We start from the raw sequence: 181,971 nt of genomic DNA on the forward strand, positions 1-181,971 counted from the left end.
ACTCTGGAGTAATGAGCCAGCGGTGCGGCGTGTTACTGGTCTCGGCCGGCTGGGCGAGCCAGATCAGGTAGTCGACGAGCGCCGCGGCAGCCTCGGTGACCCGCTCACCGGGCTCGGGGATGGAACTGAGGTGCACAAGGGTCCCCGCCGCCCCGGTGACAAGGTCGTAGTCCAGGTCACTGACAGCCCGCTCGGCCGACCGCGGCGGAGCGGCGAGGACCTGGTCGGCGAGCTGCTCGTGCAGCCGGTCCAGGCTGGGGCGGAAGCGGGGTTCGTCGCGGCTGACGTCCGTGAGCGCGAGGGCGAGTCCGCTGGTGCCGGCGAACAGCCCGTGACCTTCCAGGGGTTCCACCTGTGTCGACAGGACCGCCTCGCGTATGTGGCCTGCAGCCGCCTCGAAGCCGCCCACCCCGGCCCGTGCGGCGTACAGGTGGAGCAGTGCCAGACCGGCCTGGCCCTGGGCGAGACTGGGCGGGTACCAGCCGCCCGCAATCTCGCTCTGTTCGGCGGCGCGCAGCGCGAGATCGTTCACCTGCGAGGTGGTCACGGTCCGTTCGACGATGTTCCGGACGGCCGTGAGCACCCGATCCGCAAGTCCGGCCTCTGCCGCGCGGACCCAGGTGCCGGTACCGTGATAGGCGTGTTGCATGGTCAGTCCTGTCTGTTCGGCGTGCTTCTCGCGCTCTACGACAACGGGGTGCTGCCGTGTCTGCAGCACGGCAGCACCCCGTCAGATATTCAGCGTGTGATTACTTGCCGGCCACGCAGAAGATCGTGCACATTCCGGTGCAGGCGCAGGTCTTGGTGACCTGGCAGGCGACCTTGGTGCAGACCGTACGGGTGGCGATCGCCGAAATGGACGGCACGGGCGCCTGATCGCCGCCGGGGCCGGCGGTGTGGGTGGAGATCTTGGCGTCCAGGTCAAAAGCGTCCGACATGTCAGTTCCCTTCAGATGCATTCCTCGGCAAAGTTTCGCCGAAGGCGCCGGACCTTTCCCGGCGCGAAACAAATTCTGCCGAGCCGCATTAGGCGTTGCTATTGGCCGTGACGCCAGTCTTCTCTGCGTGAGGGACGGGATGCCTGATGCGTTCCAAGGTGCGCACTGGCAGGCGTCTCCGCACCGAAGACGTAGGACGCCAGACAGACGGCCAGCCGGGAATCGAGTTCCAGCTTGTTCATGACGGCGGCAACGTGAGCACGTACGGTTCTCTCGGTGACGTGCAGTCGCTGAGCCATCAATTCGTTGGACAGGCCCTCGGCCAGCAGCAGAAAGGTCTCTCGTTCGCGTGGGGTGAGCCGGCCGACCCTGCCCAGAGACGGTTTCCAATGCGGTTCGCTTGCCGCGCGCGCGGCCCCGGGTAGAGGCATTTCGGTGTCGCTCACGGTGCTGCAACGCTCCTGTCCGCGCCGGGATGCGCAGGGTGACTGGTGGGCAGCCGACGGCAGAACGGGTCCTCGACGAACAGAGTTACCCGGCGCCTGCCGCATGGCGCGAGAAGCCGGTAAGAGGGTGGCCTCACAGTCCGGGAACGTGCGAACCACCCCACGCCGTGGCCTGTCACCGGGCTACCTCCCCAGGGGCAGGTGGCCCCGGGGCTCGTACGGACCAAGGTTCGACAACCAGGTGTCCTTGCGGAAGGCCCCGGACATGAACGGCACCGGAGCCTCGTGGAACTTTCTGGCCATACGTTCTCCCCGTTCTCTCACCGGTCTTCCCGGGAGGGCGACAGTGTTGCGAACCGCCGCAGAAAATCGTTACCAATGCTCGTTATTCGATCAAGGCTTTACCGGGCCCATCACGGTGCGTCGCCGCGGTAAGCGGGTCGATCCGCGGCACCCGGAAGGGGGCCCCACCAGCGAGTAGGAGTGCTCGGACCGGCATCTCTCGGGGGCCCGATCAGCCTGGTCCTTCTAGGCTCTTGCTCACTCTCCGCAGGAGCTTCAGTGGCACCATGCCGATCGGCGCTCGTCTTGCCGCTGTACCGCTCTGCGAACTCGTGCGGCGCTCAGCGTGTCTCACGCAGGGAGCCGGGCTTGCCTCACAGTGAGCGGCCCACGGTGGGGCCGCCCGTGTCGCGCCCTGACACGCGGCATCCGTTCGATGGACGAGATGACGGCGGCCCGCGAAATCCCGGAGGCGTCCGCGAGGTTGACCACTCGTTGAAGCTGCGCGGAGATGTCGTCGATACTCATGGGGCAGGGGGGACAGAGCACCATGGCACCGCGTCCGCGCCCGAAGTCGATGATTCCCTCGCTACGCAACATTCGCAGGGCGCGGAGTATCGTATTCCTATTCGCTCCGTACTCCTTGCTCAGTTGGCTCGCCGCAGGAAGCAATTCCCCCTGCGCGTAACGACCGGATGCGATGTCCATTCTGAGCCTCATCCTGATCTGAACATAGAGCGGTAACGTTGCCCCACTCCCCTGAAGACGGGCGCCGGCCGGTCCTGACGCAGCTATCATTCCGGTGATCCCCATTCCGGTTCAGGTTGTTTTCTGGCTCGTACGCCGAGCCGACACAGGCGGCTGAGACATCAGGCGAGGAATCCCGACGTGGTCGGAATGCGAGGCACAGTCAAGCAATCGAGCGATTTCCTGACACAGCGTCGGCCCACATCGATCCCTCGGGAATATTCACTTCTCATCTCGGTCGAAACGATGGCGAGCCGTACGGTAGCCCTCATCCCTGACCGTCTTCAACCAGTTCGACAGAGTTGGCCAAACGCCGTTTCACGTGCGGGGAAGCGGAAGCCCGAGCCGAGGCTGGGGAGAGAAGCCCTGCCAAAGGACGCGGACCGCAGGCACTCCACAAAGTTGAACCGGCTTTTCGCGAGCGCCGGGACGAACCTCGCCCACGAGTACAGCAACGAAGACGTGGCTTCGGCGGTCCGATGCACCGGCGTGCCGGCCTCTCGGAGCTACAACTGGCAATTGCTCAGGTACAAGAAGGACGACCCGAGGCTACGGCATCTTCGGGCACTGACCGGCCTCCTCCGGAGGCCGACGACCTACTTCGGCAACGACACAGCCAGCGTCGGCCTCGCGGCGCCGCTCCCGACCCGGCCGCCGAACAGACCAGACCACACGAGGCGTCCCACGGAAGCGACGCGAACATCATGGCCTGGCGTGCGGGCCCGTTGTCGCAGGTGTACCGCAAGCAGGTGGCGGACCTGCTGAACGTGGTGTAACGGCTGGAACAAGCGGAATGCACGAACACTCAGGAACTGACCGGAATTCACCCCAGACCTCGGCCGTCGGCCTCCGTTGGACGAGGCGCCCGAGGTGGAAGTCATTAGAAGAGACGTTTGTTGTACGAGCGACAACTGAGCAACGAGCGCCACTGCGTTCTCAGGGCGCTCGCCCTCAGTTCCGCATCTGGGGGCCAGGATCCATCGTTCTGCTCGGCGACCGCAGGAGATGTCGCATCCGCTCGGCCCTCTCTTCCGTTCCGCTTCCGGGCCCCCTCGGTCGGTGCTTCGCCACGGCCTCAGCGGACTGCATGTGTTTCCAGGAGGAAACCAGCCAGGCGTACCCGGACCACATCCTCCTTCACGAGGTGGATCGCATCCTCGCGGGTCCCTCCTACGACGCCGCGATCGAGGGCGCATGCCACGACGTGCTGCCGGACCTCTCCACCGACGTCTTCGGCCGGTGCCTCGGCGCACCTCTCACATCGCCTCGGGCTCCCGCGCCGTACCGGTGAGGACCGCGGAGTTCCCGGACGGCTGAACGGGGCTCAGCGCAGGGCGGTTTTCGTTAGGACAGCGGCATCGCCAATGCCGGCCCGCAACCGGAGAAGTGCCCCAGGCCTGGCTCGGCAGCTCGGCACCGCGCAACTCCGCGTCACCGTGGTCACGGCTCCCCCTGCAGGGTTGGTTGCCGGTGACGCCCCATGCGCACGGCACCGGGTGGCGTCAAGGCCACGGTGTCAGCTGGTATGAGCGCGATTGAGCACTGCACCCGTTAGAACGCGACGGGGACCGCAACGTCGACGACGTGGTTCACGACAGCGTCGGCCCTGAAGTTCCTCACGCCTCCGGGTTACCCCCGGCAATGTCGTCGACCTGGCCATACGCGAGATCGCGGAGGCGCTGGGAGCATCTGACGCCACAGGATCAACAGGCCCCTATGACCCCGTACGCGGAAAGCTCACCTCGACGCGCCGGTTCTTCTTGCGGCCGTCCTCGGTGGCGTTGTCGGCGATCGGGTACTGCTCGCCGTAGCCCCGGATCTGGAACGTGACCGTCGAGCCGAGGCCTTTGGCCAGCTCGCGCTGGACGGCGTTGGCGCGGTCCTTGGACAGCACCAGGCCGTGTGCGGCCGTGCCCAGGTTGTCGGTGAAGCCGAAGACGCGCAGGTTGGCGGCGTGCTGTTTTTTGATCTCGGCGGCGATGGTGGTGATGCGGGAGAGCGCGTCGGGGGACAGTTCGGCGCTGTCCTTGCCGAAGAGGACCTCGGCCTGGAGGGCGAAGGTCACGTTGGCGTTGGTGTCCTGCCGCCGCTCGGCGCCGTCGTCGGTCTCGACGATGGACTTGATGTTGAGCACCTTGGCGGGGGCGAGGGTCGCGCCCTGGACCATGCGGAGGTCGGGGTCCTTCGGGTCGATCTTCACCGGCGCGGTGGTGTCCTCGGCCACGCCCGGCGGGTCGTCGGCGTGCGCGGCCGGCGGGGCCGGGGTGAGGGTGAGCAGGAGGGCGGCGGCCGCGGTGACGGCGGCCCGTGCCGTGCGGGTCCTGGTCCCGGGCGTGGTGGCCATGGGTCAGTCCGAGATCGAGACGGTGGCGGGCGGCATGGTCGGCAGCTGGAAGTCGACCTCGGTCACCTTCACCGGCGGGGCCGGGAACTGCGCGAAGACGGGCCGGCTCTCGCCGGGTTTCAGGCCGCTCAGCCCGGTGGTGCACAGGCATTCGCCCTCGGTGTCCCGCAGGACCAGGTAGCGCTTCTTGCCGGCCTTGTCGACCAGGGTGGCGCCGGAGACGGAGGAGCGGGAACGCATGCCGGTCTCGTTGGAGCGCCAGTTGATGGCGTTGAAGATCTTGGTGCCGTTGTTGGTGACCGTACCGCTGACCGTGACGAAGCCGCCGGTGTCCCGTACGGCGGAGTGCAGCGTGACGAGCACCCCGTCGGGCCCCTTCACCTCGCCGATGGCCTGTTTGGAGTCGGCGGCCGGGGTGCCGCGCCCGGAGTCCTTGGGGACGGCGGCCCGCGTCGGCGGCTTGCCGTCCGCGCCGCTGCCGCCGCCGTCGTCACCGCCGCAGCCGCTCGCGACGAGAGCGAGGCCGGCGGCGATCGCCACGGCGGCCACTCTCCTGGTGGCCTTCGAAGGGCGCCCAGTATCCATGGATGCGATTCCCTCTGCTCGTCGTCGGCTGGTCATTCGGCAAGGCGTACGGAGAACAGGTCGGCGGCTTCGGGCAGGTCACGGGGGTCGGCGGGGTCGACGGACCACTCCTTGCCGTCCTCACAGTCGAGGTTCACGGCAGGGGGACCGGCGGGCGGGTCGTCCGCGGGTGGTTCACCGGCGGGCGAGTCACCGCCGTCACCCTGGCCCCTGTCGGAGCCGTCTCCCTGTCCCGGAGCCGGTGTCGGCTCCGGTCCCGCGACGCAGCGCGGCTCGACCACTGCCCTGGCGCGCGCCGAAGCGTGCGTGTTCTCGGTTCCGGGGATCACCGAATGGCCCACGGTCTTACGGGTGTCGGCCTGGACCGCGAATGACGTCGGGTACGAGTCCGGGGTGCACGTCGCGTCGGCGTCGTTGCGGCCCGCGAACCTTTGGGCATTCGCGCACGCCGCGTCGCCGGGCACGCCGCGGCCGCCGAGGAGGTCCTCCCAGGGCGCGCCCGTACGGATCGCGTCGAGGAGCTTGGCGGCCAGCTCGTCCCGGTACTTCTGCCCGGCCGCCAGCGCGGCCGCGTCCGCCGCGGTCTGCGCGGAGTTGCGGGTCGCGGCGGCCTGCCCGACCGCGAAGAACGCGAAGGCGAGGAAGAGCAGGCCGGCCACGGCCACGATGTACACGGGGAACGCCTGCCCGGCGTCCCGCTGCCGGCGGCGGGACGCCGCCCGGGTCAGATGCCCACGACCTCGGTGATCTTGTTGGAGATGGCCGTCGCGATCTGACTGCCGAAGTCCGTGGTCGACAGGACGAGCACGATCGCCACGACCACGGCGATGATGCCCAGGTACTCGATCGAGGTCTGCCCCCGGTCGTTTCCCGATAACCGCTTCGCCATCGTGTTCCCCTCCATGGGCGGCCGGGCCGCTCCGGTCCGGATGGTCTGCCCCCGTGGCGTCGCGCCGCGCGCACGCGTCGCACGGCGGGACGCCGTACGGACGGACGTCGTACGGACGCACACCGAACACGCGTACACCGGACGTGAGCACGCTGCGCACACGCTCGCTCGCGACACGAGAAAAGTACGCCGGAACACCGGTCCCGGAACAGGGCGTCCGCCCGCATTCCTTTCCCGCGGGAGCGGGTTGAAGCCTCGGCGGGGAACCCGGTCCCGTACGGCCGCCCGGCTTGCCCGGTAACTCCGGCATCTTCGGTACGTCCGGATCGCCCGGTACGCCCGTACCAGCCGACGGCATTCTCCCCACCCCCGCCCGTCCTCGCCGACAGCGCCGTCTCCACCCGTCCCGGTGTGCCCGGCGGTGCGGCCGGGTCCCGGGAACACACGGATGCCGACTGTGCCACATACCGTTGCGTACGCGAAGGGCGTTTGCCCAACAGGAGCCGATTCGAGACGCGGAAGGGGGCACGGACCTACGGGAGTTGACGGGCGCCCCACCCGGTGCCCCGCCCCGCCCCGCCCGCGTACGTCAGTCACCCATCAGTGAGCCGAAGTTGGTACCGGACCCGAGGAAGAAGCCCGCGACGAGCAGGATCATCGTGGCGGGGACCATGAACGTGGTGACCACCATGGTCGCCTTGGGCACCGCGCGGGCGGCGCGCCGCCGGGCGTTCTGCGCGTCGGTGCGGCGCATGTCGTCGGCGATCTGGATGAGGGTGTCGACGATCGGGGAGCCCAGTTCCTCGCCCTGCTGGAGCGCGGTGACGAACTGGGCGACCTGTTCGGAGTCGTTGCGTCTGCGCAGTTCCTCGAACGCCTCGCGGCGGCTGACGCCCATGTCCAGCTGCCGCAGGGTGATCCGCAGCTCGTCGGCCCAGGGCCCTTCGTACTTGTCGGCCACCCGGTCCAGGGCCTGGCGGAAGCCGAGCCCCGCGCTGACCACGACGGCCAGGACGTCGAGGAAGTCGGGCAGGGTGCGTTCGATGGTGTCCTTGCGTTGGCGAATCGCGGCCCAGATGCCGACCTCGTTCCAGAGGAGGCCGAAGGCGACCAGGAGGAGGGCGAGCAGCAGCTGGGAGCGCAGCAGCATGACGAACGCGCCGCCGAAGCCGAGGAAGCAGTAGACCGCGCGGCGGGCGGCGTAGCGGTCCACGGTCAGGCCGCCGGGGTTGCCCGCCAGATCGATGCGCCTGCGCACCTTGGCCACCCGCTTCTCCCCCATCAGGCGTAGTACGAGGGGCGCGTAGCGCATACCCGCCCGGTCCACCGCCGAGCCGACGACGGTGGTGCGGGACGAGCCGACCTCCAGGGCGACGGCGATGTCCGGAGGCAGCCTGGCCTCGCGGCGGTACAGGGCGACGCCGTAGCAGATGCCCGCGACGGAGAGGGCGAGCGCGAGGGCGAGGAGCAGTCCGGTCGTTCCGATTCCCATGGGTGGGTGCCTTCGAGGTGGGGGCCGGGTGGGGCGGGGCGGGCCGTCGGGGGCCGTGCCGTCAGACGTCGATCTTGGAGATGCGGCGGATCACGAAGAACCCGACGGCGTACAGGACGAAGGCCACGACCACCGCGGCCTGCCCCAGGAACGTGGCCGTCATCCGGTCGATGGCCCCGGGCGCGATGCGGTTCATCAGCAGCAGGGTGCCCAGGCCGAGGAACGGCACGACGTACGCCGTCACGACGACCTGGGAGAGCTGGGTGCGCACCTCGCGCCGGGTTTCCTTGCGTTCCTCCAGGGTCTTGGTGAGGTTGCGCAGCGAACCGACGACCGTGCCGCCCGCGCGGTTGGACAGCACCAGGGTGGTGACCAGGACGACGAGTTCGCGGGAGGGCAGCCGGGCGGCGAGTTCGTCGAGGGCCTCGTCGAGGGAGTGGCCGACGGCCAGTTTGTCGGACACCTTGGCCAGTTCCTCGCCGGCCGGTGCCTCCAGCTCCTCGGCCGCCATGCCCAGGGCGGTGCGCAGGGCCAGCCCTGCCTGGGTGGCGTTGGCGAGGATGCGGGACAGCTCGGGCAGCTGGTTGATGAACTTCTCGATACGTTTCTGCCGCTGCCAGTTGAGGAAGGCGTACGCGGACCAGACGGCCGCCAGGGCCGCGAGGGGCCCGAAGAAGGGGGCCAGGACCGCCTGCGCGGCGATCCAGACCCCGGCGACGACGGCGAGCAGGTACACGAAGAACTCGCCGGGGGTGACGTCCAGGCCGGTGGCGGCCAGCCGCAGTTCCAGGGCGCGCCCGAGGCGGGTGGCGCGCAGCCGGCGGTCCACCGCGGCGAAGCGGCGGCCGTGGCCCGGCCGGGGCAGGCCGTGGCCGTCGGAGAGCCGGTCGACGAGGGCCTGGTGCCGCTCGCGTCCGGAGGCGTACAGCCGCAGGCCCACGACGGCCAGCGTGGCGCAGAGCAGGGCGGTGCCGAGGGTGAGCAGGGCGATGCTGTCCAGGGACATGGGCGCGGGTCCGTCCTCCAGTGGTGGGCCGCTACGAGGCGTCTCGGGTGGCGAGCCGGTCGGCGGAGGCGGCGACGCCGAAGGCCGGGGGTACGGGTTCGTCGGCGAGGTAGAGCCGTTCGGCGACGCGGCGCGGCAGCGGGAAGTAGCCGAAGCGGCCGCGTACGGTGCGGTCGGCGCCGCTCGGCTCGGCCTCGAAGCGGCAGACGGTGGCGAGGCGGTGATCGGCGTGGCCGTGCGAGTCGAGGATGGCGATCTCGCCGATGCGGCGGGAGCCGTCGGCGTGCCGGGTGATCTGCACGATGCAGTCGACGGCGCTGTTGATCTGGTCCCGCAGCGCCTCGAAGGGGACCTTGACGTCGGACATGGACGCCAGGGTCTGGAGGCGCATCAGGGCGTCCTCGGCGCTGTTGGCGTGCACGGTGGCGAGTGAGCCGTCGTGGCCGGTGGACATCGCCTGGAGCATGTCGAGGGTCTCTCCGCCGCGGACCTCGCCGACGATGATGCGGTCGGGGCGCATGCGCAGGGAGTTGCGGACGAGGTCGCGGATGGTGATGCGGCCCTTACCCTCCACGTTGGGCGGTCGGGACTCCAGGCGGATCACATGGGTCTGCTGGAGCTGGAGTTCGGCGGCGTCCTCGACGGTGATGATCCGCTCGCCCTCGGGGATGAGTCCGGAAAGGGCGTTGAGCAGGGTGGTCTTGCCCGCGCCGGTGGGGCCGGAGACGACGACGTTGAACTTGGCCCGGACCAGTCCGGCGAGCAGCATCACCATCTGGTCGTCGAGCGTGCCCATGCCGATCAGTTCGGGCAGTGTGTACGCGCGGGGGAAGCGGCGGATGGTGAGGGTGGCGCCGTTCAGCGCGAGCGGCGGGATGATGACGTTGACGCGCTCCCCGGAGGGCAGCCGCGCGTCGACCATCGGGTTGGACTCGTCCACCCGGCGGTTGACGGTGGAGACGATGCGTTCGATCGTCTGCATGAGCTGTTCGTGGGAGGCGAAGCGGACGGGGACCAGCTCCACCCGGCCGTGCCGTTCGACGTAGACCTGGTCGGGGCCGTTGACCATGATCTCGGTGACCGAGGCGTCTTCGAGGAGCGGTTCCAAGACGCCGAGGCCGAGCGCCTCGTCCACCACGCGGCGGATGAGCTGGGCGCGTTCGGCGGTGGACAGGACCGGGCCCTCGCGGCTGATGATGTGGCCGAGGACGCGCTCCAGGCGGGTGCGGCGTTCGGCCGCGGCGAGCGCCGACATCTCGGCGAGGTCGATCTCCGCCAGCAGCTTGGCGCGGTACACCGCGACGAGGTGGCCGTCCTCGCGGCCCGCCGGGGGAGCCTCCGGCGCGGCGATGCGGGCTTTGAGGCTCATGGGGTGGTGGTTCCTCCGGGTTCGGCGGGCAGCGCCATGGTGGCGCTGCGGGTGGCGTGCCAGGGTCCGGCACCGGGGATGACGGAGGGGATCTCCACGGTCGCGGTCGCCCGGACCTCGCCGCCGCCCTCGGACGCCTGGACGTCGGCGTCCGCGCCGACCCAGCCGCTCATGGCCGCCTTGCCCGCCGCCGCCGGGCTCGTCTTGCGGTCGGCCGCGTCGAGGGTGGCCGTACGGGCGGCGGCGCGTGCTCCCGTACCGGCCTGCTGGACGGCGTACGCGGCCAGGCCGAGCTGGATCACGGCGAGGGCGATGACCAGCAGGATCGGCAGGAAGCCGAGGAATTCGATGGAGATCTGGCCGCGGTCGTCCCGCAGGCGGCGCGCCCTTCGCCCTCCCCGGACACGCACCGTCGTCGTCATGCCCCCTCCTCCTCCGCCGCGCCCGCCGTGCCCACGACGCGCCACGGGAAGTTCACCGCGCCGGGGAAGAGCACCGGCACCTGGAGGCCCACCCGGGCCTTCCACAGGCCGCCCTCGGGAGCGCACGAGATCTCGGCATCGCCCGTCCACGCGCCGGGCAGGTCCTTCCTGGCGGCCGCCGCGCACGCGGCCGGGCCGCCCGTCTCGGTTGCGGTGCCCGCCCGTGCGCCCTTGTCGGCCGAGTTGGCGGCGAGCGCGTACGTGTAGCCGACGAGCACGAACTGCCAGAGCAGGACGAGGACGGCCAGGATCAGCGGGGCCAGCCCGAGGAGTTCGACGGAGATCTGGCCGCGGTCGTCGCCCAGCCGTGGGCGGCGCATCCCTCAGCCCTCCTCGTGGGGACCGGCCGGGCCGAAGGCTCCCGGAGCGCCCGGCTCCCCCGCCGCGGGCCCGGCCGTCAGAGCCTTGCGGCGCCGCCCGGTCAGCGGCGTACGGGCGCGGTGGCTGCCCCGTCCCTGCCGTGCCGCGGCCGGCGCGTCGACCAGGCCCAGCTCCCCCGCCAGCGCCCACAGCGCCTGCCGGACGGTGGACCGGGCGTCCAGATCCTGCATCCGGCCGGCGTCGACGTACGGCTGGAGCTCCTTGAAGCCGGCCGGTACAGGGGTCCGGGCCACCTGGGTGCCGGTGGCCTTGCCGACCAGTGGCGGCTGGATCTCGGTGTTACGGGTGAGGCGGTTGACGACGGTCGTGGTGTCCTCGGCCTTGCGGATCTGGAGCCGGTCCCAGAGCCGCACGAGGCGCTTGGCGGCCCGTACGCACACCACGTCCGGCGTCGTCACGAGGAGGGCGGTGTCGGAGAGTTCAACGGCCGCGGCGTTGGCGGACTGCATCTGCGAGCCGCAGTCCACCACCACCAGCTCGTAGCGCGAGCGCAGCGCCGCCAGGACCGTACGGGCGGCCCGGTCGTCCACCTCCTCGCCGCGCTCGCCCTCCTCCGGCGCCAGCAGCAGGCCCAGGCCGGTGTGGTGGGCGTGCACGGCGTCCTGGAGGACGCGTACGGAGATGTCCTGGATGCCCGCGAGGTCGACGATCGAACGGCGGAACTGCACGTCCAGGTAAGAAGCCACATCGCCGGACTGGAGGTCCATGTCGACCAGCGCGACGCTGCGCCCGGCGGCGCGCGCGGCGAGCGCGAGCTGCACGGCGGTGACTGTCGTGCCGACGCCGCCCTTGGCACCGGTGACGGTGACGAGCGTGCCGGCCGGTCCGGACGCGGCCTCGTGCCCGCCGCCCAGGTGAACCCGTACGCCTGCGGCCCACTGGGCCGCGGCCTGCACCCGGGCCGCCAGTTCGTCGTAGCCGAGCGGCAGCCCGACGATGCCGCGCGCGCCCGCGTCCATGGCGGCGGCGAACAGGGCCGGGCCCGCGTCGGTGGTGATCAGTACGACGCCGACGGCGGGGAAACGCAGCGCGATGTCGCGGATCAGCTCCAGCGCGGGCACCGGGCCGATGCGCTCGTGGACGAGGACGACCTCGGGCAGTTCGTCCACGGCCGCGAGCGGTGGCCCCGGCAGTTCCGGGGAGCCGGCGGCGGCCCGGGACGCAGCCCGGTCCAGCGCGTCGAGCAGGGCGGTGGAGTCGGCGACCGGTGGCGCGGGCTCGGCGCCCGGCAACTGGCTGAGCAGCGATGACACGGCGCGGGCCGCGTCAGGCTCGCCGACCGCCGGGAGGATGCGGATGGTCACCAGTGCCTCCGGGTCACTTGTCGCCGTCGAGGGTGTAGGTGCGCTCGCCGGGCGGGATCTCGGCCTCGGTGCCGGGGGCGACGAGGGCGAGCCGTACATGGGTGGCGAAGGACTCCGCGTAGGCGACGCGCTGGGCGTCCTGGGTGCTCAGCGCGAAGGTGATCGGCACCGCGTCGGTGGCGCGGCGGGTGCTGGAGGAGCGGGTGTCGCCGGGGTCCTTGTTCTCCAGTGGCGTGAGCTTGCCCCGGTCGATGACCTGGGCGTTCGCCACAATCACCTTCGATACGGGCCGGTCGGCCGCGCGCTTGCCCTCGAAGGTGGCGTAGATGTTCACCCGGGCACCGGGGTTGATCTTCCCGGCCACGCCGGTGGCCGCGTCGATCATGATGGCGATCTCCTGCTGCCCCGGCTTGAGCGCCGGGCGGTCGACGACCATGTCGTCCTGGAGGAGCGAGCCCTTGTGCAGCGGCGTCACCGCGATCTTCCCACGGACCCGGGCCAGATCGGTGACGGCGGTGGACGGCAGCCAGCGCTCGGGTATGTCCACCTTCTCGAACTGACCGGGGTCCAGCGCCTGGTAGGCGGCCACATCCGCCTTCAGCCGGTACGCGGTGCGCTCCGGGCCGACCTTGGACTCCACGTTGCGGATCACCGACAGCACGCCGACGAACGCGCCGAGCGCGCAGAGGACCGACAGGAGCAGCAGGATCACTCCGCGGCGCTGGCGTGAGTTCATGAGTGCGGGACCTCGTCGGAGTCGGTACGGGCAGGGGCGGGGCAGGCAGAGGCGGGGGCGGCAGCCGGTGCCGGGCGGGGTGGCCGGTGCTGCTGCCGGTACGGGCCGGGGTGCCGTGCCCGGCGCGGGCGGTCCCCGTACCGGTCCGGTACGGCGGCCGGGGTCAGCGGGCCCGTACGGCCGTCCGCCTTCCCGGTTCGGGGCCGGGGACGCCGCCCGGCGCCACCGGCGCCAGGCCGCGGCGCCGCAGCAAGGAGGAGCCCGGCGAGGCGGTGTCCGGCGGCGCCGCACGCGGGCCGGTGAGGGGCCGCGGAGCCGCCTCCGTACGGCGCCCACCGCCCGCGGCCGGGCCCGGGGCCGGGGCGGCGGTCGGCGCCGAGCAGAACGCGCACCGGTCGCCGATGAGTTCGAGTCCGCACCAGCGGCACTCCTCTCTCCGTACGGACGCCACGAGCTGGTAGAGCACCGACAGATCCGGGATGGCCGCCGCGAACTCGGTCACCTTGTGCGTGCCCCACCACGCCGCCGACTCGGCGGGCAACGGGACCTCGTACGTCCCCTGCACCTGCCAGGAGCGCGCCAGGACGCCCCCGACCCACTCGCCGGAGAGCTGACCGCGCGCGTAGGCGAGCCGGGTGGCGAAGCCGGGCGGGCGCAGGCCCGCTTCGGCGGCCCGTTCGGCGTGCCGGTCGAGGCGGACCAGCTGCGGGTCCGGGTTGGCGAGCACCGCGAAGTGCGTGCCGGGCACCCAGGACCGCAGGTGGGAGCGGAGGTCCGTCGCCACCCTGTCGAGGCGTGCGACGCTGCCGAGCAGGGCGCCCGCGTGCACGTAGTGGGCCAGCAGGCGGGCGGCGCAGGCCAGCAGTCCGGGGCTGAAGTCGCAGAGGGACAACTGCCGGAGCTGGTGCGCCAGTACGGCCAGGCCGAGCGGCGGCAGGTCCAGCGGCACGATCGCGAACCGGTCGGACTCCAGGACCGCGCGCAGGGTGTGCAGCCGCCGGACGTGGCCGGGCGGGCAGGCGGTGGAGTAGAGCGCGACGAGGTGGCCGTGGTGCTCCAGCACCGCGCCCAGCTCGGTCAGCGCGTCGTCCAACGGCTGGGCGTGCGGCGGCCGGACGAGCACGGCGGCCGGGGTCTGCCGGTCGGTGGCGGGCAGCGCGAGGTCGGCGCTGGTGACTGCAATCGCGGTCGGCACGTCGCGTCCCCCACTGCGCTGCTGGCGCTGTCGGCACTGTTGGCGCTGTCGGCACTGCTGTTGGCTCAGCACCTTATCGACGAGTTCCGCCCTGGAGAACACGTTCTGGGGTACTGGACGCCCGCCTTGGCATCTCCTTGCTTCCGCCGCTCCCCTCCCACCGGTGAAGTGCCGCTTCCGCGGCACCCCTTGACATGCACATTGGTCTGGACCACCTTGTACGCCAGTACGACGCATCACACGCATCATCAGCACCACAGCAGCTCAGGGGCCCCTGAACGCGCAACAGCACCACCAAGCCCAACTCCCCCCACGGAGGCACCAGTGGTACGCGCACGTTCAGAACAGCCGGGACGACCGGCCCAGCCGCGGCACGCGGGACACACGACACGACGCGTCCCGAGACTGCCGGCGGGGCTGGTCGCCGCCGCACTGACCACCGCCGGACTCGTCGCGGCCGGCACCGCCGGCGCGGCCGAGGCACCGGCGTCCGGCACCGCCAAGGCCCCGGCGGGCCACGCCCCCACGGCGGCGCACTCCGCGGCCGTACCGAAGCACGCCGTCACCGGTTACTGGCAGAACTTCGACAACGGCGCCACCGTCCAGAAGCTCAAGGACGTCCCGGACGCCTATGACATCATCGCGGTCTCCTTCGCCGAGGCGACGGCCACGCCCGGCGGACTGGACTTCCACCTCGACCCGGCCGTCGGCTACGGCTCCGCCGACGCGTTCAAGGCGGACATCAAGGCCAAGCAGGCGGCCGGCAAGTCGGTGATCATCTCGGTCGGCGGCGAGAAGGGCGCGGTGTCCGTCACTGATTGACGCCTCTGCCAGGAACTTCGCCGACTCGCTCGGCAAGCTCATGGACGAGTACGGCTTCGACGGCGTCGACATCGACCTGGAGAACGGCCTCGACTCGACCTACATGACGCAGGCCCTCAAGGCCGTGCACGCGCAGCACAGCGATGTGGTCGTCACCATGGCGCCGCAGACGATCGACATGCAGTCGCCGCAGAACGAGTATTTCAAGACGGCCCTGGACATCAAGGACTTCCTCACGGCCGTCAACATGCAGTACTACAACAGCGGCTCGATGAACGGTTGCGACGGCAAGGTGTACTCCCAGGGCACGGTGGACTTCCTCACCTCGCTCGCCTGTATCCAGCTGGAGGGCGGCCTCGACCCGTCACAGGTGGGCATCGGCGTCCCGGCGTCGTCCCGCGCGGCGGGCGGCGGGTACGCGGCGCCGTCCGTGGTGAACGCGGCGCTGGACTGCCTGACGCAGGGCAAGAACTGCGGCTCGTTCAAGCCGTCGAAGACGTACCCGGGGCTGCGGGGCGCGATGGCCTGGTCCACGAACTGGGACGCGGCGAGCGGCAACGCGTTCGCGAGCCAGGTGGGGGCGCACGTCCACGGCCTGCCGTAACCCGCCGTACGGCCTCCGGACCAACGGCAGACGACCGGCCGCGCTCGGGCAGCGCGGCCGGTCGCTCACGTTCTACGGGTTATCGGGGGCTCCCCGCCGTCACGGCTTGGGAAGCACACACCCCTGCCGCCCCAGGTCCAGCTTGTTGCCGGTGCCGAAGCACTTGGGGATGGTGTAGATCTGCTGGGCGTAATTGATGCCCTTGCGTACGGTGACCTTGCCGTTCTCGTCGACCTCGCACGGGTTGTTCATCGTGCAGCGCTGGCCGCTCTCGTTGCCCGTGTTGTTGATGGCGGCCACCTTGCCGGAAGCCACGTCGATGACCGGCGAGCCGGACGTTCCGCCGATCGTCTTGCAGGCGGAGGTGTAGCGGACCGAGTCCTTCATGACGTAACCGCCCTCCTTCAACTGATGGACGAACCCGTCCACGTTGCAGGAGTACGTCTTCTTCCAGTACCCGGAGACGACGGTGATGGCGGCGCCCTTGGCCGGGTGGGTGGTGGCGATGTCCAGCGCCTTGATGCCGTAGCGCTGCTTTATCTGGGCGTAGGTGGAGGAGAGTTCGTAGAACGACACGTCGGTGTCGGTCATGGTCGCGTACGCGACCTTGGTGGCGCGTACCGTGCCGAGGTTGCCGGCCGAGGCGTTCAGCACGGTGAAGGTGCGGTTGGAGGGCTGGTCGACGACGACCTCGCCCGGGTCGGGCATGCCGGACTCCAGGCAGTGGCCGTTGGACATGACCAGGGCCGGGTCGTTGTCGGTCGAAGTCGGCATCCGGACGATCGAACCCGAGCAGTTGCTGAGCGCGACCGTGCCCGCGAAGGTCACGGCCTTGCCCTTGGCCTGCGCCGCGGCCGGGGCCGCCGGCTCGGCCTGGAGCTGCGGCGCCGCCGCGGTCCGGGCCGCGCCCCGGTCCGTCGCGTCCGCCGTCGTGACGGCACTGGCCGTGCCGCTGGCGCCCATGAGCGCCGTAGCGCCCAGGACGGCCGTGGCCAGGGCGCCGACGAGAGGTCTGTTCATGTGGGGGTCCTCTCACACTGGTGAGTCCGGCGTGGCGCCGGACTTGTCGTGCGCATTGTTGGTGCGGCACAGGCCCCTGGCAACAATCTTCCGGAAACCGGCGGGAATTTGGCGTGTTTGCGTCAACGCGAGGCATTGACCGAGCCATGCCATGGCAAAACACTGGCGCCGTCGCCCGCCTCACACCCCCACGGAGGTCACACCATGCGACCACGGTTACGCGGCAGACGGACCACCGTCCTCACCGCACTCCTCTCCCTCGCGCTGGCCGCACCCCTCGCCGCCCGCGCGGAGGACTCCCCTCGTCAGTCCACTCCCACCAGCACGGCTGCCGCCGGCACCACGGCGGCGGACACCGGAGCACCCCGCCAGTACGAGATCACCGGTCTCACCACCGCCGCCCAGCGCAGCGCCCTCGCCTCGACGGGCGTGTCCATCGACGAGGTGCACGGCCGCACCGTCGTCATCACCGCGGACACCGCGCAGGCCACCCTCGTACGCAAGCTCGGCCACCGGCTGCGGGCGCTGCCCGCGCCCCCGTCGGGCGCCGGCGACCGCGTCAAGGACTTCCCCTCCGGCTACGGCAAGTACCACAACTACGCCGAGGCCACCGCGGAGATCAACAACCTGGTCGCCAAGTACCCGGCCATCCTCAGCAAGCGGGTCATCGGCACGTCGTACCAAGGCCGGGACATCCTCGCCCTGAAGCTGAGCAAGAACGTCGCCCAGGACGAGAACGAACCCGAGGTCCTGTTCACCGCGCACCAGCACGCGCGCGAACACCTGACCGTCGAGATGGCCCTCTACCTGCTCAATGACTACACGTCCAAGTACGGCAGCGACCCGCGCGTCACCAAGATGCTCGACTCCCGCGAGATCTGGATCATCCCGGACGTGAACCCGGACGGCGGCGCGTACGACATCGCCACCGGCTCCTTCCGCAGCTGGCGCAAGAACCGCCAGCCCAACGCCGGCTCCGCGAACGTCGGCACCGACCTCAACCGCAACTGGGACTTCAAGTGGGGCTGCTGCGGCGGCTCCTCGGGCAGCACCGGCTCCGAGACCTACCGCGGCCCGTCCCCCGCGTCCGCACCCGAGGTCAAGGTCGTCTCCGACTTCGTCCGCGGCCGGGTCGTCGGCGGCGTCCAGCAGATCAAGACCGCCATCGACTTCCACACGTACAGCGAACTGGTCCTGTGGCCGTACGGCTACACCTACAGCGACACCGCCCCCGGCATGACCCAGGACGACCGCGACGCCTTCGCCGCCGTCGGCAAGTCCATGGCCGCCAGCAACGGCTACACGCCGGAACAGGCCAGCGACCTCTACATCACCGACGGCTCCATCGACGACTGGCTCTGGGGCAACCAGAAGATCTTCGCCTACACCTTCGAGATGTACCCCTCCTCGGCGGGCCAGGGCGGTTTCTACCCCCGTGACTCCGTCATCGCGCGGGAAACCGCGCGCAACCGGGACGCGGTCCTGCAACTCCTGGAGAACAGCGACTGCATGTACCGCTCGATCGGCAAGGAAGCGCAGTACTGCCGGACCCGCTGAACCGGAAAGCCGTTCGCCGGGGCCGCGGCCGTCATCGCGGCCCCGGTGACGCACCGGCCGGCAGCGGACTCCGATACTTGTACGCTTGCGCAAGTATCCGGAGTTCTGCTGTCGCAGCGCCGGACAAGTCCCGCTATACCATCCCTTTACCCCGGAGAAGAACGCCCCGGAACAAGATCGATAAATCCGGAGAGGGCAGCCATTTCCCCGCAATGCAAGGTGCCCCTACGGCGAATCCCCGGCTCCGATTCACCTTCGTGCGCGCAGGTACGGGACTTCGCCCCTTGTCCGTATTGAGGCGATCACCGGTTAGGGAGTCCTTCGTTCCATGGGGGAGCATTTCGCAACGGACACAGACCAGCTGGGGGCCTTTCTCAAGACCCTCGAAGGCTGTGTCCGGGAACTGAACGAGGCCCGCTCGGCCCTCGCCCGCGTACGGTCCGACCAGATCGGCACCGGTCGCCTGGACGAGGCGTGCGACGGATTCCAGGACCGCTGGAAGTACGGGTCCGATCAGACCAAGAAGATGATCGACGCGATCAGCGAGGGCGTGAAGTCCAACAAGAAGGGCTACGAAGAGGTCGAGAAGGCCCTCGAAGCAGCCCTGAAGGAGATCACGCAGAAATCCACCTCGGCCGGCCAGGGCGGAGGGGCCAAGTAGTGGCGGCGAACCCCTACGCGCACCTCGGCTGGAACCCCGTACCCGGCATCCCCTCCGAAGTCACCGCGCTCCAGCAGAAAGTGACCAGGGCAGCCACCGCGCTGCGCACCTGCCACCACCAGATTCAGCAGCTCATCGGCGAAAGCAGTTACTGGCAGGGCGAAGCGGCCAAGGCATTCCGTGAAGCGCTGGACGGCGAACTGCTTACCTATATCAAGAATGCCGCCCGCTCCCTGGAGAAAGCGTCCGCGCAACTGAAGGTCTGGGACGGCGACCTGACCTCCAATCGCGACCTTGCACGCAAGTACGACGACGAGGCGGGCGAGCGCAAGGCCGCCGCCGAACGGGCCGCGGCGCACCGCTCGCAGGCCGCGCAGCACCCCGATCTCAAGCTGGCCGGGCAGCAGTTCCCCTCCCAGGCGGAGGCTGACGCGGCCGAACAGCGGCTGCGGGCGGCCGAGCGCAGCCTCAACGAGGCGACCACCGCGCTCAACAGCGCCAACAGCTCGTACAACGACGTCATCAGCAAGGCCGAGCGGCTGGAGACCAGCCACGCCGACCAGGCCGAGACGGTCGCCAAGGAACTCGACGGCGCCACCGACAAGCTCGCCCCGAGGGAACCGGACTGGCTGAGCAAGGCCGTCGACGCGATCTGGGACGGCATCAAGGCCGTCGGCGCGTTCCTGTACGAGCACGCGGGCACCATCGGCGCCATCGCCGGCCTGCTGGCGCTCTTCCCCACCCCGCTGACACCGCTCTTCGCCGGCATCGCGGTGGCCGCCAGCGCCGCGTCCATGACCAAGAACCTCTCCGACCCCGAATTCAGAGCCGCGCTGGCGGGCGAGAAGGGCGGCTCGGACACCTTCGCCGCCTACGCCTCGCTGGCCGGTGACACCGTCGGCATGATCCCCGGCGTCGGCGCGCTGGGACGCGCCGGCAAGGAGGTCTTCGAGGCGTCGGTGACGGCCGAGCGGTGGGGCGTGGCGGTCTCCCGTTCCGAGCAGGTCTCCGGGTTCGCCAAGGAGATCGTGCCCGCCTTCTCCGGCAAGGCGACGGCCGCCGCCGAGGAGGGCGCCGCCGCGTTCAGCGCGGGCGGCCGGGAGGCCGCGAAGCGGGTCACGGAGATCAGCGCCAACGGCGTCAACGTCACCGCCAACCTCGCGTCCTCCGCCGAGAGCCTGGGCTGGCTGCCGAAGGAAGGCGCCGGTCACAACACCGCCGAGAGCACGAAGGCCGCCGCGACCCTGCACGGCATCGCCGGACTGGAGGGCATCGCGTGAACCACTCTCCCGGACACCGACCGGCGGTCACCTCATGAACGGCGCCTTCGCCGAACCGGCGGCCGAGCCCCGCCCCGCCTTCTGGTACGGGCTGCCCGAGGGCTGCGTACGGCTGGACCTCCACCCGTCCCTGGAACGCATCGACGACCTCGCCGCCCAGGTCCGCGCGCTGCCCGACGGCGTACGCGACCGGGCCGAGGGCGCGTTCCGCTTCTACGCGGGCATCCTGACCCTGCTCAACGACCAGGAGGTGCAGGGCTGCGCGATCGGCCTGCACCCGGACGGCGCGGGCGGCATCGCGTTCTCCGTCCTGACCGTGTCCACCGTCCCGGCCACCGGCGTCAATCCGAAACTCGTTCTCGCCGGCCTCTTGGGCGCACCCGGGGACCGGCCGCCCGGCGAGATCCTCACCCCGGTCGAACTCCCCTGCGGCCTGGGGTTCCTCTCCGAGACCGAGCGCCGCACCACGGCTCCCGGCAGGACGCCGGAAGGCGCCGACGGCCCGCCGCAGGGCACGGTCTGGCAGGGCACGGTGGCCGTGACCGGCACCGGTACGCCCGACATCATCGTGGTGCAGCTGGTGACGGCCGCCGTGCGACTGGCCGGCGATTACCGCGACGTACTGCTCGGTACGGCGGCCACCCTGACCTTCACCGACCCGGCGCGCGCGAAGGGAACCGAGGCCGAGGACCCCGCCCAGCGGGACCCCGGCGGCGGCTCCCTCCGCGACATCTTCGGCTGAACCGGCCCGGAAAGCTTGAGGAGACGACCTTGACCGACGCATCCCGCGCCACGGCCCCGCCCGTATCGCCCGCCCCCGTCGACGTCGACCGCGTCCTCGGACGCGCCACCCGGCGCCTGCTCGGGGACCTGGCGCTGCGGCTGGTGATCATCGCCGTACTGGTCGCCGTGCCCATCGTGCTGACGCGGACCGCTATCTGGGACTCCCCGTTCCTCAGCCTGTTCGCCGTCGTCGCGGTCTTCCTCGCCTTCTTCACCCTCTACCGCTTCGTGTTCAACGTCCGCCTCGGCAAGTGCCGGGCAGTGCTCCGGAACTACCCCCTGGAGTTCTGGCCGCGCGTCGCGAAGAAGGACGCGGACGACTGGTCCAAGTACGGCACCTCCTTCACCCTCAAGATCACCGGCCGCGGCCAGGGCCCGGCACCGTGGCTCCGGGCGGTCAACGTGATCGGCCGCCGTCGCTGGCCGAAGGAGGCCGAGAACGGCGCCTGGGTCGCGGGCGACCTGGCGTTCGGCGGCATCCTCGTCGTACCCGGCACCGAGGAAGCCCTGTTCCTGGAGATCGCCAAAGAGGACAAGGCAACCCGCGCCCGCGAACAGGCCGACCCGGCCCGCCTGGCACGGGCCGAGCAGGCGGGGCTCGTAGGTAAGCGTCGCTAGGGCTCGCCTTCTGCCCCCGGACGACGCTCTGCGGGCCGGGCCTGCAGTACGGCGGGCCCCGGCCGTCACTTTCCCTCGGCACGCCGAGCGCCCGAATGGCATCGGTGTACATCTCGGCCGTCAGGTCACCCGGCCCGACACCCCATCGCCGAGAACCGCCCGCACATCCGCGAGAGCGCCCGGCAATTCCTCCGCACCCACCACCTGCGCCTCCAGCTCGACATAGGTCCCGTCGATCTCCGGAACGCGGACGAGCGTGGCGAGCATCTTCCGCCCGCGCACGGTGAACTCGTCATTCCGGCAGTGCATCGATCTGCCTCGTGCCAGTTGGAGCAGGCTCGCCCATGACGGCGGGCTGCGTCTCGTACTCCAGCAGCGCGTCGCCCGGCCCACGGCTGTACCGCCACCACTGCCAGTGACTCCGACGAACGTGCGCACGCGGTGCTCGCGGGCCTCGGTCGCGGGCGAGGCTGACCTACACCGCCAAACTCACCCCCGCCGCCACCGCGAACCCCACCACCGACAGCACCGTCTCCAGGACCGTCCACGACTTCAGCGTGTCGCGTTCGGAGATGCCGAAGTACTTGGCGACCATCCAGAAGCCGCCGTCGTTGACGTGCGAGGCGAAGATCGAGCCGGCCGAGATGGCCATGATGATCAGGGCGAGGTGGGCCTGGGAGAGGCCCTGGCCTTCGACCAGGGGCAGGACGATGCCTGCCGTGGTGACGATGGCGACGGTTGCCGAGCCCTGGGCTACGCGCAGGACGACGGAGACCAGCCAGGCGAGCAGGATGACGGGCAGGCCGACGTTGTGGAAGGTCTCGGAGAGGGCGTCGGCGACGCCGCTGCCCTTGAGGACGGCGCCGAAGATGCCGCCCGCGCCCACCACCAGCAGGATGTTGCCGACCGGCTTCAGGGATGCGGTGGAGACGGTTTCCAGGGATTTGCGGGACCAGCCGCGGCGGATGCCCAGGAGGTAGTAGGCGAGGAGCAGCGCGATCGTCAGGGCCACGAAGGGGTTGCCGAAGAATTCGACGATCGAGCGGAGGGTGGAGGAGGCGAGGGCGATGGAGGAGAAGGTGGCGAGGAGGATCAGGACGAGGGGGGTGCCGATGATGGTGAGGACGGTGCCGAGGGCGACCGGTTTTTCGTGGGGCTGAGCCCCTGCCGCCGTCTGTTCGGCTGTCACCGCGTCGCGGGCCTCCTCCGCGGCCTCGACCATGTCCTGCGGTACGGGGACGAAGATCCGCTTGCCGATCCACGCGGCGTAGCCCCAGGCGGCCAGTACGGCGGGGATGCCGCAGACGATGCCCATGAGGATGATCCAGCCGAGGTCCACCTTGAACAGGCCGGCGGCGGCGACCGGGCCGGGGTGGGGTGGGAGGAAGGCGTGGGTCATGGAGAGGCCGGCGAGGAGCGGCATGCAGTAGAGGAGGATGGATTTGCCGCTTCGTTTGGCTGCTGCGTAGACGATGGGAGCCAAGACGAAGATGCCTACGTCGAAGAAGACCGGGATGCCGAAGATCAGGCCGGTCAAGCCCATCGCCAGGGGCGCCCGGCGTTCGCCGAAAAGGCCGAGCAGGCGCGCGCTCAATACCTCCGCGCCGCCGGAGACTTCGAGGATCGCGCCGAGCATGGTGCCCAGGCCGATGATGATGGCGACGTGTCCGAGGATGCCGCCCATGCCGCTCTCTATGAGGGAGGGGAGGGAGGACTTCTGAACTGTGCCGAAGAGTTCGGTGACGGAGAGGCCGGCTGCCAGGCCTACGGCTATGGAGACGCCCAGTAGCGCTACGAAGGGCTGGAGGCGGACTTTGATGATGAGGAAGAGGAGGAGCAGGATTCCCAGGGCAGCGACGGTCAGGAGGCCGGGGGTGCCTGGTATGAGGGCCAGCAGGCCGCCGGTGTGGGGTGGTGCCGGTGGTGTGGCGGGGGCCCCGGCAGCGGTGAGGGCAGCGTGGACCATGTGACGACTCCGTTGTCAGACAGGGTGGTTCCAGGCAGGGGGGACCGCGGCACGGCGCCCCGGGCGGGTGGGGCGCCGCACCGTGCGGCGGGTTCAGCGGTGGTAACGGCAAGGGGGTGTCCCGGTCAGCTCAGCACCGCGAGGGCGTCGATCTCGATGAGGAGGCCCTTGGGGAGGCCGACGTACACCGTCGTACGGGCGGCCGGCGCCTCTTTGAGGCCCTCGGCCTCAAAGTAGGCGTTGTAGATCTCGTTCATCTCGGCGAAGTGGTCGGTGTCGGTGAGGTAGACGCGCATCATCATGACGTCGTCCCAGGTCGCGCCGCCCTCTTCGAGGATCGCCTTGACGTTGGCGAAGGTCTGAAGGGTCTGCTCGCGCAGGGTGGGGCCGGCCGGGGTGGGGGCCTGGCCCTCGACGGCGGGCAGGAAGCCGACCTGGCCGGCGACCTGGAGGATGTTGCCCTTCTTCACGCCGTGGGAGAACTTGGCGGGCGGTGTGGTGTGGGTGGCCGGGGTGAGAGCGGTCTTCTCGGTCATGGTCGGGCTTCCTTCTGGTCTTGCGGGTCGGATTTCCGGTCGTGCGGCTCGGGTACGGGGGTGCTTCCGGAGTACTCCCGGCTGATGGCGTCCGCGGTGCGGCGCACCTGCGGGAGCAGGGTGAGGAGTTCCTCGGCGGTGACGACGACATTCGGCGCGGAGACCGACATGGCGGCGACGAGCCGGCCGTCCGCGCCGCGGATGGGAGCCCCGACGCAGTTGATGGACTCCTCATGGCCACCGAGGTCGGTGGCCCAGCCCTGTTCGCGCACCTTGGCCAGCTCGGCCAGGAAGGCCTGGGCGTGGGGTGTCGAACGGGACGTGTAGAGGGGGTATTCGAGCTTTTCGGCGAGCGCGCGGCGCTCGGGCTCGGGCAGGTCGGCGAGGAGCAGTTTGGCGACGGCGGCGACGGTGATGGCGACCGGTTTGCCGATGCGCGAGTACATCCGTACCGGGTAGCGGCTCTCGACCTTGTCGATGTAGAGGACCTCGTTCTCCTCGTACACGGCGAGGTGCACGGTGTGTCCGCACTTCTCGTTCAGTTCGACGAGGTGCGGGTGGGCGATCTCGCGTACGTCGAGGTTCTCCACGGCCTGCTGGGCAAGGGCGAAGAGCCGGGCGCCGAGGCGGTAGCGCTGGTCGCTCTGGCGGTAGACCATGCCGTGCTCGTGGAGCGTGCGCAGCAGGCGCAGGGCGGTGGACTTGTGCACGCCGAGCCGGCCCGCCACCTGTTCGAGGTTGGCCGGGCCTTCCGCCAGCAGGGGCAGGATGCTCAGTGCGCGGTCGACTGTCTGACTCATGGGGTACGGACCTCCACCCGTGGGTTGTGCACCCCGTGGCTGGTGGTGCCGCTGCTGCGGTCAGTGGGTGCGTCACCGTCGGTGGTCCAGCCGGGGCCGAGTCGCAGTCTCCCCCAGGCGGCGGGGTCGAGGCCCGCAAGGTGGTCGGCGAGCTGGCGGGGCGGGGGTGTGCCGACGTCGCCGGAGACGGTGAGGGAGGCGGCGGCCATCAGGTGGCCGTGCCGGATGCGGGTGAAGACGGGCAGGTCGCGGAGGGTGGCGGAGAGGAATCCGGCGGCGAAGGCGTCACCCGCGCCGACCGGGGCGACGACGTCGACGGTGAGGGCGGGGGCGGTGGTGACCGTGTCGGTGCCGTCGGCCTGGCGGGCGTACGCGGTGGCCCCGTCGGCGCCCTGTTTGACGACGAGGACGGCGGGCTCGGGCAGGGCGGCGCGTACGGCGTCGGGGCCGTGCAGGTCCCAGGCGGCCGCGGCCTCGTCCGCACCGACGAAGACCAGGTCGCAGCGGCGGGCGAGGTCGAGGAGGAGTTCCGGGCCGCGTACGGTGCGGTCGCGCCAGAGGCCGACGCGGTAGTTCACGTCGAAGGAGACGAGGGGGCGTCCGGGGGCCGGGGCGGTGAGGGTGCGCAGCACGTCGAGGCAGCTGTCGGAGAGGGCTGCCGTGATGCCGGTGAGGTGCAGGACGCGGGTGTCGCGCAGGGCGTCGGTGTCGAGCAGTTCGGGGGACATGGCGGAGGCGGCGGACCCGGCGCGGTAGTACGCCACCTCGGCTTCGCCGGCTGCCGTCTCCGTACCGGTGGCGCGTTCGCCGGCCGTACGGAAGTAGACGCCGGTGGGGCGGGCCGGGTCGCGCTGGACGTGGGAGACGTCCACGCCGCAGACGGCGACGGCGTCGCGGACGTGGTCGCCGAAGCCGTCGGCGCCGACCCGGGAGATCCAGCGGGTGCGGTGGCCGGTGCGGGCGAGGGCGCAGGCGACGTTGGACTCGGCGCCGCCGATGCCACGCTCGAAGGAGGGTACGTCGGCGAGTCGCCCCGGCCGGGTGGGCATGAAGGTGACCATGGTTTCGCCGAGACAGACGACGTCGACGGCGGTGGTGGCGGCAGTGACGGCAGCGGTTTCCGGCCGGGCGGGCGGGGTGCCGTCCGGGGCCTCGTACCGGGCGGGCGGGGTGCCGTCCGGCGCGTCGTTGCCGTCGGCGCTGACGTTGCTGGACGTGGTCACGATCTTCTGCACTCCTTTGCGTACGGGCCCGTTGAGCCGTTCCGCGACGTGTTACGCACCATTGACCCGGCGATGGCTCGGATGTTAGACAGCAGTAAGCGATATGCGCAATGGGTGTTGCATAGAGTGCAACAAGAACTTTGAGGAGGCCCCATGGCCGCCGCGCCCCACGCCGACCGCAGCGCCACCGGCGCCGCGTCCGGCGCCGACGCAGCCACCGCCGAGCGGCATGCGAAGACCCTCGCGGACGAGCGGGTCGACCACCGCTTCAAGGGGCTTCCCCCGGACGCCCAGGGCCGTACCGTCGGCGAACTGGCGGCCGACCGCCGGAACCTGTTCACCGGCGGCTTCACCACCCCCGTCCTCGCCCTGTCCGCCGAATCGCTGGAACACAACCTGGCGCTGATGGAGACCTACTCCGAGCGGCACGGCCTGGCCTTCGCCCCGCACGGCAAGACCTCCATGGCCCCGCAGCTCTTCGCCCGCCAACTCGCCCGCGGCGCCTGGGGCATCACCGCCGCCGTCCCCCACCAGGTCCGCGTCTACCGCGCCTACGGCATCCAGCGGATCTTCCTCGCCAACGAGGTCGTCGACGCCGTCGCGCTGCGCTGGCTCGCCGCCGAACTGGACGCCGACCCCGGCTTCCACTGCATCTGCTACGTCGACTCACTGCGCGGCATCGAGCTGATGGACGCCGCCCTGCGCGAGGCCGGCGCGACCCGCCCGGTGGACGTGGTCATCGAGCTGGCCGCGGGCGAGGGCGCCCGTACCGGCGTCCGTACCGACACCGAGTGCGTCGAACTGGCCGACGCCGTGGCGGGCGTGGACACCCTGCGCCTGGTCGGCATTGCCGGATACGAGGGCGAGGTGCCCGACGCGACGCACGAGCGGGTGACGGCCTGGCTGCGCCGCCTCCTCGCGCTCACCGTCGCCTTCGACCGTTCCGGGCGCTTCGCCGACCTGGACGAGATCGTGCTCAGCGCGGGCGGCAGCGCCTGGTTCGACGCGGTCGCCGAGGTCTTCGACGAGGCGCCCGAACTGTCCCGGCCGCTGCTGAAGCTGCTGCGCTCCGGCGCGTACGTCTCCCACGACGACGGCCACTACCGCCGCCTGACCCCCTTCAACCGCGTCCCGGACGAGGGCGCCCTGCAGCCCGCCTTCCGGCTCTGGTCGCAGGTCGTCTCCCGCCCGACCCCGGAGCAGGCGTTCCTGAACGCGGGCAAGCGCGACGCGGCGTACGACCTCGACCTGCCGCGCGCCCAGGTCGTACGGTCCGGCCGGGACGGCACCGAGCGGCCGGCGGACGGCGTCACCGTCACCAAGCTGTCCGACCAGCACGCCTGGGTGACCACGGAACGGGCCGGTGATCTGGAGGTCGGCGACTGGGTCGGGCTGGGGCTGTCACACCCGTGCACGTCCTTCGACAAGTGGCCGCTGATCCCGGTGGCCGAGGCGGACGGCACGGTCGTGGACTACGTCCGTACGTTCTTCTGACGGTCCCCACGGCCCCTTGAGGCCGCGGAACTTCGGCGCGGGGCACCACCCCCGAGTCCCGCGCCGAACGCCGGGGGCTCCCCCGCCCCCGGCCGGCGCGCCCACCCCCGGGCGCGCCCGGGTCCCGCTCCGGCGCATCCCCCCGTCGCCGGAGCGGGGCCCGTATGCCGTGGCCGCGCGGTGCGGCCCGGCTCACAGCCTCTGTTCGACAGGGCCTTTGTTCGACAGGAAAGGCGGTTCGGTCATGGACACCGTGGTCCGCGACGTACGTGTCATCGACGGCACCGGCACCCCCTCGTACCGCGCGGACGTCGCCCTCGACGGCGGCCGGATCGCCGAGATCCACCGGGAGACGGCCCCCGGACCGCGCCCCGGCGCCCCCCGCGTGGTGGACGGCGCGGGCCTGGCCCTCTCCCCCGGCTTCATCGACATGCACGCGCACAGCGACCTGGCGCTGCTGCGCGACCCGTCGCACGAGGCGAAGGCGGCGCAGGGCGTCACCCTCGAAGTGATCGGCCAGGACGGCCTGTCGTACGCGCCGGTCGACGACCGTACGCTCGCCGAGGTCCGCGCGCAGATCACCGGCTGGAACGGGGACGGCTCGGACATCGACTTCAGCTGGCGCACGGTCGGCGCATACCTGGACCGTCTGGACCACGGCTTCGACGGGCAGGGCATCGCCGTCAACGCCGCGTACCTCGTCCCGCAGGGCACCGTCCGGATGCTCGCCCTCGGCTGGGACGACCGCGCGGCCACGCCCGCCGAGACCGAGCGGATGCGGCAGCTCGTCGCCGAGGGCCTGGAGCAGGGCGCCGTCGGCCTGTCCTCCGGCCTCACCTACACGCCCGGCATGTACGCGGACGACGCCGAACTCACCGAGCTGTGCCGGGTCGTGGCGCGCTACGGCGGTTACTACTGCCCGCACCACCGCTCGTACGGCGCGGGCGCGCTCGGCGCGTACGAGGAGATGATCGGCCTGACCCGGCAGGCGGGCTGCGCCCTGCACCTCGCCCACGCCACCATGAACTTCGGCGTGAACAAGGGGCGCGCCCCCGAACTCCTCGCCCTCCTGGACCGCGCCCTGGAGTCCGGCGCCGACATCACCCTGGACACCTACCCGTACACGCCCGGCTGTACGACCCTGGTCGCCATGCTGCCGAGCTGGGCGAGCGAGGGCGGACCCGACGCGATCCTGGAACGGCTGCGGGACGACGCGGCGGCCGAGCGCATCCGGCACGTCATGGAGGTGGAGGGCGCGGACGGCTGCCACGGCGTGCCGGTCGAGTGGGACACCATCGAGATCTCCGGCGTCTCGAACCCGGCACTGGAGGGGTACGTCGGCAGGACGGTGGCCCGCTCGGCGCACGAGCGCGGCGAGGAGCCGTGGACGACGGCCCGCCGGCTGCTGGTCGAGGACCGGCTCGGCTCGACGATCCTCCAGCACGTCGGGCACGAGGAGAACGTCCGCGCGATCATGCGCCACCGGATGCACACCGGCGGCAGCGACGGCATCCTCCAGGGCCACAAGCCGCATCCGCGGGCGTACGGTACGTTCCCGAAGTACCTGGGGACGTATGTGCGGGAGCTGGGCGTGCTGTCGCTGGAGGAGTGCGTGGCGCACCTGACGTCGCGCGCCGCCGCCCGGCTGCGGCTGCCCGACCGCGGCCTGGTCCGCGAGGGGTACCGCGCCGACCTGGTCCTCTTCGACCCGGACACGGTCGGCGCCGGGTCGACCTTCGAGGCGCCGCGCACCCTGCCGACGGGCATCCCGCACGTCCTGATCGACGGACGGTTCGTCATCGAGGACGGGCGGCGGACGGATGTGCTGGCGGGGCGGGCGGTGCGGCGGACGGACGTACGGATGGGGCGCTCGGGCCGGTGAACGCGCCCCTGACCAGCCGTATCAGCTCGTCCGCGTCGGCTGCGACCCCCAGCGCCCCCAGCTCGCGGGCGGTGTCCTGGCGGGCGGGCGTGACCCGGCCGGCGAAGAAGACGACCGGGCCGGTGTAGCGCTCCTCCCGGCGCAGCGCCGCCACGTGCGAGAACCCGGCCCGGTCGGCCGTGCCGCGGGCGATGTCGGAGATGATCAGGGACGGCATCCGGGCGGCGATGGCGGCGTCGGCGGCCTCGGAGTCCACGGCGATCTCCACGGTCGCCCCTTCCCGCCGGAACCAGGCGGCCAGCGAGGTGTTGTTCTCGGGGCGGTCGTCGACCCAGAGGATCGTGCGGCCGACGAGGGGCGCTTGCGGGTCGATGTCCGGGAGCGGGTCGATGTCCGGGAAACGGGCCCTGAGCCGTGCGAGGACACCGGTCCGCGTGTCCGGTATGACCCCACCCACGATGTCCGGCTCCCGCTGCGGCACCGCCACCAGCGCCGGCGCACCCTCGCGCAGCCTGCGCACCAGTTTCTCGGAGTGCGGCAGGTCGAGCAGGCCGTCGAGCAGGGAGTTGAACGCGGCGTCGGCGACCACCTCGGGGAAGACGGTGGGGAGTTCGCGCTCCAGCCGTTCCAGCACCGTGGGCGGGCCTGACACGGTACTCGGTACGTCCCGCTGCGCCAGGAAGGCTTCGATCAGCGGCCGTTCCTCGTCGGACATGGGCGCCGACGTCCGAACCAGCGTCCGCACCCGCCGGTACGTACGGAAGTCCGCGATCACATCGCCGCTGTCGGCCCCCGGCGGGCTCGTCATCATCCGGTAGAAGTCGGCGTAGAAGTACTGGATCAGCAGGGTGCGCAGCACCGCCTCCGGCGGATGGTCGGCCCACATCGGGTTGAGGGTGGCCTCCAGGACGAAGCCGTTGACCAGCCGCTTTATACGGCGCGGGTTGCGGGCCGAGCGCTCGGCGAGCAGGTCGACCAGCGGCTCGTCGAGCAGCTGCTCGATACCGGCGGTGCGCGCGCACCACTTGATGTACTCCTGTACGCCCTGGCCGTCGGCCACCGGGATGCGGTAGCTGGTCTGGAAGACCTTCTCCATGAACGTGGCACCGGCCGGCGACAGATCACGCAGCAGGCCGCTCGGTCCCATCGCCGAGCGGTCGCAGCCGATGACGAACGCCAGCCCCGGCACGTCCAGGTAGACCTTGACCGCCTCGCACACCGCGAGCACCGTCTCCTCGGAACAGCGGTCCAGGTCGTCGATGAAGACGACGAGCATCCGCCGCGGCGAGTGGACCGCGTTCTCGGCCCACTCCCGGGCCATGTCACTGATCGCGTCGCGCATCTCGTTGCGGGCCTGGGAGTTGACGGACAGGCTGCTCCACAGCTCGTTGACCAGCCCGGCGGCGCCCAGCGGGCCGGCCGCCACAGTGGCGAGCGCCCGCAGGACGCGCAGCAGCGCCCGCTGCTCGGAGGCCCGGTGCAGCGCCCGCCGCAGCAGCCTGCGGTCGAAGCGCATCAGCACCGACTTGATCAGCCCTTCGAGGGCGTCCGCGCCGGTCGAGGTCCAGGCGTTGTACCAGACGGTGTGCACCTCGGGCGCCGACATCAGTTCCGCGTCGACCAGCCGCATCAGGCTGCTCTTGCCCATGCCCCACCCGGCGTCCACGGCGAGCGTGAAGGGGGTGGCGGAGCGGGAGGCGATCAGCAGGCCGGCGAGCTGCCGGGCGGCGCGGCCCGCGCCCAGCAGGTCGGTGCCGGCCGAGTCCACCGGCTCGTCGTTGAGCAGCGCGAGCCGTTGTTCCGATGCCACCATGCCGCCCGCGTGATCGTGTGCCCCGGAGCGTACCGCCGGCGCGCGCGTCGCGTAGACCGTTCACGTACGCGCCCGTGCGCCCCCGCCCGCCATGACGCCGGGTGAGCAACCCCACACCTCCGGCTCCTCCGGCGTGAACAAAAACACCAGGCGGGGCGTGTTACGCGCCCGTATGGTGGCTGACATGCAGGTGATCCAGTCAACGAAGCTCGCCAACGTCTGCTACGAGATCCGGGGTCCGGTCCTTGAGGAGGCGATGCGGCTCGAAGCAGCGGGACACCGCATCCTCAAGCTCAACACCGGCAACCCGGCGGCGTTCGGATTCGAGTGCCCGCCGGAAATCCTGGAGGACATCCTCCGTACGGTCGGCACCGCCCATGGCTACGGCGACGCGAAGGGCCTGCTCTCCGCCCGCCGCGCGGTGATGCAGCACTACCAGACCAAGGGCATCGAGCTGTCGGTCGACGACGTCTACCTGGGCAACGGCGTCTCCGAGCTGATCCAGATGTCGATGCAGGCGCTGCTGGACGACGGCGACGAGGTACTCGTACCGGCCCCGGACTACCCGCTGTGGACCGCCTCGGTCTCGCTGTCCGGCGGTACGGCGGTGCACTACCGCTGTGACGAGCAGGCGGACTGGATGCCGGATCTCGCCGACATCGAGCGCAAGGTCACCGACCGCACCAAGGCCATCGTCGTCATCAACCCGAACAACCCGACGGGCGCCGTGTACGACGACGAGCTGCTGCGCGGCATCGCCGAGATCGCCCGCCGGCACAACCTGATCGTCTGCGCCGACGAGATCTACGACAAGATCCTTTACGACGGCGTCACCCACACCCCGTTCGCCGCGATCGCCCCCGACCTGCTGACCCTGACCTTCAACGGGCTCTCCAAGTCCTACCGGGTGGCGGGCTACCGCAGCGGCTGGATGGCGGTCTGCGGCCCGAAGGCGCACGCGTCCTCGTACATCGAGGGCCTGACGATCCTCGCCAACATGCGGCTGTGCGCCAACATGCCCGCCCAGCACGCGGTGGCCACCGCCCTCGGCGGACATCAGTCGATCAACGACCTGGTGCTGCCGGGCGGGCGCCTGCTGGAGCAGCGGGACACCGCGTACGACCTGCTCACCCAGATCCCGGGCGTCACCTGCACCAGGCCGAAGGGCGCGCTGTACGCCTTCCCGCGACTGGACCCGAAGGTCTACAAGATCAAGGACGACCGGCAGATGGTGCTGGACCTGCTGCGCGCCGAGAAGATCATGATCGTGCACGGTACGGGCTTCAACTGGCCGGAGCCGGACCACTTCCGCCTGGTCACGCTGCCGAACAAGGACGATCTGACGGACGCGGTGACCCGCATCGGCAGGTTCCTGGACGGTTACGGGCAGTACTGAGCGCGGCCGGGGGCCGACCGGGGCCCGGCCGGGGAGCGCGTCCCGGGAGATGTCACCCGTACGTGGACTGTACGGATCACAACTTTAGACACTGTCTAAGCTAGGATGGTCTCCTAGCCGTTGAGCGTTGCCAGGAGGCCGTCCCATGTACGAACCGATCCGCACCAAGTCGGTCCACTCCATGGCCGCCGACCAGGAGGTCCCGCACCGTTCCCGCACGGAGGAACTGGACATCCGGCTCGCCGGTCATCTGACCGCGCTGCTCACCGTCACCGACGAGCTGCGCGCCACCCTCCCCGACCCCGCGCTGGACGACGCCGCCGAGCGCATCGCCGCGCAGGTGACGCGGCTGCGTGGCGGGACGTACCCGCTGCGGGCCGCACCGACCGGCGGCGGCGACCCGGCCCGGGCGCCCCGGCTGCACCGCCGTGCCCGGATGCTGGCCGGCAGCGCCCTGGCCGTCGCCACCTCACGGGCCGACGCCGCGGCCGCCGCGCTGGCGGCGGAGCGCATGGAGGCCCATGAGGCCGACGGGCTGGTGCAGGAGCTGGCCACGGCCTGAGCGACGGGCCGGGCGGGCACCGGAAACCGGGAGCAGGCAGCGGGGGCCAGTAAGCGCGGCCACGAAGCGGGGCCAGGACGAAAAGGACGGCCGGGGCCACGTGTTCGTGCACGTGACCCCGGCCGCCGACCGTGGCGGTCCGGCGCGCGTCAGCGTCCGCGCCGGACCGTGTTCCTGTACTAGGCCGTGTCTTTCGGATCATCCTGGGCCCGCGGCGCCTGGCACGGCACTCCCCCAGCTACCGCTGGGAGGTACCCCCACGCGGCGTTGTCGCATCACCCACGGACACCCAGTCCGAGGGCAATGCTCCGCCTTGCGAGGCTCCCCCGCAGCCCTGGACGGGCGCGGGAGGTACCCCCACCACCAGACGCCGCGGGCTGATCCAGGCTGATCCAAAAGACACGACCTAGCCCAGACGGCGTACGAGCGCGTGGTACTCGTCCCACAGCTCCTTCGGCGTGTGGTCACCGAAGGTGTTCAGGTGGTCGGGGATGAGCGCCGCCTCGTCGCGCCACACGTCCTTGTCGACGGTGAGCAGGAAGTCCAGCCCGGCGTCGTCCAGACCGAGGCCGTCGGTGTCCAGGGCCTCCTTGGTCGGCAGGATGCCGATGGGCGTCTCGACGCCTTCGGCCTTGCCGTCCAGGCGCTCGACGATCCACTTGAGCACCCGGCTGTTCTCGCCGAAGCCCGGCCACACGAAGCTGCCCGACGCGTCCTTGCGGAACCAGTTGACGTAGTAGATCTTCGGCAGCTTCGCCTGGTCCTTGTCGGCGCCGACCTTGATCCAGTGGCCCATGTAGTCGCCCATGTTGTAGCCGCAGAACGGCAGCATGGCGAACGGGTCCCGGCGCAGCTCGCCGACCTTGCCCTCGGCCGCCGCGGTCTTCTCGCTCGCCACGTTCGCGCCGAGGAAGACACCGTGCTGCCAGGTCAGCGACTCGGTCACCAGCGGTACGGCGCTGGCGCGGCGGCCGCCGAAGAGGATGGCCGAGATCGGCACGCCCTTGGGGTCCTCCCACTCGGGCGCGATGATCGGGCACTGGCCGGCCGGGACGGTGAAGCGGGCGTTGGGGTGGGCCGCCGGGGTGCCGGACTCCGGCGTCCAGTCGTTGCCCTTCCAGTCGGTCAGGTGGGCGGGCAGCTCCTCGGTCATGCCCTCCCACCACACGTCGCCGTCGTCGGTCAGCGCGACGTTGGTGAAGACCGAGTTGCCCCACATCGTCTTCATGGCGTTGGCGTTGGTGTGCTCGCCGGTGCCGGGCGCGACGCCGAAGAAACCGGCCTCGGGGTTGATCGCGTACAGGCGCCCGTCCTCGCCGAACCGCATCCAGGCGATGTCGTCGCCGATGGTCTCGACCGTCCAGCCGGAGATCGTGGGCTCCAGCATGGCGAGGTTGGTCTTGCCGCAGGCGCTCGGGAAGGCCGCGGCGACGTACTTGGCCTCGCCCTGCGGCGGGGTGAGCTTGAGGATGAGCATGTGCTCGGCCAGCCAGCCCTCGTCGCGGGCCATGACGGAGGCGATGCGCAGCGCGTAACACTTCTTGCCCAGCAGGGCGTTGCCGCCGTAGCCGGAGCCGAACGACCAGATCTCGCGGTCCTCGGGGAAGTGCGAGATGTACTTCGTGGTGTTGCACGGCCACGGCACGTCGGCCTCACCGGCGGCGAGCGGGGCGCCGAGGGTGTGCACGGCCTTGACGAAGAAGCCGTCCTCGCCCAGCTCGTCCAGGACGGCCTGGCCCATCCGGGTCATGGTGCGCATCGAGACGGCCACGTACGCCGAGTCGGTGATCTCCACGCCGAGCGCGGAGAGCGGCGAGCCGAGCGGGCCCATGCAGAACGGGACGACGTACATCGTCCGGCCGCGCATCGCGCCGCGGAAGACGCCCTGCTCGCCGGTGAAGATGTCGCACATCTCCGCCGGGGCCTTCCAGTGGTTGGTCGGGCCAGCGTCCTCCTCCTTCTCGGAGCAGATGAAGGTGCGGTCCTCGACCCGGGCGACGTCCGAGGGGTCGGACGCGGCGTAGTACGAGTTGGGGCGCTTGATCGGGTCCAGCTTCGTGAAGGTGCCCTTCGCGACGAGCTCCTCGCACAGGCGCTCGTACTCCGCCTCCGAGCCGTCGCACCACACGACGCGGTCCGGCTCGGTGATGGCTGCGATCTCGTCGACCCAGGAGATCAGTTCCTGGTGGTTGGTCGGTACGGGGGAGGGAGCCGCGTTGTCGCGCGCCACGATCGCTCCTAGATGAGGGTTTGGACGGACAGCTGTCCGCGCACATGCCGGCAGAGCCCGCTTCTGAAGATGCCTGCCCCTTGGGGGCTGCGACCCGGATGCTTCGCGACCGCTCATCCGGTGCCGACCGCACTCATTTGATCATCCGATCCTCATGGGCATCTGTCCAGAGGGGGTTCTCGTGACCGTCACCACTTCCGGACCGACCTGTAACCTACGGTTGCGTAGGTAGCATGGCGCCCATGACTTCCGCGCCCGACGCCGCCGAAAGCCGCTCTTCTTCCGTGACCAGCGCGGCCGCCGACGCAGTATCCGCGGTCGCAGCGGTGGCCGCGCCGCTCAAGCCCAAGCTGCGGGGCTGGCTGCACGCGGGAATGTTTCCCGCGGTCCTCATCTCCGGAGTGGTGCTCACGGCACTGGCCGACAGCACCCGCGGCCGGATAGCCTGCGCCATCTACACCCTCTCCGCCTGCCTGCTCTTCGGGGTCAGCGCCCTCTACCATCGCGGCAATTGGGGCCCTCGCGCCGAAGCCCTGCTGCGACGGCTGGATCACGCCAATATTTTCCTGATCATCGCGGGCACCTACACGCCGCTGACCATGCTGCTGATCCCCGGCGGCCGCGGCCAGGCACTCCTGTGGGCCGTGTGGGCGGCCGCCCTCGCCGGCATCGCCTTCCGCGTCTTCTGGGTGGGCGCGCCGCGCTGGCTCTACACACCCTGCTACATCGCGATGGGCTGGGCGGCCGTCTTCTTCCTTCCCGACTTCCTGCGCAAGGGCGGCATCGCCGTACTCGTCCTCGTCATCGTCGGCGGCGTCCTCTACAGCGTGGGCGGCATCATCTACGGCATCAAGCGCCCCAACCCCTCACCGCGGTGGTTCGGTTTCCACGAGGTCTTCCACTCCCTGACACTGGCGGCGTTCGTGGTGCACTACGTCGGCATCTCACTGGTGGCCTATTCGCACGCCTGAGGCGCCCGGCGCGGCTCCCGCACCGCCCGTCGCATCCCCGCCGCCGCGCCGTCCGGAGCCCCCGCCCCGCCGGCGCACGCCCCCGGCCCCCGTACGTGGCCGCGGCCTTGAGGCCGCGGCCACCTGCCATGTCAGGGCCGCCACCCCGGCCAGGACCAGCGCGACCACCGCGGCCGTACCGCCGACGAGGAACCCTCCGACGCACAGCGCCGCCGCGAACACGGCGAACACATCAATCGCGGTACGCATACCCGCAACACCCCCTCCAGGCATCACTGACAGTGACCTTGCCCTTGTTGAAGCGTTACACACACCACTGACAAACAAGGAGATATCAAGGAACACCGCCGGACCGACACCCTCATGCGTGCGGGAGCGGCGGTCGCCACCGGACAATGACGCGCATGGCCTCTGCACAGAAACCCGCCGCTCAGCCCGGTGCCCCCAAGCTCGGGCTGCGGGAGCGGAAGAAGATCCAGACCCGGCGGGCGATCCGCCGGGCCGCGTACCGGCTCTTCGAGGAGCAGGGGTACGAGGCGACCCACGTCGACCGGATCGCCGAGGCCGCCGACATCTCCCCCAGCACGCTCTTCCGTTACTTCCCCACCAAGGAGGACATCGTGCTCACCGACGAGTACGACCCGCTCCTGGAGGCGGGACTGCGGGCCAGGCCCGTCGGCGAACCGATGGCCGAGTCCATGCGGCACGTGGCCGTCGAAGCGCTGCGGCAGCTCCCGGCCGAGGAGCGCGCCGAGTTGGTCCTGCGCATCCGGCTCGTCCGGGAGGTGCCCGCGATCCGCGGCCGGACGGCGGAGAACACCGCGCGCGACACCATGCTCAGCGACGTACTGGCGGAACGGACCGGCCGGTCCCCCGACGACCTGGAGATCCGGGTGATCGCCACGGCCGTCCTGGCCGGGCTGCAGGAAGCGCTGATGCACTGGGTCGCGAACGATCAGCGGGACGACCTGGGAGAACTCGTCGACCGGACCATGGATGTGCTGGCGCGCGGGCTGACTCTGTAGGGGGCCCGCCTCACTCCCGCAAGGCCCTCCCGTACGGAGCCACCCGCCCCGGCTCTCTGGCCGGTTCCCCCAGCCGCCGGGCCAGCCGCCCGCGCAGCCGTGTCAGCCGCTCGATCCGGGCGTCCAGGTCGGCCAGCCGGCGGCGGGCCACCTGCTCCGCCGTACGGCAGTGGCCCGTACCGCCGTCCGCCGCGCCGCCTCCGGCATCCGCCGCGCCGTCCCCGCCACCCCCGGTGCCGCGTCGGTCACCGCGATCACCGCGATCACCGCGATCACCACGGTCGCCGCGGACGCCACCCGTGAAGAACACCTCGGGCAGGCCGTCGGGCGGGAGCGCGTCGAGGAGCGGCGCGAAGGACCGGATGTCGCCCACGGTCAGCCCCGCGTCGAGCAGTTCACGCACCGTGCGCAACCGGCGTACGTCCTCCGGCTCGTACACCCGGTGGCCCGACGGCGTACGCCGGGCGATCACCAGCCCCTGTTCCTCGTAGTAACGCAGTGCCCTGGCCGTCATGCCCGCCGCGGCCGCGGCGTCCCCGATGCGCATCCGGTCCTCCCCCACCGGGGCCGGGCCGGTCGCGCCCAGCTCCGTACGTCGACTCCTCCACACCGTACGTCGGCCCACTGGGACCGTACGTCGCCGACCGGAGGCACACCGACGGAGCCGCGCTACGGGGAGACCGCTCACAACTCCACGAGTACGGCGCCCAGGTGGCGTCCCTCGGTCAGTTCCCGCAGGGCGCGCGGGGCCTCCTGGAGGCCGTGCAGCCGGGCGTGCGGGAAGGTGAGCGTGCCGTCCCGCAGGCCGCGCCCGAACTGCTCGTTCCACTCGGGGATCAGGTCGAGGTGGTCATAGAGCGCGATACCGCGCAGCGTGATGCTGCCCGCCACCAGGGACAGCGTGTCGATCTCGGTGGTGTGCGCGCCGCTGCCGGAGAGCTGGTTGGCGAGCGCGCCGACCAGCGCGATACGGGCGCCGCGGTTGGCGAGCGCGATGGCCGCCTGCAACTGCTCACCGCCCACGTTGTCGAAGACCGCGTCGACACCGTCCGGAGCGGCCGCGCGCAGCTGCTTCTCGATCGGGCCGGCGCCGCGGATCACCGCCGCGTCGTAACCCAGCTCTTCGACCAGGTAGTCGGCCTTGCGCTGGGACCCCGTACTGCCGATGACCCGTGCGGCGCCCCGCAGCCGGGCCAGCTGCCCGGCCAGCGACCCGACCCCGCCGGCCGCGCCGGACACGAACACCGTGTCTCCCGCGCGGACCTCGGCGCCTCGGACGATGCCCATGTAGGCGGTCGGCCCCTGGGAGAGGTAGGCGGCCGGGTCGGGCAGCAGGTCCCGGTCCCGGCGTTGCGCCCGCGCGGCGTCCAGCAGGGCGTACTCCCGCCAGCCCAGGTTGTGTTCCACCAGGTCACCGGGGGTGAAGTCGGTGCCGGGGGCGGCGACCACCTCGCCGATGGCCGACCCGTACAGCGGCTCGCCGGGCACGAAGGACGGCATCGGGACGGTGGTGACCTCGTCCATGAGCGTCCGCATCACGGCGGCGACGCCCATGGTCGTGTTGCGGACGAGCACCTGCCCGGGCCGCGGCTCGGGTACGGGCACCTCGACGATCTCGAACAGGTCGTCGGTGAGCGGGCCCTGCGGACGGCCGGTCAGCCGGACTTCATGGTGGGTGGCGGGGAGGCCGCCACCGGTGCGGTTCGTGCGATCCGTGCGGTTCGTCATGCCGTCACGCTAGAACTTGACGCCCGCGTGAAGTTCAAGTCGGCTTGTGGTCCTAGGACTCAGGACGGAGGGGCGAGGACGATGCGCCCCGCCCCTGCCACCACCAGCACCAGCACCAGCACCAGCACCAGGTCAGCCGCCGCGAAGCTTCTCCCCCAGCTCCTCCGGCCCGGTCGTCGGACGCTCACACGTGAAGTGCCGGCAGACGTACGCGGCGGGCCGGCCGTCGACCAGCGAACGGTCCTTCAGCAGCGGCACCTCCTCCATACCGGGCTCCCCGAGGGCGACCACCGCACCGGGCGCGGTCCCCAGGAGGGCGGCGCGGTGCAGCGCCCGGGTGGCCGGGACGCCGTCCGGGCCGACGACCGCGACCTCGCGCGGCCCGTCCAGCACGGCCTCGGCGACGGACAGCCCCCACCCGATGAAGCGCGGGGCCCGGCCGCTCAGCGCCTTGACGACGCCCAGGGCGCGTTCGGCGGCCTCCCGGTGCGGCGTGCTGCCGGTCAGCGCCGCGTACGACAGGAGCGCTCCGGCGGCCGCGGTCCAGCCGGACGGCGTGGCGTTGTCGGTGGGGTCCTGCGGGCGGCGGATCAGCTGTTCGGCGTCGTCGGCGGTGTCGTAGAGCGTGCCGTCCTCGGCGGTGAAGTGCACGAGCACGGTGTCCAGGAAGAGGCCGGCGAACTCCACCCAGACGCCCTCCCCGGTGACCGAGGCAAGCGCGACGAAGCCCTCGGCGACGTCCGCGTAGTCCTCCAGGACGCCGGCGTTGGCGCCGGCCGCGCCGTCCCGCGAGGTGCGGTGCAGCCGCGCCTGCCAGTCCATGTGGACGCGTACGAGCAGGTCGGCGGCGTCCGTGGCGGCCTGCACCAGGTCCGGGCGGTCGAAGTAGGCGCCGGTCTCGGCGAGCGCGGCGACGGCCAGGCCGTTCCAGGCGGCGACGACCTTGTCGTCCCGCCCGGGGCGCGCCCGGGTGTCGCGGGCCGCGCTCAGCCGCTCCTTGATGCCAGCGATCCGCGCGGCGTCCACCAGGTCGTCAGTGTCGGGGAGTTGCAGGACGGAGGCGCCCTCCTCGAAGGTGCCCTCCTCCGTCACGCCGAAGTAGTGCGCGGCGACCTCGGCGTCCTTCTCCCCCAGGACCTCGCGCAGCTGCGCGGGCGTCCATACGTAGTACGCGCCCTCGACGTGCTTGCCGCTGCCGTCGTCGGAGTCGGCGTCCAGCGCGGAGGCGAAACCCCCCTGCTCCGTACGGAGTTCACGCACCATGAAGTCGGCGGTCTCGACGGCGATGCGGCGGGCCAGGTCGGACCCGGTGGCGCGCCACAGGTGCGCGTACGTACGGCACAGCAGCGCGTTGTCGTACAGCATCTTCTCGAAGTGCGGCACCGTCCAGGACGTGTCCACCGCGTAGCGCGCGAAGCCGCCGCCGAGCTGGTCGTAGATCCCGCCGCGGGCCATCGCCTCGGCGGTCGCCTGCGCCATCTGCAGGGCCGCCTCGGACTGCGTACGGGCGTGGTGGCGCAGCAGGAACTCCAGCGTCATGGACGGCGGGAACTTCGGCGCCCCGCCGAATCCGCCGTGCACGGCGTCGAAGTCCCGGGTCAGCGTCAGCAGCGCGCCGGCCAGGTCCTCCGGGCCCGGCGGCACGGGATCCCCCTTGGCCAACGATTCGGAGAGCGACCGCGCCGACAGGTCGGCGACGATCCGCCCGGCGACCTCGCCCACCTCGTCCCTGCGGTCCGCCCAGGCACTCCGCACACCCTGGAGGACCTGCGGGAAGGAGGGCATCCCGTGGCGCGGCTCGGGCGGAAAGTACGTACCGAAGTAGAACGGCTCGGCCTCGGGCGTCAGAAAGACGGTCATCGGCCAGCCGCCCTGCCCGGTGGCGGCCTGCACGGCCTCCATGTAGACCGCGTCCACGTCGGGCCGCTCCTCGCGGTCCACCTTCACGGGCACGAAGTGCTCGTTGATCAGCGCGGCGACACCTTCGTCCTCGAAGCTCTCGTGCGCCATCACGTGGCACCAGTGACACGCGGAGTATCCGACCGACAGCAGGATGGGTACGTCACGCCTCTTCGCCTCGTGCATCGCCTCCGTACCCCAGGGCCACCAGTCCACCGGATTGTCGGCGTGCTGGAGCAGGTAGGGCGACTGAGAGTTCGCCAGCCGGTTCATGCGGTCACTCTGTCACGCCGGCCCGGGCGTCCCAAACGGGCGTGTCGCGGGGGCGGGACGTTGTAATAGACCTCGTCGTACTCTGGGTCATGAGGTCGCCACGAGCCGGGACCACCGAGAACATTTCCGTGTCCATGCCCGCCGACCTGGCCAGTGAACTTCGCTCCCGGACCGGGCGCCGGGGTGTGTCCAGCTACATCACCGAAGCCGTCCGCCACCAGCTCGCCATGGACGGGCTCGCCGAGATCGTCGCCTCCCACGAGGCCGAACACGGCGCGCTCACGGAGCAGGAGATCGAAGCGGCGCACCGCGAGCTGTTCGGGGAAGAGGGCGAGCAGGGCACGGGCCAGGATGCCGCGTGAAGGAGCCGCCCATCCGCTCCCTGGTGCTCGATTCCCAGGCTCTGTCACTGTTGCTGTGCAATGACCGGCAGATGACCACCCGCACCGAGGCTTCGCGCCGGGTCGGGGCCCCGGTCGTGGTGTCGGCCCTGACCGTGGTCGAAGCGGCACACGGGAAGACGGACCTCGCGCGACTGAGGTGGGTCCTCTCCCGGCTGCGGGTGGAGCCTGTGAAGCAGGACGACGCCATGAACGCCGTACAGCTTCTGCGCGACGCGGGCGGGCTGCACGGCCACGCCATCGACGCCCTCGTCGCCGCGATGGCCCTCCGCTGCACGGCACCCGTCATCGTCCTGACCTCCGACCGCGACGACTGGTCGAAGCTGTGCGGCGACCGCGTCATCATCAAGGACGTGTGACGGCGCACGTCCCGCGGTGAGTGGCGGGTGGTCGACGCGGGGAGTTATCCACAGGCCTGCCGGATTTCGCGCGGAAGCGGAACACTGTGGGTACGGGAACCGATCACCGCGGGCCGGGACGGGGGCGCTGCCCCGGCCGTCGGGGAGTGCTGGGAGGCCGGGGGATCTCCGGGAACACCGGAACCTGCCGGGACGCTGGGAACTGCAGGAGGGGGAAGGCATGGCGGGCTCACTGGCTGTGCTGCGGGACAGTCACCGGGCGGATGCGGAAGGGCTGCTGTCGCGGGCCGTCGAGGAGGAGGCGCGGCGGTCGGGCGGGACCCTGGACCGGGGTGTCCTGTTGGCCCGGGCGCGTGCGGTGCTGGACGAACTGGCCGGTAAGGCGTCCGAGGAGTACGGCGCATACGTCGACGCGCTGGACGAGTCGGCGGCCGGGCAGCGTCCGCTGTCCGAGCGGCTGTCGCGCAAGGAGCTGAGTACTCCCGCGGTGGCCACCCTGGTCGCGGCGGTCGCCGCCTTCGGCACGGACCTCGCGTTCGGGACGGGCGCCGGTACGGCGCTCGGTGTCGGGGCCTCGGTGGTGGCCGCGGGCACCGTGGCGACGGTCGTGAAGCTGACTGCGGGGCATTGGCCGGCGGCCCACCGGCAGGCGGGGATGCGCGGGCAGCCGGGCGGCCCCGAACAGTTGCGGCTGCAGTGGCTGACGGCGCTGGAGGTGCGCGGCATCCGGCCGTTCCTGGATCAGCAGCGGATGCTGACGGCGGCGACGCGCGGCGGGTCCTCCGGGACGCCGGCGGCCTCCCGCGGCACCCGGGTGCCGCAGCTGCGCGGTGCGGACCGCAGTGCGGCGGCCCGCCAGCGGTCCGTGCTGGAGCAGTCCTTCTCCCATCTGCCGCAGCCGGAGCAGCCGTTCGCGGGGCGGCGGGCACATCTGACGCAGATCGCGCAGTGGGTGCACGCGGCCCGCGCGAGCACGGAGACCCGGCCGACGGTCGTGGTGCTGCACGGCGAGCCGGGCTCGGGCCGTACGGCGCTGGCGGTGCGGGCCGCACACCAGCTGCGTGACCAGTTCCGCGGCGCGTGCGTGGTGGACCTGCGCGGGGACACCCCGGACGAGACGCCGCTGCCGACCCGCGACGCGCTGCTGCATCTGCTGAACCGGCTCGGCGCACCGCGCGAACAGCTCCTCTTCCGGGAACGGCCTTCCCAGGAGCAGCACGTCAAACGGCTGACGGAGCTGTATCACAAGCATCTGACGGGTCTGCCCGTGACGGTCCTGCTGGACGACGCCTCGGACCCGGAGCAGGTGCGCCTCCTGGTGCCGGACCGTTCCGACAGCCTGGTGCTGGTGACCACCCGCGAGCCCATGGAGCTGCCCGGCGACCTCCCGGCGTGGGTGCACCAGCTGCCGGTGGGCGCGCTGGACTCGGCGGGCACCGAGGAGCTGCTGCGGGCCGCGGCCGACGAGTCCGAGGGGGAGACCGGGCCGTACGACCACCGGTCCGTCGAACGGATCGCGCAGCTGTGCGCGGGGCTGCCGCTGCCGCTGCGGGTGGCCGGTTCGTCGCTCGGTCCCCGGTCGCCCGCCACGCTGGCGGCGGATCTGGAGGCGAGCGCCGCGCGGTCTCCGGCCGCCAAGGGCCGGTCGACGCCGACGGAGGCGGCGCTGTGGTTGCGCTACGGCGACCAGTCGGAGACGGCCCGCCGACTGCTGCGCCGGCTCGCGCTGGTGGGGCGGGCCAGCCTGGGGGCGGCCGCCGGGGCGGCGCTGCTGGGCGTGGACGTACCGGAGGCCGAGCGGCAGCTGTCGGCGCTGGCCGCCGCGGGCCTGATCGAGCATGTGCGCGGCGACCGTTACCGCCTGCACGCCCTGGTGCACCACTTCGCGCACGGCCGCCTGCTGGACGAGGAGGACCCGGCCGAGCGCAGCACGGCCCAGGAGCGGCTGATCCGCAGCTACGCGGAGCTGGCGGACTCGGTGATCCGCCTGGTGGACGGCCGTACGTCCACCCGTGCCGACCGCTTCGGCTCGCACGGCTTCACCTCCCTGGACGCGGCGCTCCAGTGGCTGGACGACGAGACCAGCTTCATCACGGCCGCGCTGCGCCACGCCGACCAGGACGTGGACCAGGCGACCGTCTCGCATCTGCTGGGCGCGCTGGCGGACTACTGCCTGCTGCGCGGCGACCTGTACCGCCTCGGCGAGCTGAGCGAGCTGACCAAGGCCGCCGACCGGGGGCTGCTCGTACGGTCCGTGCAGTGGCGGACCGGTGTCGCGGCCCGTCAGCTCGGCGAGCTGGACAAGGCCCGTACGACCCTGACGTCGGTGGTCGACCTGTATTTCGAGGCGCAGCACCCGGTCGGGGCCGCGCGTGCCCTGCGTGATCTGGGCATCACGCTCCAGCAGCAGGGCAATCTGACGGAGGCCTCGGCGAAGCTGCGCGAGGCCCTGGAGATGCAGTCCGGCGCGGACGTGCGCGGTGACCGGGCGTGGACGCTGCACGCGCTGGCGGCGGTGGAGCGGGACCGCGCGCAGGTGGCGGAGGCGCTGGCGCTGCTGAGCGAGTCCCTGGAGCTGCACCGGGAGAGCGAGAGCCTGCACGGCCAGGCGTGGGCGCACTTCCAGCTCGGCCAGGTGTATCTGCGGATGGGCGAAGTGCCGGAGGCGGAGCGCGAGTTCCACGCGGCCCTGGATCTTTACGGCCGTACGCACGACGACCGCGGCGAGGCGTGGGCGGTGACCCAGCTGGCGCGGGCCCGGCTGGTGGACGCCGACCCGGACCCGGCGGTGGACCGGCTGCGCCAGGCCCTGCCCCTGCACCGCCGCCACGAGGACGCCCGCGGCGAGGCGTGGACGCTGTACTACCTCGGCCAGTCGCTGGAGGAGCAGGGCGACCTGGACGCGGCGCTGCGGCACCTGGAGCGGTCCCGGACGATGTTCAGCCGGATGCAGGACGGTTACGGCCTGGCCTGCGCCCGGCACCACTCGGGGCGCGTCACCCGGGACCTGCGGGCCGCGCAGACCGGCTCGCTGCGCAACAGCGGCTTCGCGCGGCAGCTGCTCCAGGACGCCCGCAAGGACTTTCAGCGGATCGGCGTCCCGCACGGTGAGGCCTGGTCCTGCCTGGAGTTGGTGATCATCGACGCGGGCAACGGCCGGACGGCGCAGGCGCTGGAGCTGGCCGACGAGGCGGCGCGGACGTTCGCCGGGTACGGCGACCGGCGCGGCGAGGACTGGGCCCGTTTCCTGCGCTGCACGCTGCTGCCGTTCGCCTCGCCGGGCGGCTCGGTGGTCGGCACGGCGGTCGCGCAGGAGGAGCTGGCGCGGCTCGCCCAGGACGGACACCCGACCCGCGACTCGAAGCTGGAGGACTGCGCGGAGACGTTCGCGCTGCTGCTGGACCGTGGCGTCGAGCCGGAAACGGGGTGGGAGGCATGGCGGCTCGGCATGGTGCCGAACCGCCACGCGCGCGAGGTCATGGGGGTGTCCATACCCTCGTCGCAGTGACGAGGGGTGTCCCCCGCGTCACGGTGGCGCCGGACGGGCCGGTGGACGGCGTCCCACCCCGCCCGGCGTCCGGGGACGCGCTCAGCCCGTCTTGGGCCGGGCCTTCCCCGAGGGCTGCCCCTTCGCCTGCCCCTTCGCCTGGCCCTTGGCCTGGTTCTTCGCCCGGCCGTCGGCCGCCTCCGCACCGCCGGAGGCGGCGGGCGCCTCCGGGGTCTCCTGGAAGTCGACCTTCTTCATCTGCTTGTTCATGGACTTCATCAGCAGCCACACGGCGCCGCCGATGACCGCGAACACGATGAAGCCGAGGACGCCCGGGGTCACCTTGTCCTTGTCGAAGCTGTCGGCAAGGGTGACGAAGTGCGTCACGGCGAGGGTGCTAGTCGCGCTCATCATGGAATCAATTGTTGCGGATGCCCGCGAAGAGGTCGTCCTCGGGGAGGGACGTGTCGACGAGCGACTTGGCCAGCTCGTACTCCTCCGTCGGCCAGACCTCCTTCTGGATGTCCATCGGCACCCGGAACCAGCCGCCGTCGGGGTCGATCTGCGTCGCGTGCGCGATCAGCGCCTTGTCGCGGATCTCGAAGAACTCGGCGCAGGGCACGTACGTGGTCAGCGTGCGCTCGCGGCGCTCGAACTCCTTCCAGCGCTCCAGCCACTCCCCGTACGGGGAATCCAGGCCGCGCTCCAGCAGCGCCTCGTGCAGCGCGACGGTGCGCGGCCGGTTGAAGCCCTGGTTGTAGTAGAGCTTCTGCGGCTGCCAGGGCTCACCGGCCTCCGGGTACTTCTCCGGGTCGCCGGCCGCCTCGAAGGCCACCATCGAGATCTTGTGGGTCATGATGTGGTCGGGGTGCGGGTAGCCGCCGTTCTCGTCGTAGGTCGTGATGACCTGCGGCTTGAACTCGCGGATCAGCTTCACCAGCGGCTCGGCCGCCGCTTCGACGTCCTGGAGGGCGAAGCAGCCGTCGGGCAGCGGCGGCAGCGGGTCGCCCTCGGGCAGCCCGGAGTCGACGAATCCCAGCCACTCCTGCCGGACGCCCAGGATCTCCCGGGCCTCGTCCATCTCCTTCTTGCGTACTTCGTGGATGTGCTCCTCGATGTACGGGTCGCCCTGGAGCTTCGGGTTGAGGATGGAGCCGCGCTCCCCGCCCGTGCAGGTGGCGACCAGCACGTCCACCCCCTCGGACACGTACTTGGCCATGGTGGCCGCACCCTTGCTCGACTCGTCGTCGGGATGGGCGTGCACTGCCATCAGTCGCAGCTGCTCAGTCAAGACTCGATCCTCAGTGAAAGGCCGGAGAAGATGTTTCCTATAGTGACCGAAGCGCGGGGCGATTAATTCCGGAGCCCCCGGGCAGGAGGAGCGATCATGACCGCGGTGCGCGAGGGGCTGCCCGACGGACGCTACGGCCGCTCCGCCGACCAGCGCGCCGACCGCAAGCTGAAGATCATCGGCGCCGTGCTGGGCACGGTACTGCTCGGCGTGGTCGGATGGTCCGGTTTCTCCTATATCTCCGGGCAGGACCTCAGCGGCCGGGTGATCACCTGGAACCGCGTCTCGGACAGCGCCGTCAAGGTGCATCTGGAAGTCGTCAAGGGCAAGGACGACACCGGCGTGTGCACGCTGCGCTCGCAGGCCGACAGCGGCGCCGAGGTGGGACGCAAGGACGTCACCGTCGACGCACCGAAGGAACAGGTCGACGTCGAGGTCACGATCCGTACGACGGCCCGGGCGACCAACGCCGTCCTGGTCGGCTGCACGCCCTCCGGCGGCTGACCCCACCGCGCGCCGGTCGTCCGGTGCGTCGCGGAACCCGCGCCGCGCGCCACGCGGTGCCGCACCGGGCCCGCCCCGCGCGTCGTCCGGTGTGTCGCCGGACTCGCCCCGCGCCGGCGCGCTGACCGGCGACGTTTCGGGCGGATGCCGTTCCCGGCGAAATTCCCCTTCCCCGTTTTGTGCCGGAATTGTTAGGCTCGTGGTTTCGCCCACCCGTGGAGGCGCAGCCTCCCTGGTAGGGCGTTTGATTTATCCCCAGCACCGACGAGGAGCACCTGTGACCCAGACCAGCGACAACGTCACCTGGCTGACCCAGGAGGCGTATGACCAGCTCAAGGCCGAGCTGGAGTACCTGTCTGGTCCCGCACGCGCCGAGATCACCGAAAAGATCGCGGCGGCCCGCGAGGAAGGTGACCTGAAGGAGAACGCCGGGTACCACGCGGCCAAGGAAGAGCAGGGCAAGCAGGACCTTCGGATGCGCCAGCTCAAGCAGCTGCTGGAGACAGCGAAGGTCGGCGAGGCGCCCGCCGCCACGGGTGTCGTGGCCCCCGGCACGGTCGTCACCATCGCGTTCGACGGAGACCCGGACGACACCCTGACGTTCCTGCTGGCCTCGCGGGAGTACGCGAGCTCGGAGATCGAGACCTACTCTCCGCAGTCCCCGCTGGGCTCCGGCGTGAACGGCAAGAAGATCGGCGAGACCGCCCAGTACGAGCTCCCCAACGGCAAGAAGGCTTCGGTGAAGATCCTCGAAGCCAAGCCGTACACGGGCTGAGCACCCCGCGGCCCCCGTAGCCCGGACGACGACCGGCCCGGAGCCCCAGCGGCTCCGGGCCGGTCGCATGTCCGTACGAGCCGGTGGGGCGCGCCCCGGCCTGCCCCCGCCTCAGGCCGTGGCCGACCGGTACTTGCGCACCGCGAGGGTACGGAAGAACACGATGATCACGACGGACCAGATCAGCGACGCCAGCACCGGATGCTGCATGGGCCAGGCGTCCGGGGCCTGGTAGTTCGGCGGCAGGTTGCCGAACAGCTCACGGGCGGCCTGCACGGTGGCGCTGAAGGGGTTCCACTCGGCGATGTGCCGCAGGAACGTCGGCATGTTGTCCGACGGCACGAACGCGTTCGAGATGAACGTCAGCGGGAAGAGCCAGATCAGCCCGCCCGAGGTGGCGGCCTCCGGTGTCCGTACGGACAGGCCGATCAGCGCGCCGATCCAGGAGAACGCGTAGCCGAGCAGGAGCAGCAGGGCGAACCCGGCCACGACCTTGCCGATGTTCTCGTGGGTGCGCCAGCCGACGATGAAGGCGACGATCGCGAGGACCACCAGCGTCAGCGCGGTCTGCACCAGGTCGGCGAGCGTACGGCCGGTGAGCACGGCGCCGCGCGCCATGGGCAGTGAGCGGAACCGGTCGATCAGGCCCTTGTGCATGTCGTCGGCGATGCCCGCGCCCGCTCCGGCGGTGGCGAAGGTGACGGTCTGCGCGAAGATGCCCGCCATCAGGAACTCGCGGTAGGCCGCGGGCGAGGTGCTGCCCCCGACGGCGATGGACCCTCCGAAGACATAGCTGAACAGCACCACGAACATGATCGGCTGGATCAGCCCGAAGATGACCATCTCGGGGATGCGCAGCATGCGGATCAGGTTGCGCTTGGCGACGACCAGGGAGTCCCGGACGGACTGGCTGACCGCGCCGCGCCGCTTCGGCACCCCGGCCCGCGGCGCCGTTTGCGTAAGGCTGCTCACTTGGCGCCCTCCTTGGTGTCCCGGGCGCGCTTCGACGCCCGGCGCGAGGGCCGTCCGGCGGCTTCGCCGTCACCGTCCCCGCCGTCCCCGTTTCCGCCGTCCCCCTTCTCGCCGTTGCCCTCGGCGACCTCGGCGGCGTGGCCGGTCAGCGAGATGAACACATCGTCCAGGGTCGGCCGGCGCAGCCCGATGTCGTCGATCTCGACACCGCGTACGTCGAGTTCGCGGATGACCTCGGCGAGCAGCTTGGCGCCGCCGGCCACCGGCACCGTGATCTTGCGCGTGTGCCGTTCGACCTTGCTCGCGCCCTTGCCGAAGCCGCGCAGGACCTCGTCGGCGGTCGCGATGTGTTCGGCGGCGTGCACGACGACCTCCACCCGCTCGCCGCCGGTACGGGCCTTGAGCTCGTCGGAGGTGCCGCGGGCGATCACCTTGCCGTGGTCGACCACGCAGATGTCGTGCGCGAGGTGGTCGGCCTCCTCCAGGTACTGGGTGGTGAGCAGCAAGGTCGTACCGCCGGCGACCAGTTCCTGGATGACCTCCCACAACTGCTGGCGGTTGCGCGGGTCCAGTCCGGTGGTGGGCTCGTCCATGAACATCACGGGCGGGCTGACGACCAGCGCGGCCGCCAGGTCGAGCCGGCGCCGCATACCGCCGGAGTAGGTCTTGGCCGGCCGGTCGCCGGCGTCGGCGAGACGGAAACGTTCCAGCAGCTCGGCGGCCCGGGCCTTCGCGTCGCGCCCGCTCATCTGATAGAGCTGGCCGACCATCATCAGGTTCTCACGGCCCGTCAGATACTCGTCGACGGCGGCGAACTGGCCGGACAGGCCGATGGAGCGGCGTACTTCGTCGGGATGCTTGAGGACGTCGATACCGGCGACGACCGCGGTGCCGCGGTCGGGCCGGAGCAGGGTGGTCAGCACCCGTACGGCGGTGGTCTTGCCCGCACCGTTCGGGCCGAGCAGTCCGAGGACGGTTCCTTCGGGGACGTCGAGGTCGACGCCGTCCAAAGCCCTCACCTCACCGAAGGTCTTCACCAGACCTTCGGCGTAAATGGCGCCTGGCATGTGGTTACTCCCAAGGTATGGGTTAACTCCAGGAAGATAGAATTGTACTTTTTCCGGGCATCAATCGCTCTATGGACACATCCACAGGCATATTCCCGGCACTGAAGGGGCGCCGGACGCACGAAAACACCCCCTCGAACCCGGACCATACCGCACACGCGATACATCGCGATATCCGCCAGATGGCGTGCGCGCCCACACGGCGGCACAGCCGTGCACCTCCGTCGCAGACCTCAGCGGTACGCCGCAGCCGCGCGCGCCGACTCGCACCAATCCCACACCGCACACCACGCCCCCGCGGGCCACGTCACCCCATGACGGTGTAACCCGCCGCGCGCAGGGCGGCGCTGACCTCGGCGCAGTGCTCCGGGCCCTTGGTCTCCAGATGCAGCTCCACCTCCGCTTCCGTGAGCCCGAGCCGCGGATCGGTCCGCACGTGGCTCACGTCCAGGACGTTCGCGTCGACCTCCGACAGCACCCCGAGCAGCGTCGCGAGGGCCCCCGGCCGGTCCGTCAGCCGCAGGCGCAGCGACAGGTAGCGCCCCGCGGCGGCCATGCCGTGCCGCAGGATGCGCTGCATCAGCAGCGGATCGACATTCCCCCCGGACAGCACCGCGACCACCGGCCCCTCGAAGGACTCGGGCCGCGACAGCAGCGCCGCCACCGGACTCGCCCCCGCCGGCTCCACGACCAGCTTGGCCCGCTCCAGGCAGAGCAGCAGAGCGCTGGAAAGCTCGTCCTCGGACACGGTACGGACCTCGTCGACGAGATCGCCGACAATTTTGAACGGTACGTCGCCCGGCCGCCCGACCTTGATGCCGTCCGCCATCGTCGCCGGCGCCTCGATCGACACCGGCCGCCCGGCCGCCAGTGACGGCGGGTAGGCCGCCGCGCCCGCCGCCTGCACCCCGATGATCTTCACATCCGGCCGCAGTGCCTTGACCGCCAGCGCGATCCCCGCCGCGAGCCCGCCACCGCCGATGCCCACGACGATCGTGCGCACCTCCGGGCACTGTTCGAGGATCTCCAGGCCGACCGTGCCCTGGCCCGCGATGATGTCCCGGTGATCGAAGGGGTGGATGAAGACCGCGCCCGTCTCGTGCGCGTACTCCTGGGCGGCGGCCAGCGTCTCGTCCACGACCTGGCCGTGCAGCCGCACCTCGGCGCCGTACTCGCGGGTCGCGGCGACCTTCGGCAGCGGCGCGCCCACCGGCATGAACACCGTCGAGCGCACCCCGAGCAGCGAGGCCGCCAGCGCGACGCCCTGCGCGTGGTTGCCGGCGCTGGCGGCGACCACACCGGCCGCCCGTTCCTCCGGCGACAGCCCCGCGATCCGCACATACGCGCCACGTATCTTGAAGGAGCCGGTGCGCTGCAGGTTCTCGCACTTCAGATGCACCGGCGCCCCCACCGAACCGGACAGGTGCCGGCTCCCCTCCAAGGCGGTGGACCGGGAGACACCGGACAGGATCTTCTGCGCCTCCCGTACGTCCTCGACGGTGAGCGCGGCGGGGGCGGCGGCCACCGGGCCCGCGCCCGGCCCGGAAACAGAGGCGGAACCGGAACCCGACGCCGGCACCCCACCGGTACCGGATGCCTCCGCACGTGCCGGGACTGATGCCGGACCGGCTGACCGGCCGGCGGCAGAACCGGAAGCGGAATCCGAAGGGGAACCGGGGGCGGAAGTACGCTCGTGCGGCGTGTGATCGGCCATGAAGCCCAGTCTTACAGTTCGGCCCGCGGCGGGTGCGCGGGGCCGCCGGCCCGGTGCCACAGGGGCACGTCTTTGGACAGCGCCGGTACGGTGCGCGCCGGGGCCGCGTACTCTGTCCCCCAATCCGTACGCATCCCATGAAGCGAGCTCCCGGCCATGCCCACCTCTTCGGACATGACGACCCACACCGACCCCGCTCTTCTCGACGCGCTGCAACACCAAGTCGCCGTTTTCGCCCGCCGCGCCGAACAGAGCCGGCTCGGCGGCGTCGGCCAGGCACGCAACTCCATGGACCGTGCCGCCTACCTGCTCCTGAACCGTCTGGACAACGAGGGACCGATGGGTGTCAAGGCGCTCGCCGCCGGCATGGGCATCGACTCCTCGACCGTCACCCGGCAGGTCGCCCCGCTGGTCGACTCCGGCCTGGTCAACCGCGCCTCGCACCCCGAGGACGGCCGTGCGGTCGTCCTCCAGCTCTCCGAGCGCGGCCGGTCCCGGCTGGAGGAGGTACGCGCCTCCCGCCGCGCCCTGATGGCGCTGGTCACGGAGGAGTGGACGGAGGAGGACCGGGACGCGTTCTGCACGCTGCTGACGCGCTTCAACGCCTCCCTGTCCACGGTCACCGCGACGCTGCCCCCGGTGCCGTCCAGCTCCTGACCCGACAGCGGGAATCCGGCCGCCGGCCCTGATCAGGCCATAAGGGCGGCCGGACCCGCGGGCAACACGAGGACCCGCGCGGGCCCGCCACGAGCCGCGCGCCGTACGTCCGCCCCGCCCGGACGGTGTACGCGTCCACCGCCCCCGGTTTTTCCCTGCCGCCTCTTGACCGCGTGCCGGGCCTGCCGTGCCATGGAGCTGTGCGAGAGCGGCGGGCAGCCCAGGAATGCCGTCGTGCCCGGGAGTTCGAGGCGTTCGTCGCGGGCGCGGCCGGCCGTCTGCTGCGCGCCGCCACACTCCTGACCGCCGAACCGGAGGGGCGGCCGGCCCCCGCCGCCGAACGCCTCCTCGTCCTGGCGCTGGCCCGTACGTACGCGGCCTGGGACCGGCTGCGCGGCGAGGACCCGTACGACCGCACGCGCCAGGAGATGGCCGCCCACTTCGCACACTCCGCCTGGCGGGAACGCCTCCCCCGCGCGCTGGGGCACGGCAGGCGCCCGCCGCCCAGCGGCCTTCTGGGGCGGCTGTCCCCGCAGGAGCGGCTGGTGCTCGTCCTGCGCCTGTACGAGGGCGTGGCCGAGGAGCAGACCGCCGCGCAGCTGGGGCTGCCCGCCGAACGCGTCCACGCGCTGTGTTTGCGGGCCGTGGGGCGTATGCGCAGCAATCCCCCTGCCGGGCACGCGGGGCCGCCGGTGCGGGTCGGCGAGGCGGCCGCACCGGACCCCCTCCAGCCCGCCCCGCCCACGGAAGCCGCCGCGCCATGAGCCTGCCGGACCGCAAGGAGGCCGAGGTACGGCGGATGCTGGACGGGCCGCATCCGCCGGTCCCGCCCGACCTGGCGCTGCGCGCCGCCACGAGCGGCCGCCGGCTGCTGGCCCACCGGCGGCTGGCGCGCCAGGTGCTGTGGCTGCTGGCCGTGGCGGCGGTGGCGGCGCTGCTGGTCTGGGCGGCCGTGGACCAGCCGTGGCTGCCGCCGCCGGCGCTCACCACCCCTCCGCTGGAGGGGTGGTGAGCCGGGGCCCGGGTCCCTGCGTCCTAGCCCAGCGCCTGGGTGAGGTCGGCGACCAGGTCGTCGATCGACTCGATGCCGACCGAGAGCCGTACGAGGTCGTTCGGGACCTCCAGCAGCGAGCCCGCCGTCGAGGCGTGCGTCATCCGGCCCGGGTGCTCGATCAGCGACTCCACGCCGCCCAGCGACTCACCCAGGGTGAACAGCTTGGCGCGGTTGCAGACCTCCACCGCGGCCTGCTCGCCGCCCGCGACGCGGAAGGACACCATGCCGCCGAAGGAACGCATCTGCTTGGCGGCGACCTCGTGGCCGGGGTGGGTCTCCAGGCCCGGGTAGTACACCTGCGTCACCTTGTCGTGCGAGGCGAGCAGCTCGGCGATCCGGGCCGCGTTGGCACTGTGCCGGTCCATCCGTACGGCCAGCGTCTTCAGGCCGCGCATCACCAGCCACGCGTCGAACGGGCCGGCCACCGCGCCCATGGCGTTCTGGTGGTAGGCCAGTTCGTCGCCCAGCTCGGCGTCGTTGACGACGAGCGCGCCGCCGACCACGTCCGAGTGGCCGCCCATGTACTTGGTCGTGGAGTAGACCACCACGTCCGCGCCGAGGGCCAGCGGCTGCTGAAGGTAGGGGCTGGCGAAGGTGTTGTCCACGACCAGGCGGACCCCGGCGTCGCGCGCGACGGCCGCGAGCGCGGGGATGTCCGTGATGCCGAGGAGCGGGTTGCTGGGCGTCTCCACCCAGATCGCCTTCGTACGGGGGCGCAGCGCGTCCCGTACGGCCTGCGGGTCGGAGGTGTCGGCGACCGACCACTCCACACCCCACCGCTCGACGACCTTCGAGATCAGGCGGAACGTACCGCCGTACGCGTCATTGGGGATGACGACGTGGTCGCCGGGGACCAGGAGGGTGCGCAGCAGGCAGTCCTCGGCCGCGAGGCCGGAGGCGAAGGCCAGACCGCGGCGGCCGCCGTCGAGGGCGGCCAGGTTCTCCTCCAGGGCGGTACGGGTCGGGTTCGCGCTGCGGCTGTACTCGTAGCCGCCGCGCAGCCCGCCCACGCCGTCCTGCTTGTAGGTGGATACCTGGTAGATGGGCGGCACCACCGCGCCGGTCGCCTCGTCGGGCTCCTGACCTGCGTGAATGGCAAGGGTCTCAAAATTCTGGGGGCGCTCCTCGCGCTGATCGCTCATATCAGCCGAGGGTAGTCGTCCACACCCGCGAACTTTTCGGAACTTTCTGCTTCGCTGGATAGTGGATACATACAAGACACAATTGCGCTCCACCGCCCGCCTCCCTCCCACGACCGGAATCCGAGACTGACCACATGGACGCTCTGCTGGTTCTCTTCGCCGCTGCCGCCCTCGGCGGTCTCGTCCTGCTGCCCTGGCTGCGGCGCCGGCAGGCCGCACAGCACGCCCAACAGGGGCTGGCGGCCGCCACCGACCCCATGGCGGGCTACGGATTCGTCCCGGCCCAGCAGCTCGACGTACGGCTTCCCGGCCCCGACCAGGAGCTGGAGGAGGCCCTCGACGAGATCCGCCGCGGCCACGACTGGCGCCCGGCCGCGCAGTTGCTGAGCGCCACCGGCGAGGACTGGGAACGCCGCTGGCAGCGCGTCCAGACGCTCGCCGGGGCCGCGGCGTTCGAGCTGGCCGAGCGGCCCGGACAGGGCGGCATCTGGCTGCGTACGTGGCGCTCCGAGGCGCCCAAGGACCCCGGCGGCGCCCAGACGCACGCCCAGTTCCTCGTCATCCAGGCGCTGCGCGACCCCGGCTCGCAGGACTTCCGCATGATCCTGGAGGAGGCCCGTACGGTCTGCCACGAGGCGGCCCTGCTGGCCCCCGGCAGCCCCATCCCGTACATCACCGAGCTGGCCGTCGCCCGCGGCCTCGGCGACCGCCGCGCGGACTACGACGCGCTGTGGTCGAAGGTCACCCAGCGTGCCCCGCACCACATGGGCGCGCACCTCGCCGCCCTGCCCTACTGGGCACAGAAGTGGCACGGCTCCCAGGACGAGGCCACCGCGTTCACCGAGAGCGCCGCCTCCGCCGCCCCCGCCAAGAGCCTGCTCCCCGCCCTCCCGCTCTTCGCCGTCTACGACCACCTGCCCGAGGCCAACATGGTCCGCGGCCTCTACCAGAGCGCCGTCGTCGAACGCGCCATCGAGGGCGCGCACTTCGCCCTGCGCGAGGCCCCGGCGGACCACCCCATGACCCCGCACGTGCGGCATCTCCTCATCTGGTTCCTCGTCCACGCCGAGCGCTACGAAGAAGCCGTGGAACAGCTCCGCCTGGTCGACGGACACGTCGGCGCCGTCCCGTGGTCGTACGGCAGCAGCCCCGCCGCCGAGTACGCCGCCTTCCGCGCCCTGGCCGTGGCCGGCTGGGAGCGCGGCGGCGGCACATCGGCACGCTTCCGCCCGCACCCGTAATCACCGGCAAGGCGGCAGCGCGCCCCCGCGGAATGCCCCCCGGAACGCACGCCCCCTAGCCCTGCATGTCCCCGCGGTAAACGCATCCCCGGAATGCGCGCCCCCTCCCCCACGTTGACCCAGCAGCCGGGCACCGCCCTCACTCATCCCTCACCACCGGAGCGAGACGCCATGCTCTTCAACCGCTTCAAGAACGCCCTGCCCTCCCCGGAGGAGGCCCTGAAGGGCCGCCCCGAGCGCGACTTCCCCGTCCCCGAGCGCCACACGGTCCTCGGCAACCCGCTCCTCGGTCCCTACCCCGACCACCTGCGCATCGCCGACTTCGGCCTGGGCTGCTTCTGGGGCGCCGAACGCAAGTTCTGGCAGGCCGAGGGCGTCTGGACGACCCTGGCCGGCTACCAGGGCGGCCACACCCCCAACCCCACTTACGACGAGGTGTGCAGCGGCCTCACCGGCCACACCGAAGCGGTCCGCGTCGTCTACGACCCCGCCACAATCTCCTACGCCGCCCTCCTGAAGCTCTTCTGGGAGTCCCACGACCCCACCCAGGGCTTCCGCCAGGGCAACGACACCGGCACCCAGTACCGCTCCGCCATCTACACCCACTCCCCCACCGACCAGGAGACGGCCGAAACCTCCCGCACCACCTACCAGTCCGTCCTGACCGCCTCCGGCCACAACCCCATCACCACCGAAATCCTCCCGGCGGCCGACCGCCCCTTCTACCCGGCCGAGGCGTACCACCAGCAGTACCTCGACAAGAACCCGGCGGGGTACTGCGGGATCGGGGGGACGGGGGTGAGCTGCCCCGTCGGCGTGGCCCCGGCCGGCGACTGACGGCCGGACCTGGTCCGCCGGAACGGGCTGCCTTCAGTCGGCCGTCCGTGCGGGACCTTCCGTCCGCGCCTCTGTCTCCGGCTCCGCCAACGTGTCAGGCGGAACACACGGGCCCAGTCGTCCCCGGGAAGTAGTGTGCGGGCCTACGCGAGTTGGCCGGAGCGAGGAGGGCACGTGGGCCTGGAGGCGCGGAAGCTGGTCGGTGATCCGGTGGAGTATTTCCGGGCGCTGGCCGGGGATGCGGGGCCCTTGGGGTGGTGAGGGGGGTGGGGTGTGAAGGGCCTACCCCTGTCCTCGCCTGCTGAGTTGTGCCCGGTCGGCCGCCGAGGTGCCCTGTTTCCAGCCCTCGGCGTCGTGTATGCCGCGCATGCGGACGGCGGCGGTGTCGGGGAACAGTTCGCCGGTGGTTTCGGCGACGGCGACCTCGCGGGCGGCCAGGACCGGCAGGAGGCCGGGGGTGTCGGTGGCGGCTTCGGTGGCCGCTTCCTCGGTGGCTGCCGTCAGCCGGGTGCGGATGCGGTCGGCGTACGCGACGAGGAAGGTCTGGCGGAAGTCGCGGGTACGGCGGGACCGGCCGCGGCTGTGGTGCTCGTCGCCCGCGCGGTGCATGGCGGCGGTGGCCTGGAGGAGCAGCGAGGTGTAGAGCAGTTCGGCTGCGTCCAGGTCGGCTTCGAAGCCGATGAGGGTGGAGAAGCCGACGTCGCCGGACCAGACGGCCTGGCAGCGGTTGGCGGCGGCGACGGCGTCCAGCAGCAGGGCCTTGGCCTGCTCGTACGGGCCTTCGATGCCGATGCGGATGGCGGAGGGGCCGGCGGTCCGGGCGGTGCCGGTGCCCGCTTCGGTCCGGGCGTGGTCGAGCAGCGCCTCGTCGATGCTGTGCCGTGCCATCAGTTCCTGGGCCTTGGCCGACAGCGCCTCCGCCTCGTCCGGGTAGTCCGTCCCCTCGGCCTTGGCCAGCAGGCCCCGGATGCGGCCCAGTGTCCGGGACTCGGCGGGCGTGTTCGCGCGGGCCGGGCGGGCGGCCGGGAGGGGCGTGATGCGGGGCAGCCGTCCCAGGACGCGCAGCGCTGCCAGGACGTCGTACGTCGTCTCGAAGCGCGAGCTGCGGCGGCGGTGCGCCAGCTCTTCCAGGTAGCGAGCGTCCGACTGCCACCAGACATCGGCTCCGAGATCGCGTAGCTGGGCTGCCCAGCGGGGACCGCGGGCACGTTCCGCCGTCCGGCCCGCGCGCCGCACCTCGGCCGCCATCGCGTCCACGACGACGGCGGTACGCGGGCCGCCGCCCGTCTCTCGCCGTACGATCCGCTCCAGGTCGGCGGGCTGCCAGCCGCCCTGCCAGCAGCGGTGTACGCCGTCCTCCGCCGCGGCCAGCAGCGCGGCGCTGACAGCCTCCGGGCCCGCGGGGGCCGCCGCCAGCATCGAGGCGCCGGCCTCCAGGGCGTCTTCGGCGGGTGTGCCGTCCTCGGCGTACCGAACGCTGCCGAGCACGGTGCCGATCAGTTCTCCGGCCGCGGCCCGGTCCTGCTGCCGCTGTCCGTCCTTGCGCTTGCTCACCCGGCCACTTTACGGAGGCGGGCGGTCGCCGCACGGAAGCGGGCGGCCCCCTCGGTGGTCGGGGGGGCCGCCCGCCTGGACGTGCGTACGGAAGCAGGTACGCGGGCTTCCGAGAGGGGTTACTTCACGGCGCTGCCGGCCACCCACTCGTTCCAGTCCATGTTCCAGCCGTTGAGGCCGTTGTCCGGCTTGATCGTCTTGTCCGGGGAGTTGACCATGTGGACGACGTCGCCGACCAGCGAGTTCTCGTAGAACCAGGCGCCGTCCGTGCCCGGGTCGCCGGCGCCCTTGACGTCCTCCAGGCCGATGCAGCCGTGGCTGGTGTTGGCGTTGCCGAAGATGCCCTTGCCCCAGTAGTTGCCGTGCAGGAACGTGCCGGAGTTGGACAGGCGCATGGCGTGCGGCACGTCGGGGATGTCGTACTCGCCCTTGCCGTCGTTGTTGGTGAAGCCGACCGTGGAGCCGTCCATCCGGGTCTGCCGGTACTTCTCCGAGACGACCATCTTGCCGTTGTACGTCGGGTGGTCCTTGCTGCCCGCGGAGATCGGGATGGTCTTGATCGTCTTGCCGTCGCGGACCACGGTCATCTGATGGGTCTTCGCGTCGACGGTGCTGACCTGGGAACGGCCGGTCTGGAAGTTCACCGTCTTGTTCTGGACGCCCTTGACGCCGGGGGCGGCCTCGACGCCGTCCAGCTTGAGGTCGACGGTGACCTTGGAGTTGGGCTTCCAGTAGTCCTTCGGGCGGAAGTCCAGGCGCTGGTCGCCGAACCAGTGGCCGACGACGTCCTGGTTGCTGCTGGACGCCACCTTGATCGCGGACTGGACGTCCTTCTTGTTCTTCACCGGCTTGTCGAACTTGACCGACACCGGCATGCCGACGCCGACGGTCGAGCCGTCCTCCGGCGTGTAGTTCCCGATGAAGCTGTTCTTCGGGGAGACCGTGGTGAACGTCGAGTTCTCCACCGCCTTGCGGCCCTTGGAGTCGGCGGCGTGGGCGGTGAGCGTGTACTTGGTCGAGCGCTCCAGCTGCTTCTTCGGCTTCCAGGAGGAGCCGTCGGCGGCGAGCGTGCCCTCGACCGGTTTCTTGTCCTCGCCGGCGGTCATCTTCACGTCGGTGAGCTTGCCACCCTCGACGGTGACCTTGGCGGCGCTGCTGATGCCCGCGTCGGCCGAACCGTTCTTCGGCTCGATCTTGATCTTGGCTTCCGAGGCGTCCTTCGCCGCCGCCTCGTCGACCTTCTTCGTGTTGTCCTGGCCGCCCCCGTCACCACCGTCACCGCCACCGCACGCCCCGAGTGTCAGCACACCCCCGAGCAGCGCGGCAGTGGCTATCAGGCCCTTGCGACGCTTGCTGTCCGTCATCACACGATTCTCCATTGCCTTGCTACCGAACCCGGAAACCCCCGAGCCGGGCGTCGCACCGCAGACTGCCGGCCGACACCATCAGGAACGTCTGTTCCGTTTCGTCCGTTCCATACGTGCGGCAGTTGTGGGAAACGCCACGCAACCCCCGTACGGCGATGGCCGCAGGGGGTCGCGTGGCGTGGGCGGCGGTCGGCAGCAATGCGCAGCTTCGGGCCGGGCGCCGGGCGGATCGCCGGGCCGGGCCTCAGAAGCGGACCCGCACTCCGTCCCCTTCCGCCCCGGCCGTCTCGGACTCCTCGTCCTCCGGGAAGTCGTCGTCCTCCGCGTCGTGCCCGAGGACCCACTCCGCGTCGGTGTCGTAGTCGATCTCCTCGGAGCTCCACGACGCCTGCGTCAGCTCCACCCCCGGCACGCCCTCGACCAGGTCGAAGGGGTCCACGAGGTACGCCAGCGCCTCCGCCGGATCGGTCTGGACCGTTTCCCGCGCATGTCCGCGCTCCTCCGCGGGTAGAGAAGGGTCACCGTTGATGTGGTCGAGTGCCGCGCCGGTCAGCCGGTCCGAGTCGGCGACCTCCATGACCAGTTCGACATGGAGCCGGACAAACCGTGATGTCTCGTCATTGCTCATGTCTGGGAGCGTAAGCACCACCGGCTCCTGACTTCCCCGCGACCCGCGGCTGTCACTAACATCTGTTGTCAACGGTCAATTTGCCGAGCCCACAAGGGGGATTGTTTCCGTGCCCGTGACCGCTCGTCGACCACTGCTGACCGCCGCAGCCGCGGGATCGGTACTGCTCGCCCTGTGGTTCGTACCGTCCGCGAACGCCACCGTCGAACACGGCGAACGGACGCCGCACGACGCCCCCCGGTCGGCCCGGCAGGCCCCCGGGTCGCCCTCGCACACCGCCGCGCGGACCAGCGCGGACCAGCAGGTTTCCGCCGACGGGCAGGGAACGCTGCTCGCCGACACCGGCGCCTTCGACACCACGCCGTACGTCGTCGGCGGCGCCGCCTTCCTCGGCATCGGCGCCGGGCTGGTCGGCTTCTCCGTCCGCCGCACCCGCGGCGACGCGGTCTGAGCGACCCGACCCGGCCCGGACCTGGCAAAGAAGCGCGGAGAACCGCGCGGATCTCCGGGACGGCGGTTCTGGCGGGCCCGGTGACCTCGGTGGTTCCGGCGCGCTCGGCAGCCCGGCGCCCCCGGCGGAGCGGGCCGCGCCCGCTCCGCCCGGTCAGCCGTACGCCGCCGTCAGGCCAGCTCGCCGGTGACCTGCTCGACCGCCTCGACCAGCCGGCCGCCACGTACGAAGTCGTACGCCGCCTCCAGGTCCGGCGCGAGGAAACGGTCCGCCCCCGGCCCCTGGACACCCGCGTCCCGTACGGCGTCCAGCACCGCGCGGGTGGCCGGTGCCGGGGTCAGGCCCTCGCGCATCTGCACCGCCCGGGTCGCCGCGTACAGCTCGACGGCGAGCACCCGGGTCAGGTTGTCCACGGCGGTCCGCAGCTTGCGCGCCGCCGACCAGCCCATCGAGACGTGGTCCTCCTGCATCGCGGACGACGGGATGGAGTCCACCGACGCGGGCACGGCGAGCCGCTTCAGCTCGCTGACCAGCGCCGCCTGCGTGTACTGGGCGATCATCAGGCCGGAGTCGACACCCGGGTCGCCGGCCAGGAACGCGGGCAGGCCGTGCGAGCGGTTCTTGTCCAGCAGCCGGTCCGTACGGCGCTCCGCGATCGAGCCGAGGTCGGCCGCGGCGACGGCGAGGAAGTCCAGTACGTACGCGACCGGCGCGCCGTGGAAGTTGCCGTTCGACTCGACCCGGCCGTCCGGCAGCACCACCGGGTTGTCCACGGCGGCGGCCAGCTCCCGGCTCGCGACAAGCCGCGCGTGGTCCAGGGTGTCCCGGCCCGCGCCCGCGACCTGCGGGGCGCAGCGGATGGAGTACGCGTCCTGGACGCGCGGCGCGTCGTCCTGGTGGTGGCCGGTGAGTCCCGAACCGGCCAGGACCTTGAGCATGTTGGCGGCCGAGGCGGCCTGACCGGGGTGCGGGCGGATGGCGTGCAGTTCCGGCGCGAGCACCTTGTCCGTACCGAGCAGCGCCTCCAGGGAGAGCGCCGCGGTGATGTCCGCCGTGGTGAACAGGCGGGCCAGGTCGGCGCAGGCCATGACCAGCATGCCGAGCATCCCGTCGGTGCCGTTCAGAAGGGCGAGGCCCTCCTTCTCGCGCAGCTCGACCGGGGCGATGCCGTGCTCGGCGAGCAGTTCGCCGGCGGGCCGCACGACGCCGTCCGGGCCCTCCGCGTCACCCTCGCCCATGAGCGTCAGCGCGCAGTGCGACAGCGGCGCCAGGTCGCCGGAGCAGCCCAGCGAGCCGTACTCGTGGACGACCGGGGTGATCCCCGCGTTGAGGATCTCCGCCATCGTGCCGACGACCAGCGGCCGGACCCCCGTGTGCCCGGAGGCCAGGGTCTTCAGGCGCAGGAACATCAGCGCGCGCACCACCTCGCGCTCCACCTGCGGGCCCATGCCGGCGGCGTGCGAGCGCACGATGTTGCGCTGGAGCTGGGCGCGCAGCTCGGGGCTGATGTGGCGTACGGCCAGGGCGCCGAAGCCCGTGGAGACGCCGTACACCGGGTCCGGTTTGGCGGCGAGGTCGTCGATGACCGCGCGGGCGGCGGCGACGGCCGCCGTGGCCTCCTCGGACAGCTCGATACGGGCGGCGCCGCGGGCGACGGCGATGACGTCCTGTGCGGTCGTGCCGGACGTCCCCAGCACCACAGTGTGCATATCCATATTCAGGCACCCTAGAGACTGAATCCCTGGATGTCACCACTGGATTCCCGGCCGGATGACCACCGCCCGCCTCACCGCCGAAAGCGCCGGCGCTCCCTCGACGGCGCGCGCTCCGGCGCGTCCGCCAGGCGGACCACCGGATCGTCCGCACCACCCTCCCGGCCCGCCACCACGGGAGCGCGCGACCCGGACCCCTTCGCCCGGTACTGGGCCGCGTCCGCCAGCCGGAACAGCCGCCGGGCCGAACGCACCGGGCCGATCGGGTCACCGGTCGACGCGACGCCGACCGCCACCCCCTCGCCCAGCTCCAGCTCGGCCGCCCGGTCACACAGCTCGGTGGCCACCTTGGCCACCTCGTCGGCCGACGGACCCACCGTGAGCAGGCAGAACTCATCGCCGCCGAGCCGGGCGGCGAGGGTGCCCGGCAGTATGGCGCCGCACAGCGAGAGCACCGAGCCGAATCGTTCCAGCAGCCGGTCGCCGACCGCGTGCCCGCACGAGTCGTTCACCCGCTTGAGCCCGTTGAGATCACACACCACCAGACTCACCACCGCACCGTCCCGCCGGTGCCGCTCCAGCGCCTCGTCCAGCCGCATGTCCACCGCACGCCGGTTCGCGAGCCCGGTCAGCGCGTCCGTGAACGCCAGCCGCCGGGCCTCCGCCAGCCGCTCCGTCTGCGCGATGCCGGCCGCCGCCACCGCCGCCAGCACGGTCGCGAAGTCCGCGTCCGCCCGGTCGAAGACCGGCTCCCCGGCCGCGCGGGCCACATACAGCTCGCCCCACGCCCGCCCGTGCAGCACGATCGGCGCGACCACGCAGCAGCCGCGCCCCCTGCGGCGCAGCGCGGCCACCCGCTGATGGTTGTACGGCCCGTCGTCCGACCCGTCCCCGACGGTCTCGACCCAGGCGTTCGGCTGGCCGCCCCCGGCCCACTGTTCGTGCAGGAACCCGACGATCTCCGGAAACTCGTGCACCGGATACGACTCGCCCTCGGGGTACTCCGCCTCCCCCTCGGCCAGCTCCCCGACGTTGACCAGCACCTTCAGCCGCCCCAGCTCCCGCTCCCAGGCCGAGATCGCCGCGAACGAGCCGCCCAGGGCCGCCCGCACCCCCTCCGCGGCGGCCCGCACCGACTCCCGCGGCGTGTGCGCCGCCGCCATCGCCTGCGCCAGTGCCACCACGGCCCGAAGCCTGTCGTCGCCTTCGCCCGTCACCGGACCTCGCATTCCGTCACCGTGAGCACTACGTGTCACTACAGCGTAGGAATGTTGCAGGGCGTTCGCCCTTTCCGGCCGGGGTGCGGCCCTGGGGACCGGGGTGCGCCCCTTTGGAGCCGCCGCGCGCTGTCCGCTCCGGCCCGGGGACCGGGGCTGTCGGGTTTCAGGGCCCGGGCGGTCTACTCCCCCGGCCACTCCGGCCGCCGCTTCTCGTTGAACGCGGCCACTCCCTCGGCCCGGTCCCCCGAGAACGCCACACTCCGCCACGCGCCGTCCTCCACGTCCAGCCCCGCCCGCAGGTCCAGCCCGTGCCCCACCCGCAGCGCCCGCTTGGCCGCCCGCAGCCCGACCGGCGAGTTCCGGGCGATGCGCTCGCCGAGCACCAGCGCTTCCGGAGTGTCCCGGCCTTCGTCCACCAGTTCGTCGACGAGGCCCAGGGACCGCGCTTCCGCGGCCTCCACCCGCCGCCCCGTGAAGATCAGCTCGGCCGCCCGGGCCGCCCCCACCCGTCGCGGCAGCAGCTGCGTACCGCCGCCGCCGGGGATGACGCCGACCGACACCTCGGGCAGCCCGACGACCGCCGTACGGTCCGCCACGATCAGGTCGCACGCCAGCGCCAGCTCGAACCCGCCGCCGAGCGCGAAGCCGTGCACGGCCGCGATGACCGGCATCGGGAGTTCCAGGACGCCGGTGTAGGCGGCCCGGGTGCGCGGCCGCTGCCGCATCAGGTCGGCGTCACTGAAGGAGTTGCGTTCCTTCAGGTCGGCGCCCACACAGAAGGCCCGGTCGTGGGTGGAGGTCAGCACGGTGACGCGGACGCTCCGGTCGCCGGCGAGCGCGGCGCAGGCGGCGCTGAGGCCGTCGGCCATGGCCGTGGACACGGCGTTCATCGCCTTGGGCCGGTCGAGCCGCAGTTCGGCCACGTGCCCGTGCCGGTGTACGCCGACGAAGTCCCCGAAGCGTTGCGTGTCCATGCAGCACCCTCCCTGGTTAACGACCGTTCCGTCACTTTAACCAGGGGGCGCAATACCCGGGGGCGTACGGCTCAGCCACGTACCCCAGCCGCTGGGGTACAGCCGCGCGCTAGCCGCGACGCCCCAGGAGCCAAGGCTCGACAACGCCCAGCCCCCGCACCGGCCGCTGCCACATCGGCCGCAACGCGAAGCGGTACTCCGGCAGCGGCCCCGCGCCGTCCGCCGCCGCCGCGGCCGCGGCCTTCGCGTCGGCCTCGGAGACCGGCGCCTCGCCCGTACGGCCCAGTTCCTCCGCGAACGCCTCGTCCACCAGCACCGTGTCCTTCGGCGCTATCGACGTCAGGCGGCTGGCCAGGTTCACGGTCGTACCGAAGACGTCACCCATCCGCGTCGTGACCGTCCCGAACGCGATGCCGACGCGCAACTCCGGCATCGTCTCGTCGTTGGCCATGGTCTCGATGAGGCGGAGCCCGATCTCGGCCGCCGTCCCGGCGTCGTCGGCGGCGAACAGGACCTCGTCGCCGAGCGTCTTGATGAGCCGGCCGCCGTGCGCGGCGACCAGGTCGGCGGCCGTGGTCTCGAATGCCTCGACCAGCTCGCCCAGTTCCTCCTCCTCCAGGCGGCGGGTCAGCCGGGTGAAGCCGACCAGGTCGGCGAAGCCCACCGCGAGGCGCCGGTCGACCATCTCCGCGTCGTCCTGGGCCTGTACGACGCGGCCGGTCGCGGCGGCGAGCTGGCGGCGCCAGACATAGACCAGGAACTCCTCCAGTTCCGGCAGGAGGAGTTCGACGAGGGGGTACGTGATCTCCGTACGGGTCAGGCCGGAGTCCTGGGGCTCGGTCAGGCCTTCCAGGAACGAGTCGATCTGCCAGTCGGCGAGGCGGGCCGTGGTCTGCCCGGTGGAACGGGCCACCTGGACCGCCATCGCCTCGCTGAGCAGTCCGGCCTCCACCAGGCCCGCCAGCCGCCGCAGCGCCAGTACGTCGGCCTCGGTCAGCGCCTTGACCTGGCCGATGTCCGCGAAGCCCATGGCACGCCAGAAGCGGGAGGCCAGTTCCATGGAGACACCGGCGCTGCGGGCCGCCTGGAAGGGGGTGTAGCGACGGTCGGCGCCGAGGATCAGCTGTTCCAGGCGGATGGCGATGGTGTCGTCGTCGGGGTCGGGGTCGGCCCCCGCGCCGTCGGCACCCGTGCCCGCACCGTTCACCGCGCCGTCGGCGTCCGCGCTCACGCCGACGGCATCCGCGTGCGCACCGCTGGCCGCGCCGTCGGCAGGCGCCGGGTCCCCCTCACGAGGAGCAGCCCCCGTCCCACGAGGGGCGATGTCCGCTTCGCGCGGGCCGGCGCCCGAGTCGTCGGCGGTCACCGCTCGCTCCCTGTCCGTTCCCTGCGCACTGCCCTTCCGATCACTGCTCGTTCGTTCGCCCGCTCCACGGCGGACGGCCTCAACGATACGGCAGGTGTGCTCTGGCTCACTCTCACGCCCCGTCGCTATCGCCCCAATCGGCACATAGGTGCGATTGCTCCCGAGCTTTCTTGACCAAGATCTGATCACTTCTGACCGCCATGCGGACGCCCGGAGAAGCGGAGGCCCACACCGGCACAGCGGAGCCCGTCCGGCCCCTCCCGAACCCGCCCCCCCCCCGGGAGGCCACCCCCGCCCCTCCGGCCCTGCTCTACGCCCCCGGCGCCGGCCGCACGTGCACGATGTCCCCCGCGGCGACCGGCTGCTGCATCCCTTCCTCCGTGGCCAGCACCAGCCGCCCGTCGCCGTCGATGGCCACCGCCTCACCGAGCAGGGCCCGGTCCCCGGGCAGTTCGGCGCGTACGGAACGGCCGAGCGTGGCGCAGCCGGCCGCGTACGCGTCCTGGAGGCGGCAGGCCGCCGCGTCGCCGTCCGCCGCGGTCCACTGTCCGTACCAGTCCTCGACCGACCGCAGCACGGCCCGCAGCACCGGATCCCGGTCGGTGACCTTGGCGCCGGCCAGGGCGAGCGAGCCGGCGCCGGGTACGGGCAGTTCCTCGGCGCGCAGCGTGACATTGAGGCCGATGCCGATGACCACACCGTCGCCGGCCCGCTCCGCGAGGATGCCGCCCGCCTTGCGCTCCTCGTCGCCGACGGTGACCAGCAGGTCGTTGGGCCACTTCAGGGCGGTGTCCACGCCCGCGGTACGGGCCACCGCGCTGGCGGTCGCCACCCCGGCGAGCAGCGGCAGCCAGCCCCAGCGCTCCACGGGGACCCGCGGGGTGAGGTAGAAGGAGAAGAAGAGTCCGGAGCGCGGCGGCGCCGACCACCTGCGGTCCAGCCGGCCACGGGCGGCCGACTGCTCCTCGGCGACGAGGACGGCCCCCTCGGCGAGCCCTTCGGCGGCCCGTGCGACGAGGTCGCTGTTGGTCGAGCCGGTCGAGGGCACGACGTCGACGCCGGTCCACAGCGAACCGGAGCGCAGCAGGGCGCGCCGCAGCGCCGTGGCGTTCAGCGGCGGCCGCTCCAGGTCGGACCAGCGTCCGCCGGAGCCCGCCCCGGGGCCCGTTCCGGCCCGCGCCGCGTCGCCGTCGCCGTCGCCCGCGTGGTCTTTGTCCTGGTTTTCCGGTGGTTGAGGCGTCATGACCCCAGCCTAGGTGTGGTCAACGACGCAGTGCCGCTGAGCAGTCCCGCCGATACGCTACGAAGCGGTAGCCAACCCCGTTCAACCTCCGTACCACCCTCGTACGAGCACCAGTCCAGGACGAGCAGGAGCCGCATCCCGATGTCCGAGCCGGAAGCACACATCACCACGACCGCGGGCAAACTGGCCGATCTCCAGCGCAGGATCGAGGAGGCCACCCACGCCGGGTCGGCGCGAGCCGTGGAAAAGCAGCACGCGAAGGGCAAGCTGACGGCGCGTGAGCGCGTGGAGCTGCTGCTCGACGAGGGCTCGTTCGTCGAGCTGGACGAGTTCGCGCGGCACCGTTCGACCAACTTCGGGCTGGAGAAGAACCGGCCGTACGGCGACGGTGTGGTGACCGGTTACGGCACCGTCGACGGCCGCACGGTCTGTGTGTACTCGCAGGACTTCACCATCTTCGGCGGTTCGCTGGGCGAGGTCTACGGCGAGAAGATCGTCAAGGTGATGGACTTCGCCCTGAAGAACGGCTGTCCGGTCGTCGGCATCAACGACGGCGGCGGCGCCCGTATCCAGGAGGGCGTCGCGGCCCTGGGCCTGTTCGCGGAGATCTTCCGCCGCAATGTGCACGCCTCCGGCGTGATCCCGCAGATCTCGCTGATCGTCGGCCCGTGCGCGGGCGGCGCGGTCTACTCCCCCGCCATCACCGACTTCACGGTCATGGTCGACCAGACCTCGCACATGTTCATCACCGGTCCGGACGTCATCAAGACCGTCACCGGCGAGGACGTGGGCTTCGAGGAGCTGGGCGGCGCGCGGACGCACAACAGCACCTCGGGCGTCGCGCACCACATGGCGGGCGACGAGAAGGACGCCATCGAGTACGTCAAGGCGCTGCTGTCCTACCTGCCGTCCAACAACCTCTCCGAGCCGCCCGCCTTCCCCGAGGAGGCGGACCTGGAGACCTCGGAGTACGACCGTGAGCTGGACACGCTGATCCCGGACTCGGCGAACCAGCCGTACGACATGCACACCGCCATCGAGCACGTCCTCGACGACGGCGAGTTCCTGGAGACGCAGGCGCTGTTCGCGCCGAACATGGTGACCGGCTTCGGGCGGGTGGAGGGCCACGCGGTCGGCATCGTCGCCAACCAGCCGATGCAGTACGCGGGCACGCTGGACATCAACGCGAGCGAGAAGGCGGCGCGGTTCGTGCGCACCTGCGACGCGTTCAACGTCCCCGTGCTGACGTTCGTGGACGTACCGGGCTTCCTGCCGGGTACGGACCAGGAATGGGACGGCATCATCCGGCGCGGCGCCAAGCTGATCTACGCGTACGCGGAGGCGACGGTTCCGCTGATCACGGTGATCACCCGCAAGGCGTTCGGCGGCGCGTACGACGTCATGGGCTCCAAGCACCTGGGCGCGGACCTGAACCTGGCCTGGCCGACCGCGCAGATCGCGGTCATGGGCGCGCAGGGCGCGGTCAACATCCTGCACCGCCGCACCCTCGCCGCGATCGAGGACCGGGACGCGCAGGACACCCGCCGCCAGGAGCTGATCCAGGAGTACGAGGACGCCCTGCTCAACCCGTACGTGGCGGCCGAGCGCGGCTACGTCGACGCGGTGATCATGCCGTCGGAGACCCGCCGGCACATCGTCCGCGGGCTGCGCACGCTGCGCAACAAGCGCGAGTCGCTGCCCCCGAAGAAGCACGGCAACATCCCGCTGTAGGGCCGCCCGTGCCCGTCAGCCGCGCTGTCCGCCGCTCGCCGCAACCCCTCAAGGAGGTCGGTCGATCATGATCAAGGTCGTCCGGGGCAACCCCACACCCGAGGAGCTGGCCGCCGCACTGGCGGTGGTTCGCACCCGCGCGGCGGCGGCCGCTGCCGCCGCCTCCGCCGCGCCCGGCCCGGACCGTACGGACGAATGGGCCGATCCCGCGTCCACGATCCCGCGCAACCGGCTGCCGCACCCGGGCCCGCGGGCCTGGCGTACGAGCTACTGGCCGCGCTGAGGTTCCGGGCCGACTTGGTGGATACGTCCGACGGCGCTTGAGTACGCGTACTCAGGCGCCGTCGGCGTTCCCGGCGCAGGATCGAAGGATGCTGTGGTCCGATCCGCCCGACGAGCCTCCCGAGGAGCTGCGCCAGGTACAGGCGATGCTCCGTCGGATGGGCATCGTGCTGGCCGTGGCCGCGGTCGTGCTGATGGTGATGCTGGTCGGCGGGGCCTGAGAGCCCGGACCGGCGGGCGTGGCGGGGCGGGCGCTCCATGCCGGACCGTCCGCGGACACAGCCGGTCCCCACGGCGACGGATTCGTACCCGCTCCGCACCGAATCGGACGAAGAGCACCAGGTCACACACCCCGACTGCAACCGCCACCCCCGCTTGGGACATCCTTTACCTCTGAAGGCCGCAATTCGGGCGCCTGTACGGCCGGACCGCGCGGCACCGGGCCGTACACGGCATGGGGAGTGGAGAGCGATGAACAGGCCGCTGAGACACATAGCCGTCTTCTGCGGGGTGCTGGTGCTGGCGCTGCTGGTACGCGTCACCTGGGTCCAGTTCGTCCAGGCGGACGAGCTGTCGAACGACGACAACAACCGCCGGGTGAAGATCGAGGCGTTCTCCTACCCGCGCGGCAACATCATCGTCGGCGGCAAGCCGATCACCGGCTCGGTCGAGACGACCGGCGACTTCAAGTACAAGCGGGTCTACAAGGACGGCCCGATGTACGCGCCGATCACCGGCTACGCCTCGCAGTCCCAGGGCAGCACGTTCCTGGAGGGCGTCTACAAGGACATCCTCAGCGGCAAGGACGACAAGCTCTTCCTCAAGCGCGCCAAGGACATCCTGACCGGGGAGAAGCCGCGCGGCGGCGACGTGCTGACGACCATCAACGAGAAGGCGCAGCGGACCGCGTACAAGAGCCTGACCGACCTCAAGGCCAAGGGCGCGGTGGTCGCCCTCGAACCGGGCACCGGCAAGATCCTCGCCATGGCGAGCACGCCGTCCTACGACCCGTCCGTCTTCGCGGGCAGCTCCTTCAAGGAGGGCGACAAGTACACCGCCCTCATCAAGGACAAGTCCAAGCCGATGAACAACCGGGCGTCGCTGGAGATCTACCCGCCCGGCTCCACGTTCAAGATCCTCACCGCGGCCGCGGCCCTGGAGCACGGCGTGGTCCCGGACATCGACACCCCGGTGCAGGCCCCGGTGCCGTACACCCTGCCCCAGACGGCCACCAAGGTCGGCAACGACATCGCCACCGCGCCGTGCGAGAACGCGTCCCTCAAGGTCGGTATGCAGTGGTCCTGCAACAACACCTACCTGGAGGCGGCGAACCGGCTCGGCAAGGACAAGATGCGCGAGACGGCGGAGAAGTTCGGCTTCAACCAGAAGCTCTTCACCCCGGTCCGTACGGCCACCAGCGGCTACCCGGAGAAGCTGGACAAGCCGCAGACCGCGCTGACCGGCATGGGCCAGGGCAGCCTGACCAGCACGCCGCTGCAGATGGCCATGGTCGTCGCCGGACTCGCCAACAACGGCAAGGTCATGCAGCCGTACCTGGTCGAGGAGACGCGCGGTCCCGACCTGTCGACGATCGAGAAGTTCGAGCCCAAGGAGCTGAACCAGGCCGTCTCCGAGAGCACCGCGAAGAAGGTGCAGGAGATGATGGAGAACACCGCGGAGAACGGCACGGCGAAGAAGGCGCTGATCGACGGCGTCAAGGTCGGCGCCAAGACCGGTACCGCCCAGCACGGCGCGGACGTCCGCGACGAGCGTCCGTACGCCTGGTTCGTCTCGTACGCCAAGCAGGGCAACGGCTCGCCGGTCGCCGTCGCGGTCTTCGTCGACCCCTCGGACATGGACATCCCGCGCAAGGAGATCGCCGGCGGCAAGCTGGGCGGCCCGATCGCCAAGAAGGTCATGGAGGCCGTGCTCGGCAAGTGAGCGGGCCGGCCGGCGGGGCCGGGTGATCAGGGGGCGGGTGCCGGACGGCGCCCGCCCCCTGCGTATCCGCCCCCGCTCCGTACGATGGCGGTCATGACCGTTCAGCCCGGCGCCGCCGCCCGCCGTCTCGTCCTCGCCTCCCAGTCCCCCGCCCGGCTCGGCCTGCTGCGCCAGGCCGGGCTCGCGCCCGAGGTCGTCGTCAGCGGCGTGGACGAGGACGCGATCACCGCGGACTCCCCCGCCGAACTGGCCCGGGTGCTCGCCGAGGCGAAGGCGGCCGCGGTGGCCGCGCGCCCCGAGGCCGCCGGCGCCCTGGTCATCGGCTGCGACTCGGTGCTGGAACTGGACGAGCGGGCGCTCGGCAAGCCCGCCGACGCCGAGGACGCGACCGCCCGCTGGAAGTCGATGCGCGGCCGCTCCGGCGTCCTGCAGACCGGCCACTGCGTGATCGACACGGCGGACGGGGGCCGCCGGGTGTCGGCCACCGCCTCCACCACCGTCCGCTTCGGCGAGCCGAGCGACGCGGAGATCGCCGCATACGTGGCCTCCGGCGAACCCCTGTACGTGGCGGGCGCCTTCACGCTCGACGGCCGGTCGGCGCCGTTCATCGACGGCATCGACGGCGACCCCGGCAACGTCATCGGCCTGTCCCTGCCGCTGCTGCGGCGCCTGCTGGCCGATCTGGACGTCGCGATCACCGACCTCTGGGCGTGATCAGGCGGCCGTTCTCAGGCGGGCCACCTCCCAGGACGTTCAGCGCAGCCCGAAGCACGGCTGCCAGAGGCGGTCTGCCTCCGGTACGGCCACGGTGAGCAGCGCACACAGCGGGCCCGTCGCCCCGCCCAGCAGGCCCATGCGTTCCTCCCCCAGCGACCGCACCCCGGGCAGCCGGTCCAAGAGGTGGCGGGTCATCCGCGCGCGCAGGGCGGTCGCGGCGGGCAGCCGGGCGTGGTGGTGGAACGCGTCCGCGACGGCCAGGACACCAGCGGCACCATGGCAGCAAGCGAGCAGGTCCGCCGGGCGCTCCCCGAAGAGGTGGAAGTCCTCGTCGTAGCGCTCGGCGAGGCCGGTGAAGGCCCCCGCCGCCCAGGCGGCCGCCGCCTTGTCGTCCAGTGCGCCGGCCGCGTCCCACAGTGCCCAGGTGACGCCCGGATTGCCGTAACACCACGCCTGGCGCGCGCGGGCGCCGTCGGGCGGCGGCGCGTCGAGTCCGGCACCGTCCCAGCTGCGGATGCCCCGGGCATCGTCGAAGGACTGGCGGGCCAGCCAGTGCGTGGCGTTGCGCAGCGCACGCCGTGTCGCCCGGTTCGATCCGGTGTGCCGGACGGCGGTGGTGAGCGCGGAGACCACACCGGCGACGCCGTGCCCCATACCGGTGTCGACGCGTCCTTGCAGCCAGCTCGGACACGGGTGTCCGGCGTACCCGTCGGCGCGCAGCCGCGGCAGCCCATCCCCCATACAGAGGTCCGTCAAGTGGTCGACATGCGGCGCTAGTTGACCCCTCTCCGGGATGGCACCCACGCACAGGGAAAGGAGCGTGCCGGACGGCCCGACGATCAGATCCCGATCGGGGAACCGGGCACCCTCCCGCCGCCACGGCCGCGCCTCCGCGACGCTCAGCAGGTGGTCGCGCAACCGGTCCGCGACGTGGTGCAGTTGAGGGCGGAGGCGGGCACCCAGGCGCAGCCCGGCGAGGGTGCCCGCCAGACCGCCGCCGTACAGGCCGGAGTGACGCCGGCCGCGCCCGATGCCCCGCGCCCACACGGTCACCACATGGCTCGCGGCGGCGGCCTCGGCGGGCGTCCCGGTACCGGCCACCAGGGCGGCCAGCGCGGGCACGCCCGGGTCGCAGGGCGCGGTCCCGGCCTGCCCTCCGGAAACCTGGCAGCGGGCCCAGGTGTCCAGCAGCTCGACGGCGAGCGCGCGGAGCGCGGGGGCGGGGGCGGCATCGGTGCCGTCAGTGCGGTCGGTGCCGTCGGCGGCCGTACCCTCCGTGCGGGTGCTCGTGCTCATATCCGTATCCGTATCCGTCCGTCCGGGAGCGCCACAGGCACTTCGCATGGTGCCCTCGGGGAGCGTGGGGCGCATGTGGAGCGGACTCGGATGACGGCCGCCCGGCAACCGGCGACTGACCGCCGACCGCCATTGCCGCCGTAAGGCAGCCGGAAGTAACATACATACATGGATGTACGTAAGAGCGAGGCGGGTGCGACCGGAAAACCACCCCGCCCCACTCAGGCCGACCGCAGGGCCCGTACCCGCGCCGCGCTCCTCGAATCGGCCGCCCGGGGCCTGTCCCGCTACGGCTACGGCAACCTCCGCCTCGAACAGGTCGCCAAGGACGCCGGGTACACCCGCGGCGCGCTCTACCACCAGTTCACGGGCAAGCAGGAGCTGGCCCTGGCGGTGACCGAGTGGGTCCTGGAGACCTGGTGGCAGGAGGTCGGCCGGCACGTCGAGCAGGAGCGCGACCCGGTCGCGGCGCTGCTCACCCTGGCGCGCGGGCACGCCGTGTACTGCCGGCGCGACATCGCCCGCGTGGCGTTGGCACTGCGGCTGGAGTTCGCGGGCCAGGACCATCCGGTGGGACGCGAGGTCGAGAAGGGCTACCGGGTGCTCGTCGAGCGCTGCACCGGCCTCGTCACCGCCGCACGCGAGGCGGGATCACTGCCGGACGGCCCGCCGGCCCGGACCCTCGCGCTCGCCTTCGTCGGCGCGATCGAGGGCACGTCGATCGCCCTGTCCGGCCAGGCGCCGTACGACGAGTCGCTGGTGGCCGGCGCCGCCGCCGGTGCGCTCGGGCTGCCGTACGGCCCCGGAGACCGCACGGATACGGACCGCACCACTCACCTCCGACAGGACACGTGAAGGAGAGCGTCATGAAGATCGGCATAGTGGCACACCACTACCCGCACGCCGCGCACCGCGAGGAGTTCGTCGCCCGCGTGCACCGTGTCGCCGCGGAGTTCCGGCGGACGCCGGGGTGTCTGTCGGCGGACTGCTGGCTGACCGCGGACGGCGGCGCGGTGGTCTCGATCGTGCAGTGGGAGTCCGAGGAGGCGTCGGCCGCGTCGCTCGCCGCCGTACAGGCGGCGGCCGGACCCGACCTCGTCTACGACGAGCGGGAGGCGCGGCCGCGCGAGATCGTGCGGCTCGCGGCGCCCTGACCGCCGCGGCCGCCCGGTGTCACACCGCCGCCGTCGCGCTCCGGCCGCCGCGGCCGGCCGGCATCACGCCGCTGCCGTCGCGGCGTGCCGGCAGTGCACGCACAGCAGGCGGCGGCCCGCCGAGTGGGCGGTGCTGCGGCCCAGGCCCGCCGTACGGTGGACCGTACGCGGCACGGCGGCGGCGTGCGTGCCGCATGCCGCCGCACCGCAGTCCGCACAGACGGCCAGTGCGGCGGTCTCGGTGCCGAGTTCCGCACAGTCGAAGCACTGCATTCAACAACTCCTGGTGAGCTTGGTTCCGTGATCCCCGGTGAGGTGACCGTTCTGACTGAACGGCGACCGCCCGCCGCGCATTCCGGGAATTCGCACGCGGTGACCACCGTCACGGTGCACGAGAATTCGGTGCCCGCCCAGGCCCCTTTTCCACCAGGAACCGCATTCCTGGTAATGCCGCTACCACCCGGCAATCCGGGACTTTGGTCCCGTGGTCAGCCTTCGGCCGCCAGCCGGCGCAGTTCCCGGTCCGCCGCCGAGCCCGGCTCGGCCAGGTAGACCACCACGGCCTGGTCCGGCTCGTCCGGCAGCCGCAGCGTCTCGAAGGACAGGTCCAGGGAGCCGGCCCGCGGGTGGTGCAGCGGCTTGCTGCCGTACGTCTTGTCGCGGACGTTGTGGTCGGACCACAGGCGGCGGAAGTCCTCGCTGTGCTCGGTGAGTTCGGCGATCAGCGCGGCCAGCTTCGGGTCGTCCGGGTGCCGGCCGGTGTCCAGCCGCAGGAAGGCCACCGTGTCGTCGGCCTTCTGCTGCCAGTGGACGTAGCGCCGGCGGGCGGACCGGTCGAGGAAGGTGAGGCGGGCGAGGTTGCGCTCCTCGGGCGGCAGGGCGGGGAAGTCGGCGATCAGGATGCGGGCCAGCTTGTTCCAGGCCAGCACCTCCTGGCGGCGGCCGACCACGTAGGCGGGCGCGTACGCGAACGTCTCCAGGAGCCGCAGCACACCGGGCCGCACCTCCTGGCCCTGCCCGGCGGCCGGCTGCCGGGCGTCGTCGTGGCGGCCCTCCTCGCCACGCACCAGGGCATACAGGTGCGCCCGCTCGTGCGCGTCGAGCCGCAGGGCGTGCGCGATGGCGTCCAGCACCTCGGCCGAGGCGAGGCCGCCGCGGCCCTGCTCCAGGCGTACGTAGTAATCGACGCTGACCCCGGAGAGCTGGGCCAGTTCCTCGCGGCGCAGGCCCGGCACCCGGCGGCGGCCGCTGAATCCGGTGCCCGGTGCGATGCCCGCGGCCTCGGGGCGCACCCGGGCCCGCCGCGATCGGAGGAATTCCCGTAGTTCGGCCCGCCGGTCCATCGTTTCCACCTTCGATACCGCGGGCCGCGGACCCTTCGCCACGGAACCCGTACTTCCCTGCATCCCTGTTTCTTCACTCCGTCGCCGTGCCTCTTCCGCACGTCCCGCTTTCCCGATTCTCGCGCGGGCAATTCCCGGCCGCGGATTGCCGAGGGTTCCCCAGCGTACTTCCGGAGATCCGGCGGAGCTGTGCGAGGCTGGAAGGCCGTACGCGCGCGCCGCCCGCCCGCGTGCCGCCACGCCCCGCGCCCTGCCCCGGAAGGAGACCGCCATGCCGCAGTCCGTCGACCGTGCCCTGGACCTGCTCGACGCGGTCGCCGCGGCGGACGGGCCGGTGACGGCGAAGGCACTGGCCCGGCAGCTCGACTGCGGCCTCTCCACGGTCTACGACCTGCTCGGCTCACTGACCGGACGCGGCCACCTGGCCCGTACGGCCGCCGGATACACCCTCGGCTACCGCGTGCCCGCCCTGCACCAGGCCTTCCAGCGGCAGTTGCGGGTCGACGAGCGGGTGCACGAGGTGCTGCTGCGTCTGCGCCGGTCGTCCGGTGCCGACGTCTTTTTCAGCACGTACCGGGACGGCGAGATCGCCGTACTGGACGGTGCCGCCGGCCAGGACTCCGCCTTCTCGGTCGGCCAGGACCCCGCCGCGCACGCCACGGCGCACGGCCGCGCCCTGCTGGCCTCCCTCCCCGCCGCGAGCCGGCGCCAGTACCTGACCGCCCGCGGCCTGCACCCCCGGACCGCACGCACCATCACCGCCCCGGAACGGCTGGAGCGCGAACTGCGCCGGGTCCGCAGGAACGGCATCGCCGTGGAGCGCGAGGAGGCCGCGTCCGGCATGGCCTGCGTCGCCGTACCCGTACCGGTACGCCTCGGCGGCCCCGACACCCCACCCACCCTGACCGCCGTCTCGGCCGCCCTCCCCCTGGCAGACTTCGCCCGCCTGCGCGCCCCCCTGGCCGAGGCACTGCGGCGCGAGGTGGCGACGCTGGGCTGAGGGGCGCCGACCACGGTGCTGATGTGCCTGTGCGGTGCTGCCGGGCCGGGGAGGTGCGGCGCTACGTTGGTGCCGTCGCCGTGCGGGGAGCACGGGGCGTACGGGTGTCGTGAGGCGCTCGGGCCACAAGTGGCCTTGGTGGCTCGCGAGGAACAGGGGGAACACCATGACCGGTAAAGCCACAGTGGCCGAGCTGACGTACTACCCGGTCAAAGGGTGCGCCGGGGTGTCGGTGCGCGCGGCGGAGGTGACGGGGGCCGGGATCGCTTATGACCGTAGTTTCATGATCACTGGGGTGGATGGTGTCTTTCGCAGTCAGCGGCGTGACCCGGGGATGGCGCTGATCCGTCCGGAGATCAGTCCTGACGGTGCCCGGCTGACGCTGCGTGCGCCGGGTGCCGGGGAGCTGGGGCTGGACGTGGACACCTCGTCCGCCCGCCGGGACGTGGAGCTGTTCAAGGTGGGTTATCGGGGGATCGATCAGGGCGACGCCGTCGGCGAGTGGCTGACGGAGGTGCTGGGGGTGCCGAGCAGGCTCGTACGGGTGCCGCCGGAGCACGACCGGGTGACGGACGGCCTGACCCCGGGGACCTCCGGGTACGCCGACAGTTGCGCGCTGCACGTGCTGTCCCGGTCCTCGCTGGAGCTGCTGCACGAGCGGCTGGCGGAGCAGGGCGCGGCGGCGCTTCCGATGGACCGGTTCCGGCCCAACATCGTGGTCGACGGCTGGGACGAGCCGCACACCGAGGACCGGGCGCGCCTGATCGCCGCCGGGGACACCGAGTTGGGGTACGCCAAGCTCGCCGTGCGGTGCGCCGTCACCACCATCGAGCAGGAGTCCGGCACGCGGACCGGGCCGGAGCCGCTGCGGACGCTGGCCGGGTACCGGCGTGCGGCCGCGGGCGGCGTCGTGTTCGGGGCGAAGTTCGCCGTGCTGCGGCCGGGCAAGCTGTCGGTGGGGGACGAAGTGTCCGTCAGGTCGTGGGGCGCGGCGGAGCGGTAGCCGGGTTCTCCCGCCCGGCGCGGTCGGCGTCGGCTCCGTATGCCGTGCCGTATGCCGTCAGCGTCAGCACCAGCAGCGCGAGGACGGCCATCAGCAGCGCGAACGCCGCCCAGCCGACCAGGCCCACCGCGAAGGCGCCCAGGACGGCGTGCACCACCGCGCAGGTGATGAGCACGATGCGGCCGAACGTCCCCGGCGGGCGGTCGCGCAGGCCGGTGCGGGCCAGGAGGACGGCGCAGCACACCAGGTAGAGGGCGAAGACGGCGCCGAGTATCCAGGCGCCGGTGGACATCGCGCCGGGGTCGACGCCCGCCATGGACATCTGCTGCTTGTCCACGACGATGCTCAGCACCCAGTTCAGGAAGAGGATGCCGAGCGCTTCCAGTACCAGCACCACCGCCGCCACCCACGCCACCGGTCTGCGTGCCGCCACCCCGTCCACCTGCTTCCCCGTCGCCCTGTTACCGCGAGTACGAAAGAACATTGGGCACGCTACTCCTGAGTACCCCCCGCTCTACAAGAGCCCGGAGCCGGGTATGAGCCGGAAAGCGGAGCCCGGAGCGGGAGGGCGGGAAGTCAAGAAGTGGAGTCGGGGTGGGGGCGGAGTGGGGTCCGGGTGGAGGCCGGCCGGAAGCAGGGTGGCCGGGTGGAGGCACGGGCAAAGATTCCTTCGCCCATTCGTAGGGACTCCACAAAGAAACGGGGTTCGGGTGAACGGACGGGAAGCGAGACCTTGCCCACATCTTGATCGCCCCACCGCCCCGGGAATACGGGCCTACCCTGGGATACCGGGGGACTTCGGTCCCGTGACCGCACCGGGCAGACGCTCCGTGTGGGCAAGCTCACTACCGGGAACGGGTCGGCACGTGGTGTCGCCAGTCCCTAAACTCGCGACGTCCTAATTTGTTGCGGCGAAGCGCCAAGGAGGAACCGACCGTGCGCAAGGTGCTCATCGCCAACCGAGGCGAAATCGCTGTCCGCGTTGCCCGGGCGTGCCGGGATGCCGGAATCGGGAGCGTAGCCGTCTACGCCGACCCTGACCGGGACGCCCTGCACGTCCGCGCGGCAGACGAGGCCTACGCGCTGGGCGGTGACACTCCTGCCACCAGCTACCTGGACATCGCCAAGGTACTGGCGGCCGCCGCCGATTCGGGTGCCGACGCCATCCACCCCGGGTACGGCTTCCTGTCCGAGAACGCCGAGTTCGCGCAGGCCGTCCTGGACGCCGGGCTGACCTGGATCGGCCCGCCCCCGCAGGCCATCCGCGACCTGGGCGACAAGGTGGCGGCCCGGCACATCGCGCAGCGCGCGGGCGCCCCGCTGGTCGCCGGCACCCCCGACCCGGTCTCCGGTGCCGAGGAGGTCGTGGCCTTCGCCGAGGAGCACGGCCTGCCGATCGCCATCAAGGCGGCCTTCGGCGGCGGCGGGCGCGGCCTGAAGGTGGCCCGCACCCTGGAAGAGGTCCCGGAGCTGTACGACTCCGCCGTCCGTGAGGCCGTGGCGGCCTTCGGGCGCGGCGAGTGCTTCGTCGAGCGTTACCTCGACCGCCCGCGGCACGTGGAGACCCAGTGCCTGGCCGACAAGCACGGCAACGTGGTCGTCGTCTCCACGCGTGACTGCTCGCTGCAGCGCCGCCACCAGAAGCTCGTCGAGGAGGCGCCCGCGCCGTTCCTGAGCGAGGAGCAGAACGCGGAGCTGTACCGCGCGTCCAAGGCCATCCTCAAGGAGGCCGGTTACGAGGGCGCGGGCACCTGCGAGTTCCTGGTCGGCCAGGACGGCACGATCTCCTTCCTGGAGGTCAACACCCGTCTGCAGGTGGAACACCCGGTCACCGAGGAGGTCACCGGCCTGGACCTGGTCCGCGAGATGTTCCGCATCGCCGACGGCGAGGAACTGGGTTACGACGACCCGGCGGTGCGCGGCCACTCCTTCGAGTTCCGTATCAACGGCGAGGACCCGGGCCGCAACTTCCTGCCCGCGCCCGGCACGGTCACCACGTTCGAGGCGCCGGCCGGTCCGGGCGTGCGCCTGGACGCCGGTGTGGAGTCCGGCTCGGTCATCGGCCCGGCCTGGGACTCGCTGCTGGCCAAGCTGATCGTCACCGGCGCCACCCGTGAGCAGGCGCTGCAGCGCGCCGCCCGCGCGCTGAACGAGTTCACCGTCGAGGGCATGGCCACCGCCATCCCCTTCCACCGGACGGTCGTCAAGGACCCGGCGTTCGCGCCCGAGCTGACCGGCTCGACCGAGCCCTTCAAGGTCCACACCCGCTGGATCGAGACCGAGTTCGTCAACGAGATCAAGCCGTTCGCCGCGGCCGGCACGGACGAGGCCGAGGCGGACACCCGCGAGACGGTCGTCGTCGAGGTCGGCGGCAAGCGCCTGGAGGTCTCGCTGCCGTCCTCGCTGGGGATGCCGCTGGCCCGCGCCGCGGTCGCCGGGGGCGCCAAGCCCAAGCGCAAGGCGGCCAAGAAGTCCGGCTCCGCGGCCTCCGGCGACACCCTCGCCTCACCGATGCAGGGCACCATCGTCAAGGTCGCCGTCGAGGAGGGCCAGGAGGTCGCCGAGGGTGACCTGGTCGTCGTCCTGGAGGCGATGAAGATGGAGCAGCCGCTGAACGCGCACCGCTCCGGCACGGTCAAGGGCCTGACCGCCGAGGTCGGCGCCTCGCTCTCGTCCGGCGCGGTGATCTGCGAGATCAAGGACTGACAGGCTGGCAGGTTGACAGGCTGACAACGGCACGGGACGGCCGTACGGATCGTCCCGGCCGTTCGCGCGGGGGCCCGCGGCACTTGAGTGCCGCGGGCCCCCGCGCTTTTCATGGGATGCATGGATGCGCACCTCGCGGCCCTCGTGGCGACCGCCGCCCGGCAGCTGTTCGCCCGGTCGGGTACGGACCGGTGGCACCGGTCGCGGGACGAACTGACCGGCCTGCTGACCAGGTTCAGCCCCGGCGGCGCCGACCGCGAGGCGCTCACCGACGAACTGGAGGACTCCCGGGAGGAGTTTCTGGCCGCCCGGCTGGAGGGCGACCTCGCGGCGGCCGCCGACGTGGAGGCCGGCTGGCGGGCGCGGCTGCGCCGCCTGCTGCGCGCGTCCCCCGCCCTGGCGGGGCCGCTGCGGGAGCTGCTGGCCCGCTAGGGCGCGGCGGACGGTGGGCGGTAGCCTCCGGTCCGGCCGGGCGTGCGGGGGGCGGGCCGTAGCCCCTTCGGTCCGGCCTGGCCTGTGGACGGCGGGGCGGGAGCCCCGGTCCGGCCGGCCGGGCGTCAGGAGTTGCCGACCACGTCCTCCGGGAACGTCAGCTGCCGGCTCATCCACTGGAGCGCGGCGGGCAGTTCACGCCGCCAGGTCGCGAAGTTGTGGCTGCCCTGGTCCAGGATGATCGATTCGGCCTTCATCGGCGGCTTGACCGCGTTCAGGAACTCCTTCGCCGCCGGGTAGTTCTTCTCGCCCTCCCGGCTGGTGCCGATCAGCACCGAGACCTGCGGTGCGGGCAGGTGCGCCAGCCGCCACATCAGGTCGTGCTCCCGCTTGCGCTTGGCGCGGTCCTTGTCGTCGCCGAAGAGGTTGCCGGTGGTGGGGTCGCTGGTGACCTTGTAGTCGGGCGAGAGGGCCGCCGCCGAGGTGTACGTACGAGGGTGCCGCATGGCCAGCTGGAGGGCGCAGCTGCCGCCGGACGAGTAGCCGAGCACGCCCCAGCCGCTCGGGTTGTGCCCGACCCGGTAGTGCTCCTTCAGCGCGGTGGGCAGGTCGCTCGCGAAGAACGTCTCCGCCTGCGGCCCGCCCGGCACGTCCACACACTGGGTGTCGCGCGGCGGCGCGATGGTAGGCCGCAGCATGACGATGACGGTGGGCTGCATCTTCCCCTTGCCCATCAGGTCGCCGGCGGTCTGCGGCACCCGCAGGTGCTGTCCCAGCAGGAAGTGGCCGCCGGGGTAGCCGCTGATGGCGACGACGACGGGGAAGCGCTGGCGCTCGTACTGCTTCTGGAAGTACTGCGGCGGCAGGTAGACGTACGCGGGGTCCACGGCCTTGGTGGTCTTGCCGACGATCCGTACGGACTCCACCCGGCCCACCTTGTCGGGCGCCCCCTTCGGCAGGCCGTGCACCTTGTCCAGGCCCTCGGCGCCGGCGGGCTGCACCAGTCCCTTCGACGGGTCGCCGGCCGGGCCCGCTCCCCCGTCGCCCCACTTGGCGACGGCGCCCGGGGCGTCGTCGTACAGGCCGAGCAGTTCGTGCCAGGAACCGTAGAACTGGAAGTTGGCGTTCACGACGAGGCCGAGTGCGGCGACGATGGACAGCTGCGTGGCGAGGATGGAACCTATCCGGCCCAGCCAGGCCAGCGGGCCGCGCTTGGCAAAGCGAGGCCACTGCCAGAGCGTGAGTCCCACACACACCACGGCGACCACGATCATGGTGTACAGCAGCGACCGGCTGGTCAGTTCCATTGATTCCCCAGGTGTTCCCGCAACGCGTTCGGACGGTCTCTGAAGACCCCATTGCGCCAGGTTTGATGCCTCCTGGCCGCGTCGCGTTGCCACCTTGCGGACTTGTTCCCCAAGGCGACCGCACCGCCTTCCCTCGCCGTCACCTGCGGGCCGTCTGCCGTCCACCCCGCACGCCGGACGGCGCCCGGACAGCGGGGACACCGCACCGGTCCGAAGGCTTGTGCGGTGGGGGCAGTGGCATCCTGGGGACACCGGTCCGCTGGAGGGCCGCGCTCAGGGAGGACGGCGAGGACGGCGATGGTGACCGAGACGGCAGGGCAGGAATCCGTACGACCCATGCGTGCCGACGCGCGCCGCAACTACGAGCGGCTGCTGGCAGTGGCCCGTACGGCCTTCACGGACCACGGGACCGACACCTCGCTGGAGGACATCGCACGGCGCGCGGGCGTGGGGATCGGCACGCTCTACCGGCACTTTCCCAACCGGACGGCCCTGATGGGCGCCGTGTTCCAGGGCGAGGTGGACGCGCTGCTGGCGCACGCCCGGGAGCTGAGCGACGCGCCGCAGCCGTGCGCGGCGCTCGTGGAGTGGCTGCGGGCGATCATCACGCACGCCAGCACCTACCGCGGGCTGTCGCGGGCGCTGATGGCCGCGCCCGGCGACGCCAGCTCCGGACTGTCCCGGTGCAGCGTCCCGATGCGCGAGGCAGGCGGCGAACTGCTCAGCCGCGCGCAGAAAGCCGGCGCCGTACGGTCCGATGTGAGCATCAGCGATCTGATGCAGCTGACCAACGGCATCTCCCTGGCCGTGGAGGAGTCACCGGACGACCCGCAGCTGGCGGACCGGCTGCTCACACTGACCCTGACCGGACTGCGCGCCGGGCAGGGGTGAGCAACGGCCGGGGGTGCCGTCCGCCCGGCCGTTCACCGTACGGTGCCGGCGCGGCCGTACGCGCGCCGGCACCCCGTCAGCGGCGGCGTGGTGCCAGGTCGGCGACCCGGCTGCCCGGTGGCTCCGCGAGTGGAGCGGCCGTTCGCAGCTGGGGGCCGGAACCACCGCCGCCCGGTGCCAGGTTGCGCCGCTGGCCGGGCAGCGGCACGTCCCGGCGTGGACCGCGGCGGTCGGCCGCCACCGCCTCCGGCGTCTGCTGGACGGCTCCTGCCCCGGGGCCGCCGGCCACCGCGATCTGGACACCCTGGTCGGCCAGGGCCTGCAGTTCGGTCGCGGCCCGGTCGTCGTGGCCCGGCGGTTCGTCGGTCACCAGCCGGGTGATCACGTCGGTGGGCACCGTCTGGAACATGGTGTCCGTACCGAGCTTGGTGTGGTCGGCGAGGACCACGACCTCCGCCGCCGCCTGCACCAGCGCCCGGTCCACGCTCGCGGAGAGCATGTTGGACGTGGACAGGCCGCGCTCGGCGGTCAGGCCGCTGCCCGAGAGGAAGGCGCGGGAGACCCGCAGCCCCTGGAGCGACTGTTCGGCCCCGCTGCCGACCAGTGCGTAGTTCGACCCGCGCAGGGTGCCGCCGGTCATCACGACTTCGACACGGTTGGCGTGGGCCAACGCCTGGGCGACCAGGAGGGAGTTGGTGACCACGGTCAGACCGGGCACCCGAGCGAGCCGGCGGGCCAGCTCCTGCGTGGTGGTACCGGCGCCGACCACGATGGCCTCGCCTTCTTCGACGAAGCCGGCGGCGAGATCGGCGATGGCCGTCTTCTCCGCGGTCGCTAGATGGGATTTCTGTGGGAAGCCGGACTCCCGGGCGAAACCGCCCGGCAAGACCGCACCGCCGTGCCGGCGGTCGAGGAGTCCTTCTGCCTCCAGCGCCCGCACGTCCCGCCGTACGGTTACTTCGGAGGTCTGGACGACGCGGGCGAGCTCACGGAGCGACACGGCTCCGTTCGCGCGCACCATTTCGAGGATCAATTGGCGACGTTCTGCAGCGAACACGAAACTGACAGTAACGCCAACGACCGTCTGCTTTCAGCAGGTTGCACCAATTAACGGAAGTTGTTCGTTCCGGACCCTCGCACGTGGTATATGCCGCTGGCCGGTCACTCAGCGGCACCAGAGTGCCACGAACCGGCCCCGCCGCGCGCCTCCCGTCGCGGAACGGCACGGAAGGCGGCACGGAAACGGTCCGCCGGCCGGGCGGGCGCACCCCGTCCCACGGGGCGCCGCGCCGGATCCGGGCGAACCGTTCATCCGGCTGGCCGCGGTCTATTCGCTGGACATCTTGCGCGTGTGCAGCTGCCGCGCGACCTCGGCGATCGAGCCGGACAGCGACGGGTAGACCGTGAACGCGCTGGCGATCTGCTCCACCGTGAGGTTGTTGTCCACCGCGATCGAGATCGGGTGGATCAGCTCACTGGCGCGCGGCGACACGACCACGCCGCCCACCACGATGCCCGTACCGGGACGGCAGAACAGCTTCACGAAACCGTCCCGGATGCCCTGCATCTTCGCGCGCGGGTTGCGCAGCAGCGGCAGCTTGACGGCCCGGGCGTCTATCCGGCCCGCGTCGACGTCCGCCTGGCTGTATCCGACGGTGGCGATCTCCGGGTCGGTGAAGACGTTCGCGGAGACGGTCTTCAGGTTCAGCGGCGTGACCGCGTCACCGAGGAAGTGGTACATCGCGATCCGGCCCTGCATCGCGGCGACCGAGGCCAGCGCGAAGACGCCGGTGCAGTCGCCCGCCGCGTAGACGCCCGGGGCCGAGGTGCGCGAGACCTTGTCCGTCCAGATGTGGCCGGACTCCTGCAGCCGTACGCCGGCCTCTTCGAGCCCTATGCCCGCGGTGTTCGGGATGGAGCCCACCGCCATCAGACAGTGCGAACCGGTGATCGTACGACCGTCCGACAGGGTGACCTCGACGCGGTCGCCCACCCTCTTGGCGGAGGCGGCACGCGAGCGCGCCATGACGTTCATGCCGCGGCGGCGGAAGACGTCCTCCAGGACGGCGGCGGCGTCCGGGTCCTCGCCCGGGAGCACGCGGTCGCGGGAGGAGACGAGGGTGACGCGGGAACCGAGCGCCTGGTAGGCGCCGGCGAATTCGGCGCCGGTGACGCCGGAGCCGACCACGATCAGCTCTTCCGGCAGCTCGTCCAGGTCGTAGACCTGCGTCCAGTTCAGGATGCGCTCGCCGTCCGGCAGCGCGTCCGGGATCTCGCGCGGGTGCGCGCCGGTCGCGATCAGTACGGCGTCCGCGGTCAGCGTCTCTTCCGTGCCGTCCGCCGCGGTGACCGTGACCGTACGCGAGCCGTCCGGCGACTGCCCGGGCTCCAGGCGGCCGCGGCCGCGCATCACCCGGCCACCCGCGCGGGTGACGGAGGCGGTGATGTCATGCGACTGGGCGAGCGCGAGGCGCTTCACCCGGCGGTTGACCTTGCCGAGGTCCACCCCGACGACGCGCGCGGGGCGGTCGACCGGCGGGGTGTCGTCCTCGACGATGATGCCCAGCTCGTCGTACGACGAGTCGAAGGTGGTCATCACCTCGGCCGTCGCGATGAGGGTCTTGGACGGGACGCAGTCGGTCAGCACCGACGCCCCGCCCAGTCCGTCGCAGTCGACGACGGTCACCTCCGCGCCGAGAGAGGCGCCCACCAGGGCCGCCTCGTATCCGCCGGGTCCGCCACCGATGATCACGATCCGAGTCACGTCCTCCATTCTCCCGCACGCCCGCGCCGGGTTACCCCCCGGGGGCCGCCGTTCGAACCTCACGTACCACGAGCCCACCCCCTGACCTCCCGTACCCTCGGAACCATGTCGCTCTACGCCGCGTACGCCGGCAACCTCGACGCGCGGCTGATGACCCGCCGCGCTCCGCACTCGCCGCTGCGCGGCACCGGCTGGCTCAACGGCTGGCGGCTCACGTTCGGCGGGGAACAGATGGGCTGGGAGGGAGCGCTCCCGACGATCGTCGAGGCCCCCCGCTCACAGGTCTTCGTCGCCCTCTACGACATCGCGCCGATGGACGAGGAGTCCATGGACCGCTGGGAGGGCGTGGGCATGGACATCTACCGCCGGATGCGGGTGCGGGTGCACACGCTCGACGGTGACGAGGCCGCCTGGCTGTACGTCCTCAACGGGTACGAGGGGGGCCTGCCCGCCGCCCGCTACCTCGGGGAGATCGCCGACGCGGCGGAGTCGGCGGGGGCGCCGCACGATTATGTGATGGAGCTGCGCAAACGTCCTTGCTGAAGGGGCGGGGCGAGCGTCCGCGCCGGACTGGACGGGGCGTGGCAGGTGCCGCGCCCGCCCTGGGGGCCCGGCCGGAATCCGGTGCCGCCCGTGGACACCTGCTTGTCATGCCCATGAACCATTCGTAGGGAGCTACGAACAGATCGGCGCGATGCCGTCGGCGAGGACATCTACGCGCGTAGGCATTTACCGGCTACCCTCGTCCGCGTGAACGCATCTGTTACCCCGGACATCGCGCGCGACCCGCAGGGCGCCGCCGCCGACGCCGCTGCCCGCCTGCGCGAGCTGACCGGCGCCGAGACCCACGACGTCGCCCTGGTGATGGGCTCCGGCTGGGCTCCGGCCGCCGAGGCCCTGGGCGCCCCCGAGCACGAATTCCCGGTCACCGAACTGCCCGGCTTCCCGGCGCCCGCCGTCGAGGGCCACGGCGGCAAGGTCCGCTCGTACAAGCTGGGCGAGAAGCGGGCCCTGGTCTTCCTGGGCCGTACGCACTACTACGAGGGCCGCGGCGTGGCCCCCGTCGTCCACGGTGTGCGGACCGCCGTCGCCGCCGGCTGCAAGACCGTGGTGCTCACCAACGGGTGCGGCGGTCTGCGCGACGGCATGAGCCCCGGCCAGCCGGTCCTCATCAGCGACCACCTCAACATGACCGCCACCTCCCCCATCGTCGGCGCCCGCTTCGTCGACCTGACCGACCTGTACTCGCAGCGGCTGCGCGCGCTGTGCAAGGAGGTCGACGCGACGCTGGAGGAGGGCGTGTACGCCCAGCTCCCCGGCCCGCACTACGAGACCCCGGCCGAGATCAAGATGCTCCGCACCCTGGGCGCGGACCTGGTCGGCATGTCCACCGTCCTGGAGGCCATCGCCGCCCGCGAGGCCGGCGCCGAGGTGCTCGGACTGTCGCTGGTGACGAACCTCGCCGCGGGCATGACCGGTGAGCCGCTGAACCACGAAGAGGTCCTGCAGGCCGGCCGCGACTCCGCGACCCGGATGGGCAGCCTGCTGGCCCAGGTGCTCGGCAAGCTCTGAGCGGCGCGGCAGTGCAGTAGCAGCAGTGCAGCAGGGGTACGGGGCGTTCTCGGAACGCCCCGTACGTCGTACGCGGCGCGCGCGGCCGGTGTCCGCGTGCCCGCCGGTCGAACAATCGCGCGGAGTGGGTAAGCGTTAACGCGCCGAGCGCTTCCTCCACCACCGCAACCAGAGGCAGGAGCATCACGTGGCAACCGATTCCGCGGAGCTGATCAGCCGGGCGAAGGCATGGCTGGCCGAGGACCCCGACCTCGAAACCCGCGAAGAGCTGGGCAAGCTGATCGACGCCGAGGACCTGGACGAGCTGGCGGCCCGGTTCGCGGGCACCTTGCAGTTCGGTACCGCCGGGCTCCGCGGTGAGCTGGGCGCGGGCCCGATGCGGATGAACCGCGCCGTCGTCATCCGGGCGGCCGCCGGGCTCGCGGCGTACCTGAAGGACCAGGGGCAAGAGGGCGGCCTGGTCGTCATCGGATACGACGCCCGCTACAAGAGCGCCGACTTCGCGCGGGACACCGCGGCCGTGATGGTGGGCGCCGGGCTGCGCGCCGCCGTGCTGCCGCGCCCGCTGCCCACCCCCGTGCTCGCCTTCGCCATACGGCACCTGGGAGCCGTCGCGGGCGTCGAGGTCACCGCCAGCCACAACCCGCCGCGCGACAACGGCTACAAGGTCTACCTGGGCGACGGATCGCAGATCGTGCCGCCCGCCGACGGGCTGATCGCGGAGCGGATCGCGGCGGTGGCGTCGCTGGACGACGTGCCGCGGCCGGAGGACGGCTGGGAGGTGCTGGGCGAGGACGTGCTGCAGGCGTACCTGGAGCGTACGGACGCGGTGCTCACGCCGGGCTCGCCGCGCGACACTCAGGTGGTCTACACGCCGATGCACGGCGTCGGCCGTGACGTGCTGGTGGCCGCCTTCGCGCGGGCCGGCTTCCCGGCGCCGACCGTGGTCGCCGAGCAGGCCGAGCCGGACCCGGACTTCCCGACCGTGGCCTTCCCCAACCCGGAGGAGCCGGGCGCGATGGACCTGTCCTTCGCGACCGCCCGCTCCGTCGGCCCGGACATCGTCATCGCCAACGACCCGGACGCGGACCGCTGCGCCGTCGCCGTACCGGCCCCCGGTACCCAGGACGGCTGGCGGATGCTGCGCGGTGACGAGGTCGGCGCGCTGCTGGCCGCGCACCTGGTCAGCAAGCAGGCGTCCGGCACCTTCGCCACCACGATCGTGTCGTCCTCGCTGATGTCGCGGATCGCCGCCGGGGCCTCGCTGCCGTACGAGGAGACGCTGACCGGCTTCAAGTGGCTGGCCCGGGTGGACGGCCTGCGGTACGCCTACGAGGAGGCGCTGGGCTACTGCGTCGACCCCGAGGGCGTACGGGACAAGGACGGCATCACCGCCGCCCTGCTGATCACCGAGCTGGCGGCCGAGCTGAAGCAGTCCGGCCGCACGCTGCCGGACCTGCTGGACGACCTGGCGCTGGAGTTCGGCCTGCACGCCACCGACCAGCTGTCGGTCCGCGTCGAGGACCTGTCGCTGATCGCCGACGCCATGCGCCGGCTGCGCGAGCAGCCGCCGGCCGCGCTGGCGGGCCTGGCCGTGTCGTCCTCCGACGACCTCTCCCGGGGGACGGACACGCTGCCGCCCACCGACGGCCTGCGCTACTACCTCGCGGGCTCGGAGCAGGACGGCGTGGAGGCCGGCCGGGTGGTGGTCCGGCCCAGCGGTACCGAGCCCAAGCTGAAGTGCTACCTGGAGGTCGTGGTGCCGGTCGCGGACGCCCAGGGGCTGGGCGCGGCGCGCGCCAAGGCCGACGAGGTACTCGGCGCGGTGAAGGCGGATCTGTCGGCGGCGGCCGGTATCTGATCGGCCGCACGCACGGCTGTCACGGCCGCGCGCACGGCTGTTCCGATCGCGCGTAGGGCTGGTCCGTACGCGCGCACGGACCCGTGCACGAGGCTATGGCTGTCACGTACGACGGGCCCCGGGACCACAAGGTTCCGGGGCCCGTCGCGTTTCCCCCGTACGAGCGACAGCCGTACTGCACCTGACGCAACGCGCCCGCCCGGCCCCTCGCTCTCCGGGACACCCTGATCTGGTCCGACAACCTGCCCGGGCCGTCCAGGAGTTGCCGCAGTGTTCCCGACCGCGTCCCGCACGGCCGCCGCCACCGCCGCCGCACCGGCGGCGGACCCCGCTTCCCGCGGCCCCGCCACGCGTGCGGCCGGGAGCCTGCTGCGGCGCGCCGGGCCCGCGCTCCTCGGGTACACCGCCGTACGGCTGCTGGGCACGCTCGTGCTGATGAAGTGGGCGCACCTCCGGCACCGCGGCCTGTGGCCGCTGCTGGCCGACCGGTGGGATTCCCGCTGGTACCTGGGCATCGCGGACCACGGCTACTCGTACGCGTTCGACGAGAACGGTTTCAACGAGAGCGACCTGGCCTTCTTCCCGCTGTACCCGGTGGTGGTGAAGGCCGTCGCGGGGGTGACGCCCGGCTCCCGCGCGTCCGTGGGGCTGGTCGTCGCGGCCGGCTGTGCGCTGCTGGCGGCCTGGGGGATCTTCGCGGTGGGCGAGCGGCTGTACGGGGCCCGGGTCGGCACCGTGCTGGCCGTGCTGTGGGGGGCCACGCCGGTCGCCGCCGTCCAGTGGATGGGCTATACGGAGTCGCTGTTCACCGCGCTGGTCGCCTGGTCGCTGTACGCCGTGCTGGCCGACCGCTGGGTCGCGGCCGGCGCCCTCTGCCTGCTCGCCGGCCTCACCCGCCCCACCGGTCTCGCGCTCGTCGCGGCGGTCTGCGTCGCCGCCGCCGTCGCGCTGTGGCGCCTGCGCCGTACCGCCACCGTTCCAGAGACCGCGTCAACTACGCCGCGCGCCCCGGAGCCCACGACCCCGGACCCCGCCCGCGTACGCCGGATCGTCCTCGGCGCGTTGCTGGCGCCGCTCGGCTGGCTCGCGTACGTCGGGTGGGTGGGCCTGCGCCTCGGGCGCGCCGACGGGTACTTCGCGGTCCAGCGGCAGTGGCGGAACCAGTGGGACGGTGGCAAGGAGACGCTGCGTACGCTGCGCAACCTTTTGATCTACCCCTCGCACCCACAGCTGTTCCTGGTCGTGGTGTCGCTGGTGCTGATCGTGTCGGTGGCGCTGTTCCTGCTGTGCGCATGTGACCGGCAGCCCCTGCCGCTGCTGGTGTTCAGCGGTGTCCTGCTGCTGATCGTCCTGGGCAGCGGCGGTGTCTTCTTCCCCCGGGCCCGCTTTCTGCTGCCCGGTTTCCCACTGCTGCTCCCGCTGGCCCTGGCGATGGCCCGCGCGCGCCGCCGCGTCGCCGTGCTGTCCCTGTCGGCGGCGGCGCTGGGCTCGGCGTACTTCGGCGCGTACATGACGCTGGTGTACGGGGGCCCGCCGTGACGGCATGCCGCTGGCGTGCGCGACCCGCCTTGACTGCATAACGCCGTACGTCGTGGCCCGCCGTAACGGGCCACCGCGCCTACAACGCCACGAGCACCACCAGCGCCACCGCGCCCACCGCGCACGGCGCCAGCACCTCGTACGCCCACTTCACCACCGGCGCGCCCTGCGCACCCTCCCGCTTGGCGCCCCGCTCCTGGAGCTCCCGCAGTTCGTCGAGCGAACGGTCGGCGGTGGCCCGCGGCACGCCCGCTTCCGGGCCGGACCCCAGGGGCGCGTCATGGCGGCCGCGCGCCGGTCCCGCCCCGGCGCGCTGCGCGCGCCGGTTCGCCTTCTTGCGCTGCCGCAGCGACACCGGGATCGACCAGAGCTGGTACTTCGTACCGTCCTCCGTGAAGACCTCGCTGGAGAACGACGCCCGCAGGCTCGCGACCGCCGCCCAGGGCAGCGTGATCGTACGGAACGGATTGCGCACCACCAGCCGGTCCGCGCCCGCCCGCACCATCGGGCGCAGCGTGAAGGCGACCACCAGCGGCACCACGAACAACAGCCCGGCCGCCGCCGTCAGCTTGGTGTGCGCCGTGCCGCGCACCAGCGCGTCACCGCCGAGCCAGGCGGCCAGCGCGAGGAGCAGCACCCCGCCGGCGAGGGCCGCGGGCGAGCGGTAGCTGCGGTCCGCGTACTGCTCCTGCGGCGTGGAGGACTGTTCCGGGCTCGTCATGCTGCCGATTCTGCCTGAGCGTCCGGAACCCGGACATTGCGTTACGGCATCATTCGTACGCCCGGCCGCCCGCGCGCCCGGCGGACCGTCTCAGGCCGCCACCAGGTCGGCATAGACCACGATGTTGTCCGGCCGGTGGCCGTCCACCAGGCCGCCGCCGCAGGTCACCAGGCGCAGCTCGGGCCGGTCGGTGTCGCCGTAGACCCGCTGCGTGGGGAACGCCTTCTTGTCGACCTGCTGGAGCTCCCGGACGGCGAAGACCGCGGTCCGGCCGTCCGCCCGGTCGACGTAGATCTTGTCGCCGGGCCGGATGCGGCCGACGTCGCGCAGTACGGCGGGGCCGTCGACGGTGTCGTAGTGCCCGATGAGGACGGCGGGGCCGGTCTCGCCGGGGGTGACGCCCCCGTCGTACCAGCCGATCCGGCCGGCCTGCGCCACGGACGGCACCTGGACCGTGCCGTCGGCGGCCAGCCCCAGGCCGAGGACCGGGCCGGTGTGCACGCCCGCGGCCGGTATGCGGACGCGTACCGGCCGGGAGGCGGGCAGGGCGGCAGGCGCAGATGGGCGGGGGCTCGCGGCCGGCGCGCCGACATTCGCGACGTGCACCGGCGGCGCCGCGCCGGAGGCGCCACCGTCCAGCACGCCCCGGATGATCAGTACGCCGCCGGCCACGAGGAGGAGCAGGCAGGCCGCCGTCAGCAGGCGGTCCGGCCGACGCCGGTCAGGGCGTCGGCTCAGCACCCGGCTCCCTCGGACTGCCGGCGGCGGCGCACCGCGAAGGCCACACCGGCCGCACCCATCGCGGCGAACGCGCCGCCCACGGCGAACAGCGGGGTGGTGTCCGGGCCCTCCGCGCCCTCGTAACCGGCGGCCACGGCGCCCTTGGGCAGGACCTTGGTCTGGTTGCCGGCCTGGCTGCCGGCCGGGTTCTGGCTGCCGGTCGGCGTCGCCTGCGCGCCGACGACGCCGGTGCTCTTGCTGCCCGCCGGCTTGGCGCCGGGCGTCTTGGCTGCCGCGCTGCCCTTGGCGGGCTGGGCGGCCGGGGCGCAGCCCTTGGGCAGGGCCGGGAAGTTGGCGGTGCCGATCGGGTAGCTGCCGCCCTGCATCTTGAAGTGGAGCTTGGGGCGGGCGCCGTACGGGTCGACGATCTTCGCGCCGAAGCGGGCGAGGGTCGGGTGCTTACGGTCGAGGGAGGCGTGCGGCACGGCCTTGCCCGGGCCGTCCTCGAAGGTCGCCGCCGGTCCCTGGGGGCCGCGGGTCAGTACGGCGAGGGTGCCGCCGCCGATGGCCACGCGTCGGGTGACGGTGCAGTTCTTGCGGCCGCCGGGGGCCGTGCCGCCCTTGCCGAGCTGGTGCGCGGTGGCCTGGCCCGCCTGCTGCCTGCCGCCCTCGCCGGTCGACTTGCCGCCGGTCACCTCGGCACCGGTCGTCTTGCCGCCGGTGGCGGGCGCCGCGGACTTCGGCAGCCCGTAGGTCTTCGCGCCACCTGTACCGCCGCTGACGTGCAGCTTCGGCGACGTGCCCGAGAGGCCGGTCAGCCGCAGGGACAGGCCCTTGACCCGCGCACTCGGGTGCTCGCGGTCGAGCAGGCCGAGCACCCGGACCAGGTACCAGTCGCCCGGCTTCCACTGCGGACCGACGTAACGGATCCATGCCTCGGGGCCGCCCGCGGAGGGCACGTTGCGCAACACGGCCACCAGGCCGTTGCCGATGGCGACCGGCTTGCCCTCGTAGCGGCCGGCGCCGTCGGCGGCGGGCTGGGCGGACACCGCCGTGGCGGACGCGACAGGTGCGGCGGGCGTGGCGGCGAAGGCCCCGGAGGCGGAACCGAGAACGGCGGCTCCCAGCGCCGCGGACGCGACGGCGGCGCGCAGCGTGCGGCGGGCGGACTGTGCGGTCATGGGGACCCCCGGGGATGGTCGGTCGTGCGGCGACGTGACCACATCCGCCGCCCTTCATTGCGGAGGGCCGGAAAAGTGCTGCGGTGCGGTGCGGCAACAACAAAGCTAGGTGACAGCCGTGACGGCCCGTCCGCTGTTGTGTAACGGTCGCCGCACAGAAGCCCATCACTCCCCCGGGCACCTGTTACAGAGTGCCTGCGCACAGCGGTCACACAGGCCTCGAACAACGGTCACACGGATCCCGCGCAGTTGTTACACGGGCCTCCGCGCATCCGTCGCGAACGGTGTACGCGAGCCCGGCCGGACGGCCGCCGCGCCGGTATCCGTCCCCAGGGGGGTGACATGCAGCTACGCGCGTAGATATGCTCCCCTCGTGACCATGCCCACCACTGTTCCCGCATACGGCAAGGAAGCCGCGGGGCGTCTGGCGTCGATGGCGGACGTGACCGCTTCCGACGGTGCGCTGCGCCGCTTCCTGCACGGCCTCCCGGGCGTCGACGCGGTCGGCCTCCAGGCCCGCGCCGCGACCCTCGGCACCCGCTCGATCAAGACCACGGCGAAGGCGTACGCCATCGATCTCGCCATCTCGATGATCGACCTGACGACGCTCGAAGGAGCGGACACCCCGGGCAAGGTCCGGGCCCTGTGCGCCAAGGGGATCAACCCCGATCCCACCGACCGCGGCACCCCCAAGGTCGCCGCGATCTGCGTCTACCCCGACATGGTGGCGACCGCCAAGGAGGCCCTGACCGGCTCCGGCATCCACGTCGCCTCCGTCGCCACCGCCTTCCCGGCGGGGCGCGCCGCACTGCCGGTCAAGCTGGCCGACACCCGTGACGCGGTCGCGGCCGGCGCCGACGAGATCGACATGGTGATCGACCGCGGCGCCTTCCTGTCCGGCCGCCACATGTCCGTCTTCGAGGAGATCCAGCAGGTCAAGGAGGCGTGCCGCCGCGAGGACGGCTCGTACGCCCACCTGAAGGTGATCTTCGAGACCGGCGAGCTGCAGACGTACGACAACGTGCGCCGGGTCTCCTGGCTCGCGATGCTCGCGGGCGCCGACTTCATCAAGACCTCGACCGGCAAGGTCGCGGTCAACGCCACCCCGCCGGTGACCCTGCTGATGCTGGAGGCCGTCCGCGACTTCCACGCGGCGACCGGGGTACAGGTCGGCGTGAAGCCGGCCGGCGGCATCCGTACGACCAAGGACGCGATGAAGTACCTGGTCATGGTCAACGAGACGCTGGGCGACCAGTGGCTGACCGCGGACTGGTTCCGCTTCGGCGCCTCCAGCCTGCTCAACGACCTGCTGATGCAGCGCCAGAAGCTCAGCACCGGCCGCTACTCCGGCCCCGACTACGTCACGGTGGACTGAACCGATGAGCTCAGCATTCGAATACGCACCGGCGCCCGAGTCGCGCGCCGTCGTCGACATCGCGCCGTCGTACGGCCTGTTCATCGACGGTGAGTTCACCGAGGCCGCCGGCGGCAAGGTCTTCAAGACCGTCTCGCCCGCGAACGAGGAGGTTCTCTCCGAGGTCGCGCAGGCCGGCTCCGAGGACGTGGAGCGCGCCGTCAAGGCCGCCCGCAAGGCGTTCGAGAAGTGGTCGGCGCTGCCCGGCGCCGAGCGCGCCAAGTACCTGTTCCGCATCGCCCGCCTCATCCAGGAGCGCTCCCGCGAGCTGGCCGTGCTGGAGTCGCTGGACAACGGCAAGCCGATCCGTGAGTCCCGCGACTCGGACCTGCCGCTGGTCGCCGCGCACTTCTTCTACTACGCGGGCTGGGCGGACAAGCTGGGGCACGCCGGTTACGGCGCGAACCCCCGTCCGCTGGGCGTGGCCGGCCAGGTCATCCCGTGGAACTTCCCGCTGCTGATGCTGGCGTGGAAGATCGCCCCGGCGCTGGCCTGCGGCAACACCGTCGTCCTCAAGCCCGCCGAGACCACGCCGCTGTCCGCGCTGTTCTTCGCGGACATCTGCCGCCAGGCGGGCCTGCCGAAGGGTGTCGTCAACATCCTCACCGGTGACGGCTCGACCGGTGCCGCGCTGGTCGCGCACCCCGACGTCAACAAGGTCGCCTTCACCGGCTCGACCGAGGTCGGCAAGGCCATCGCCCGCACCGTCGCCGGTACGGACAAAAAGCTCACCCTGGAGCTGGGCGGCAAGGCCGCGAACATCGTCTTCGACGACGCGCCGATCGACCAGGCCGTCGAGGGCATCGTCAACGGCATCTTCTTCAACCAGGGCCACGTCTGCTGCGCGGGCTCGCGCCTGCTGGTGCAGGAGTCCGTGCAGGACGAGCTGCTGGCGGCGCTCAAGCGCCGGATGAGCACACTGCGCGTCGGCGACCCGCTGGACAAGAACACCGACATCGGCGCGATCAACTCCGCCGAGCAACTGGCCCGTATCACGGAGCTGGCCGACGCGGGCGAGTCCGAGGGCGCCGAGCGCTGGGCCCCGGCCTGCGAACTGCCCGACGCGGGGTACTGGTTCGCGCCGACGCTGTTCACCGGTGTCACCCAGGCCCACCGCATCGCCCAGGAGGAGATCTTCGGGCCGGTGCTGTCGGTGCTCACCTTCCGTACGCCGGAAGAGGCCGTCGCCAAGGCCAACAACACCCCGTACGGGCTGTCGGCGGGCGTCTGGACGGAGAAGGGCTCGCGCATCCTGTGGATGGCGAACCAGCTCCGGGCGGGCATCGTCTGGTCCAACACGTTCAACAAGTTCGACCCGGCCTCGCCGTTCGGCGGCTACAAGGAGTCGGGCTTCGGCCGCGAGGGCGGCCGGCACGGTCTGGAGGCATACCTCGATGTCTGATCGCTTGAGCGTGCTCAAGACCTACAAGCTGTACGTCGGGGGCAAGTTCCCCCGGTCCGAGAGCGGACGGGTGTACGAGGTGACCGACTCGAAGGGCAACTGGCTCGCCAACGCGCCGCTGTCGTCCCGCAAGGACGCCAGGGACGCCGTGGTCGCGGCCCGCAAGGCGTTCGGCGGCTGGTCCGGCGCGACCGCGTACAACCGCGGCCAGATCCTCTACCGCGTCGCCGAGATGCTGGAGGGCCGCCGCGAGCAGTTCGCCGCGGAGGTCGCCGACGCCGAGGGCCTGTCCAAGGCCAAGGCCGCGGCGCAGATGGACGCGGCGATCGACCGCTGGGTCTGGTACGCGGGCTGGTCCGACAAGATCGCCCAGATCGCGAGCTCCGCGAACCCGGTCGCCGGGCCGTACTTCAACCTGTCCTCCCCGGAGCCGACCGGCGTGGTGGCCGTGCTGGCGCCGCAGGAGTCGTCGTTCCTCGGCCTGGTCTCGGTGATCGCCCCGGCGATCGTCACCGGCAACACGGTCGTGGTCGTCACCGGCGAGAAGTCCCCGCTGCCCGCGCTGTCGCTGGGCGAGGTGCTGGCCACCTCCGACCTGCCGGGCGGCGTGGTCAACGTGCTGTCCGGGCGCGTCAACGAACTGGGCGGGCCGCTCGCCGCGCACCAGGACGTCAACGCGATCGACCTGGCGGGCGCCGCGGCCGACGCGGAGCTGGTCAAGGCGCTGGAGACGGCCGCGGCCGACAACCTCAAGCGCGTCCTGCGCCCACAGGCTGTGGACGGTTCCGCCGTCGACTGGAGCGCCGACCCCGGTACGGAACGGATGCTGGCCTTCCTGGAGACGAAGACCGTCTGGCACCCGATGGGGGTCTGATCCCCCGGCCCGCGAGCGTCCGCGCCCGCGGGCACACGCCGCCGCCCGCCCTCACCCGTCCGTGAGGGCGGGCGTTCGCGTTCCGCCGTCCAGGCAGGCGGGCGGTGCGCGTTCCGCCGCACATCCGGTGCCCTCAACCGGGCAGCAGCCCCATGACCTTCTCCGTGACCGGCATGTCCCCCAGCGCGCCGCCGCGCGCGATCGGATCCGTCACGACACCCGTGGTCAGCGGCTTGAAGTCGGCGATCTGGGTACCGATCTTGTTGGTCAGCGGGTCCGCCGCGGTGCCGGCCAGCGGGTCCAGTTTGAGGTTCTTGACCGGGCCGACACCGCCCGCGAGGGAGTGCAGCAACGCGCCCCCCGCCGCCGTACCGGCCGCCTTGATGTCCAGGTCACTGTCGTGGCCGGACGCCGCGCCCGCCGGTGCCGCACCGGCCATCGCGAGGGCCGCCCCGGCCACCGAGAGCGCCAGCCCGGCGCGCGCCGGAGCGCGCGGTGCGCGGCGCCGGTGCCTGGGTCGTGCGTGAGAGGCCATGTGCCACCTGCCTGTGCGTCGCGAAGGAAATGATTGAGTAATCGAACGATTGCGAAGCGTAGTTGAGTGATGCCGGAGCGTTCCAGCGAGCGCGCGTCCGGTAACCCGCACGGCCCAATGCGCGACAATGGCTTCCCGTGAGCCCAGACTCCTCCGCCCGGCCGCCCGCCGCCCGGGTCGTCCTGCTGACCGGCCCCTCCGGCTCCGGCAAGTCGTCCCTCGCCGCCCGCACCGGCCTGCCCGTCCTCAATCTCGACGACTTCTACAAGGAGGCCACGGACCCGACGCTGCCGCAGCTCCCCGACGGCGGCGGCGCCGACTGGGACTCACCGCTGTCATGGGACGCCGGCGCCGCCGTCACCGCGATCGCGGAGCTGTGCCGTACGGGGCGTACGGCCGTGCCGGTGTACGACATCGCCGCCAGCGCGCGGGTCGGTGAAACGGTTCTGGAGCGGGGCGAGGCACTCCTGTTCGTCGCGGAGGGCATCTTCGCCGCGGACATCGTCGAGCAGTGCCGTACGGCGGGTCTGCTGGCCGACGCGCTGTGTCTGCGCGGCCGCCCCGCCACGACGTTCCGGCGGCGGCTGGCCCGCGACCTGCGCGAGGCCCGCAAGCCGGTCGTGTACCTGCTGCGGCGCGGACTGCGCCTGATGCGCGCCGAGCGCGCGATCGTCGCCCGGCACGCCGCGCTGGGCGCCCATCCGTGCGCGAAGGCGGAGGTGCTGGCGCGGATTGCGGCGGCCCGCGACGCGGGCGCGGCGGCCGGTCACCCCGGTCACACCGGCGCGAACCCCGCGGAAGTCTGCGCCTGAACGTCAAAACCCGCACGATACGGGTCCGCACCACGCGGGCCCGCACGGCGAAGGAGCGGATTCGCGCCGTACCCCCCGGCCGGCCGAACCCGCTCCTCATCCCCCCATATCCCCCGTGTCCCCCGATTCCCCCTCGGGTTCCCCCCTTTTTCCCCGCCCTCAGGCCACCAGCTCGCCGAAGGACTCCTGCTCGTCACGGCCGAAGCTGAGGACCTCGTCCTCGCGCAGCCGGCGCAGGGAGCGCCAGATGCTGGACTTCACCGTGCCGACACTGATGTTGAGGATGTCCGCGATCTCCGGGTCCGTACGGCCCTCGTAGTACCGCAGCACCAGCATCGTGCGCTGCGTCTCGGGCAGCCGGGCCAGCGCCTGCCACAGCACCGCGCGCAGCTCCGTGCCGCGCATCGCGTCCGCGTCCCCGGCCGTCTCCGGCAGCTCCTCGGTCGGGTACTCGTTCAGCTTGCGGCGGCGCCACGCGCTGATGTGCAGATTGGTCATCGTGCGGCGCAGGTAACCGCCCAGCGCCGCCTTGTCACTGATCCGGTCCCAGGCCCGGTAGGTCGAGAACAGCGCGCTCTGCAGCAGGTCCTCGGCCTCGAAGCGGTCACCGGTCAGGTGGTAGGCGGTGGCGTACAGGGAAGCGCGGCGCTCCTGGACGTAGGCGGTGAACGCCGCGGCGGCGTCCCCCGTTTCCTCCGCCTGCGACGCGGTGCGCCGTTCCCCCGTGCCTTCCCTGTACGCCGGCGCCCCGGCGGAACCACCGTTGCCCCCGTCGGTCCCCCCGTGTCCCCCGTCGTGCTGCGTCATCGCGTCGATCGCGACCATGTAAGGAATGCGATGACGTCCGGTGCCGCGAGCGCACCCCCGCCCGCCCACGGCACCGGACTTCTCGGTGGCCCGCCCGACATCGTGCAGACGCGTGATGACTGCGCTGGTAGTGGTGCTGTGCAGTGTGTTCATCGCGCGCCCCCCGTCGGTAGACCCTGCTCGGTTCGTGATGAGGAAGAGCCTGCCAAGGCAGTTTCATGACGCTGTCTGCCGTCTGTCACAGCCCTGTCACAGCGGGAGGGTCGGGGTGTGCGCGCCGCGCGGACACCGCGTGGACACCGCGCAGGTCGAAGTCGTGGTCCCCCATGGGCCAGAATGGCCGGTGTGCCTTTCCTGTTGCTGATCGAGGACGACGACGCCATCCGCACGGCCCTCGAACTCTCCCTGTCGCGCCAGGGTCACCGTGTGGTGACCGCGGCGACGGGCGAGGACGGCCTGAAGCTGCTGCGCGAGCAGCGCCCGGACCTGATCGTGCTGGACGTGATGCTGCCGGGCATCGACGGCTTCGAGGTATGCCGGCGGATCAGGCGTACGGACCAGTTGCCCATCATCCTGCTGACCGCGCGCAACGACGACATCGACGTGGTGGTCGGACTGGAGTCCGGCGCGGACGACTATGTGGTCAAGCCGGTGCAGGGGCGGGTGCTGGACGCCCGTATCCGGGCCGTGCTGCGGCGCGGGGAGCGCGAGTCCAACGACGCGGCGACGTTCGGTTCCCTGGTCATCGACCGCTCGGCCATGACGGTCACCAAGAACGGCGAGGATCTCCAGCTGACCCCCACCGAGCTGCGCCTGCTGCTGGAGCTGAGCCGCCGCCCCGGGCAGGCGCTGTCCCGGCAGCAGCTGCTGCGGCTGGTGTGGGAGCACGACTACCTCGGTGACTCGCGGCTGGTGGACGCGTGTGTGCAGCGGCTGCGCGCGAAGGTGGAGGACGTACCGTCCTCGCCGACCCTGATCCGTACGGTCCGCGGTGTCGGCTACCGGCTGGACACCCCGCAGTGACGGAGCGCTCGTCCGAGGGCCGTACGGGTGCGGAACGCCGTACGGCTGCCGAGGCGTCCGGTGACGGCGACGCCACGCCGGAGCGGCCGTCCTTCGCCCGGCGGTGTGTGCGGGCGCTGGGCCTGCTGCGCTGGACCAGCCTGCGGCTGCGGCTGGTCTTCGTCTTCGCGCTGGTCGCGCTGACCGCGGCGGTCTCCGCCTCCGGCATCGCGTACTGGCTCAACCGCAACACCGTGCTGGACCGCACCCAGAACTCCGCCCTCAACGACTTCCGCAAATCGCTGGAGGACAGTACCCGTTCGCTGCCGCTGCGCCCGCGGTGCGCGGAGCTGGACGACGCGGCACGGCAGATGGCGGGCGGGCCGCAGAACTACGCCGTCCTGCTGGTCACGCAGGGCAGCGACGGCAGGCAGTGCGTCGCGTCCACCGACAAGGACCTGTTCACGCTCAAGACGGTGCCGAAGCCGCTGCAGACGGCGGTCAACGAGAAGCGGACGCTGGACGACGGCAACCGCGTCCCGTACCACATGTACTGGCAGCGCAAGGAACTGCACGACACCCCGTACCTCGTCGCCGGGGCCCGGATGAACGGCGGCGGCCCGACCGGCTACATGCTCAAGTCGCTGGCCACCGAGCGGCAGGACCTCAACTCGCTGGCCTGGTCGCTGGGGATCGCCACCGCGCTGGCGCTGGTCGGCTCGGCGCTGCTCGCGCAGGCCGCCGCGACCACCGTGCTGCGGCCCGTGCAGCGCCTGGGGCACGCGGCCCGGCAGCTGGGCGAGGGACGGCTGGACACCCGGCTGCGGGTGACCGGCACCGACGAACTCGCCGACCTCTCCCGCACCTTCAACCGCACCGCCGAGCGGCTGGAACAGCGGGTCGAGGAGCTGAGCGGCCGCGAGGCGTCCTCCCGCCGCTTCGTCGCCGACATGTCGCACGAGCTGCGTACGCCGCTGACGGCGATCACGGCGGTCACCGAAGTGCTGGAGGAAGAGGAGGACTCCCTCGACCCGATGATCGCGCCCGCGGTGAAGCTGGTGGTCAGCGAGACCCGGCGGCTGAACGACCTGGTGGAGAACCTGATGGAGGTCACCCGCTTCGACGCGGGGACGGCCCGCCTCGTGCAGGACGAGGTGGACGTCGCGGACCAGGTGACCGCGTGCATCGACGCGCGGGCCTGGCTGGACGCGGTCGAGCTGGACGCCGAGCGCGGCATCGTGGCCCGGCTGGACCCGCGCCGCCTCGACGTCATCCTCGCCAACCTCATCGGCAACGCGCTCAAGCACGGCGGCTCGCCGGTCCGGGTATCGGTACGGACCGAGTCCACGCCGGAGGGCGAGGACCTGCTGATCCGGGTACGGGACCACGGGCCGGGCATCCCGGAGGAGGTCCTGCCGCACGTCTTCGACCGCTTCTACAAGGCGAGCGCGTCCCGGCCGCGGTCGGAGGGCAGCGGTCTGGGCCTGTCGATCGCCCTGGAGAACGCCCACATCCACGGCGGTGAGATCACTGCCGCGAACTCGCCGGAGGGCGGCGCGGTCTTCACCCTGCGGCTGCCGGTGGGCACCTTGGACCCGGAGGACGGGCAGGGCGACGAGCAGCCGGGCGAGGGCCCGGACGAGCAGCCGGGTGAGAGCCGGACCGGGCAGCCGGCGGAAGGCACGGGCCCGGAGGGCGGTCCGGCAGGCACGGAGCGCGGCGGCACGGAGGCCCGCGGCGCGGAAGGCGGTGACGGCCGATGACGTGGCGCACCCGTACCCCGTTCGGGCCCCGTACCCCGTTCGGCGCCCCGGCCGCCCCGGCCGGACCCCGTACGCGCACCCGTGGGCGGTTCCCCGTCGCGCTGACGGCCGCCGTGGCGCTGGGTGCCCTCGTGCCGGTCCTGGCGAGCTGCGGCATCCGCGGTACGTCCGTGCCGGTCGACGCCGGGGGCGCGCCCTCCCGCGTCAGCTGCAAGGTCCCCGCGGGTTCGGTGGCCCCCGCCCAGCCCGACGGCTCACGGGCCACGGTCTACCTGGTGTGCAGCTCGGCGCTGGCCTCGGTGGACCGGGCGATGTCGTACTCCAAGCAGCAGCCCGCCGACCGTCTCCAGACGGCCCGTGCCCTGCTGGACGAGCTTCAGGAGCAGCCGGGGGCGGTCGAGGAGGAGGCCGGGTTCAGTACGGCGGTCCCCGAGGACCTGGAACTGTCCGGGCCGCGCGCGGGCGATCCCGAGAAGACGCTGCGGCTGAGTACGCGGCCGGAGGACCTGCCGTCCTTCGCGCTCGCCCAGATCGTGTGCACGTTCGGCGAGAGCTCGGCGCTGGACCGTACGCACACCGCGGTGCTGGGCGGGCCCGGCGACAGCCGTCCGCAGCGTTACCCCTGCTCGGCCGATGTGCGCGCCCATCCGGACAGTGTGCTGAGCGCCGGGTCGGACGTTCCGGTACCGCCGGGCTGACGGGCGGGCGCGGGCGCCGAGCAGGGACACGACCTCTTACGGAACCACGGCCGCCGGTAGCCGCGTCCTGGCCTGTGTGCAGGGTCTTGGCCGCGGCGGTACCGCCGCCCTCCGTATGCGCGCCGCGGGAGCCGTCCTCCTCGTGGCGCATCTGCTGATCGTCGGCTGGCTGACGCTGCGCCCCCGTCCGGTGCCCTGGGTGCCCGCGGCGAATCTCCGGCCGCTGGCGACGGTCCGCGCGGAGCTGGCGCACGGCCCGTGGGAGGCCGTGCAGAGCCTCGGGGGCGCGGTGCTGCTGCTGGCGCCGCTGGGCTTTCTGCTGCCGATGGCAGCCGGGCGCCTGAACGTTTCTCCGCTGGGTTCGCTGGCGCGTACGGTCTTCACCGGCGCGATGGTCTCGCTGGCCATCGAACTCCTGCAGGCCGGCGTGCCCGGCCGGGTGCCCGACGTGGACATGGTGCTGCTGAATACCACCGGGGTCGTACTCGCCCACCTGCTGGTCGTACCAGGGTTCCGGTGCCGGCTCCGCCGCAAGGAGGACATCCCCGCCCGGCCGGCCCCCACGAGGGCCAGGGTGCACATCGCTCCGCAGGCCGACGCCCTGTCAGGTTCCCGGACCTACCTTTGAGACATCGGGGCATTCAGCCCCGTACCCGGTCGTAAAGGAGTCGAGAACCATGGCCGCCGCACTGGTCCGCCCCCGCAACAACAGGATGATCGCCGGAGTGTGCGCGGGACTGGCGCGGCGCTTCGGCACCACGCCCGCCACGATGCGCGTGATCTTCCTTCTCTCGTGCCTGCTGCCCGGTCCGCAGTTCCTGCTCTACCTGGGTATGTGGCTGTTCATCCCCTCGGAGGACAAGGCCCGCAGCACCGCCTGGTAGCCAGGGGGAGAGCGCACCCGGCCGCGCACACCGACATGGCCGTGCCCCGGCCCGTACGCCAAGTACGGGCCGAGGCACGGCCATGTCCGCTCCGGGACGGAATCGGAGCCGGAGCCGGAAACCGGAGCCGGATCAAGGTCCGGAGCCGGAACCCGAGCCGGTGGCTCAGCCGAGCGCCTTGGTGAGGCCGCCGGCGGGCAGGCCGCCGAGGAGGTTGCCCTTGTTGTTGGTCTTCAGGGCGGAGTCGTGGCCGTGGTCGCCGGTGACGCCCTTGGCGGTCTCCTGGACGGGCAGGCTGTTCTGCAGCGTGTCCGCGACGTCGCCCGGGACGTTGGCGCCGGTCACCTCGGCGGCGGTCACCTCGGCGGCGGAGGCCGTACCGGCCGCCGTGGCGGCGAAGGCGACACCGAGCGCGGCGGCACCGAGGGTCCTGATGGTTCCCTGCTTCATGGAAATACATCCTTGTGATGGGAGTTCGACCGGACCGGAAATCTAGTGACGCCGCCGACACGCCGCAAACACCCTTCGGGAACGGAAAACGGCCGGAGCTTGACACCCCGGCCGCCCGTAATTCCCGTATCCGCTCCGGTTACTCGGAGCGATACTCGCTGATCACCGCGGGTTCGGCGTCCACCTGCCGGAACAGCCACTCGGCCCGCAGTTCGGCGTAACCGGGCTTGATGACATCGTTGATCATCGCCAGGCGTTCATCGAAAGGAATGAACGCGCTCTTCATCGCATTGACGGTGAACCACTGCATGTCGTCGAGCGTGTATCGAAATGTCGTGGCCAGGTGCTCGAATTCCTGGGACATGCTCGTACCGCCCATCAGGCGGTTGTCGGTGTTGACCGTCAGCCGGAACTGCAGACGGCGCAGCAGGCCGATCGGGTGCTCCGCGTACGAGGCCGCCGCGCCGGTCTGGAGGTTGGAGGTGGGGCACATCTCCAGCGGGATGCGCTTGTCCCGCACGTACGAGGCGAGCCGGCCCAGCTTCACCGTGCCGTCGTCGGCGACCTCCATGTCGTCGGTGATGCGGACGCCGTGGCCGAGCCGGTCGGCGCCGCACCACTGGAGCGCCTGCCAGATCGACGGCAGGCCGAACGCCTCGCCCGCGTGGATCGTGAAGTGGTTGTTCTCCCGCTTGAGGTACTCGAACGCGTCGAGGTGGCGGGTGGGCGGGAAGCCGGCCTCGGCGCCCGCGATGTCGAAGCCCGCGACGCCCAGGTCGCGGTAGCGGTTGGCCAGTTCGGCGATCTCCAGGGCGCGGGCCGCGTGCCGCATGGCGGTCAGCAGCGCGCCGACACGGATGCGGTGACCGGCCGCGCGGGCCCGCCGTTCGCCTTCGCGGAAGCCCTCGTTGACCGCCTCGACAACCTCTTCGAGGCTGAGGCCCTTCTCCAGGTGCTGCTCGGGCGCGTACCGGACCTCGGCGTACACGACGCCGTCGGCGGCCAGGTCCTCGGCGCACTCGGCCGCCACCCGCGTCAGGGCCTCGCGGGTCTGCATGACGGCACAGGTGTGCGCGAAGGTCTCCAGATAGCGTTCCAGCGAACCGGAGTCGGCGGCCTCGCGGAACCAGACACCGAGCTTCTCGGGGTCGGTCTCGGGCAGGCCCTCGTAGCCGACCTCGCGGGCCAGCTCGACGATGGTGGCGGGGCGCAGGCCACCGTCGAGGTGGTCGTGCAGCAGCACCTTGGGCGCGCGGCGGATCTGGTCGCCGGTCGGAAGAGTGGTGGTCTCGCTCGTCATCTCGGCACTGTAGCCCCTACGCGCGTAGAACTTCACGAACGATACGCAACGGTGACCCGTACACGGGGTGGCCCGCGCGCCGCCGTCTGCCATCGTTTCGGCATGGCTCAGCAAGCGTTGCCGGTGCGCGGTGCCCGGCTGGGGAAACCGCGGGGAGCGGCCGGAGCGGGACGGGCGGTGTGCGGCGTCGCGCTGTTACTGCCGGAGGGCGGCCCTTCCGGCACCCGGCGCCCCTCCCCCTTGTCCACCCTGGCGGCCCGCCCGCTGGCCGCCCGGCTGGCGCGCGCGGGACGGCCCGACGGGCTGGTGGCCCATGTCGTGCACTACCGCTGCCGCGGCTGGAACGGTCCGGCGGCCCACCCGGCGGAGGACGCGGCCTGGGCGCTGGAGGAGGTCGTGCGGCGCTACGGGGACGTGCCGGTCTGCCTGGTCGGTACGGGCATGGGCGCGCGCGCCGCACTGCACGCCGCGGGCCATCCGGCGGTCAACTCCGTACTGGCCCTGGCCCCCTGGATACCCGACCTGGGTCCGGAGGGCGCCGATTCCGTCCCGGTGAAACAGCTGGCCGGCCGCCAGGTGCTGCTCATCCACGGCACCAACGACGAACGCACCGACCCGGACCTGTCCTACCGCTACGCGGAGCGCGCCAAGAAGATCAACCGCGATGTCTGCCGCTTCGAGGTCCACTCGGACGGCCACTCCCTGCACCAGCACCGCGCCGAAGTCCTGGCCCTCGCCGCCGACTTCATGCTGGGCTCGCTCTTCGCCCACGGGTACGCCCGGCCGGTGGCGGACGCGCTGGCGGCGCCGCCGCCGCTGGGGCTGCGGATGCCGCTGGCGTCGGGGTTCGGGGAATCGCTCAAGCACTAGGTGTGTTGTCCCGGGACGTTGGTGACAGCTGACACGCCCCAGCCCGGCAAGGCCCGCCCAGTCACCGGCCGCCGGTGTCCGCCGCCCCGCGCAGGGACGCGGAGCCCGGGTGCACCGGTGGCGCGAGGGGCCGCAGCAGTTCGTAGAGCGCGTCCCGTTCGTCGGCGGCGAGCGGACCGAAGAAACGGTCCGACACCTCGTCGACCACCCGGTCGGCGAGTTCCCGCTGCCGTTCGCCCTCGGGGGTGAGGGTGAGCGCGTAGCGGCGGCGGTCGACGGGGTCGCGGTCACGGGAGAGCCAGCCGCGGCGCTCGGCGTCGTCCGCGAGGGCGACCATGGTCGTACGGTCCGCGCGCAGGATGTCGCCGACCTCCTGCTGGGAGATGGGGCCCAGCTCGGCCACCACGACCAGGAAGCCGTGGTGGCGCATGACCATGCCGTGCTCGGACAGCCCCTCCTCCAGCATCCCCCACATCCGCAGGACGGCGTGGGACATCAGGAAGCTGGGCCCGCGGAGCATCCCGGCGGGCATCCTCGGCCCGTCGGCGCTGAGGTCGCCGTCCGGCTCTCCGGGCCGGGGCGGCGCCGCGCCGACGCGTTTCGATGGCTTCACGCCGGTCATCTTCCCGCATCTTGCGGAACAGTCAGCCCTCCTTATACTCAGCCCCACGAATCGTCAGCTCTGCTGACTACTGGGGAGGCTCCCGTGCCGAACACCCTCGACCACGTGATCGTCCACTGCCAGGACCAGAAAGCCACCGCCGCCTTCCTGAGCGACCTCATGGACGGCCCCGCCCCCGCCGACTGGGGCCCGTTCACCCAGGTACAAACCGCCAACGGCGTCGGCATCGACTTTCTCGACAGCCAGGTGGCACCGGCCGCGCTCAACGGCAGCCATGTCGCGTTCCTAGTCACCGACGACGAGTTCGACGCGATCCTCGGCCGCATCCAGAAGCGGTCGCTGCGCTACTGGGCCGACCCGTACCGCCGGAAGGAAGGCGAGATCAACCACCACTGGGGCGGCCGCGGGCTGTACGTCCTCGACCCGGGCGGCACCGTCGCCATCGAGTTCATGACCGTGACGTACGGGGACCCGGAGGACATGGGCGAGGCGTGACGCGCGGGCTGCCGCCTCACCGGGGAATCAGCTTCCCCCTCCGCCCCAGCAGGAACTTCTTGAACGCCGCCACCGGAGGCGTGTCGGGATGGCCGTCCATCCAGGCCAGACCGATCTCGCGGACCGCGCGCGGGGCCGTGACCGTCAGCTCGGCGACGCCCGGGCGCGGCACGGCCGGCGGCGGCAGCAACGCCACCCCGAGACCGGCCGCCACCAGCCCGCGCAGCGTCTCGGCCTCCTCCCCCTCGAACGCGATCTTCGGCGTGAACCCGGCCTCGGCACACAGCGCGTCGGTGATACGGCGCAGCCCGTACCCCGGCTCCAGGGTCACGAACAGCTCCCCCGCCGCCTCGGCCAGCCGGACGCGCTTACGGGCCGCCAGCGGATGGTCGTCCGGCACCACCAGCCGCAGCTTCTGCTCGTCCAGACGGCGCGCGACCAGGTCCGGATAGTCCGGGACCGGCGAGGTCAGGCACAGGTCCAGATCGCCGGCGCGCAGCCGCTCGATCATCGCCTCGCCGTAGTTCTGGACGAGCTGGAAGCGCACCCGGGGGTGGTCGGCGCGGAAGGTGCGGATCAGACCCGGTACGGTCTCGGAGCCCATGGTGTGCAGGAAGCCGAAGGCCACCTTGCCCGCGGTGGGATCGGTGTCGGCCCGTACGGACTCCGTGGCGCGCTCGACGTCCAGCAGCGCGCGCTCCGAAGAAGCGAGGAAGGCCCGGCCCGCCGGAGTCAGCGAGAGGGTCCGGCCGTGCCGCGCGAAGAGCGCGACCCCGAGGTCGGCCTCCAGCCGGACGATGGCGCGGCTGAGGGTGGACTGCGGCATGCCCAACTCGTGGGCGGCGCGCGTGACGTGCTCGTGGCGTGCGACAGCGGCGAACTGCGCGAGCCGGGGCGTCAGGGCCAGCGCCCACGAGTCCGCCCCGAGGTCCGCCGTCTCCGTCGGTTCGCCCGCCCGCGCCCGGATGTCTTTCACGTTGCCAGTTTGCAACAGAGACCGCCCTGAGCTGCCGTTATGCGCCACAGCATCGATTATGGCGTTTCTATGCATTGGACGCATGAAACCGGCAGGCTTACGTTCGGATCATGCCTCCCGCTGATACCGGGGCGTCGGCCGCCGCGCGAGCCGACGCCTCCGCACAGTCGTCCCCCGTCACCTCCTCCGCGCCCGCCACCGACGCGCGCCCGGCGCCCGACCCGGAGGCCGCCAAGCTGCACCCGGGCGGCCCCGGCTACCGCCGGATGAGCTTCGCCCTCTTCGCGGCAGGCGTCGCCACCTTCGCGCTCCTGTACTCCACGCAGGCGCTGCTCCCCGCGATCTCCGCCGACCTCGCCGTGGCACCCGACCAGGCCAGCTGGACCGTGTCGGCCGCCACCTTCGGACTGGCCCTCGCCGTCATCCCGCTGAGCGCGCTGTCCGAACGCTTCGGCCGCCGCACGATGATGACCGCCTCCCTGTCGGTCGCCGCGCTGATCGCGATGCTGGTGCCGTTCGCCCCCGACCTGGGATGGCTGGTCGCCCTGCGCACCGTCCAGGGCGTGGCACTGGCCGGGCTGCCGGCCTCCGCGATGGCGTTCCTCGCCGAGGAGGTACGGGCCAAGGCGCTGGTCGCCGCGATCGGCCTGTTCGTGGCGGGCAACAGCATCGGCGGCATGTCGGGCCGGATCGTCACCGGCTGGGTGGCCCAGGCCTGGGGCTGGCGCGCCGCACTCGGCGCCGTCGGACTGCTGGCCGTGCTCTGCGCGGTGGCCTTCCGCCTCCTGGTCCCCAAGGCCCGGCACTTCTCCCCCCGCAAGGTCGGCCCGCGCGCCCTGGCCCGCACCCTCGGCGGCCACCTCTCCGACCCGCTGCTGCGCCGCCTGTACGGCATCGGCGCACTCTTCATGACGGTCTTCGGCGCCGTCTACACCGTCATCGGCTACCGCCTGGTCGACGAGCCCTTCAACCTCCCCCAGGGCATCGTCGGCTCGATCTTCCTCATCTACCTGGTCGGTACGGTCTCCTCCGCCGCGGCGGGCCGCCTGGTGGGCCGCGTCGGCCGCCGCGGGGCCCTCTACCTCGCGGTCGGCACCACGGCGGCGGGCCTGCTGCTCACCCTCACCGCGTCGCTCCTCGCGGTCCTGCTGGGCCTGGTCCTGATCACCGCGGGCTTCTTCGCGGGCCACGCGGTGGCGTCCTCCTCCGTCAGCCGCGCCGCGAAGACCGCACGCGCGCAGGCGTCCGCGCTCTACCAGTGCGCGTACTACATAGGCAGCAGCATCGGCGGCGCGCTGGGCGCCCTGGCCTTCCACGCGGGCGGCTGGGAGGCCACCGTCGCGCTGGGTCTGGCCGCGATGGTCGGCGCCGCGTCGATCACGCTGTACGCGACGCGTAAGGCGATGGCGGAGCGGCGCGTCCCGCACCTCCGCAAGGCCGCATAACGGCCGCTCACAGCCCGAAGGGCCCGCCCCGCCACCTGTCCTGGTGGGGCGGGCCCTTCGTCATCCGACAGGGAACAGCGAAGTGTCGACACTGACGTCGAACGGCGCGGGCAGGCGCAGCTCGTCGCCGTACTTGACCATCTCCAGCACCCGGTACGAGCCGCCTTCCGGTTCGCCGTACAGGGTCGCGGTCGGCTTGCCGGAGTGCCAGGGGTCCAGGAGGAGGTAGAGGGGGACGCCGGTGGTGGCGTAGGCGTGGAGCTTTTCGACGCGGTCGTGGTTCGCGTTGGACCGAGAGGTGATTTCGACGATGAGGCGAGCCACGTCGGCGGTCTGGCGCTCGCGTGGACGCGGCAGCAGCTTCTTCGGAATGACGGCGAGGTCGGGGATGAACAGCCCCTGTTTGCCGGGCGCCACGAGCCCTTGGGTCTGGTAGATCCCCCAGTCCCTCGGGATGACGGTGTAAAGCAGCCGCTGAAGCTCGTCCGCGGTGTCGTTGTGGTCACTCTCCGGCGGTGGTGCCACGGTGACGATCCCCTCGATGATCTCCACCTTGCAGCCCTCCGGAGCATTGGTCTGCTCCCAGGTGCGAAGCGCCTCGTCCCAACCGGGCGCGCCGGTACGTTGGGGGCACTCGGCGATGACTGCTGCCATGGTGTGCTCCTCTATCGGTACGTCACCGACTCCAGCATGCCGAACGAACAGGGGCCCGGTCCATCGACACCGTTCACCCGAACGAGGATCGCTACCCCTTCAACGGATCATGCCCCCAGTTCATCAACGAATACCGCCACGTCGTCCCCTCCACATCCCCCGACGGCCGCTGCGCGAGATGGCGGTGGACGTACCCCGTGACCTTGCGCATGTGGGCGTAATCATCGTCGGAAAGATCCGCGCGTTCGGTGCGGAGCAAGGACACGATCCGGCGGCCGGACTCATGCCCCACCGACTCTCCACCCCCCTTGTGCTGCCCCGACTCCTTGGACTCGTCCTTCTTCAGCCACGACTCCAGCTCGGACGGCGACATGTTCACCGCATCCTTGAAGTCCTGCCACACGGTGTCCTGGTCGTCCTTCGTCTCCGCCATGGCCTCAGGACCGCTTCTTCTTCAGGGCCCCGGGCCTGTGCACGGCCGAGCCGCCGGACTTGTCGCTGCGGACCTTGTACTGCGGATCGTCCGGCGAGGCGTCCACCGTGCGCCCCGCCTCCTCCGTACGCCCCGTGATCTTCTTCTCCACCTCGCCCACGGCCTCGCTGCCGTGGCTCTTCCAGGTGACCTTGTCGCCCTTGCTGAAGTCGTCCTTCTTCTTCGCCATGGCCGTTCTCCTCGCAGTCAGGTGCTTCCAGCACACCACCGGACAAAGCGCGGCGCGCGTCGGGCGCGCCCCGGAAGGAGCGCGCCCGACGGCGGCGATGCGGGGCCGATCAGCCGATGCGGTCCAGCACCACCGGGTTCGGGGTGTGGTCCGTGCCCGGCGGGGCGATCAGGACGCCGCCGTCGAGGGCTTCGAGGGCGTAGGGGAACTTTTCGGGGGTGTCGGTGTGGAGGGTGAGGAGGGGCTGACCTTCCTTGACCTCGTCGCCGGGCTTGGCATGGAGTTCGATGCCGGCGCCCGCCTGGACCGGGTCCTCCTTGCGGGCGCGGCCGGCGCCCAGGCGCCAGGCGGAGACGCCGACGGCGTAGGCGTCGAGGGTGGTCAGGACGCCGGAGGCGGAGGCGTTGACGGTGTGCTGTTCGCGGGCGACCGGGAGGGGCGCGTCGGGGTCGCCGCCCTGGGCCTGGATCATGCGGCGCCAGTGGTCCATGGCGGAGCCGTCGGCGAGGGCCTTGGCGGGGTCGGCGTCCTTGAGGCCGGCCGCGTCGAGCATCTCGCGGGCCAGGGCGAGGGTGAGTTCGATGACGTCGGCCGGGCCGCCGCCCGCCAGGACCTCGACGGACTCGCGGACTTCGAGGGCGTTGCCGGCGGTCAGGCCGAGGGGGGTGGACATGTCGGTGAGCAGCGCGGAGGTGCGTACGCCGTGGTCGGTGCCGAGTTCGACCATGGTGGTGGCCAGTTCGCGGGCGTCCTCGATGGTCTTCATGAAGGCGCCGGAGCCGACCTTGACGTCCAGGACGAGTGAGCCGGTGCCCTCGGCGATCTTCTTGGACATGATCGAGGAGGCGATGAGCGGGATGGCCTCGACGGTGCCGGTGACGTCGCGCAGCGCGTACAGCTTCTTGTCGGCGGGGGCCAGGCCGTCGCCCGCGGCGCAGATGACCGAGCCGACGCTGTCCAGTACGTCCATCATCTCGGCGTTGGAGAGCAGGGCGCGCCAGCCGGGGATGGACTCCAGCTTGTCGAGGGTGCCGCCGGTGTGGCCGAGGCCGCGGCCGGAGAGCTGGGGTACGGCCGCGCCGCAGGCGGCGACGAGGGGCGCGAGCGGCAGGGTGATCTTGTCGCCGACGCCGCCGGTGGAGTGCTTGTCGGCGGTCGGGCGGGCCAGGGCGGCGAAGTTCATCCGCTCGCCGGAGGCGATCATGGCGGCGGTCCAGCGGGCGATCTCCGTACGGTTCATGCCGTTGAGGAAGACGGCCATCGCCAGGGCCGACATCTGCTCGTGGGCGACCTCGCCGCGCGTGTAGGCGTCGATGACCCAGTCGATCTGTTCGGGGGTCAGCTCCTGCTTGTCGCGCTTGGCGCGGATGACCGAGATGACGTCCATCTGGGCTTCCTTTCGTGGAACGGCCGGCTCAGCCCGTCCCTGTACCCGGGAACGACGCGGCGAGCGGGCGTGTTCAGTTCTACACGCATAGAGCCGGGAGATCGAGAGGCCCGCACCATCCTGCGACAGTGCGGGCCACGGGTCTTCAGCGGTCCAGGTGCTGGGGACCGAACGCGTCCGGGAGGAGGTCGTCCAGGTGCCGGACACCCGCCTCCCCCGCGTCGATCAGGAGGCCGGGGCCACCGTGCTCGTACAGCAGCTGGCGGCAGCGGCCGCACGGGACGAGCAGTTCGCCCCGGCCGTCCACGCAGGTGAACGCGGTCAGCCGGCCGCCGCCGGTGGCGGCCAGCGCGGAGACCAGGCCGCATTCGGCGCACAGGCCGAGTCCGTACGAGGCGTTCTCGACGTTGCAGCCGACGACCGTACGGCCGTCGTCCACCAGGGCCGCGGCACCGACCGGGTAGCCGGAGTACGGGGCGTACGCCCGGGACATCGCGTCCCGGGCCGCCTCGCGGAGCCGCTCCCAGTCGACCGGCGCCTGTCCGTCGTCGCTCCGGCCGTCGTCCCTTCGGCCCTCGCCGCTTCGGCCTTCGTTCATCCGGTCATCGTGCGTCATGTGCCCTGCCCCCGCCGGTACGGCTTGCCGTTGGCCTTCGGGGGCCGCAGCCGCTGGGCGAACAGCGCCAGCACCAGCAGCGTGGCGATGTACGGGCTGGCCTCGACCAGTTCCAGCGGCACCACGTCGGTGAGGAAGTACCAGAGGACGAGGAGGACCGCCGCGACGCCCGCGACCGCCGCCTGGGCGCGCTTGGCGGCGCGCAGCCGGAACAGGGCGAGGACGGCGAGCAGCGCCGCCAGGCCGAGCAGCAGCGCGTGCACGGTCGGGCCGCCGCTGCGCAGCTGCATGGCGTCCATGAAGCCGAACAGTCCGGCGCCCATCGCGACGCCGCCGGGCCGCCAGTTGCCGAAGATCATCGTGGCGAGGCCGATGTAGCCGCGGCCGCCGGTCTGCCCGTCCTGGTAGAAGTGCGTGCTGATGGACAGGAACGCGCCGCCGAGCCCGGCCAGCGCGCCGGAGACCAGCACTGCCGCGTACTTGTACGTGTAGACGTTGACGCCCAGCGACTCCGCCGAGACGGGCGCCTCGCCGCAGGACCGCAGCCGCAGGCCGAAGGACGAGCGCCACAGCAGGTAGAAGGTGCCGACGAAGAGCAGTACGGCCAGCACGGTGAGCCAGGAGACGTTGGTGACCAGGCCGCCGAGGATGCCGGCCACGTCGGAGACCAGGAACCAGTGGTGGTTTTCGAGGGACTGCAACGCGTCCGAGAGACCCGGGATGGTGAACGTCGGCATGTCGGCCATCGGCGGCGACTGCTTGTCGTTGCCGCCCGCCTGCATGGCCGCGCTGCCTTCGGCGCCGAACCACAGCGTGGCCAGGTACTGCGTCGCGCCCAGCGCCAGGATGTTGATCGCGACACCGGAGACGATGTGGTCGACGCCGAAGCTGACGGTGGCGATGGCGTGCACCAGGCCGCCGAGCGCGCCGCCCAGGATGCCGATGGCCGCCGCGGCCCACGGGCCGTGCTGCCAGCCGATCCAGCCGGCCGCGAACGAGCCGAGCATCATCATGCCTTCGAGGCCGATGTTGACCACGCCGGCCCGCTCGGCCCACAGACCGCCGAGACCGGCCAGGCCGATCGAGGTGGCGGCGGCGAGCGCCGCACTGAACTGTCCGGCGGAGGTCAGGTCGTTGGTGCCGGTGACCGCGCGCAGCAGCGACACCGCGACGATCGCCCCGGCGATGATCAGCAGGATGACGGGGTAGGTCAGCTTGCGGCGACCGCCACCCCGCGCGCTGGCGCCGGGCCGGGCCGCGGGCTTGAGTTCCGTACTCACGCGGTCGCCTCCGCCTTGTCGTTCTCACCTGGGTTCGTACGGGCCTGGGCGGCCAGTTCCTCGCCGACCTTGCGCTGCTGGGCGCGCAGCCCGTACCGGCGCACGATCTCGTACGCGATGACCACGCACAGCACGATCACGCCCTGGATGACGCCGACGATCTCCTGCGCGTACCCCTCGAACTCCAGCCGGGAGCCGGTGCGGTCGAGGAACGCCCACAGCAGCGCGCCGAAGGCCATGCCCACCGGGTGGTTGCGGCCCAGCAGCGCGATGGCGATGCCGGTGAAGCCGATGCCGGCCGGGAAGTCGGTGCCGTAGTTGAAGGACTCGCCGAGCAGCGTCGGCATGCCCACCAGGCCCGCCGCGGCGCCGGAGAGCAGCATCGAGATGACGATCATCCGCTTGACGCTGACGCCGCTGGCCTCGGCGGCCGGCTCGGAGGTGCCCACCGCGCGCAGGTCGAAGCCGAAGCGGGTGCGGTTGAGCACGAACCAGTAGACGAAGCCGGCCAGCGCCGCGATCACCACGAAGCCGTACACCGGCTTGGGGTCGGTCGGGAAGCTGAAGAAGTGGCTGGACTCCGGCAGGAACTTGGTGTGCAGGAGGTTGCCGTCCTTGATCGCGAGACGGCCGTCCTGGAGGAAGTAGCCGATCACGGAGGCGGCGATGGCGTTCAGCATGATCGTGGTGATCACCTCGCTGACGCCGCGCGAGGTCTTCAGTACGCCCGCGATGCCCGCCCACAGCGCGCCCACCACCATCGCGATGACGATGAGCAGGATGATCTGGAGGGCGCCGGGCAGCGCGATGGCGCCGCCGACCGCGGCGGCGGCGAAGGCCGCCAGCCGGTACTGCCCGTCCACACCGATGTTGAACAGGTTCATCCGGAAGCCGATGGCGACCGCCAGCGCCGACAGGTAGTACGGCACCGCCTTGTTGATGATCCAGACCTGGCTGTCGCTGTAGTGGCCGTAATCGGCCATGATCCCGTAGGCGCGCAGCGGATTCTCGCCCGAGGCCAGGAAGACCAGCGAGCTGATGACGAACGCGGCGGCGATGGCCAGCAGCGGCGCCGCGAGCGCCAGCAGCACCTTGTCCTTGGTGAACGACCTGGTCAGCGTCTTCACTCCCGGTCACCACCCTCGCGCGTGTCAGCGTCTGCAGCGGTGAGGTGACCGCTGGCGGCACCGGTCATGGCCGAGCCCAACTCCTCCGGGGTGATGGTCGCGGGGTCCGCGTCCGCGACCAGCCGGCCCCGGTACATCACCCGCAGGGTGTCGGAGAGCCCGATCAGCTCGTCCAGGTCAGCAGAGATCAACAGGACCGCCAGGCCCTCCCGGCGCGCGGCGCGGATCTGCTCCCAGATCTGCGCCTGTGCGCCGACGTCCACGCCCCGCGTGGGGTGGGCGGCGATCAGCAGCTTGGGCCGGTGGCTCATCTCCCGGCCGACGATCAGCTTCTGCTGGTTGCCGCCGGACAGCGAGGCCGCCGTCACCTCGATACCGGGCGTCCGTACGTCGTACTCGGCGACGATCCGCTCGGTGTCCTTACGGGCCCCGGCCAGGTCCAGCAGCCGGCCCTTGCTGTTGGGGCGTTCGGTGACGTGGCCCAGGATGCGGTTCTCCCACAGGGGCGCCTCCAGCAGCAGGGCGTGCCGGTGGCGGTCCTCGGGGACGTAGCCGATGCCGCCCTCGCGGCGCTTGCGGGTGCTGGCGCCGGTCAGGTCCCGGCCGTCCAGCGTCACGGTGCCGCCGTCCAGGGTGCGGGTGCCCATGATCGCTTCGACCAGTTCGGCCTGGCCGTTGCCCTCGACACCGGCGACGCCGAGCACCTCACCCTTGTGGATGGTGAAGGTGATCCCGTCCAGCACGGTCCGTACGACGCCGTCGGAGTCGGTGGCGCTCAGCCGGAGATCTTCGACCCCCAGCATCGGCGTGTCCGTCACCGTCGACTCCCGCGTCTCCGGGGACGGCAGCTCGCTGCCCACCATCAGCTCCGCGAGCTGCTTGGGCGTCGTCTTCGACGGCTCCACGGACGCGACGGTGGTGCCCCGGCGGATGACGGTGATGTCGTCCGCGACGGACAGCACCTCGCCCAGCTTGTGCGAGATGAAGATGACGGTCAGGCCCTCGGACTTCAGCTCCCGCAGGTTGTCGAAGAGCGCGTCGACCTCCTGCGGGACCAGGACCGCGGTCGGCTCGTCGAGGATGAGCGTGCGGGCGCCGCGGTAGAGGACCTTGAGGATCTCCACCCGCTGGCGGTCCGCGACGCCGAGGTCCTCTACGAGGACATCGGTGCGGATGGCGAGCCCGTAAGCGTCCGAGATCTCCATGATCTTCTTACGCGCCTTGTCGCCGATGCCGTGCAGCTTCTCCGCGCCGAGGACGACGTTCTCCAGGACGGTGAGGTTGTCGGCCAGCATGAAGTGCTGGTGCACCATGCCGATGCCGCGGGCGATGGCGTCCGCGGGGCTGCCGAGCGCCGCCTGCTCGCCGTCGAGCGTGATGCTGCCCTCGTCCGGCTTCTGCATGCCGTAAAGGATCTTCATCAGCGTCGACTTGCCCGCGCCGTTCTCACCGCACAGGGCGTGCACGGTGCCGCGGCGGACGGTCAGATCGATGTCGTGGTTGGCCACGACACCGGGGAAACGCTTGGTGATACCGCGGAGTTCGACGGCTGCGGGGCCCGGCTCGGCCGGGCGGCTGATCGTGGGTGCTGCGTTGATGGCGCACTCCCCTCGGGGATTGTCCTCGGTGGACGTGTCCTGGGCGGACGTGTCCTTGGTGGACGGCGAGTCCTTGGGCGGACGGCGGCAGCGGGTACCGGCCGTCGAGGGCGCGGGCCCGGGCATGGCCCGGCCGCGAGGTGGTCCGGCCGTGGGGCGAGCCGCGGCCGCGGTGGGGTCGAGCGGGGGCCGGGCCGGCTGGCGGCCCGCCCCGTACCCTGCTACGGCGTCTCCTTGACCTTCACCTTGCCCTCGACGATCTTCTGCCGGGCGGCGTCGATCTGCGGCTGGACATCCTTGATGAAGCCGCCCGACGTGGCGAGCGTGACGCCCTTCTTCTTCATGTCGTACGCGTGCACGCCCGTCAGCGGCTTGCCGTCCTCGACACTCTTGATCAGGTCGAAGACCGCCACGTCGACGTTCTTGACGACCGACGTCAGAATGCAGTCCTTGTACTTCGCCAGACCCGGCTGAAGGTACTGGTCGGAGTCCACGCCGATCGCCCAGGCGCCCTTGCGCTTGCTGATCGCCTCGATGGCGCCCGCACCCGACTGGCCGGCCGCGGAGTAGATCACGTCGATACCGCTGTCCAGCATGCCGCCCGCCTTGGCCTTCGCCGCGGCCGGGTCGTTGAACCCCTTGTCGTTGTTGGGGTACAGGTACTGCGACGTGACCTTGGTCTTCGGATCGGTGTCCCGTACACCTTGCTCGAAACCGGCCTGGAACTTCTGGATCAGCGCGTTGTTCACCCCGCCGATGAAGCCGACCTTGTGGTTCTTGCTCTTCAGCGCGGCGGCGACACCCGCCAGATACGAGCCCTCGTGCTCCGCGAAGACCATCGCGTCCACGTTCTTGCCCTGCGGCACCGCGTCCACGACGCCGAACGTCGTCTCCGGGAAGTCCTTGGCGACGTTCTCGATCGACCGGCTGTAGGCGAAACCGACACCTATGACCGGGTTGTACCCGGCCTCGGCGAACGACGAGAGCCGCTGCTCACGGTCCGCCTCCGTCTCGCCGTTCTTCGCCGTCAGCATCTTGACGTTGACACCCAGCTTCTCCCGGGCCTTCTCGGTGCCGCGGGCGGCCGCCTCGTTGAAGGAGTGGTCGTCCCGCCCACCGATGTCGAAAGCGAGCCCGACACCGGCATGACTGGCCCGGTTCGCCTCGGCGAAGCTCTGACCGCAAGCGGTGGCGGTGACCGCGAGAAGCGCGGAGGCGCTGGCCGCGGCCGCAAACCTGGTGACCCGACGCAAGGGGCCTTCCCTTCGCTCGAAGCGCCTACGCTGGCGCTGGCTTTACGGGAGATTAACGCGCGTAGACCTGGCGCAAAACCCTTCACTGCGTGGCCGTTATCTATTTGTTCCTCCCCGTGCCGCCGGCGCGGCGGGGGGGAACGGGCCTTGCGCTGCGCGAGTGCGCTTCGCGCGGTTCGCATTGGTCTGTACGGGGGCGGGGGCGCTCAGGGATCACTGTCCCCCAGCCACGCACAGACCGCGCCGCACGCGCACCCCAACCAAGCCACGCCGAGCCACGCTGGCTACGCCAGCATCGCCGCCGCCGTGAACAGCTCCACCCCCGCCCGCACCGCCCCCTCGTCCGCGTCGAAGTCACCCCGGTGAAGGTCGTACCGGATGGCGCTTCCCGGTGGCCGTACGCCCAGGCGGGCCATGGCGCCCGGTACGCGCTCCAGGTACCAGGAGAAGTCCTCGCCGCCGAGTGACTGCTCCGTGCCTTCGACGGCGTGGGGGCCCCGGCGGGCGGCCATCGCGTCGTGGAGGAGTTGGGTGGAGACGGGTTCGTTGACCACCGGTGGCACTCCCCGCACGTAGTTGACCTGGCACTTCGCGCCGTAGAGTGCCGCGACCTCGTCGGTCGCCGCGTGTACCAGGTCGGGTGCGTCGCGCCACGCGTCCAGGTCGAGGCAGCGCACCGTGCCGGCCAGTTCCGCGTGCTGTGGGATGACGTTGCAGGCGTGGCCCACGTCCAGGCGGCCCCAGGTCACGGCGAGGCCGGCCCGGGTGTCGACCCGTCGCGAGAGCAGCGCGGGTACGTCGACGACGATGCGGGCGGCGGCCGTGACGAGGTCGGTGGTCAGGTGGGGGCGGGCCGTGTGGCCGCCGGGGCCGTCGAGGGTGACTTCCAGGCGGTCGCAGGCGGAGGTGATCGCTCCGGTGCGCAGGCCGATGCGACCGGCGTCCACGCGGGGGTCGCAGTGCACGGCGAGGATGCGGCCCACCCCGTCCAGCACCCCGGCGCCGATCGCGTCGGTGGCGCCGCCGGGCAGTACTTCCTCGGCGGGCTGGAAGAGCAGTCGTACGGGGCGGGGCAGTCGTCCTTCGCGGGCCAGCTCGGCGAGGATCAGGCCGGCGCCGAGGACGACGGTGGTGTGGACGTCGTGGCCGCACGCGTGGGCACGGTTCGGGACGGTGGAACGGTACGGCACCGTCTTGACGTCGGGGATCGGCAGCGCGTCGATGTCGGCGCGCAGGGCGAGCAGGGGCTGCGTGCCGTCCCAGGGGGCGAGGCCGGGCGTGATGTCACAGATCAGGCCGGTGCCGATGGACAGGACGCGTGGGGTGAGGCCGGCCCGCTCCAGGCGCGCCTTGAGTGCGGCGGTGGTGCGGAATTCCTGGTTGCCGAGCTCGGGGTGCATGTGCAAGTCGCGGCGGAAGGCGATCAGTTCGGCACACAGCTCGTCCGGCAGCGCGCCGGGCAGCGGTTCCCCGGCAGGAGCGTCAGCGGTTGCGGCCTCGCGGGACATCAAGTGGTTCACCCGTTGAAGGGTACGGGTGCGGTTGGGGCAACTGTCCCTCGATCAACAAAAGTTCAGCCCGTTAGGGGAAGGAAATCTAGGCCGCCCGGCGCATGGAGCGGTCATCACGGGGGTATCACTACCGGTTCCGCTTGTTTCCGGAATCAGCCGCGCCGGATACCTCAGGGGCCACGCCTTCCGGCGGCGTCACCGGTGCTTCCGGCGTCGCAGGTGCCGTCGGCGCCGTCGGCGACGTCGGCAGTCGTTGGACCCCTCGGGCCGTCTCCGTCACACCGGACAGGAATCCTTCGGCGCGTGGGGACGCCTTGCTGGTCAGCCAGGCCGGGTCGATGTCGCAGACGGCGACGCCGACCCCGGTGCCCGCGAGGGCGAGCGGCAGGGTGTGGACGACGGTGGACGGGAAGCTGAGGACGAGGCGGCCGACGGGGCCGCGCCGGGCGATGAGTTCCAGCGGCAGGTCGGGGCGTACGACTTCCAGGCCGGTCTCGGTGGCGATCCGGTGGAGTTTGGCGGCGGACTCGCGGCGGTGGGCGAAGTAGCGGGTGGCGCCGTGGACACGGGCGAGTGAGGCGACGGCCGCCAGGTAGCGGTCGGGGTCGACGACGCCGGTCTCGACGAGGGAGGTGCCGACGATGTCGGTGCCGCGGGTCAGCCGCGGCGGCCCGAACCGCCGTCTGGTCCAGGCGAATTCGTTCGAGAGGACGCGGACGTCCGGTGGGGGCTCTACGGGCATGGCGGTGAAAAGGCCGACGGTGCGGCGGCGTCCGCCGGGGGTGAGCCGGCGGCGGGCGGCGGCCGAGAACGGTGCGAAGAGCAGGTCGCGCGGTCCGCGTCCGCCGCCGTGGCGGTGCCAGCGTACGAGGCGTTCGCCGTTGGTGAGTTGGGTGATGAACTCCATCGTGGCCGTGCCGTCGTCGACCACGATCAGGTCGCGGGCGCGGGTGAGGGTCAGCAGCAGCTGGACGTAGCGGGAGAAGGGGTCGCCGATGACGACGCGGCCCGCCCGCCGGAGCCGGGGGGTGAGGCCGCCGATGGTGCGCAGGGGCGCGGACGCTCCCTCGCGGGCCTCTTCCCATCGGACGGAAAAGCCTTCGTCGCGGGCGAGTTCGGCCATCCGGCGGAGCTGGCCGCGGGTCATCGGGTCGTGCGGGGCGAGGACGACGACGGTGAGGTCCGTGGCCTGTTCGCCGTACGCCCATTCCAGGACGTTCAGGAGCTGCACCGGGCTTTCCACGAAGGCGAGGGTGCCTGGCGCCCCGGCCCCGGCCCCGGTCTCGTCCCCGGCCGCCGAGCCGGGCCGGTCCGCGCCGGGTCTGTGGTGCTGCCGGGGTACCCCCAGGAGGCGGCGGACGGGAGTCCCCGCCGCCTCCCGGGGCGGGCCACAGGCCCCGTCTGGTGAGCTCACGGTGTGTACGTCCCGTTCGTCAGGCGTCTGGAGCTGTCGTGCGCGGGCAGGTGCGGCCGTACGGGCATACGGGTACGGGCACGGGTCAGGCCGAGACGGGCTCGCGGTCGGCGGACTCCGCCTCGGCCACCACGCCGGCGACGCGGCGCAGCTTCTTCATCGGGCCCAGCTCGCTCTCGTAGACCTTCTTGACGCCGTCGCCGAGGGAGTCCTCGATGGTGCGGATGTCGCGGACCAGGCGGGTGAGGCCCTGCGGTTCGACGGAGGCGGCCTGGTCGGAGCCCCACATGGCGCGGTCGAGGGTGATGTGGCGCTCGACGAAGGCGGCGCCGAGGGCGACGGCGGCGAGGGTGGTCTGCAGGCCGGTCTCGTGGCCGCTGTAGCCGATCGGGACGTTGGGGTATTCGGCCTGGAGGGTGTGGATCATGCGCAGGTTCAGCTCTTCGGCCTTGGCGGGGTAGGTCGAAGTGGCGTGGCACAGGACGATGTTGTCGCTGCCGAGGACCTCCACGGCGTGCCGGATCTGCTTGGGGGTGGACATGCCGGTGGAGAGGATCACCGTACGGCCGGTGGCGCGCATGGCGCGCAGCAGTTCGTCGTCGGTGAGGGAGGCGGAGGCGACCTTGTAGCAGGGAACGTCGAACTTCTCCAGGAAGGCGACGGACTCCACGTCCCAGGGGGAGGCGAACCAGGCGATGCCGCGCTTCTTGGCGTACTCGTCGATGGCGCGGTAGCCGTCCTCGTCGAACTCGACGCGGTGGCGGTAGTCGATGTAGGTCATCCGGCCCCAGGGGGTGTCGCGCTCGATGTCCCACTGGTCGCGCGGGGTGCAGATCTCGGGGGTGCGCTTCTGGAACTTCACGGCGTCGCAGCCGGCGTCCGCGGCGGCGTCGATGAGCGCGAAGGCGTTCTCCAGGTCGCCGTTGTGGTTGATGCCGATCTCACCGGTGACGTAGACGGGGCGGCCGGGGCCGACGAGCCGGTCGCCGAGGGTGCGCAGGCGGGAGTTGCTGGTCATGGGGGTGGGTTCCTTACCTGGTCAGAGGGTCGGGCCGAGGATCCACGAGGCGATCTCGCGGATCGCGCCGCTGCCTCCGGGGGTGGAGGTGACGGCGCGGGCGGCGCCGCGTACGACGTCGTGGGCGCCGGCGACCGCCACGGGCCAGCCGACGAGGCCGAAGCACGGGAGGTCGTTGACGTCGTTGCCGACGTAGAGCACACGCTCGGGCGCGATGCCCTGTTCCTCGCACCACTGTTTGAGTGCGAGGTCCTTGCGGTCGATGCCGTGGAGCACGGGCAGGCGGAGTTTGTCCGCCCGTGCGGCGACGACCGGGTTCGTTTCCGTGGACAGGATGAGCAGCTTCAGCTCCGCCTTGCGCAGGGCGGCGATGCCGAGGCCGTCGCCGCGGTGCACGGCGACCATCTCCCGTCCGTCGGAGTCGACGAGCACCCGGTCGTCGGTCTGGGTGCCGTCGAAGTCGAGTACGACCGCGTCGATGTCGTCGCGGGTCGGCAGCGCGCCGGGGCGCGCGGTGTCCAGCAGAGGCGCGAGGGCGCGGGCGCGCGCCAGGTCGTGCGGGTCGTCGACCTCCAGCACGCGGGCCGGGTCGGTGCGCACCAGTTCGGTACGGCCGAAGAAGCGGTGGCGGGCGGCGCGGAAGCCGGTGGCGTCCATGGCGTACGCGGCGCCGGTCTCCAGGAAGTCCTGGGGGCGGTCCTGGCGGCGGGGGCGGAAGGACTTGTCGTGGTTGACGCCGGTGCCGCCAGGGGCGGTGGGGGCGGCCTCCGTCTCGACCGCCGCGTCGGCGCCCTCGCGCCATACGAAGCCGTGGAACGGCGCCACGGTCAGCGCGCTGTCAGCGCCGGTCTCGACGACCGCGGCGGCGACCGCCTCGATGTCCTCGCGGATCAGGAAGGGGCTGGTGCACTGGACGAGCAGGACCGCGTCGACGGGCTTGCCGTGTTCGGCCTCGTACGCGTCCATGGCGTGCAGGACGGCGGCCTCGCTGGTGGCGGTGTCGCCCGCGATGTCGCCGGGGCGGCGTACGACGACGGCTCCCGCGCCGCGCGCCGCGCCGGCGATCGCCGCGTCGTCGGTGGAGACCACGACATCGGTGACCAGGCGGGCGGCGCGGCATTCGCGGACCGCGCGGGCGATCAGCGGGACGCCGCCGACCGCGGCCAGATTTTTGGCGGGTACGCCCTTGGAGCCGCCGCGTGCGGGGATGACGGCGACGACGGTCGGCGCGGCCGTACGGCTCGGTGTGCTCGGCATTGCGGGCTCCTTCCGGGGGCCGTGCGGGCTCCGGGGGCGGATGGGCGGGGTGCTCACAGCTGTCCCCAGCGGCGGATGGCGGGGGCGACGCGCTGAACGCCGTGGCGGTAGGCGCCGCGGGCGGCGTCGCGCACGGTGTCGCGGGCGAGCCGGCGCAGGCCGCCGGTCTCCGTGGGTTCGGCGGTCTGGCCGGGCAGCGGTGCGCCGTCGGGGCCGAGGCCGTAGCGGGCGAGGATGCCGGGGAGGTAGCCGGGTGCGGTGCGGGGTGTGTAGTACGGGGTGAGGGGCGGCAGGCGGTCGGCGGCGCGCAGGGCGGTGACGCGGGCGCGGGCCGCGTCGAAGGCGGTCGTGTAGGCCTCTCCGGGTGCGACGCCCTGGCGGGCCAGCCAGTCCGGGTCGGGTGCGGGGCGGTGGCCGGCGTCCAGTTCGTCCCAGGAGGCGAGGCAGCCGGAGCCGAGGAAGTGGTGGTTGCCGAGGGCTTCGCGGATGCCGAGGTCGGTGAGGACGGCGGTGGGGATGCCGCGGTGCAGGGACTCCAGGGCGGCGGTCGAGCTGACGGTCACCATCAGGTCGGTGCGGTCCAGGACGTCGCCCATGTTCCCGTACGCCAGGCGGCAGTTGGGCGGCAGGCCGCCGGGGAGGCGGGCGGCCAGCTTCTGGTACGGGAGTTCCTCGATGTGTGTGGTGTGTTCGCCGGGCTTGCTGCGCAGCTTGACGAGCACCTCGCGGCCGGGGTTGCGCCGGGCGTGTTCGGCGGCGCGGCGCAGGAGGTACGTACGGTCCTCGCGGCGGTCCGGTACGGAGGGCTGGGCGGCGAAGACGACCGTGTAGGGGCGGCCGTCGGGGGCGGGCTCGTAGGGGGTGCCGCCCAGGAAGGGCAGGGCGCACTCGACGACGCTGTCGCCGTCGGCGCCGACGCCCTCGTAGACCGCGCGGAAGCGGTCCGCGTCGTGCCGGGAGTTGGCGAGGACGATGTCCGCGCCGTGCCGCAGCAGCAGGCCGTCGGCCAGCTTCTCGTAGACGACGCCGACGTAGCCGGTGACGACGACGGGCCGCCGGGCCGCTCCGTGCCAGGCGCGGGCGAGGCCGTGCAGCATCGCCTGGACGGCGCCGCCGACGCAGGCGAGGACGATCACGTCGTACCGCGCGGTGTCCTTCATCAGCTCCAGGAAGTCCGCGCCACGGATTTCGCGCAGCGTGTCCGCACGGGCGCCGACCTCGTCGAGCTGGCGGACCGTGGGGGTGGCGCGGCCGCGGAGCAGAAATCCGTCCAGTCGGATGTCCGGTCGGATACGGTGCGCTGTCGAAGCGCCCCATTTCCATCGGGTATCCGAATCCGCGAGCACCGCGGCACGCGGCTGGGAAGTGGTACGAGTGGGCACGACGAAAACGCTAGGAAGGCGTTCCGTTCGGCGGGCCAACTGTGCCGCAACAGCGGGTTAACAGCGCATCGCGGGACAGCGAACCGGTCGGCCGAATTGCCGGGTTAACCATCCCGCCGTGCTTCGTTCACCTTGGGGCCCGCGTCCCGTCAAGACGAATGCCGGGTCCGCGCCTAACGTCACCCGGGTGGTTAAGCTCTCCGTCGTCGTGCCGTTCTACAACGTGCAGACATATGCGCCCGACACCCTGCGAAGCCTGGCGGCCAACGCCCGCGAGGACTTCGAATTCCTGCTGGTGGACGACTGCTCGCGGGACGAGACGCCGCAGATCCTCGCGCGCGCCGGAGGCGAGCTGCCGGGCGCCCGGGTGCTGCGGCACGAGCAGAACGGCGGCCTGGCCACCGCCCGCAACACCGGCCTGGACGCGGCCAACGGCGAGTACGTGACCTTCCTGGACGGTGACGACTGGCTGGCCCCCGGGCACTACGCGCAACTCCTCGCCACGATCGAGGGGTTGGGGTGCGACTTCGTACGTACGGATCATGTGCAGTGCACCGCGCGCGCCCGGTCCGTGCACCGCGTACCGCACGGCCGCCGCAACACCGTGCTGGACCCGCGCGCGCTGATCCTGCCCGCCGACCGCTCCACCTCCGTGGACTACGCCTTCGCCTGGGCCGGCATCTACCACCGCCGGCTGCTGGACGACGGGCTGCTGCACTTCACGCACGGTCTGCGCACCGCGGAGGACCGGCCGTGGATCTGGCGGCTGCACCGCGAGGCCCGGTCGATGGCGGTGTCCGGGCTGCTCGGTGTGTTCTACCGGCGCGGGGTGGCGTCCTCGCTCACCCAGATCGGTGATGTACGGCAGCTGGATTTCATCCGGGCATTTGATCAAGTGATCGAGGAAACGGCGCAGGACCGGGACGCGGCCCGGCTGCTGCCGAAAGCCGTACGCACCTATTGCGCCATCATTTCCCACCACCTCGGTTCGATCGAACGATTCGAACCGCAGGTCGCCCGTAAATTGCGCGCGATGAGCGCGGCGGCGATGAGAAGAATGCCGCAGGACGTACTGAAGGAAGCACTGGATTCGATGGACACGCAGCGCGCCTCCCGTCTGCGACGGCTGCGCCGGCGTCCGGTACCGGCGGAGGTGGCCGCCTGATGGCCACCCGTACCGACGTACCGGCGCGGCCGCGTACGCAGATCTTCCTGGCGTCCACCCTGTACGGCGCCGCGACGCTGGCCGCCGCGCTGGACTCCGGCCGCTTCGCACCGGCGGACCGCCGGCTGCTGCTGGTCAGCAACAACGCGGCGACCCCGGAGACCGCCACGCCGGTGGACCGGATGCCCGGCTTCGACCGGCTGCGCGGCCGCTTCGACCGGGTGCTGTCGTGGAACGAGACGATCAGCCCGTTCCATCCCGGCGGCTGGTTCCCGCGTCAGGACGACGTCCCGCTGTGGGAACGGCACCTGCGGCTGCTGTGGGACCTGGGCGAGGACGCGATCGAACTGGTCGTGGAGTCCATCCAGGTGCACCCGGCGCTCGCGCTGGCGCAGCTCTTCCCGGACGCGCCGGTCGAGGTGTACGCGGACGGGCTGATGAGCTACGGCCCGACCCGCAACAAGCTGGACCCCCTGGTCGGCACCCGGGTGCGCCGCCTGCTGCACCTGGACCTGGTGCCCGGCCTGAAGCCGCTGCTGCTCACCGAGTTCGGCGTGGGCGCCGAGACCGTGCCGACCGAGGCGTTCCGGGAGGTGCTCGCCGACCTGGCCGCGGACTTCGACGGCCCGGCGCTGCACGCCGTACCGGAGGGCGCCGCGCTGCTCCTCGGCCAGTACCTGTCGGCGCTGGGCATCCTCACGCCCGAGGAAGAGGAGGCGCTGCACGCGCGGATGCTGCGCGGCGCGGTCCGGCGCGGGCACCGCCAGGTGGTGTTCAAGCCGCATCCGTCGGCGCCGGCCCGCTGGTCCCGGGCGCTGGAGCGGGAGGCGGAGCAGCTCGGTGCCGAGCTGACCGTACTGGACACGCCGGTCCTCGCCGAGGTGCTCTACCAGCGCAAACGGCCCGCGCTCGTGGTCGGCTGCTTCTCCACCGCGCTGCTGACGGCCGCTGCGTTCTACGGTCTGCCGACCGCCCGCGTCGGCACGGACCTGCTGCTGGAGCGCCTGACCCCGTACCAGAACAGCAACCGCGTGCCGGTCACCCTCGTCGACGCGCTGGTCCCCGACCTGGCGGACGAGCCGGGCTCGAAGCCGGTGCCGACGCACATCAACGGGCTGCTCAGCGCGGTCGGTTACGCGATGCAGAACCAGATCTACCCGGACCTGCGCCCGGTCGCCGAGCGCTACCTCGCCACCCACCTGAACGAGCGCACCTGGCGCTACTTCAAGCGCCGCCGGCTGACCGCGCTCGCACTCCCCGGCGCGCTCCCGGCGCAGCTGTCCTTCATTCCGCGCAACGCGGCCGTGCGCAGGGTCGCGCGGCGCGCGCGGGCGATGCAGCGGCGCCTGAAGAAGCGGGCCGCGTTCGGATGACCGCGCAGCTTCCGGCCGGGGCGCCGCTGCCCGCCGCGGTTCCCGGCCCGTCCTCGCCGTCCGCGTCCGCGCTGGTCACCCGTCCGCTGCCCGCCGTGCCGGACGTACGGAACGGTGAAGCGGCCACGCCCGGCAAGAAATCCGGCCAGAGGACCGGCAAGAAATCGCGTGTCGTACCGCGGCTGCGCGCCCTCGACGGGCTGCGGCTGTGCGCCGCGCTCATGGTCGCCGCGTACCACCTGGGCGGCCGGGGCGGCGAGACAGCCAAGGCGTGGGGCAGCTCACCGGCGCACCAGTTCCCCACGCTGCACGGCGTGTTCGCGTACGGCTGCCTGGGCGTCCAGATCTTCTTCGTCATCAGCGGCTTCGTCATCTGCATGAGCGGCTGGGGGCGGTCGCTGCGTTCCTTCATCGCCTCCCGCGTCGCGCGGCTGTATCCCGCGTACTGGGTGGCGGTCCTGCTGGTCACGGCTGTTTTCGCGCTGCCGTGGGTGGCGTTCGAAGCGCCGGGCCCGAGCGATGTGCTGACGAACCTGACGATGCTCCAGCAGCCGCTGGGCGCGAAGCGGGTGCTGGGCGTGTGCTGGACGCTCTGGGCCGAGATGCGGTTCTACGCGCTGTTCGCGCTGTGTGTCGTACTGCCGGGCGCGACGCGCCGCCGGGTGGTGCTGTTCTGCGCGGGCTGGACGCTGGCGGCGGCGATCGCGCAGGCCGCGCACATCCCGGCGCTGGATGTCGTCCTGATGCCGAAGTACGCGCCGTTCTTCATCGGCGGCATCGGCTGCTATCTGCTGCACCGCTACGGCGGGCGGGACCCGGTGGCGTGGGCGGTGGTCGGCGTCAGCTGGCTGACCGGCCAGCACTACGCGGTGGCCGGGCTCTGGCACCCGCCGTCCGCCCACGCCTTCTCCTACCGCTCGGCGTTCGTCATCATCGCGATCATCACGGTGGGCTTCGCGCTCGTGGTGGCCATCGCGCTGGGCCGGATGCGGTGGGCGAACTGGCGCTGGCTGACGGTCGCCGGGGCGCTGACGTACCCGTTCTATCTCGTGCACGAGCACCTGGGCTGGGTGGTCGTGCGGGGGCTGCACGGCGGTCTGCGCATCCCCTCGTACGCGACGCTCGCGCTGACCGTCGCACTGATACTGGCGCTGGCGTGGGTGCTGCACCGCTGGGTGGAGCGGCCGCTCACGCCCGTACTGCGACAGGCGATCGACCCGCGGCGCTGAGGCCCGGGGGCGCCCGGCTGACAGGCGATCGCCCCCGGTCTACCGGCCGTGCAGCAGCGTGGCCTCGATCCCCGCGATGACGACCCGCAGGCCGTCGTCGAAGCCGCGTGCGGTGTCGCCGAACATCTCCACTCCGGCCGCGGCGGTGAGCGGGTAGTCCGCACCCACGCTCCGCTCCCGCTCCTCCTGGTCGTACGCCGGGTCGGGCCGCGCGTCGCCGGGCATCGGGAAGACGGACTGCTCCTCGATCACGTAGCCGATGGTGTAGGCGTACGTGGTGAACCAGGCGCGCGCGGCCCGGTCCGCAGTGAACCCGGCACCTCTCATGGCGACCAGCAGTGACTCCATCGGCCGCAGCAGCGCCTGGTCGCGCAGCCGGGTGCCGCCGAAGACCTTGCCGCCGTCGCGGTAGCCGAGCAGCGTGTGCCGGGTCCGCCGGCACGCCTCGGTGAGCATGACCCGCCAGTCACCGCTCCAGGAGCCGTCACCGGTCCCGGCGATCGGCGCGGTCATCCGCCCGAGCAGCACGGTGGCCATCTCGTCCAGCAGCTCCTGCTTGTTCTTGAAGTGCCAGTAGAGCGCGGGCGCCTGGACGTCCAGCTCCTTGGCGATACGGCGCAGCGTGAGCCCGTCGAGGCCGACGTCGTTCAGCAGGGCGAGGGCGGTCTCCGCCACCAGTTTCCGGTCAAGTCTCGTAGCCACGTTGACAACTTAACACCGTTAAGCGCATCCTCGGAAGCATGGCACTTAACAACGTTAAGGAAGCATCCGCGGGCCGCTTCGACGCCCTGCCCGCGCACGTCGACGTACTGATCTCCGGCGCCGGCCCCACCGGCCTGGCCCTCGGTCTCGACCTCGCCCGGCGCGGTGTGCGCGCCCTCGTCCTGGAACGCCAGGACCGGCTGGCACCCGGCACCCGCGGCAGCGGCATCCAGCCGCGCACCCAGGAGGTGTACGAGGACTTCGGCGTGCTCGACGCCGTCCGGGCGTCCGGCGGGACATACCCGCCGAGGGGAATCTGGGAGAACGGCCGCATGGTCGACGAGCGCGTGATGGTCGAGGCCGCCGACCCGACGCCCGCCACTCCGTACGGCACCATGCTGATGGTCCCGCAGTGGCGGAACCTGGAGGTCCAGTACGCGCGGCTGACCGAACTGGGCGGCACGGTGGCGTTCGACGCCGGTCTGGAGTCGTTCACCCAGGACGCCGACGGCGTCGAGGCCCGCGTCGTACGCGCCGACGGCACCGCCCGTACGGTGCGCGCCTCCTACCTCGTCGCTGCCGACGGCGGGCGCAGCCCGATACGCAAGGCGCTCGGCGTCACCATGACCGGCCAGTCCGTCGCGCCGTACCCGCTGCTCCTCGCCGACATCCGGCTCGACGGGCTGGACCGGCAGCACTGGCACATGTGGGGGGAGTTCCGGGCCACCGACTTCGTCTCGCTGCTCGCGCCGGCGAAGTACGACTACTTCCTGCTCATGGCGGGCTTCATGAACCCCGACACCGTGCCGGACACCTCGCCCGACGGCGTGCGCAAGCTCATCGCGGAACGCACCCACCTGAGCCTCGACCAGCTGGGCGAGGTGCTGTGGTCCTCCTCCTTCCGCCCGAACGCCGCCCTGGCCGACCGGTTCCGGGTGGGCCGGGTCTTCCTGGCGGGTGACGCGGCGCATGTGCACTCCCCCGCGGGCGGCCAGGGGCTGAACACCAGCGTCCAGGACGCCTACAACCTCGGCTGGAAGCTGGGCCAGGTCATCCGGCGCGGCGCGCCGGACTCCCTGCTCGACAGCTACGAGGCCGAGCGGCTGCCGGTCGCCGCGAGCATCCTGGACATCAGCACCCGGCTGCACCGGTCCGGCGACATGCGGCGCGGCAGCGACCTGCACCAGATGGGTGTCGGCTATCCGGACGGACCGCTGACCTCCGAGCGGCGCACCGGCCTCGCCGACGGCGCGCTGCGCGCCGGCAACCGCGCCCCCGACGCGCCCTGCACCACCTTGGACGGCACCCCGCGCCGCCTCTTCGAGGTCTTCCAGGGCCCGCACTTCACCCTGCTGGGCATCGGGGATGTCGAACTCCCGGCGCTCGACGGCGAGCTGGTCCGTACGTGCCGGGTCGGCGGGCCCGCCCCTGACCTGCTCGACTCCGAGGGCCACGCCCGTAGCGCGTACGGCGAGGGCGTGTTCCTCGTCCGGCCCGACGGCTATGTGGCCTGCGCCGCCGACGACGCCTCCGGCCTGCCGGACGAGCTGGCCCGGTACGGCGTCCTCACGGGCGCGGCAGCACGTTAGCGGCGGCCTGCCCGGTGCCCTCCTCCGAGGGCACCGGCCGCTGGTCGCCGGTCCCCGGCTCGGTCAGCGTCCGCGCGACGAGCCACGCCACGACGCACAGCGCGATCAGCGGCAGCAGCGCGGTCCGCAGACTCGTGGTGTCGGCGAGGGCGCCGATGGCCGGGGTGGCGACGCCGCCGACGCTGACGGCGAGGCCCAGGGTGACACCGCTCGCGGTGCCCATCCGGTTCGGCAGCAGGTCCTGGCCGAGCGTGATGTGCAGGGAGAACGGCACGTACAGGGCGGTGGCCGTCAGGGCGGCGAAGACGTACAGCGCGGGGCCGGGGACGAGGACCAGCCCGGCGACGGCCGGGACGGTGGCCGCGTAGGCGATCCGTACGGTACGGACCCGGCCCCACCGGGAGGCCAGCCGGCCACCCAGCACGGTGCCCACCGCACCACCCGCGAACAGCACGAACAGGGCCACCGAGCCCGCGGCCGCGCCGCCGCCCACCCGCTGCTGGGCGTACACGGCGATGAAGGCGCTCAGGCCGACGAAGACGATGGAGCGGCAGACGATGACGGCCGTCAGCCGCAGGAACTCCGGCCAGTTGTCCCGGCCCGCCGAGCGCGCCGCGGCCTTGGCGACGGCCGCCCGCGGCGCCAGGGCGCGGATCACCGGAGCGGTGAGCAGGACGCCGGCCACCGCGGGCACCGCCAGCCACGGCGATGCGTTCAGCGAGCCCGCGGTCAGCAGCGGGCCGACGGCGGCCGGGGCGAGGGCGAAGCCGATGTTGCCGCCGAGGGAGTACCAGCCCATGGCGACGTGGCTGCCGCCGCTCGCGACGCGGGCCAGCCGCGCGGACTCCGGGTGGTACGCGGCCACGCCGATGCCCGAGAGGGCGACGGCGAGGCAGGTCAGGGCGTACGAGTCGCCGAGCCCCGACAGGGCGATGCCCAGGCCCGCGCACAGCGTGCTCACCGGGATCAGCCAGGCCATCGTCCAGCGGTCGGTGAGCGAGCCGAACAGGGGCTGCACGATGGAGGAGAGCAGGGTGGCGGCCAGCACGATGCCGGAGGCGGCGGCGTAACCGTAGTGGCGCTCGGCCACCAGGAACGGCACCAGGGCCGGGACCGCGCCCTGGTAGAAGTCCACCGCCGCGTGCCCGACGGACATCATCGCGACCGGCCGCCGGGGCGCGGCCAGGTGTTTCGTCGTCATGCAACGATCCTGGCCGCGCGCCCGGTGGCGGACTTCTCATAAGCTGCCACGTCATGCCGGTTTTCCGCCAACACCCGCCGCACGTCACGACCGTCACCCGGTTCCTGCCGCAGGGCACCGAGGTGACGGCCCACGCACACGACGTCCACCAGATCGTCTACGCGGGGCGCGGCGTGCTCACCGTGACCACGGACGCCGGGAGCTGGGTCGCCCCGGCCACCCGCGCGATCTGGATTCCGGCCGGGACGGTGCACGAGCACCGGGCGCACGGGGACACCGACCTGCACACCGTCGGCGTGCCGCCGGCCGCCGACCCGCTGGGGCTGGACCGGCCCGCCGTCCTCGCGGTCGGCCCGCTGCTGCGCGAGCTGATCATCGCGTACAGCGGTACGGGCAGCCGCCGTACGGCCGAGGCGCGGCGCCTGCTGGCCGTACTCCTCGACCAGCTGCGCCACACCCCGCTCCAGGCCCTGCACCTGCCCCGGGCCCGCGACCCGCGGCTGGCGGCGGTCTGCGCGGCCCTGCGCGCCGACCCGTCCGATCCGCGCCCGCTCGCCGCACTGGGCGCGCGGGCCGGGGCGAGCGAACGGACCCTGGCCCGCCTCTTCCGCGCTGAACTGGGCATGACCTTCCCCCAGTGGCGTACGCAGCTGCGCCTGCACCACGCGCTGGTGCTGCTGGCGCAGGACGGCCCGGCGCTGTCCGTGACCGCGATCGCGCACCGCTGCGGCTGGGCCTCGGCCAGCGCCTTCATCGATGCCTTCCGCCGGTCGTTCGGACACACGCCGGGCGCCCACCGGGCTCTCGTCGGCCCGGCTACAACACCAGGGACAGCAGCAGGACGCACACGATCCCGACGACGGAGATCAGCGTCTCCATCAGCGACCAGGTCTTGAGCGTCTGGCCGACGTCCATGCCGAAGTACTCCTTCACCATCCAGAAGCCCGCGTCGTTGACGTGGCTGAAGAACAGCGAACCGGCGCCGACGGCGAGGACCAGCAGGGCGGTGTGGGTGGTGGACATGTCCGCGGTGAGCGGCGCCACCAGACCGGCGGCGGAGATGGTGGCCACCGTCGCCGAACCGGTCGCGAGCCGGATCGCGACCGCGATCAGCCAGGCCAGCAGCAGCGTGGAGATGTTCCAGTCCTTGGACAGCTCCAGGATCATCTGGCCGACGCCCGCGTCCACCAGGGTCTGCTTGAAGCCGCCACCCGCGCCCACGATCAGCAGCACACCGGCGATCGGCGCGAGGGACTTCTCGACGGTGGTGGCGATCCGGCCCTTGGTGAAGCCGGCCGACCGGCCCAGCGTGAACATGCCGACGAGGACGGCGGTGAGCAGCGCGATCAGCGGGGAGCCGACCACGTCGAAGACCCGCTGGACCGTGGTGCCCTTGTCGTCCACGACGACGTCCACCAGGGCCTTGGCCAGCATCATCACGACGGGCAGCAGCACCGTGGCGACGGTGATCCCGAAGCCGGGGCGCTTGTCCAGCTCGCCCGAGGGGCGCTCGGGGATCATCTTCTCCGGCGGGCGGATGTCCACCCAGCGGGCGGCGTAGCGGGAGAACAGCGGACCGGCGACGATCGCGGTGGGGATGGCGACGACCACGCCGAGCGCCAGGGTGACGCCCAGGTTGGCGTCGAGCGCGGCGATGGCGGCCAGCGGGCCGGGGTGCGGCGGGATCAGGCCGTGCATGACGGACAGGCCGGCCAGCGCCGGGATGCCGATGCGCATCAGGGAGAAGTTGCCGCGCTTGACGACCAGCAGCACCACGGGGATCAGCAGCACGATGCCGACCTCGAAGAAGATCGGCAGGCCGACGATGCCCGCGATCAGCACCATCGCCCAGGGCATGACGCGTCCGCTCGCCTTCGCCAGGATCGTGTCGACGATCTGGTCGGCGCCCCCGGAATCGGCGAGCAGTTTGCCGAGGATCGCACCGAGCGCGATCAGGATGCCGGTGCCCGCGACCGTACTGCCGAGGCCCGACGAGAAGCTGGCGATGGCCTTGTCCAGCGGTGCGCCCGCCACCGCGCCCAACACCAGCGAGCCGATGATCAGGGACAGGAAGGCGTGCAGCTTGAACTTGGTGATGAGCAGGACGATGACGGCGATGCCCGCGAGGACGGCGATGCCGAGCTGCGCGTGACCGGCCGAGGTGATCGGCTCGGTCGCATCCGCTGCCAGCATCTCGACGCTGAGATGTGTCACGGCTGTTCCCTAAGAGGTGCTGTTGCTGGGTGTGGTGGTGGCCCCGGTGCGGTGACGCGGGGGCGTACGGGCCCGGGCCCGCGGCGGACGGTCAGGCGGGGGCGGGCCGGCCGGTGTCGTAGTGACGCAGCGCCTCGACGGCACGGTCGGCGATCTCCTGCGGGGTGCCGGACACGTCGACGGCGACGCCCGCCTCGTCCGCGCCCAGCGGTTCGAGGGTGGCGAACTGGGAGTCGAGCAGCGCGGTGGGCATGAAATGGCCCTTGCGCTCACCCATCCGGGTCTCGATCAGCGACCGGTCGCCCGTCAGGTGCAGGAAGACGATGCCGGGCGCGGCGGCCCGCAGGCGGTCACGGTAGGCGCGCTTGAGCGCCGAGCTGCTGACGACGCCGCCCCGGCCGGCGCGGCCGTGGGCCCAGGCGCCGATGGCGTCCAGCCAGGGCCACCGGTCGGCGTCCTGGAGGGGGGTGCCGGCGGACATCTTGGCGATGTTGGCCGGGGGGTGGAAGTCGTCGCCCTCCGCGTAGGGGACATCGAGGTCGGTGGCCACCAGCGGCCCGATCGTCGTCTTGCCGGTGCCGGCCACGCCCATCACGACGATGACGTGGGGGGTGCTCATCCCGTGTACCTCGCTGTCCTCTTTGACATCGGTCTGCCGTCCCACTGAAACCCATGGGATACGACGTATTCAAGCCCCTGTGACGTAAAAGTCATACTTAAAAGCGGGGACCTCCCGGGAACGTAGGCTGAACCCATGGAGAACCAGGGGGCGGGTCAGGGGCTGCACGCGCGGGTACTGGAGTCCCTCGGACCCGCCATCACCGCGGGTGAGTACCCACCGGGCACGATCTTGCGCACCGACGAGCTGGAACAGCGCTTCGACGTCTCCCGTACGGTCATCCGCGAGGCGATACGGGTCCTGGAATCCATGCACCTGGTGGCCTCGCGGCGCCGGGTCGGCGTGACCGTGCGCCCCACCGAGGAGTGGAACGTCTACGACCCGCGCGTCATCGGCTGGCGGCTGGACGGCCCGGACCGCCCCCGGCAGCTGCGCTCCCTGACCGTGCTGCGCTCCGCCGTCGAACCGGCCGCCGCGGGCCTGGCCGCCCGGCACGCCACCCCGGAGCAGTGCGCCGAGCTGACCGAGCACGCCATGGGCATGGTCGCCACCTCGCGCGGCCAGCAGCTCGACGCGTACCTGGTGCACGACGTGGCCTTCCACCGCATCGTGCTGACCTCCTCCGGCAACGAGATGTTCGCCCGGCTCGGCGACGTGGTGGCCGCCGTCCTCACCGGCCGCACCCACCACCACGTCATGTTCACCGACCCCGACCCGGCCGCGGTGACCCTGCACGTCCAGGTCGCCGAGGCGGTACGGGTCGGCGACGCGGAGCGCGCCGAGGCACTGACCCGCGAGATCACCGTGGGTGCCATGGCCGAACTGGACGTCCTCGCGCCGTAACGGCACCCGGCCGCGGCCGCACACCGTGGTCGCCGCCACGAGAATTCGTGGTCGACCGCTGAACTCTCTTTCCCTACCGCAGACCTCGGCTTTATTTCTTCCCAACGGCAGCCCGGCCGGGCATAACTGTGACCACACGGCGCGGCATCACCCACCGATGCACTTCTCCGGCGCCGCAGCACAGTTCGAAGAAAGGCCGGAACCTTGAGAACTGCCCGAAGGACGGTATTCAGCCTGGCGGCCGGTGCGGCCCTCTGCACCTCCGCCCTGACACTCGCCCCGGCCGCACACGCGGGAAGCGAGAACTACGTCAAAATCACCAACAAGGCGGGAATCGTGGCCACCACGTGCTACGAGTGGCAGGGCGTCCCCAGCGGCAAGGACTACTGCAACCAGGGCAAGGCCGTGGGCCAGTCCTGGACCGCGTACTTCCCGAAGGGCGCGACCTCCGCGGTGGTCAACCTGAAACTGTCGCCGTGGGACAAGAACAGGGACAGTGCCGCGGTGCAGGACACCAGCAAGAACCACTGCTTCGAAATCCGGGGCCTGCTCGGCTCGGAAAAGCTGATCGAAACCGGTTGCTGAAGAACGAGGAAGCGAGCAGAGCCATGAAGTACACACGCATGGGCGTCGTGGCCGGCGCCCTCACCGCCGCCCTCGGATTCGCCACCCCGGCGGCCCTGGCCGTCCCGCCCGAATACACCTCCGTGGACGGCGCGACGGACAACTGGGTGAACGAGGCGACGCCGACCGTCGAGTACAAGAACGGGATCAAGGACACCGACCCGGCCCGGGTCAAGGAAGCCCTTGAGCAGTGCAAGAGCCAGTCGGTCTCCTGCAAGGCGGCCACGGTCGGCACCGCGGAAAAGGTGACGAAGTGGTTCGACGCGTCGAGTGACGGCACCGGTGCCGCGGTGCTGGAGAACTGCTCGACGGGCGGCGACAAGGCGGACATGAAGCAGACCATCGGCGGTATGCACGCGTTCGCCTGGGGCTGGAACATCGGGGGCTCCGTCGACATCCCGCTGGCCAAGGGCGTCGGTATCGGAATCAACGGCCAGTACAACGAGACCAATACCGAGACGAAGACCGAAAGCGTCGAAATGACCGTGAAGCCGGGGTACCGGGGCACGCTCAAGCTGGGTCACGACATGGAGCGCACCACGTCCGACGTCACCGTCCAGGGCGGGAAGTTCGGCGGCGCGAAGATATCCGGGGTGCGTACCGAGGCGCTCCTCAAGGACAGCGCCAAGCGCGCCAAGCCCGATGTCAAGCCGTGCGGCTGAAGGCGCACCGCGGGACCGACGAAAGGACGCAGGCCATGGGAAACATCAGGCGTACGGCAGCCTGTGCGACCGCCGCGATCGGCATCGCACTGGCCGGCGCGGTGGTGACGGCACCAACCGCCTCCGCCGCATCGGGCCACTTCATCTCCTTCGAGAACAAGGGCTGGTTCGTGGCCAGTTCCTGCTACAAGTGGACGGGTTCGCAGACGTCCGACAGCTGTGATGCCGGGAAGAAGATCAACGACACCTGGCGGGTGGAGATACCCGAGGACGCGACCGGCGTGGAACTCGACGTGAAGGCGCTGGCACAGGTCGCCGGCGGCAACATCACACCGCAGATCACCGATCTGAAGCGCGACTACTGCTACGAACTCTCCGGTACCACCTTCAATCCGAAGATCACCGAGAAGCAGTGCTAGGCCCGGACGAAGGGAACGGAAAAGTGACTTCCGGAACTCATCGGATGAAGCGGGCCGGCGGATACGGCGCGGCCGTTCTCGCCATCGTGCTCGGCGGCGGAATCCTGACGGCACCGTCGGCCGCCGCGAGCGCGGAGAACTTCATCCAGTTCAAGAGCGACGCGATGTACTTCGTCGACACCTGTTACGAATGGCAGGGGCCGGACGGCATCGAGAAGAAGAACTACTGCCACAACGCCAAGGCCGTGGGGGCCACCTGGAAGGCGAACTTCCCGGAGGAGGCGACCGGCGCCACCGTCAAGGTGACCTTCGCCGGGTACACGGGCGGCCCGCCGAAGACGGTCACCGTCGACGACGTCAGCAAGAACAGCTGCTACCAGCTCAAGGGAACCTGGCCGAACTACGCCGAAGTCCTGCGCGTGAACTGCTGACCCGGCACCCCTGACCCCACTCCTGACCCGGCACCACTGACCCGGCGCTGCTTGTTCCGCAGCGCCGGGTCAGCGCCGTTGGCGCAACACCCGCAGCGCGGGCCCCAGTTCACGCCGCCCGTCGATGCGCAGTTTGCGGTAGGCCCCGGTCAGATGCGTCTCGACGGTCCGCAGGGAGACGAAGAGACGTTCGGCGATCTGCTTGTTGCTCCATCCTTCGGCGGCCAGCACGGCGACGCGTTCCTCGCCGGCCGTCAGCGGGCAGCCGTCCGCTCCCCGGCTGCCGGCCCGGCCGCCCGCCTCGTGGAGCCGCTGCTGGAGGCTGCGTGCGAGGGCGGCGGCTCCGCATCTGACCGCGATGTCCAGCCCGCGGCGCAGCGCCGTACGGGCCCCGGGCTTGTCGTCGCGCCGCAGCAACGCGCACCCGAGGGTGTGCAGGGCCCGCGCGAGTTCCAGGTCGGCGGGTGTGCGCTCCAGTACGTCCACCGCCTCGGCCACGAGTGCCAGGCCGCTCGCCCCTCCGCCGACCTGCCCGGCGGCGTGCAGTGCCACGCCGACGGCGCGCGGTATCCGGCAGCGCCGCGCCAGGTCCAGCTCCTCTTCGGCGAGCGCGTGCGCGTCGTGCCCGTACCCCAGCTGAAGGCTGACGCCGGCGGCGCGGGACCGCCAGGGGCCGATCGCCGGGCTGACGGTGCCGGCCGCCTCGAAGTGGTGTCCGCACTCCCGCAGCAGCGCCAGACCGCCGCGCCGGTCGCCGTGGGCAGTGCGCAGCGACGCCAGGCTCATCAGGAAGCGGGCCCGTTCCCAGGAGGTGTCGGAGGGGCCCGTGGCGGAGTGGGCGGCGGCGATGCGCTCGGCTTCCTCCAGGTCGCCCTGTTCCAGGAGGGCGTCGATCCGGATGGTGTCCAGGGTCAGGCGGTAGGGGACGTCATCGGTCCCGCAGGCCCGCTCGGACAGGGTGCAGGCCACCGCGGCGGCCTGGGTGACATCGCCCCGGCGCAGCGCGACGGCGGCCCGGTAGACCAGCAGCCAGGAGGCCAGCAGTTCCCTGCCGGTGTCCCGGGTCCCGTGCAGCAGGCGGCTGCACAGTCCGTCGGCCGCTTCGAGGTCGTCCAGGTACAGCAGCGACTGGGCGACGAAGTAGTGCAGCGGGAAGAGGTCGTGGGAGAACGCCGGCAGGTTCACCTGGGCCCGGTCCACCAGCTCGGTGACCCGGTCGGCCGGGCCGCCCGACCGCAGGGTCGCGAAGGCGCGGATGGCGAGCAGCTGCCGTTCGCCGGGGGTGTGCCCGTCCAGGTCGGCGGCGGCGCTCCCGCCGGTCCGCGCCGCGACACGGAGCGAGGGCCGCTCAAACTCCAGCCACTCGATCAGTGCCTGCATGCGCAGCAGAGGCTCGCGGTCGCCTGCCGCTGCTCCCGTGCGCGCGCTCAGCTCGGCGGCCAGCCGCGCCAGGTCGGGGCTGCCGGTGTGCCCGCCGCGTGACATCAGGTGGGAGTAGGCCAGTACCCCGACGGCCTCGGAGCGGGCGGCGTCATCGGTGAGGTTCTCCAGTGCGGCCGTGCCGTACGACACCGCGAGCCCCGTGTCGTAGTGGCTGGCGGCGATGGCCAGCTCCAGCAGCACCCGGGCGTGCTCCCCCGGTGTGGCCGGCTGGAAGACCGCGTGCCGCAGATACGTCACGGCTGTCTCGGCGGCCCCCCGGCGCAGTGCTTCCCCGGCGGCCCGGCGCAGCACCGCCAGCGGCCAGCTGCCGGACACCGGACCGGCCGCCATCACGTGCGCGGCCACCTCCTCGTCGGGGCGGCCGCTCAGATGCAGCACCTGTGCCGCCCGCGCGTGGGCCGTACCGACCTCCTGGGGCGTCCACTCCCCCAGGACGGCCTCCCGGACCACCCGGTGGACAAAGCGCGGCTCGTCCCCGGCCCCCAGCAGCCCGAGGGAGTGCAGCTCCGCCCCCGCCGACCGCACCACGGCCTCACCGGTGCCGCAGTACGCCGCGAGCAGCGGCCACGGCATCCCGTCCCCGAGCACCGCCAGTCCGCGCGCCAGCTCGGCCATGGCCGGGGACCCCTGGCCCAGCCGGTGCCGTACCTCGCGCAGCAGCGTGGGCAGGCCGAAGCTCCTGATCCGCTCCCGGTCCTCCTTCGTGGGCCGTACGCCGCCGCGCCGCGCGTCGCACAGCAGGGCGCGCAGGAAGAGCGGGTGTCCCTCGGTGGCGGCGTGGCAGGCGGCGCTGAAGGACGGGTCCGGCCGGGGCTCGCCGAACTCCAGCGCCACCAGCTGCGCCACGTCCGCCGGTCCGAGCGGCTCCAGCGCCAGGGTGCGGCAGGTGTCGGGGTGCACGAGGGCGTCGTACAGGTCGCCGGGCGCCGGACGCTCTCCGGTACGGGTGGTGACGGCCACCAGGACCGGATGCGTGTCCGCCCGGTTGACCAGGTGCGCCAGCCATCGCAGCGACGGCGGGTCGATCCACTGGAGGTCGTCGACGGCCAGCAGCAGCGGCTGTCTGCGGGACAGCCGGAAGACGATACGGTCCAGGCCCTCCAGTGTCCCGTCGGCGTCGGCGTACGACCCGGAGTCGCCGCCCCACGGCCCCTCCGGGTCCAGGATGCGCAGCACCGTCTCCCCCGTCCCTTCGAGCAGCGCCCGGCGGCCCTGCTCACCGGCCGCGGCGATCAGCGGGTGGAGCAGCCGCCGTACCGTGCCGAAGGCGAAGTCGCGCTGGAGCCGGTGGCAGTGCGCGCGGGCGGCCCGGAACCGCGGGACGCCCTCCAGCCAGTGGTCCAGCAGGGCCGTCTTTCCCGTACCGGCGTTGCCCGCCAGCTGTACGACGCGGGTACGCCCCGCCAGCACCTCGTCCGCCACCGCGTCGAGGGCGGCCAGCTCACCGGCGCGCCCGGCCAGCGGCGGCGGGCCGTCGCGCCCCGGCCGGCCGGTCCGTGGCGCGCCCGTTTCCCGCGGTGCGTCCCGGCCGGCTCCGTCACCCCTGCGACCGTCGATCATCTGGCCCCTACTTCCGTCTATCGGTCTGCCAGACGTCGGCCCGGGACCAGGGGTTGCGCCGCGCCGGGGGTCTCAGCATCCGGACGGACCACGACGGCCTGCCGCCCATCCGCTGATCGCCGTACGGGGCGGCCGACTTGGACGGTGCGGCGGACGCCGGACCGCCCCGGCGCCCGCTTTGCACCGGCCGCCTTCTCGTGGTCGGCGGCGGCTGATCTCGTGGTGATCCACTACGCGCCGGGGCGGGACCGTCCGGTACCGGAACGTCGGTGCTGCCCGGCCGTCACGCCCCGTAGGCGTTCTGCTCCGCGAAGCGCCGCGCCAGGGCCGTGAGCAGTTCCGGCGCGTCCTCGCGCGGCAGGACCGCCTCGATCAGCACCAGCTCGTCCGGTGTACGGGCGGCCAGCGCGAGCGCGTCCGCCAGCTCGGCCGGGGTCTCGACCCGTACCGCGACCGTGCCGGGGCCCGCGCCGAAGGCGGCGGGCAGGGCGGTGTAGTCCCAGGCCGCGATGTCGTTGTACGCGGCGGTGGCGCCGTGGATGGCGCGCTCGACCGTGTAACCGTCGTTGTTGACGACCACGACCACCGGGGCCGCGCCGTACCGGGTCATGGTGCCCAGCTCCTGCGCGGTGAGCTGGAGGGAGCCGTCGCCGATCACCAGCACCGAACGCCGGTCCGGCGCGGCCAGCTCGGTACCGAGGGTGGCCGGCAGGGTGTATCCGATGGACCCCCACAGCGGCTGGCCGACGAAGCGCCCGTCCGTGGGCAGCGGCACCTCCTGGGCGCCGTAGAACGCGGTGCCCTGCTCCGCGACGAGCACACTGCCGTCGGGCAGGAACGAGCCGACGGCGGACCACAACTGACGCTGCGTCAACCCGGCGTCCGGAGCCTCGGCCGGATGGGTCACCCGCTCCCCGTACCCCTCCGGCTCGGGCAGTCCCGAACCCCGCAACAGCCCGGTCAGCCCGCCCACGGCGTCCGCCATGGCGATGCCCTCGTACACCCCGCGCCCCGCGGCGGCCCGCCCCGGGCGCAGCTCGATGGTCCGCTCCGGGGTGAAGTGGTGACTGAAGCCGCCGGTGACGCTGTCCGAGACGGGGGCGCCGGCCAGGATCAGGCAGTCCGCATCCTCGACGGCCGCCCGGGCCCGCTTGTCGCTGATCTCCCCGGTGTAGGCGCCGACGAACCCGGGGGCAGCCTCGTCCAGGACGCCCTTCCCGCTGGAGAACACGGCGGCCCGGACCGGCGCGGCGGCCAGCAGCTCACGCAGCGGTCCGCGCAGCCCGAACCGCTCGGCCTCGTGCCCGGCCAGCACGGTGACACTGCGGGCGCCGTCCAGCATCCGCGCGCAGCTCGCGAGGAAGTCCCGCAGCCCCCCGGGATCGGCGGGCCCGTCCGGCACGATCAGCGGGCCGTCCGGCGCCGGCACCTGGGCCAGTACGACATCCGTGGGCAGGTTCAGGTGCACCGGCTTGCGCTCCCGCCACATGGCGCGCAGTACGCGGTCGATCTCCGCCGGGGCGTTCTCCGCGGTCAGGTCGGCGCGGGCCACCGTCACCTCGGCGAACATCCGGCCGAAGTGCCCGTACTCGCCGTCCATCAGGGTGTGGTGCACGGGCCGGCCGGCCGCGGCGACCGCGGTGGCGGGCATACCGGTGACGGCGACGAGCGGTACGGACTCGGCGTACGCACCGGCGACGCCGTTGACGGCCGACAGCTCGCCGACGCCGAAGGTGGTGACGAGGGCGGCGGCGCCACGCAGCCGGGCGTACCCGTCGGCGGCGTACGCGGCGTCGAGTTCGTTGCAGGTGCCGACCCAGGTGAGGCCGGGGAAGGCGGCCACCTGGTCGAGGAAGCCGAGGTTGTAGTCACCGGGCACCCCGAAGAGGTGCTCGACGCCCAGCTCGCGCAGACGGCGGAGCAGGTGGTCGGCGACGGTGATCCGAGGGGTCGCGGCCTGGCGGGCGGCGGCCTGCGGGCCGATGTCCGAGGGGGTGTCCGACATGGCGGTACCGGCTTTCTTCAAGCGTAAACGATTTAGGTCAACGAACTTGACCCATGTCGCGAGCGTACGGAAGCCCGGGATAAAATGTCAACATGCTTGACCCTAATCGTCCGGACGCCTTCGACCGCGATTTCACCCTCTTCTACTTCGCCTACCGCGCCTTCACCGGAGCGGCCGACGAAGCCCTGACCGAGCACGGCATGGGCCGCGCCCACCACCGCATCCTGACGTTCCTCGCGTACTCCCCCGGCATGAGCGTCGGCGAACTGTGCCAGGCACTCCAGCTGACCAAGCAGGCCATCAACGCGCCCCTGCGCAAGCTCGGCGACGAGCAGATGGTGCGGGTGACGCCGGGGGCGCTGGACCGGCGCCGCAAGGAACTGCACCTCACCGAGCGCGGCGCGGACCTGGAACGCAAGCTCCACGAACGTCAGCGCGCGCTGTTCGCCGCCGCGCTGGAGAAGGCCGGTCCGGAGGCCGCCGAGGGCTGGCGCCGGATGCTGGCGCCGCTGGCCGGACGGGAGTGGGAGGCGTTCACCGCCTCCGTCGCGGAACGCCGCGCGTCACAGGAGCCGTAGCACCCGTACGCGCCACGACGCTCAGAACAAGGGCTGCTGCCCCGGGAACGGCGGCTCCTCCGGATCGAACAAGCGCTCCGCCGGGGCCATCATCGGCGCGATACGGCGGGAGCCGGGACACGACACCAGCTCCAGCACGGTGCGGCGGCCCGGCGGGTCGTGCCGGGCGTAGCGGCCGCCGACGACGGCGATCTCTCGGTTGCATACGGGGCACGGGCGACGCGGTGACATCTCCTCATTGTCCCTTGCGGTGGCGGACGGCGGCCCACGGGGCGCAGCGGTAGCGCGCCCCGGCCCCCTTGCACCCCTTCACCCCCGCTCCCCTTCACCCCTACGTGGGCTCAGGTTCGGTTCACCGTGGGGCCGGGAATCCAGGAAGGGTCCGGTGTCGCCGCGGGGGTGACGCCATGACACGGAGGCGGAAGGGATCACGGCGTGCGCAAGGGACGTGCGGTGGCCGCGGGGCTGCTGGTGCTGGCCGTGACGACCGGCTGCAAAACCATCACGATCACCCCGAACGGCGGACTGTCACCGACGGCCCCCTCCGCCTCCGCGCCGGGACGCGCGGAAGCGTTTCCCATGCGCACGGCGGACAAGGCACCCCCCAGACGCACCCGCGCGAGCAAGGCGCCACGCCGGGCCGCGAAGCCGGTCCTGGCGCGCGGCGCCCGGGGCCCGAAGGTCCGCGAACTACAGGCCCGTCTGGCCCAGTTGTCACTCTTCCGCCGTAAGCCCACCGGTTTCTACGGACGGCAGACCGCCGCCTCCGTCACGGCGTTCCAGCGTCAGCGCGGCCTGCGGCGCACGGGCACCCTGGACCGCACGTCCTGGACCGCCCTGCGCTCGCGCACCCGTCCGCCGACCCGCGCCCAGATGTACCCGCCCCCCAAGAAGGCGGCCAAGAAGCCCGCCAGGAAACCGCCCGTCAAGCGCGACCGCCGCTGTATGACGGGCCGTGTCCTGTGCATCAGCAAGCGCAGCAATTCGCTCGCCTGGATGGTGAACGGCAAGGTCCGCTCGGCGATGGACGTCCGCTTCGGCGCCCAGTACACCCCCACGCGCGAGGGCACGTTCCGTATCGCGTTCAAGAGCCGCCGCCACGTCTCGTCGATCTACCACACGCCCATGCCGTACGCGATGTTCTTCAGCGGCGGCCAGGCCATCCACTACTCCGCCGACTTCGCCGCCCGCGGCTACAGCGGCGCCTCCCACGGCTGCGTCAACGTCCGCGACAAGAACGAGGTCGCCTCCCTGTTCCAGGAGGTAAGCCCGGGCGACAAGGTAGTGATCTACAAGTAACCCCAGCCGCAGTGACCCCAACCATCAATTGAGCAACCCCCACCCACAGCAACCCGGTCCGCGAGAGCGGCGCCGGCTTAGGCGCAAAAAACAGCGCGGGCAGGGCCGGGGGAACGTGCCCCGCCCGCGCCTGTGCGACGAGCCGTTGGTACGGGGGGAACCCCGGCTCGCGCGCAAGCCGATGACCAGTCGGCTTCATGACGTACTGCGCCGGGGGGCCGGAAAACGTCACACCCGTGCGGTGCGGGGTGCTCCGGGGATGCGTAGGGCGCCGGGTGCGGCGGGGGTGGTGGTGACGATGCCTCCGGGGTCGCGTGCGATGCGCGCGGAGGGGGCGTAGCGGTGGCCGCGGTGGCCGCCTTCGTCCTCGTCGTCGCCCTTGCCGCCGTGGTCCTTGCCGCGGCCGCCCTGGCCGTGGTCGTCATCGTCGTGGCGGCCGCCGTCGTACGTGCCGCCGTCCTGGGTGCGGGTGAGGTACTGGCGGCAGAAGGCGTGCACCTTGTCCGGGCCTCCGGCGGCGCGTTCCAGGCGGCGCAGGGTGTCCTGGGCGAGGCGGGAGCGCTTGCCGGATTCGTAGGTGCGGCAGAACGTGACGCCGAGCCGGTGTTTCTCCCCGGCGTCGGGTTTGCCCTGGGGGTCGTCGGGCCGGTTGCCGCCGTCGCCGGTGGTGCCGCCGCCGGCCGCGTCCCGGCCGGGGGTGCTTCGTCCGGTGTCCGGGGGCGGGGTGGCGCCGGTGCCGCCGTCGCTTCCGGTGTCGGTGATGAGAGGGCCGGGCCGGCCGGTGCCGGTGGTGGGGTCCGGCATCGGGGTGGTGCCGCCGGTGGTGGTGCCGGTGTCGTCGGTGGCGAGCGGGCCGGGGGACTCGGCGGCGGAGACGCTGGTGGCCGGGGCCGGGCCGGGGCCACCGCGGAAGGGGGTGGGCAGGACGCCCGCGCCGGCGGCCACGGCGACGCCGCCGAGCGCGCAGCCCGCCAGGGCCACCATGAAGCCGCGGCGCAGGGGGCGTCCGAAGCGGCGGCGGGTGGCGGGGCCGGTGCCGCGGGGGGTGCGTACGGCTTCCGTGGCGGGCGTGGCCGTGATGTCGGCCGCCGGGGCCGTGGCCGGTGCCGGAGCGTGGCCGCGTGCCTGTCGGAAGGCGGCGACGGCGGCTTCCTCGCCGGGGAGCGGTTCGTCGGCGGCCGGGCCGTGGCCCGCCGCCGCGGCGGCGTTCAGCAGGGCGGTGAGTTCCGCGGCGCCGGTGCCGGCCGGGGAACCGGCGGGTTCGCCGCGCAGCAGTCGCTCCGCGGCCTCCTCGTCGAGCCAGTTGTACCGGTCGTCGGCCATCACATGTCCTTCTGCGTTCGTGCGGCCGTTTCCGTCACACCCGGTACGTACGGTTCCGCCGCGCTCGCACTCCGTCCGGCGCCCCGTCCGGTGCCTTGTGCGGGCACTCCTTCCATGGGTCCGCCCAGGGGGCCTCCCACGGCTCTGTCACCGGCTCCGCCCACGGGTCCGTCACCGGGTCCGCCGTCCTCGCCGCCGGCGCCGAGCAGGTCGGCGAGGCGTCGCAGTCCGCGGTGTGCGGCGGTCCGTACGGCGCCGGGCCGCTTGCCCAGCACTCCGGCCGCGCTCTTGGCGTCCAGGCCCACCACGACGCGCAGCACGACGGCTTCGGCCTGGTCCTGCGGGAGCCGGGAGATGAGGCGGAAGGTGTGGCCGGTGCCGAGGGCTTCCATGGCTTCGTCGGCGGTGTCCGAGGCGCCCGGTTTGTCGGCGAGTGCGGTTTCGTCGCCGCCGACCGCGGGGCGGCGGCCGCGCATCCGTATGTGGTCCAGGGCGCGGTTGCGGGCTATCCGCGCGGCCCAGCCGCGGAAGCGGTCGGCGTCGCCGCTGAAGCGGGACAGGTCGCGGGTGATCTGGAGCCATGCCTCGGAGGCCACATCCTCGGCGTCCGCTTCGCCCACCAAGGTCCGTACATATCCGATCAGCCGGGGATGTACGGCTCGGTAGACGGTACGGAAAGCCGCCTCGTCACCACCCTGCGCCGCCTGTACGGCGACCGTCAGCCGGCCGTCGTCCGGCTGAATGTCGTCCCCTCGCACGGGTCCATCCTGTCGCACGCGGAAAGTCCGCCGCCCGGTCCTCGCTGATTCGCTGTTTCTCGTGCCCCACGGGTACCCCTGGTAACCCGTGTGTCCCCGCTGACGGTAACCCGCCCGCCCGCGCACCAGGCACCCGGGCTCTCCGCTGACCAGCCCCTCCACACCCACGGGAGGTACGCACGGCCACCGCGCCGGGCGGCGCGGACCCGCACGCTACGGCTCGGGCACACCCCGCGTCCAGAGCGCCCGGCACCGGTCCGTGCGCCCTGGCGCGCGACATGGGACACACCGCGCCCCGCGCCCCCTGTGACGCTTTCGCGGCCGGTGGCGCTGTAAGGAGCAGGGGCCCTTCACCGGGCTCCCCTGGAACGACGGCCGGGGCCTCTCCTGTGGGGGGTGGCGGCCCCGGTCGTCCCCTTCTCGCCGCGTCCGGCCCTGGCCGCTCAGACCTGGTTGGCCAGTTTTTTGAAGTCCGCCCAGGAAAGGGCCGGATCGCGGCGGTCCCAGACCTTCTGCGCCAGCGCGCGCAGCGGCATCCGGATGCCGTCGGCCACCTGCTGCTGCGTCTGCTCGTCCGCCAGGTCGCACCACACCGCCAGGCGCGCCCCGAGCACCCGGTCCGGGCCGGACAGCTCCTGCGGCACGGCCTTGGTGCCGCGCAGCACCCCGGGGGTCCACTGGGTGTAGATGCGTTCGCCGGTCGGGTACGGCATGTTGTTGGGCTCGCCGAGCACGTAGTAGAGGTATTCGTCGTTGAGGTTGACGACCTTGCGGTTCTCGCGCAGGTATTCGTCCGGTTCGCGGGCGCCGATCTCCTTGCCCGTCCAGTAGGCGACGGTGCGGCCGGGGTCCGGGGCGACGTCCGTGTCGCGGAAATAGCCGTCGTTCCACGCCTCGACCTGTTTGGCCCCGGCAGCGCGCACGGTCTTGTCCCGGTCGTTGAGCCAGCCGGTGGCCAGATCCTCGATCGTGCCGTCGTCGCCGTACTTGTCCTGGGCGGCGCGGGCCAGCTGCGGGTAGTTCTCGGCGGGGGCCCGGTCGGCCAGCGCGCGGTACTCGTCGCCGCCCAGGTGCCAGTGTCCGCCGGGGAAGAGCGGGGCGTACTCGCGCAGCAGGTCGTCCACGATCTCGGCGGCCCCGGGCTGCGAGATGTCCATCGCGCCACGCTGGGTCCGGCCGTCGGCGGAGCGCAGTTCGAGGCCGGGGTGGGCGCGGAGTACGGCGCCGAGGTGGCCGGGCGAGTCGATCTCGGGGATGACGGTGACGTGCAGGCCGCGGGCGGCCTCGACGAGGTGGCGCACCTGGTCCTTGGTGAGGTGGTCCGCGGAGACGATCTCGGGGTGTTTCTCGCTTTCGATGCGGAAGGCCTGGTCGTCGGAGAAGTGCAGCTGGAGCTGGTTGAGCTTGAGGCCCGCCAGATCGCGGATGCGGTCCTCGATCCACCGCGCATCGAAGTGCTTGCGCGCGATGTCCAGCATGAAGCCGCGCTGCGCACGGTCGGGGCGGTCCTCGACGGTGCCTTCGGGGACGCCGCCGGAGGCCCGTACGGACTGCAGGACGGTGCGGGTGCCGTTGAAGATTCCGGCGTCGGTGGGGGCGGTGAGGGTGAGGCGGGTGCCGCGCGCGGTGAGGGTGTAGGCCTCGGCGGCGGTGTCGTACACGGGCGCGTTGTCCTCGCGCCGGGCGGCGTCCTGGCCGCCGGACAGCCGCAGCTCGACATCGCCGGGCCGTACGGGCTGTTTGCCCCATACGGTACCCAAACCACCCAGTTCCTTGGCGAACCGCCGGGCCTCGTCGGCGACCGGGCTCTTCTCCCCCGCGGGCACCACGACGCGGGCCGTCTTGGCGGGCCGCCAGCCGCGCCCGTCGGCCGCGCTGAACTTCTGTACGGCGGGCACGGTGCGGGGCGGGCCCTGCACCGGGTCCCAGGTGGGGGTGGGGGCGGCGGAGGCGGAGGCGCTGCCGCCGTCGCCGCCCTTGGGCGGGGTGCCGCTGTTCGAGCAGCCCGTGACAGCCAGTGCCGTGAGGGCGGCCGTCACTCCTGCGGTGATGCTCGCGGCCAGTTTTCCGGTCCTCATATACGCAAAACCTCCCTTTCCGGGGCGAAGGTATTGCCAGGTGACAGACGTTTACGTCTACTACGCGCGCGAAAGCTCTCTCATACGGGTGAAATTCGTGCATCCGTCGGACAGTGATCGACAGACGTCGTTACGGTGTCGTCTCAACCCGTTCACCCCTCCCGTGGCCCACGGCCCCCGCGCATCCGCCGCGGCCGCGCACTCCGGCCGCCCCGATCAGCGTTCTCCGCCCCGAGGAGCCCATGCAGCCCAGCGACATCCCGGCCGCCCCGCCGACACCGCTGCGCACTCCCCGGCCCGCCACACCCTCCCAGAAGCTCCCGCCGCTGCCGCCACCGCCTCCCGGCAGCGCCGCCCCGGCCGGCACGCCCGGCCTCGCCCGCCTGAACGGCGCCCCGCCGGACACCGCCGAGGCCGGCCTGATGCGCTGCTGCGGCAGCCGCCGCTGGGCCCGCCGCCTGGCCGCGCACCGCCCGTACCCCGACCTGGAGGCACTGCTGGCCGCCGCCGACGAGGCGAGCTACGACCTGACCACCGGCGACCTGGACGAGGCACTGGCCGGGGAGACCCTCTCACCGCAGCCGCTCGTCGGCGCGCGCGGCCCGGGCACGCTGGCGGCGCACACCGCGCTGCGCGCGGCGCACGCCGAGTACGAGCGCCAGTTCCGGCACGCCTTCGTCATCTGCCTGGACGGCTTCCGCGACACCGAACAGCTGAACGTGGTGCTCACCGCCATCCACGACCGGCTCGGCAACGAGCCCGAGGAGGAGCGGGCCATCGCCGCCGACGAGCTGCGCCGGATCGCCCGCGGGCGGCTCGCCCGGCTCGCGGCCTCCTCCCGGGCCTGAGAGGCCCCGGCCGTCCGGCCCGTCCTTACCCCGTTCCCCCGCCCGGCGTACAGGGCCGACCCGCCCTCGCGGGGTAGCCCGTACGTGCCTGTTTGATCACACCTGAGGACCCCGGCGGGAGGAACCGACAGTCCGTCGCTACGATGGCCGGGGCCGGTGGACCGTACCCGGCCGGGCCAGACCGACAGAGAAGCCGGCAGGCCCCAATCCCCGCTCCCGGAGGGTTTTTCCGTGCCGGCTGGAACGCTGTACCGCGGCCGGGAAGGCATGTGGTCCTGGGTGGCTCATCGAGTCACCGGCGTCCTCATTTTCTTCTTCCTGTTCGTGCACGTCCTCGACACCGCACTCGTCCGCGTCTCCCCCGAGGCCTATGACGACGTCGTTGCCACGTACAAGACGCCACTCGTCAACGTGATGGAGTACGGCCTCGTCGCCGCCATCCTCTTCCACGCGCTCAACGGTCTCCGTGTGATCGCCGTGGACTTCTGGTCCAAGGGACCGAAGTACCAGAAGCAGCTGCTGTGGACCGTTGTCGGCGTGTGGGCCGTCCTGATGGCCGGCGCTTTCTACCCCGTGCTGCAGCACACCCTGCGCACGCTGTTCGGGAGCTGATGACGCGCGATGTCTGCTGAAACCCAATCCCCCGCAGGTCCCGCTGTGACCGACTCCGTCTCCCTGTACGACGCGGACAACCCGGCTCCCGTGATCGAGCCGCCCCGCAAGCGTACGAAGAAGACGCCCAAGTCGACCCGTACGAATTTTGAGATGTACGGCTGGCTCTTCATGCGCCTGTCCGGCATCGTGCTGGTCGTCCTGGTCCTCGGCCACCTGCTGCTCCAGCTCGTGCTGGACGGCGGCGTCTCCAAGATCGGCTTCGCCTTCGTGGCGGGCCGCTGGGCCTCGCCGTTCTGGCAGGTCTGGGACCTGGTGATGCTGTGGCTGGCGATGCTGCACGGCGCCAACGGCCTGCGCACGGTCATCAACGACTACGCGCAGCGGGACACCACCCGCTTCTGGCTGAAGATGCTCCTGTACACCGCCACGGTGTTCACCGTCCTTCTGGGCACGCTGGTGATCTTCACCTTCGACCCGAACATCCGCTAGGCCCCGGGGCTGAGGTAACCGACTCATGAAGATCCACAAGTACGACACGGTCATCGTCGGCGCCGGTGGCGCGGGCATGCGCGCGGCCATCGAGTCGACCAAGCGCAGCCGCACCGCGGTCCTGACGAAGCTGTACCCCACCCGCTCCCACACCGGCGCGGCGCAGGGCGGCATGGCCGCCGCCCTGGCCAATGTCGAGGAGGACAACTGGGAGTGGCACACCTTCGACACGATCAAGGGCGGCGACTACCTGGTCGACCAGGACGCCGCCGAGATCCTGGCGAAGGAGGCCATCGACTCGGTCCTGGACCTGGAGCGGATGGGCCTGCCGTTCAACCGCACCCCGAACGGCACCATCGACCAGCGCCGCTTCGGCGGTCACTCCCGTAACCACGGTGAGGCCCCGGTCCGCCGGTCCTGCTACGCCTCGGACCGCACCGGCCACATGATCCTCCAGACGCTGTACCAGAACTGCGTCAAGGAGGGCGTCGAGTTCTTCAACGAGTTCTACGTCCTGGACCTGCTGCTCCAGGATGTGGACGGGGTGAAGAAGTCGGCCGGCGTCGTCGCGTACGAGCTGGCCACCGGCGAGATCCACGTCTTCCAGGCGAAGGCCGTGATCTTCGCGTCCGGCGGCACCGGCAAGTTCTTCAAGGTGACCTCCAACGCGCACACCCTGACCGGTGACGGCCAGGCCGCCGCGTACCGCCGCGGGCTGCCGCTGGAGGACATGGAGTTCTTCCAGTTCCACCCGACCGGCATCTGGCGGATGGGCATCCTGCTGACGGAGGGCGCCCGTGGTGAGGGCGGCATCCTCCGCAACAAGGACGGCGAGCGCTTCATGGAGAAGTACGCGCCCGTCATGAAGGACCTCGCCTCACGTGACGTCGTCTCGCGCTCCATCTACACGGAGATCCGCGAGGGCCGCGGCTGCGGTCCCGAGGGCGACCACGTCTACCTGGACCTGACCCACCTGCCGCCGGAGCAGCTGGACGCCAAGCTGCCCGACATCACCGAGTTCGCGCGCACCTACCTCGGTATCGAGCCCTACACGGACCCGATCCCGATCCAGCCGACCGCGCACTACGCCATGGGCGGCATCCCGACCAACGTCGAGGGCGAGGTGCTGGCCGACAACACCACCGTCGTGCCGGGCCTGTACGCCGCCGGCGAGGTCGCCTGCGTGTCCGTGCACGGCGCCAACCGCCTGGGCACCAACTCGCTGCTGGACATCAACGTCTTCGGCCGCCGGGCCGGCATCGCCGCGGCGGAGTACGCGGCCACCGCCGACTTCGTCGAGCTGCCGGAGGACCCGGCCAAGCTGGTCCAGGACCAGGTCGAGCGGCTGCGCTCCGCCTCGGGCAACGAGCGGGTCACCGAGATCCGCAAGGAGCTCCAGGAGACCATGGACGCCAACGTCATGGTGTTCCGCACCGAGCAGACGATCAAGACCGCGGTCGAGAAGATCGGCGAGCTGCGCGAGCGCTACCTGAACGTGTCCATCCAGGACAAGGGCAAGCGGTTCAACACCGACCTGCTGGAGGCCGTCGAGCTGGGCAACCTGCTCGACCTGGCCGAGGTGATGGCGGTGTCCGCGCTGGCCCGCAAGGAGTCCCGCGGCGGTCACTACCGCGAGGACTACCCCAACCGCGACGACGTCAACTTCATGCGGCACACCATGGCGTACCGCGAGGTGGCGGCAGACGGCGCCGAGTCGATCCGCCTCGACTACAAGCCGGTCGTCCAGACCCGCTACCAGCCGATGGAGCGTAAGTACTGATGAGCACCTCCACCCTCGAAAAGCACTCCAAGGCCCTGGACGCGGCCGAGGACGGTGCCTCGCACAGCATCACGATCACCCTGCGGGTCCGCCGGTTCAACCCGGAGGTCTCCGAGGACGCGAGCTGGCAGGACTTCCAGCTGGAGATGGACCCGAAGGAGCGCGTCCTGGACGCCCTCCACAAGGTCAAGTGGGAGCAGGACGGCACGCTGACCTTCCGCCGTTCCTGCGCGCACGGCATCTGCGGCTCGGACGCCATGCGGATCAACGGCAAGAACCGCCTGGCGTGCAAGACGCTGCTGAAGGACATCAACCCGGAGAAGCCCATCACGGTCGAGGCCATCAAGGGCCTCACGGTCCTCAAGGACCTCGTGGTGGACATGGAGCCGTTCTTCCAGGCGTACCGGGACGTGATGCCGTTCCTGATCACCACCGGCAACCAGCCGACGCGTGAGCGCCTGCAGACCGCCGAGGACCGCGAGCGCTTCGACGACACCACCAAGTGCATCCTGTGCGCCGCGTGCACCTCCTCGTGCCCGGTGTTCTGGAACGACGGCCAGTACTTCGGCCCGGCGGCGATCGTCAACGCGCACCGCTTCATCTTCGACAGCCGTGACGAGGGCGGCGAGCAGCGGCTCGAAATCCTCAACGACAAGGACGGCGTCTGGCGCTGCCGTACGACCTTCAACTGCACGGACGCCTGCCCGCGCGGTATCGAGGTCACCAAGGCGATCCAGGAGGTCAAGCGCGCGCTGATCACGCGTCGCTTCTGACCCCGGGGCACAGTCCCTGGAACCTGGTTCCGGTCAGCGACCCGAACCTGGTCTGGAAGCCGCGAAGGGCTCCGCTCCCGTACGTACGGGAGCGGAGCCCTTCGGCATGTCCGGCCCCGGCCTGCGCACTGCGCCCGGACTCCGCCGCCCGTACCGGCGGCGCGGCGGGGTAGACGAGGACCGGCGGCAGTTCGGTGTCCGCGAGCGCGACCGGGCGGGCGCAGAAGTACGACGGCACGAGCAGCAGGCCCCGCCCCTCCAAGCGCAGGTCACCGTCGCGCGGATAGGTGACCTCCAGCACCGGCCGCCGCCAGCGCATCTCCGGCCCGAACGTCCGCAGCATCGCCTCGGCACCGTCCTGGCGCAGCGCGTGCAGCCGCAGCGTACGGTCGGCCTCGACGCGCTGCCCGATGATCGGCCAGCCGGGGCCGAGGGCGGTGTGGTGGTACGTACGCAGGCTCCGGGCGAGAGCGCGCAGGGCGGCCGGTTCACCGTCGGCGAGGGAGCGCATCCATGCGTGCGGGGCGGCGTGCTGGCCGTGCCCGGTGCGCTGCGACTGCCCGGCCAGCAGGCCGATCTCGGTACGCAGCCGGCGCCGGGGCGTCGTCATCACCGCTTCGAGACCCGGCTCCACGCCCGCCGCCCCGGCCGCGGGCGTCAGGAAGTCGGGAAAGTAGCCGCGCGGCGGGACCAGCGGCAGCAGCATGCGCAGCGGCCCGGGACCGTGCCGCGCGGCGTGCTGCCGCCAGGCGGCCAGGGCCGGTTCGGTACGGCTCTCCCGCAGGCGGTGCAGGCTCAGGACGGTCTCCCACAGGGGGTCGGCCCCCTCGGCGACCCGCGTCCGGTGCAGATCCTCCGGCGTGAAATGGACACGTAACACAACGATCCCCCGATGCCGTGAGCACACCGCTGTTCCCCCGAACAACGGTGCACCCGAGGATCCGACCCGTGGGCCGCATTCCGCAACCCGTACACGCCATTGGCCCTGAATTTGTTCAATGAAAAATGAATGAGAAAACATCTGCGCAGGTCACGGCGGTGCGTCTGGCATACCCCCGGGACGTCCCGCCACGGCCCGGCGCCGCGACGTCAAGCCGAACGCAGCGCCATGGCCGCCAACGCCCGGTCCTGATCCCGGCGTTGACGCATCACATGCGCGTAAGTCGCCAACGCCTCCCTCTTACGCGCCAGTTCGGCGATCTCCGCGTCCAGCTGCGCCATCTGCCGCTCCACCACCCCGCAGGAGCGGTCGCAGAAGACCAGCCCGGGGCCGCCCTGCGCGCACGGGAGCAGCTCCCGTATGGCATCCGTACCCAGGCCGGTGGCGAGCAGCTCGCGGATCCGCCCCACGGCCTCCGGGGCGTCGGGGCCGTAGCGGCGGTAGCCATTGGCGTCCCGATCCGCGCACAGCAGGCCCTGCTGCTCGTAATAGCGCAGTGAACGGGCGCTGACCCCCGTGCGCTCGGCCAGCTCACCGATCCGCAGACCGTCCCCCGCCGCGCGGACCGCGCGCTCCCCCGACCCTGCCATCAACAGCCTCCCCTGTGCGACCGGCCCCTGGAACCGGCGGCTTGATCTTCAAACCGGCGGCTCGGCCGTCCGAACCCGCGACTTGACCTTGACACCGGTGTCAGGGGTCAACCTGGTGCGCATGACGAAGATTCCCACGCCCACCGCATCGCGCCTTCCCGCCCTGTCCGCCACCGTCACCCCCGCCGACGAGGGCACCGCCCCCGCCGCCCACGGCATCCTGCTCGCGCACGGCGCCACCGGCAGCATCGAGAGCAACTACGCCGGGCTCGTCCCCGCGCTGGCCGCCACCGGCCACACCGTCGTCGCGCCCGACTACCCCGGCTCCGGCAGCACCCCGCGTGCCGACGGCCCTCTGGAACTCGACGCCCTCGCCGACGCCCTCGTGGCCGAGGCCGTCGCGGCGGGCGTCGAAACGTTCACCCTGATCGGCTTCTCCCTCGGTACGGCGGTCTCCGTACGAGCCGCCGCCCGTCACCCGGAACGCGTACGCGGCCTGATCCTGACCGCCGGGCTCGCCAAGCCCGACCACCGGGCGAACATCTGGATCGACCTGTGGCTGCGCCTGCTGGACCGCGGCGACTACGCGGGCTTCGCCCAGGCCCGCGCGCTCAGCGGCCTCTCCCCCGAAGCCCTCAACGCCCTGCCGCCCGCCGAACTCGCCACCGTCCTCGACGACAGCCCCGACGGCCCGCCCGCCGGTTCGGCCGAGCAGACCGCGCTGGTCAAGGAGGTGGACACCACCGGCGACCTGGCCGGGATCACCGTACCGACCCTGGTCATCGCCACCACCCAGGACCAGCTGATCCACCCCTCCCACTCGCGCTACCTGGCCGAGCACATACCCGGCGCCGAGTACGCGGAGATCGCCACCGGGCACGTGCCGATGGCGGAGCGGCCGGAGGAGTGGGAGGGGCTGATCGTGAAGTTCCTGGGTGAGCGGGGGCTGTAGGGGCTGGGGTCCGGCGGGGGGGGCGACCTTCGGAACCGACGGCAGAGGACGGGCGGAAACCGAAACCGTCCCGGGGGTGGAATCCGGAACCCGCCCGGGGGCACATTAAGGTCGATGCCGTGGACGAAGCGACGAGGGCGGATACGGACGGGGCACGGAACGTGAAGGACGACGGCGACCCGGCCCCCCAAGGCGCGGATTCCGCCGGGCCCGCCGACCCCGCCCACTCCACCGACCCCGCCGCCCGCGAACGGACCGCCCACGGCTCCCGCACCCGCACCCTCATCCTCGAAACCGCCCTCCGCCTCTTCCAGGAACGCGGCTACGACAAGACCACCATGCGGGCCATCGCCCAGGAGGCCGGCGTATCGGTCGGCAACGCGTACTACTACTTCGCCTCCAAAGAGCACCTGGTCCAGGGCTTCTACGACCGCATCGCCGAGGAACACACGGCGGCCGTCGCCGACGTCCTGGCAACCGAGCGGGACCTGGCGGGACGGCTGCGCGGCGTACTGCTCACCTGGCTCGACATCGCCGCACCGTACCACCGGTTCGCCGCCCAGTTCTTCAAGAACGCCGCCGACCCGGACAGCCCGCTCAGCCCCTTCTCGGACGCCTCCGAGGGACCGCGGGAAACCGCCATCGCCCTGCACCGGCGGGTACTGGCCGGCACGGACACCAAAGTCGACCCCGAACTCGCGGCCCAGTTGCCCCAGTTGCTGTGGCTCCAGCAGATGGGCCTGGTCCTGTACTGGGTGTACGACCGCTCGGAAAACTGCGAACGCAGCCGCCGCCTGGTCGAACGAACCTCACCCCTGGTCGCACGCGCGGTCGCCGCTTCCCGCTTCCGGGTGCTGCGGCCACTGGTACGCGAAGTCACGGACGTACTGAGCGAGTTCATTCTCCCGGCGGCAGCCGGAGCCGCAGCCCGCCCAACCTCTCGTAAGCCCTCGAAACGCCCGCCGTCCGAAGGCGACTGACCCCGCTCCGCCCTGCGCCCGGCCCCTCACCTCTGCTTCCGGGCCATCTCTCCCCCACCCGTACGGTGTGGCCATGATCCGCATACCCCGCGGCGTCGCAGCCGCACTGCTCGCCCTCGCCCTGCCTCTCCCACTCGCCGCGGCCGGCAGCGCCACCGCCGCCACGCCCGGCACCCCTCCCATCACCAAGCCCCCCGCGGCCCACCCCTCCCCAACCACCACACACCAGCCCCTCCACCACCCCCTGCACCAATCCCGCCCCCAGTCCCCTCCCCAGCCCCTCCACCTGTCCCTCCCCCGCCCCACCGGCCCGTACGCGATCGGGCGGGACCGCCTCGACCTCGTCGACCACAGCCGCCAGGACCCCTGGGAGCCGTCCGCCCACGGGCGTGAGCTGCTGGCGTCCTTGTACTACCCGGCCCGCGCCGGCACCGGCCGACCGGCCCCGTACATGTCCGAGGCGGAAGCAGCGCAATTCCTCGACCGGCAGCGCAAAGCCGGGCAGCTTCCCCCCGAAGCCGACAGAATTCCGTCCGCGGTGCTCAGCGACACCCGCACGAACGCCCGCACCGGCGCGCTCCCCCTGCCCGGCAAGCACCCCCTGGTCGTGCTCTCTCCCGGCTTCGGCCTGAACCGTGCCACACTCAGCGTGCTCGCCGAGGAGCTGACCAGCCGCGGCTACATCGTGGCGCTCGTCGACCACGCCTACGAGGCCGACGCCACCTTCCCCGGCGGACGCACCCTGCCCTGCACCGCCTGCGAAAAGCTGGGCCCGGAGCCGGACCCGGACGCGGTGCTGCCGTTCATGTCCACCGTGGCCCGCAACCGCGCCAAGGACATCAGCTTCCTCCTCGACCGCATCCTGCCCGGCCACCACCCGGCCTGGGAACACAGCGCCCTCGTCGACCCGGAGCGCGTCGGCATGGCCGGCCACTCCATCGGCGGCGCCACGGCCGCCTCCGCCATGGCGGGCGACCCCCGGATACGCGCCGGGGCAAACCTGGACGGCTCCGTATCGGCCCCCATCCCGGCCCAGGGCCTGAACGGCCGCCCGTTCCTCCTGTTCGGCAACCAGGCGACGGGCCACCCCGGCGCCGACCCGACCTGGGACAGCACCTGGACCCACCTGAACGGCTGGAAGCGCTGGCTGACCGTAACCGGCGCCACCCACCTCACCTTCACCGACGTCCCGGCCCTCGCCGAGGAAGCGGGCCTGCCCACCCTCCCGGGAACGGTTCCCGGTCTACGCGGCAGCGACCTCACCCGCAGCTACGTGAGCGCCTTCTTCGACCAGCATCTCCGCGGCCTCCATCAGCCTCTGCTGGACGCACCGACCCCCGCCCACCCCGAAGTCACCTTCCAGCGCCCCTGATCGCCCCACAGGCGTCGGGCCGCTCTCCCTTTCGCGGCCCGGCCCCTCGCCCCCTCACTCCCCCGAACACCCCTACTCCACCTCGAAAACCTTCTCCAGAAACGCATCGAGGTTCCTCACCATCCGAGCGATACGGTCCACCACCGGCAACGTCTCCTCATGCCGCCCGGCCAGCTCGGACTTCTTCTTCCCGCGCACGTAGAGCGAGCACGCCAGGTCCGCACAGACATACGCCCCGACGGTATTCCCCTGCCGCCCCAGCGCCCCGGCCTTACGGGCGGCGAGCAGGCTCACCCCGGACCCCGGATGGCCGGTCATGCACAGCGAACACACCGTCGTCTTGGTGAAACTCCGCCGCACACCCTGCGGCACCCGCAAGGTCACCCCGACGATGCCGTCCTCACGAGGCGCCACCAGATAACTCCGGTCCGGCGCACCCGGGTCCCGCCACCCCAGATAGTCCAGATCCCCCCACGGCATTTCGGAAAGCCCCACCGGCAGGTTGATCCGGCTCGCCTCCCCCTTCGAGCAATTGACGAAGGAGGCGCGTATCTCTTTTTCACCCAACGGATCCATGATCGGTGAAACTAACAGCCGGAGCGGTGGGGCGTCGCCCGAATTACCGGCGACTGCACGCAGCCGTCACTGCCAGGACTGCGGACCGGAATTGCCGCGGCGGCGTACGAGGACGATGACCATCACGATGAGCCCGATCAGCACGAGGCCGCCCAGCGCCATGCCTCCGTACTGCAGCATCTTCTTCCCGCCGATCGGCGGGTTCGGGTCCTTGCCCTTCTCGGCGCCCGCGACCACGGGGTCCTTCGACGCCTTGCCCTGCGGCATGAGCAGCGGGCCGGCGGCGGGACCGGCGGGGATGTCACGGGTCAGCGCCGCCCAGGGCTGGATGTAGCCGTATCCGTAGTGCGCGTCGGGCAGCTGGAGGTTCTTCGCCTTCACCGACTTGGCCAGGCCCGCCGTCTTGACCAGACGGTTGGCGATCTGGCCGGGGGTGAGGTCGGGGTACTTCTCGCGCAGCAGGGCGGCGGTGGCGGAGGCGTAGGCGGTGGCTGCCGAGGTGCCGTCACCAGTGAAATAGCCCGTGTCGCTCTGGCCATTCGGATACGGAATTTTCACGCCGGGCGCCAGGACGTCGACCGTCTTGTTGTAGTTCCCGCCGTCCCAGGCCTTGCCGAATTCGTCCACCGCACCGACACCGATGGCACCGGGACAGGCAGCCGGGTACCGGGGCTCGGACAGGCCGTCGTTGCCGACTCCGGCGAGGACGACGACGCCCTTCTCGACCGCATAGTGGATGGACGCGCACATATCGGGGGTGTTGTCGTCCCCGACGAATGACAAGTTGATCACCTTGGCGTCGTGCTCCACGGCGTAGCGGATCGCCGCCGGGAAGTTCTTGTCTGCCGTCAGCGGCAGAATCTTCGCACCCGGCGCCAGCCCCTTGACGCCCTGGTTGCCGCCCGGGCCGTGGCCGCGCCCCGCGATGAGAGCCGACATGCCGGTGCCATGGTCACGAACATCCGAACCGGGCTCCTCGGTCCTCCCCTTGTCGATGGAGGGGTTGGGGAAGTCCTTGCCGGGCAGGAAGGCTCCGGCCAGGTCCTGGTGAGTTTCACGGAAACCGGTGTCGATGACGGCGACGGTGACGCCCTTGCCGGTCGCCTGCTTCCAGATGTTCTGTACGTCGAACGCCTGGAACGGCCACAACGCGCTCCGCGCCTCGTCCGCCGAAGCCGTACCCGTGGCGGTGAGGAGCAGCGCTCCAGTCAGCGCGGCGCCGGCGGCCGCGCGCAGGGTTCGGGTGACCTTCATGCTCTGTTCCTCACTGCTTCCGTTCGGGCGGACAGGGCCGGGCGGTGGCCACTGGGCGGGGCGCCTGGTCGAGCAAGTGTCCCGGCTTGCGGAAGTGCCCCGCACTGCGCGTGCGGGGCACCTCTTCGTACCACGTCATACAGCCGACGCCGACGGCACGTACATCCCTACTCGATCACGCGAGGGGACACGTTGCGCTGCGGCGTCCACGTCTCCTCGTCCTCGACAAGGTAGTCGGGCCGCTCCTTCTTGGTCCGCTCCTTCTCCTTGGGGCGGCCGTTGGCTGCCGCGCCGCCCATCGCCTGCGTTCCGCCACGGCTGCGGTGCAGACCGGCACCGCCCTGCTTGGCTCCGGCGCCCGGAGCACCCGGGGCCCCGACGACTCCGCCAGGCTTACGGGCCTGGGCGCCGCCACGGCCCGCCGCGCCACCACGGCCCGCGCCACTGCCCACGGCACCGGCGCCGCCGCCCATGCCGCCGGGCCTACCAGGTCGTCCAGTACCCGCGCCACCGGCCTTGCTGCCGCCCAGGACGCCGCCACGGCCGCCGGGGACCGAACGCCCGCCCCCGCCACCGGTGCCGCCCGTCTTACCGAACGGCAGGGGCGCAATGAAGCCGCCCGACGGACCGCTGCCGCCCGGGCCACCGCCCGAACCGCCGACTGGCGGGTTGACGCCGCCTCCGCCTCCGGTGATGCCGGGGCCCACCGGGGCGACGGTGCCGCCCTGCAGACCGTCCAGCCCGGTGCGCACCGGCTCGTGATGCGACGGCTGGATGTTCACACCGCCGCCGAGGCCGTTGTAGCCGCTGCCTCCGTTCGACCCGTGCGGGGTGACGGAGGTGGGTTTGGGTCGGGTGCCGCCGACGACCGGCATGGTTACGGGCGGCACCGGCGGGTAGCTGCTCGGCTGGCTCGGCCATTCATGTCCGGGTCGGGGCGGGTCCCCGATGTTCATGACCTTGCCGAGATGCTGCCGGTAGTTGAAGGCCAGTTCCTCCATGACGATGACCGCCTCGACCTGGCGCTCCTTGCTCAGGGAGAGCTTGTCGCGGTTGGCCTCCAGCGCCATCTTGGCGTCCATCTTCTGGTTCGCCATGTCCTTGTGGAACTGGGCATCGTCGCCCGAGGAGTTGAACGCGCTCTCGACCTTGCCCGGATCCTTGATCCCGGCCATGGTCTTCTTGGCCTGGCGCAGGTTGTGCGCGATACCAGACTCCGGACCCGTGGACCGGGTGCCGATCAGCATCGACTCGACATTGCGGGCATGCCCGTACGTCTTGTCGATCTTCTTGAGGACCTCTGCCGCCTCACGCCGGAACGCGTCGGCGGCCTTGCCCTGCCAGTGGTTCGAGGCGTGCTCGACGGCGTCCATGAACGCCTTGCGGATGCCGCCGGCACCGTCCTGGCCGGCCAGCTGGTCGGCGGACGCACGCCAGTGGTCGCCAGCCGTCTCCATCGCTTCCGGGTTGGCGTTCTCGATCATTGCGCGGAGCGCGTCGATGCCGTGGTGATGGAAGTCCGAAGACGAGACCGGAACGGGCTTGTAGTTGGCGAACTGCTTGAGGTTCTCTTTGCGGTGCTTCTCGTCGATCTGCTTGGCGTACGCCTTGTTGCCCTCGGCTTCCATCGAGCCACCGGCCATGACCTTCCCCCTTGGTCGTCGTTCTGTTCGTTGTCGTGCGTCCGGGGCCTCAGCCGTTCATCGACGAACGGGCGTCCTGCTCCCGGTCCTCGTACGCCCCACGGCTGCGCTCGGCCTTCTCACCGAAGTCCTTGATGAGGTCCTGGAGAGCGTCGACGACCTGCGACATGTACTGCTGCATCTTGTCGTGCGCCGCGGCAATCTTCGTAGCCTCGTCGAAGTTGGCCCCGAAGGCGGACTTCGGAATGTTCGTGCTGTATTTGACCTTCTGGCTCGGTGCGTCCATGTCGCCCTGCAGGCCCTTGAGCTTGCGCACAACGCTGTCCAGCTCGTGCAGATCGACCCTGTACTGCTCACCCACGACTACATCTCCCCGTTCGCCCCGTATGTCCCGCTCGTCCCCATCGCGCTCCGCCGTCGAACCCTCACGATAAGAGCAACGTAAAGACAGTCAATGCTAGGGAGTTGCGGGACGCAAACGCAAGATCGTAAGCCCCGCCGTACCCGTTCTGCGACACAACGCATACCGCCGCCGCGACCTGAGCATGTGTGAGATGGCGCACCGCCGGCTCGGTGCCCAGGAGCGCGGCGCCGGGGTCAGGCGGTTGGGGCGGACGGGGTGGTGGAGGACTTGCCGAGGGCGCGGACGCTGCGGAACCCGATCACTCCGATTGCCGTCCCCAAGAGAAAGGACGTCACCGCGAGCGCGAGGTGGACCCAGAAGTAGGCGGTCGGGTCACCCGCGTCGTCGAAGGCGAGGCCGCTCCCGTCCTTCCAAAGATTTTTGGCGAAAGTGATCCAGATGAACCAGCTCCATACCCCGAAGGCGAGCAGGAACCAGGAGACGGGGCGCGAGAGCTTCATGGAATCCAGTATGGGCAGCGGCTCCATCCGGCGGTCGACGGGGGCACTCTTCCGTGGGGTGGTGTCCGGGTCACCTGCGCCGACGGGTACGTTCACCGACGTGCCGACCATTTCTGCCGTTCATCAGACCGCCACGGCGTCCGGGGCCGTGCCCGGCGTACGGCGCGGTGCCGTCAGCGCCCGACGCGCGCTCACCCGTACGGGCGCCGCCCTGGCCGGCACCGCCGTACTGCTGCCGCCGCTGCTGCTCGCCGCTCCCGCGCACGCCGACGAGAAGCCGAAGGACGGCAAGGGCGGGCAGCACGCGCCGAAGGCTCCGGCGCCGCCCGCCGAGATGTCGAAGGTCGGGGGCGGGCGGCTGGGGCAGACCGGTACGCAGGTGCAGCTCAAGCCGGGAGCGCCCCAGCTGCCGGCCGACGTCACGGCGCGTTCCTGGATCGTCTCGGATGCCGAGAGCGGCAAGGTGCTGGCCTCGCACAACGCGCACTGGCAGCTGCCGCCGGCCAGCACGCTGAAGATGCTGTTCGCCGACACGGTGCTGCCGAAGTTCCCCAAGGACCAGAAGCACACGGTCAAGCCGTCCGACCTGGCGGGCATGGGGGACGGCAGCAGCCTGGTGGGGATAAAGGAGAATCTGAGCTATACGGTCCATGACCTTTGGCTGGGGGTCTTCCTGCGGTCGGGGAACGACGCCGTTCACACGCTGTCCGCGATGAACGGCGGTACGGCCAAGACCGTCCTGGAGATGCAGAAGCACGCCGAAGCGCTGAACGCGACGGACACCCATGTGGTGACACCGGACGGCTATGACGCTCCCGGGCAGGTTTCCAGCGCGTACGACCTGAGCCTGTTCGCCCGTGCGGGGCTGCAGAACGCGGACTTCCGGGAGTACTGCTCCACGGTGAGCGCGCAGTTCCCGGGTGAGGAGAAGGACGGCAAGCGCGGGTCGTTCGGTATTCAGAACACCAACCGGCTGCTCAGCGGGGATTACGACATCAAGCCGTACCCGGGCATCGCGGGCGTGAAGAACGGCTCCACCACCAACGCCGGCTCCACCTTCACCGGGGTCGCCCAGCGTGGCGAGCGCAAGCTGCTCGTCACGGTCATGAACCCGGAGAAGAAGGAACACAACGAGGCGTACAAGGAGACCGCCAAGCTCTTCGACTGGGGCTTCGCGGCGGCGGACAAGGTCGAGCCGGTCGGCCGGCTGGTCGGTCCCAAGAGCGAGGAGGGCGACGCCCGGGCGGGCGGCGCCAAGCTGAACGGCGACAAGGCGCGCGCCGGACTGGACGACTCGTCCGACGGCTCCGGCGGCGCGTGGACCGCACTGGCGATCACCGGCGGCGCACTGGTGCTGCTGGGCGTGCTGGCGCTGCTGGTGCACCGGCGCTGGCCGCTTCCGGAGCTGATGCGGCGGCGTGGGGGCCGGCACTAGAGAGTCAGGGGCAATGGGGGGAGGGGCGGGGCCGGGCGGGTTTACGAGGCTGTCGCTCCTGAGTCTCGTGTGGGCGCGGGCTTCCCGTCCGCGTCACCCGGGGCTTCGTCCTCCCCTGCCCCCTCGTCGCAGTCCAGCGACTTCCGTGCCGACGCCGGGTCGCAGCGCTGGGTCGCTGTCCACGACGCGCAGAAGACCACCAGTTTGGCCGTGAAGTTGATCCACAGGAGCAGGGCGATCGGTGTGCCGAAGGCGCCGTACATGCTCTTCGCCGCGACGCCCTGGAGGTAGCCGCTGAGGAGGAGTTTGAGGAGTTCGAAGCCGACGGCGCCGATGAAGCCGGCGATGACGACGGCGCGGCGGGGCGGGTGGACGCCGGGCAGCTTGGTCAGGACGTAGGCGAGCAGCAGGAAGTCGGCGAGTACGGCGATGCAGAAGCCGACGGCGGAGAGCAGGACGCTGCCGACGCCGCCCTCCGCGAGGCCGAGGGCTTTCGCGGCCTTTCCGACCGCGGCGCTGGCGAAGCCGGAGCAGGCCATGGAGGCCAGGGCGGTGCCGCCGAGGCCGAGGAGCAGGGCGATGTCCTTGAGCTTGGCGACGAAGAAGTTGGTGTCCTCGTCGTCCTTCTCCCAGACGGCGCGCAGGCAGTCGCGCAGCGACTCGACCCAGCCGGCGCCGGTGAAGAGCAGGGCGACACCGGCGATGATGCCGACGGTGGCGGCGTTGTCGACGAGCGCGCCGAGGTCGAGCTGGCCGGAGATGCCGGGGATCTGTTCGGCGATCTTCGATTGCAGGTCGTGCAGCTGCTGCTCGCTGAGCAGGGCGGCGCCGATCGCGGCGGCCACCGTCAGCAGCGGGAAGATCGCCACGAAGCTGGTGAAGGTGATCGCGGCGGCCAGCCGGGTCCAGTGGACGCGCTGCATCCGCTCGTACGCGCGCCACAGGTGTGTGGTCATCAGCCAGGACACGGCCGGGCCGATGACCGGCAGCTTGCTCAACCATTCCATGGGCCCCGCCTACCCTTCGTCAGCCTTCGACACCATCTGAACAGGTATGTCGCCCGCGTGGCGGAAGACTAGCGTCCGCGTACCCCAGAAACGCAGGCATGTCGCGAGCGCCATGCCGACGCCCGCGCCGGAGACGGTGTCCGCCGTGGCGGAGGCCAGGCCGAGGACGTGGTGCGAGACGCCTAGGCAGGCGAGCTGCACCAGGGCTCCGGCGAGGTTCACGGCGAGGAAGACGGCGTAGCGGCGGAGGCGTGTGGGGGTGGGGGTGGGGGCGCGGGGGCGGGTGCGGGTTCGGGTTCGGTACGTGCCGATGGCGTTTCCGGCGTAGGCGACGGTGCAGCCCGCCAGGAAGGACAGGGACTTGGCGGTGAACGGGTCCAGGCCGGCCGGGCCGCGCAGCAGCCAGACGAACAGGACCAGGTCGGCGGCGTACGCGAAGCTGCCGGCGACGGCGAAGCCGAGGAGTTCGGGGGCGAGGGCGCGGAGGCGGTGGGTCGCTGGGGGTCGGTCCGGTGGCTGCCCGTCCGGTGGCGGTCGGTCCGGGCTGCCACCACGCGCGGGGCCGGGAGGCACGGGAGACATGGGACGCCACCGCCCGCCGCTTCACACGTCCGCGACGGCCATCGCGTACAGCCCGGTCCAGGCCATCCCGATGACGGCCAGCGGCCGGTCCCGCAGGACGACGTCCTCCGGGGCGCCCGCCGTGCCGCGGTCGGCGAAGACCGCGTAGCGCAGGACGGCGAGGATGAACGGGATCATGGAGAGCTGGCGCCACGGCAGCACGCTCGCGGACGTGCCGCCGCTCTCCAGTGCCCACAGGCAGTACGCGAGGACGGCGCCGCCCGCCGCGAGCTGCCATACGAAGCGCAGGTAGCCGTCGCTGTACTCGCGCAGCAGGGCCCGGGTCTCACCCTTGTCGTCCCGGGCCTCCTCCGCCACCCGGAGTGCTTCGGAGTAGCGCTTGGCGGCAACCATGAACAGCGCCCCGAAGCCCGCGGTGATCAGGAACCAGCGGGACAGCGGGATGCCGAGCGCGGGGCCGCCGATCATGGCCCGCAGCAGGAAGCCGGCGGTGACCACGACGAGGTCGACGACCAGGACGTTCTTGAGGCTGACGCAGTAGGCGAGCTGCATGAGGAGGTAGGCGGCGAGCAGGCCGCCGGTGGCGGGGCTGCACAGTACGGCGGCGGTGACCGGTACGAGGACGGCGAGCAGGCCGCCCGCCGCGTAGGCCATGGGTACGGGGACCTCGCCGGCGGCGACCGGGCGGCGGCGTTTGTCGGGGTGGGCGCGGTCGGCGGCGGCGTCCCGTGCGTCGTTGACGAGGTAGACGGCGGACGCGGCGGCGGTGAAGAGGACGAAGAGGAGGGGGAGCTGGAGGAGGGTGCGGTGGAGGAAGAGGTCACCGGCGGCGGCCGGGGCGGCGGCGACCAGGACGTTCTTCACCCACTGGCGCGGGCGGGCGGTGCGCAGCAGGCCGAGGGGCAGCGCGAGTGCGCGGGCCCGCAGGCCGGGCGGTACGGCGGGTACCACTCCGGGACCGGGCGGCGTTTCCTCCAGGACCGCGGTGCGTTCGGTCACGGTCGCTCCCCGCGTGCGGCGGGCGTGTGCCGGCTTCCGAGGCGTGGGGCGTGCGCGTGCCTGCTTCCGAGGCGTGCGGTGATCGCGCCCAGTGCCGCGCCCGCCGCCACATCCGACGGGTAGTGCACGCCCGCCACCAGCCGCGCCAGGCAGACCGCCGCGGCCAGGACGGACAGCGGCGTTCCCGCCGGCCGCAGCGCGCCCAGTGCCACCGCCGCGGCGGTGGCGGAGGCGGCGTGGGCGCTGGGGAAGGAGTGCGGGCTCGCGGTCCGTACGAGAGGGGCGTGGCCGGGCAGCCGGGGACGCGGGCGGCGCACGACGCGTTTGAGGCCGATGCTCAGCAGGTGGGCGCCGCAGGTCAGAGCCGTGCCGCGGAGCCAGGCGGGGCGCCGGGGCCGGTCGGCCGCGGCGCCCGCCAGCCCGGCGGCGAGCCAGAGCGCTCCGTGCTCGCCGCCGCGCGAGAGGGCGCGGGCCACGGCCGCCACCCGCGGGTCGGACCCGCGGGTGCGCAGCGCCGTGAGCAGGCGGTGATCCATCTCTTCCGGGGACAGCGGGGTCACCTCGATCCGGTTCGTGCCGGCCCGCCGGGCGGACCGCCCGCTTCGTGCGGTCCGCCCGGCGCCTAGGGACTGTCGTCAAGCCCCTATCCCTCAAGCCCTTGGGGGCTCCGCGTCCGACTCTCCGGCGGGCCGCGTGCCGTGTCGTCGCGATTAGCCCATCCACCCCATTAATCACTCTTTTCGTGCGGGGCCGGGCGGACATGGCGGGGGGAAATACCGGATCGGTGCATATACCGCATTACGGTCACTGGCATGTCGTCGCCCGCCGGCCCGGCCGGCTCCCGTACCGCATCCGTCACGGGCTGGGGCCGCACCGCCCCCACCACCGCACGGCTGATCCGCCCGGGTTCGCACGAGGAGGCCGTGACGGCGGTACGGGAGTGCGGGGCGCGCGGCGGCATCGCCCGGGGGCTCGGGCGCGCGTACGGGGACGCGGCGCAGAACGCGGGCGGTGTCATCTGGGAACTGACCGGCCTGGACCGCATCCGCCGTATCGACGCCGAGGCGGGCGTCGTGGAGTGCGACGCGGGGGTCAGCCTGCACCGGCTGATGGAGGTGCTGCTGCCGCTGGGCTGGTTCGTGCCGGTGTCGCCGGGCACCCGGTACGTGACGGTCGGCGGCGCGATCGGCGCGGACATCCACGGCAAGAATCACCACGTCGCGGGTTCCTTCACCCGGCACGTGCGGTCCTTCGAACTGCTTACGGCGGACGGCACGGTGCGTACGGTGCGGCCCGGTACGGAGCTCTTCGACGCGACCGCCGGGGGCATGGGGCTGACCGGGGTGGTGCTCGCGGCGGCGGTCCGCCTCGTACCCGTGCAGACGTCGCTGATGGCGGTGGACACCGAGCGCGCGACCGATCTGGACGACCTGCTGGCGCGGCTGTCCGCCACCGACCACCGCTACCGCTACTCCGTCGCCTGGATCGATCTGCTCGCGCGCGGCGCGGCGACCGGCCGCGCGGTGCTGACCCGCGGTGACCACGCCCCGCCGGATGCCCTGCCGGCCCGCGCCCGCCGCGCCCCGCTCGCCTTCCGCCCCGGGCAGCTGCCGCCCGCTCCCCGCGGACTGCCGGACGGGCTGCTCGGGCGCCGGTCCGTCGGCCTGTTCAACGCGTTCTGGTACCGCAAGGCGCCCCGGCGCCGGACCGGTGAGCTGCAGAAGATCTCCGCGTTCTTCCATCCGCTGGACGGGGTGCCGCACTGGAACCGCGTCTACGGGCGCGGTGGCTTCGTGCAGTACCAGTTCGTGGTCGGGTGCGGTGCCGAGGGGACGCTGCGGCGCGTCGTGGAGCGGATCGCGGCGCGGGGCTGCCCGTCGTTCCTGGCCGTGCTCAAACGGTTCGGCGCGGGCGGGCCGGGGTGGCTGTCCTTCCCCGCCGAGGGCTGGACGCTGGCCCTGGACATCCCGGCCGGGCTGCCCGGCCTCGGCGCCTTCCTCGACGAGCTGGACGAGGCGGTGGCGGCGGCGGGCGGCCGGGTCTACCTGGCCAAGGACGCGCGGCTGCGGCCGGAACTGGTCGACGTCATGTACCCGCGTGCGGACGCGTTCCGCGACCTGCGGGCGCGCATCGACCCCCGCGGGGTCTTCACGTCCGACCTTTCACGGCGCCTCGCCCTCTGATCCGGCCCCCGGGCCTCCCCAGCCGCACCCCCACTCCCCCAAGGACTCCCCATGAAGGACGCCTTCGGCTCCCCCCAGTCCCTCCTGATCCTCGGCGGCACGTCCGAGATCGCCCTCGCCACCGCCCGCCGTCTGATCGCCCGCCGCACCCGTACGGTCTGGCTGGCGGGCCGCCCGTCCCCCGCGCTGGAGGAGGCGGCCGGGCAGCTGCGCCCGCTGGGCGCCGAGGTCCGTACGGCGCCGTTCGACGCGCTGGACACCGGCGGCCATGAGGAGGCCCTCGGCAAGGTCTTCGCCGAGGGCGACATCGATCTCGTGCTGCTGGCCTTCGGGGTGCTGGGCGACCAGGCGCGCGCGGAGGCCGAGCCCGTCGAGGCGGTCCGTGTCGCGCAGACCAATTACACCGGCGCGGTCAGCGCGGGCCTGGTCTGTGCCCGGTCGCTGCGGGTGCAGGGGCACGGTTCGCTGGTCGTGCTGTCCTCGGTGGCGGGCGAGCGGGCGCGGCGCTCGAACTTCGTGTACGGGTCCAGCAAGGCCGGTCTGGACGCGTTCGCGCAGGGGCTGGGGGACGCGCTGTACGGGACGGGCGTGCACGTGATGGTGGTACGGCCCGGCTTCGTACGGACCCGGATGACGGCGGGCCTGGAGCCCGCGCCGCTGGCCACGACGCCGGAGGCGGTCGCCGGGGCGATCGAGGCGGGGCTGCGGCGACGGAGCGAGGTGGTGTGGGTGCCGGGGGCTCTGCGGCCGGTCATGGCCGTACTGCGGCATATGCCACGGGCGTTTTTCCGGCGGCTCCCGCTGTGACGGAGCCCGGCCGGCCCCGCTACTACCGCGTCGGCGTCGGCGGCCGGGAAAGGTCCGCCTGCCGCGGCACGCCGGAGGCCGGGGCCCCGAACGGGTACTCCCGCTCCAGCCGCCACACGCCGTCCGCGCCCTGCTCGTAGAGCGCGAAGCCGCCGATCGTCCAGGCGGCCTCGAAGTCCTTCAGCGCCACGAACGCCCGGTCCATGGCCTCTTCGGAGATGCCGTGGGCCACGGTCACATGCGGGTGGTAGGGGAACTGCAGTTCGCGGGCGCAGGGCCCGGACGCGGCGCGTACCCGCTCCTGGAGTGCGGTGCACTCCGCCTCGCCCTCGGCCAGCTTGACGAAAACCACCGGGGACAACGGCCGGAAGGTGTCCGTCCCCTCCAGGCGGAGCCGGAAGGGGCCGAAGCCCGCGGCGACCTCGGCGAGGTGCTCCTCGATGGCGGGCAGGTCCTCCGCGCGGGCCTCCGTGGGCGGCAGGAGGGTGATGTGCGTGGGGATGCCGTGTGCGTGAGGGTCGCCGAAGCTTGCGCGCTGCTCCTGGAGGAAGCTGCCGTACGGCTCCGGGACCGCGATCGAAACGCCGAGCGTTACGGTCCCCACTGCGTTCTCCCTCCTGAAGCTGTCGTCGGCCCCGGATGCCAGTGTGCCGGGTGGGCCGCCTTCGCGGCGACCGTCCTTGGTCCCGCCGTGCCCGGGCCCGACGGCCCTGTACGGCGGCGGGCCGGGGCGTGCCGGGCCCCGGCCCGGCCGGTCAGTGCTTGGCGGGCAGGAACCCGATCCGCTCGTACGCCGAGGCCAGCGTCTCGGCGGCCACCGCGCGGGCCTTCTCGGCACCCTTGGCCAGGATCGAGTCCAGCGTCTCGGGGTCGCCGAGATATTCCTGCGTACGGTCCCGGAAGGGTGTGACGAAGTCGACCATGATCTCGGCGAGGTCGGCCTTGAGGGCGCCGTACATCTTGCCCTCGTACGTCTTCTCCAGGTCGGCGATGGACTCGCCGGTGAGCGTGGAGTAGATGGTCAGCAGGTTGGAGACGCCCGGCTTCGCCTCGGCGTCGTAGCGGATCACCGTGTCGGTGTCCGTGACCGCGCTCTTGATCTTCTTGGCGGAGGCCTTGGGCTCGTCCAAGAGGTTGATGATGCCCTTGACCGACGAGGCCGACTTGCTCATCTTGACCGTCGGGTCCTGGAGGTCGTAGACCTTGCCGGTCTCCTTGAGGATGTACGGCGCCGGGACGGTGAAGGTGTCGCCGTAGCGGCCGTTGAAGCGCTCGGCGAGGTCGCGGGTCAGCTCGATGTGCTGACGCTGGTCCTCGCCCACCGGGACCTGGTGGGCCTGGTAGAGCAGGATGTCGGCGATCTGCAGGATCGGGTACGTGAACAGGCCGACGCTGGTGCGGTCGGCGCCCTGCTTGGCGGACTTGTCCTTGAACTGCGTCATCCGGCCGGCCTCGCCGAAGCCGGTCAGGCAGTTCATGATCCAGGCGAGCTGGGCGTGCTCGGGGACATGGCTCTGGATGAAGAGTGTGCACCGCTCCGGGTCGAGACCGGCGGCCAGCAGCTGGGCGGCGGCAAGCCGGGTGTTTGCGCGGAGCGCCGTCGGGTCCTGCGGGACGGTGATCGCGTGCAGGTCGACCACCATGTAGAAGGCATCGTGGGACTCCTGCAAGGCCACCCACTGGCGGACGGCGCCGAGGTAGTTGCCCAGGTGGAAAGAGCCGGCGGTGGGCTGGATGCCGGAGAGTACACGCGGCGAACGCTGCATGGCGGAGCCATTCCCCTCGGGGCGGTGGTGGGCGACGGGTGGGCGGTCAGAAGCCATGACAGGCATTGTCTCAGGTCCGGGGAGGGGACCGGCGCGCGGCCGGGCAGCGGTGGGGGCACCGGGGGCGACGGACGGGGCGCACCGGGGGTGACGGGCCGGGCGCACGGAGGTACCGGTGCGGGCGCACGGGGTGCCCGACCGGGCGGTCGGCTGCCGGGCCCGTCCGCCCCTGGTCCCCGCACACCGGAGCTGGAACCGTGGGCCCATGACCGAAGCCGATGCCCCTTCGTCCGGTACGGCACCCGGATCAGCCCGGAACGCGTCCCCGACTTCCCCGCCGTCCACGCCGCCTGCACCGGGCCCGGACGCGCCATATCCCCTGGACCCCACCGGAGCCGGCCAGCAGGAGGCCGCCCGGGAGTTACGGGCCCGCGGCCCCGTCGTGCCCGTACTGCTCCCCGGCGGCGTCCTCGGCCACGCCGTCACCCACCACCACACCCTGCGCGACTTCCTCACCCACCCGGAAGTGGCCAAGGACACCTGCCACTTCGCCGCGCTGCGCGAGGGCCGCATCCCGCCCGGCTGGCCGCTCACCACCTTCGCGACCGTGGACGGGATGACCACGGCCGACGGCGCGGATCACCGGCGGCTGCGGGAGCCGGTCGTCAAGGCGCTCTCGCGCCGGCGGGTGGCGGCGCTGCGGCCGCGGGTGGAGCGGCTGACCGCCGAGCTGCTCGACGGCCTGCCCGCGCTGGCCGCCCAGGGCGGCGGGACGGTCGATCTCCGGCGCGCCTTCGCCTATCCGCTGCCCATGCGGGTGATCAGTGAACTCATCGGCGTGGGCGAGGAGTTCCGGGACCGGCTGCACGAGCTGTCCGGCGCGGTCGTGAACACCGCCATCGACCCGGAGGCGGCACTGGCGGCCAACCGGGAGCTGGTCGCGGTTCTCGGACAGGTCGTGGCGGCCCGCCGCGCGGCGCCGGGCGACGATCTGACCAGCGCGCTCATCGCGGCCTGCGAAGCGGCGGAGGCCCGGCTGAGCGAACGGGAGCTGATCGGCACTCTGTTGCTGGCGATCGCCGCGGGGCACCAGACCACGCTCGACCTGATCACCAACGCGGTACGGGCCCTCTGCGCCGACCGCGGCCAGCTGGACCTGGTCCGCTCCGGGCGGGCGGACTGGGCGGACGTGGTCGAGGAGACGCTGCGCCACGACAGTCCGGTGGCCAACTTCCCGTTCCGCTATCCGGTCCGGGATCTGGACGTCGGCGGCACGGTCGTCCCCCTGGGCACGCCGGTGCTGGCCTCGTACGGGGCGGCCGGACGCGATCCGCAGGCGTACGGGCCGGACGCGGATCGCTTCGACGAGACGCGGCGGCCCGCCGCCCGGCATCTGTCCTTCGGCTACGGGCCGCACGTCTGCCCGGGCGCGCCGCTGGCCCGGCTGGAGGCCGGTGTGGCGCTGCGGGCGCTGTTCGACCGCTTCCCGGATCTGGCCCTGGCCGCGCCGGAGGCGGACCTGCGGCCGCTGTCCACGTTCGTGGGCAACAGCGTCATGGAGCTTCCGGTACGGCTGGGCCGGGGCCAGGGGACGCCTGCACCGCCCGAGGGCGGTCAGGAGGGGTCGGCGACCAGTCCCGGCGCCGGGTAGGCGCCCATCAGCTCGGCCACCTCGGCGCGGATCGTGGTGAGCGCGCCCTCGTCGCCCGCGCCCGCGGCCGTCACGCCCCGGGTGATCCAGTCGGCGATCTGCGGCATGTGCTCGGTGCCCAGGCCGCGCGAGGTCAGCGACGGGGTGCCGATGCGGATGCCGGACGGGTCGAACGGCTTGCGGGTGTCGAACGGGACGGTGTTGTAGTTGACGACGATCCCGGCCCGGTCCAGCGCCTTGGCGGCGATCTTGCCGGGGACCTCCTTGGGGGTGAGGTCCATCAGGATCAGGTGGTTGTCCGTACCGCCGGAGACCAGGTCGAAGCCGCGGGCCAGCAGCTGTTCGGCGAGGGCCTTGGCGTTGGCGACGACAGCGTGCGCGTAGGCGCGGAAGGACGGCTGCGCGGCCTCGTGGAGGGCGACCGCGACGGCGGCGGCGGTGTGGTTGTGCGGGCCGCCCTGGAGGCCGGGGAAGACGGCCTTGTCGAGGGGCTTCGCGTACTGCTCGCGGGACATCAGCATGGCGCCGCGCGGGCCGCGCAGTGTCTTGTGGGTGGTGGTGGAGATGACGTCGGCGTGCGGTACGGGCGAGGGGTGGGCGCCGCCCGCGACCAGCCCGGCGATGTGCGCGATGTCGGCGACCAGGACGGCGTCCACCTCGCGGGCGATCTCGGCGAAGGCGGCGAAGTCGATGGTGCGCGGTACGGCCGTACCGCCGCAGAAGATCAGCTTCGGGCGCTCCTTGCGGGCCAGGTCGCGCACCTCGTCGAAGTCGATGAGGGCGGTGTCGGCCCGTACGCCGTACTGGACGCCGCGGAACCACTTGCCGGTGGCCGAGACGCCCCAGCCGTGCGTGAGGTGGCCGCCCATCGGCAGCGACATGCCCATCACGGTGTCGCCGGGCTCGGCGAAGGCGAGGTAGACGGCGAGGTTGGCGGGTGAGCCGGAGTACGGCTGGACGTTGGCGTGTTCGACGCCGAAGACGGCCTTGGCGCGGTCGACCGCCAGCCGCTCGACGAGATCGATGTTCTGCTGGCCTTCGTAGTAGCGACGGCCGGCGTATCCCTCGCTGTACTTGTTCTGGAGGACGGTGCCGGTGGCTTCGAGGACCGCGGTGGAGACGTAGTTCTCGGAGGGGATCAGGCGCAGCGTCTCGGCCTGCAGCCGTTCCTCCGCGCCGACCAGGGCGGCCAGTTCGGGGTCGGCGGCGGCGAGGGCGGGGTGGGGCAGGGGATGACTCATGAGGTCCTCCGGGGCGATCGGTGCGGGGCTTCGTTCCGTTCGTGCTCCCCGGGTGCCCAGGCGGGCGGCACCTCGTGGTGGTGGCCGTATTCCGACGGCCGCGCGCGCCGCTTCCTCGGGGTCGCTTCCCCGTGCGCCAGTCGCGGTGCGTGGGGCCAGTCTAGGGGGTGTGGCGGGCCCGGCCACGGGCTGTCCGGACACCCTCTTGTGGGGGGTGTCCGAAGCAACCTTTCTTCGCATACCGTCCGCCCAACGGGATTTTCTCGCCCGGGATCGCCCGCATACCGAACGGAGTCAATGGTGACCCCCACGACGTCCACGGAACGCAGCATCGCCGTCGCCGAAGCCCACAGCGCGCACAACTACCACCCGCTGCCCGTCGTCGTGGCCTCCGCCGAGGGGGCCTGGATGACGGATGTGGAGGGCAAGCGCTACCTGGACATGCTCGCCGGGTACTCGGCGCTCAACTTCGGCCACGGCAACCGCCGGTTGATCGAGGCGGCCAAGGCACAGCTGGAACGGGTGACCCTGACCTCGCGCGCCTTCCACCACGACCGGTTCGCCGACTTCTGCACGCAGCTCGCGGAGTTCTGCGGCAAGGAGACGGTGCTGCCCATGAACACCGGCGCGGAGGCCGTCGAGACGGCGGTCAAGACCGCCCGCAAGTGGGGCTACCGGGTCAAGGGCGTCCCGGACGGCCGGGCGAAGATCGTCGTGGCGGACAACAACTTCCACGGCCGCACGACCACCATCGTCTCCTTCTCCACGGATCCGGAGGCCCGCGCGGACTACGGCCCGTACACGCCGGGCTTCGAGATCGTCCCGTACGGCGATCTCGCGGCGATGGAGGACGCGGTCGACGAGAACACGGTCGCGGTGCTGATCGAACCGATCCAGGGCGAGGCGGGCGTACTGATGCCGCCGCCCGGCTACCTGCCGGGCGTCCGGGAGCTGACCCGTGAGCGCGACGTGCTGTTCATCGCGGACGAGATCCAGTCCGGCCTGGGCCGCACCGGCGCCGACTTCGCGTGTCAGCACGAGGACGTGGTGCCGGACATGTACGTACTCGGCAAGGCGCTGGGCGGCGGCATCGTGCCGGTGTCGGCGGTGGTCTCCTCGCGTGAGGTGCTGGGCGTGTTCCGGCCGGGCGAGCACGGTTCGACGTTCGGCGGGAACCCGCTCGCCTGCGCGGTGGCGCTGGAGGTCCTGGCGATGCTGCGGACCGGCGAGTACCAGCAGCGCGCCACGGAACTGGGCGAGCACCTGCACCACGAGCTGGGGCTGCTGGTGGGCGGCGGCGCGGTGGACGCGGTGCGCGGGCGCGGGCTGTGGGCCGGGGTCGACATCAATCCGGCGCTGGGGACGGGCCGGCAGATCTCGGAGCGGCTGATGGAACGCGGTGTGCTGGCCAAGGACACTCACGGCAGCACGATCCGGCTGGCGCCCCCGCTGGTCATCGGCAAGGAGGACCTGGACTGGGGGCTGGACCAGCTGCGGGCGGTGCTGGGCGGGTGACCGCGTTCCTCGCGGGGCCGCGCGGCGTGGCCCCGCGAGGAACGCCTCAGAGGATCACGTGCGGGATGAAGCGGGCGTACTCGTCCGTGATCAGCCCCGCCGACTCGCGGATGCCGAGCCCCGCCGACTCGTCCTCGACGACCCACGCGCCGAGCACCACCCGGTTGCCGTCGAAGTCGGGCAGCGGGGCCAACTCCTGGTAGCAGCACGGCTCGTCGCGTACGACGGGTGCCGCGCCCGGCTCGTGGACGGTGACGCCGTCGCCCTCGCGGCCGAGGAGCGGCTTGGCCACGTACCCGGGTGCGTCCGGTCCCTCCGCCAGCTCGCGCGGCCCGTCGAGGTAGGCGGGCAGCAGGTTCGGGTGGCCGGGGTAGAGCTCCCAGAGGATCGCCAGCAGCGCCTTGTTGGACAGCAGCATCTTCCAGGCGGGCTCGATCCACAGGGTGGTGCCGGTGCCGCCGCCGTTGTCGAGGGTGTCCAGGACGTGCGGGCCGAACGCGTCGGTGGCCAGCCACTCCCACGGGTAGAGCTTGAAGCAGGCCCGTATGAAGCGCAGCCGCTGGTCGACGAAGCGGCCCGAGAGGCCGTCCCAGCCGATCTCCTCGACCGGTATGGACACCGTCTCCAGCCCGGCCTGGTGTGCCGTCTCCTCCAGGTAGGCGACGGTCATCAGGTCTTCGCCCAGTTCGTCGCCGGCCGAGTGCGCGAAGTGCACCGGTGCGCCCGGCGGCAGCAGCTTGGCCTGTTTCCGCCAGGCGTCGACCAGCCGTTCGTGCAGCGAGTTCCACTGGTCGGCGCCGGGGAACCGTTCCTCCATCCAGAACCACTGCGGGCCCGCCGCCTCGACCAGCGAGGTCGGCGTGTCCGCGTTGTACTCCAGCATCTTGGCGGGCCCGGTGCCGTCGTAGCGCAGGTCGAACCGCCCGTAGAGGGTGGGCAGTTCGGCGCGCCGGCGCCAGGACTCGGCGACCAGGTCCGCCAGCCGCGGGTCCTCGATGCCGAGGTCGGCGAAGCGCCGGTGCTCGACGATGTGCGCGGCGGCCGCCAGGCACATGCCGTGCAGTTCCTCGACGACCTCCTCCAGCGCCTCGACCTCGGGCAGCGAGAAGGAGTAGTACGCGCTCTCGTCCCAGTAGGGGCGCAGCGAGTCGTCCGGGTAGCGGGTCAGCGGGTAGATCAGGCCCTGCGCCTCGACGGTCTGCTGCCAGCCGGGGCGCGGCTGCGCGGTGTGCCGCTTCACGTGCCCGTCCCCCGGGCCGGGCACGTTTCCGTACGCACCGCCGTCACCCGCCGCTGGAGCCGGAGCAGCCGAAGCCGCCGCGGTTGACGGCGGTGCTGTGGCTGAAGGTCCCGGAGTCGGCGTAGCGGCCGCTGACGTCGGAGCCGTAGTACCACTGGCCGTCGGCCTTCTGGCCGCGCCCGGCGGTGCCCTTGTTCTTGCCGGCGGACGAGCCCGCGCCGCCCGTACTGCCGGTACCGCTCGACCCGCTCCCGCTCTTGCAGGACTTGGAGTCGATGACGCGGTAGCCCTTGACCGCGTCGTAGCTGTTGCGGTCGACGCAGCGCTTGTCCGGTTCCGAGCCGCAGGACGTGAGCGCTGCCGCCAGCGCGCCCATGCTGCCCAGGACCACCGTGCTCGACCGCAGCCTCCGCCGGGCCTTCGAGTGCTCTGCCATCCCTGCCTTCCCCCGTACATCTGTGGCAACTGTTTTCGGCCAGCCCAGACTAAGGGCCGGAGGCCGGCAGGCCGCAACGGGCCCGCGCCCGTCACCGCGCCTACAGTCGATGTGTGCTGCTTGGGATGATCTGTGCGCTCGGTTCGGCGGTCTGCTTCGGTACGGCGTCGGTCCTGCAGGCGGTGGCGGCCCGCGCCACCGTCTCCGGAACCGGCTCCCGGTCGGGTGTGGACCCCAGACTGCTGCTGCGCGTCCTCGGCCAGTGGCGCTATCTGCTCGGCCTCGCCCTGGACGGCTGCGGCTTCCTCCTGGAGCTGGTGGCGCTGCGCTCGCTGCCGATCTACGCGGTGGGCGCGGCGCTCGCCGCCAGCCTCGCCGTGACCGCGGTCGTCGCCGTACCGCTGCTGCGCGTACGGCTCAGCCGGGCCGAGTGGGCGGCCGTGGCGGTGGTCTGCGGCGGGCTGGCGCTGCTGGGGCTCGCCTCGGGTGCGGAGGGGAAGGGCACGGGGTCCACCGCGCTGCGCTTCGGGGTGCTGGCCGTCGCGCTGGCGATCCTGGCCTCGGGTGCGCTGGCCGGACGGCTGCCCGACCGGGCGCGGGCGGCGGCGCTGGGGCTCGGTGCCGGGTTCGGCTTCGGCGTCGTGGAGGTCGCCGTCCGCCTGATCCCCGACCTGTCGCCGGCGTCGCTGGTGGCCAACCCCGCCGCGTACGCCCTGCTGGTCGGCGGCGGCGCGGCCTTCCTGCTGCTGACCTCGGCCCTCCAGCGCGGTTCGGTGACGGCGGCCACGGCGGGCATGGTCATTGGCGAGACGCTCGGGCCCGCGCTGGTCGGCGTCGTCTGGCTCGGCGACCGTACGCGTTCCGGGCTGGCGCCCCTGGGCATCGCCGGGTTCGCGCTGGCGGTGCTGGGCGCCCTCGCGCTGGCGCGCTTCGGCGAGGCGCCGGAGGTGCCGGGAGGGGAGGAGTTTGCGGAGCCTGCCGACCCGCCGGCCGGGGAACCGAACCCGGCCGCGAGCGGCCTACGGCGCGGGCGGCAGGACCCTTAGCAGCGCTTCCAGCGCCCCCGCGAAGGCATGGTCCGGCGGCCTGCCGTACGTCACGACCAGGCCGTCCCGCGGCACGGCGGCACCCGCTTCCGGGGCCGCCGGGTGCGCGAAGGTGCTCAGCCCCTCCAGGGCGAGGCCCTGCCAGCGGGCGGCCTGGACGACGGACTGCTCGGTGCCGGGCGGCAGTTCGAGGACGACGTGCAGGCCCGCCGCGATGCCGCTGACCCGGATGTGCGGCGCCTGTTCGGCCAGCGCGGCGACGAGCTGGTCGCGGCGGCGACGGTAGCGCAGGCGCATTCCGCGTACGTGCCGGTCGTACGCGCCGGACGCGATGAATTCGGCGAGGGTCAGCTGTTCCAGCGCGGAGGTCTGCCACTCCCCCGTGCTCTTGACGGCGAGCACGGGGTCGACGAGGTGGTCGGGGAGCACCATCCAGGCCAGCCGCAGGGCGGGGGCCAGGCTCTTGCTCGCGGTGCCGAGATAGCCGACCCGGTCGGGATCCAGTCCCTGCAAGGCCCCCACGGGCTGCCTGTCGTACCTGAACTCGCCGTCGTAATCGTCCTCCAGGACCAGGCCGCCGGTGGCGCGCGCCCAGTCGACGGCGGCGGCGCGGCGGTCGGGGTGCAGCGGTACGCCGGTGGGGAACTGGTGCGCCGGGGTGAGCAGTGCCGCCCGTACGCCGGGCAGGTCCGCCAGCCGTTCGGTGTCCGCGCCGTGCCCGTCGACCGGGAGCGGGGCGGCGCGCAGCCCGGCGCGGGTCAGCACGTCACGGTGGAAGGAGAGACCGTACGCCTCGGTGCCGACCCCGCGGACGCCCGCGTCCCGCAGCACGCGGGCGAGCAGGCCGAGGCCCTGCATGAACCCGGTGCAGACCACGACGTGCTCGGGGTCGGTCCGTACGCCGCGGGCGCGGGCCAGGTAATCGGCGAGGACGGTGCGCAGTTCGGGGCGGCCGGGGGACGGGCCGTAGCCGAACGCGTCGCTGGGGGCGGCGGTGAGGGCGCGGCGGGCGGCGGCGAGCCAGGCGGCGCGGGGGAAGGCGGAGACGTCCGGGGTGCCGGGCCGCAGGTCGTAGCGCGGGCGGTCGGGCACCGAGGCCCGGGCGGAGGGGCGGCCGGGCGGCGCGGAGCGGGACGGTTCGGCGCGGCGGGCGACGCGGGTGCCGGAGCCCTGCCGGGCGCTGAGCCAGCCCTCGGCGACCAGTTCGGCGTACGCGTCGGCGACGGTGTTGCGGGCGATGCCGAGGTCGGCGGCGAGCGTACGGGAGGAGGGCAGCCGGGTGCCGGGCGCCAGGCGGCCGGTGCGGACCGCGTCCCGCAGGGCCCGCGTCAGGGAGGCGCGCAGCCCGCCGGACCCGGCGAGGTCCAGGTGCAGGTCGCGGCCGAAAGTGGCCCAGGAATCGTCCATGTGAATGGACCATACTCGTGCGCCATTGGCGGCGTAGCGTCACTGGCATGACGACGAACACACAGCCGGCGGGGCATCGGCCGCGTACCGCCATCGCGCGTAACGCGCCCGAGGTGTACCGGGCGATGGTCGCGCTCGACGCGGCGGCCAAGAAGGGCCTGGACCCGGCACTGGTCCACCTGGTGAAGATCCGCGCCTCGCAGATCAACCACTGCGCCTTCTGCATCGACATGCACATCAAGGAAGCCCGCAAGGAGGGCGAGACCGAGGAGCGCGTGTACCTCCTCAACGCCTGGGAGGAGGCCGGCGCCCACTACACCCCCAAGGAACAGGCCGCCCTCGCCCTCACCGAAGCCGTCACCGTCCTCACCGACGGCTTCGTACCGGACGCGGTGTACGAGCGGGCCGCCGCCCACTTCGAAGAGGGCGAACTGGCCCAGCTGATTGCCCTGATCACCACTATCAACGCGTGGAACCGTTTCGGCGTGACCACCCGTATGACCCCCGGACAGGCGTGATGACGACCACCAACGACTCGGCCCGCCTCAACTTCTACAAGCTGGCCCCGGGGGTCTACCAGCCCCTGCTGAACGCGCACATCGCCGCGAAGAAGGGCCTGGGCGACGACGTCCTGGCCGAGCTGGTCCTGATCCGCGCGTCGCAGATCAACCACTGCGCCTTCTGCATCGACATGCACATCAAGGACGCGCAGAAGGCCGGGGTGTCCGAGGAGCGCATCTATCTCCTCAACGCCTGGGAGGAGGCCGGCGCCCACTACACCGCCAAGGAACAGGCCGCCCTCGCCCTCACCGAAGCCGTCACCGTCCTCACCGACGGCTTCGTACCGGACGCCGTCTACGAGCGGGCCGCCGCCCACTTCGAAGAGCGCGAACTCGCCCACCTCATCGCGCTCATCACCACCATCAACATGTGGAACCGCATCAACGTCGCGGTCCGCCAGCCCATCGGGGGTGGCGCGTGACCGCTGCGGCCCTGCGCGCGCTGCACCACGGCCGGGCGGCGGACGATCCGCTCGTCCTGCCCGGCCCCTGGGACGCGGAGAGCGCGCGGATCTTCGCGGCAGCCGGCTTCCCCGCCCTGGCGACCCCCAGTGCCGGGATCGCGGCATCCCTCGGGTACGAGGACGGCAGCACCCCGCCGGACGAGATGTTCGCGGCGGTCGCCCGGATCGTACGGGCCGTGGACGTGCCGGTGACGGCGGACCTGGAGGCCGGGTACGGGCTGCCCGCCCGGGAGCTGGTGGAACGTATCGCCGCGACGGGCGCGGTGGGCTGCAACATCGAAGACACCGACCCTGGCACCGGGACGCTCACCGACGTGGACCGGCAGGCGGACCGGCTGGCGGAGATCCGGGCCGCGGCGGGCGGGGACCTGGTGATCAACGCCCGTACCGACGTGTTCCTGCGCGGCGCGGACGGCGGGACGGACCTGGCGGCGCAGGTCGAGGAGGCGGTGCGCCGCGGGCTGCGGTACGCCGCCGCGGGCGCCGACTGCGTCTACCCGATCCTGGCGCCGTCGGAGGTGCTGCGGGAACTGGCGGACCGGACCGGGCTGCCGGTCAACGCCATCGCCGTACCGGGCGGCCCGTCCCCGCGCGAGCTGGGCGTGGCGGGCGCGTCCCGGGTCACCTTCGGCGGCGGGCTGCACCGGCGGGCGATGGACTCGGTACGGGCGACGGCGGAGGCGCTCCGTACCGGCTGAACCGGCGTGGGGGGGGGGGGGGGGGGGGGGGGGGAGAACCCCACCCCCCCCCCCCCCCCCCCCCTGCCCCACCAACCCCCGTCCCAAACCCCCCCACCCCCCCCCCCCCCCACCCCCCC

General features: G+C 71.9%; 178 protein-coding genes and 1 pseudogene (1 of these 179 only partly in view). 80 read left to right on the forward strand and 99 right to left on the reverse strand.

The features are described 5' to 3' along the window. The 16 genes from ACZ53K_RS01235 to ACZ53K_RS01310 all read right to left on the reverse strand — a co-directional run. A protein-coding gene (locus ACZ53K_RS01235) for a lanthionine synthetase C family protein (protein WP_468830395.1) crosses the window boundary here: on the reverse strand, positions 1 to 718 show its 5' portion. It extends 689 nt beyond the left edge of the window; only the first 718 of its 1,407 coding nucleotides appear in the window; its start codon is at positions 716 to 718; the stop codon falls past the left edge of the window. Between the two features lie 31 nt (positions 719 to 749). Beyond that, positions 750 to 938 (reverse strand): FDLD family class I lanthipeptide, encoded by a 189-nt coding sequence (locus ACZ53K_RS01240; RefSeq protein WP_468830397.1) that lies wholly within the window; start codon positions 936 to 938, stop codon positions 750 to 752. A gap of 98 nt (positions 939 to 1,036) precedes the next feature. Further along, a complete protein-coding gene (locus tag ACZ53K_RS01245; protein ID WP_468830399.1) occupies positions 1,037 to 1,384 on the reverse strand; it encodes a response regulator transcription factor in 348 nt (115 codons plus the stop codon). A 633-nt stretch (positions 1,385 to 2,017) separates the two neighbouring features. After that, the gene (locus ACZ53K_RS01250) at positions 2,018 to 2,479 is read right to left on the reverse strand and encodes a GntR family transcriptional regulator (RefSeq protein WP_468830401.1); all 462 of its coding nucleotides are present in this window, start codon (positions 2,477 to 2,479) and stop codon (positions 2,018 to 2,020) included. 1,648 nt (positions 2,480 to 4,127) lie between these two features. Beyond that, positions 4,128 to 4,757, reverse strand: coding sequence for an OmpA family protein (locus ACZ53K_RS01255; RefSeq protein ID WP_468830402.1), 630 nt, complete (start codon positions 4,755 to 4,757; stop codon positions 4,128 to 4,130). A gap of 3 nt (positions 4,758 to 4,760) precedes the next feature. Beyond that, on the reverse strand, positions 4,761 to 5,342 hold the full coding sequence (locus ACZ53K_RS01260; RefSeq protein WP_468830404.1) for a hypothetical protein: 582 nt from the start codon (positions 5,340 to 5,342) through the stop codon (positions 4,761 to 4,763). A gap of 32 nt (positions 5,343 to 5,374) precedes the next feature. Beyond that, entirely contained in the window at positions 5,375 to 6,070 is a 696-nt protein-coding gene (locus ACZ53K_RS01265) for a pilus assembly protein TadG-related protein (protein ID WP_468830794.1), read from the reverse strand. Continuing rightward, positions 6,067 to 6,231, reverse strand: coding sequence for a hypothetical protein (locus ACZ53K_RS01270; RefSeq protein ID WP_468830797.1), 165 nt, complete (start codon positions 6,229 to 6,231; stop codon positions 6,067 to 6,069). Before ACZ53K_RS01270 ends, ACZ53K_RS01265 begins: the two co-directional genes overlap by 4 nt. 589 nt (positions 6,232 to 6,820) lie before the next feature. Beyond that, on the reverse strand, positions 6,821 to 7,723 hold the full coding sequence (locus ACZ53K_RS01275) for a DUF5936 domain-containing protein (RefSeq protein ID WP_468830405.1): 903 nt from the start codon (positions 7,721 to 7,723) through the stop codon (positions 6,821 to 6,823). Between the two features lie 61 nt (positions 7,724 to 7,784). After that, entirely contained in the window at positions 7,785 to 8,729 is a 945-nt protein-coding gene (locus ACZ53K_RS01280; protein ID WP_468830407.1) for a type II secretion system F family protein, read from the reverse strand. A 31-nt stretch (positions 8,730 to 8,760) separates the two neighbouring features. Continuing rightward, positions 8,761 to 10,098, reverse strand: coding sequence for a CpaF family protein (locus ACZ53K_RS01285; RefSeq protein ID WP_468830409.1), 1,338 nt, complete (start codon positions 10,096 to 10,098; stop codon positions 8,761 to 8,763). Further along, positions 10,095 to 10,520 carry a TadE/TadG family type IV pilus assembly protein gene (locus tag ACZ53K_RS01290; RefSeq protein ID WP_468830411.1) on the reverse strand — a complete coding sequence of 142 codons (426 nt, stop codon included), beginning with the start codon at positions 10,518 to 10,520 and terminating at the stop codon, positions 10,095 to 10,097. The genes ACZ53K_RS01285 and ACZ53K_RS01290 overlap by 4 nt, the downstream gene beginning before the upstream one ends. Then, complete coding sequence (locus ACZ53K_RS01295) at positions 10,517 to 10,900, reverse strand: TadE family protein (RefSeq protein WP_468830413.1); 384 nt, start codon at positions 10,898 to 10,900, stop codon at positions 10,517 to 10,519. The genes ACZ53K_RS01290 and ACZ53K_RS01295 overlap by 4 nt, the downstream gene beginning before the upstream one ends. A gap of 3 nt (positions 10,901 to 10,903) precedes the next feature. Further along, the gene (locus ACZ53K_RS01300; RefSeq protein ID WP_468830415.1) at positions 10,904 to 12,265 is read right to left on the reverse strand and encodes an AAA family ATPase; all 1,362 of its coding nucleotides are present in this window, start codon (positions 12,263 to 12,265) and stop codon (positions 10,904 to 10,906) included. A 13-nt stretch (positions 12,266 to 12,278) separates the two neighbouring features. Continuing rightward, entirely contained in the window at positions 12,279 to 13,001 is a 723-nt protein-coding gene (gene cpaB / locus ACZ53K_RS01305; protein WP_468830417.1) for a Flp pilus assembly protein CpaB, read from the reverse strand. 163 nt (positions 13,002 to 13,164) lie between these two features. Continuing rightward, complete coding sequence (locus ACZ53K_RS01310; RefSeq protein WP_468830419.1) at positions 13,165 to 14,196, reverse strand: hypothetical protein; 1,032 nt, start codon at positions 14,194 to 14,196, stop codon at positions 13,165 to 13,167. A 405-nt stretch (positions 14,197 to 14,601) separates the two neighbouring features. Here ACZ53K_RS01310 and ACZ53K_RS01315 point away from each other — a divergent pair. After that, positions 14,602 to 15,622: pseudogene (locus tag ACZ53K_RS01315) on the forward strand (chitinase). A 99-nt stretch (positions 15,623 to 15,721) separates the two neighbouring features. Here the strand turns inward: ACZ53K_RS01315 and ACZ53K_RS01320 are convergent. Then, complete coding sequence (locus ACZ53K_RS01320; protein WP_468830421.1) at positions 15,722 to 16,642, reverse strand: S1 family peptidase; 921 nt, start codon at positions 16,640 to 16,642, stop codon at positions 15,722 to 15,724. A gap of 204 nt (positions 16,643 to 16,846) precedes the next feature. On the opposite strand from ACZ53K_RS01320, the gene ACZ53K_RS01325 reads away from it, so the two are divergent. From ACZ53K_RS01325 to ACZ53K_RS01345, 5 genes are all read left to right on the forward strand, one after another. Then, positions 16,847 to 18,199 carry a M14 family metallopeptidase gene (locus tag ACZ53K_RS01325; RefSeq protein ID WP_468830423.1) on the forward strand — a complete coding sequence of 451 codons (1,353 nt, stop codon included), beginning with the start codon at positions 16,847 to 16,849 and terminating at the stop codon, positions 18,197 to 18,199. A 328-nt stretch (positions 18,200 to 18,527) separates the two neighbouring features. Next, positions 18,528 to 18,860 carry a hypothetical protein gene (locus ACZ53K_RS01330; RefSeq protein ID WP_468830425.1) on the forward strand — a complete coding sequence of 111 codons (333 nt, stop codon included), beginning with the start codon at positions 18,528 to 18,530 and terminating at the stop codon, positions 18,858 to 18,860. After that, on the forward strand, positions 18,860 to 20,140 hold the full coding sequence (locus tag ACZ53K_RS01335) for a putative T7SS-secreted protein (protein WP_468830427.1): 1,281 nt from the start codon (positions 18,860 to 18,862) through the stop codon (positions 20,138 to 20,140). The genes ACZ53K_RS01330 and ACZ53K_RS01335 overlap by 1 nt, the downstream gene beginning before the upstream one ends. A gap of 34 nt (positions 20,141 to 20,174) precedes the next feature. Beyond that, complete coding sequence (locus ACZ53K_RS01340) at positions 20,175 to 20,882, forward strand: hypothetical protein (protein WP_468830429.1); 708 nt, start codon at positions 20,175 to 20,177, stop codon at positions 20,880 to 20,882. Between the two features lie 29 nt (positions 20,883 to 20,911). Beyond that, complete coding sequence (locus ACZ53K_RS01345; RefSeq protein ID WP_468830431.1) at positions 20,912 to 21,541, forward strand: hypothetical protein; 630 nt, start codon at positions 20,912 to 20,914, stop codon at positions 21,539 to 21,541. A 120-nt stretch (positions 21,542 to 21,661) separates the two neighbouring features. Here ACZ53K_RS01345 and ACZ53K_RS01350 read toward each other — a convergent pair whose 3' ends face one another. From ACZ53K_RS01350 to ACZ53K_RS01370, 5 genes are all read right to left on the reverse strand, one after another. Beyond that, positions 21,662 to 21,850: a hypothetical protein gene (locus tag ACZ53K_RS01350; RefSeq protein WP_468830433.1), complete on the reverse strand. Its 189-nt coding sequence runs from the start codon at positions 21,848 to 21,850 to the stop codon at positions 21,662 to 21,664. 166 nt (positions 21,851 to 22,016) lie between these two features. Beyond that, positions 22,017 to 23,507, reverse strand: a complete 1,491-nt coding sequence (locus ACZ53K_RS01355; protein WP_468830435.1) for a GntP family permease — start codon at positions 23,505 to 23,507, stop codon at positions 22,017 to 22,019. Between the two features lie 125 nt (positions 23,508 to 23,632). Next, positions 23,633 to 24,043 carry a RidA family protein gene (locus ACZ53K_RS01360; RefSeq protein WP_468830437.1) on the reverse strand — a complete coding sequence of 137 codons (411 nt, stop codon included), beginning with the start codon at positions 24,041 to 24,043 and terminating at the stop codon, positions 23,633 to 23,635. After that, positions 24,040 to 24,843 carry an IclR family transcriptional regulator gene (locus tag ACZ53K_RS01365; RefSeq protein WP_468830439.1) on the reverse strand — a complete coding sequence of 268 codons (804 nt, stop codon included), beginning with the start codon at positions 24,841 to 24,843 and terminating at the stop codon, positions 24,040 to 24,042. The genes ACZ53K_RS01360 and ACZ53K_RS01365 overlap by 4 nt, the downstream gene beginning before the upstream one ends. After that, on the reverse strand, positions 24,840 to 25,904 hold the full coding sequence (locus tag ACZ53K_RS01370; protein WP_468830800.1) for a sugar kinase: 1,065 nt from the start codon (positions 25,902 to 25,904) through the stop codon (positions 24,840 to 24,842). The genes ACZ53K_RS01365 and ACZ53K_RS01370 overlap by 4 nt, the downstream gene beginning before the upstream one ends. A 315-nt stretch (positions 25,905 to 26,219) precedes the next feature. Between ACZ53K_RS01370 and ACZ53K_RS01375 the strand changes: the two genes are divergently transcribed. Both ACZ53K_RS01375 and ACZ53K_RS01380 read left to right on the forward strand, forming a co-directional pair. After that, positions 26,220 to 27,560 carry an amino acid deaminase gene (locus tag ACZ53K_RS01375; protein ID WP_468830441.1) on the forward strand — a complete coding sequence of 447 codons (1,341 nt, stop codon included), beginning with the start codon at positions 26,220 to 26,222 and terminating at the stop codon, positions 27,558 to 27,560. 244 nt (positions 27,561 to 27,804) lie between these two features. Further along, complete coding sequence (locus tag ACZ53K_RS01380) at positions 27,805 to 29,442, forward strand: N-acyl-D-amino-acid deacylase family protein (RefSeq protein WP_468830443.1); 1,638 nt, start codon at positions 27,805 to 27,807, stop codon at positions 29,440 to 29,442. On the opposite strand, the gene ACZ53K_RS01385 is transcribed toward ACZ53K_RS01380, so the two are convergent. After that, the gene (locus tag ACZ53K_RS01385; protein ID WP_468830445.1) at positions 29,357 to 31,255 is read right to left on the reverse strand and encodes a P-loop NTPase fold protein; all 1,899 of its coding nucleotides are present in this window, start codon (positions 31,253 to 31,255) and stop codon (positions 29,357 to 29,359) included. The genes ACZ53K_RS01380 and ACZ53K_RS01385 overlap by 86 nt on opposite strands. Positions 31,256 to 31,439: 184 nt before the next feature. Between ACZ53K_RS01385 and ACZ53K_RS01390 the strand changes: the two genes are divergently transcribed. Next, positions 31,440 to 32,651 (forward strand): pyridoxal phosphate-dependent aminotransferase, encoded by a 1,212-nt coding sequence (locus tag ACZ53K_RS01390; protein WP_468830447.1) that lies wholly within the window; start codon positions 31,440 to 31,442, stop codon positions 32,649 to 32,651. A gap of 145 nt (positions 32,652 to 32,796) precedes the next feature. Beyond that, positions 32,797 to 33,213: an SCO4983 family protein gene (locus ACZ53K_RS01395; RefSeq protein ID WP_468830449.1), complete on the forward strand. Its 417-nt coding sequence runs from the start codon at positions 32,797 to 32,799 to the stop codon at positions 33,211 to 33,213. 406 nt (positions 33,214 to 33,619) lie between these two features. Here ACZ53K_RS01395 and ACZ53K_RS01400 read toward each other — a convergent pair whose 3' ends face one another. After that, on the reverse strand, positions 33,620 to 35,443 hold the full coding sequence (locus ACZ53K_RS01400) for a phosphoenolpyruvate carboxykinase (GTP) (RefSeq protein WP_468830451.1): 1,824 nt from the start codon (positions 35,441 to 35,443) through the stop codon (positions 33,620 to 33,622). Between the two features lie 242 nt (positions 35,444 to 35,685). Here ACZ53K_RS01400 and trhA point away from each other — a divergent pair, with 242 nt between their 5' ends. Next, complete coding sequence (gene trhA, locus ACZ53K_RS01405) at positions 35,686 to 36,414, forward strand: PAQR family membrane homeostasis protein TrhA (RefSeq protein ID WP_468830453.1); 729 nt, start codon at positions 35,686 to 35,688, stop codon at positions 36,412 to 36,414. Here the strand turns inward: trhA and ACZ53K_RS01410 are convergent. Continuing rightward, positions 36,388 to 36,663 (reverse strand): hypothetical protein, encoded by a 276-nt coding sequence (locus tag ACZ53K_RS01410; RefSeq protein ID WP_468830455.1) that lies wholly within the window; start codon positions 36,661 to 36,663, stop codon positions 36,388 to 36,390. The genes trhA and ACZ53K_RS01410 overlap by 27 nt on opposite strands. A 146-nt stretch (positions 36,664 to 36,809) precedes the next feature. Between ACZ53K_RS01410 and ACZ53K_RS01415 the strand changes: the two genes are divergently transcribed. Next, on the forward strand, positions 36,810 to 37,439 hold the full coding sequence (locus tag ACZ53K_RS01415; protein ID WP_468830457.1) for an acyl-CoA-like ligand-binding transcription factor: 630 nt from the start codon (positions 36,810 to 36,812) through the stop codon (positions 37,437 to 37,439). 10 nt (positions 37,440 to 37,449) lie between these two features. Here the strand turns inward: ACZ53K_RS01415 and ACZ53K_RS01420 are convergent, their stop codons facing one another. The 3 genes from ACZ53K_RS01420 to ACZ53K_RS01430 form a co-directional block, all read right to left on the reverse strand. Next, positions 37,450 to 37,986, reverse strand: coding sequence for a MerR family transcriptional regulator (locus ACZ53K_RS01420; protein WP_468830459.1), 537 nt, complete (start codon positions 37,984 to 37,986; stop codon positions 37,450 to 37,452). A gap of 137 nt (positions 37,987 to 38,123) precedes the next feature. Continuing rightward, the gene (locus ACZ53K_RS01425) at positions 38,124 to 39,167 is read right to left on the reverse strand and encodes an MDR family NADP-dependent oxidoreductase (protein WP_468830461.1); all 1,044 of its coding nucleotides are present in this window, start codon (positions 39,165 to 39,167) and stop codon (positions 38,124 to 38,126) included. A 132-nt stretch (positions 39,168 to 39,299) separates the two neighbouring features. Then, complete coding sequence (locus tag ACZ53K_RS01430; protein WP_468830463.1) at positions 39,300 to 41,339, reverse strand: thioredoxin domain-containing protein; 2,040 nt, start codon at positions 41,337 to 41,339, stop codon at positions 39,300 to 39,302. An 89-nt stretch (positions 41,340 to 41,428) separates the two neighbouring features. On the opposite strand from ACZ53K_RS01430, the gene ACZ53K_RS01435 reads away from it, so the two are divergent. The 3 genes from ACZ53K_RS01435 to ACZ53K_RS01445 all read left to right on the forward strand — a co-directional run bounded on the left by ACZ53K_RS01435 (position 41,429) and on the right by ACZ53K_RS01445 (position 45,607). Next, positions 41,429 to 41,701: a hypothetical protein gene (locus ACZ53K_RS01435; protein ID WP_468830465.1), complete on the forward strand. Its 273-nt coding sequence runs from the start codon at positions 41,429 to 41,431 to the stop codon at positions 41,699 to 41,701. After that, entirely contained in the window at positions 41,698 to 42,099 is a 402-nt protein-coding gene (locus ACZ53K_RS01440) for a type II toxin-antitoxin system VapC family toxin (protein ID WP_468830467.1), read from the forward strand. Before ACZ53K_RS01435 ends, ACZ53K_RS01440 begins: the two co-directional genes overlap by 4 nt. Positions 42,100 to 42,319: 220 nt before the next feature. After that, on the forward strand, positions 42,320 to 45,607 hold the full coding sequence (locus ACZ53K_RS01445; protein WP_468830469.1) for a tetratricopeptide repeat protein: 3,288 nt from the start codon (positions 42,320 to 42,322) through the stop codon (positions 45,605 to 45,607). Positions 45,608 to 45,688: 81 nt separating this feature from the next. On the opposite strand, the gene ACZ53K_RS01450 is transcribed toward ACZ53K_RS01445, so the two are convergent. After that, a complete protein-coding gene (locus ACZ53K_RS01450) occupies positions 45,689 to 46,000 on the reverse strand; it encodes a hypothetical protein (RefSeq protein WP_468830471.1) in 312 nt (103 codons plus the stop codon). A 4-nt stretch (positions 46,001 to 46,004) separates the two neighbouring features. Next, positions 46,005 to 46,877 carry a mycothiol conjugate amidase Mca gene (gene mca / locus ACZ53K_RS01455; protein WP_468830473.1) on the reverse strand — a complete coding sequence of 291 codons (873 nt, stop codon included), beginning with the start codon at positions 46,875 to 46,877 and terminating at the stop codon, positions 46,005 to 46,007. Positions 46,878 to 46,973: 96 nt separating this feature from the next. Here mca and ACZ53K_RS01460 point away from each other — a divergent pair, with 96 nt between their 5' ends. Further along, a complete protein-coding gene (locus ACZ53K_RS01460) occupies positions 46,974 to 47,381 on the forward strand; it encodes a DUF4307 domain-containing protein (protein ID WP_468830475.1) in 408 nt (135 codons plus the stop codon). A gap of 277 nt (positions 47,382 to 47,658) precedes the next feature. Then, the gene (gene greA, locus ACZ53K_RS01465) at positions 47,659 to 48,156 is read left to right on the forward strand and encodes a transcription elongation factor GreA (RefSeq protein WP_468830477.1); all 498 of its coding nucleotides are present in this window, start codon (positions 47,659 to 47,661) and stop codon (positions 48,154 to 48,156) included. 111 nt (positions 48,157 to 48,267) lie between these two features. Here greA and ACZ53K_RS01470 read toward each other — a convergent pair whose 3' ends face one another. The 3 genes from ACZ53K_RS01470 to ilvA all read right to left on the reverse strand — a co-directional run bounded on the left by ACZ53K_RS01470 (position 48,268) and on the right by ilvA (position 51,720). Beyond that, entirely contained in the window at positions 48,268 to 49,128 is an 861-nt protein-coding gene (locus ACZ53K_RS01470; protein WP_468830479.1) for an ABC transporter permease, read from the reverse strand. Next, positions 49,125 to 50,195, reverse strand: coding sequence for an ATP-binding cassette domain-containing protein (locus ACZ53K_RS01475; RefSeq protein WP_468830481.1), 1,071 nt, complete (start codon positions 50,193 to 50,195; stop codon positions 49,125 to 49,127). Before ACZ53K_RS01475 ends, ACZ53K_RS01470 begins: the two co-directional genes overlap by 4 nt. Positions 50,196 to 50,502: 307 nt before the next feature. Next, complete coding sequence (gene ilvA / locus ACZ53K_RS01480; RefSeq protein ID WP_468830483.1) at positions 50,503 to 51,720, reverse strand: threonine ammonia-lyase; 1,218 nt, start codon at positions 51,718 to 51,720, stop codon at positions 50,503 to 50,505. A gap of 345 nt (positions 51,721 to 52,065) precedes the next feature. On the opposite strand from ilvA, the gene ACZ53K_RS01485 reads away from it, so the two are divergent. From ACZ53K_RS01485 to ACZ53K_RS01495, 3 genes are all read left to right on the forward strand, one after another. Then, a complete protein-coding gene (locus ACZ53K_RS01485; RefSeq protein ID WP_468830485.1) occupies positions 52,066 to 52,566 on the forward strand; it encodes a MarR family winged helix-turn-helix transcriptional regulator in 501 nt (166 codons plus the stop codon). A 200-nt stretch (positions 52,567 to 52,766) separates the two neighbouring features. Continuing rightward, positions 52,767 to 53,330, forward strand: coding sequence for a sigma factor-like helix-turn-helix DNA-binding protein (locus tag ACZ53K_RS01490; RefSeq protein WP_468830487.1), 564 nt, complete (start codon positions 52,767 to 52,769; stop codon positions 53,328 to 53,330). Beyond that, positions 53,327 to 53,578, forward strand: coding sequence for a hypothetical protein (locus ACZ53K_RS01495; protein WP_468830489.1), 252 nt, complete (start codon positions 53,327 to 53,329; stop codon positions 53,576 to 53,578). Before ACZ53K_RS01490 ends, ACZ53K_RS01495 begins: the two co-directional genes overlap by 4 nt. A gap of 23 nt (positions 53,579 to 53,601) precedes the next feature. Here ACZ53K_RS01495 and ACZ53K_RS01500 read toward each other — a convergent pair whose 3' ends face one another. Then, positions 53,602 to 54,762, reverse strand: a complete 1,161-nt coding sequence (locus ACZ53K_RS01500) for a cystathionine gamma-synthase (protein WP_468830491.1) — start codon at positions 54,760 to 54,762, stop codon at positions 53,602 to 53,604. 134 nt (positions 54,763 to 54,896) lie between these two features. On the opposite strand from ACZ53K_RS01500, the gene ACZ53K_RS01505 reads away from it, so the two are divergent. Next, positions 54,897 to 56,003, forward strand: coding sequence for a hypothetical protein (locus ACZ53K_RS01505; RefSeq protein ID WP_468830493.1), 1,107 nt, complete (start codon positions 54,897 to 54,899; stop codon positions 56,001 to 56,003). A gap of 171 nt (positions 56,004 to 56,174) precedes the next feature. Beyond that, on the forward strand, positions 56,175 to 56,840 hold the full coding sequence (msrA, locus tag ACZ53K_RS01510; RefSeq protein ID WP_468830495.1) for a peptide-methionine (S)-S-oxide reductase MsrA: 666 nt from the start codon (positions 56,175 to 56,177) through the stop codon (positions 56,838 to 56,840). Positions 56,841 to 57,122: 282 nt separating this feature from the next. On the opposite strand, the gene ACZ53K_RS01515 is transcribed toward msrA, so the two are convergent. From ACZ53K_RS01515 to ACZ53K_RS01525, 3 genes are all read right to left on the reverse strand, one after another. Further along, a complete protein-coding gene (locus tag ACZ53K_RS01515; RefSeq protein WP_468830497.1) occupies positions 57,123 to 58,394 on the reverse strand; it encodes a DUF2786 domain-containing protein in 1,272 nt (423 codons plus the stop codon). A gap of 119 nt (positions 58,395 to 58,513) precedes the next feature. Then, positions 58,514 to 59,758: a L,D-transpeptidase gene (locus ACZ53K_RS01520; RefSeq protein WP_468830499.1), complete on the reverse strand. Its 1,245-nt coding sequence runs from the start codon at positions 59,756 to 59,758 to the stop codon at positions 58,514 to 58,516. Positions 59,759 to 60,005: 247 nt separating this feature from the next. Further along, positions 60,006 to 60,389 carry a hypothetical protein gene (locus ACZ53K_RS01525; protein WP_468830501.1) on the reverse strand — a complete coding sequence of 128 codons (384 nt, stop codon included), beginning with the start codon at positions 60,387 to 60,389 and terminating at the stop codon, positions 60,006 to 60,008. A 115-nt stretch (positions 60,390 to 60,504) separates the two neighbouring features. Between ACZ53K_RS01525 and ACZ53K_RS01530 the strand changes: the two genes are divergently transcribed. Next, positions 60,505 to 60,840: a hypothetical protein gene (locus ACZ53K_RS01530; RefSeq protein ID WP_468830503.1), complete on the forward strand. Its 336-nt coding sequence runs from the start codon at positions 60,505 to 60,507 to the stop codon at positions 60,838 to 60,840. 170 nt (positions 60,841 to 61,010) lie between these two features. Here the strand turns inward: ACZ53K_RS01530 and hutH are convergent, their stop codons facing one another. The 5 genes from hutH to ACZ53K_RS01555 form a co-directional block, all read right to left on the reverse strand. Further along, positions 61,011 to 62,555, reverse strand: a complete 1,545-nt coding sequence (gene hutH / locus ACZ53K_RS01535) for a histidine ammonia-lyase (protein ID WP_468830505.1) — start codon at positions 62,553 to 62,555, stop codon at positions 61,011 to 61,013. Positions 62,556 to 62,626: 71 nt separating this feature from the next. Next, positions 62,627 to 63,781 (reverse strand): GGDEF domain-containing protein, encoded by a 1,155-nt coding sequence (locus tag ACZ53K_RS01540; RefSeq protein WP_468830507.1) that lies wholly within the window; start codon positions 63,779 to 63,781, stop codon positions 62,627 to 62,629. 170 nt (positions 63,782 to 63,951) lie between these two features. After that, the gene (locus tag ACZ53K_RS01545; RefSeq protein ID WP_468830509.1) at positions 63,952 to 64,746 is read right to left on the reverse strand and encodes an enoyl-CoA hydratase/isomerase family protein; all 795 of its coding nucleotides are present in this window, start codon (positions 64,744 to 64,746) and stop codon (positions 63,952 to 63,954) included. A 109-nt stretch (positions 64,747 to 64,855) separates the two neighbouring features. Next, positions 64,856 to 66,112, reverse strand: a complete 1,257-nt coding sequence (locus tag ACZ53K_RS01550; RefSeq protein WP_468830511.1) for an adenylate/guanylate cyclase domain-containing protein — start codon at positions 66,110 to 66,112, stop codon at positions 64,856 to 64,858. Between the two features lie 310 nt (positions 66,113 to 66,422). Further along, positions 66,423 to 67,355 carry a biotin--[acetyl-CoA-carboxylase] ligase gene (locus ACZ53K_RS01555; RefSeq protein ID WP_468830513.1) on the reverse strand — a complete coding sequence of 311 codons (933 nt, stop codon included), beginning with the start codon at positions 67,353 to 67,355 and terminating at the stop codon, positions 66,423 to 66,425. 141 nt (positions 67,356 to 67,496) lie between these two features. Between ACZ53K_RS01555 and ACZ53K_RS01560 the strand changes: the two genes are divergently transcribed. From ACZ53K_RS01560 to ACZ53K_RS01580, 5 genes are all read left to right on the forward strand, one after another. Beyond that, positions 67,497 to 69,086, forward strand: a complete 1,590-nt coding sequence (locus tag ACZ53K_RS01560) for an acyl-CoA carboxylase subunit beta (protein WP_468830515.1) — start codon at positions 67,497 to 67,499, stop codon at positions 69,084 to 69,086. 67 nt (positions 69,087 to 69,153) lie between these two features. Further along, positions 69,154 to 69,369 carry an acyl-CoA carboxylase subunit epsilon gene (locus ACZ53K_RS01565; RefSeq protein ID WP_468830517.1) on the forward strand — a complete coding sequence of 72 codons (216 nt, stop codon included), beginning with the start codon at positions 69,154 to 69,156 and terminating at the stop codon, positions 69,367 to 69,369. 88 nt (positions 69,370 to 69,457) lie between these two features. Next, on the forward strand, positions 69,458 to 69,589 hold the full coding sequence (mmpB, locus tag ACZ53K_RS01570; protein WP_003981923.1) for a morphogenic membrane protein MmpB: 132 nt from the start codon (positions 69,458 to 69,460) through the stop codon (positions 69,587 to 69,589). Positions 69,590 to 69,839: 250 nt separating this feature from the next. After that, on the forward strand, positions 69,840 to 71,309 hold the full coding sequence (locus ACZ53K_RS01575; protein WP_468830519.1) for a peptidoglycan D,D-transpeptidase FtsI family protein: 1,470 nt from the start codon (positions 69,840 to 69,842) through the stop codon (positions 71,307 to 71,309). A gap of 93 nt (positions 71,310 to 71,402) precedes the next feature. Continuing rightward, positions 71,403 to 72,023, forward strand: coding sequence for a Maf family protein (locus ACZ53K_RS01580; RefSeq protein WP_468830521.1), 621 nt, complete (start codon positions 71,403 to 71,405; stop codon positions 72,021 to 72,023). Positions 72,024 to 72,062: 39 nt separating this feature from the next. Here ACZ53K_RS01580 and ACZ53K_RS01585 read toward each other — a convergent pair whose 3' ends face one another. Further along, positions 72,063 to 73,322 carry a lanthionine synthetase LanC family protein gene (locus tag ACZ53K_RS01585; protein ID WP_468830523.1) on the reverse strand — a complete coding sequence of 420 codons (1,260 nt, stop codon included), beginning with the start codon at positions 73,320 to 73,322 and terminating at the stop codon, positions 72,063 to 72,065. Positions 73,323 to 73,490: 168 nt separating this feature from the next. On the opposite strand from ACZ53K_RS01585, the gene ACZ53K_RS01590 reads away from it, so the two are divergent. Together ACZ53K_RS01590 and ACZ53K_RS01595 are read left to right on the forward strand one after the other, a co-directional pair. Continuing rightward, on the forward strand, positions 73,491 to 74,177 hold the full coding sequence (locus tag ACZ53K_RS01590; RefSeq protein ID WP_468830525.1) for a TetR/AcrR family transcriptional regulator: 687 nt from the start codon (positions 73,491 to 73,493) through the stop codon (positions 74,175 to 74,177). Positions 74,178 to 74,188: 11 nt separating this feature from the next. After that, positions 74,189 to 74,476 (forward strand): antibiotic biosynthesis monooxygenase, encoded by a 288-nt coding sequence (locus ACZ53K_RS01595; RefSeq protein ID WP_468830527.1) that lies wholly within the window; start codon positions 74,189 to 74,191, stop codon positions 74,474 to 74,476. A 63-nt stretch (positions 74,477 to 74,539) separates the two neighbouring features. Here ACZ53K_RS01595 and ACZ53K_RS01600 read toward each other — a convergent pair whose 3' ends face one another. Both ACZ53K_RS01600 and ACZ53K_RS01605 read right to left on the reverse strand, forming a co-directional pair. Continuing rightward, positions 74,540 to 74,749 (reverse strand): DUF2180 family protein, encoded by a 210-nt coding sequence (locus ACZ53K_RS01600; RefSeq protein WP_468830529.1) that lies wholly within the window; start codon positions 74,747 to 74,749, stop codon positions 74,540 to 74,542. A gap of 215 nt (positions 74,750 to 74,964) precedes the next feature. Beyond that, positions 74,965 to 75,819: a helix-turn-helix domain-containing protein gene (locus ACZ53K_RS01605; protein WP_468830531.1), complete on the reverse strand. Its 855-nt coding sequence runs from the start codon at positions 75,817 to 75,819 to the stop codon at positions 74,965 to 74,967. 271 nt (positions 75,820 to 76,090) lie between these two features. Between ACZ53K_RS01605 and ACZ53K_RS01610 the strand changes: the two genes are divergently transcribed. Continuing rightward, entirely contained in the window at positions 76,091 to 76,819 is a 729-nt protein-coding gene (locus tag ACZ53K_RS01610; protein WP_468830533.1) for an IclR family transcriptional regulator, read from the forward strand. A 166-nt stretch (positions 76,820 to 76,985) separates the two neighbouring features. After that, a complete protein-coding gene (locus tag ACZ53K_RS01615) occupies positions 76,986 to 77,822 on the forward strand; it encodes an MOSC domain-containing protein (RefSeq protein ID WP_468830535.1) in 837 nt (278 codons plus the stop codon). On the opposite strand, the gene ACZ53K_RS01620 is transcribed toward ACZ53K_RS01615, so the two are convergent. Beyond that, the gene (locus ACZ53K_RS01620) at positions 77,794 to 78,264 is read right to left on the reverse strand and encodes a hypothetical protein (RefSeq protein WP_468830803.1); all 471 of its coding nucleotides are present in this window, start codon (positions 78,262 to 78,264) and stop codon (positions 77,794 to 77,796) included. The two genes, ACZ53K_RS01615 and ACZ53K_RS01620, sit on opposite strands and share 29 nt — an antisense overlap. A gap of 494 nt (positions 78,265 to 78,758) precedes the next feature. Between ACZ53K_RS01620 and ACZ53K_RS01625 the strand changes: the two genes are divergently transcribed. Both ACZ53K_RS01625 and ACZ53K_RS01630 read left to right on the forward strand, forming a co-directional pair. After that, positions 78,759 to 80,528, forward strand: coding sequence for an acetyl/propionyl/methylcrotonyl-CoA carboxylase subunit alpha (locus ACZ53K_RS01625; RefSeq protein ID WP_468830537.1), 1,770 nt, complete (start codon positions 78,759 to 78,761; stop codon positions 80,526 to 80,528). A 120-nt stretch (positions 80,529 to 80,648) separates the two neighbouring features. After that, a complete protein-coding gene (locus ACZ53K_RS01630; protein WP_468830539.1) occupies positions 80,649 to 80,960 on the forward strand; it encodes a hypothetical protein in 312 nt (103 codons plus the stop codon). 125 nt (positions 80,961 to 81,085) lie between these two features. On the opposite strand, the gene ACZ53K_RS01635 is transcribed toward ACZ53K_RS01630, so the two are convergent. Then, positions 81,086 to 82,267: an alpha/beta hydrolase gene (locus ACZ53K_RS01635; RefSeq protein WP_468830541.1), complete on the reverse strand. Its 1,182-nt coding sequence runs from the start codon at positions 82,265 to 82,267 to the stop codon at positions 81,086 to 81,088. A gap of 336 nt (positions 82,268 to 82,603) precedes the next feature. Between ACZ53K_RS01635 and ACZ53K_RS01640 the strand changes: the two genes are divergently transcribed. Beyond that, entirely contained in the window at positions 82,604 to 83,158 is a 555-nt protein-coding gene (locus ACZ53K_RS01640) for a TetR/AcrR family transcriptional regulator (protein ID WP_468830543.1), read from the forward strand. 76 nt (positions 83,159 to 83,234) lie between these two features. Here the strand turns inward: ACZ53K_RS01640 and ACZ53K_RS01645 are convergent, their stop codons facing one another. Beyond that, complete coding sequence (locus ACZ53K_RS01645) at positions 83,235 to 84,215, reverse strand: DeoR/GlpR family DNA-binding transcription regulator (protein WP_468830545.1); 981 nt, start codon at positions 84,213 to 84,215, stop codon at positions 83,235 to 83,237. Between the two features lie 270 nt (positions 84,216 to 84,485). Then, on the reverse strand, positions 84,486 to 85,931 hold the full coding sequence (locus ACZ53K_RS01650; RefSeq protein WP_468830547.1) for an NAD(P)H-quinone dehydrogenase: 1,446 nt from the start codon (positions 85,929 to 85,931) through the stop codon (positions 84,486 to 84,488). Between the two features lie 96 nt (positions 85,932 to 86,027). Here ACZ53K_RS01650 and ACZ53K_RS01655 point away from each other — a divergent pair, with 96 nt between their 5' ends. From ACZ53K_RS01655 to ACZ53K_RS01670, 4 genes are all read left to right on the forward strand, one after another. Beyond that, the gene (locus tag ACZ53K_RS01655) at positions 86,028 to 86,465 is read left to right on the forward strand and encodes a gamma-glutamylcyclotransferase family protein (protein WP_030017478.1); all 438 of its coding nucleotides are present in this window, start codon (positions 86,028 to 86,030) and stop codon (positions 86,463 to 86,465) included. Positions 86,466 to 86,672: 207 nt separating this feature from the next. Then, positions 86,673 to 87,494 (forward strand): purine-nucleoside phosphorylase, encoded by an 822-nt coding sequence (locus tag ACZ53K_RS01660; RefSeq protein WP_468830549.1) that lies wholly within the window; start codon positions 86,673 to 86,675, stop codon positions 87,492 to 87,494. Positions 87,495 to 87,681: 187 nt separating this feature from the next. Continuing rightward, on the forward strand, positions 87,682 to 89,355 hold the full coding sequence (locus tag ACZ53K_RS01665) for a phospho-sugar mutase (RefSeq protein ID WP_468830551.1): 1,674 nt from the start codon (positions 87,682 to 87,684) through the stop codon (positions 89,353 to 89,355). A gap of 270 nt (positions 89,356 to 89,625) precedes the next feature. Then, positions 89,626 to 90,894 carry a hypothetical protein gene (locus ACZ53K_RS01670; protein WP_468830553.1) on the forward strand — a complete coding sequence of 423 codons (1,269 nt, stop codon included), beginning with the start codon at positions 89,626 to 89,628 and terminating at the stop codon, positions 90,892 to 90,894. 79 nt (positions 90,895 to 90,973) lie between these two features. On the opposite strand, the gene ACZ53K_RS01675 is transcribed toward ACZ53K_RS01670, so the two are convergent. The 3 genes from ACZ53K_RS01675 to ACZ53K_RS01685 form a co-directional block, all read right to left on the reverse strand. Next, positions 90,974 to 91,615: a PH domain-containing protein gene (locus ACZ53K_RS01675; RefSeq protein WP_468830555.1), complete on the reverse strand. Its 642-nt coding sequence runs from the start codon at positions 91,613 to 91,615 to the stop codon at positions 90,974 to 90,976. Positions 91,616 to 91,705: 90 nt separating this feature from the next. After that, on the reverse strand, positions 91,706 to 92,353 hold the full coding sequence (locus ACZ53K_RS01680; RefSeq protein WP_468830806.1) for a class F sortase: 648 nt from the start codon (positions 92,351 to 92,353) through the stop codon (positions 91,706 to 91,708). Further along, complete coding sequence (locus tag ACZ53K_RS01685; RefSeq protein WP_468830557.1) at positions 92,350 to 93,516, reverse strand: hypothetical protein; 1,167 nt, start codon at positions 93,514 to 93,516, stop codon at positions 92,350 to 92,352. The genes ACZ53K_RS01680 and ACZ53K_RS01685 overlap by 4 nt, the downstream gene beginning before the upstream one ends. A gap of 379 nt (positions 93,517 to 93,895) precedes the next feature. Between ACZ53K_RS01685 and deoC the strand changes: the two genes are divergently transcribed. The 3 genes from deoC to ACZ53K_RS01700 are packed head-to-tail and all read left to right on the forward strand — an operon-like array spanning position 93,896 to position 97,206. Then, the gene (gene deoC / locus ACZ53K_RS01690; RefSeq protein WP_468830810.1) at positions 93,896 to 94,891 is read left to right on the forward strand and encodes a deoxyribose-phosphate aldolase; all 996 of its coding nucleotides are present in this window, start codon (positions 93,896 to 93,898) and stop codon (positions 94,889 to 94,891) included. Between the two features lie 4 nt (positions 94,892 to 94,895). Beyond that, complete coding sequence (locus tag ACZ53K_RS01695) at positions 94,896 to 96,332, forward strand: aldehyde dehydrogenase family protein (RefSeq protein WP_468830559.1); 1,437 nt, start codon at positions 94,896 to 94,898, stop codon at positions 96,330 to 96,332. Then, a complete protein-coding gene (locus tag ACZ53K_RS01700; RefSeq protein WP_468830561.1) occupies positions 96,325 to 97,206 on the forward strand; it encodes an aldehyde dehydrogenase family protein in 882 nt (293 codons plus the stop codon). The genes ACZ53K_RS01695 and ACZ53K_RS01700 overlap by 8 nt, the downstream gene beginning before the upstream one ends. Before the next feature lie 133 nt (positions 97,207 to 97,339). On the opposite strand, the gene ACZ53K_RS01705 is transcribed toward ACZ53K_RS01700, so the two are convergent. Continuing rightward, the gene (locus ACZ53K_RS01705) at positions 97,340 to 97,741 is read right to left on the reverse strand and encodes a hypothetical protein (protein WP_468830563.1); all 402 of its coding nucleotides are present in this window, start codon (positions 97,739 to 97,741) and stop codon (positions 97,340 to 97,342) included. Positions 97,742 to 97,878: 137 nt separating this feature from the next. On the opposite strand from ACZ53K_RS01705, the gene ACZ53K_RS01710 reads away from it, so the two are divergent. Further along, positions 97,879 to 98,553, forward strand: coding sequence for a uridine kinase family protein (locus tag ACZ53K_RS01710; RefSeq protein WP_468830565.1), 675 nt, complete (start codon positions 97,879 to 97,881; stop codon positions 98,551 to 98,553). Between the two features lie 159 nt (positions 98,554 to 98,712). Here the strand turns inward: ACZ53K_RS01710 and ACZ53K_RS01715 are convergent, their stop codons facing one another. Further along, positions 98,713 to 99,513: a SigE family RNA polymerase sigma factor gene (locus tag ACZ53K_RS01715; RefSeq protein WP_468830567.1), complete on the reverse strand. Its 801-nt coding sequence runs from the start codon at positions 99,511 to 99,513 to the stop codon at positions 98,713 to 98,715. Positions 99,514 to 99,705: 192 nt separating this feature from the next. Here ACZ53K_RS01715 and afsQ1 point away from each other — a divergent pair, with 192 nt between their 5' ends. The 5 genes from afsQ1 to ACZ53K_RS01740 all read left to right on the forward strand — a co-directional run bounded on the left by afsQ1 (position 99,706) and on the right by ACZ53K_RS01740 (position 103,707). Continuing rightward, positions 99,706 to 100,383 (forward strand): two-component system response regulator AfsQ1, encoded by a 678-nt coding sequence (gene afsQ1 / locus ACZ53K_RS01720; RefSeq protein ID WP_004571966.1) that lies wholly within the window; start codon positions 99,706 to 99,708, stop codon positions 100,381 to 100,383. Positions 100,384 to 100,490: 107 nt separating this feature from the next. Continuing rightward, entirely contained in the window at positions 100,491 to 102,125 is a 1,635-nt protein-coding gene (locus ACZ53K_RS01725) for an ATP-binding protein (RefSeq protein WP_468830813.1), read from the forward strand. Continuing rightward, positions 102,122 to 102,823, forward strand: a complete 702-nt coding sequence (locus ACZ53K_RS01730) for a hypothetical protein (RefSeq protein ID WP_468830569.1) — start codon at positions 102,122 to 102,124, stop codon at positions 102,821 to 102,823. The genes ACZ53K_RS01725 and ACZ53K_RS01730 overlap by 4 nt, the downstream gene beginning before the upstream one ends. A 115-nt stretch (positions 102,824 to 102,938) precedes the next feature. Further along, a complete protein-coding gene (locus tag ACZ53K_RS01735; RefSeq protein ID WP_468830571.1) occupies positions 102,939 to 103,451 on the forward strand; it encodes a VanZ family protein in 513 nt (170 codons plus the stop codon). Between the two features lie 49 nt (positions 103,452 to 103,500). Continuing rightward, complete coding sequence (locus ACZ53K_RS01740; RefSeq protein WP_468830573.1) at positions 103,501 to 103,707, forward strand: PspC domain-containing protein; 207 nt, start codon at positions 103,501 to 103,503, stop codon at positions 103,705 to 103,707. Positions 103,708 to 103,872: 165 nt separating this feature from the next. On the opposite strand, the gene ACZ53K_RS01745 is transcribed toward ACZ53K_RS01740, so the two are convergent. Together ACZ53K_RS01745 and ACZ53K_RS01750 are read right to left on the reverse strand one after the other, a co-directional pair. Next, the gene (locus ACZ53K_RS01745) at positions 103,873 to 104,157 is read right to left on the reverse strand and encodes a hypothetical protein (protein WP_468830575.1); all 285 of its coding nucleotides are present in this window, start codon (positions 104,155 to 104,157) and stop codon (positions 103,873 to 103,875) included. A 139-nt stretch (positions 104,158 to 104,296) separates the two neighbouring features. Beyond that, complete coding sequence (locus ACZ53K_RS01750; RefSeq protein WP_468830577.1) at positions 104,297 to 105,457, reverse strand: adenosine deaminase; 1,161 nt, start codon at positions 105,455 to 105,457, stop codon at positions 104,297 to 104,299. Between the two features lie 102 nt (positions 105,458 to 105,559). Between ACZ53K_RS01750 and ACZ53K_RS01755 the strand changes: the two genes are divergently transcribed. Beyond that, positions 105,560 to 106,327: an alpha/beta hydrolase gene (locus tag ACZ53K_RS01755; RefSeq protein ID WP_468830579.1), complete on the forward strand. Its 768-nt coding sequence runs from the start codon at positions 105,560 to 105,562 to the stop codon at positions 106,325 to 106,327. A 61-nt stretch (positions 106,328 to 106,388) separates the two neighbouring features. On the opposite strand, the gene ACZ53K_RS01760 is transcribed toward ACZ53K_RS01755, so the two are convergent. After that, the gene (locus ACZ53K_RS01760) at positions 106,389 to 106,940 is read right to left on the reverse strand and encodes a MarR family winged helix-turn-helix transcriptional regulator (protein WP_468830581.1); all 552 of its coding nucleotides are present in this window, start codon (positions 106,938 to 106,940) and stop codon (positions 106,389 to 106,391) included. 93 nt (positions 106,941 to 107,033) lie between these two features. On the opposite strand from ACZ53K_RS01760, the gene ACZ53K_RS01765 reads away from it, so the two are divergent. Beyond that, a complete protein-coding gene (locus ACZ53K_RS01765) occupies positions 107,034 to 107,444 on the forward strand; it encodes a VOC family protein (RefSeq protein WP_468830583.1) in 411 nt (136 codons plus the stop codon). A gap of 16 nt (positions 107,445 to 107,460) precedes the next feature. On the opposite strand, the gene ACZ53K_RS01770 is transcribed toward ACZ53K_RS01765, so the two are convergent. After that, positions 107,461 to 108,468 carry a LysR family transcriptional regulator gene (locus ACZ53K_RS01770; RefSeq protein ID WP_468830585.1) on the reverse strand — a complete coding sequence of 336 codons (1,008 nt, stop codon included), beginning with the start codon at positions 108,466 to 108,468 and terminating at the stop codon, positions 107,461 to 107,463. A 62-nt stretch (positions 108,469 to 108,530) separates the two neighbouring features. Here ACZ53K_RS01770 and ACZ53K_RS01775 point away from each other — a divergent pair, with 62 nt between their 5' ends. After that, positions 108,531 to 109,865, forward strand: coding sequence for an MFS transporter (locus tag ACZ53K_RS01775; protein WP_468830587.1), 1,335 nt, complete (start codon positions 108,531 to 108,533; stop codon positions 109,863 to 109,865). A gap of 60 nt (positions 109,866 to 109,925) precedes the next feature. Here the strand turns inward: ACZ53K_RS01775 and ACZ53K_RS01780 are convergent, their stop codons facing one another. The 14 genes from ACZ53K_RS01780 to ACZ53K_RS01845 form a co-directional block, all read right to left on the reverse strand. Then, positions 109,926 to 110,519, reverse strand: coding sequence for a Uma2 family endonuclease (locus ACZ53K_RS01780; protein WP_468830590.1), 594 nt, complete (start codon positions 110,517 to 110,519; stop codon positions 109,926 to 109,928). 91 nt (positions 110,520 to 110,610) lie between these two features. Further along, positions 110,611 to 110,952: a DUF3140 domain-containing protein gene (locus ACZ53K_RS01785; protein ID WP_468830592.1), complete on the reverse strand. Its 342-nt coding sequence runs from the start codon at positions 110,950 to 110,952 to the stop codon at positions 110,611 to 110,613. Positions 110,953 to 110,956: 4 nt separating this feature from the next. Beyond that, on the reverse strand, positions 110,957 to 111,181 hold the full coding sequence (locus ACZ53K_RS01790) for a hypervirulence associated TUDOR domain-containing protein (protein ID WP_468830594.1): 225 nt from the start codon (positions 111,179 to 111,181) through the stop codon (positions 110,957 to 110,959). A 109-nt stretch (positions 111,182 to 111,290) separates the two neighbouring features. Next, the gene (locus tag ACZ53K_RS01795) at positions 111,291 to 112,568 is read right to left on the reverse strand and encodes a thymidine phosphorylase (protein ID WP_468830596.1); all 1,278 of its coding nucleotides are present in this window, start codon (positions 112,566 to 112,568) and stop codon (positions 111,291 to 111,293) included. 145 nt (positions 112,569 to 112,713) lie between these two features. After that, the gene (locus ACZ53K_RS01800; RefSeq protein ID WP_468830598.1) at positions 112,714 to 113,166 is read right to left on the reverse strand and encodes a cytidine deaminase; all 453 of its coding nucleotides are present in this window, start codon (positions 113,164 to 113,166) and stop codon (positions 112,714 to 112,716) included. A gap of 14 nt (positions 113,167 to 113,180) precedes the next feature. Continuing rightward, entirely contained in the window at positions 113,181 to 114,464 is a 1,284-nt protein-coding gene (locus ACZ53K_RS01805) for an ABC transporter permease (protein ID WP_468830600.1), read from the reverse strand. Then, on the reverse strand, positions 114,461 to 115,591 hold the full coding sequence (locus ACZ53K_RS01810) for an ABC transporter permease (protein WP_468830602.1): 1,131 nt from the start codon (positions 115,589 to 115,591) through the stop codon (positions 114,461 to 114,463). Before ACZ53K_RS01810 ends, ACZ53K_RS01805 begins: the two co-directional genes overlap by 4 nt. Then, a complete protein-coding gene (locus tag ACZ53K_RS01815) occupies positions 115,588 to 117,099 on the reverse strand; it encodes an ABC transporter ATP-binding protein (RefSeq protein WP_468830816.1) in 1,512 nt (503 codons plus the stop codon). The genes ACZ53K_RS01810 and ACZ53K_RS01815 overlap by 4 nt, the downstream gene beginning before the upstream one ends. Before the next feature lie 311 nt (positions 117,100 to 117,410). Continuing rightward, complete coding sequence (locus ACZ53K_RS01820; protein ID WP_468830604.1) at positions 117,411 to 118,442, reverse strand: BMP family lipoprotein; 1,032 nt, start codon at positions 118,440 to 118,442, stop codon at positions 117,411 to 117,413. Positions 118,443 to 118,726: 284 nt separating this feature from the next. Then, the gene (locus ACZ53K_RS01825) at positions 118,727 to 119,950 is read right to left on the reverse strand and encodes an amidohydrolase (protein ID WP_468830819.1); all 1,224 of its coding nucleotides are present in this window, start codon (positions 119,948 to 119,950) and stop codon (positions 118,727 to 118,729) included. 130 nt (positions 119,951 to 120,080) lie between these two features. Next, positions 120,081 to 121,301, reverse strand: coding sequence for a hypothetical protein (locus tag ACZ53K_RS01830; protein WP_468830822.1), 1,221 nt, complete (start codon positions 121,299 to 121,301; stop codon positions 120,081 to 120,083). 151 nt (positions 121,302 to 121,452) lie between these two features. After that, complete coding sequence (locus ACZ53K_RS01835) at positions 121,453 to 122,385, reverse strand: N-acetylneuraminate synthase family protein (protein ID WP_468830606.1); 933 nt, start codon at positions 122,383 to 122,385, stop codon at positions 121,453 to 121,455. 21 nt (positions 122,386 to 122,406) lie between these two features. After that, a complete protein-coding gene (locus ACZ53K_RS01840) occupies positions 122,407 to 123,642 on the reverse strand; it encodes a cytidylyltransferase domain-containing protein (RefSeq protein WP_468830608.1) in 1,236 nt (411 codons plus the stop codon). Positions 123,643 to 123,695: 53 nt separating this feature from the next. Beyond that, positions 123,696 to 125,024 (reverse strand): DUF6716 putative glycosyltransferase, encoded by a 1,329-nt coding sequence (locus tag ACZ53K_RS01845; RefSeq protein WP_468830610.1) that lies wholly within the window; start codon positions 125,022 to 125,024, stop codon positions 123,696 to 123,698. A 187-nt stretch (positions 125,025 to 125,211) separates the two neighbouring features. On the opposite strand from ACZ53K_RS01845, the gene ACZ53K_RS01850 reads away from it, so the two are divergent. From ACZ53K_RS01850 to ACZ53K_RS01860, 3 genes are read left to right on the forward strand one after another with little or no spacing between them, the layout of a single operon-like run. Further along, entirely contained in the window at positions 125,212 to 126,189 is a 978-nt protein-coding gene (locus ACZ53K_RS01850; protein WP_468830612.1) for a glycosyltransferase family 2 protein, read from the forward strand. After that, positions 126,189 to 127,562 carry an alpha-2,8-polysialyltransferase family protein gene (locus tag ACZ53K_RS01855; RefSeq protein ID WP_468830614.1) on the forward strand — a complete coding sequence of 458 codons (1,374 nt, stop codon included), beginning with the start codon at positions 126,189 to 126,191 and terminating at the stop codon, positions 127,560 to 127,562. Before ACZ53K_RS01850 ends, ACZ53K_RS01855 begins: the two co-directional genes overlap by 1 nt. After that, a complete protein-coding gene (locus ACZ53K_RS01860) occupies positions 127,559 to 128,791 on the forward strand; it encodes an acyltransferase family protein (protein WP_468830616.1) in 1,233 nt (410 codons plus the stop codon). The genes ACZ53K_RS01855 and ACZ53K_RS01860 overlap by 4 nt, the downstream gene beginning before the upstream one ends. 39 nt (positions 128,792 to 128,830) lie before the next feature. Here the strand turns inward: ACZ53K_RS01860 and ACZ53K_RS01865 are convergent, their stop codons facing one another. Further along, on the reverse strand, positions 128,831 to 129,493 hold the full coding sequence (locus ACZ53K_RS01865) for a TetR/AcrR family transcriptional regulator C-terminal domain-containing protein (protein WP_468830618.1): 663 nt from the start codon (positions 129,491 to 129,493) through the stop codon (positions 128,831 to 128,833). Between the two features lie 38 nt (positions 129,494 to 129,531). Between ACZ53K_RS01865 and ACZ53K_RS01870 the strand changes: the two genes are divergently transcribed. Continuing rightward, entirely contained in the window at positions 129,532 to 131,082 is a 1,551-nt protein-coding gene (locus tag ACZ53K_RS01870; protein ID WP_468830620.1) for an FAD-dependent monooxygenase, read from the forward strand. On the opposite strand, the gene ACZ53K_RS01875 is transcribed toward ACZ53K_RS01870, so the two are convergent. Then, positions 131,060 to 132,283 (reverse strand): MFS transporter, encoded by a 1,224-nt coding sequence (locus ACZ53K_RS01875; protein WP_468830622.1) that lies wholly within the window; start codon positions 132,281 to 132,283, stop codon positions 131,060 to 131,062. The genes ACZ53K_RS01870 and ACZ53K_RS01875 overlap by 23 nt on opposite strands. A gap of 53 nt (positions 132,284 to 132,336) precedes the next feature. Between ACZ53K_RS01875 and ACZ53K_RS01880 the strand changes: the two genes are divergently transcribed. Then, a complete protein-coding gene (locus ACZ53K_RS01880; protein WP_468830623.1) occupies positions 132,337 to 133,179 on the forward strand; it encodes an AraC family transcriptional regulator in 843 nt (280 codons plus the stop codon). Here the strand turns inward: ACZ53K_RS01880 and ACZ53K_RS01885 are convergent. Together ACZ53K_RS01885 and ACZ53K_RS01890 are read right to left on the reverse strand one after the other, a co-directional pair. Next, positions 133,100 to 134,497: a GntT/GntP/DsdX family permease gene (locus ACZ53K_RS01885; RefSeq protein WP_468830625.1), complete on the reverse strand. Its 1,398-nt coding sequence runs from the start codon at positions 134,495 to 134,497 to the stop codon at positions 133,100 to 133,102. The genes ACZ53K_RS01880 and ACZ53K_RS01885 overlap by 80 nt on opposite strands. Before the next feature lie 91 nt (positions 134,498 to 134,588). Beyond that, positions 134,589 to 135,116, reverse strand: coding sequence for a gluconokinase (locus ACZ53K_RS01890; protein WP_468830627.1), 528 nt, complete (start codon positions 135,114 to 135,116; stop codon positions 134,589 to 134,591). 135 nt (positions 135,117 to 135,251) lie between these two features. On the opposite strand from ACZ53K_RS01890, the gene ACZ53K_RS01895 reads away from it, so the two are divergent. The 5 genes from ACZ53K_RS01895 (at position 135,252) to ACZ53K_RS01915 (ending at position 138,095) form a co-directional block, all read left to right on the forward strand. Then, a complete protein-coding gene (locus tag ACZ53K_RS01895; protein WP_468830629.1) occupies positions 135,252 to 135,959 on the forward strand; it encodes a FadR/GntR family transcriptional regulator in 708 nt (235 codons plus the stop codon). 204 nt (positions 135,960 to 136,163) lie between these two features. After that, the gene (locus tag ACZ53K_RS01900) at positions 136,164 to 136,544 is read left to right on the forward strand and encodes a hypothetical protein (protein ID WP_468830631.1); all 381 of its coding nucleotides are present in this window, start codon (positions 136,164 to 136,166) and stop codon (positions 136,542 to 136,544) included. Between the two features lie 23 nt (positions 136,545 to 136,567). Further along, positions 136,568 to 137,245, forward strand: coding sequence for a hypothetical protein (locus ACZ53K_RS01905; RefSeq protein ID WP_468830633.1), 678 nt, complete (start codon positions 136,568 to 136,570; stop codon positions 137,243 to 137,245). A gap of 35 nt (positions 137,246 to 137,280) precedes the next feature. After that, entirely contained in the window at positions 137,281 to 137,664 is a 384-nt protein-coding gene (locus ACZ53K_RS01910) for a hypothetical protein (protein WP_468830635.1), read from the forward strand. A gap of 23 nt (positions 137,665 to 137,687) precedes the next feature. After that, a complete protein-coding gene (locus ACZ53K_RS01915) occupies positions 137,688 to 138,095 on the forward strand; it encodes a hypothetical protein (protein ID WP_468830637.1) in 408 nt (135 codons plus the stop codon). Between the two features lie 69 nt (positions 138,096 to 138,164). Here the strand turns inward: ACZ53K_RS01915 and ACZ53K_RS01920 are convergent, their stop codons facing one another. Both ACZ53K_RS01920 and ACZ53K_RS01925 read right to left on the reverse strand, forming a co-directional pair. Beyond that, positions 138,165 to 141,098: an ATP-binding protein gene (locus ACZ53K_RS01920; RefSeq protein WP_468830639.1), complete on the reverse strand. Its 2,934-nt coding sequence runs from the start codon at positions 141,096 to 141,098 to the stop codon at positions 138,165 to 138,167. A 283-nt stretch (positions 141,099 to 141,381) separates the two neighbouring features. Continuing rightward, positions 141,382 to 143,124: an alpha-keto acid decarboxylase family protein gene (locus tag ACZ53K_RS01925; RefSeq protein ID WP_468830641.1), complete on the reverse strand. Its 1,743-nt coding sequence runs from the start codon at positions 143,122 to 143,124 to the stop codon at positions 141,382 to 141,384. 71 nt (positions 143,125 to 143,195) lie between these two features. On the opposite strand from ACZ53K_RS01925, the gene ACZ53K_RS01930 reads away from it, so the two are divergent. Continuing rightward, complete coding sequence (locus ACZ53K_RS01930; RefSeq protein ID WP_468830643.1) at positions 143,196 to 143,681, forward strand: MarR family winged helix-turn-helix transcriptional regulator; 486 nt, start codon at positions 143,196 to 143,198, stop codon at positions 143,679 to 143,681. 21 nt (positions 143,682 to 143,702) lie between these two features. Here the strand turns inward: ACZ53K_RS01930 and ACZ53K_RS01935 are convergent, their stop codons facing one another. Further along, the gene (locus ACZ53K_RS01935) at positions 143,703 to 143,912 is read right to left on the reverse strand and encodes a hypothetical protein (RefSeq protein WP_073758983.1); all 210 of its coding nucleotides are present in this window, start codon (positions 143,910 to 143,912) and stop codon (positions 143,703 to 143,705) included. A gap of 204 nt (positions 143,913 to 144,116) precedes the next feature. On the opposite strand from ACZ53K_RS01935, the gene ACZ53K_RS01940 reads away from it, so the two are divergent. Then, entirely contained in the window at positions 144,117 to 144,980 is an 864-nt protein-coding gene (locus ACZ53K_RS01940) for a L,D-transpeptidase family protein (RefSeq protein WP_468830645.1), read from the forward strand. Positions 144,981 to 145,208: 228 nt separating this feature from the next. Here the strand turns inward: ACZ53K_RS01940 and ACZ53K_RS01945 are convergent, their stop codons facing one another. From ACZ53K_RS01945 to ACZ53K_RS01955, 3 genes are all read right to left on the reverse strand, one after another. Next, complete coding sequence (locus ACZ53K_RS01945) at positions 145,209 to 146,303, reverse strand: hypothetical protein (RefSeq protein WP_468830647.1); 1,095 nt, start codon at positions 146,301 to 146,303, stop codon at positions 145,209 to 145,211. Then, complete coding sequence (locus ACZ53K_RS01950; RefSeq protein ID WP_468830649.1) at positions 146,303 to 147,061, reverse strand: RNA polymerase sigma factor; 759 nt, start codon at positions 147,059 to 147,061, stop codon at positions 146,303 to 146,305. The genes ACZ53K_RS01945 and ACZ53K_RS01950 overlap by 1 nt, the downstream gene beginning before the upstream one ends. A gap of 443 nt (positions 147,062 to 147,504) precedes the next feature. Next, positions 147,505 to 149,139, reverse strand: coding sequence for a beta-N-acetylhexosaminidase (locus ACZ53K_RS01955; RefSeq protein WP_468830652.1), 1,635 nt, complete (start codon positions 149,137 to 149,139; stop codon positions 147,505 to 147,507). Positions 149,140 to 149,381: 242 nt separating this feature from the next. Between ACZ53K_RS01955 and ACZ53K_RS01960 the strand changes: the two genes are divergently transcribed. From ACZ53K_RS01960 to ACZ53K_RS01980, 5 genes are all read left to right on the forward strand, one after another. Continuing rightward, complete coding sequence (locus ACZ53K_RS01960) at positions 149,382 to 149,987, forward strand: 2-oxo-4-hydroxy-4-carboxy-5-ureidoimidazoline decarboxylase (RefSeq protein WP_468830655.1); 606 nt, start codon at positions 149,382 to 149,384, stop codon at positions 149,985 to 149,987. Positions 149,988 to 150,218: 231 nt separating this feature from the next. Then, the gene (gene sdhC, locus ACZ53K_RS01965) at positions 150,219 to 150,599 is read left to right on the forward strand and encodes a succinate dehydrogenase, cytochrome b556 subunit (protein ID WP_003985924.1); all 381 of its coding nucleotides are present in this window, start codon (positions 150,219 to 150,221) and stop codon (positions 150,597 to 150,599) included. Positions 150,600 to 150,608: 9 nt separating this feature from the next. Beyond that, positions 150,609 to 151,091, forward strand: coding sequence for a succinate dehydrogenase hydrophobic membrane anchor subunit (locus ACZ53K_RS01970; protein ID WP_468830658.1), 483 nt, complete (start codon positions 150,609 to 150,611; stop codon positions 151,089 to 151,091). 25 nt (positions 151,092 to 151,116) lie between these two features. After that, positions 151,117 to 152,871: a succinate dehydrogenase flavoprotein subunit gene (gene sdhA / locus ACZ53K_RS01975; protein WP_468830661.1), complete on the forward strand. Its 1,755-nt coding sequence runs from the start codon at positions 151,117 to 151,119 to the stop codon at positions 152,869 to 152,871. After that, complete coding sequence (locus ACZ53K_RS01980) at positions 152,871 to 153,644, forward strand: succinate dehydrogenase iron-sulfur subunit (protein WP_030024128.1); 774 nt, start codon at positions 152,871 to 152,873, stop codon at positions 153,642 to 153,644. The genes sdhA and ACZ53K_RS01980 overlap by 1 nt, the downstream gene beginning before the upstream one ends. Here ACZ53K_RS01980 and ACZ53K_RS01985 read toward each other — a convergent pair. Next, on the reverse strand, positions 153,628 to 154,524 hold the full coding sequence (locus tag ACZ53K_RS01985; RefSeq protein WP_468830664.1) for a hypothetical protein: 897 nt from the start codon (positions 154,522 to 154,524) through the stop codon (positions 153,628 to 153,630). The two genes, ACZ53K_RS01980 and ACZ53K_RS01985, sit on opposite strands and share 17 nt — an antisense overlap. Before the next feature lie 209 nt (positions 154,525 to 154,733). Continuing rightward, positions 154,734 to 155,174: a MerR family DNA-binding transcriptional regulator gene (locus ACZ53K_RS01990; RefSeq protein WP_468830667.1), complete on the reverse strand. Its 441-nt coding sequence runs from the start codon at positions 155,172 to 155,174 to the stop codon at positions 154,734 to 154,736. Positions 155,175 to 155,295: 121 nt separating this feature from the next. Between ACZ53K_RS01990 and ACZ53K_RS01995 the strand changes: the two genes are divergently transcribed. The 3 genes from ACZ53K_RS01995 to ACZ53K_RS02005 all read left to right on the forward strand — a co-directional run bounded on the left by ACZ53K_RS01995 (position 155,296) and on the right by ACZ53K_RS02005 (position 158,478). Then, positions 155,296 to 156,126 (forward strand): alpha/beta fold hydrolase, encoded by an 831-nt coding sequence (locus ACZ53K_RS01995; RefSeq protein ID WP_468830670.1) that lies wholly within the window; start codon positions 155,296 to 155,298, stop codon positions 156,124 to 156,126. A 119-nt stretch (positions 156,127 to 156,245) separates the two neighbouring features. Beyond that, on the forward strand, positions 156,246 to 157,106 hold the full coding sequence (locus ACZ53K_RS02000; RefSeq protein ID WP_468830673.1) for a TetR/AcrR family transcriptional regulator: 861 nt from the start codon (positions 156,246 to 156,248) through the stop codon (positions 157,104 to 157,106). 73 nt (positions 157,107 to 157,179) lie between these two features. Next, the gene (locus tag ACZ53K_RS02005) at positions 157,180 to 158,478 is read left to right on the forward strand and encodes an alpha/beta hydrolase family protein (RefSeq protein ID WP_468830676.1); all 1,299 of its coding nucleotides are present in this window, start codon (positions 157,180 to 157,182) and stop codon (positions 158,476 to 158,478) included. Between the two features lie 72 nt (positions 158,479 to 158,550). Here ACZ53K_RS02005 and ACZ53K_RS02010 read toward each other — a convergent pair whose 3' ends face one another. The 5 genes from ACZ53K_RS02010 to ACZ53K_RS02030 form a co-directional block, all read right to left on the reverse strand. After that, positions 158,551 to 159,054: an FBP domain-containing protein gene (locus tag ACZ53K_RS02010; RefSeq protein ID WP_468830679.1), complete on the reverse strand. Its 504-nt coding sequence runs from the start codon at positions 159,052 to 159,054 to the stop codon at positions 158,551 to 158,553. 66 nt (positions 159,055 to 159,120) lie between these two features. Continuing rightward, the gene (locus ACZ53K_RS02015; RefSeq protein ID WP_468830682.1) at positions 159,121 to 160,308 is read right to left on the reverse strand and encodes a S8 family serine peptidase; all 1,188 of its coding nucleotides are present in this window, start codon (positions 160,306 to 160,308) and stop codon (positions 159,121 to 159,123) included. A gap of 167 nt (positions 160,309 to 160,475) precedes the next feature. Further along, positions 160,476 to 161,951, reverse strand: coding sequence for a hypothetical protein (locus tag ACZ53K_RS02020; protein ID WP_468830685.1), 1,476 nt, complete (start codon positions 161,949 to 161,951; stop codon positions 160,476 to 160,478). A gap of 49 nt (positions 161,952 to 162,000) precedes the next feature. After that, positions 162,001 to 162,312 (reverse strand): hypothetical protein, encoded by a 312-nt coding sequence (locus tag ACZ53K_RS02025; protein ID WP_468830688.1) that lies wholly within the window; start codon positions 162,310 to 162,312, stop codon positions 162,001 to 162,003. 236 nt (positions 162,313 to 162,548) lie between these two features. Continuing rightward, positions 162,549 to 162,815 carry an SCO4848 family membrane protein gene (locus ACZ53K_RS02030; protein WP_468830690.1) on the reverse strand — a complete coding sequence of 89 codons (267 nt, stop codon included), beginning with the start codon at positions 162,813 to 162,815 and terminating at the stop codon, positions 162,549 to 162,551. On the opposite strand from ACZ53K_RS02030, the gene ACZ53K_RS02035 reads away from it, so the two are divergent. Then, positions 162,814 to 164,250 (forward strand): D-alanyl-D-alanine carboxypeptidase family protein, encoded by a 1,437-nt coding sequence (locus ACZ53K_RS02035; protein WP_468830693.1) that lies wholly within the window; start codon positions 162,814 to 162,816, stop codon positions 164,248 to 164,250. The two genes, ACZ53K_RS02030 and ACZ53K_RS02035, sit on opposite strands and share 2 nt — an antisense overlap. 41 nt (positions 164,251 to 164,291) lie before the next feature. Here the strand turns inward: ACZ53K_RS02035 and ACZ53K_RS02040 are convergent, their stop codons facing one another. The 4 genes from ACZ53K_RS02040 to ACZ53K_RS02055 are packed head-to-tail and all read right to left on the reverse strand — an operon-like array spanning position 164,292 to position 167,374. Continuing rightward, positions 164,292 to 165,257 carry a YihY/virulence factor BrkB family protein gene (locus tag ACZ53K_RS02040; RefSeq protein ID WP_468830696.1) on the reverse strand — a complete coding sequence of 322 codons (966 nt, stop codon included), beginning with the start codon at positions 165,255 to 165,257 and terminating at the stop codon, positions 164,292 to 164,294. A gap of 9 nt (positions 165,258 to 165,266) precedes the next feature. Beyond that, positions 165,267 to 165,839, reverse strand: a complete 573-nt coding sequence (locus tag ACZ53K_RS02045) for a GtrA family protein (RefSeq protein ID WP_468830699.1) — start codon at positions 165,837 to 165,839, stop codon at positions 165,267 to 165,269. A 21-nt stretch (positions 165,840 to 165,860) separates the two neighbouring features. Next, the gene (locus tag ACZ53K_RS02050; RefSeq protein WP_468830702.1) at positions 165,861 to 166,838 is read right to left on the reverse strand and encodes a decaprenyl-phosphate phosphoribosyltransferase; all 978 of its coding nucleotides are present in this window, start codon (positions 166,836 to 166,838) and stop codon (positions 165,861 to 165,863) included. Next, a complete protein-coding gene (locus ACZ53K_RS02055; protein ID WP_468830825.1) occupies positions 166,835 to 167,374 on the reverse strand; it encodes a phosphatase PAP2 family protein in 540 nt (179 codons plus the stop codon). Before ACZ53K_RS02055 ends, ACZ53K_RS02050 begins: the two co-directional genes overlap by 4 nt. A gap of 276 nt (positions 167,375 to 167,650) precedes the next feature. Here ACZ53K_RS02055 and ACZ53K_RS02060 point away from each other — a divergent pair, with 276 nt between their 5' ends. Continuing rightward, positions 167,651 to 169,021 (forward strand): FAD-binding oxidoreductase, encoded by a 1,371-nt coding sequence (locus tag ACZ53K_RS02060; RefSeq protein WP_468830705.1) that lies wholly within the window; start codon positions 167,651 to 167,653, stop codon positions 169,019 to 169,021. Positions 169,022 to 169,072: 51 nt separating this feature from the next. After that, on the forward strand, positions 169,073 to 169,828 hold the full coding sequence (locus tag ACZ53K_RS02065) for a decaprenylphospho-beta-D-erythro-pentofuranosid-2-ulose 2-reductase (RefSeq protein ID WP_468830708.1): 756 nt from the start codon (positions 169,073 to 169,075) through the stop codon (positions 169,826 to 169,828). Positions 169,829 to 169,850: 22 nt separating this feature from the next. On the opposite strand, the gene ACZ53K_RS02070 is transcribed toward ACZ53K_RS02065, so the two are convergent. Together ACZ53K_RS02070 and trpS are read right to left on the reverse strand one after the other, a co-directional pair. Next, positions 169,851 to 170,432: a 2'-5' RNA ligase family protein gene (locus ACZ53K_RS02070; RefSeq protein WP_365847349.1), complete on the reverse strand. Its 582-nt coding sequence runs from the start codon at positions 170,430 to 170,432 to the stop codon at positions 169,851 to 169,853. Between the two features lie 151 nt (positions 170,433 to 170,583). Continuing rightward, positions 170,584 to 171,594, reverse strand: coding sequence for a tryptophan--tRNA ligase (gene trpS / locus ACZ53K_RS02075; protein WP_468830828.1), 1,011 nt, complete (start codon positions 171,592 to 171,594; stop codon positions 170,584 to 170,586). 265 nt (positions 171,595 to 171,859) lie between these two features. Between trpS and ACZ53K_RS02080 the strand changes: the two genes are divergently transcribed. Next, positions 171,860 to 173,245, forward strand: a complete 1,386-nt coding sequence (locus tag ACZ53K_RS02080) for a cytochrome P450 family protein (protein ID WP_468830711.1) — start codon at positions 171,860 to 171,862, stop codon at positions 173,243 to 173,245. On the opposite strand, the gene ACZ53K_RS02085 is transcribed toward ACZ53K_RS02080, so the two are convergent. Then, positions 173,209 to 174,486: a serine hydroxymethyltransferase gene (locus ACZ53K_RS02085; RefSeq protein WP_468830714.1), complete on the reverse strand. Its 1,278-nt coding sequence runs from the start codon at positions 174,484 to 174,486 to the stop codon at positions 173,209 to 173,211. The two genes, ACZ53K_RS02080 and ACZ53K_RS02085, sit on opposite strands and share 37 nt — an antisense overlap. Positions 174,487 to 174,783: 297 nt before the next feature. On the opposite strand from ACZ53K_RS02085, the gene rocD reads away from it, so the two are divergent. Then, positions 174,784 to 176,001 carry an ornithine--oxo-acid transaminase gene (rocD, locus tag ACZ53K_RS02090; protein WP_468830717.1) on the forward strand — a complete coding sequence of 406 codons (1,218 nt, stop codon included), beginning with the start codon at positions 174,784 to 174,786 and terminating at the stop codon, positions 175,999 to 176,001. A gap of 46 nt (positions 176,002 to 176,047) precedes the next feature. On the opposite strand, the gene ACZ53K_RS02095 is transcribed toward rocD, so the two are convergent. Together ACZ53K_RS02095 and ACZ53K_RS02100 are read right to left on the reverse strand one after the other, a co-directional pair. Continuing rightward, complete coding sequence (locus tag ACZ53K_RS02095) at positions 176,048 to 177,241, reverse strand: glutathionylspermidine synthase family protein (RefSeq protein ID WP_468830720.1); 1,194 nt, start codon at positions 177,239 to 177,241, stop codon at positions 176,048 to 176,050. A gap of 43 nt (positions 177,242 to 177,284) precedes the next feature. Continuing rightward, positions 177,285 to 177,677 (reverse strand): hypothetical protein, encoded by a 393-nt coding sequence (locus ACZ53K_RS02100; protein ID WP_468830723.1) that lies wholly within the window; start codon positions 177,675 to 177,677, stop codon positions 177,285 to 177,287. A 125-nt stretch (positions 177,678 to 177,802) separates the two neighbouring features. Between ACZ53K_RS02100 and ACZ53K_RS02105 the strand changes: the two genes are divergently transcribed. Beyond that, on the forward strand, positions 177,803 to 178,723 hold the full coding sequence (locus ACZ53K_RS02105; RefSeq protein ID WP_468830831.1) for a hypothetical protein: 921 nt from the start codon (positions 177,803 to 177,805) through the stop codon (positions 178,721 to 178,723). Here ACZ53K_RS02105 and pdxR read toward each other — a convergent pair. Next, positions 178,697 to 180,130 (reverse strand): MocR-like pyridoxine biosynthesis transcription factor PdxR, encoded by a 1,434-nt coding sequence (pdxR, locus tag ACZ53K_RS02110; protein ID WP_468830726.1) that lies wholly within the window; start codon positions 180,128 to 180,130, stop codon positions 178,697 to 178,699. The genes ACZ53K_RS02105 and pdxR overlap by 27 nt on opposite strands. 47 nt (positions 180,131 to 180,177) lie before the next feature. Between pdxR and ACZ53K_RS02115 the strand changes: the two genes are divergently transcribed. The 3 genes from ACZ53K_RS02115 to ACZ53K_RS02125 are packed head-to-tail and all read left to right on the forward strand — an operon-like array spanning position 180,178 to position 181,852. Next, entirely contained in the window at positions 180,178 to 180,648 is a 471-nt protein-coding gene (locus tag ACZ53K_RS02115; RefSeq protein WP_468830729.1) for a carboxymuconolactone decarboxylase family protein, read from the forward strand. Further along, positions 180,648 to 181,112, forward strand: a complete 465-nt coding sequence (locus tag ACZ53K_RS02120) for a carboxymuconolactone decarboxylase family protein (RefSeq protein ID WP_468830732.1) — start codon at positions 180,648 to 180,650, stop codon at positions 181,110 to 181,112. Before ACZ53K_RS02115 ends, ACZ53K_RS02120 begins: the two co-directional genes overlap by 1 nt. Then, positions 181,109 to 181,852: an isocitrate lyase/PEP mutase family protein gene (locus ACZ53K_RS02125; protein ID WP_468830735.1), complete on the forward strand. Its 744-nt coding sequence runs from the start codon at positions 181,109 to 181,111 to the stop codon at positions 181,850 to 181,852. The genes ACZ53K_RS02120 and ACZ53K_RS02125 overlap by 4 nt, the downstream gene beginning before the upstream one ends. Positions 181,853 to 181,971: the final 119 nt, after the last annotated feature.

This window comes from Streptomyces sp. NPDC033221 (genome assembly GCF_055577005.1).

Coding starts and splice junctions, on each gene's coding strand:
- ACZ53K_RS01240 (WP_468830397.1), bottom strand. CDS start 938: ATGTCGGACGCTTTTGACCTGGACGCCAAGATCTCCACCCACACCGCC.
- ACZ53K_RS01250 (WP_468830401.1), bottom strand. CDS start 2,479: ATGGGGATCACCGGAATGATAGCTGCGTCAGGACCGGCCGGCGCCCGT.
- ACZ53K_RS01255 (WP_468830402.1), bottom strand. CDS start 4,757: ATGGCCACCACGCCCGGGACCAGGACCCGCACGGCACGGGCCGCCGTC.
- ACZ53K_RS01260 (WP_468830404.1), bottom strand. CDS start 5,342: ATGGATACTGGGCGCCCTTCGAAGGCCACCAGGAGAGTGGCCGCCGTG.
- ACZ53K_RS01270 (WP_468830797.1), bottom strand. CDS start 6,231: ATGGCGAAGCGGTTATCGGGAAACGACCGGGGGCAGACCTCGATCGAG.
- ACZ53K_RS01275 (WP_468830405.1), bottom strand. CDS start 7,723: ATGGGAATCGGAACGACCGGACTGCTCCTCGCCCTCGCGCTCGCCCTC.
- ACZ53K_RS01280 (WP_468830407.1), bottom strand. CDS start 8,729: ATGTCCCTGGACAGCATCGCCCTGCTCACCCTCGGCACCGCCCTGCTC.
- ACZ53K_RS01285 (WP_468830409.1), bottom strand. CDS start 10,098: ATGAGCCTCAAAGCCCGCATCGCCGCGCCGGAGGCTCCCCCGGCGGGC.
- ACZ53K_RS01290 (WP_468830411.1), bottom strand. CDS start 10,520: ATGACGACGACGGTGCGTGTCCGGGGAGGGCGAAGGGCGCGCCGCCTG.
- ACZ53K_RS01295 (WP_468830413.1), bottom strand. CDS start 10,900: ATGCGCCGCCCACGGCTGGGCGACGACCGCGGCCAGATCTCCGTCGAA.
- cpaB (WP_468830417.1), bottom strand. CDS start 13,001: ATGAACTCACGCCAGCGCCGCGGAGTGATCCTGCTGCTCCTGTCGGTC.
- ACZ53K_RS01320 (WP_468830421.1), bottom strand. CDS start 16,642: ATGAACAGACCTCTCGTCGGCGCCCTGGCCACGGCCGTCCTGGGCGCT.
- ACZ53K_RS01325 (WP_468830423.1), top strand. CDS start 16,847: ATGCGACCACGGTTACGCGGCAGACGGACCACCGTCCTCACCGCACTC.
- ACZ53K_RS01330 (WP_468830425.1), top strand. CDS start 18,528: ATGGGGGAGCATTTCGCAACGGACACAGACCAGCTGGGGGCCTTTCTC.
- ACZ53K_RS01340 (WP_468830429.1), top strand. CDS start 20,175: ATGAACGGCGCCTTCGCCGAACCGGCGGCCGAGCCCCGCCCCGCCTTC.
- ACZ53K_RS01350 (WP_468830433.1), bottom strand. CDS start 21,850: ATGCACTGCCGGAATGACGAGTTCACCGTGCGCGGGCGGAAGATGCTC.
- ACZ53K_RS01355 (WP_468830435.1), bottom strand. CDS start 23,507: ATGGTCCACGCTGCCCTCACCGCTGCCGGGGCCCCCGCCACACCACCG.
- ACZ53K_RS01360 (WP_468830437.1), bottom strand. CDS start 24,043: ATGACCGAGAAGACCGCTCTCACCCCGGCCACCCACACCACACCGCCC.
- ACZ53K_RS01365 (WP_468830439.1), bottom strand. CDS start 24,843: ATGAGTCAGACAGTCGACCGCGCACTGAGCATCCTGCCCCTGCTGGCG.
- ACZ53K_RS01370 (WP_468830800.1), bottom strand. CDS start 25,904: ATGGTCACCTTCATGCCCACCCGGCCGGGGCGACTCGCCGACGTACCC.
- ACZ53K_RS01375 (WP_468830441.1), top strand. CDS start 26,220: ATGGCCGCCGCGCCCCACGCCGACCGCAGCGCCACCGGCGCCGCGTCC.
- ACZ53K_RS01380 (WP_468830443.1), top strand. CDS start 27,805: ATGGACACCGTGGTCCGCGACGTACGTGTCATCGACGGCACCGGCACC.
- ACZ53K_RS01385 (WP_468830445.1), bottom strand. CDS start 31,255: ATGGTGGCATCGGAACAACGGCTCGCGCTGCTCAACGACGAGCCGGTG.
- ACZ53K_RS01390 (WP_468830447.1), top strand. CDS start 31,440: ATGCAGGTGATCCAGTCAACGAAGCTCGCCAACGTCTGCTACGAGATC.
- ACZ53K_RS01395 (WP_468830449.1), top strand. CDS start 32,797: ATGTACGAACCGATCCGCACCAAGTCGGTCCACTCCATGGCCGCCGAC.
- trhA (WP_468830453.1), top strand. CDS start 35,686: ATGACTTCCGCGCCCGACGCCGCCGAAAGCCGCTCTTCTTCCGTGACC.
- ACZ53K_RS01410 (WP_468830455.1), bottom strand. CDS start 36,663: ATGCGTACCGCGATTGATGTGTTCGCCGTGTTCGCGGCGGCGCTGTGC.
- ACZ53K_RS01415 (WP_468830457.1), top strand. CDS start 36,810: ATGACGCGCATGGCCTCTGCACAGAAACCCGCCGCTCAGCCCGGTGCC.
- ACZ53K_RS01420 (WP_468830459.1), bottom strand. CDS start 37,986: ATGCGCATCGGGGACGCCGCGGCCGCGGCGGGCATGACGGCCAGGGCA.
- ACZ53K_RS01425 (WP_468830461.1), bottom strand. CDS start 39,167: ATGACGAACCGCACGGATCGCACGAACCGCACCGGTGGCGGCCTCCCC.
- ACZ53K_RS01430 (WP_468830463.1), bottom strand. CDS start 41,339: ATGAACCGGCTGGCGAACTCTCAGTCGCCCTACCTGCTCCAGCACGCC.
- ACZ53K_RS01435 (WP_468830465.1), top strand. CDS start 41,429: ATGAGGTCGCCACGAGCCGGGACCACCGAGAACATTTCCGTGTCCATG.
- ACZ53K_RS01445 (WP_468830469.1), top strand. CDS start 42,320: ATGGCGGGCTCACTGGCTGTGCTGCGGGACAGTCACCGGGCGGATGCG.
- ACZ53K_RS01450 (WP_468830471.1), bottom strand. CDS start 46,000: ATGATGAGCGCGACTAGCACCCTCGCCGTGACGCACTTCGTCACCCTT.
- ACZ53K_RS01460 (WP_468830475.1), top strand. CDS start 46,974: ATGACCGCGGTGCGCGAGGGGCTGCCCGACGGACGCTACGGCCGCTCC.
- ACZ53K_RS01475 (WP_468830481.1), bottom strand. CDS start 50,195: ATGCCAGGCGCCATTTACGCCGAAGGTCTGGTGAAGACCTTCGGTGAG.
- ACZ53K_RS01485 (WP_468830485.1), top strand. CDS start 52,066: ATGCCCACCTCTTCGGACATGACGACCCACACCGACCCCGCTCTTCTC.
- ACZ53K_RS01495 (WP_468830489.1), top strand. CDS start 53,327: ATGAGCCTGCCGGACCGCAAGGAGGCCGAGGTACGGCGGATGCTGGAC.
- ACZ53K_RS01500 (WP_468830491.1), bottom strand. CDS start 54,762: ATGAGCGATCAGCGCGAGGAGCGCCCCCAGAATTTTGAGACCCTTGCC.
- ACZ53K_RS01505 (WP_468830493.1), top strand. CDS start 54,897: ATGGACGCTCTGCTGGTTCTCTTCGCCGCTGCCGCCCTCGGCGGTCTC.
- msrA (WP_468830495.1), top strand. CDS start 56,175: ATGCTCTTCAACCGCTTCAAGAACGCCCTGCCCTCCCCGGAGGAGGCC.
- ACZ53K_RS01520 (WP_468830499.1), bottom strand. CDS start 59,758: ATGACGGACAGCAAGCGTCGCAAGGGCCTGATAGCCACTGCCGCGCTG.
- ACZ53K_RS01525 (WP_468830501.1), bottom strand. CDS start 60,389: ATGAGCAATGACGAGACATCACGGTTTGTCCGGCTCCATGTCGAACTG.
- hutH (WP_468830505.1), bottom strand. CDS start 62,555: ATGGATATGCACACTGTGGTGCTGGGGACGTCCGGCACGACCGCACAG.
- ACZ53K_RS01540 (WP_468830507.1), bottom strand. CDS start 63,781: ATGCGAGGTCCGGTGACGGGCGAAGGCGACGACAGGCTTCGGGCCGTG.
- ACZ53K_RS01545 (WP_468830509.1), bottom strand. CDS start 64,746: ATGGACACGCAACGCTTCGGGGACTTCGTCGGCGTACACCGGCACGGG.
- ACZ53K_RS01555 (WP_468830513.1), bottom strand. CDS start 67,355: ATGACGCCTCAACCACCGGAAAACCAGGACAAAGACCACGCGGGCGAC.
- ACZ53K_RS01560 (WP_468830515.1), top strand. CDS start 67,497: ATGTCCGAGCCGGAAGCACACATCACCACGACCGCGGGCAAACTGGCC.
- ACZ53K_RS01565 (WP_468830517.1), top strand. CDS start 69,154: ATGATCAAGGTCGTCCGGGGCAACCCCACACCCGAGGAGCTGGCCGCC.
- mmpB (WP_003981923.1), top strand. CDS start 69,458: ATGCTGTGGTCCGATCCGCCCGACGAGCCTCCCGAGGAGCTGCGCCAG.
- ACZ53K_RS01575 (WP_468830519.1), top strand. CDS start 69,840: ATGAACAGGCCGCTGAGACACATAGCCGTCTTCTGCGGGGTGCTGGTG.
- ACZ53K_RS01580 (WP_468830521.1), top strand. CDS start 71,403: ATGACCGTTCAGCCCGGCGCCGCCGCCCGCCGTCTCGTCCTCGCCTCC.
- ACZ53K_RS01585 (WP_468830523.1), bottom strand. CDS start 73,322: ATGAGCACGAGCACCCGCACGGAGGGTACGGCCGCCGACGGCACCGAC.
- ACZ53K_RS01590 (WP_468830525.1), top strand. CDS start 73,491: ATGGATGTACGTAAGAGCGAGGCGGGTGCGACCGGAAAACCACCCCGC.
- ACZ53K_RS01595 (WP_468830527.1), top strand. CDS start 74,189: ATGAAGATCGGCATAGTGGCACACCACTACCCGCACGCCGCGCACCGC.
- ACZ53K_RS01600 (WP_468830529.1), bottom strand. CDS start 74,749: ATGCAGTGCTTCGACTGTGCGGAACTCGGCACCGAGACCGCCGCACTG.
- ACZ53K_RS01605 (WP_468830531.1), bottom strand. CDS start 75,819: ATGGACCGGCGGGCCGAACTACGGGAATTCCTCCGATCGCGGCGGGCC.
- ACZ53K_RS01610 (WP_468830533.1), top strand. CDS start 76,091: ATGCCGCAGTCCGTCGACCGTGCCCTGGACCTGCTCGACGCGGTCGCC.
- ACZ53K_RS01615 (WP_468830535.1), top strand. CDS start 76,986: ATGACCGGTAAAGCCACAGTGGCCGAGCTGACGTACTACCCGGTCAAA.
- ACZ53K_RS01630 (WP_468830539.1), top strand. CDS start 80,649: ATGGATGCGCACCTCGCGGCCCTCGTGGCGACCGCCGCCCGGCAGCTG.
- ACZ53K_RS01635 (WP_468830541.1), bottom strand. CDS start 82,267: ATGGAACTGACCAGCCGGTCGCTGCTGTACACCATGATCGTGGTCGCC.
- ACZ53K_RS01640 (WP_468830543.1), top strand. CDS start 82,604: ATGCGTGCCGACGCGCGCCGCAACTACGAGCGGCTGCTGGCAGTGGCC.
- ACZ53K_RS01650 (WP_468830547.1), bottom strand. CDS start 85,931: ATGGAGGACGTGACTCGGATCGTGATCATCGGTGGCGGACCCGGCGGA.
- ACZ53K_RS01655 (WP_030017478.1), top strand. CDS start 86,028: ATGTCGCTCTACGCCGCGTACGCCGGCAACCTCGACGCGCGGCTGATG.
- ACZ53K_RS01675 (WP_468830555.1), bottom strand. CDS start 91,615: ATGACGAGCCCGGAACAGTCCTCCACGCCGCAGGAGCAGTACGCGGAC.
- ACZ53K_RS01685 (WP_468830557.1), bottom strand. CDS start 93,516: ATGACCGCACAGTCCGCCCGCCGCACGCTGCGCGCCGCCGTCGCGTCC.
- deoC (WP_468830810.1), top strand. CDS start 93,896: ATGCCCACCACTGTTCCCGCATACGGCAAGGAAGCCGCGGGGCGTCTG.
- ACZ53K_RS01695 (WP_468830559.1), top strand. CDS start 94,896: ATGAGCTCAGCATTCGAATACGCACCGGCGCCCGAGTCGCGCGCCGTC.
- ACZ53K_RS01700 (WP_468830561.1), top strand. CDS start 96,325: ATGTCTGATCGCTTGAGCGTGCTCAAGACCTACAAGCTGTACGTCGGG.
- ACZ53K_RS01705 (WP_468830563.1), bottom strand. CDS start 97,741: ATGGCCTCTCACGCACGACCCAGGCACCGGCGCCGCGCACCGCGCGCT.
- ACZ53K_RS01715 (WP_468830567.1), bottom strand. CDS start 99,513: ATGAACACACTGCACAGCACCACTACCAGCGCAGTCATCACGCGTCTG.
- ACZ53K_RS01730 (WP_468830569.1), top strand. CDS start 102,122: ATGACGTGGCGCACCCGTACCCCGTTCGGGCCCCGTACCCCGTTCGGC.
- ACZ53K_RS01735 (WP_468830571.1), top strand. CDS start 102,939: ATGCGCGCCGCGGGAGCCGTCCTCCTCGTGGCGCATCTGCTGATCGTC.
- ACZ53K_RS01740 (WP_468830573.1), top strand. CDS start 103,501: ATGGCCGCCGCACTGGTCCGCCCCCGCAACAACAGGATGATCGCCGGA.
- ACZ53K_RS01745 (WP_468830575.1), bottom strand. CDS start 104,157: ATGAAGCAGGGAACCATCAGGACCCTCGGTGCCGCCGCGCTCGGTGTC.
- ACZ53K_RS01750 (WP_468830577.1), bottom strand. CDS start 105,457: ATGACGAGCGAGACCACCACTCTTCCGACCGGCGACCAGATCCGCCGC.
- ACZ53K_RS01755 (WP_468830579.1), top strand. CDS start 105,560: ATGGCTCAGCAAGCGTTGCCGGTGCGCGGTGCCCGGCTGGGGAAACCG.
- ACZ53K_RS01775 (WP_468830587.1), top strand. CDS start 108,531: ATGCCTCCCGCTGATACCGGGGCGTCGGCCGCCGCGCGAGCCGACGCC.
- ACZ53K_RS01780 (WP_468830590.1), bottom strand. CDS start 110,519: ATGGCAGCAGTCATCGCCGAGTGCCCCCAACGTACCGGCGCGCCCGGT.
- ACZ53K_RS01785 (WP_468830592.1), bottom strand. CDS start 110,952: ATGGCGGAGACGAAGGACGACCAGGACACCGTGTGGCAGGACTTCAAG.
- ACZ53K_RS01790 (WP_468830594.1), bottom strand. CDS start 111,181: ATGGCGAAGAAGAAGGACGACTTCAGCAAGGGCGACAAGGTCACCTGG.
- ACZ53K_RS01795 (WP_468830596.1), bottom strand. CDS start 112,568: ATGGACGTCATCTCGGTCATCCGCGCCAAGCGCGACAAGCAGGAGCTG.
- ACZ53K_RS01800 (WP_468830598.1), bottom strand. CDS start 113,166: ATGAACGAAGGCCGAAGCGGCGAGGGCCGAAGGGACGACGGCCGGAGC.
- ACZ53K_RS01825 (WP_468830819.1), bottom strand. CDS start 119,950: ATGTCCCGCGAGGCCGCAACCGCTGACGCTCCTGCCGGGGAACCGCTG.
- ACZ53K_RS01835 (WP_468830606.1), bottom strand. CDS start 122,385: ATGACCAGCAACTCCCGCCTGCGCACCCTCGGCGACCGGCTCGTCGGC.
- ACZ53K_RS01840 (WP_468830608.1), bottom strand. CDS start 123,642: ATGCCGAGCACACCGAGCCGTACGGCCGCGCCGACCGTCGTCGCCGTC.
- ACZ53K_RS01855 (WP_468830614.1), top strand. CDS start 126,189: ATGGCCACCCGTACCGACGTACCGGCGCGGCCGCGTACGCAGATCTTC.
- ACZ53K_RS01860 (WP_468830616.1), top strand. CDS start 127,559: ATGACCGCGCAGCTTCCGGCCGGGGCGCCGCTGCCCGCCGCGGTTCCC.
- ACZ53K_RS01870 (WP_468830620.1), top strand. CDS start 129,532: ATGGCACTTAACAACGTTAAGGAAGCATCCGCGGGCCGCTTCGACGCC.
- ACZ53K_RS01875 (WP_468830622.1), bottom strand. CDS start 132,283: ATGACGACGAAACACCTGGCCGCGCCCCGGCGGCCGGTCGCGATGATG.
- ACZ53K_RS01880 (WP_468830623.1), top strand. CDS start 132,337: ATGCCGGTTTTCCGCCAACACCCGCCGCACGTCACGACCGTCACCCGG.
- ACZ53K_RS01890 (WP_468830627.1), bottom strand. CDS start 135,116: ATGAGCACCCCCCACGTCATCGTCGTGATGGGCGTGGCCGGCACCGGC.
- ACZ53K_RS01895 (WP_468830629.1), top strand. CDS start 135,252: ATGGAGAACCAGGGGGCGGGTCAGGGGCTGCACGCGCGGGTACTGGAG.
- ACZ53K_RS01905 (WP_468830633.1), top strand. CDS start 136,568: ATGAAGTACACACGCATGGGCGTCGTGGCCGGCGCCCTCACCGCCGCC.
- ACZ53K_RS01910 (WP_468830635.1), top strand. CDS start 137,281: ATGGGAAACATCAGGCGTACGGCAGCCTGTGCGACCGCCGCGATCGGC.
- ACZ53K_RS01920 (WP_468830639.1), bottom strand. CDS start 141,098: ATGATCGACGGTCGCAGGGGTGACGGAGCCGGCCGGGACGCACCGCGG.
- ACZ53K_RS01930 (WP_468830643.1), top strand. CDS start 143,196: ATGCTTGACCCTAATCGTCCGGACGCCTTCGACCGCGATTTCACCCTC.
- ACZ53K_RS01935 (WP_073758983.1), bottom strand. CDS start 143,912: ATGTCACCGCGTCGCCCGTGCCCCGTATGCAACCGAGAGATCGCCGTC.
- ACZ53K_RS01945 (WP_468830647.1), bottom strand. CDS start 146,303: ATGGCCGACGACCGGTACAACTGGCTCGACGAGGAGGCCGCGGAGCGA.
- ACZ53K_RS01955 (WP_468830652.1), bottom strand. CDS start 149,139: ATGAGGACCGGAAAACTGGCCGCGAGCATCACCGCAGGAGTGACGGCC.
- ACZ53K_RS01960 (WP_468830655.1), top strand. CDS start 149,382: ATGCAGCCCAGCGACATCCCGGCCGCCCCGCCGACACCGCTGCGCACT.
- ACZ53K_RS01970 (WP_468830658.1), top strand. CDS start 150,609: ATGTCTGCTGAAACCCAATCCCCCGCAGGTCCCGCTGTGACCGACTCC.
- sdhA (WP_468830661.1), top strand. CDS start 151,117: ATGAAGATCCACAAGTACGACACGGTCATCGTCGGCGCCGGTGGCGCG.
- ACZ53K_RS01980 (WP_030024128.1), top strand. CDS start 152,871: ATGAGCACCTCCACCCTCGAAAAGCACTCCAAGGCCCTGGACGCGGCC.
- ACZ53K_RS01990 (WP_468830667.1), bottom strand. CDS start 155,174: ATGGCAGGGTCGGGGGAGCGCGCGGTCCGCGCGGCGGGGGACGGTCTG.
- ACZ53K_RS01995 (WP_468830670.1), top strand. CDS start 155,296: ATGACGAAGATTCCCACGCCCACCGCATCGCGCCTTCCCGCCCTGTCC.
- ACZ53K_RS02005 (WP_468830676.1), top strand. CDS start 157,180: ATGATCCGCATACCCCGCGGCGTCGCAGCCGCACTGCTCGCCCTCGCC.
- ACZ53K_RS02010 (WP_468830679.1), bottom strand. CDS start 159,054: ATGGATCCGTTGGGTGAAAAAGAGATACGCGCCTCCTTCGTCAATTGC.
- ACZ53K_RS02015 (WP_468830682.1), bottom strand. CDS start 160,308: ATGAAGGTCACCCGAACCCTGCGCGCGGCCGCCGGCGCCGCGCTGACT.
- ACZ53K_RS02020 (WP_468830685.1), bottom strand. CDS start 161,951: ATGGCCGGTGGCTCGATGGAAGCCGAGGGCAACAAGGCGTACGCCAAG.
- ACZ53K_RS02035 (WP_468830693.1), top strand. CDS start 162,814: ATGGAATCCAGTATGGGCAGCGGCTCCATCCGGCGGTCGACGGGGGCA.
- ACZ53K_RS02030 (WP_468830690.1), bottom strand. CDS start 162,815: ATGAAGCTCTCGCGCCCCGTCTCCTGGTTCCTGCTCGCCTTCGGGGTA.
- ACZ53K_RS02040 (WP_468830696.1), bottom strand. CDS start 165,257: ATGGAATGGTTGAGCAAGCTGCCGGTCATCGGCCCGGCCGTGTCCTGG.
- ACZ53K_RS02045 (WP_468830699.1), bottom strand. CDS start 165,839: ATGTCTCCCGTGCCTCCCGGCCCCGCGCGTGGTGGCAGCCCGGACCGA.
- ACZ53K_RS02055 (WP_468830825.1), bottom strand. CDS start 167,374: ATGGATCACCGCCTGCTCACGGCGCTGCGCACCCGCGGGTCCGACCCG.
- ACZ53K_RS02060 (WP_468830705.1), top strand. CDS start 167,651: ATGTCGTCGCCCGCCGGCCCGGCCGGCTCCCGTACCGCATCCGTCACG.
- ACZ53K_RS02065 (WP_468830708.1), top strand. CDS start 169,073: ATGAAGGACGCCTTCGGCTCCCCCCAGTCCCTCCTGATCCTCGGCGGC.
- trpS (WP_468830828.1), bottom strand. CDS start 171,594: ATGCAGCGTTCGCCGCGTGTACTCTCCGGCATCCAGCCCACCGCCGGC.
- ACZ53K_RS02080 (WP_468830711.1), top strand. CDS start 171,860: ATGACCGAAGCCGATGCCCCTTCGTCCGGTACGGCACCCGGATCAGCC.
- ACZ53K_RS02085 (WP_468830714.1), bottom strand. CDS start 174,486: ATGAGTCATCCCCTGCCCCACCCCGCCCTCGCCGCCGCCGACCCCGAA.
- rocD (WP_468830717.1), top strand. CDS start 174,784: ATGGTGACCCCCACGACGTCCACGGAACGCAGCATCGCCGTCGCCGAA.
- ACZ53K_RS02100 (WP_468830723.1), bottom strand. CDS start 177,677: ATGGCAGAGCACTCGAAGGCCCGGCGGAGGCTGCGGTCGAGCACGGTG.
- ACZ53K_RS02105 (WP_468830831.1), top strand. CDS start 177,803: ATGATCTGTGCGCTCGGTTCGGCGGTCTGCTTCGGTACGGCGTCGGTC.
- pdxR (WP_468830726.1), bottom strand. CDS start 180,130: ATGGACGATTCCTGGGCCACTTTCGGCCGCGACCTGCACCTGGACCTC.
- ACZ53K_RS02115 (WP_468830729.1), top strand. CDS start 180,178: ATGACGACGAACACACAGCCGGCGGGGCATCGGCCGCGTACCGCCATC.
- ACZ53K_RS02120 (WP_468830732.1), top strand. CDS start 180,648: ATGACGACCACCAACGACTCGGCCCGCCTCAACTTCTACAAGCTGGCC.